Source organism: Chroococcidiopsis sp. TS-821, assembly GCF_002939305.1.
In the GTDB taxonomy this organism is placed as follows: Bacteria; Cyanobacteriota; Cyanobacteriia; order Cyanobacteriales; family Chroococcidiopsidaceae; genus Chroogloeocystis.
This window is the reverse complement of sequence record NZ_MVDI01000003.1, coordinates 1-230,686: the sequence shown is the minus strand read 5'-3', so window position 1 is coordinate 230,686 and position 230,686 is coordinate 1. Positions and strand designations below refer to the sequence as shown.

193 protein-coding genes, 7 pseudogenes and 1 CRISPR repeat array (1 of these 201 cut by a window edge) are annotated in these 230,686 nt (G+C 43.1%); of the genes and pseudogenes, 92 read left to right on the top strand and 108 right to left on the bottom strand.

Features of this window, described 5'->3' with window-relative positions; all coding sequences use genetic code 11:
• On the top strand, window positions 1-2,173 hold the 3' portion of the coding sequence (gene leuS, locus B1A85_RS11410; protein ID WP_104547034.1) for a leucine--tRNA ligase. It extends 416 nt beyond the left edge of the window; 2,173 of the gene's 2,589 nt are visible here — the last part of the coding sequence; its start codon lies beyond the left edge, outside the window; its stop codon occupies window positions 2,171-2,173.
• A 115-nt stretch (window positions 2,174-2,288) separates the two neighbouring features.
• Here leuS and B1A85_RS11405 read toward each other — a convergent pair whose 3' ends face one another.
• Entirely contained in the window at window positions 2,289-2,735 is a 447-nt protein-coding gene (locus B1A85_RS11405) for a tellurite resistance TerB family protein (protein ID WP_104547033.1), read from the bottom strand.
• Between the two features lie 229 nt (window positions 2,736-2,964).
• Here B1A85_RS11405 and B1A85_RS11400 point away from each other — a divergent pair, with 229 nt between their 5' ends.
• Window positions 2,965-3,840 (top strand): UTP--glucose-1-phosphate uridylyltransferase, encoded by an 876-nt coding sequence (locus B1A85_RS11400; protein WP_104547032.1) that lies wholly within the window; start codon window positions 2,965-2,967, stop codon window positions 3,838-3,840.
• A gap of 371 nt (window positions 3,841-4,211) precedes the next feature.
• Here the strand turns inward: B1A85_RS11400 and B1A85_RS11395 are convergent, their stop codons facing one another.
• Entirely contained in the window at window positions 4,212-5,096 is an 885-nt protein-coding gene (locus B1A85_RS11395) for a GNAT family N-acetyltransferase (protein WP_104547031.1), read from the bottom strand.
• A gap of 149 nt (window positions 5,097-5,245) precedes the next feature.
• On the opposite strand from B1A85_RS11395, the gene B1A85_RS11390 reads away from it, so the two are divergent.
• Complete coding sequence (locus tag B1A85_RS11390) at window positions 5,246-5,803, top strand: Uma2 family endonuclease (protein ID WP_104547030.1); 558 nt, start codon at window positions 5,246-5,248, stop codon at window positions 5,801-5,803.
• Window positions 5,804-5,810: 7 nt separating this feature from the next.
• Here B1A85_RS11390 and purH read toward each other — a convergent pair whose 3' ends face one another.
• Complete coding sequence (gene purH, locus B1A85_RS11385; protein WP_104547029.1) at window positions 5,811-7,340, bottom strand: bifunctional phosphoribosylaminoimidazolecarboxamide formyltransferase/IMP cyclohydrolase; 1,530 nt, start codon at window positions 7,338-7,340, stop codon at window positions 5,811-5,813.
• A gap of 85 nt (window positions 7,341-7,425) precedes the next feature.
• Window positions 7,426-7,587: a hypothetical protein gene (locus B1A85_RS23905; RefSeq protein ID WP_168192388.1), complete on the bottom strand. Its 162-nt coding sequence runs from the start codon at window positions 7,585-7,587 to the stop codon at window positions 7,426-7,428.
• Window positions 7,588-7,679: 92 nt separating this feature from the next.
• Here B1A85_RS23905 and cysE point away from each other — a divergent pair, with 92 nt between their 5' ends.
• Window positions 7,680-8,465: a serine O-acetyltransferase gene (gene cysE, locus B1A85_RS11380; protein WP_104547028.1), complete on the top strand. Its 786-nt coding sequence runs from the start codon at window positions 7,680-7,682 to the stop codon at window positions 8,463-8,465.
• A 3-nt stretch (window positions 8,466-8,468) separates the two neighbouring features.
• On the opposite strand, the gene B1A85_RS11375 is transcribed toward cysE, so the two are convergent.
• Window positions 8,469-9,038, bottom strand: coding sequence for an Npun_F5749 family FMN-dependent PPOX-type flavoprotein (locus B1A85_RS11375; protein WP_104547027.1), 570 nt, complete (start codon window positions 9,036-9,038; stop codon window positions 8,469-8,471).
• A 342-nt stretch (window positions 9,039-9,380) separates the two neighbouring features.
• Between B1A85_RS11375 and B1A85_RS11370 the strand changes: the two genes are divergently transcribed.
• The 5 genes from B1A85_RS11370 (at window position 9,381) to B1A85_RS11350 (ending at window position 19,999) form a co-directional block, all read left to right on the top strand.
• Window positions 9,381-11,075 carry a hypothetical protein gene (locus tag B1A85_RS11370; protein ID WP_104547026.1) on the top strand — a complete coding sequence of 565 codons (1,695 nt, stop codon included), beginning with the start codon at window positions 9,381-9,383 and terminating at the stop codon, window positions 11,073-11,075.
• A gap of 125 nt (window positions 11,076-11,200) precedes the next feature.
• The gene (locus tag B1A85_RS11365; protein ID WP_104547025.1) at window positions 11,201-11,755 is read left to right on the top strand and encodes a DUF11 domain-containing protein; all 555 of its coding nucleotides are present in this window, start codon (window positions 11,201-11,203) and stop codon (window positions 11,753-11,755) included.
• A gap of 102 nt (window positions 11,756-11,857) precedes the next feature.
• A complete protein-coding gene (locus B1A85_RS11360) occupies window positions 11,858-13,339 on the top strand; it encodes a DUF11 domain-containing protein (protein WP_210404390.1) in 1,482 nt (493 codons plus the stop codon).
• The gene (locus tag B1A85_RS11355) at window positions 13,332-16,799 is read left to right on the top strand and encodes an invasin domain 3-containing protein (RefSeq protein ID WP_104547023.1); all 3,468 of its coding nucleotides are present in this window, start codon (window positions 13,332-13,334) and stop codon (window positions 16,797-16,799) included. The genes B1A85_RS11360 and B1A85_RS11355 overlap by 8 nt, the downstream gene beginning before the upstream one ends.
• A gap of 62 nt (window positions 16,800-16,861) precedes the next feature.
• Window positions 16,862-19,999 carry an isopeptide-forming domain-containing fimbrial protein gene (locus tag B1A85_RS11350; RefSeq protein WP_168192387.1) on the top strand — a complete coding sequence of 1,046 codons (3,138 nt, stop codon included), beginning with the start codon at window positions 16,862-16,864 and terminating at the stop codon, window positions 19,997-19,999.
• Here B1A85_RS11350 and B1A85_RS11345 read toward each other — a convergent pair.
• Window positions 19,996-20,703, bottom strand: a complete 708-nt coding sequence (locus B1A85_RS11345; protein ID WP_104547021.1) for a Uma2 family endonuclease — start codon at window positions 20,701-20,703, stop codon at window positions 19,996-19,998. The genes B1A85_RS11350 and B1A85_RS11345 overlap by 4 nt on opposite strands.
• A 217-nt stretch (window positions 20,704-20,920) precedes the next feature.
• Between B1A85_RS11345 and nrdJ the strand changes: the two genes are divergently transcribed.
• The 5 genes from nrdJ to ctpC all read left to right on the top strand — a co-directional run bounded on the left by nrdJ (window position 20,921) and on the right by ctpC (window position 28,457).
• The gene (gene nrdJ, locus B1A85_RS11340) at window positions 20,921-24,370 is read left to right on the top strand and encodes a ribonucleoside-triphosphate reductase, adenosylcobalamin-dependent (RefSeq protein WP_104547020.1); all 3,450 of its coding nucleotides are present in this window, start codon (window positions 20,921-20,923) and stop codon (window positions 24,368-24,370) included.
• 113 nt (window positions 24,371-24,483) lie between these two features.
• Window positions 24,484-24,702 (top strand): hypothetical protein, encoded by a 219-nt coding sequence (locus tag B1A85_RS11335; protein ID WP_104547019.1) that lies wholly within the window; start codon window positions 24,484-24,486, stop codon window positions 24,700-24,702.
• A gap of 390 nt (window positions 24,703-25,092) precedes the next feature.
• Window positions 25,093-25,383: an RNA-binding protein gene (locus B1A85_RS11330; protein WP_015190968.1), complete on the top strand. Its 291-nt coding sequence runs from the start codon at window positions 25,093-25,095 to the stop codon at window positions 25,381-25,383.
• Window positions 25,384-25,744: 361 nt separating this feature from the next.
• Window positions 25,745-26,971, top strand: coding sequence for a (E)-4-hydroxy-3-methylbut-2-enyl-diphosphate synthase (gene ispG / locus B1A85_RS11325; protein ID WP_104547018.1), 1,227 nt, complete (start codon window positions 25,745-25,747; stop codon window positions 26,969-26,971).
• 196 nt (window positions 26,972-27,167) lie between these two features.
• Window positions 27,168-28,457: a carboxyl-terminal processing protease CtpC gene (gene ctpC, locus B1A85_RS11320; RefSeq protein ID WP_104547017.1), complete on the top strand. Its 1,290-nt coding sequence runs from the start codon at window positions 27,168-27,170 to the stop codon at window positions 28,455-28,457.
• Window positions 28,458-28,477: 20 nt separating this feature from the next.
• On the opposite strand, the gene B1A85_RS11315 is transcribed toward ctpC, so the two are convergent.
• A complete protein-coding gene (locus B1A85_RS11315; RefSeq protein ID WP_104547016.1) occupies window positions 28,478-28,669 on the bottom strand; it encodes a DDE transposase family protein in 192 nt (63 codons plus the stop codon).
• Window positions 28,670-28,806: 137 nt separating this feature from the next.
• Window positions 28,807-30,879 (bottom strand): elongation factor G, encoded by a 2,073-nt coding sequence (locus tag B1A85_RS11310; RefSeq protein WP_104547015.1) that lies wholly within the window; start codon window positions 30,877-30,879, stop codon window positions 28,807-28,809.
• A 284-nt stretch (window positions 30,880-31,163) separates the two neighbouring features.
• Here B1A85_RS11310 and B1A85_RS11305 point away from each other — a divergent pair, with 284 nt between their 5' ends.
• The 6 genes from B1A85_RS11305 to B1A85_RS11280 all read left to right on the top strand — a co-directional run bounded on the left by B1A85_RS11305 (window position 31,164) and on the right by B1A85_RS11280 (window position 37,890).
• Complete coding sequence (locus B1A85_RS11305; RefSeq protein ID WP_104547328.1) at window positions 31,164-32,018, top strand: lipopolysaccharide assembly protein LapB; 855 nt, start codon at window positions 31,164-31,166, stop codon at window positions 32,016-32,018.
• A 121-nt stretch (window positions 32,019-32,139) separates the two neighbouring features.
• Window positions 32,140-32,586, top strand: a complete 447-nt coding sequence (locus B1A85_RS11300; protein WP_104547014.1) for a MarR family winged helix-turn-helix transcriptional regulator — start codon at window positions 32,140-32,142, stop codon at window positions 32,584-32,586.
• A gap of 70 nt (window positions 32,587-32,656) precedes the next feature.
• Window positions 32,657-33,355, top strand: a complete 699-nt coding sequence (locus tag B1A85_RS11295) for a pirin family protein (protein ID WP_104547013.1) — start codon at window positions 32,657-32,659, stop codon at window positions 33,353-33,355.
• Window positions 33,356-33,510: 155 nt separating this feature from the next.
• Window positions 33,511-34,125: an NAD(P)H:quinone oxidoreductase gene (gene wrbA, locus B1A85_RS11290; protein WP_104547012.1), complete on the top strand. Its 615-nt coding sequence runs from the start codon at window positions 33,511-33,513 to the stop codon at window positions 34,123-34,125.
• Window positions 34,126-34,335: 210 nt separating this feature from the next.
• Window positions 34,336-35,085, top strand: coding sequence for a CPBP family intramembrane glutamic endopeptidase (locus B1A85_RS11285; RefSeq protein ID WP_104547011.1), 750 nt, complete (start codon window positions 34,336-34,338; stop codon window positions 35,083-35,085).
• Window positions 35,086-35,322: 237 nt separating this feature from the next.
• The gene (locus B1A85_RS11280; protein WP_104547010.1) at window positions 35,323-37,890 is read left to right on the top strand and encodes a cyclic nucleotide-binding domain-containing protein; all 2,568 of its coding nucleotides are present in this window, start codon (window positions 35,323-35,325) and stop codon (window positions 37,888-37,890) included.
• Window positions 37,891-38,288: 398 nt separating this feature from the next.
• On the opposite strand, the gene B1A85_RS11275 is transcribed toward B1A85_RS11280, so the two are convergent.
• The gene (locus B1A85_RS11275; RefSeq protein WP_104547009.1) at window positions 38,289-40,082 is read right to left on the bottom strand and encodes an ABC transporter ATP-binding protein/permease; all 1,794 of its coding nucleotides are present in this window, start codon (window positions 40,080-40,082) and stop codon (window positions 38,289-38,291) included.
• A gap of 365 nt (window positions 40,083-40,447) precedes the next feature.
• Window positions 40,448-40,591, bottom strand: a pseudogene (locus B1A85_RS26115) (LuxR C-terminal-related transcriptional regulator); the annotation flags it as partial.
• Between B1A85_RS26115 and B1A85_RS23605 the strand changes: the two are divergent.
• A complete protein-coding gene (locus B1A85_RS23605; protein ID WP_146087167.1) occupies window positions 40,551-40,778 on the top strand; it encodes a hypothetical protein in 228 nt (75 codons plus the stop codon). The pseudogene B1A85_RS26115 and the gene B1A85_RS23605 overlap by 41 nt on opposite strands.
• Here B1A85_RS23605 and B1A85_RS11265 read toward each other — a convergent pair.
• Window positions 40,771-41,400 carry a ferredoxin gene (locus B1A85_RS11265; RefSeq protein WP_104547008.1) on the bottom strand — a complete coding sequence of 210 codons (630 nt, stop codon included), beginning with the start codon at window positions 41,398-41,400 and terminating at the stop codon, window positions 40,771-40,773. The genes B1A85_RS23605 and B1A85_RS11265 overlap by 8 nt on opposite strands.
• Before the next feature lie 28 nt (window positions 41,401-41,428).
• On the bottom strand, window positions 41,429-41,689 hold the full coding sequence (locus tag B1A85_RS11260; RefSeq protein ID WP_104547007.1) for an Asr1405/Asl0597 family protein: 261 nt from the start codon (window positions 41,687-41,689) through the stop codon (window positions 41,429-41,431).
• A gap of 259 nt (window positions 41,690-41,948) precedes the next feature.
• Between B1A85_RS11260 and B1A85_RS11255 the strand changes: the two genes are divergently transcribed.
• The 5 genes from B1A85_RS11255 to mutT all read left to right on the top strand — a co-directional run bounded on the left by B1A85_RS11255 (window position 41,949) and on the right by mutT (window position 48,946).
• On the top strand, window positions 41,949-42,506 hold the full coding sequence (locus B1A85_RS11255) for a Dps family protein (RefSeq protein ID WP_104547006.1): 558 nt from the start codon (window positions 41,949-41,951) through the stop codon (window positions 42,504-42,506).
• Window positions 42,507-42,732: 226 nt separating this feature from the next.
• Window positions 42,733-46,002 carry a carbamoyl-phosphate synthase large subunit gene (carB, locus tag B1A85_RS11250; RefSeq protein WP_104547005.1) on the top strand — a complete coding sequence of 1,090 codons (3,270 nt, stop codon included), beginning with the start codon at window positions 42,733-42,735 and terminating at the stop codon, window positions 46,000-46,002.
• Between the two features lie 814 nt (window positions 46,003-46,816).
• A complete protein-coding gene (locus tag B1A85_RS11245; RefSeq protein ID WP_104547004.1) occupies window positions 46,817-47,773 on the top strand; it encodes an RNA polymerase sigma factor, RpoD/SigA family in 957 nt (318 codons plus the stop codon).
• A gap of 216 nt (window positions 47,774-47,989) precedes the next feature.
• Window positions 47,990-48,334, top strand: coding sequence for a DUF760 domain-containing protein (locus B1A85_RS11240; protein ID WP_104547003.1), 345 nt, complete (start codon window positions 47,990-47,992; stop codon window positions 48,332-48,334).
• Window positions 48,335-48,535: 201 nt separating this feature from the next.
• Window positions 48,536-48,946, top strand: a complete 411-nt coding sequence (mutT, locus tag B1A85_RS11235; protein WP_104547002.1) for an 8-oxo-dGTP diphosphatase MutT — start codon at window positions 48,536-48,538, stop codon at window positions 48,944-48,946.
• A 36-nt stretch (window positions 48,947-48,982) separates the two neighbouring features.
• On the opposite strand, the gene B1A85_RS11230 is transcribed toward mutT, so the two are convergent.
• On the bottom strand, window positions 48,983-50,149 hold the full coding sequence (locus B1A85_RS11230) for a histidine kinase (protein ID WP_104547001.1): 1,167 nt from the start codon (window positions 50,147-50,149) through the stop codon (window positions 48,983-48,985).
• Between the two features lie 257 nt (window positions 50,150-50,406).
• Between B1A85_RS11230 and B1A85_RS11225 the strand changes: the two genes are divergently transcribed.
• From B1A85_RS11225 to B1A85_RS11210, 4 genes are all read left to right on the top strand, one after another.
• Entirely contained in the window at window positions 50,407-51,798 is a 1,392-nt protein-coding gene (locus tag B1A85_RS11225) for an S-layer homology domain-containing protein (protein WP_104547000.1), read from the top strand.
• Between the two features lie 97 nt (window positions 51,799-51,895).
• A complete protein-coding gene (locus B1A85_RS11220) occupies window positions 51,896-52,552 on the top strand; it encodes a DUF3386 domain-containing protein (RefSeq protein WP_104546999.1) in 657 nt (218 codons plus the stop codon).
• 83 nt (window positions 52,553-52,635) lie between these two features.
• Window positions 52,636-52,866: a NifU family protein gene (locus B1A85_RS11215; protein ID WP_104546998.1), complete on the top strand. Its 231-nt coding sequence runs from the start codon at window positions 52,636-52,638 to the stop codon at window positions 52,864-52,866.
• Between the two features lie 123 nt (window positions 52,867-52,989).
• Window positions 52,990-55,224 (top strand): glycoside hydrolase, encoded by a 2,235-nt coding sequence (locus tag B1A85_RS11210; RefSeq protein WP_104546997.1) that lies wholly within the window; start codon window positions 52,990-52,992, stop codon window positions 55,222-55,224.
• Between the two features lie 253 nt (window positions 55,225-55,477).
• On the opposite strand, the gene B1A85_RS11205 is transcribed toward B1A85_RS11210, so the two are convergent.
• The 3 genes from B1A85_RS11205 to B1A85_RS11195 all read right to left on the bottom strand — a co-directional run bounded on the left by B1A85_RS11205 (window position 55,478) and on the right by B1A85_RS11195 (window position 56,684).
• Window positions 55,478-55,915, bottom strand: a complete 438-nt coding sequence (locus B1A85_RS11205) for an OsmC family protein (protein WP_104546996.1) — start codon at window positions 55,913-55,915, stop codon at window positions 55,478-55,480.
• A gap of 256 nt (window positions 55,916-56,171) precedes the next feature.
• The gene (locus tag B1A85_RS11200; protein WP_104546995.1) at window positions 56,172-56,408 is read right to left on the bottom strand and encodes a hypothetical protein; all 237 of its coding nucleotides are present in this window, start codon (window positions 56,406-56,408) and stop codon (window positions 56,172-56,174) included.
• A 27-nt stretch (window positions 56,409-56,435) separates the two neighbouring features.
• On the bottom strand, window positions 56,436-56,684 hold the full coding sequence (locus B1A85_RS11195; RefSeq protein ID WP_104546994.1) for a hypothetical protein: 249 nt from the start codon (window positions 56,682-56,684) through the stop codon (window positions 56,436-56,438).
• Window positions 56,685-56,969: 285 nt separating this feature from the next.
• On the opposite strand from B1A85_RS11195, the gene B1A85_RS24490 reads away from it, so the two are divergent.
• On the top strand, window positions 56,970-57,245 hold the full coding sequence (locus B1A85_RS24490; RefSeq protein ID WP_210404387.1) for a hypothetical protein: 276 nt from the start codon (window positions 56,970-56,972) through the stop codon (window positions 57,243-57,245).
• 195 nt (window positions 57,246-57,440) lie between these two features.
• Window positions 57,441-64,629: direct repeats of the CRISPR family, unit length 37 nt; unit sequence GTTTCAATCCCTGATAGGGATTTGTATTAATTGAAAT.
• Between the two features lie 279 nt (window positions 64,630-64,908).
• Here B1A85_RS24490 and cas2 read toward each other — a convergent pair.
• The 12 genes and pseudogenes from cas2 to cas3 form a co-directional block, all read right to left on the bottom strand.
• Entirely contained in the window at window positions 64,909-65,178 is a 270-nt protein-coding gene (cas2, locus tag B1A85_RS11185) for a CRISPR-associated endonuclease Cas2 (RefSeq protein ID WP_104546993.1), read from the bottom strand.
• Between the two features lie 13 nt (window positions 65,179-65,191).
• Window positions 65,192-66,196: a type I-D CRISPR-associated endonuclease Cas1d gene (gene cas1d / locus B1A85_RS11180; protein ID WP_104546992.1), complete on the bottom strand. Its 1,005-nt coding sequence runs from the start codon at window positions 66,194-66,196 to the stop codon at window positions 65,192-65,194.
• Between the two features lie 17 nt (window positions 66,197-66,213).
• The gene (gene cas4, locus B1A85_RS11175; protein WP_104546991.1) at window positions 66,214-66,807 is read right to left on the bottom strand and encodes a CRISPR-associated protein Cas4; all 594 of its coding nucleotides are present in this window, start codon (window positions 66,805-66,807) and stop codon (window positions 66,214-66,216) included.
• 10 nt (window positions 66,808-66,817) lie between these two features.
• Complete coding sequence (cas6, locus tag B1A85_RS11170; protein ID WP_104546990.1) at window positions 66,818-67,636, bottom strand: CRISPR-associated endoribonuclease Cas6; 819 nt, start codon at window positions 67,634-67,636, stop codon at window positions 66,818-66,820.
• 215 nt (window positions 67,637-67,851) lie between these two features.
• Entirely contained in the window at window positions 67,852-68,562 is a 711-nt protein-coding gene (cas5d, locus tag B1A85_RS11165) for a type I-D CRISPR-associated protein Cas5/Csc1 (RefSeq protein ID WP_104546989.1), read from the bottom strand.
• 5 nt (window positions 68,563-68,567) lie between these two features.
• On the bottom strand, window positions 68,568-69,608 hold the full coding sequence (gene cas7d, locus B1A85_RS11160; RefSeq protein ID WP_104546988.1) for a type I-D CRISPR-associated protein Cas7/Csc2: 1,041 nt from the start codon (window positions 69,606-69,608) through the stop codon (window positions 68,568-68,570).
• 54 nt (window positions 69,609-69,662) lie between these two features.
• Complete coding sequence (gene cas10d / locus B1A85_RS11155) at window positions 69,663-73,067, bottom strand: type I-D CRISPR-associated protein Cas10d/Csc3 (protein ID WP_104546987.1); 3,405 nt, start codon at window positions 73,065-73,067, stop codon at window positions 69,663-69,665.
• A 53-nt stretch (window positions 73,068-73,120) separates the two neighbouring features.
• Window positions 73,121-73,477: a DUF5615 family PIN-like protein gene (locus B1A85_RS11150; RefSeq protein ID WP_168192386.1), complete on the bottom strand. Its 357-nt coding sequence runs from the start codon at window positions 73,475-73,477 to the stop codon at window positions 73,121-73,123.
• 2 nt (window positions 73,478-73,479) lie between these two features.
• Window positions 73,480-73,725, bottom strand: coding sequence for a DUF433 domain-containing protein (locus tag B1A85_RS11145; protein WP_104546985.1), 246 nt, complete (start codon window positions 73,723-73,725; stop codon window positions 73,480-73,482).
• A gap of 63 nt (window positions 73,726-73,788) precedes the next feature.
• Window positions 73,789-74,016: a hypothetical protein gene (locus tag B1A85_RS11140; RefSeq protein WP_104546984.1), complete on the bottom strand. Its 228-nt coding sequence runs from the start codon at window positions 74,014-74,016 to the stop codon at window positions 73,789-73,791.
• 450 nt (window positions 74,017-74,466) lie between these two features.
• On the bottom strand, window positions 74,467-74,559 hold the full coding sequence (locus B1A85_RS26110) for a hypothetical protein (protein WP_371681659.1): 93 nt from the start codon (window positions 74,557-74,559) through the stop codon (window positions 74,467-74,469).
• Between the two features lie 821 nt (window positions 74,560-75,380).
• Window positions 75,381-76,535: pseudogene (gene cas3, locus B1A85_RS26105) on the bottom strand (type I-D CRISPR-associated helicase Cas3'); the annotation flags it as partial.
• A 97-nt stretch (window positions 76,536-76,632) separates the two neighbouring features.
• On the opposite strand from cas3, the gene B1A85_RS11130 reads away from it, so the two are divergent.
• The 7 genes and pseudogenes from B1A85_RS11130 (at window position 76,633) to B1A85_RS11100 (ending at window position 81,317) form a co-directional block, all read left to right on the top strand.
• Window positions 76,633-77,511, top strand: coding sequence for a YafY family protein (locus tag B1A85_RS11130; protein WP_104546982.1), 879 nt, complete (start codon window positions 76,633-76,635; stop codon window positions 77,509-77,511).
• A 123-nt stretch (window positions 77,512-77,634) separates the two neighbouring features.
• Window positions 77,635-78,408, top strand: coding sequence for a cyclopropane-fatty-acyl-phospholipid synthase family protein (locus B1A85_RS11125; RefSeq protein WP_104546981.1), 774 nt, complete (start codon window positions 77,635-77,637; stop codon window positions 78,406-78,408).
• 39 nt (window positions 78,409-78,447) lie between these two features.
• Window positions 78,448-78,795 (top strand): cupin domain-containing protein, encoded by a 348-nt coding sequence (locus B1A85_RS11120; RefSeq protein ID WP_104546980.1) that lies wholly within the window; start codon window positions 78,448-78,450, stop codon window positions 78,793-78,795.
• 180 nt (window positions 78,796-78,975) lie between these two features.
• Window positions 78,976-79,330 (top strand): annotated as a pseudogene (locus tag B1A85_RS11115) (group 1 truncated hemoglobin).
• 129 nt (window positions 79,331-79,459) lie between these two features.
• On the top strand, window positions 79,460-79,918 hold the full coding sequence (locus B1A85_RS11110; protein WP_104546979.1) for a transposase: 459 nt from the start codon (window positions 79,460-79,462) through the stop codon (window positions 79,916-79,918).
• A gap of 122 nt (window positions 79,919-80,040) precedes the next feature.
• Window positions 80,041-80,994: an NAD(P)/FAD-dependent oxidoreductase gene (locus tag B1A85_RS11105; RefSeq protein ID WP_104546978.1), complete on the top strand. Its 954-nt coding sequence runs from the start codon at window positions 80,041-80,043 to the stop codon at window positions 80,992-80,994.
• 5 nt (window positions 80,995-80,999) lie between these two features.
• Complete coding sequence (locus B1A85_RS11100; protein WP_104546977.1) at window positions 81,000-81,317, top strand: hypothetical protein; 318 nt, start codon at window positions 81,000-81,002, stop codon at window positions 81,315-81,317.
• Between the two features lie 480 nt (window positions 81,318-81,797).
• Here B1A85_RS11100 and rpaB read toward each other — a convergent pair whose 3' ends face one another.
• On the bottom strand, window positions 81,798-82,526 hold the full coding sequence (rpaB, locus tag B1A85_RS11095; RefSeq protein WP_104547327.1) for a response regulator transcription factor RpaB: 729 nt from the start codon (window positions 82,524-82,526) through the stop codon (window positions 81,798-81,800).
• Between the two features lie 274 nt (window positions 82,527-82,800).
• Between rpaB and B1A85_RS24485 the strand changes: the two genes are divergently transcribed.
• Complete coding sequence (locus B1A85_RS24485; protein ID WP_210404385.1) at window positions 82,801-83,154, top strand: hypothetical protein; 354 nt, start codon at window positions 82,801-82,803, stop codon at window positions 83,152-83,154.
• 44 nt (window positions 83,155-83,198) lie between these two features.
• Here B1A85_RS24485 and B1A85_RS11085 read toward each other — a convergent pair whose 3' ends face one another.
• On the bottom strand, window positions 83,199-83,906 hold the full coding sequence (locus B1A85_RS11085; RefSeq protein WP_104546976.1) for a Crp/Fnr family transcriptional regulator: 708 nt from the start codon (window positions 83,904-83,906) through the stop codon (window positions 83,199-83,201).
• Window positions 83,907-83,992: 86 nt separating this feature from the next.
• Window positions 83,993-84,646 (bottom strand): HAD family phosphatase, encoded by a 654-nt coding sequence (locus B1A85_RS11080; RefSeq protein ID WP_104546975.1) that lies wholly within the window; start codon window positions 84,644-84,646, stop codon window positions 83,993-83,995.
• Window positions 84,647-84,922: 276 nt separating this feature from the next.
• On the opposite strand from B1A85_RS11080, the gene B1A85_RS11075 reads away from it, so the two are divergent.
• Entirely contained in the window at window positions 84,923-86,320 is a 1,398-nt protein-coding gene (locus tag B1A85_RS11075) for a glycoside hydrolase family 1 protein (RefSeq protein WP_210404384.1), read from the top strand.
• 10 nt (window positions 86,321-86,330) lie between these two features.
• On the opposite strand, the gene B1A85_RS11070 is transcribed toward B1A85_RS11075, so the two are convergent.
• The 3 genes from B1A85_RS11070 to B1A85_RS11060 form a co-directional block, all read right to left on the bottom strand.
• Window positions 86,331-87,728 carry an amidase gene (locus B1A85_RS11070; protein WP_104546974.1) on the bottom strand — a complete coding sequence of 466 codons (1,398 nt, stop codon included), beginning with the start codon at window positions 87,726-87,728 and terminating at the stop codon, window positions 86,331-86,333.
• A gap of 335 nt (window positions 87,729-88,063) precedes the next feature.
• On the bottom strand, window positions 88,064-88,891 hold the full coding sequence (map, locus tag B1A85_RS11065; RefSeq protein ID WP_104546973.1) for a type I methionyl aminopeptidase: 828 nt from the start codon (window positions 88,889-88,891) through the stop codon (window positions 88,064-88,066).
• Window positions 88,892-89,052: 161 nt separating this feature from the next.
• Window positions 89,053-91,896, bottom strand: a complete 2,844-nt coding sequence (locus B1A85_RS11060) for a pitrilysin family protein (protein WP_104546972.1) — start codon at window positions 91,894-91,896, stop codon at window positions 89,053-89,055.
• A 406-nt stretch (window positions 91,897-92,302) separates the two neighbouring features.
• Between B1A85_RS11060 and B1A85_RS11055 the strand changes: the two genes are divergently transcribed.
• The 20 genes from B1A85_RS11055 to B1A85_RS10955 all read left to right on the top strand — a co-directional run bounded on the left by B1A85_RS11055 (window position 92,303) and on the right by B1A85_RS10955 (window position 109,025).
• Complete coding sequence (locus B1A85_RS11055) at window positions 92,303-92,992, top strand: manganese catalase family protein (protein ID WP_104546971.1); 690 nt, start codon at window positions 92,303-92,305, stop codon at window positions 92,990-92,992.
• A 211-nt stretch (window positions 92,993-93,203) separates the two neighbouring features.
• Window positions 93,204-93,992 (top strand): sirohydrochlorin chelatase, encoded by a 789-nt coding sequence (locus B1A85_RS11050; protein WP_104546970.1) that lies wholly within the window; start codon window positions 93,204-93,206, stop codon window positions 93,990-93,992.
• Window positions 93,993-93,998: 6 nt separating this feature from the next.
• Entirely contained in the window at window positions 93,999-94,766 is a 768-nt protein-coding gene (gene cobA / locus B1A85_RS11045; protein WP_104546969.1) for a uroporphyrinogen-III C-methyltransferase, read from the top strand.
• A gap of 88 nt (window positions 94,767-94,854) precedes the next feature.
• On the top strand, window positions 94,855-95,817 hold the full coding sequence (locus B1A85_RS11040; RefSeq protein WP_104547325.1) for an RluA family pseudouridine synthase: 963 nt from the start codon (window positions 94,855-94,857) through the stop codon (window positions 95,815-95,817).
• 592 nt (window positions 95,818-96,409) lie between these two features.
• Window positions 96,410-96,928, top strand: a complete 519-nt coding sequence (locus B1A85_RS11035; RefSeq protein WP_104546968.1) for a phycocyanin/phycoerythrocyanin subunit beta — start codon at window positions 96,410-96,412, stop codon at window positions 96,926-96,928.
• 42 nt (window positions 96,929-96,970) lie between these two features.
• Window positions 96,971-97,459, top strand: coding sequence for a phycocyanin subunit alpha (locus tag B1A85_RS11030; RefSeq protein ID WP_104546967.1), 489 nt, complete (start codon window positions 96,971-96,973; stop codon window positions 97,457-97,459).
• Window positions 97,460-97,687: 228 nt separating this feature from the next.
• Window positions 97,688-98,530 carry a phycobilisome rod-core linker polypeptide gene (locus B1A85_RS11025; protein WP_104546966.1) on the top strand — a complete coding sequence of 281 codons (843 nt, stop codon included), beginning with the start codon at window positions 97,688-97,690 and terminating at the stop codon, window positions 98,528-98,530.
• Between the two features lie 82 nt (window positions 98,531-98,612).
• Window positions 98,613-99,380: a HEAT repeat domain-containing protein gene (locus B1A85_RS11020; protein ID WP_104546965.1), complete on the top strand. Its 768-nt coding sequence runs from the start codon at window positions 98,613-98,615 to the stop codon at window positions 99,378-99,380.
• Entirely contained in the window at window positions 99,381-99,998 is a 618-nt protein-coding gene (locus tag B1A85_RS11015; protein WP_104546964.1) for a HEAT repeat domain-containing protein, read from the top strand.
• Between the two features lie 891 nt (window positions 99,999-100,889).
• Window positions 100,890-101,408: a phycocyanin subunit beta gene (locus tag B1A85_RS11005; protein WP_104546962.1), complete on the top strand. Its 519-nt coding sequence runs from the start codon at window positions 100,890-100,892 to the stop codon at window positions 101,406-101,408.
• A 62-nt stretch (window positions 101,409-101,470) separates the two neighbouring features.
• On the top strand, window positions 101,471-101,959 hold the full coding sequence (cpcA, locus tag B1A85_RS11000; RefSeq protein ID WP_104546961.1) for a phycocyanin subunit alpha: 489 nt from the start codon (window positions 101,471-101,473) through the stop codon (window positions 101,957-101,959).
• A gap of 128 nt (window positions 101,960-102,087) precedes the next feature.
• A complete protein-coding gene (locus tag B1A85_RS10995; protein ID WP_104546960.1) occupies window positions 102,088-102,966 on the top strand; it encodes a phycobilisome linker polypeptide in 879 nt (292 codons plus the stop codon).
• 103 nt (window positions 102,967-103,069) lie between these two features.
• Window positions 103,070-103,396 (top strand): phycobilisome linker polypeptide, encoded by a 327-nt coding sequence (locus B1A85_RS10990; RefSeq protein WP_104546959.1) that lies wholly within the window; start codon window positions 103,070-103,072, stop codon window positions 103,394-103,396.
• A 28-nt stretch (window positions 103,397-103,424) separates the two neighbouring features.
• A complete protein-coding gene (locus B1A85_RS10985; RefSeq protein WP_104546958.1) occupies window positions 103,425-103,673 on the top strand; it encodes a phycobilisome linker polypeptide in 249 nt (82 codons plus the stop codon).
• A gap of 6 nt (window positions 103,674-103,679) precedes the next feature.
• A complete protein-coding gene (locus B1A85_RS10980) occupies window positions 103,680-104,498 on the top strand; it encodes a HEAT repeat domain-containing protein (protein ID WP_104546957.1) in 819 nt (272 codons plus the stop codon).
• 36 nt (window positions 104,499-104,534) lie between these two features.
• Window positions 104,535-105,161: a HEAT repeat domain-containing protein gene (locus tag B1A85_RS10975; RefSeq protein ID WP_104546956.1), complete on the top strand. Its 627-nt coding sequence runs from the start codon at window positions 104,535-104,537 to the stop codon at window positions 105,159-105,161.
• A 44-nt stretch (window positions 105,162-105,205) separates the two neighbouring features.
• The gene (locus B1A85_RS10970) at window positions 105,206-106,054 is read left to right on the top strand and encodes a phycobilisome rod-core linker polypeptide (RefSeq protein ID WP_104546955.1); all 849 of its coding nucleotides are present in this window, start codon (window positions 105,206-105,208) and stop codon (window positions 106,052-106,054) included.
• A gap of 151 nt (window positions 106,055-106,205) precedes the next feature.
• Window positions 106,206-106,949 (top strand): phycobilisome rod-core linker polypeptide, encoded by a 744-nt coding sequence (locus tag B1A85_RS10965; protein WP_104546954.1) that lies wholly within the window; start codon window positions 106,206-106,208, stop codon window positions 106,947-106,949.
• A 68-nt stretch (window positions 106,950-107,017) separates the two neighbouring features.
• Window positions 107,018-107,791, top strand: a complete 774-nt coding sequence (locus B1A85_RS10960; RefSeq protein ID WP_104546953.1) for a phycobilisome rod-core linker polypeptide — start codon at window positions 107,018-107,020, stop codon at window positions 107,789-107,791.
• Window positions 107,792-107,939: 148 nt separating this feature from the next.
• Window positions 107,940-109,025, top strand: coding sequence for a calcium/sodium antiporter (locus tag B1A85_RS10955; protein WP_104546952.1), 1,086 nt, complete (start codon window positions 107,940-107,942; stop codon window positions 109,023-109,025).
• Window positions 109,026-109,128: 103 nt separating this feature from the next.
• On the opposite strand, the gene psb29 is transcribed toward B1A85_RS10955, so the two are convergent.
• A complete protein-coding gene (gene psb29 / locus B1A85_RS10950; protein WP_104546951.1) occupies window positions 109,129-109,887 on the bottom strand; it encodes a photosystem II biogenesis protein Psp29 in 759 nt (252 codons plus the stop codon).
• A 197-nt stretch (window positions 109,888-110,084) separates the two neighbouring features.
• Window positions 110,085-110,387 carry a hypothetical protein gene (locus B1A85_RS10945; RefSeq protein WP_104546950.1) on the bottom strand — a complete coding sequence of 101 codons (303 nt, stop codon included), beginning with the start codon at window positions 110,385-110,387 and terminating at the stop codon, window positions 110,085-110,087.
• 210 nt (window positions 110,388-110,597) lie between these two features.
• Here B1A85_RS10945 and B1A85_RS10940 point away from each other — a divergent pair, with 210 nt between their 5' ends.
• The 4 genes from B1A85_RS10940 (at window position 110,598) to B1A85_RS10925 (ending at window position 114,732) form a co-directional block, all read left to right on the top strand.
• A complete protein-coding gene (locus tag B1A85_RS10940; RefSeq protein WP_104546949.1) occupies window positions 110,598-111,656 on the top strand; it encodes a chlorophyll a/b binding light-harvesting protein in 1,059 nt (352 codons plus the stop codon).
• 79 nt (window positions 111,657-111,735) lie between these two features.
• Window positions 111,736-113,241, top strand: a complete 1,506-nt coding sequence (locus B1A85_RS10935) for a chlorophyll a/b binding light-harvesting protein (RefSeq protein WP_104546948.1) — start codon at window positions 111,736-111,738, stop codon at window positions 113,239-113,241.
• Between the two features lie 87 nt (window positions 113,242-113,328).
• On the top strand, window positions 113,329-113,838 hold the full coding sequence (fldA, locus tag B1A85_RS10930) for a flavodoxin FldA (RefSeq protein WP_104546947.1): 510 nt from the start codon (window positions 113,329-113,331) through the stop codon (window positions 113,836-113,838).
• 162 nt (window positions 113,839-114,000) lie between these two features.
• A complete protein-coding gene (locus B1A85_RS10925) occupies window positions 114,001-114,732 on the top strand; it encodes an alpha/beta fold hydrolase (protein WP_104546946.1) in 732 nt (243 codons plus the stop codon).
• A 234-nt stretch (window positions 114,733-114,966) separates the two neighbouring features.
• On the opposite strand, the pseudogene B1A85_RS10920 reads toward B1A85_RS10925, so the two are convergent.
• Window positions 114,967-116,415: pseudogene (locus tag B1A85_RS10920) on the bottom strand (catalase); the annotation flags it as partial.
• A gap of 370 nt (window positions 116,416-116,785) precedes the next feature.
• Here B1A85_RS10920 and B1A85_RS10915 point away from each other — a divergent pair.
• Window positions 116,786-118,147, top strand: coding sequence for an NAD(P)/FAD-dependent oxidoreductase (locus tag B1A85_RS10915; protein WP_104546944.1), 1,362 nt, complete (start codon window positions 116,786-116,788; stop codon window positions 118,145-118,147).
• Between the two features lie 65 nt (window positions 118,148-118,212).
• Here the strand turns inward: B1A85_RS10915 and B1A85_RS10910 are convergent, their stop codons facing one another.
• Both B1A85_RS10910 and B1A85_RS10905 read right to left on the bottom strand, forming a co-directional pair.
• Complete coding sequence (locus tag B1A85_RS10910) at window positions 118,213-120,696, bottom strand: bifunctional diguanylate cyclase/phosphodiesterase (RefSeq protein WP_104546943.1); 2,484 nt, start codon at window positions 120,694-120,696, stop codon at window positions 118,213-118,215.
• A gap of 381 nt (window positions 120,697-121,077) precedes the next feature.
• Window positions 121,078-122,658, bottom strand: coding sequence for an NAD(P)H-hydrate dehydratase (locus B1A85_RS10905; protein WP_246841393.1), 1,581 nt, complete (start codon window positions 122,656-122,658; stop codon window positions 121,078-121,080).
• Between the two features lie 50 nt (window positions 122,659-122,708).
• On the opposite strand from B1A85_RS10905, the gene B1A85_RS10900 reads away from it, so the two are divergent.
• Both B1A85_RS10900 and B1A85_RS10895 read left to right on the top strand, forming a co-directional pair.
• Complete coding sequence (locus B1A85_RS10900; protein ID WP_104546942.1) at window positions 122,709-122,939, top strand: hypothetical protein; 231 nt, start codon at window positions 122,709-122,711, stop codon at window positions 122,937-122,939.
• A 273-nt stretch (window positions 122,940-123,212) separates the two neighbouring features.
• Window positions 123,213-123,959 (top strand): hypothetical protein, encoded by a 747-nt coding sequence (locus B1A85_RS10895; protein ID WP_104546941.1) that lies wholly within the window; start codon window positions 123,213-123,215, stop codon window positions 123,957-123,959.
• Between the two features lie 10 nt (window positions 123,960-123,969).
• Here B1A85_RS10895 and B1A85_RS10890 read toward each other — a convergent pair whose 3' ends face one another.
• From B1A85_RS10890 to B1A85_RS10870, 5 genes are all read right to left on the bottom strand, one after another.
• Entirely contained in the window at window positions 123,970-125,418 is a 1,449-nt protein-coding gene (locus B1A85_RS10890) for an alpha/beta fold hydrolase (protein ID WP_104546940.1), read from the bottom strand.
• 256 nt (window positions 125,419-125,674) lie between these two features.
• Entirely contained in the window at window positions 125,675-126,664 is a 990-nt protein-coding gene (locus B1A85_RS10885; RefSeq protein ID WP_104546939.1) for an RNA polymerase sigma factor, RpoD/SigA family, read from the bottom strand.
• A gap of 589 nt (window positions 126,665-127,253) precedes the next feature.
• Window positions 127,254-128,990, bottom strand: coding sequence for an ATP-binding protein (locus B1A85_RS10880; RefSeq protein ID WP_104546938.1), 1,737 nt, complete (start codon window positions 128,988-128,990; stop codon window positions 127,254-127,256).
• Between the two features lie 238 nt (window positions 128,991-129,228).
• On the bottom strand, window positions 129,229-130,020 hold the full coding sequence (locus B1A85_RS10875) for a glutathione S-transferase family protein (RefSeq protein WP_104546937.1): 792 nt from the start codon (window positions 130,018-130,020) through the stop codon (window positions 129,229-129,231).
• Window positions 130,021-130,332: 312 nt separating this feature from the next.
• Window positions 130,333-130,605: a GlsB/YeaQ/YmgE family stress response membrane protein gene (locus B1A85_RS10870; RefSeq protein WP_104546936.1), complete on the bottom strand. Its 273-nt coding sequence runs from the start codon at window positions 130,603-130,605 to the stop codon at window positions 130,333-130,335.
• Between the two features lie 628 nt (window positions 130,606-131,233).
• Between B1A85_RS10870 and B1A85_RS10865 the strand changes: the two genes are divergently transcribed.
• Both B1A85_RS10865 and B1A85_RS10860 read left to right on the top strand, forming a co-directional pair.
• The gene (locus B1A85_RS10865; protein WP_246841392.1) at window positions 131,234-131,926 is read left to right on the top strand and encodes a fasciclin domain-containing protein; all 693 of its coding nucleotides are present in this window, start codon (window positions 131,234-131,236) and stop codon (window positions 131,924-131,926) included.
• A gap of 339 nt (window positions 131,927-132,265) precedes the next feature.
• The gene (locus B1A85_RS10860; protein WP_210404383.1) at window positions 132,266-133,456 is read left to right on the top strand and encodes a tetratricopeptide repeat protein; all 1,191 of its coding nucleotides are present in this window, start codon (window positions 132,266-132,268) and stop codon (window positions 133,454-133,456) included.
• A 486-nt stretch (window positions 133,457-133,942) separates the two neighbouring features.
• On the opposite strand, the gene ylqF is transcribed toward B1A85_RS10860, so the two are convergent.
• The 3 genes from ylqF to B1A85_RS10845 form a co-directional block, all read right to left on the bottom strand.
• Window positions 133,943-134,806: a ribosome biogenesis GTPase YlqF gene (gene ylqF, locus B1A85_RS10855; protein ID WP_104546933.1), complete on the bottom strand. Its 864-nt coding sequence runs from the start codon at window positions 134,804-134,806 to the stop codon at window positions 133,943-133,945.
• Window positions 134,807-134,893: 87 nt separating this feature from the next.
• Complete coding sequence (locus tag B1A85_RS26100; protein ID WP_104546932.1) at window positions 134,894-135,061, bottom strand: four helix bundle protein; 168 nt, start codon at window positions 135,059-135,061, stop codon at window positions 134,894-134,896.
• A 171-nt stretch (window positions 135,062-135,232) separates the two neighbouring features.
• Complete coding sequence (locus B1A85_RS10845; protein ID WP_104547323.1) at window positions 135,233-135,643, bottom strand: universal stress protein; 411 nt, start codon at window positions 135,641-135,643, stop codon at window positions 135,233-135,235.
• Between the two features lie 89 nt (window positions 135,644-135,732).
• Between B1A85_RS10845 and pgk the strand changes: the two genes are divergently transcribed.
• Window positions 135,733-136,935: a phosphoglycerate kinase gene (gene pgk, locus B1A85_RS10840; RefSeq protein WP_104546931.1), complete on the top strand. Its 1,203-nt coding sequence runs from the start codon at window positions 135,733-135,735 to the stop codon at window positions 136,933-136,935.
• 273 nt (window positions 136,936-137,208) lie between these two features.
• A complete protein-coding gene (locus B1A85_RS10835) occupies window positions 137,209-137,547 on the top strand; it encodes a hypothetical protein (RefSeq protein WP_104546930.1) in 339 nt (112 codons plus the stop codon).
• A 149-nt stretch (window positions 137,548-137,696) separates the two neighbouring features.
• On the opposite strand, the gene B1A85_RS10830 is transcribed toward B1A85_RS10835, so the two are convergent.
• The 4 genes from B1A85_RS10830 to B1A85_RS10815 form a co-directional block, all read right to left on the bottom strand.
• On the bottom strand, window positions 137,697-139,682 hold the full coding sequence (locus B1A85_RS10830) for a serine/threonine-protein kinase (RefSeq protein ID WP_104546929.1): 1,986 nt from the start codon (window positions 139,680-139,682) through the stop codon (window positions 137,697-137,699).
• Window positions 139,683-139,898: 216 nt separating this feature from the next.
• Window positions 139,899-141,575, bottom strand: a complete 1,677-nt coding sequence (locus B1A85_RS10825) for a serine/threonine-protein kinase (protein ID WP_104546928.1) — start codon at window positions 141,573-141,575, stop codon at window positions 139,899-139,901.
• Window positions 141,576-142,099: 524 nt separating this feature from the next.
• Window positions 142,100-142,600 (bottom strand): type IV pilin-like G/H family protein, encoded by a 501-nt coding sequence (locus B1A85_RS10820; RefSeq protein WP_104546927.1) that lies wholly within the window; start codon window positions 142,598-142,600, stop codon window positions 142,100-142,102.
• 340 nt (window positions 142,601-142,940) lie between these two features.
• Window positions 142,941-144,257, bottom strand: coding sequence for a class I SAM-dependent methyltransferase (locus B1A85_RS10815; RefSeq protein WP_104546926.1), 1,317 nt, complete (start codon window positions 144,255-144,257; stop codon window positions 142,941-142,943).
• Between the two features lie 269 nt (window positions 144,258-144,526).
• Between B1A85_RS10815 and trxB the strand changes: the two genes are divergently transcribed.
• From trxB to B1A85_RS10800, 3 genes are all read left to right on the top strand, one after another.
• Window positions 144,527-145,897, top strand: coding sequence for a thioredoxin-disulfide reductase (gene trxB / locus B1A85_RS10810; protein WP_104546925.1), 1,371 nt, complete (start codon window positions 144,527-144,529; stop codon window positions 145,895-145,897).
• Window positions 145,898-146,072: 175 nt separating this feature from the next.
• Window positions 146,073-146,957: an ABC transporter permease gene (locus B1A85_RS10805; protein ID WP_104547322.1), complete on the top strand. Its 885-nt coding sequence runs from the start codon at window positions 146,073-146,075 to the stop codon at window positions 146,955-146,957.
• A gap of 89 nt (window positions 146,958-147,046) precedes the next feature.
• Window positions 147,047-148,306 carry an inorganic phosphate transporter gene (locus B1A85_RS10800; RefSeq protein ID WP_104546924.1) on the top strand — a complete coding sequence of 420 codons (1,260 nt, stop codon included), beginning with the start codon at window positions 147,047-147,049 and terminating at the stop codon, window positions 148,304-148,306.
• Here the strand turns inward: B1A85_RS10800 and B1A85_RS10795 are convergent.
• The 6 genes from B1A85_RS10795 to petJ form a co-directional block, all read right to left on the bottom strand.
• Complete coding sequence (locus B1A85_RS10795; protein ID WP_104546923.1) at window positions 148,303-148,575, bottom strand: hypothetical protein; 273 nt, start codon at window positions 148,573-148,575, stop codon at window positions 148,303-148,305. The two genes, B1A85_RS10800 and B1A85_RS10795, sit on opposite strands and share 4 nt — an antisense overlap.
• A gap of 21 nt (window positions 148,576-148,596) precedes the next feature.
• A complete protein-coding gene (locus B1A85_RS10790) occupies window positions 148,597-149,574 on the bottom strand; it encodes a hypothetical protein (protein ID WP_104546922.1) in 978 nt (325 codons plus the stop codon).
• A gap of 457 nt (window positions 149,575-150,031) precedes the next feature.
• Complete coding sequence (locus B1A85_RS10785) at window positions 150,032-150,334, bottom strand: hypothetical protein (RefSeq protein ID WP_104546921.1); 303 nt, start codon at window positions 150,332-150,334, stop codon at window positions 150,032-150,034.
• A gap of 24 nt (window positions 150,335-150,358) precedes the next feature.
• Window positions 150,359-152,458 (bottom strand): TonB-dependent receptor, encoded by a 2,100-nt coding sequence (locus B1A85_RS10780; RefSeq protein ID WP_104546920.1) that lies wholly within the window; start codon window positions 152,456-152,458, stop codon window positions 150,359-150,361.
• A gap of 103 nt (window positions 152,459-152,561) precedes the next feature.
• Entirely contained in the window at window positions 152,562-153,410 is an 849-nt protein-coding gene (locus B1A85_RS10775; protein ID WP_210404381.1) for a tetratricopeptide repeat protein, read from the bottom strand.
• Between the two features lie 145 nt (window positions 153,411-153,555).
• The gene (gene petJ / locus B1A85_RS10770; RefSeq protein WP_104546918.1) at window positions 153,556-153,891 is read right to left on the bottom strand and encodes a cytochrome c6 PetJ; all 336 of its coding nucleotides are present in this window, start codon (window positions 153,889-153,891) and stop codon (window positions 153,556-153,558) included.
• Window positions 153,892-154,118: 227 nt separating this feature from the next.
• Here petJ and B1A85_RS10765 point away from each other — a divergent pair, with 227 nt between their 5' ends.
• Window positions 154,119-154,538: a BlaI/MecI/CopY family transcriptional regulator gene (locus B1A85_RS10765; protein ID WP_104546917.1), complete on the top strand. Its 420-nt coding sequence runs from the start codon at window positions 154,119-154,121 to the stop codon at window positions 154,536-154,538.
• On the top strand, window positions 154,539-155,378 hold the full coding sequence (locus tag B1A85_RS10760; RefSeq protein ID WP_104546916.1) for a M56 family metallopeptidase: 840 nt from the start codon (window positions 154,539-154,541) through the stop codon (window positions 155,376-155,378).
• A 16-nt stretch (window positions 155,379-155,394) separates the two neighbouring features.
• Here the strand turns inward: B1A85_RS10760 and B1A85_RS10755 are convergent, their stop codons facing one another.
• On the bottom strand, window positions 155,395-156,285 hold the full coding sequence (locus tag B1A85_RS10755) for an ABC transporter substrate-binding protein (RefSeq protein ID WP_104546915.1): 891 nt from the start codon (window positions 156,283-156,285) through the stop codon (window positions 155,395-155,397).
• A gap of 28 nt (window positions 156,286-156,313) precedes the next feature.
• Window positions 156,314-158,620: a TonB-dependent hemoglobin/transferrin/lactoferrin family receptor gene (locus tag B1A85_RS10750; protein WP_104547321.1), complete on the bottom strand. Its 2,307-nt coding sequence runs from the start codon at window positions 158,618-158,620 to the stop codon at window positions 156,314-156,316.
• A gap of 326 nt (window positions 158,621-158,946) precedes the next feature.
• Here B1A85_RS10750 and B1A85_RS10745 point away from each other — a divergent pair, with 326 nt between their 5' ends.
• Window positions 158,947-160,065, top strand: a complete 1,119-nt coding sequence (locus B1A85_RS10745; protein ID WP_104546914.1) for a PepSY domain-containing protein — start codon at window positions 158,947-158,949, stop codon at window positions 160,063-160,065.
• Window positions 160,066-160,196: 131 nt separating this feature from the next.
• On the opposite strand, the gene B1A85_RS10740 is transcribed toward B1A85_RS10745, so the two are convergent.
• Together B1A85_RS10740 and B1A85_RS10735 are read right to left on the bottom strand one after the other, a co-directional pair.
• Window positions 160,197-160,598: a biopolymer transporter ExbD gene (locus B1A85_RS10740; RefSeq protein WP_104546913.1), complete on the bottom strand. Its 402-nt coding sequence runs from the start codon at window positions 160,596-160,598 to the stop codon at window positions 160,197-160,199.
• On the bottom strand, window positions 160,582-161,235 hold the full coding sequence (locus B1A85_RS10735) for a MotA/TolQ/ExbB proton channel family protein (RefSeq protein WP_104546912.1): 654 nt from the start codon (window positions 161,233-161,235) through the stop codon (window positions 160,582-160,584). The genes B1A85_RS10740 and B1A85_RS10735 overlap by 17 nt, the downstream gene beginning before the upstream one ends.
• Before the next feature lie 448 nt (window positions 161,236-161,683).
• Here B1A85_RS10735 and B1A85_RS10730 point away from each other — a divergent pair, with 448 nt between their 5' ends.
• Window positions 161,684-163,117 carry an energy transducer TonB gene (locus tag B1A85_RS10730; RefSeq protein ID WP_146087166.1) on the top strand — a complete coding sequence of 478 codons (1,434 nt, stop codon included), beginning with the start codon at window positions 161,684-161,686 and terminating at the stop codon, window positions 163,115-163,117.
• Here B1A85_RS10730 and B1A85_RS10725 read toward each other — a convergent pair.
• The 4 genes from B1A85_RS10725 to acpP form a co-directional block, all read right to left on the bottom strand.
• Window positions 163,104-163,793, bottom strand: coding sequence for a class I SAM-dependent methyltransferase (locus tag B1A85_RS10725; RefSeq protein ID WP_104546910.1), 690 nt, complete (start codon window positions 163,791-163,793; stop codon window positions 163,104-163,106). The genes B1A85_RS10730 and B1A85_RS10725 overlap by 14 nt on opposite strands.
• Before the next feature lie 613 nt (window positions 163,794-164,406).
• Window positions 164,407-166,437, bottom strand: coding sequence for a transketolase (gene tkt / locus B1A85_RS10720; RefSeq protein ID WP_104546909.1), 2,031 nt, complete (start codon window positions 166,435-166,437; stop codon window positions 164,407-164,409).
• A 466-nt stretch (window positions 166,438-166,903) separates the two neighbouring features.
• A complete protein-coding gene (gene fabF / locus B1A85_RS10715) occupies window positions 166,904-168,157 on the bottom strand; it encodes a beta-ketoacyl-ACP synthase II (RefSeq protein ID WP_104546908.1) in 1,254 nt (417 codons plus the stop codon).
• A gap of 135 nt (window positions 168,158-168,292) precedes the next feature.
• A complete protein-coding gene (acpP, locus tag B1A85_RS10710) occupies window positions 168,293-168,544 on the bottom strand; it encodes an acyl carrier protein (RefSeq protein ID WP_104546907.1) in 252 nt (83 codons plus the stop codon).
• A 228-nt stretch (window positions 168,545-168,772) separates the two neighbouring features.
• On the opposite strand from acpP, the gene B1A85_RS10705 reads away from it, so the two are divergent.
• Window positions 168,773-169,675, top strand: a complete 903-nt coding sequence (locus B1A85_RS10705) for a CoB--CoM heterodisulfide reductase iron-sulfur subunit B family protein (RefSeq protein ID WP_104546906.1) — start codon at window positions 168,773-168,775, stop codon at window positions 169,673-169,675.
• 147 nt (window positions 169,676-169,822) lie between these two features.
• Here the strand turns inward: B1A85_RS10705 and B1A85_RS10700 are convergent, their stop codons facing one another.
• The 3 genes from B1A85_RS10700 to B1A85_RS10690 form a co-directional block, all read right to left on the bottom strand.
• Entirely contained in the window at window positions 169,823-170,341 is a 519-nt protein-coding gene (locus B1A85_RS10700) for an Hsp20/alpha crystallin family protein (protein WP_104546905.1), read from the bottom strand.
• Between the two features lie 189 nt (window positions 170,342-170,530).
• Window positions 170,531-171,580, bottom strand: a complete 1,050-nt coding sequence (lpxD, locus tag B1A85_RS10695) for a UDP-3-O-(3-hydroxymyristoyl)glucosamine N-acyltransferase (protein WP_104546904.1) — start codon at window positions 171,578-171,580, stop codon at window positions 170,531-170,533.
• A 66-nt stretch (window positions 171,581-171,646) separates the two neighbouring features.
• Window positions 171,647-172,906 (bottom strand): NAD(P)/FAD-dependent oxidoreductase, encoded by a 1,260-nt coding sequence (locus B1A85_RS10690; RefSeq protein WP_104546903.1) that lies wholly within the window; start codon window positions 172,904-172,906, stop codon window positions 171,647-171,649.
• 203 nt (window positions 172,907-173,109) lie between these two features.
• Between B1A85_RS10690 and B1A85_RS10680 the strand changes: the two genes are divergently transcribed.
• Together B1A85_RS10680 and B1A85_RS26095 are read left to right on the top strand one after the other, a co-directional pair.
• Window positions 173,110-173,367 (top strand): AbrB/MazE/SpoVT family DNA-binding domain-containing protein, encoded by a 258-nt coding sequence (locus B1A85_RS10680; protein ID WP_104546902.1) that lies wholly within the window; start codon window positions 173,110-173,112, stop codon window positions 173,365-173,367.
• Window positions 173,357-173,723: pseudogene (locus B1A85_RS26095) on the top strand (type II toxin-antitoxin system VapC family toxin). The gene B1A85_RS10680 and the pseudogene B1A85_RS26095 overlap by 11 nt, the downstream one beginning before the upstream one ends.
• A 302-nt stretch (window positions 173,724-174,025) precedes the next feature.
• On the opposite strand, the gene B1A85_RS10670 reads toward B1A85_RS26095, so the two are convergent.
• Both B1A85_RS10670 and B1A85_RS10665 read right to left on the bottom strand, forming a co-directional pair.
• Entirely contained in the window at window positions 174,026-174,817 is a 792-nt protein-coding gene (locus tag B1A85_RS10670) for a ChaB family protein (protein ID WP_246841389.1), read from the bottom strand.
• 190 nt (window positions 174,818-175,007) lie between these two features.
• Window positions 175,008-175,193, bottom strand: a complete 186-nt coding sequence (locus B1A85_RS10665; RefSeq protein WP_104546901.1) for a hypothetical protein — start codon at window positions 175,191-175,193, stop codon at window positions 175,008-175,010.
• Window positions 175,194-175,566: 373 nt separating this feature from the next.
• Here B1A85_RS10665 and B1A85_RS10660 point away from each other — a divergent pair, with 373 nt between their 5' ends.
• Window positions 175,567-176,115 (top strand): SRPBCC family protein, encoded by a 549-nt coding sequence (locus tag B1A85_RS10660; protein ID WP_104546900.1) that lies wholly within the window; start codon window positions 175,567-175,569, stop codon window positions 176,113-176,115.
• Window positions 176,116-176,210: 95 nt separating this feature from the next.
• Here the strand turns inward: B1A85_RS10660 and clpB are convergent, their stop codons facing one another.
• Window positions 176,211-178,829 (bottom strand): ATP-dependent chaperone ClpB, encoded by a 2,619-nt coding sequence (clpB, locus tag B1A85_RS10655; protein WP_104546899.1) that lies wholly within the window; start codon window positions 178,827-178,829, stop codon window positions 176,211-176,213.
• A 287-nt stretch (window positions 178,830-179,116) separates the two neighbouring features.
• On the opposite strand from clpB, the gene B1A85_RS10650 reads away from it, so the two are divergent.
• The 5 genes from B1A85_RS10650 to B1A85_RS10630 all read left to right on the top strand — a co-directional run bounded on the left by B1A85_RS10650 (window position 179,117) and on the right by B1A85_RS10630 (window position 185,829).
• Window positions 179,117-179,383 carry a TIGR02450 family Trp-rich protein gene (locus B1A85_RS10650; RefSeq protein WP_104546898.1) on the top strand — a complete coding sequence of 89 codons (267 nt, stop codon included), beginning with the start codon at window positions 179,117-179,119 and terminating at the stop codon, window positions 179,381-179,383.
• A 224-nt stretch (window positions 179,384-179,607) separates the two neighbouring features.
• Window positions 179,608-182,235: an EAL domain-containing protein gene (locus tag B1A85_RS10645; protein ID WP_104546897.1), complete on the top strand. Its 2,628-nt coding sequence runs from the start codon at window positions 179,608-179,610 to the stop codon at window positions 182,233-182,235.
• Window positions 182,236-182,720: 485 nt separating this feature from the next.
• A complete protein-coding gene (gene bchL / locus B1A85_RS10640) occupies window positions 182,721-183,587 on the top strand; it encodes a ferredoxin:protochlorophyllide reductase (ATP-dependent) iron-sulfur ATP-binding protein (RefSeq protein WP_104546896.1) in 867 nt (288 codons plus the stop codon).
• Between the two features lie 201 nt (window positions 183,588-183,788).
• Window positions 183,789-184,337: a DUF5331 domain-containing protein gene (locus tag B1A85_RS23900; protein ID WP_168192385.1), complete on the top strand. Its 549-nt coding sequence runs from the start codon at window positions 183,789-183,791 to the stop codon at window positions 184,335-184,337.
• Between the two features lie 97 nt (window positions 184,338-184,434).
• A complete protein-coding gene (locus B1A85_RS10630; protein ID WP_104546895.1) occupies window positions 184,435-185,829 on the top strand; it encodes a ferredoxin:protochlorophyllide reductase (ATP-dependent) subunit N in 1,395 nt (464 codons plus the stop codon).
• Between the two features lie 144 nt (window positions 185,830-185,973).
• Here the strand turns inward: B1A85_RS10630 and B1A85_RS10625 are convergent, their stop codons facing one another.
• Complete coding sequence (locus B1A85_RS10625) at window positions 185,974-186,954, bottom strand: CHAD domain-containing protein (RefSeq protein ID WP_104546894.1); 981 nt, start codon at window positions 186,952-186,954, stop codon at window positions 185,974-185,976.
• Between the two features lie 97 nt (window positions 186,955-187,051).
• Window positions 187,052-187,795, bottom strand: a complete 744-nt coding sequence (locus tag B1A85_RS10620; RefSeq protein ID WP_104546893.1) for a hypothetical protein — start codon at window positions 187,793-187,795, stop codon at window positions 187,052-187,054.
• A gap of 317 nt (window positions 187,796-188,112) precedes the next feature.
• Here B1A85_RS10620 and B1A85_RS10615 point away from each other — a divergent pair, with 317 nt between their 5' ends.
• A complete protein-coding gene (locus tag B1A85_RS10615) occupies window positions 188,113-189,177 on the top strand; it encodes a DUF3616 domain-containing protein (protein ID WP_104546892.1) in 1,065 nt (354 codons plus the stop codon).
• Between the two features lie 516 nt (window positions 189,178-189,693).
• Here B1A85_RS10615 and B1A85_RS10605 read toward each other — a convergent pair.
• Entirely contained in the window at window positions 189,694-190,098 is a 405-nt protein-coding gene (locus B1A85_RS10605; RefSeq protein ID WP_104546890.1) for an NIL domain-containing protein, read from the bottom strand.
• A gap of 128 nt (window positions 190,099-190,226) precedes the next feature.
• On the opposite strand from B1A85_RS10605, the gene B1A85_RS10600 reads away from it, so the two are divergent.
• Window positions 190,227-190,799 carry a thioredoxin family protein gene (locus B1A85_RS10600; protein ID WP_104546889.1) on the top strand — a complete coding sequence of 191 codons (573 nt, stop codon included), beginning with the start codon at window positions 190,227-190,229 and terminating at the stop codon, window positions 190,797-190,799.
• Window positions 190,800-190,860: 61 nt separating this feature from the next.
• Entirely contained in the window at window positions 190,861-191,922 is a 1,062-nt protein-coding gene (locus B1A85_RS10595) for a hemolysin family protein (RefSeq protein ID WP_104546888.1), read from the top strand.
• Window positions 191,923-191,953: 31 nt separating this feature from the next.
• On the opposite strand, the gene B1A85_RS10590 is transcribed toward B1A85_RS10595, so the two are convergent.
• Entirely contained in the window at window positions 191,954-192,175 is a 222-nt protein-coding gene (locus B1A85_RS10590; RefSeq protein ID WP_104546887.1) for a DUF6737 family protein, read from the bottom strand.
• Between the two features lie 139 nt (window positions 192,176-192,314).
• On the opposite strand from B1A85_RS10590, the gene B1A85_RS10585 reads away from it, so the two are divergent.
• Complete coding sequence (locus B1A85_RS10585) at window positions 192,315-193,574, top strand: sulfotransferase (protein ID WP_104546886.1); 1,260 nt, start codon at window positions 192,315-192,317, stop codon at window positions 193,572-193,574.
• Between the two features lie 8 nt (window positions 193,575-193,582).
• Here the strand turns inward: B1A85_RS10585 and B1A85_RS26090 are convergent.
• Window positions 193,583-193,660 (bottom strand): annotated as a pseudogene (locus B1A85_RS26090) (Uma2 family endonuclease); the annotation flags it as partial.
• Between the two features lie 73 nt (window positions 193,661-193,733).
• Complete coding sequence (gene murG / locus B1A85_RS10580; protein WP_104546885.1) at window positions 193,734-194,798, bottom strand: undecaprenyldiphospho-muramoylpentapeptide beta-N-acetylglucosaminyltransferase; 1,065 nt, start codon at window positions 194,796-194,798, stop codon at window positions 193,734-193,736.
• 82 nt (window positions 194,799-194,880) lie between these two features.
• Between murG and B1A85_RS10575 the strand changes: the two genes are divergently transcribed.
• Window positions 194,881-195,762: a hypothetical protein gene (locus tag B1A85_RS10575; RefSeq protein ID WP_104546884.1), complete on the top strand. Its 882-nt coding sequence runs from the start codon at window positions 194,881-194,883 to the stop codon at window positions 195,760-195,762.
• Between the two features lie 132 nt (window positions 195,763-195,894).
• On the opposite strand, the gene B1A85_RS10570 is transcribed toward B1A85_RS10575, so the two are convergent.
• The 31 genes and pseudogenes from B1A85_RS10570 to B1A85_RS26080 all read right to left on the bottom strand — a co-directional run.
• Window positions 195,895-196,761: a glycosyltransferase gene (locus B1A85_RS10570; RefSeq protein ID WP_104546883.1), complete on the bottom strand. Its 867-nt coding sequence runs from the start codon at window positions 196,759-196,761 to the stop codon at window positions 195,895-195,897.
• Window positions 196,762-197,227: 466 nt separating this feature from the next.
• Window positions 197,228-198,052 carry a sugar transferase gene (locus tag B1A85_RS10565; RefSeq protein WP_104546882.1) on the bottom strand — a complete coding sequence of 275 codons (825 nt, stop codon included), beginning with the start codon at window positions 198,050-198,052 and terminating at the stop codon, window positions 197,228-197,230.
• A 388-nt stretch (window positions 198,053-198,440) separates the two neighbouring features.
• The gene (gene rfbC / locus B1A85_RS10560) at window positions 198,441-198,992 is read right to left on the bottom strand and encodes a dTDP-4-dehydrorhamnose 3,5-epimerase (protein WP_104546881.1); all 552 of its coding nucleotides are present in this window, start codon (window positions 198,990-198,992) and stop codon (window positions 198,441-198,443) included.
• An 11-nt stretch (window positions 198,993-199,003) separates the two neighbouring features.
• The gene (locus B1A85_RS10555; protein WP_104546880.1) at window positions 199,004-200,005 is read right to left on the bottom strand and encodes a glycosyltransferase family 2 protein; all 1,002 of its coding nucleotides are present in this window, start codon (window positions 200,003-200,005) and stop codon (window positions 199,004-199,006) included.
• 28 nt (window positions 200,006-200,033) lie between these two features.
• Entirely contained in the window at window positions 200,034-201,002 is a 969-nt protein-coding gene (locus tag B1A85_RS10550; protein ID WP_168192384.1) for an SGNH/GDSL hydrolase family protein, read from the bottom strand.
• Window positions 201,003-201,114: 112 nt separating this feature from the next.
• Window positions 201,115-201,846 carry a GAF domain-containing protein gene (locus B1A85_RS10545; protein ID WP_104546878.1) on the bottom strand — a complete coding sequence of 244 codons (732 nt, stop codon included), beginning with the start codon at window positions 201,844-201,846 and terminating at the stop codon, window positions 201,115-201,117.
• A gap of 100 nt (window positions 201,847-201,946) precedes the next feature.
• On the bottom strand, window positions 201,947-203,143 hold the full coding sequence (locus B1A85_RS10540) for an alpha/beta fold hydrolase (RefSeq protein WP_104546877.1): 1,197 nt from the start codon (window positions 203,141-203,143) through the stop codon (window positions 201,947-201,949).
• 141 nt (window positions 203,144-203,284) lie between these two features.
• On the bottom strand, window positions 203,285-204,925 hold the full coding sequence (locus B1A85_RS10535; RefSeq protein ID WP_104546876.1) for a class I adenylate-forming enzyme family protein: 1,641 nt from the start codon (window positions 204,923-204,925) through the stop codon (window positions 203,285-203,287).
• A 12-nt stretch (window positions 204,926-204,937) separates the two neighbouring features.
• A complete protein-coding gene (hutH, locus tag B1A85_RS10530; protein ID WP_104546875.1) occupies window positions 204,938-206,617 on the bottom strand; it encodes a histidine ammonia-lyase in 1,680 nt (559 codons plus the stop codon).
• Between the two features lie 258 nt (window positions 206,618-206,875).
• A complete protein-coding gene (locus B1A85_RS10525) occupies window positions 206,876-207,934 on the bottom strand; it encodes a glycosyltransferase family 2 protein (RefSeq protein ID WP_104546874.1) in 1,059 nt (352 codons plus the stop codon).
• A gap of 72 nt (window positions 207,935-208,006) precedes the next feature.
• On the bottom strand, window positions 208,007-209,290 hold the full coding sequence (locus B1A85_RS10520; RefSeq protein WP_104546873.1) for a glycosyltransferase: 1,284 nt from the start codon (window positions 209,288-209,290) through the stop codon (window positions 208,007-208,009).
• A gap of 95 nt (window positions 209,291-209,385) precedes the next feature.
• Window positions 209,386-210,264 (bottom strand): alpha/beta hydrolase, encoded by an 879-nt coding sequence (locus B1A85_RS10515; RefSeq protein WP_104546872.1) that lies wholly within the window; start codon window positions 210,262-210,264, stop codon window positions 209,386-209,388.
• Between the two features lie 50 nt (window positions 210,265-210,314).
• Window positions 210,315-211,538 carry a glycosyltransferase family 4 protein gene (locus B1A85_RS10510; protein ID WP_104546871.1) on the bottom strand — a complete coding sequence of 408 codons (1,224 nt, stop codon included), beginning with the start codon at window positions 211,536-211,538 and terminating at the stop codon, window positions 210,315-210,317.
• Window positions 211,539-211,791: 253 nt separating this feature from the next.
• Window positions 211,792-213,642, bottom strand: a complete 1,851-nt coding sequence (gene hepA / locus B1A85_RS10505; protein ID WP_104546870.1) for a heterocyst formation ABC transporter subunit HepA — start codon at window positions 213,640-213,642, stop codon at window positions 211,792-211,794.
• Between the two features lie 38 nt (window positions 213,643-213,680).
• Window positions 213,681-214,367, bottom strand: coding sequence for an acyltransferase (locus tag B1A85_RS10500; protein ID WP_305764000.1), 687 nt, complete (start codon window positions 214,365-214,367; stop codon window positions 213,681-213,683).
• A gap of 68 nt (window positions 214,368-214,435) precedes the next feature.
• Window positions 214,436-215,212: a DapH/DapD/GlmU-related protein gene (locus B1A85_RS26085; RefSeq protein ID WP_104546868.1), complete on the bottom strand. Its 777-nt coding sequence runs from the start codon at window positions 215,210-215,212 to the stop codon at window positions 214,436-214,438.
• 45 nt (window positions 215,213-215,257) lie between these two features.
• Window positions 215,258-216,184 carry a beta-1,6-N-acetylglucosaminyltransferase gene (locus tag B1A85_RS10490; protein ID WP_104546867.1) on the bottom strand — a complete coding sequence of 309 codons (927 nt, stop codon included), beginning with the start codon at window positions 216,182-216,184 and terminating at the stop codon, window positions 215,258-215,260.
• Between the two features lie 9 nt (window positions 216,185-216,193).
• Window positions 216,194-217,468, bottom strand: coding sequence for a glycosyltransferase family 4 protein (locus tag B1A85_RS10485; RefSeq protein ID WP_104546866.1), 1,275 nt, complete (start codon window positions 217,466-217,468; stop codon window positions 216,194-216,196).
• A 15-nt stretch (window positions 217,469-217,483) separates the two neighbouring features.
• Window positions 217,484-219,142, bottom strand: a complete 1,659-nt coding sequence (locus tag B1A85_RS10480) for an FAD-dependent oxidoreductase (RefSeq protein ID WP_104546865.1) — start codon at window positions 219,140-219,142, stop codon at window positions 217,484-217,486.
• A 190-nt stretch (window positions 219,143-219,332) separates the two neighbouring features.
• The gene (locus B1A85_RS10475; protein ID WP_104547319.1) at window positions 219,333-220,562 is read right to left on the bottom strand and encodes a polysialyltransferase family glycosyltransferase; all 1,230 of its coding nucleotides are present in this window, start codon (window positions 220,560-220,562) and stop codon (window positions 219,333-219,335) included.
• Window positions 220,563-220,581: 19 nt separating this feature from the next.
• Window positions 220,582-221,091, bottom strand: coding sequence for an HAD-IIIA family hydrolase (locus tag B1A85_RS10470; protein ID WP_104546864.1), 510 nt, complete (start codon window positions 221,089-221,091; stop codon window positions 220,582-220,584).
• Window positions 221,091-221,927: a 3-deoxy-8-phosphooctulonate synthase gene (kdsA, locus tag B1A85_RS10465; protein ID WP_104546863.1), complete on the bottom strand. Its 837-nt coding sequence runs from the start codon at window positions 221,925-221,927 to the stop codon at window positions 221,091-221,093. Before kdsA ends, B1A85_RS10470 begins: the two co-directional genes overlap by 1 nt.
• Window positions 221,928-222,026: 99 nt before the next feature.
• Complete coding sequence (locus tag B1A85_RS10460) at window positions 222,027-223,283, bottom strand: glycosyltransferase family 4 protein (RefSeq protein ID WP_104546862.1); 1,257 nt, start codon at window positions 223,281-223,283, stop codon at window positions 222,027-222,029.
• A gap of 187 nt (window positions 223,284-223,470) precedes the next feature.
• The gene (locus tag B1A85_RS10455; RefSeq protein ID WP_104546861.1) at window positions 223,471-224,565 is read right to left on the bottom strand and encodes a glycosyltransferase; all 1,095 of its coding nucleotides are present in this window, start codon (window positions 224,563-224,565) and stop codon (window positions 223,471-223,473) included.
• Between the two features lie 153 nt (window positions 224,566-224,718).
• Window positions 224,719-225,615 carry a glycosyltransferase family 2 protein gene (locus tag B1A85_RS10450; protein ID WP_104546860.1) on the bottom strand — a complete coding sequence of 299 codons (897 nt, stop codon included), beginning with the start codon at window positions 225,613-225,615 and terminating at the stop codon, window positions 224,719-224,721.
• 69 nt (window positions 225,616-225,684) lie between these two features.
• The gene (locus B1A85_RS25790; RefSeq protein WP_104546859.1) at window positions 225,685-226,431 is read right to left on the bottom strand and encodes a DapH/DapD/GlmU-related protein; all 747 of its coding nucleotides are present in this window, start codon (window positions 226,429-226,431) and stop codon (window positions 225,685-225,687) included.
• 18 nt (window positions 226,432-226,449) lie between these two features.
• A complete protein-coding gene (kdsB, locus tag B1A85_RS10440; RefSeq protein WP_104546858.1) occupies window positions 226,450-227,190 on the bottom strand; it encodes a 3-deoxy-manno-octulosonate cytidylyltransferase in 741 nt (246 codons plus the stop codon).
• Window positions 227,191-227,261: 71 nt separating this feature from the next.
• Window positions 227,262-228,287: a cellulase family glycosylhydrolase gene (locus B1A85_RS10435; protein WP_146087165.1), complete on the bottom strand. Its 1,026-nt coding sequence runs from the start codon at window positions 228,285-228,287 to the stop codon at window positions 227,262-227,264.
• A 27-nt stretch (window positions 228,288-228,314) separates the two neighbouring features.
• Window positions 228,315-229,307 carry an SIS domain-containing protein gene (locus B1A85_RS10430; protein ID WP_104546856.1) on the bottom strand — a complete coding sequence of 331 codons (993 nt, stop codon included), beginning with the start codon at window positions 229,305-229,307 and terminating at the stop codon, window positions 228,315-228,317.
• A gap of 57 nt (window positions 229,308-229,364) precedes the next feature.
• Window positions 229,365-230,213 (bottom strand): 2OG-Fe(II) oxygenase, encoded by an 849-nt coding sequence (locus B1A85_RS10425; protein WP_104546855.1) that lies wholly within the window; start codon window positions 230,211-230,213, stop codon window positions 229,365-229,367.
• A gap of 328 nt (window positions 230,214-230,541) precedes the next feature.
• Window positions 230,542-230,686 (bottom strand): annotated as a pseudogene (locus B1A85_RS26080) (NAD(P)-dependent oxidoreductase); the annotation flags it as partial.

The following is a 230,686-nucleotide window of genomic DNA, read 5'->3' as shown; positions in this document are numbered from 1 at the left end:
TTCTCCGGAGTATTATAAATGGACGCAGTGGATCTTCTTGCAATTCCTGAAAGCCGGACTTGCGTACCAAAAAGAAGCCGCCGTCAACTGGGATCCGATCGATCAAACGGTGCTTGCAAACGAACAAGTAGACAGTGAAGGGCGATCGTGGCGCAGTGGTGCCAAAGTCGAACGCAAATTGTTGCGTCAGTGGTTCTTGAAAATCACCGACTACGCGGAAGAACTACTCAACGATCTAGATAAACTACCAGGATGGCCCGATCGCGTCAAGTTAATGCAAGCGAACTGGATTGGTAAATCAATCGGTGCCTACTTAGAGTTTCCCATTGTCGGTTCAGATGAAAAAATTGGCGTTTACACAACACGCCCTGACACGGTTTACGGCGTTACTTATGTCGTCTTAGCACCCGAACATCCCTTGACAAAGCGCGTTACCACAGCCGATCGACAAACCTCAGTAGAAGCATTTGTCCAAGAGGTTGTAAACCAAAGCGAACTAGAACGTACTGCTGAAGATAAACCCAAACGAGGAATTCCCACAGGTGGGAAAGCAATTAATCCATTTACACAAGAAGAAATTCCGATTTGGATCGCAGATTACGTTTTATACGAATACGGTACAGGTGCAGTTATGGGAGTCCCCGCCCACGACGCGCGTGATTTCCAATTTGCCCAACAAAACAATCTATCGATCAAAGTTGTAATTATTCCCGAAAACGGCGATGCATCAGCACCTTTAACGACAGCTTATGTAGAAACGGGCATTGTTGTAAATTCGGGTGAATTTGATGGCATGATTTCGACAGAAGCAAAAGAAGCGATCGTCAAGTATGCCGAGAAGCATGGTTTTGGTAATGCGCGAGTTCAATATCGCCTGCGCGATTGGTTAATTTCGCGACAACGCTACTGGGGCGCACCCATTCCCGTGATTCATTGCCCTAACTGCGGCATAGTTCCTGTTCCTGATGAGGATTTACCTGTAGAATTGCCTGAAGAAGTGGAATTCACAGGTCGTGGTGGTTCGCCTTTGGCACAATTAGAAGACTGGGTAAATGTCCCTTGTCCAACTTGTGGAACGCCAGCCAAGCGAGAAACTGACACGATGGATACGTTTATTGACTCGTCGTGGTATTACTTGCGCTATCCTGATGCCAAAAACGACCAACAGGCGTTTGACTCTGCAAAAACGAATGACTGGATGCCTGTCGATCAGTACGTAGGTGGTATCGAACACGCGATTTTACACTTATTGTACTCGCGATTTTTTACTAAAGTGTTGCGCGATCGCGGCTTTTTGAACTTTGACGAACCCTTCCAACGCCTGTTAACACAAGGAATGGTGCAAGGCATAACCTATAAAAACCCTTTAACAGGCAAATACATTCCGCCTGCACAAGTCGATCCTAACGATCCGAGAGATCCCGAAACAGGCGAACCGTTGCAAGTTTTCTACGAAAAAATGTCTAAATCTAAATACAACGGTATCGATCCTGAAGAAGTCTTAGCCAAATATGGTGCGGATACTGCACGGATGTTTATCTTGTTTAAAGCACCGCCAGAAAAAGACTTAGAGTGGGAAGATGCTGACGTTGAAGGACAATTCCGCTTTTTAAATCGTGTATGGCGTTTAGTCACCGATTACAGCAATCAGCCATCCGTTGTGAGTCAGCAAGCAGCATTAACCAAACCCGAAAAAGAACTCCGACGCGCAATTCATACTGCAATCAAAGCTGTAACGGAAGACTTAGAAGGCGGATATCAATTTAATACTGCTGTTTCTGAGTTAATGAAGTTGAGTAACGCGCTTGCTGATGCACCGTGCAAAGACTCAGCAATTTATGCCGAGGGTATTCAAACCTTATTGATATTGCTAGCACCTTTTGCACCTCACATTACTGAGGAGTTGTGGCACATCTTAGGCAATACTGAATCAATTCACACTCAACCTTGGTTGAAGTACGACGAATCAGCGTTAGTCGCCGACGAAATTACTTTAGTCGTCCAAATTAATGGCAAAAAACGCGGTGAATTACAAGTACCTGCGCAAGCTGATAAAGCCGAGTTGGAAAAATTCGCCCGCGAATCCGAAGCCGCTCAGCGCTACATTGAAGGTAAAGATGTGAAAAAAGTCATCGTCGTACCTGGAAAACTTGTCAACTTCGTTCTGGGGTAGGTGAATTTGCTAAAGCTTAATATATAGAAAAACTGCTAATGGAGGATAGCATTTTTTGTTTTCTTTCTCCATTAGCTTATCCAAATAAATGTATTTCAGTTACAAAAGCGCGATCCTAACCTCTATTTTTAATCAACATGACATCTACAATTTTTGTTGCGGTATCTTCTGTTATTTCTAAAACTTGGTAGAGATGATTTAAGAGTGTCTCTTCTTCTTCTGTGATTTCACCATCTGCTAATATAATATCAGTTGCTACAGCAAAAGCTGTCTCGTTTAAATCATGCGGTAAAACGGCTACAGCTGCATTTAGTAGTGTATTAGCTCCTTGCCTTTCCATAATACCTAAGAGGTTGTTAATCATTTTTCTAATAACATCAGATGGATAGCTATTAAAAAGCTTCATTCTAGATATTGCAACTTGAATAGCTTGTATTTCAGTTTCAGCAACAAATCCATCTGAGCCAATGGCTATTAATGCGATTACCATAAATGCTTCGGCGGGACCAAGTGTTATTTGTGTTGGTCTGCGAATACCAGATACTTTATCGAAAAGACCCATTAAATTTGACCTAATATCAAAAGTTCAATAACATAAGAATATATTTTGTGTTTAAAGCTTGAGTAGCGTAAAAGCACGGATAAACTTTATAAATTAACTTTAGTGAAACTACTGAAATTTAATCTCTAGTTTAAATAGCAATTAAATCATAATAAAGTTAATAAAAAATGTATATGTATCAATAGAAAGCAAAAAACCTATTACACATACACGTCAATCAGTAAAAAATATGCGCAAAGCAGTAATTCCCGCAGCAGGTTTTGGTACTCGTTTGTTTCCAGCTACCAAAGCTATTAAAAAAGAACTCTTTCCAATTATCGACAAAGACGGAAGAGCAAAACCTGTTATTCAAATTATTGTAGAAGAAGCGATTAGCGCCGGAATTGAAGAAGTTGGTATTGTTGTACAAACAAGCGATCGCCCAATCTTTGAAGATTTTTTTAAATCACCACCCAAACCAGAACTGTTTGCTAAATTATCTCCACAAAACCAAGAATACAGCCAATATCTCCAAGATTTAGGTAGCAAAATTACAATCTTGACGCAAGACACACAAGAAGGCTATGGTCATGCGGTATTTTGTGCTAAAGAATGGGTAAACAATGAACCTTTCCTCTTAATGTTAGGCGATCACATCTACGCTTCTGATACCGAACAATCTTGTACTGCGCAAGTTTTAAATATCTACAACCAAGTCAATCAAAGTACAATTGGTTTAACAACAATGCCAGCAGAAATGATTCATAAAGCTGGTTGCGTTGCAGGAAATTGGCAACAAGAATCAATTCTTAATCTGACGCAAGTTTACGAAAAACCCTCAATTGAATATGCACGCCAACATTTACGTGTAGAAGGAGTCACGGAAGATGAATTCTTGTGTATCTTTGGTCTATATGCACTATCGCCAAAGTTGTTTGATTTTTTAGAAGAAAATATTAAGAATAATAGACGCGATCGCGGCGAATTTCAGTTAACATCTGCACTAGAAAGTTTACGCCAAGCTGAAGGAATGATAGGCTATGTTGTTCAGGGACGTTGTTTTGATACTGGAATGCCTGGCGTTTATTTACAAACAATGATTGATTTTAGAGGGAATCATTCTTGATGCGTGTAAGTAGGTGGGCATAATCAAATATCACACATAACATTTGTCGGGTAATAGATAATAGGTAATGGGTAATGAGTAATAGATCCTGCTTGACCAATTACTAGTTACCAGTTACCAGCCCTTAAGTTATATTTATTTTTACCCACTTACTTACTTAAATAATACGTTACTTTAAATTGACCAATGCATCTAACCATTACTGAAAACAGTATTGGCTTACCATCAGGTGCAGAAGTAATCTTACGCCATTAGACTTGGTTAGACTACCAAGCGTTATTAGCAAGTCGTCTAGCAAAGGTAGAAAATGGTAATTAGTAATGGGTAATCGGTAATTGGTAATACGTTTATTTTTAATACTTATTGGCACGTCAACAACGCGCAGAACGCGGTAGCATAAATTCCTGACCTTCTGCTGCAAACTTACCACGCACCATCAAAAATGCTTTGTCTAGTACGTGGGGAATCGCTTGGAAAGTTACATCTAAGCGATCGGGACTAAAATAAACTACAGTTTCTTTAATAGGATGGGAAAGTCTTGCCAAAAGTTCATTTATTGTGGGAATGTTGGTTCCTACTACATCAAAAAGCTGGAGTCGATCGTCTTCAATTTCCATACAAAAAATCACATCTAAATCTTCTGCATAATACAGAGGGCGCGTTGCTTCGTTTACACAGAATAAAGCTTTTTCCTGCTGCGGCAAAACTCCGACAACATTCGAGACAGGAGTACGCGTTTCTAAAAGTCGATGCAGTAGTTTGATATCGCTTGAATCGGCAAAATCTAATAAGCGCAAGCGCTCGCTACTTTCTTTTACCTCACACTGCGCCACAAATTTGTGTTCTTCTACGACGCGAAAGCCGAAAGGTTCGTACAATTTAGGTTGTGATGTTGTCAGTACTAATGTTTCATAGCGGCGATCGCAGTAATCCAGCACTTCTGTCATAATTTCGCGATAATACCCGCGACGACGATATTCAGGATGCGTTGCTACTGCATGAATTCCTCCTACCATCAACTTTTCTCCCATAACCAGCAGCGGAATTTCTAAAACGCCTACGTGTGAAACCGCAACACCATCATTAAACTGAATAAACGGAGTAGAAGCCGTTTCCCAAGCTGCGCCTAATACTCTTGCGGTTTTGGCAAGACGGCTGATATCAAAGTTAGAAAATACAGTGTCTAGCAGTTCAAATAAGCGTTTGCTCAGCGTAGGATCTGCACTAAACGACTGCTCAAAACGATATACACTCATGATTTCAAGTTAAATATAAAGATAAAAGCAACTGGTAATTCGCTTATAAATAGTCCGTCTTACCATTTATCCATTACCTATTACCATTGCACTTCGCTTGTAATACAATACTACATCTTACTACAAATTATCTTTGTAATGCATCATCTATGACTACAACACAACCCAGATTATTTACGGTACAGGAGTATCACAAAATGGCAGATCTGGGAATTTTGCACCCAGATGAACGAGTGGAGTTGATAGAAGGGCAGATTGTCAAGATGGCGGCTAAAAACCCACCGCACTCAGCAATTACAAAGCGCACCGCAGATATATTACGCGATCTCCTTACCGGAAAAGCCGATATTCGAGTTCAAGAACCAATTTATATGAGCGATCGCTCAGAACCTGACCCGGATATCGCTGTTGTCAAAATAGATTCCCGTGACTACATTGACAGACATCCAGTTCCAGATGATGTTTTTCTGCTGGTAGAAGTCGCAGATCGTACACTAACCTATGACTGCAACAAAAAAGCGGCGTTGTATGCACGTGCGAGTATCCCTGAATACTGGGTTATTGACATTAAAGATGAAAAAGTTATTGTTTTTAGAAAACCTGAAAGTAAAACTTATCAACAAAAATCAGTACAAGATAAACAGACTCTTCTCCACTTGACGACTTTTCCTGACATCTATCTCGAGGTAGGCAAAATTTTCCCCTGATATTTAATTAGTGTAAAAAGTGGCGTATTCCTGTAAACACCATCACTAAGCCTAAATCATTCGCCGCATCGATTGAATCTCGATCGCGCATACTACCACCAGGTTGCACGATCGCAGAAATTCCCGCAGCAGCCGCAGTTTTCACCGAGTCGTCAAACGGAAAGAAACCGTCACTAGCTAAGAAGCCGCCCTGCGCTTTTTCTCCAGCTTGTGCTAAAGCAATTTGCACCGAACCGACACGATTCATTTGCCCAGCGCCGACACCCGCAGTTGTGCGATCGCGCGTGACAACAATCGCATTTGACTTAACATGCTTGCATACTTTCCAGGCAAACAATAATTCTGCTAATTGTTCTGGTGTAGGCTGTTTTTGCGTGACAACTTGCCATTGATTCGGATCGGCAACAACATCATCCGCCGCTTGTACTAAAAATCCACCCGCGATCGTTTTTACAGTTTCTTTTGCTCCTGCACTCAAATCTGGTAAAATCAACACGCGTACTTTAGATTTAGCCGCTAATATCTCCTGGGCTGCTGCTTCGCAACCAGGTGCAACCACACATTCCAAAAACGTCTTCGTTAACTCAGTAGCAGTCGCAGCATCAATCGGCTGATTAAGTGCAACAATGCCACCAAAAGCTGAAGTAGAATCTGCATTAAAAGCTTTGGTATAAGCTTCTACAAGCGAATTTCCTAAGGCAACACCGCAAGGATTCGCGTGTTTAATAATTGTCGCCGCAGGAGTATCAGTAAACTCAGCAACAATTCGCCGCGCAGCTTCTAAATCAACCAAGTTATTGTAGCTCAGTTCTTTTCCTTGCAGTTTTGTAGCCGCAGCCCAGCCACTTGCTTTCTTCCCAGTTTGATACCAAGCTGCTTTTTGATGCGGATTTTCCCCATACCGCAAAGCCTGCAACTGCGTTCCTGAAAGTGTATAGTGTTGTGATAATTCTTGACCTCTCAAATAAGATGCGATCGCCTGGTCGTATTCTGAGGTGTGAGAAAATGCCTTAATCGCGCATTGTTGGCGAAATTCAAAAGAAACATCGCCATTATGTTGTCGTAATTCTCCTAGATACGCCTCATACAGCGTAGGGTCACACAACACGGTTAAATGAGCGTAATTTTTTGCTGCGGCTCTCAGCATCGCAGGACCGCCGATATCAATTTGTTCAATCGCATCGGGTAAAGTGACATCAGGTTTAGCGATCGTCGCCGCAAATGGGTACAAGTTAACAACTACTAAATCAATTGGGCGAATTTGATTATTTTCTAAATCGGCAACGTCTTGCGCAACATCACGACGCGCCAAAATACCGCCATGAATGCGTGGATGTAATGTTTTGACTCTTCCGCCTAAAATTTCTGGCGAACCTGTGTAATCAGCAACTTTTGTTACTGGTAATCCTGCATCTTTCAAGGCTTGGGCTGTACCACCACTGCTAATCAGATCAAAGCCGAATTCTGCAACTAAACTTCGAGCAAAATCAATCAACCCTGTTTTATCCGATACGCTCAGCAGTGCTAGACGCGCCATAGTTCACAACTTCCTTAGTTCCGAGTTGAAAATCATATCATTTTTCATAAGCGTCAATCTCAATGCACAAGTACCACTTCGCAATTCATTCGCCAAAGCACCAGAATAAAACCAGCGCAACTGCACCCCAAATCAGCATATTTGGTAAATGAAACTCTCTAAAAGCCCTGAGAGGAATTAAAACAAAAGTTTCAGTCATCCAACTCGAACTAATCAGCAAAAATAAAATCAACAAAAATGGTGGCATAGTAATGATGTCTTTTGAAATTTTTAATTGCCAAGCGACAGAAAACGCTAAGATAAATTGTGAGATGTTTTGCCTATGTTGGGTATTTTAAGGTGTTCTCTACCCTACTTGCTGACTTTCAAATTATCTTTGAGCGCGATCCAGCGGCACGTAACTGGCTGGAGGTGTTGTTCTTCTATCCTGGCTTGCAAGCAATTATTTTGCATCGGATAGCGCACAAGCTATACAAGATGGGTATTCCCTTCATTCCGCGTCTGATCTCTTTTATAGCACGCTTTCTCACAGGAATTGAAATTCACCCTGGCGCAGTTATTGGTAAAGGCTTTTTTGTCGATCACGGTATGGGAGTCGTGATTGGGGAAACAGCTATTGTTGGTGACTATGTTTTGCTTTATCAAGGAGTCACGCTTGGTGGTACAGGTAAAGAAAGCGGCAAACGCCACCCTACCTTAGGCGATAACGTCGTTGTTGGTGCTGGTGCCAAAGTTTTAGGTAATATCGAGATTGGCAATAATGTCCGAATTGGTGCGGGATCGGTAGTTCTGCGCAATGTTCCTTCTAACTGTACAGTTGTTGGCGTACCAGGACGCGTGATTTATCGCTCTGGTGTTCGTGTCGATCCGCTAGAACATGGTAGCCTACCGGACTCAGAAGCAGAAGTTATTCGCGCTTTAGTCGACCGCATAGAAGCTCTAGAACAACAAGTAGAGCAGTTACAGCATAAGCAGACTCCTGCACCTGTGTATCATATTTCAATTGCTGCGGAAGAAGCAGGTGACGCACTACCAAGTCAGGAAGAAATACCAGCAACTCAAGGTGCAGCTTGTCAATTAAGAAATAAAGCGATTCAAGAGTTTCTTGACGGCGCAGGAATTTAAACTTTAGGGATTGATTTCTAGAGTAGACCAAGTGCGATCGCTGTTGCGAGTATAGAGATATCGATTCTGTGGTTCGCCACGTAGCTTTAAGTGGTCTACCTCAATCGGTTCGAGTAGCAATAGGCAAAAATGCGGTAGGGGTTGCGTCGCATCTGGTGGTGGAACGTCAAATCCTAAATCATCTCTTGGCTTTCCAGGATGAGGATAAGCAAAAAGTAATCGCGCCGCGTCACTGATTTCGCGCCAAGTGTTGTGACGTGCTTGCTGTAATGTTGCGTCGGGGCAATCTTCGCCGATTAAATTCAAGTAACCACTAATCCGAAATTGTTCGCGGGTGTCAATAAAGTACCAACACGCTTCCGCCCAAGGTTGATGCGCAATTTGTTCGGGTTTTTGCGTGCGGGCATCGACAATAAATTTTAACTGATCGGTATCTTCTAGAAAACCGCGAAAAACAACCGTGCGGTTGGCAGGGCGATTATCCAAACGCACCGTTGCTAGTTGTAAATAGCGAGAGACTGGCTGCGAGTTTTTGTGCAAAGCACGCGCTAGAGGCGATCGCCAAGGAGTCATACTTAATTATTATATTAAGCCTATCAATAATTAATCATCTAGTAATAGATCGCTTATGTAAAGCGATCGCGCCTCAGTAATCTCCGTATTTTGCTGAAATTTCTTGCTAAAACAAGTTCAGTGTTTTCCTTAAGGTAAATGTCATCTATCTAAAGGAAGATAAAACCGTAAAGTTTGTAACGACATTGGGTAGCTAAAAGAAGTCCGCAGTTTGGCTAGAAGTTTAAAGCCTTTCTGAGAGTTTCACCTACCAACCAGCATTTTTGATTGGAAGTCATGTTTGGCTTACCAGTTGAATTTGCCATGACTACCTTTGTGCTTCGGAACTTATAGATTCCTACTATGAAAACATCCCGTAAAAGTCTTTATCGTCAACTGCTGGCAACCGGCTTACTCCTTAGTGGTGCATTTCAACTAGCAGCACCAGTACTTGCGGCTGGAACTCCTGCTGGTACAACAATTAGCAACACCGCAACTGCAACTTATGAAGATCCTAGCAATCCTGGAACTTCAATCAACGCTACTTCTAACCAAGTAACGATTACAGTTGCCAAAGTCGCTGGTATTACCGTAACAGCCGATCCAGTACAAGATGTCAACGGTGGGACAATTCAAACTGGCGATATCCTCAACTTCGATTTTACCATTACTAACACAGGTAACGACGCAACAGCAATCTTCATTCCTGGTGCGCCTTCGAGTATTACCAACGGTACGCTTTCCGGTCCACTGCTTGCCGACTTGAATAACGATGGCACATTTGAAACAGTGATTCCAGCAGTAGGCTTGACAACAGGCAGTATTGCTGCGGATCGAGTCATTAAGGTACGGGTTCCGGTAGTCGTCGGCGTAACTCCTTCTGGTACAAATGTCACAGTTGTTTTGGGTAACACTGGCGCTAATGATAATAGTGCGAGCACGCAGAACCAGCCGGATGCAGCTGATGGTGCAAATCCCAATGAGGTACGTACCATAGCTGTTGGTGGTGCGCCTGCTAATGGCGAACGCGAAGCCAGCGCCACGCAATCTGCTACCGTTGGTGCAGTACCCGAAGTTCTGAATGGTCCCTTGAATCAACCCAATGCGGTTGGACCAACAAACAATAACGACGACTTTACCAACGCATCAACCACAGTTCCCGCAGGGTTAGCACCTAATGCACCGATACCAGACCCCGCGCCACGAACGTTCACAAACACAATTGCCAATGGTTCCACGACCGATCCAATAACCGTTTCCTTACTACCAACGCCTCTTGCTGATCCCGCAGCCTTACCCAATGGTACATTAGTCACAATTACATACAACGCAGGTGAAACCGCAACTTATAGCTATAACCCTGCCACAGGCTTTACATTCGTTTCGGGTACTGGAACTTCCGCAACTGACCCTGTCAAGATTCCCTTAACACCAGCATCACCAGGTAATACCGCTAACTATCTGGTTACGATCGATTTACCCGCCAATACACCACAACTCACTGGCTTCCCCGTACCAATCACTGCTTTTAACGACATCAATAACAACGGTGCAATTGATACAGGAACCGAAGTTTTCAACACCACGATCAATCGTCTTTACACTGGCTTCGTCCGAGTTGTCAAAGAATCGCGGATTTTGCAAGGTACAGGACCTGCGGTTGTCGCTGGGGAAAATGCCTTCAGCCAAACTCCGAAAAACCCTGCACCAGGCAACATCATTGAGTACCGCATTACCTATACCAATATCTCGGAAACTGCACCAAGTGGAAGTACGGGTAACGTTGTTTTAAATGCCAGCAACTTGCGGATTATTGAAGATGGAACGACAGGTGGTAACAACTGGGCATTAGATAGTAACAGTGACGGCATTATCGACACGAGTAATGTTCCCGCAACAGCCGTTGATTCTACTGGCGGTACCGTAACGTTTGCTCCAACAGGTGATGTCCAAGGAACGACTGCGGCAACTGACGTCACTCGCTATGAAGATACAGTAGCAGGTCCCGTCACGCCAGGTAGCGCAGGGACGTTTACCTTCCAACGTCGAGTTAATTAGTTCGATTTAAGTCTGCAATCGGCAGTAGTTGTAGCGTGCTACTGCCCCCTAAACCCCCATTCATGGGGGACTTCAACGCAGATTCCTCTGCGTAAGTCTTGTCAGTAAGAAGTTAGGAGTTTTTGATGAAAAGTTTAACCTTTGTAAAATTTGCGGCGATCGCCTTAACAACTGCCTTACCTTTCGTCGCACTTCCGGCGATGCAACAAACAGTCGCGATCGCTCAAACTGTACAGCGTCAACAAGCCCAAATGCAACTTAATTTGGCTGCTGCAAAGAAAGTTGTTACGAAAGATGCTGCTGGTAAACCGCAAGTTACCTGGCAAACACTCAAAGGTAATGTTGTCGTCCAACCAGGCGATACACTGCGCTACACCGTTACCAGCGAAAATACTAGCGATCGCGCGGTGAGAAACTTTGTCGTCACGCAGCCGATTCCAAAACAAACAACTTACGTTCTCAAGTCAGCGACTGCGCCTAGCGGTACCAAAATGACTTACAGCATCGACAACGGCAAAACTTTTGTAGAAAATCCCACCATTCAAGTCAAGTTACCCGACGGTAAAGTCGAAACTCGTCCCGCACCAGCCGAACGTTACACGCATATTCGCTGGCAATATACTACCCCGATTAATGCTAAATCAACCGTGAATGCTAGTTACCAAGTGCGAGTGCGTTAATCGCTAAACCACATAACTCAACATTATCTCCTCGCTGTCAGGTGCAAATATCGCATCTGACAGTACAGATTCCTCATGCCTTTCAGTAGGAATAGCCTTGTCATGGATACGCAGCGTTGGCAACATAACTTACTACTCGCAGCAATGTTAGGAGTAAGTTTACCTGCACCCGTTTTCGCACAAACGCAACAAACAACTTCGCTCAATATTATTAATCAAGCTGCTTATAGTTACAACTTTGACGATACGCAGTCAATATCTGGATTTACTACACAAAACTCTCTAAATATTGCGGGCTTAATCGATCCCTTAGGGCAAGTTACAGGCTGCGCAGGAGAAATTCTCTCTGACTACACGGGTTTTAGCGTTGCTTTGTATGAAGTAGAACCTAACGATCCGACAAAAACTGAAGTCAGAAACCTTGTCTCGCTTACGCGTACCGAATTACCAGATATTCCAGGTAACGGAATCGCTAAAGGTTTGGCGCCAAATATAGAAAATAGTAACCCATTTTTTCTAACCAACGGCGAACAGGGCAATTATAATTTTCTGCTTGACCCTAACCGAGGGCAACTAGACATCGGTAGAACTTATGTTCTGATTGTCAATCCACCGCCTAATACAATTTACAACCAACGCCGCGTCAAAATTACGATTCAAGAACGTCGAGGCGATGTTGTTGTTTATCAAGCAACCTCTTTAGATGGTAAACCGCTCAGTTCTACAGACGATCGCACCACCCTTGTTAACACAATCAATATTCGCGATGCCGAGAGAGTAGGGTTAGTTCTCGGAACCTTAAATATAAAAACTAACATTTGTCAAGCACAAGATTTACAAATTATCAAAACAGGCGATCGCGCGACAGCTACCCCAGGCGATACAGTCATTTACCGTCTTTCGGTCAAAAACCTGGCAAGTTCCTCGATAAATAATGTCGTCATTGCCGATACTTTGCCTTTAGGATTCAACTTTGTTCCGGCTTCAGTACAAGCAGAGTTTAATGGCAATTCAGTACAAATCAATGCAACTCAGAAGAATGCGCAAGTTACCTTTCAAGCCTTAAATATTACCCTTCCACCTGCAGGAATTCTCAACGTTGCCTACGCGGCTGTTCTGACTCCGGCGGCAATTCGCGGCACAGGTGAAAATTCGGCGATCGCCACTGCCCAACGCACCGATAACAATATCAGCGTTAAAGACGGTCCGGCAATTCATCGACTCCGCCTGCTACCTGGCATTTTATCCGACTGCGGTACCTTAATCGGGCGCGTCTTTGTTGACAAAAACTTTGACGGCGAACAACAACCGAATGAACCAGGCGTGCCTAATGCTGTCATTTTTCTCGATGACGGCAACCGCGTTATTACGGATAAACAAGGGTTATTTTCTGTAGCAAATGTTTTACCTGGATATCGAACAGGCGTTTTAGACTTCACCAGTGTTCCAGGTTATCGCCTTGCCCCGAATCGCAAATTTAAAGAACGCAACAGCCAATCGCGCTTGGTACGTTTAGCCCCAGGAGGGTTAGCACGCATGAATTTTGCTGTTATCCCGCTTGCAGAGGAAGGCAGTCATGATTAAGACATTCAGCGCCTTCTTACTAATATGCACCGTTGAATTTCTCACTGGCGCGATCGCAGTTGCCACACCTGTATCATCTGATGTACCAGTACAAGCGGCATCTCAACCAACGACAACGATTAAAATTATTGCACCAAATTCGAATCAAGTTATCGATCTGCCCTCAACATCAATTACTGTCGCCTATCCAATCGATGCTCAAATCGAACTACAAGTTAACGGTGTTGCCGTTGATGATTCTTTGATTGGGCGCACGGAAACTGACACAACAAATAAACTGATAACACAAACTTGGTACGGCGTTTCCCTAGAACAAGGCGAGAACGCGATCGTTGCTGTGCCTACAACGCCAGGGTTGGCACCTGCGACAATCAAAGTTCAAGTGCGGGGTGGAGTCAAAAAAATCACACTGCAAACAGAAGCTGCCCGCATTCCAGCTGATGGACGTTCTACCACAACAATTCAAGGACAACTAATTGATGCGAATGGTAATCGGACAAATCAAAATGCTGTTGTAACTTTAGCCGCCAGTGCTGGTGAATTTGTAGAAAAAGATGTTAACCCAACGGCACCAGGATTTCAAGTACAAGCTAAGCAAGGGCAATTTAGCACCACACTGCGATCGGGTTTAGAAGCAAAAACTGTGACAATTCGCGCCGCGATCGCCGATATTGAAGCTTTTACACAACTGCAATTTGAAACCGATTTGCGACCGTCGATTGCAACTGGCGTCATTGACGTGCGTTTAGGGCGTGGTGGTACCGATTTTTATCAAAGTTTTCGCGAATTTTTACCTCCGGATGACAATAAAACTAAACTTGATATTTACGGCGCGGCTTTTGCTACAGGAAAAGTTGGCGAATGGTTATTTACAGGTGCCTACAATAGCGATCGCACTTTAAATCGAGATTGCAACGGACGCGATCGTTTATTTCGCGATACTCAACCGTGCGAACAAGCGTATCCTACCTATGGTGATAATTCTCAAGTTACAGCGCTAACACCTTCCCAAGATAGTTTGTATTTACGCTTTGAGCGATCGCCCCAAATTCTCAATGCAGAACCTGATTATGCCATGTGGGGTGACTTTGATACGCAAGAGTTTGCCCGCACTTCACAGCAATTTTCGGCAACAACGCGCCAACTGCATGGCTTTAAAGCGAACTATAACTGGGGTAATTTGCAGATTACGGGTTTCTATGGCAATAACGTCCAAGGTTTTCAACGCGATGCGATCGCCCCAGATGGAACGAGTGGCTATTACTTTCTATCGCGGCGGTTACTTTTCCCTGGTAGTGAGAATGTTTTTATTGAATTAGAAGAATTAAATCGCCCTGGTACTGTACTTTCGCGCCAACAATTGACGCGCGGCATTGACTACGATATTGATTACGATCGCGGTACTCTTTTCTTTCGCCAACCGATTTTGCGTACCGATGTCGATCAAACCGGACAGGTTTTGGTGCGACGGATTATTGCAACTTATCAATACGAAAGTCAAGAAAACGGGCGTAACACAATCTACGGTGGTCGCTTACAGTATCACATCTCGCGGCAACTCAATCAAGAAAGTTGGATTGGAGCAACTTATTTACAAGAAAATCAAGGAGTTCGTGACTTTGAATTATACGGTGCAGATGCTTCAATTGCGTTGGGTGAAAAAACACGATTAATTGCTGAATATGCACATTCAAACAACGATTCCGAACTTTTGGGGGCTATTAGTGGTTCGGCTTACCGTTTAGAAGCGATCGCAGAAATTGCCCAAGGGATTCGTGCAAGTGCCTATTTTCGCACTGCTGATACTGGATTTGCGAATAATGCCACAATTAGTTTTGTTCCTGGGCAAACGCGGTATGGCGCGCAAGTTGTTGGTAAACTTTCACCACAAACAAATTTAAGACTGCAATACGATCGCGAAGTCAATCAAGGCATAGCGCCTGAACCTTTAAGAACATTTGAAGATTTATTTACGCCACGAGTTGAACCAATACCAGGAAGTCGCGTCGATAACTCACTTACAACCATTTTGGCAGGAGTTGAACAACGCATCGGTAAAGCTAACGTCACCGTTGATTGGATTCATCGTCAAAGAGAAGATCGCATTGCACCTAATGCATTGAGTGGAACTTCCAATCAATTGCGATCGCGCCTCACCTTGCCATTAACTGATAATCTCACTTTTCTCGCGCAAAACGAACTTAGTTTCTCCGATCGAGTTGATGCCGTTTATCCCGATCGCACAATTCTTGGCTTAGACTGGGGATTGCTACCTGGTGTTAATCTGCGTTTGGCGCAACAATTTTACACGCGCGGGCAATTTGCCGGAAATTCGATTACGAGTGTAGAAGTTGTTGGCGAACACAAATTTAGTCAAAATACGATACTCACTGGACGTTATTCTATTTTTGGTGGCTTAAATGACTTTTCTGGGCAAGGTGCGATCGGTTTAAAGCATCGTTGGGACATTACACCAAGTTTAAAACTGAATTTAGCTTACGAACGCATTTTTGGCGATTTCTTCGGACGTACCGCCGCAGGGTTACAATTTGCACAGCCCTTCGCCCCAGGGCAAAGTGCCGCTTCTTTAGGATTTGGTGCAGGTAACAGCTACAGTATTGGACTTGAATATAATCCAAGTTCCGATTTTCAAGCTAATGCCCGCTACGAACATCGCACTTCTCCTAGTGGTTCTAACACAGTTATTGGAGCAAATGTTACCGGAAAAATATCTCCCGCCCTCACAGCTTTAGTACGCTATCAACAAGCCAATTTTTCTAATCAACAACTTGCCGGATTAGGAAATACAGTTAATTTCAAAGCTGGGTTAGCTTATCGCGACCCTTATAGCGATAAATTCAACGCCTTATTGCGTTACGAATACCGTAAAAATCCGGCAACGATTCCTGACACTTTACTTTTAGGCACTGGCACAGGCTATGAAGAGCATACCTTTGCTTTAGAAGCACTTTACGCTCCGAATTGGCAATGGGAATTTTACGGTAAATATGCATTGCGCAATAGTACTTCGTATCTTGCCACAGACTTGGTTGGGACAAGCACGATCAATTTGGCACAACTACGCGCTACTTACCGTTTAAGCTACAGCGTTGATTTAGTCGGTGAGGCGCGGTGGATTCATCAACCCACAACAGGCTTTAGTGAAACTGGGTTTGTCGTCGAGGCGGGTTATTATCTGACTCCCAACTTACGTTTAAGTGCAGGTTACGCCTTTGGTGATGTCAGTGACAGAGATTTTAGTGGTTCGCGTTCTTCTGGAGGTGCATATTTAGGTTTAACAGTTAAGTTGAATGAATTATTTGATGGTTTTGGATTGCAAAAACCAGTACCAGCGCCGCCTAAAACTTCTCCTGAAGTTGTGAGTTCGCAACTTCGTAATAAGTTAAAACAATCGCACCGTAACAACCAGCACCCGCAAGCGCCAGATAACACACCATGAAGGTTATTTGCCCTCTAAATCCGCAACTTATGCCCCGAATGAAGCGATTACGCAGACTAGCTATGAGTGTATTCCTAGTATTGACAACTGTTAGTTCCCCAGGCTTACTGCTACTACTGACACCAAATTCAAAAGTAGCCGCACAAACGACACAACTTTGCGCCACGCCTGGAAAAGATGGTCCAGCGACACCTACTGGTGTAGTTAACACCTACTATCCTGGAACTGCGAGTGCTAGCGCTGGTGCCACTTCAATTACCGTAGGAACTGCTACCGGGGCGACAACCCCAATAGCCGTGGGTGATTTACTACTTGTCATTCAAATGCAAGACGCCGCGATTAACTCGAATAACACTATTGCTTATGGCGATGGTACGACTGGAAGCGGTGTAAGCAACATTAACAACTCTGGTTTATATGAATATGTTGTGGCGACAAACTCGGTAGGAACTGGCGGCGGTACGCTAAATATTCAAGGTCGCGGGACAAACAACGGATTAATTAATTCTTATACTAATGCTAACTTTGGCACCCAAGGTCAGCGGCGTTTTCAAGTAGTGCGCGTACCGCAATACTCCAGCGTCAGCAGCTTAAACAACGTAAACGCGAGTGCTTGGAATGGTACGACTGGTGGTATTGTCGCAGTTGATGTTGCTGGTAGCCTCGGCGGTGGCACGATAGATGTTAGTGGTAGAGGCTTTCGAGGTGGCGGTGGTCGCGGGCTTACAGGAGGTAGTGGTGGTACTGGTACCGATTACCGCAACCTAGCAACAAATAACTTTCACGGCGCTAAAGGCGAAGGCATCGCCGGAACACCCCGCTATGTATTTAATGGTACTAGCGTTACTGATACAACTGTGGAAGGATACGTAAATGGTAGTACCGCTCGTGGCGCACCTGGTAATGCCGGGGGTGGTGGTACAGATAGTAACCCAACAGCTAATGACCAAAACTCTGGCGGTGGTGGTGGTAGTAACGGTGGCGTAGGTGGTAGAGGTGGTAATGCGTGGAGTAGTAGCGCAGCTGTCGGTGGTCTTGGAGGTGCAGTTGTTAATAATGCCGCTAATCGCGTTGTCCTCGGTGGTGGCGGTGGTGCGGGAACAACTAACAATGCAACTGGCACTCCTAGTGGTGGAGTCGCTAGTAGTGGTGCGGCTGGAGGCGGTATTGTCATGCTGCGGATTGGCAGCTTAAGTGGCAATAGCACAATTAATGCAAACGGGGCAGCGGCAAATAACTCAGTTACTAACGATGGTAGTGGTGGCGGTGGTGCTGGTGGTAGTGTTCTGGTAACGGCATTAAACGCTGGTTCGGGTAGTCTCAGTGTCAATGCTAGAGGGGGAACTGGTGGGACAAATACTGGCGGTGGATCTCCTCACGGTCCTGGTGGCGGTGGTGGCGGTGGTTTTGTTGGCCGTTCAAGTATAATTGCGGCTACGGTTGATGTATCTGGTGGAACGAATGGTACTACAGTAGTCACAACCAATAGTTTCGGTGCAACTGCTGGTGCAGCAGGTCAAAGTACTACGATTTCTTCTAGCACAATTCCTGGTGCAAGTTCGGGTGCGGAGTGCATTCCCAGTTTAACTGTTACCAAAACTACCTCTACACCCACAGTCACCAATACGCCGAGTGGTACTACGGCAACTTATACAATTACTGTTGCTAATGCTGCTGGTAGAGCCACAGCAAACGGTGTCTCTATTTCTGATCCCTTACCATCGGGCTTTACTTATGCCTCTGTAGGTAGCGTTACTCTAAATGGTGGTGCTACTCGTCCTACTACAACTAACCCGACTGCGGGTACTGCAACACCAAGCTTTGGCACTTTTAATATCCCTGGTGGTGGTAGTGTTGTGCTGACTTTTACGGTAAATATTGCCGCATCGGTGACTGCTGGCACTTACCAAAACCCTGCAACAACAACCTATAGCGATCCTACTCGTACGACAACCGCAGGTACAGCAACCGCAACTTATAATTCAGCATCGAGTACGGCTGAAGATGTCACAGTTAATTTATCTAGCCGCGTTTGTCGTGGTTCTAATATTTCATTATTTTCTTTCCAAAACCCAAATTTGGTATCAGGAACCGCTTTACAAGTAGGTGCGGTTTATCGCTTTGCTAACGTTGCTCCCAGTATTGATGCTTTGGTTAGAATAGATCGATTTAATAATGGTGCAAGGCTAAATGCTATTGATGGCACTGCTAGCGGTTCAGCTGACGCTTTTCAACCAGAACTTACTACTGCTGCAAATACCGTAGATTCGAGTGTTGATTTTACAATTACTTTTGTTAACACTGGCACAAGTACACCAGTTAATATTAGTAGCTTCCATGCTTCTGGTGTAGATATTGATGGTGATGGTAGTAGCGTTAGAGAATATATTCAATTGAGTGACTTGGCTCGATATACCTTAGAAAATCCAACCAACCTAACGGCTAGCTCTATTCCACCTTTAGTACAATTTACAGCTGCAAACACACAAAACCACCCTGGAATTAGTTTGATTGCGACTCAAAACATTGTCACTGCCGAATACTCCAATATATCGTCGTTCAGATATAGAATCGGTGCCTTGGCTACAACTACTAGCGCTTCGCAAAATCGCTTAAATTCGCTTTATTTTGACTGTATTAATTACACTAATCCAACGACAACTACTATCTCAAATAATCCTAACTTATTACTAGTTAAGCGGATTACAGCAATCAATGCTCAGGCAATTACAACTGTTGTAGACGATCCTAGCGATTCCCAGGATAATCATCCCAATTGGCAAGCAGGTTATTTACAAGGTGCAATTACAGGTAGCGTACAACCGCAACAAGAAGTCGAATATACCATTTACTTTTTGTCTACAGGTGGTGATGCTTTAAATTCAAGAATCTGCGATTTGATTCCTGCCAATAGTACTTTCATTGCGGATAGTTTTGAGACGGGCAAAGGTATCAGGATGACTTTAGGGGCGACCAGCACTAATTTAACGAATGTCAATGATGGCGATCGCGGTCGATTTTATACTTCTGTAGAAACACTTCCATCAACTTGCCGCGTTGGTAGCACTGTTAACGGGCGTGTACTGAACAATGTGAATGGTGCTGTCGTTATCGATCTAGGTACAATTCCCCGCGCAACAGCACCAGGAAACCCACCGAATTCTTATGGCTTTATTCGCTTTCGCGTTAGGGTTAATTAAAGATCGTCAGGATTTATGCCCAGATCTCGTAGTCTGGCGGCTAAACGTTCAGCGCGTTGTTCTGCTAAAGTGGCGCGATCGCTTTCTTGTTGTGCTATTTCCTCTGGGGTCGGTAGTCGCTTTCCTGCCTCATCGTACCAATAAAGCCATTCGCGCGTCCAACCTTGATACGTTCCTTCCTCACGTCCAATACCTAAGCCAATTTCTGGCATCCAACATGGTTCATCCGTTTGTAGCACGTACTGCTCATCAACCAAGCGATATACTTCCAATACCTTTCTTTTACGGTGTCTGCCTCTACCTGGGGCATAAATGACGTAGTACAAAATACCCAAACGAGCATAATCATCTTTTTTCTGTTCGTACTCGCCACTGTAAGTTTTAGAGACGACTTCTAACGCTAAAATTGGCACTTTATTATCTTCTTCCCATAAAACATAGCTTAATCGCCCTTCTTCTCCCACAAAGCGATCGACGCCTAAACTCAAAAATCCATCAGGAACAATCGGTGGTTCTCCTGGAGCATAATAAATTCCCATATCAACACCAAAGAACCAATCGCTGCGATCGGTCCAGACCAACGCCAAGACGGCTGCTAAAAGATTGGGAATCAGATTTTGCAGTTCATTGTCCACCGGAGTATCGTCAGAATCAGGCAGTTCAGCAGATGTGGGCAAACATTGCCATGGCTCGTACCGTACCATAACTGCCTCCACAAAAATGTTGAGAAAAACGCGCTTGCATCAACGATTGTAGCTTGATGGATAACGGCTTTGAGTTGCGTACTCATCTATACGCAAAGTAGAATAACCCACTACTGCTAGCGCAAATCCGCAAAAATTTCAACGTCTTTACCACTATATATAAATGACGTATAGTCTTAATCTATCCCAAACCAACACGACGTAAATTTCCTCATCTATGGTTCGAGAGCTTGAGCGTACTAACCAAACTAGTCAGTTTCCTGAAACTGCGCCTGCTGCTAATCCTGTATTTTTCAGAACCTACAGCCGCCGCCAGCCGAATGGTAAACGGGAAAGCTGGGCAGAAGTCTGCGATCGCACGCTCAAAGGTTTAGTCAAATTAGGCAAACTAACTGATGCTGAAGTAGCGGTACTAGCTAAAATGCAGCAGCAGATGAAAGCGCTGCCAAGTGGGCGTTGGTTATGGGTTGGTGGCACAGAATGGATCGAAAAGCCAGAAAATTTTTCTGGAGCCTATAACTGTACGAGTACCAACGTTACCGACTGGCGGGCGTTTGGCTTGATGATGGATTTGGCAATGATGGGGTGTGGTACTGGTGCTGTTCTCGAACCGCAGTATATCAATCAACTACCACCGATACGCAATCGCTTAAACGTATCAATTACCGGAGAAATTGGGATAACACCAGCAATCGAACGCCGAGAAAATACTGAAATTCAGATTGTTGGTAACAATATTACAATGCATGTTGGCGATAGTCGTCAAGGTTGGGTGAAATCGTATCAAACGCTTCTCGAATTATCCAGCAACGAACAATTTGCAGGAGAAGTCAATGTCCGCATCGATCTTCGTAATGTACGCCCAGCTGGTGAACTTCTCAAAGGCTTTGGTGGTGTGGCTAACCCGATCAAGCTACCCGAACTGTATCAGCGTTGTGCAGCAATTCTCAATAAAGCAGTTGGAAGGCAACTCAACTCAGTCGAATGCTGTTTATTAATCGATGAAGCTGCTGTTGTCGTCGTTGCCGGAAATGTTAGACGAAGTGCGGGAATGCGTCAAGGTGACAGCAACGATGAGTTATTTGCCAATGCTAAAAGCAATTTGTGGCAACAAGATGAAAATGGTAACTGGCGAATCGATCCTGAACGCGATGCACTGCGGATGGCAAATCATACGCGCGTGTTTCATCGTCAACCAACATTAGATGAATGTATTACCGCAGTACGCAACCAGTATTACTCAGGCGAAGGTGCAATTCAATACGCACCCGAAGCGATCGCCCGTGCAAACGCAGATATCTTAACTACTCCTGAACTCAAAAGTGAATTTCTGCAAGCTTATACTCAAGGTAAAGAACAAGCACAACAATGGTTATGCGATCGCTATAGCGAATTTTCACCTGAAGAAATTGAACATCGACTCTCAAGATACGGTCTCAATCCTTGCGTTACAGCAGAGACGTGGATTCATACGGGCGAAGGTCCAAAACAAGTCAAAGACCTAATTGGCGTACAACACAGCACCTACGTTAATGGTGAATTGTTTAGTACAACACCTCAAGGCTTTTTCTTTACGGGAGTTAAACCAGTCGTTAAGGTGCAAACGCAAGAAGGTTACAGTCTGCGCCTGACAGAAAACCATCAACTATTAAAAGTTACTGCTCAAACGCAAAAGAATCAGTATACAGAGTGGGTGGCTGCGCGTGAACTAAAGTCAGGCGATCGCATCCTCATTCACAATCATCGCGGATTAACACCTTGGGAAGGTACAGGAACACAAGAAGAAGGTTGGTTGATTGGTAACTTAATCAGCGACGGTTGTTTCAAAGTCAATCCCAAAAACTATTGCCATCAAACTAGCTTAAGAGCCTGGGACGATGCCCAAGAAACTACGCGCAATTATGCTCTTGATGTAGTCAAAAACGCTGTGCTCTGTAGTACAGAGTTAACAGAAATACACTATCAAAACAAAGATTTTGAGATAAATTCTACTGAACTAGCAAAGCTTGCTGGCGATCGTCATATTACTTCAGATAAAACAATTACTCCTACAATCGAACAAGCTAGTTTTGAGTTTTATCGTGGCTTTTTACGAGGATTATTTGACGCAGATGGTAGCATTCAGGAAAGCCAATTTCAAGGTGTGAGTGTCCGTTTAGCTCAAAGCAATTTGCAATTATTAGAAGCTGTGCAACGAATGCTACTTCGACTAGGAATTGCATCTTGCATTTACCAAAATCGACGCACTGTAGGTGCAAGACTGACGTTAGATTCCCAGCGACCACTTGCAGAATATTTTTGTAAAGACGGACTTCAACATGGTGAGGAAACCTCGCCATCCAGTCCTCCTCAGCATGAATTAGTTATTGCAAACGATAACATTTGTGTATTTCAAGAGCTGATTGGATTTCAAGAACCGACAAAAGCTGCGCGTTTAGAACAATTCTTATCAGGTGACAAGCGTAAATTTAATTGCGAACGTTTTGCTGTTACAGTATTAAGTATTGAGCCAGATGGAGAAGAAGCTGTATATGATTGTACAGTGCCTTCTGCAGCAAGATTTGATGCTAATGGGTTGGTGGCGCACAATTGTGGAGAAATTATTGGCGCTAACTTCCATTGTAATTTGTCCGAGATCCATCTTAATCAAATAGATCCAAATAACGAGCGAGAACAACAAGAAGCCTTTACCGCAGGTGCGCTTTCAGTTGCTACGTTATTAAATCACAAATTTATTGAACCACGCTATCAAGAATCGCGCGAATTAGACCCGATCGTTGGTGTATCTTTTACAGGGTTATTTGACTTTTTTGTTCGTGCTTTTGGTGTCGAGTGGCTGCGGTGGTGGACAGCAGGAAGACCAGCAACACCGCAAGGCTTAGAATACAAACAAAAAGAGCAAGAATACCTGAGTCGGTGGAAAGACATTGTTCATCAGGTGATTTGGGAATATTGCGATCGCCACAACATTAAATGCCCAAACCGTTGTACGACAGTCCAACCATCAGGTACAAAATCCTTACTCACAGGTGCTTCTCCAGGTTGGCACCCCCCTAAAGCGCAACGCTTTATTCGTCGGATTACGTTCCGCAAAAACGATCCTGTAGCCCTCGCTTGTATTGACTACGGCTACAACGTTGTTCCATCACAATCAGATAAAGACGAAAATGGCAATCTCCTCAACGATCCCTTCGATCCGCGCTGTACCGAGTGGTTAGTCGAAATTCCTGTCGCTGTCTCTTGGGCTGATTTACCAGGTGCGGACGAAATTGATATCAGTCAATTTAGCGCGACTTCTCAAATGGATTTTTATATGCAAGTCCAAAAACATTACGTCTCGCACAATACCTCTGCGACAATTGAACTGCGGGAAAACGAAGTTGAAGCCCTAGGAACTCGCATCTACGAGGCTATCAACCATAATGAAGGTTACATCTCTGCCGCACTTTTGGCACGATTTGACGCTCATCAAACGTTCCCGCGTTTACCTTTTGAACCAATATCGAAACAACAATATGACGAATTAATGCAACAAGTTAAAACGCGACGTCGCACTCATGATTTTCAATCAGCACTCATGCAATACGACGCGAAAGATTTATCCGAAGTAGGACCTGCGGGGTGTGATTCTGATAAATGTCTGTTTTCTGAGCAAAAGCCTGTTTAACTGCACGCATGAGCCTTCTATTTCTAGGAGACTTGTCACCTCTTGCAAGTATAGCCAGCAGCGGTAAACGCTAGAATAAAAGGCAATCAAGGAGACGTAAAGGATATTATGTTATGTTTGGAAACGAACTCAAGCCAATTTTCCAACAACTGACTCAGCATCCAGGGTCGTTTTTAGGCGGTTTCTTTTCTGGTTTATTACGCTTAAATCTAGGGGAAGATCCTGTAAAAAGCTGGCTCGACCAACAGCTAGGTTACACAACTTACGTATCGCCAACAAGTCAGCCACAAAATGGTAAAACCAGCGGTCCCCAGTCAATTTCAATTGAGTAATTCCTACTACTGAGGCGATCGCCTCATGACCGATCATTAAGTCTCAACAAGCATAATATTTCCTAATCAATCATATCCGTATAACAGTACCAAAAAAACTTGCCGCGCCACTATATGGTATTTGATGTAATTAGAGAAATTAAACTAATACAAAACATATAGTCTTTGTAATGCAAGTAACCTTTAATGACTGAGCGAATAGGATATGATAAAACCGTATGCGTAAGTTCAGTCCTATCATTGGTTGAGTTTTAGACGCTGCCGAATCGGTCGCTAAGCTGAAAATTCTATCACTGGTAAAAAAGACGCACTGCACTCTCGGCATGCCTCCTGGTTCAGGTCGTCTTGAGTTACTGAACTTTAGCTTCTGTTCAGACTTACGTGATCGATATGACTATTTACGTTGGAAACCTCTCCTACCGCGCCACAGAAGACGACTTGAGAGCAGTATTTGCAGAATATGGCACAGTAAAAAGAATTGTCTTACCGACCGACCGAGAAACAGGTAGAATGCGCGGCTTTGCTTTTGTTGACATGACAGAAGATGCCCAAGAAGATGCCGCAATCACTGAGTTAGACGGTGCTGAATGGATGGGACGTCAACTCAGAGTAAATAAAGCTAAACCACGTGAAGAAAATAACCGACGTAACGGTACAGGTATGCGCAGAAACGAGTATTAATCAGGTTTACTACCACTAGTTCGAAATTGCAACATCAACCGCAATTTAACTAGTTAAAATTTGATAAATAAAACTGCTCCGGCAAGTTATGGAACGCAGATAAGACACCATAGCAAGTCGGCTATTTTTGTTGCAATATTTTCCTCTGATACGTAGAAGATATACTGAGGAAATGATAGAAGCTCAAAACCATGACCAAAGCTAGCTTTTGACTCTCAACTCTAATCCCTGCTATATCTGCCGATTGTGCAATCTTATCGTTTAAACTAGCGCTGTTTCCACCAAATTTGACACAAGTGTGGCACTCTGAAAAACAGAGAGGAATATTTTAAATTTTCGCAAGTAACTAGCGGACAGCGTTATGCAAACCTTGCCTACTCCATCAACTACGATTAACCCAACCTCTGGGCTCCTAACAGACACCACAATTCATCGTCGCAAAACTCGTCCGGTGAAAGTCGGTAATGTCACAATTGGCGGTGGCTATCCCGTTGTGGTGCAATCAATGATTAACGAAGACACGCTTGATGTAGATGGCTCCGTTGCAGCGATTCGGCGCTTGCACGAGATTGGCTGTGAGATTGTCCGAGTTACTGTACCTAGCATGGCTCATGCTAAAGCCTTAGCAGAAATTAAACAGAAACTACATCAAACTTATCAGCCTGTGCCACTGGTCGCAGACGTGCATCATAATGGAATGAAAATTGCCCTAGAAGTTGCTAAGCACGTAGACAAAGTGCGAATCAACCCTGGGTTGTACGTATTTGAAAAACCAAAAGCAGATAGAACCGAATACACGCAAGCCGAATTTGATGAAATCGGTGACAAGATTCGCGAAACTTTAGAACCCTTAGTTATCTCCTTACGCGACCAAGGTAAAGCGATGCGCATTGGTGTCAACCACGGTTCGCTTGCTGAGAGAATGTTGTTTACCTACGGCGATACACCTGAAGGAATGGTAGAATCTGCCTTAGAGTTCATCCGCATCTGCGAATCATTAGATTTTCGGAACTTGGTCGTTTCCCTAAAAGCTTCGCGCGTTCCTGTGATGCTTGCTGCCTATCGCTTGATGGCACAAAGAATGGATGAATTAGGAATGGATTACCCATTTCATCTCGGTGTCACCGAAGCGGGTGATGGTGAGTATGGTCGCATTAAATCTACTGCCGGAATTGGAACACTCTTAGCTGAAGGAATCGGCGATACGATCCGCGTCTCGCTCACTGAAGCGCCAGAAAAAGAAATTCCCGTCTGCTACAGCATTTTGCAAGCTCTTGGCTTACGCAAAACGATGGTGGAGTATGTCGCTTGTCCCTCTTGCGGTCGAACCTTGTTCAATTTAGAAGAGGTATTACACAAAGTGCGCGAAGCAACGAAACACCTGACTGGCTTAGATATCGCAGTAATGGGTTGTATTGTCAATGGTCCCGGAGAAATGGCAGATGCAGATTACGGCTATGTCGGTAAGCAACCAGGTTACATTTCGCTATATCGAGGTCGCGAAGAAATCAAGCGCGTTCCTGAAGCGCAAGGCGTGGAAGAGTTGATTAATCTGATTAAAGCAGATGGGCGTTGGGTTGACCCATAAACTTGCTTAAGATCAGGGGTTGGGAAACTTAGGCAATAAGTTAAGAATGATGAAGGAATATTTAAGAATATTTATCCTTCGTAAATTTTTAAATTTCACCTCTCCCGACCCCTAGTATCCGAACCCTATTGACTCCGATCGTGTGTTACATTGAGCATACTTGAATTGCATTTTCCCTCCGACTTTTGCAGTCATTATGGTCATTTCAAAACGTGGGCTTGTTCTGGGTGCAACAGCAGCAATGCTGACAACAGTTGCGATCGCAGGTGCGGGGATTCACTCGCGAGGTCAGGCTTTTTTTCAAGAAAGTCCTAAAGAATTAGTAGATGAAGTCTGGCAGATCATAGACCGTCAGTATGTAGATGGCACCTTTAACCAAGCTAATTGGCAAGCTGTCCGCCGCGAGTTTCTCAACCGGTCTTACAACAGCAAAGAAGATGCCTATAAAGCCATTCGCGAGATGCTCAAAAAGCTAGATGACCCTTACACTCGCTTCATGGACCCCGATGAGTTCAGAAATATGCAAGTTGAAACTTCTGGGGAACTTACGGGTATTGGTATTCAAATTGCCCAGGACGAGAAAACCAAAAAATTGACTGTAATTGCTCCAATTGAAGATACTCCAGCCGCAAGAGCAGGCATTCTTGCCAAGGATATTATTCTCCAAATCGACGGTCAAAGTACGGAAGGCATGGATATCAATCAAGCGGTGTCCATGATTAAGGGTAAGCCAGGAACCCAAGTGCGATTAACGATTCTGCGAGACAACCAGCAGCGGGAGTTTCAAATCACGCGAGCGCGAATTGAACTGCACCCTGTCCGCTACAGCTTGCAACCGTCTTCGATGGGCAACATTGGCTATATTCGCTTGACTCAATTTAGCGCAAATGCCGCCGCAGAAATGCGAAATGCGATTCGAGATTTAGAGAAACAGCAGGTTCAAGGATATATTTTGGATCTGCGTTCTAATCCTGGTGGCTTGCTATTTTCCAGCGTAGAAATTGCACAAATGTGGTTGCAAGATGGCACGATTGTTTCTACAGTCGATCGCCAAGGAAAAAGAGATATTGAAAAATCTAACCACCGTGCTTTGACAGATAAACCTGTCGTCGTTCTGGTCGATGGTGGTTCCGCAAGTGCAAGTGAAATTCTAGCTGGGGCTTTACAAGATAATAATCGTGCTGTAGTCGTAGGGACGCGAACCTTTGGTAAAGGCTTAGTTCAATCAGTACGCGGGCTAGGCGATGGGTCAGGTTTAGCTGTCACGATCGCTAAATACTTTACACCCAACGGTCGCGATATTAATAAAGCAGGAATTAATCCTGATATCGTTGTCGAACTTACGGAGCAACAAAAAGAATCACTCCTTCAAGACCGAGAAAAAATTGGTACGGCTGCCGATCCGCAATACTCCGCCGCCTTAAACGCCCTGCAAAAAGAAATTGCGGCAAAACGCGGTAATCGCGCCGTCATCACGCCACAGTAGACTTGACAATTTGTACTGCTTTACATAGGCTGGCACTTGCCAGCTCGAATTAACCCTACCCGCCGTGCGAAGGCTTCCTCTTGTGACGAAAAAGGACCCCAGCGGTCTTTAGCGGATACCTGCAGTTTGTCATCAGTGCGATCGCTCGGTACAACTTCGCAGTGACCAGTGGGACGTTTAATAATATACCAAGCTTGGGGATGGTTGCTCATATGTAATAATTCGTAAGTCGTAGTTTGTAGTTTGTAATTAAAAAAGTAAAAAATTTATAAACAAAGGGAAGGTTAACGAGCCTTCCCAACTATCGCTTATTTCTTGTGTCGATCTTTAGCTGAACTCACCATTTGTGCTATTTATGATTATTACCATTGCCGTTACCGTTAGTAGTCGAGCAAACTCGCTCAGCTAACTTTTCGGGAACCTCTTGAAGATGATGATATTGCCAGTGAAACGAACCAACGCCTAAAGTCAGCGATCGCAACTCAACAATAAAGTTGTGCATCTCGGCTTGTGGTAAGTAGGCAGTGACGTTATCCCACCCTTGCCAATCACTTCTCCCTTCGTAACCTAAAATTTGTCCTCGACGTCCGCTGATGAGTTGCAGCACCTTAGAAGTAAATTCATTTGGTGTTGTGACTTCAATTGATACAATCGGTTCGAGTAGCGTAGGCTCCCCTTGCGGCATTCCTGTTTGCATGGCAATCCGCGCTGCTTGCTTAAACGCTTGCTCGGAACTATCTACACTATGATATGAACCGTTTGTCAGCGTAACTGCAATATCGACAATCGGGAAACCTAAAGGTCCGTGGGCGAGATATTCGCGAACTCCTGTTTCCACGCCTGGAATGTACTGCTTGGGTACGACTCCGCCAACAATAGTTTCCTTAAAGTCAAAGCCTTCGCCGCGGGGTAGGGGTTTAATTTCTAAATATACGTCGCCAAACTGTCCGTGACCGCCACTTTGGTGCTTATAACGCCCGTGTACTGAGGAAACTGGTTTGCGAATAGTTTCTTTGTAGGGTACTTGTGGCAAATGTGTTGTCATCGGTAAATTATATTTCCGTCGCAAGCGGTCTAAAGCAACTTGCAAGTGAATTTCACCTTGACCCCACAGAATGACTTCGTGCGTGTCGCCGTGTTGCTCCCAATAAAGTGCCGGATCTTCTTCTAAAAGTTTACTGAGCGCCCCACTCAGTTTGACCTCATCGTTGCGTTTTTCTGGCGTAATTGCTAAAGCATAAACCGGGTCTATACGTTCTGCCTTAGGCAATTCTGAAACGAGTTCGCTATTCGATGACAGCGTGTCGCCTGTGTTGATTCCTTCTAAACGCGAGAGTGCTACAATATCGCCTGCATATGCCTCAGTAAGAGAAGTTGTTTGTTGTCCCATGAGGCGATAAATACCACCTGTACGCACTCCATTCAAGACAATTCCATCGGTTAGTTTACCTTGCCAAACTCGGACTAGTGAAAGTTTACCCCCTTGGGGCGTATAGTAAGTTTTTAGAACCTGCGCTAATGGTGCATCTGCGTGCAAAACAACGCCGCGACGTTCTGCGGTTGTTTCTGGTGTTGGTGCTTCTCTAAGAAGTGCTTTGAGGAGCGATCGCACGCCAAAATCTTGTTCAGCCACTCCAAAAAATACCGGAACAACTAAATCTGCTCCTAGTTCTAGCCGCAGATCTTGAATGATTTCTTCTTGTGGCGGATTAATTTCTTCTAGCAGTTCTTCTAACAAATGGTCGTCAAAGTTGGCGAGTTCTTCCAACATTTCCGCACGTGCGGCTTGCTCTTGTTCCTTAAATGCTTCGGGAAATGGAATGGGATCGCAAGCTGCGCCTGTATGATACTGATAAGCTTGTTCGCTTACCAAGTCAATAAATCCGGTAATTTGTTCGCCTTGCGCGATCGGGTATTGATGCGGAACAATTGGACGGCTAGAGATTGATTTTAAGGCGTGCAACATCTCCATAAAGTTGCTGCTGCCTTTGTCCATTTTATTGACAAAGACTAGGTGAGGAATTTCCCAGTCATCTAAAAATTTAAATATCGGCGCTAGCGTGAGCAGTCGTTGCTTTGATTCGTTGGAATTATCGCTTGTTGGTTCGCAAACAACGATCGCTGCATCAACTCCCATCAGGGCATTGTAAGTTTCCTGCACAAATTCTACCGAGCCAGGACAATCGATAAAGTTAAAACGGACGCCGTTATACTCTGTACTAGCAGCATTTACTTCGACACTCATGTGGCGATCGCGAGCTTCGGCTGCGCTATCTCCTACCGTATTACCGTCGCGTATACTACCCTTGCGGGAGATTGCCCCAGTTACGAAGAGCAAACTTTCTAGCAACGTTGTTTTGCCACTTAAATATGGGCCGACAATGGCAACATTGTGCAAGCCCATTTTTCCTTTTTCATTCATAAAATCCTCCTGAGCTTTGCTCGCGAAAGCACTGCATCTTTAAAGTAATTCGAGAAGCGATAATTGATGCTGTAGGAAATTATCTGTCATTTAATCTTACTATTACCTATCTTTAATCAGAGCAACAAAAATCGTAGTCTCTTGTAAGATTTTGCTTAATAATAGTTAAGCAAAACAAATTTTTATACAAGATTTTGAATTTTTATAAAGAGATGTCAGAATTTAGATTCATTGAACTTTTTTCAAAAAAAATAGTCCTATTGTTAATATCAGCTTTCACAGTCATTACTTTTGCTAAAGAAGGCTTAACGATACCTGATTTAGCACCAGCAAACTCCCAAACTGCTGCGGATTGGGTCAATCGAGGACTAAAGCTGATACAACAAAATCAACACAAAGAGGCGATCGCCGCGTTTGAAACAGCAACTCAACTCGATCCCAAATTAGCACCAGCACACTACAATTTAGGACTTGCTTTACGCGAAATTGGACAACTTCAACCTGCTGCCGATGCATTTTATCGTGCCATTGTAGCCGAACCAAAGTTTGCTTTAGCTTATGCTAACCTAGGAGCAGTACTACTAGAAGGAAACAACCCGCAACAAGCGCAAGAATTTTTACAAAACGCAATAAAACTCGAACCAAATTTAGGACTAGCGCATTACAACCTTGGTTTAGTAAAAGAGCAACAGCAAGATTGGCAAGGCGCGATCGCCGCGTACAATACAGCACTTAAATACAGCCCAAACTTACCGGAAATTACTTATCATTTAGGTGTTGTCTATCTTCAACAAAATCAAATTGAGCAAGCGATCGCTGCCTTTCGCGAAGCAATCAAATTAAAACCAAACTATGCTGAAGCTCACTACAATTTAGGAGCTATTTTGTTTGGGCAAGGCAATTTTCAATCCGCGCTAGAAGCTTTTCGCCAATCTGCCTTAGCAAACCGAAACTATGCTAACGCGTATTATGCCGCAGGGCTAGTTTATATGCACTTGGGGCAATATCAAAACGCACAAACAGTTTTACAATCTGCCAAAACCTTGTACGCCTCTCAAGGCAATTCGCAGTGGGCAAAAATTACTGCGGAACTTCTACAACAAGCTAATAGCCAAACCGTAGAGCGTAAATTACACTAACGAAGGTCGATAAAAGACTAGCTGCGAATTTATTTGCCAAGCAGATGTAGTTAAAGTAGTTGACAAAAAGAAGATGGATAGGATAATTTTATATTAAATTATTTGATATTGAATTATCGGCATGGGAACGCGATATCATGGTACAGAAGAAGAGGTAAGAGCATTAAACGCGTATATTAAGTTGGTACGTGCAGCAGATTCAGTATCATCTCGCATTCATCGTCATTTGGAAGAAACAAACTTAACAATTACACAATTTGGTGTTTTAGAAGCGCTGTACCACTTGGGTTCGATGTATCAACGCGACCTCGCCGCAAAACTCCTGAAAAGTGGTGGTAATATCACCTTGGTCATTGATAATTTGGAAAAGCGAGAGTTGGTTAAACGCGAACGCGAACCTGACGATCGCCGTTGTATTCGAGTCAACCTAACCGAATCGGGAAAACAGTTAATTAGTCGCATCTTTCCGACCCATGTTGCAGCTGTAGTTGCAGAAATGGCGGCGCTAAGTCCGCCTGAACAAGAAGAACTGGGGCGTCTATGTCGGCGGTTGGGTAAAAAAGAATGATTGTTGATGCTGTTTTTTTACGCAATTAATTTAATATTAAACAATTTAATTTAATTCAAAGGAGGAAGTGATGATTAGATTACGTCTCGGAAGCGATCGCGGTCATGCGAATCATGGTTGGCTAGACACCTACCATACATTTTCCTTTGCAAATTACTACGATCCTGAACATATGGGATTTCGGGCTTTGCGGGTCATCAATGAAGACCGCGTTCATCCAGGGAGAGGTTTTGGCGCACACGGTCATCGTGACATGGAAATTATCACTTATGTACTCGAAGGCGCACTTGAACATAAAGATAGCTTAGGTAACGGTGCCATCATTACACCAGGCGAAGTACAGCGGATGAGTGCAGGAACGGGGATTGTTCATAGCGAATTTAATCCTTCAAAAACTGACTTAGTTCATCTACTGCAAATTTGGATTTTACCGAATCAGCAAGGATTAGAACCGAGTTACGAACAGCGAATGTTTCCCTTAGCCGAAAGACAATCACAACTGCGATTAATTGCAGCAAGTGATGCGCGCGACGGAGCAGTTAAGATTCACCAAGATGTCGATTTGTACAGTTCGGTATTAAAAGCAGGCGATCGCCTATCTTATCAATTGCAACGCAATCGTTATGGTTGGTTACAAGTAGCAAGAGGAACAGTTAATCTCAATGGTCACGCCTTACAAGCCGGTGATGGTGTGGCTATCAATGAAGCCGAGTTACTCAAAATCAGCACAGATAGCGGTGCAGAAATTTTGCTATTTGATTTGGCGTAATAAAGCTGATTCGGTTGAAACCGCAGCTACACAGATGAAACCTACAAAGATAGGTTTTTAATAACCCTTGCTATTGTGTTAGTCCACGCAAGTGGAAAGGATTTTTGAGCCGCGACAAGAGTCGCCAGGCGTTCGCAGAATTTTAAGAGGTAAAAATGAAAATTGTGATTGTCTATTACTCGATGTACGGACACACGCTACAAATGGCAAAAGCTGTCGCAGAAGGTGCTAGTTCAATTCCGCAAGCCGAAGTGATGCTACGCCGCGTGCAAGAGTTTCCAGAAGTTGACAAAATTATCGATCAAAACGAGTTTGCTAGCCAGGTGCGCGAACAGCAAAAAGATATACCTGTTTGCACTGTAGATGATTTGCGCGAAGCTGACGCTGTGATATTGGGTTCTCCGACTCGCTACGGTAATATGTGCGCGCAAATGAAGCAGCTCATCGATTCAACCGCACAGCTATGGCTTAAGGGTGAAATGGAAGGTAAACCCGCAGCTGTATTCACCTCCACAGCTTCGACTCACGGCGGACAAGAGACAACGCTACTCACAATGATGGTTCCGTTGTTGCACTTAGGTATGCTCATTGTAGGTATACCTTATTCTGTACCAGGAATGATTCATACACAAGCGCGTGGCGGTACACCTTATGGGGCTACAACAATAGCAGGCGGACAAGGGGAGTTGCAACCGACATCAGAAGACTTGGAAATTTGCAAAGCGTTGGGGCGTCGTGTGGCTGAGGTAGCGGCTAAGGTGCGATCGTAATTTTTGACTGCCACAGTCATCTTGATTATACGACTGTGGTGGTTCTGTTTACTTGACTCGGCTAAAGAAGATTGCAGCACCGACAATTAAACTTAAGAGGACTAAAGGAACCCAAAGATTTGGCAAATCTGCTGTCGTCATGACTATAAAATTAATGCACTGGCTTTCGACGTAAGAATTGAACTCTCATTTGGAAAAAATACAATTTCAATGAAGCTGTTTGCAATTTTATGGCTAACAGGTATGACAGGTGTTATTTCTATTTTGGGGATGAACTTACCCATTCCTGAAGATGAAGAACTGCAATTACCTCTTTGGAGTATCAAATTACTTTCCTTGATTCAGCCAACCATTCTTTTATCCATTGCCGTGTTAATTGGTGTTACTCTAGCTCATAAAGTTGGATTATCAGCACCTTTAGCTGAGGCAGTAGCCTATGGAACCTCGATCGCCAGGGCTATTCAGCCTCAAGTGATTCCAGGGATTATTGGCGGTTTAGTAGGGAGTATCGCACTGATTACTATCGAGTTCTTTACCAAGCCCTTGTTACCCTTGGATTTTGTACTCAAAGGTGAAGCGTTCTCAAACAATACCTCATTTTTAACTCGCATTCTGTATGGCGGTATTACTGAAGAGTTGTTGCTGAGATGGGGAGTGATGACGCTTTTTGTATGGATCGGTTGGTACATTTTTGCAAAAGGGCAGGGTGAACCTTCTGTATACTGCTTTGTAGCAGCGATCGCACTTTCCGCTTTTCTCTTCGGCTTGGGTCATTTACCGCTTGTCTTTGCACTAGGAACACCAGTAACAACTTTAGTGGTTGCTTATGTAATTATCGGTAATTCAGTTTTTGGTTTAATAGCAGGCTATCTCTACTGGTATCTAGGTTTAGAAGCGGCAATGATTGCTCATATGCTGTTTCATATTGTTCGTGTAACTGTAAACTATTTTGCTCGATAACACAACGACGCTGGTAGTTTCTTGTTGAGCTTGATGTAAATTTGAAATGCGTGAGTGTTTGGTGGACTACTTCGATTTGAAAAAACCACAGAGGCGCAGAGAACGCAAAGTAAAGAGATCGAGAGAGATTGTTGGGAAGAAGTTGAGCTGGTATTTATATAATGCAACGTTCGGCGGCGCGATCGCTCTTGTTTAGCTGATAATACATGAATCAGCCGCATTATCGGAGAAGCACCCATGACATCTCCAGACACTGTAATATGGCTACAAGAACGCACGGCTTTAGGGGTTCTTTCGGGTGAAGTATTGGACGCGATCGCGCAAGTTCTAGAAGAAATCTCCTTACCTGAAAATTATCTTCTCGTCACAGAAGACACGCCTCCAGAAGCGCTTTATATTCTTAAACAGGGTAAACTAGAAAGCTATCGAACTCATCAAAATAGCATAGCAGCTGCTGCGTGTAGCTTTCTTCCTGGAACCGTTGTTCATCTCCAGGAACTCTTGTTAGATCAACCTGCACAGCGAACGATTAAAACAATAACCGAAAGTCAATTTTGGGTGATTCCAGCAGCACAGTTCAAACAAATTGTGGCGCAACACCCTGAAATCGCACAGGTATTCTCGCGTCAACTCGTCCAAGAAGTCGCACAACTTACCTCAGCACTTTCTTACGAACAAGAACGTTCCCAAGCACTGCGCCCCTATTTAGTAACTAAAGCCCAACGCGGGATTGTAGGGACAAGTCGTTATGCAGTACGGTTGCGTGCTGCCATTCGCGAAGCTAGTTTAGACCGCAATTCGGTGTTGATTTTTGGCGAACCAGGATTAGAGAAAGATAACATTGCGGCTTTGATTCACTTTGGTTCTCCACAGCGCAAACAACCAATTATTAAACTTAACTGTAGTATTCTCCAATCAAGCGGTGCAGATTTATTTGGTCGCGCGAGTGGTAAAGTCGGATTACTCGAATGGTTGGGAGATGGCACGCTTGTTCTCAATAATCTTCAAGACCTCCCTACAGAGTTAATTCCTTCATTAGTACAGCTACTGAAAACAGGTACATACACTCCAGTAAGTCGTCCAGGAGAATCAACTCCTGCGCCTCGCATTTCTCGCGCCCGTATTTTGATGATTTCTGAAAGAACTCAGTCTACAATTGAGCGCTGCACTGGTCAAATTATCAAAGTTCCCCCACTACGCGTGCGTAAAGCTGATATTAAAGCCCAAGCGGAGTACTACATTAGTCTTTACTGTCGCAGCCAAGGTATTCCTAAACCCAAAATTACTCCAGAAGCATTGCGTCGTTTGCAATCGTATGACTTTCCTGGTAATTTGCGAGAACTGCAAAGCCTTGTAGAAAGAGCTATTGTTCAATCAGCAGGGGGATTAGAACTGACTGAAGAAATCTTTTGGTCAGCCCAGACGAAGAAAAAACAATTCCGCGTCAATCTACTCAATATGTATCCTGGATTGCGGCGATTTTTGCGCAGTCCTTGGTATCCAGACCGAATTAATTATGGCTTCACTTTGTGGTTTTTTGCGGTTGTTGTTGTTGTCTTATTTGTAGGTCCGCAACATCGTAGCGAAAACTTTGCCTTAAATATGTTTTGGGCGTGGTGGTGGCCTTTAATTTTACTCGGATTTCCGTTTCTCGGACGAATTTGGTGTGCATTTTGTCCGTTTATGATTTACGGCGAACTAACTCAAAAGCTTTCGCTATGGCTATTTCCGCGACAATTAAAGTCTTGGCCCCGTCATCAAGCTGAAAAATGGGGTGGATGGTTTTTATTTGGGCTATTTACTTTAATTTTCTTGTGGGAAGAACTTTGGCATTTAGAAGATACTGCTTATTTATCTAGCTGCTTGTTGCTATTGATTACCGCAGGGGCGATGATTTTCTCGGCGATTTTTGAGCGCCGATTTTGGTGTCGTTACCTTTGTCCCATTGGAGGTATGAATGGGCTATTCGCGAAATTATCGATGATTGAGTTGCGGGCGCAACAGGGGACTTGTTCGGCAGAATGTACCACTTATCAATGTTATAAAGGTGGTCCGCAAAAGGGTGAAGGAATGGAAACGAATGGCTGTCCTTTGTACTCGCACCCCGCACAGCTTGAAGATAATCGCGATTGTGTATTGTGCATGACGTGTTTGAAAGCTTGTCCGCATCGTTCGGTTGAGGTTAACTTGCGTCCCCCTGGAATTGAGTTGTGGACAACGCACGTACCTCGTTCTTATGAAGTGGCGTTGTTGTTTTTACTCTTTGGCGGAGTATTTCTACATCGTCTACCAGAGTTGCAAGCTACTTTGGGATGGGATCTCAATCTAACGCAGTTCTTACCTCATTTAGGAGTGTCGTTAATTGCCTTAGTGATTCCTGCAAGTGTTGCGCTGTTTGTATACGGTTTGATGCAGCTATTCTATTTATTCAGCAATTTCGTCAAACAAGCAAAATCCAAAATTATCCCTAAGCCTAAACCGTTTCTAGAAATAGCCTATGGTTATTTACCCCTTGTCTTAGGTGGAAATTTAGCACACTACTTGCGTTTAGGTTTGGGAGAGGCTGGGAGGATTGTTCCAGTAACGTTAGCGACTTTTGGCTATAGCGGTCAAGGAATGCCAATTGTCGTCGCACATCCTGCTGTCACAGCTTTTTTACAAGGAGTCACGTTAATTTTTTCTGTACTGTTAACAATATTCTTGACGCATAAAATTACTCGTCAGCCGTTACGTCTTCTATTACCGCAACATTTAGGTGCGATCGCTTTAACTGCAATGATGTGGATACTTGTTGTCGGTTGGTAAGCGAGTGCAAATCAATTTGCTGTTTTTGATGAGCAACAAGCAAGGATTGTGCGATGAATAAACTAGCAAAATATCGTCATGTGCGAAAAGTTATATCTGAATATGCCACCCATAAGCCCGATCGCGGTCAAATCGATGTGGAAACAATGTGATAGATTCCGAACGCGATCGCTACCAAGTTCTACTGTCGCTGGCGATCGCAGCTTTACGATCCACTGTTTCGGGTGCAGGCAGAAAGAAGCATTGGTGCAGTTAACGATAGGGAAGAGTTACTGAGGCGAATATTTCATTGACCTTTAATCGCCCCTCTCGTAGTTTGTCAAAGGTACAGTTCAGCACCTCTGTTGCCAAGGCTAACGTACACAAGTCTGCTCGTACTTTGGGAAGGAAAACCTGAGTTATCCTACTGTCAGGCTTATATCGGACTCCACATCCGCTTTCATCCCCTCCACAAACTGATCGGTGGGGAGAAGTTGCCATTGGTTTTCACTCTCTAGCTTAAGGACATGCTCGTGGTAGCGCAATAGGCTAGCACGATGACCAACGCTAATATAGATGGCAGCCGTTTCTCTAATTTTCTGATAAATCAGTGATTCGTTTTTCAGATCTAACGCACTCGTTGCCTCATCCAGGATGGCATAGCGGGGACGGGTGAGCAACATTCGGGCGATCGCCAACCGCTGTTGTTCTCCCAAAGACAGGAGGTTACTCCAGTCCAGTTCTATATCAAAACCAGACACGCGATCGGGCAGATCAGCTAAATTCACCTGCTCCAGCACCTGCATCAGTTTATCATTGTCAAACTGAACATCTGTATTAGGATAAAGCAACTGTTCCCGTAACGATCCCAGGATCATATACGGACGCTGAGGCAAAAATAGCATTTCGCTCGATTCCGGACAAACAATCTTGCCCGTTCCCGCTTTCCAGAGTCCAGCGATCGCCCGTAGCAAAGAGCTTTTCCCCACGCCGCTCTGACCAACAATCAGCAATCCTTCTCTGGGCTGCAACGACATGGACAGGTTTTGTACCAGGGTGCGCTGGCGGTTGGGAGTCAGCAGGGTCAGGTTTTCGATCGCCAGGCGAGAATCGGTTTCGGTATTTATCGTGGAAAGAGCAGTATCGGTGACGGAATCGCGCTGAGGTTGCTCGTCCGCCAGGGTGTCCAGGGTTTCATAGAAAGCAGCCAGTCGGCGGATGCCTGCCGCAAAGGCACTCAGGGATTCAAACTGCACCACAATCACCGATACGGCACTCAATACCTGACTGAAGGCACTGTTCGCCTGCGTTACCACTCCAAACTCCACCTGTTCGGCGAAGTACAGAGGAGCCATCACCAGAAACGGCAGAACGATAATCAGGTAATCGTAGCCCGTGGTGAAGAAATTCAGGTTTCGCTGCCAGCCAATCAAGAAATTAAAGTTGCGAATAGCTTCAGAAAAGCGACGTTTCACTTGATTGGATTCCTGTTCTTCCCCTCGGTAAAAAGCGATCGATTCGGCATTATCTCGGACGCGAACCAGTCCATACCGGAAGTCGGCTTCCCGCCGCAATTGGTTATAGTTCAACCCAATCAACCGCTTCCCAAACCAGACCGTCCCAATGGTTCCCACTGCTGCATAGCCTACCAGCACCAGCACCAGAGGAATAGAAATTGACCAGAGGATGCCAGAAAAGGCAATAAGCTGGCTAGCGGAAAAGACGATCGTCGTCAGAAAGCGCAGACTACTCACCGTGAAGGCGCGAATATCTTCGGAAATCCGCTGATCTGGGTTGTCGATCGCACTGATGGCGTTGATATCGTAGTAAGCTCGGTTGTGGAAGTAGCGATCGAGGAAGTATGTTGTCAACCACTGTCGCCAGTACAAACCGAGCTTATCGCGCACATACACATAAAAAACGCTAACTGGAATCGCAACTACAAACACGCCAAAGTAAATTAAGACCATCCGGTAAAACTCTGGCACGTTGCGTTCAGACAAAGCTGTGAAAAAATCGCGCCCAACGAAATTGAGTACCGCATTCATCACGGTGAAGGAGATCAGCAAAACGAGCAGCAGGGCTAGTATTCCCCGCGCTTTCCACCGTTCTTCCGAAAACCAGTACAGCTTGGCGATCGCCCAAAATTGCTTCAACAGGCGGCGATCAACGCGGCTAAAACGTTCAACAACAGGACGATCGGCTCGAACCATAACACTATGAATTCAAAAAATAAAAAATCATGGTGCAATGGTAGCAAAGCCTACAGGGGACGTTTGATGATCAAGACACCGTTTAAAAACATCGTTTCTTTCCTCACTTGGGAAAGGAAAACTCTACAGAATCCTCATCCACAGGCGTACGGTTTCGATAGTATAGCTCTACGCAAGTAGATTAGGACAATACTTGAAGGCAGCATCGACACAATCACCAAAGTTCTCAAACTCATCGCAGCGCTGCCGCATCCAAATGGGTAGTCGTCCCGATTATCGATGCCTGCTTCATCGACATAGACTATCGCACCCGCAGGTTTGATCTTCAATTGTTAAATAAGTATTGAGATTCTACGCTTAACACGTCACGATCTTGTTGCAAACAACTGCGCGCGCGACGAAACTTCAAGCTTACGAAATATTTGCTTCAAAGCTTGCTTTCCTGAATTCTGAGGAATCTAAATTTTCTTGCCAATTTCTGCATTTGTTCGCCCAGAAGCAACCAATTTGATATTTGGCTATTCACATTGCGTTAGGCGATCGCACGTAGCGCAACCCGAAAATTTCAGCCTGATGAAGCACAACATTACAGATGACCAGCGATCGCGTCACCCACACAAAATTCAAGATTTAATTAGGCTGAAAATTAATTTGAATTATTCTGTTCTCAATTACTCGCGATATATTCTCAACTAGCAGATACTAAAACTTCTGTTACATTCGCTGAGATTACCTCTGAATCTGCTTTTGACGCATTACACGCAGCTGCAAAGTGTTTGTCAATAACTTGGGGAATTTCTGCGGCTTGAATGCGACTATAACGGGTTTTATCGGGCATAACTATATTGGGACCTGCTTTGCACTGTTTGAGGCAACCTGTACCTTTAATAGCAACTTCGTTTTCTAAACCGCGATCGCTTAAAGTTGCTTGTAATGCTTGACAAACTGCTGTCCCGCCCCGCTTCATACAGCTGGACTTTTGACAAACTAAGATACTTGCTTTCTTTTTGCTTGGTGCTACTTTTGGAGAAGCCGCAGTTTCTGACGCGTGAGGTGTCGTGCGCGTAACTTGTGCGGCTTTGAGTTTGAGTTTGCCAGTTTTTAAATCAAGCTTGCGCTCGCCTAGTACTTGCACCCAATCACCAGGTACTAATTGCAACTCTTGTTTCCGCAGCTCTTTGCAGGGTTTAATCCAGTATTCTCCTTCTGCACTTGCGATACGCAAGTATTTAAGCTTGTAACCATCTTCTAAAATGAAATTTAAAAACCGTCCTTCCAACGTAAAATCTGATACTTTTTTACTTTTGAATTTACCCATGTCAAGTTACCTTTTTATTGAAAGTGTCTTAAAAATCTTGTTCCCAACAGCGTTCTAACCAACAGAGCAAATCGCGACGGGACATCTTGAATTGTTTTGATACACTCCAAAGTTGAATGGCGGTAGTAACATCAACAACGCGAACTCGTAGTGGTTGATTAGTGGCACACCAACAAGGAATTTCGAGCTCTTGTAACCTTTGGTAGATTTGCCATCTATTTACGCAGTTCACCTCCACCATCTCGTCGACATTCAGACCAACCCCCGACGCCAAGACAATTTCCTCCATATATCTCCGTTAAGTGAACCCAACCGATTGCGATCGAACGCAGGAAAAATTTAACTTTAAATCTAGAATACATTAACTGCGAATAATTCTCAAAATATTTGCGAAAAAAAAGCAAATCAGGCGGGATGTGAAGACTTTGTAAACGCTAAAGTAAAGCGATCGCAACGATCGCAGCGGTTGCGAGGCACTAGAATGGTACAGGATGCTACATTGAGCGGACGTGTTTCCAAAATACAATGCTCAAAAAGAGAGGAGAAATATGGCTGAAGCTCAAACTGTATTACGTAACTTTGGGCAGGTTTACGATAACCCCGTCCTGCTAGATCGCTCAGTAACAGAGCCAATTTGCGAGGGCTTGAACGCCGCCTTAGCTAGCTTCCAGGCTTTGTACATTCAATATCAAAAACACCATTTTGTTGTTGAAGGCGCAGAATTCTACCAGCTACATCAATTTTTCAACGAAAGCTACGACGAAGTTCAAGAACACGTTCATGACATTGGCGAACGTCTCGATGGTATTGGCGGTGTCCCTGCTGCAACATTTAGCAAGTTGGCGGAACTCTGCTGCTTTGAACAAGAACCGGATGGGGTGTTCTCGTGTCGTCAAATGGTCGAACACGACTTAGCTGCGGAACAAGCCATTATTGCTTTGATTCGCCGTCAAGCAGCCCAAGCCGAAAGTCTAGGCGATCGCGCCACGCGCTACCTTTACGAAAAGATTTTACTGGAAACTGAAGAAAGAGCCTATCACTTAGCGCACTTCCTGGCTCATGACAGTCTCACCTTGGGCTTTATGGGTAACGGGAATAGTAACTAGTGGTTAGTGGCTAGTGGTTAGTGAGTGACAAGAGTGGCTAACAACTAGTCACTAGTCCTCCGCCAATAGTAACTTTTCTCCCCTACACCTGAAGCCCCTCTGCTCCCCTGCTTTCTTCCTTAAGTCATCAAATCTTGGAAAACTTGCTAAATAAACCACAATTAATAGGGGCATTGCCGCTTAAAATAATCAGGATTCAAAATTTCCTTCTCTAGGTAGAAAGACTATGCCCCGCCGTGACGATATCCATAAAATTCTATTGCTTGGTTCCGGTCCAATTGTGATTGGACAAGCTTGCGAGTTTGATTACTCCGGTACGCAAGCCTGTAAAGCTCTCCGCGAAGAAGGATATCAGGTGGTGCTGGTGAACTCAAATCCAGCAACGATTATGACCGATCCGGAAACAGCGGATAGAACATATATTGAGCCGCTAACACCGGAAATAGTCGAGAAAATTATCGAGAAAGAACGCCCTGAAGCTTTGCTACCCACAATGGGCGGACAAACTGCACTTAATATTGCTGTAGCTTTGTCGAAAAATGGAGTTTTAGAAAAATACGGCGTCGAATTGATTGGTGCGAAGTTATCCGCAATCGAAAAAGCAGAAGACCGCCAACTTTTTAAACAAGCGATGGAGAAAATCGGAGTGGGCGTGTGTCCCTCTGGTATCGCTTCCACAGTCGATGAAGCAAGAGCGATCGCCAAACAAATTGGTACCTATCCGCTGATCATTCGTCCAGCTTTTACACTGGGTGGAACTGGTGGCGGAATTGCCTATAATCAAGAAGAATTTGAAACAATGGCGCAAGCGGGAATTGACGCGAGTCCAGTTTCCCAAATTTTAATTGAGCAGTCACTCCTCGGTTGGAAAGAGTACGAACTCGAAGTGATGCGTGACTTGGCGGATAATGTCGTGATTATCTGCTCGATTGAAAACCTCGATCCGATGGGGATTCACACTGGAGATTCGATTACAGTTGCACCCGCACAAACTTTGACCGATAAAGAATATCAGCGCCTGCGCGATGCTTCGATTCGGATTATTCGCGAAATTGGTGTAGAGACAGGTGGTTCGAATATTCAATTTGCGGTGAATCCGGTTGATGGCGAAGCAATCGTGATTGAAATGAATCCTCGCGTCTCGCGCAGTTCAGCTTTGGCGTCTAAAGCCACAGGTTTCCCGATCGCTAAATTCGCCGCCAAACTAGCCGTCGGCTATACGTTGGATGAAATCAAAAACGACATCACTAAGAAAACCCCCGCGTCATTCGAACCAACGATTGATTATGTCGTCACGAAAATTCCGCGATTTGCGTTTGAAAAATTTCCTGGTTCGGAACCTGTATTGACAACACAAATGAAGTCTGTCGGCGAAGCAATGGCAATTGGACGGACGTTTCAAGAATCGTTCCAAAAAGCTTTGCGCTCGCTCGAAACCGGACGCGCTGGCTGGGGATGCGATCGCGCTGAAAAACTGCCGAGTGGCGAACAAATTCGCGCGCAATTACGCACGCCCAACCCAGAAAGAATCTTTGCGGTACGTCACGCAATGCAGCTAGGACTAGGTATTGAGGAGATTTACGAACTGACGGGTATCGACCCTTGGTTCTTGGATAAAATGCAACAATTGCTCGAAACAGAGAAATTCCTCAAGCGGACGCCACTGCATAAGTTGACAAAAGAGCAACTTTATGCAGTAAAGCGTCAGGGATTTAGCGATCGCCAAATCGCGTTTGCCACAAAAACAACTGAAGATGAGGTACGTACCTATCGCCAACAACTCGGTGTTATTCCTGTTTACAAAACAGTAGATACCTGCGCCGCTGAATTCGAGGCGTATACTCCTTATCACTACTCCACCTACGAAGAAGAATCCGAAGTACAACCATCGGATAAACAAAAAGTGATGATTTTAGGTGGTGGTCCTAACCGCATCGGACAAGGTATTGAGTTTGATTATTGCTGTTGTCATGCCAGTTATGCACTGAAAGCCGCAGGGTACGAAACAATTATGGTCAACTCAAACCCTGAAACTGTTTCGACAGATTATGATACAAGCGATCGCCTTTACTTTGAACCGCTGACCAAAGAAGACGTCTTAAACATCATAGAGACCGAAAAGCCAGTAGGAGTCATCATTCAGTTTGGCGGACAAACACCACTCAAATTAGCAGTACCTCTACAAGAGTATCTCAACCGCCCTGAAGTTAAAGAATTGCTGCCAACTCGAATTTGGGGAACTTCTCCCGATTCGATCGATATTGCCGAAGACCGCGAGCGATTTGAGAAGATATTACACGAGTTAGATATTGCGCAACCGCCAAACGGAATTGCACGCAGTTATCAAGATGCACTCGCGATCGCAAGTCGCATTGGGTATCCGGTTGTCGTGCGTCCGAGTTATGTTCTCGGCGGACGGGCGATGGAAATTGTCTACTCGGATACGGAGCTCGAACGCTACATGACATTTGCAGTACAGGTAGAACCAGAACACCCAATATTAATCGATAAGTTTCTGGAAAATGCCATTGAAGTCGATGTCGATGCGATCGCCGACAGCACTGGTAAAGTCGTCATTGGCGGAATTATGGAACACATCGAACAAGCAGGAATTCACTCTGGCGATTCAGCATGTTCTTTACCCGCGATTTCGCTTCCGTCTTCTGTATTAAATAAAATTCGCACTTGGACTGTACAACTCGCGCAGCGACTCCAAGTAGTTGGATTGATGAATATTCAATTTGCCGTTGTTGGCGCGCACAGCTACAATCCTCAAGTTTACATTTTAGAAGCAAATCCCCGCGCTTCGCGCACAGTACCTTTTGTGTCCAAAACAACCGGTATTCCGCTTGCCAAAATGGCATCGTTGATTATGTCGGGGGAAACACTAGAATCGCTCAACTTCACCCAAGAACCTATACCAAATCACATCGCGGTCAAAGAAGCTGTACTGCCATTTAACAAGTTTCCTGGTACAGACACAATTTTAGGACCAGAAATGCGCTCGACGGGTGAAGTGATGGGCGTTGATAGCGATTTTGGCAAAGCATTCGCCAAAGCCGAATTGGGTGCTGGAGAAATACTACCGCGTCAGGGTACGGTGTTTGTCTCGATGAGCGATCGCGACAAAACACTCGTTGTTCCAGTTGTTAAAGACTTTATCGACTTGGGCTTTAAAGTTGTCGCCACTGACGGTACGCGGCGCGTTCTCAAAGAGCACGGTTTAGACGTTGAGTTAATTCTCAAACTTCACGAAGGACGCCCCAATGTTTTGGACGCCATTAAAAACCAACAAATTCAACTGATTATCAATACTCCCTCTGGTGAAGAAGCCCAAACTGATGCGCGTCTCATCCGTCGTACTGCGTTGGGTTATAAAATTCCAATTATTACAACTATTGCCGGTGCGAAAGCCACCGCTGCTGCTATTCGTTCTTTACAAGCAACTTCGCTAGAGGTCAAAGCAATTCAAGACTACATTGGTGCTCATAATTAAGTAGCTGTAGTCGTTAGGACTAAAAGTGGTGTCTTGTTGGTAATGACAAAACACCATACTCTGAAATCTAAAAAGTTTAGAAACTATTAGTCCTGTTTAAGAATCTTGCTGTATCATTTAATATCCAGTATTTCAGTAACCGCGGCTGGGCGGCAAACGTTCCACTGGAGTTTAACAAGTTTTGTACCATTCACCTAGTGTTGATCAACCGTAAAAATGTTTAAACTGATCGTCAAGTAGTGCAGCTTATCGCAAAATTCAGATCTCATTTTCAACCCAGGAAATGTAAAGAAATGTGTAGAAAACAAAATTACGGCAGAAAAACAGATTCCTGCATTAAAATAAACATTCTAAGTACAACTAGTAAAAAATTCGCTCGAAATTAACAACGTTTTGTTTTCCAGGATGCAATTGTCAAAACAATTAGTCGCTAGGCTGTAGTCAAAGTCAAACCAACCTTATCATCCGGTTTGTAGTAAGAACGGTGAGGAGTAAACAAGCAGTGTGAGAACAAGCGCAGTTATGCTGATTCAGGCACTGAAAGTTAGCAGCACTAGACTAATAAAGGTTACAATAGTTAACATAGGAGCATTCAGATTTAAGAAAGTGATGACAAGACAAAAAGTTTTGACTGCTTTGTCTGAGGTTATCGCCTTCAAATTTAAATTTAGGTTAAATTTCTGAGTCGAACACAAAATCGTTCATAGTCAACAAGCTTCTAGTTTTTGTTGGGTGTGACTTTGCACAAAAGTTGCCAGTCAATGCTCGCACCATCTCGCCAACCCTCTGATTATCAATTTACAAGCGTAGTGCCATGAAGACTGCTCAGACAGCCACAGACCTTGTGCGGACTTATCTGCGAGAAATTGGTCGTGTACCACTTTTAACGCACGAGCAAGAAATATTGTATGGCAAACAAGTGCAGCGCTCAACTGCCTTGCAAGAAATTAAAGAGTCGCTCAGTGCGCAGTTGAATCGAGAACCAACACTAGAGGAGTGGGCTGCATCTGCAAAGCTCGATCCAGATGAACTCAGTAAAGCGATCGCCCTAGGAGAAGTTGCCAAACGTAAGATGGTAGAGGCAAATCTCCGGTTGGTCGTGTCGGTAGCCAAAAAATATATCAAACGTAACGTAGACTTATTAGACTTAATTCAAGAAGGCACGATTGGAATGCAGCGCGGTGTAGAAAAGTTTGACCCCACAAAAGGGTATCGCTTTTCCACATATGCTTACTGGTGGATTCGCCAAGCAATCACGCGCGCGATCGCTGAAAAAGGTCGTACAATTCGATTGCCAATTCACATTACCGAAAAACTGAATAAAATCAAAAAAGCCCAACGACAGCTATCGCAGCAATTAGGACGCGCAGCAACAGTTTCGGAATTAGCTGCGGAACTAGAACTATCTCCCAAGCAGGTAAGAGAGTATTTAGAACGCGCGCGGTTACCATTATCTTTAGACCTACGCGTAGGAGATAACCACGACACAGAACTCGGAGAACTGTTAGAAGATACAGGGGTGTCTCCTGATGAGTTTGTGTTGCAATCGTGCATGTCTACTGACATTGAGCGGATGATGGCGGATTTGACACCCCAGCAACGAGAGGTTTTATCACTGCGGTTTGGTTTAATCGACGGACAATCGATGACACTGGCAAAAATCGGCGATCGCCTCAATATTAGTCGCGAACGCGTCCGTCAAATAGAACGCGAAGCACTTACAAAACTCCGCAAGCGCAAAGCCGACATGGATCAGTACTTAGCAAGCTAGACGCGGGCAAGTACAAACTACTGGAAGCGGTGCGATCGCACTGCTTTGCACCAGTGAGAGAATCCGTCACCCTGATGTTCGGTTTCACCAACACGCACAATCTACATAGCTTGTTACATTAATTTGCAGAAGACAACAGTTAGGCAAACTATTAACAGCAAAGTGAACTTCTCTTAAGTCAAGAGTAAGCAGCTATTGCTCAACCGGAGGTACAAAGTGAGCGACGTATCTAACCAAGTCTCAGGATTCTTTGATGGCGAGTCCGAAAATGGTAACTTGCTATGGCAGTACGTTCAAGGGCTAAGCCCAGAAACTGTTAACCAACTATCTAAGCCCACGTCTGGCGAAGTGTTTCAAATTATGGAACGCAATATTATTGGGCTATTGGGCAACTTGCCTCCAGAACACTTTAACGTCAGCATCACAACAACTCGCGAGAACCTGGGTAGACTACTAGCGTCGGCAATGATTAGTGGTTACTTCCTGCGCAATGCTGAACAAAGAATGCTTTTTGAAAAGTCCCTACACGCAGCTGAAGTTAATCACTCTACGCATGAATAACAGCAGCATCTGTCATCTAAATTAGCTCTTGAAATATGTCACTAAAATAAGCACTGCGCATAGATTTAAGAACTCGGTAAACACAATTTTCGTTTCACCGAGTTATTTAATTAGGAGGCATCTTTTCTGGCCACCGACCTCTCAGACCTTTGATGATATTGTATTTACAAGCTAGTCCACAACTTTGTGTGAGGTTTCTGGGTGACGATTCCACATAGAATTATTGGTGTTGGTGTAATTTGGAATGACCGCGAACAAATTCTGATAGATCGCCGTCGTCCAGAAGGAAGTTTAGGCGGGTTGTGGGAGTTTCCTGGAGGCAAAATTGAGCCAGGAGAAACTGTTCAAGCGTGTATCAAAAGAGAAATCAAAGAAGAATTAGGAATTGAGATTGCGGTTGGCGAACATTTGATGACCGTTGACTATACTTATCCGCATTTACAAGTGACATTGACTGTACATTTGTGCCGTCACCTGGCTGGCGAGCCAAAACCCATTGAATGTGATGAGGTACGGTGGGTGAGCTTAGATGAAATCGAGCAATATTCTTTTCCCACAGCTAACACTCAAATTATTGCTGCAATTAAACAATATACTGCTAGTAGGAATTAGAAATTAGCTAAGAGCCAAAGACGAACTACTCGTAATTTAATTGGGATAAACGGGCAAAGTAAAATGAAAACAAGAACCACCTGTGGGTGGACAATCTACCCAGATTTGTCCGTAGTGCGCGCGAATAATACGCTGACACAAGCACAGACCAATACCGTAACCATCCTTTGCTTTGTCTCTTTCTAAACGAAAGCGGTCTTCAAAAATGCGATCGCGATTTTCTTCAGGAATTCCTGGTCCTGTATCGCAAACACTGAATTGAATTTTTTGCGTCGTGCGGTGTAGCGCCGAGATGTGGATTTTACCATTAGCAGGCGTGTATTTAATCGCATTATCAAGCAGGTTAATCAGCACTTGGCGAATTCTTTCTTGATCCGCATAAGTTCGTGGTAAGTCGCGCGGAATATCAGTTTCAATTTTTAAACTTTTTGCCCTCGCGCGATCGCTCAACTGCATTAGAACCTCATGACACAGTTTTTCTAGCTCTACTTTTTGTGGTTGAATGTCTAATTCGGCAGCAGTTCCTCGCGCTACTTGTAATAACCCAGCAATCATTTTATCAATTGACCGCGCTTGCGTCCGTGCTTGTTTGAACAACTGCGCGACTAAGTTCGGTGAAAGTGGCGGCGTTTGCCCTTCGCGTGTTAGACCTGCTTCTAGCGTTTCTAGCGCGATTGAAACTGCGGTTAATGGATTGCGCAAATCGTGCGCTAGCATGGCAATCACTTGGTCTTTAAACTGTAGCTGTTCTAGTAGCTTTTCTTGCTCGCGTTTAAGACTGAAAATTTCATCTGCCATTAAAATGACTTCAGCCGAATCTGCAATCGAACGCATTCCGTTTTGAGGCGATCTAACACGTTCTGGCTGCACGTTCTGGGACTGAAGTTTTTCTGCTACTGCTTTTTGCCAGCGCGGCCACCATGATTGTAACTGAGCAATTAAATTACTGCCTGCTAACGTTTGCCGTGGTTCTGGATGAATTTTAATTAGTGCTGGAGTTGCAACTAATTTAAAGTGTTCTGCAAAATATGGCTGTTCGCCCACATCAATAATTTGGAGTTCAAAAGCATACTTCTCTTGTAACTCTTTGAGATAGTGATAGATCTGCTGAATCTGTTGCTGAGAACCTGAACGTTCATCAACGAACAGCAATAGCTGAAACGGTGTGTGAGAATCACTAAGCTTTTGAGGAAAAACCTGCATGAAATTTTGTTGCAGCACGGGAAACAGGTCAAGCTTGCCAATTGTCTTATTCTTAAATTTAATATTTATTTTGCCTTTTGCATACTCAATATATCACTCACATGTTTTTCATACTTCGTCTGCACTTTCATAAAAATTTTCTAGTTTTAGTAAAAAATTATACACAAAAATTGCTAGCAAAGAGCATGTAGTCGCAAGCAGCTGCAGCGACTATTGCCAAATTACGTTAGCGTAAGAAGTGATGGTATCTTCTTCAAATGACTGTGTTGACCTCAAGATGCTTTTTCAAAATAGCTGGTTTAGCTGTGTTACTGGCATCAGTAAGTGCCTGTGCTAATAATCCATCTGGCAGAAACCTAGAGCAAATGTTCGCAGCAGACCCGAGGCTCCAGGACAACCCAGCGATCGCGTTTGGTACTAGTAATAATAACAGTAATCAAACAGCTTTAAATACCAATGTTCAGCTACCAGCAGACTTTCCCGCAGAAATACCTCGCTATCCTAACGCGCAGTTGCAGCAAGTTACAGCCTCAGAAACGCGCTGGACAACACCCGATCCGATAAATTTCGTTCAAAGTTTTTATCAAAACCAATTTCAAGCAAACGACTGGGAGTTGCTTCCGAGCGAACAAGAGGGAATAATAGAAGCACAACGCGATGGGTTGCGCGTTACCGTAACGATTCCTGCACCCAACCAAAGCAATTCTGTCGAGCCAAACACATCAGGAAATACCGAATTCACGCTGCAATACACGCGCGATACAACTGCCACAACTAGCACGTCCTCAAACAATGCCGATCTAGCTAATGTACCGCAACCAGGAGATCCAGATTTTATTGGACCGGTACCATTACAACAAGCCAACGGCAATGCACAAGCGGCAAATAACACTGCGCAACCAACCGCAGAACAATCTTTTAATGACATTAACCAAGTACCGCAAGAACTGCGTCAGTATCTTCAAGACTTGAGCGCCTTAGGCGTGTTACCATTGCAAGCAACATCTACTAAAAGCGATTCAGCGAATCAATTTGAACCGAATAAAACTGTTACGCGGCGCGAGTATGCGCGTTGGCTAGTTGCTGCCAATAATCGATTTTATGCCGATAACCCCGCAAAACAAATTCGCGCAGCATCGTCCTCGACGCAACCAGCGTTTCAGGATGTACCAGCTTCCGATCCAGATTTTGCTGTAATTCAAGGTTTAGCCGAAGCAGGGTTAATTCCTAGTCCCCTGTCAGGAAGTGCAACAACTGTGCTATTTCGCCCTGACGCGCCGCTGACGCGCGAACAAATGATTCTTTGGAAAGTTCCTATTGATACTCGTTCCTCACTCCCCAATGCTTCCGTAGATGCGGTTCAGCAAACCTGGGGCTTTCAAGATGCAGCAAAAATTGAACCAAGGGCATTACAAGCAGTTTTAGCCGATTTTCAAAATAGCGATCGCTCAAACATTCGCCGCGTTTTTGGATATACAACGCTGTTTCAACCCAAAAAAACGGTAACTCGTGCAGAAGCTGCTGCGGCGCTTTGGTACATTGGCACTGCTAGTGAAGGCGTTTCGGCACAAGATGCCCTTAGACTACAGCAATCAAGTCCATCACAAGCGACATCATCAGATCCATCTTTTAGGACTGAACAAGAATGACCTTTTCATTAGCCACCCATCAGTCACTAACCACTAATCGCTCACCCCTCACTCCTCCGACAAGAGATAATAGTAACGTTGAAATCAGAATGGTTACATGACACAGCAATTGAGTGCCACTGAAATATTTAAAACTGCTTATGAGAATCGCTATACCTGGGATGAAAACTTTCCCGGATATAGTGCTGATGTGGAGTTGAAGCAAGGTTCTGAAGTCTACACCGGGCATATACGCATCAATCGCGATTGGAGTGTAGAAGTTACTGGTATTGACAATGAAGAAGTACAAGAGAGTGTTTACACGCAACTGCGCGATATCGTAACGCATCGCAAACGCTCTAGTTTTGAGCAATCGCATGGTAAGCATGAATTTAATTTGGGTGAAACCGATGCTTCCGGCGCGGTTGAGATCCTCGTGAAGGGCGATTCAATGGGGTCTAATTACAAAATTCGCGGTACAGAAATTTGCCAAGTTAGCCGCGTTATGGGACGCATGGCGTTCGTTATTGACACCCATGAAAGTTTAGATACTGGCAATGGTTACGTTGCATCCCGCTACGACGCTGTATTTCGCAATCCGCAAACGAATGATGTCATTCGAGTTTTAAAGTTTGAAGATACTTATGAAAAAGTAGGTGATTACTACGTAATGACAAAGCAAGTGATTCATTCGTATGAGAACGGAGAACGCACCACGACAGAATTTAATTTCTCAAATATCAAGTTGCTTGAACCCGCAACAGTCGAGGCATAATGAAGTTACCGGCTGCGGGCGATTGCAAATTAGATCTAGGATCGATGTATCAACTATTTACAAGCTGAACGAGGTCTAAATCAATGGAACTGACAGTAAATAATGTAGAAACAGTTCTGGATGAATTGCGTCCTTACCTAATGTCTGATGGCGGTAATGTCGAGTTGGTCGAACTAGATGGTCCTGTAGTCAAGTTGCGGCTGCAAGGCGCGTGTGGTGCTTGTCCTAGCTCGACAATGACGCTGAAAATGGGTATCGAACGCCGTTTGCGCGAAATGATTCCAGAAATTGCAGAAGTTGAGCAAGTACTGTAGTCAATAGATAATAAAGGGACTAGAGACTAGGAAGGCAAATTAGGCTAAAGTGGTTAAGAAAATATAATAGTTTTTTTGACTTTCTGATAAACCTAGTAATACCTAGCCTCTAGCCCCTCGCTTATGGCGCATCCTCTATACGTTGCATTCATTTGGCACCAACACCAGCCATTGTACAAAGGTCGAGATAGCAGTATTTCTTTGTCTGCACGCAGTCAATACCGACTACCTTGGGTACGGCTACATGGCACAAAAGATTATTTAGATTTAGTATTACTCCTCGCACGCTATCCAAAGTTGCATCAAACCGTCAACTTGGTTCCTTCGTTGATTCTGCAACTCGAAGATTATATCGCTGGCACGGCATTTGACCCGTATTTAGCTATAAGCTTGACGCCAACCGAGCAACTCTCACAAGCACAACGACAGTTTATCGTTGAACACTTTTTTGATGCGAATCACCACACGTTAATTGACCCGCACCCCCGTTATGCCGAGTTGTACCACCAAAGACAAGAACAAGGTAAAGCGTGGTGTTTAGAAAATTGGCAGTTACAAGATTATAGCGATTTATTGGCATGGCATAATCTCGCGTGGATCGATCCGCTATTTTGGGACGATCCAGAAATCGCTGCATGGTTGCAGCAAGGGCGGAATTTTACTTTAAGCGATCGCCAGCGGATTTATTCTAAGCAACGTGACATTTTGGGGAGAATTATTCCTCAGCATCGCGAAATGCAGAATGCAGGACAGTTGGAAGTTACCACAACGCCTTATACGCACCCCATTTTGCCGTTACTTGCCGATACCAATTCGGGGCGCGTTGCTGTACCCAATATGACACTGCCCCAACACCGATTTCAATGGGCAGAAGATATTCCTCGGCACTTGTATAAAGCGTGGGAATTATATCAAGACCGCTTTGGAAGAGAACCTCGCGGATTATGGCCTTCAGAACAGTCGGTGAGTCCGGAAATTTTGCCTTATATTGTCAAGCAAGGATTCAACTGGATTGTATCAGATGAAGCTGTCTTAGGCTGGACACTACACCACTTTTTCCATCGCGATGGTGCGGGTAATGTATGCGAACCTGAACTACTTTATCGTCCGTATCGTTTAGAAACCGCCGCAGGCGATTTAGCAATTGTCTTTCGCGACCACCGCTTATCTGATTTAATTGGTTTTACTTATGGCTCAATGCCAGCCAAACAAGCAGCGACAGATTTAGTCGGACACTTAGAAGCGATCGCGCACTCGCACAAACATCGTCAACCTGAACAGCCTTGGTTGGTAACAATCGCGCTTGATGGCGAGAACTGCTGGGAATTTTACCCGCAAGATGGTAAGCCTTTTTTGGAGAATTTGTATCAAACTCTCAGCGATCATCCACACATCAAACTTGTCACTGTCTCAGAATTTCTGGAAGCATTCCCTCCTACAGCAACAATTCCAGGAAAACAATTACATAGTGGTTCCTGGGTAGATGGTAGCTTTACAACGTGGATCGGCGATCCTGCCAAGAATCGTGCTTGGGATATGCTAGCTGAAGCTAGGGCTGTACTTGCTAAACATCCTGAAGCAACCGAAGAAAATAACCCCGAAGCTTGGGAAGCGTTGTATGCTGCAGAGGGTTCTGACTGGTTTTGGTGGTTTGGTGAAGGTCATACCTCAAATCAAGATGCGATTTTTGACCAACTATTTCGCGAACATTTGTGCGGAATTTATCAAGCACTAAATGAACCTATTCCACCATATTTGCGCCAACCTGTGGAATCGCATGAAGTTCAAGGCGATCGTCAACCCCAAGGCTTTATTCATCCTGTTATCGATGGTATGGGTGACGAACAAGACTGGGATCGTGCTGGACGCTTGGAAATCGGTGGAGCGCGCGGAACAATGCACAAAAATAGTGCGATCCAGCGGATATGGTATGGAGTAGATCACCTAAATTTCTACCTGCGTGTTGATTTAAAACAGGGCGTACAACCAGGGCGCGATCTACCTTCAGAGTTACACTTACTGTGGTTTTATCCCGATCGCACAATGCACAACAGCCCAGTGCCACTAGATGATGTACCAAATGAAGCTCCGCTCAACTATTTATACCACCATCAGCTAGAAATCAATTTGCTCACTCAATCAGTTCATTTTCAGGAAGCTGGAGAACATTATCAATGGCACCCACGTTACAGTCGCGCTACTGTAGCACTGAACAAATGCTTGGAAATTGCTGTACCGTGGGCTGATTTGCAAATGCCTCCAGATTATCCATTACGGTTGGTTTTAGTGCTAGCTGATGAAGGCAGTTTTCGCAGTTACTTACCAGAAAATACTCTAATTCCCATTGAAGTGCCTTAGAAAAATTATTGCAATGGGAGTGTTTATTATAAGTTCAGGGTTTCAAACTCTATCGAAGCTTTGAACTAAATACTCCTATTGATGCAAAAGGTGCGATCGCTTGAAAGTATGCAAAATTTTTACTTGGTAACTTAAAATCAGTAATTAGATGGCTGTCTGGTAAGAGAAACACTCAAACTCTGTAAATAGGAAGCTCAATCATTGGGGCACATCCTTAGACAGTATCAAGACTTATTTCTATCAACAGCTAATTTTATTTCAAAGAAGCTTCTAAGTCGATCGCTACATTACCTCGTAATGCATTAGAAACAGGACAAATCTGTTCAGCTTCGCGCGCAATCTGATTAAATGTTTCAGCATCAATACCTGATATCTGACCTTGTGTTTCTAAACGCATCTTCGCGATTTTGAAGCCTCCATCCTGAGATTCAATAGTGCACGTAGCCTGGGTTTGAACCTGTTGCGGCTGGTATCCTTTTTCGTTGAGCGTTAGCGTCAGTGCCATGCTGTAGCACGCTGCATGAGCCGCAGCAATGAGTTCTTCTGGATTGGTTCCTGATTGATTCTCAAACCGCGTAGCAAAGCTGTAGGGAACATTGTGCAGTACTCCACTTGCTGCACTAATTTGACCTTGCCCTTCTTTCACGGTGCCATTCCAAGTCGCTGATGCAGTCCGTTGTAGTGCTGGCATAATTGTCCTAACCGTTAAAACTTTAGTGATTGTTTTATAGTCTGACAAAGATTGTTATTTCTTTTATTGAGGTAGCTCAGTTTCGGTAGTACCTAAATAAAATCTACGCTTTATACCCGTGGGAAAACAACGCAAGGTAACCTAACTTTATACAAACTCAAGAAGAATTGTTTTAGAGCCAAGCTTGACTGAAGTTAAACAACTCTATCAGAGCGTCTGAAGTGAATTAAGAAAGACTCTAGTTTGAAGCAGATTATTACACTAATGATGGTTGTGGCTTTAACTCACAGCTTTGTACTTCTCGACGCGACACAATCCGCAACTCACTAGGGTAACGCGGACGCGGATCGCTGACCAACCAAATAGGAGGCACCATCATAGCTTCATAATAATCAATTCGATGCAAAACGCCTGGGTCATTTTTGAGTTCTACAAGCATTCCTGGTAGATACTCAAACATTTCATTCCAATCAATAACTGACTCGGTGTTCATTGCTCTTGACCAATTTGATTTTTTCAATCAACAATAGAAATCGCTTCTGTCGAGCACAACTTCACCATAGTCTGGTACCCAGGCACGCCAAGTCTCTAGAGATTCCTGACAGAGCAACTTAGCTTCGTCAAATGCATAATCACTAGGCGATTGCAGCAGCTTAACCCAAGTATCGCGCGTATAAGTGATGTGGCAAACAGGATTCCAACTTGCCGCGATCGCTACTTCTTTTGCAGACACCGGACGACAAATTGGCTCTGTTGATTGCAGGGACATACTCGTTCTCCGTCTTAAATCCATGAAAACTGAATGCAAAACGTTTCCCTATAGCAAAAAGGGGAAAGCTATTTGAATATTTCTGTATTCATTTTTACAAAATAGCTGCGCGATCGCTCAATTAGAATCAAATAAATTAACAAATTCTGACATACTTCATTCTCATGCTGCTGTTTGCCTTGCTGCCCCTTTTACCTATATTGCGACAACCGCAACTTGAATGGTTTCGATACTAGGTTTGTGGCTCCTAAATGTGGCGTTTTTTTTAGCAGTGCCATTTTTACCGTGAAACTGCGCAATCCCAAGACTGGATCGCTCGTTCTAGGGGTGATGTATGATGCGATCGCAAGTGTGGGTGTCGGAGTTCTTTGGTACATCAACGGGCTGACTCCAATCGCTGCGATCGCCTTTGGCATAGTGCTGCCCAAGTTTACCTTGATTCTGGTGCGGCAAGATTGGTATCGAACCACTCGAATTCAAAACGTTGCAAAGCTGGAAACTGTTTCTGCGCCGATTTTATTTAGCGATCGTCGCGATCGCTCTTCTACCTGCCCGCCTTAGCTAGCATAAGAGTTTCTTGAAAAGAAATATTTATAGATAAGAGGTTGAGTAAACGCTCAACGAAAAACATGCATAGAAACATATCATTAATTACAAAGAAAACTGTACCAAAGGATAACGTCAATCTTTGATTACAATTGTTGAATAGGATTGATTTTAAGTGATTTTCTTTTACTTAATACATGGGTATGTAGCATTTCAATTCCTGATAAGGATTTGTATTACTTGAAATCTCTGGAAAAAGCAGGCAAAGAAAATGAAAACAAACGTGTCTCAATCCCTGATAGGGATTTGTATTAATTGAAATATCTCTGCCTTGCGCTTGGAATTTATTTCCAGCGTTTCAATCCCTGATAGGGATTTGTATTAATTGAAATTTCCTTTATTATACCTGATTTACCTGCCGGCGCGTTTCAATCCCTGATAGGGATTTGTATTAATTGAAATGTTCGGCGGGAGATACCCAAACCTCCGAACCTGGGTTTCAATCCCTGATAGGGATTTGTATTAATTGAAATCAACTGAATCCCCTCACAATCAAGAAAGAAAAGAAGGTTTCAATCCCTGATAGGGATTTGTATTAATTGAAATAACCTTGGGAAGCTGAAGAACCTTGGGATGCCGAGGTTTCAATCCCTGATAGGGATTTGTATTAATTGAAATCTCCTGAGCCATGTGAATCTAGGGGCAGTGAAAGTTTCAATCCCTGATAGGGATTTGTATTAATTGAAATACTGGCATTTCGGCACCAGCAAGGCACTGCAGGGTTTCAATCCCTGATAGGGATTTGTATTAATTGAAATTTATCAGGAATAAAATCAGAAGTATAAATGTCATCTGGTTTCAATCCCTGATAGGGATTTGTATTAATTGAAATTCACCCCAGAACACCTCAGACCAGTTCAGCCCGATGGGGTTTCAATCCCTGATAGGGATTTGTATTAATTGAAATTGCATTCGCTCCTGAGATTGCTGGGCGGAATCCTGCGTTTCAATCCCTGATAGGGATTTGTATTAATTGAAATTCCACAAGGTAAGGTTACCGCAGTTCACTGCGTTTCAATCCCTGATAGGGATTTGTATTAATTGAAATGCGATTTCCCTCCAAATCCTGAGACAAGGAAAATCGTTTCAATCCCTGATAGGGATTTGTATTAATTGAAATAGAGATACTGGAAGCTCAAATCCCTTGCGCGTTAGTTTCAATCCCTGATAGGGATTTGTATTAATTGAAATTCATTTGGGAGTACGAGGAGATGATTGATCGAGAAACGTTTCAATCCCTGATAGGGATTTGTATTAATTGAAATGATTGCATTTTTTTTTTTAGAAATAGAGATTCTCAAGTTTCAATCCCTGATAGGGATTTGTATTAATTGAAATAGTAAGCCGCTGCCCAGAAAAATTCCTTCCCCGTAGTTTCAATCCCTGATAGGGATTTGTATTAATTGAAATGAGGAACTTATTAAGGAAGGCGGGCAAGCTACCCCGTTTCAATCCCTGATAGGGATTTGTATTAATTGAAATAGTCAATCGCCTCTTCTCCTAGGTAGTAGGTTTGTTTCAATCCCTGATAGGGATTTGTATTAATTGAAATTATCTTGATCGTCTCAATTGCCTCGTTCGTAAAGGTTTCAATCCCTGATAGGGATTTGTATTAATTGAAATTCGGGTACAAGGGGGGAGACCTGTAGAGCTGACAGGGTTTCAATCCCTGATAGGGATTTGTATTAATTGAAATAGTGTCTCCTCCCCTCCACCGAATTGGCTGATCTGCGTTTCAATCCCTGATAGGGATTTGTATTAATTGAAATTTACCTTGGTTTTCATTTTTCCACCAGCGCCTTTACGGCAGTTTCAATCCCTGATAGGGATTTGTATTAATTGAAATAAACTTGGATGATTTTGTCAATACTTTTGCACCTTCGGTTTCAATCCCTGATAGGGATTTGTATTAATTGAAATTTTGTAGCCACTCCCTTCAAATTCACAATTTAGAAGTTTCAATCCCTGATAGGGATTTGTATTAATTGAAATCTCCGGAGCTTGCTTACGAGTCCTTTCAGGTTCCTTACTTTGTTTCAATCCCTGATAGGGATTTGTATTAATTGAAATAGCCCTTATTCCGCTTGGGTGTCACTTACAGGTGGTTTCAATCCCTGATAGGGATTTGTATTAATTGAAATCTCCGAAACCACCACCCTTACTGCGGTAGATGTAGTTTCAATCCCTGATAGGGATTTGTATTAATTGAAATGTATTTGTGTTTTTGTTTGCGTCTCCAAAAATTCGTTTCAATCCCTGATAGGGATTTGTATTAATTGAAATTAGAGCTAGAGAATCTCGAAATTCGATCTCAATCTTCCAAAAGGTTTCAATCCCTGATAGGGATTTGTATTAATTGAAATCCGCTGACTCTCCTTTCCAAGATCCTAGCTTTCCGGTTTCAATCCCTGATAGGGATTTGTATTAATTGAAATGCAGGAGGGCGCAACAGAGCACTGATTCGGGTAATTGTTTCAATCCCTGATAGGGATTTGTATTAATTGAAATTGCTTGAAAATTTCGTCGAAAGGATTAACCATCTTTGTTTCAATCCCTGATAGGGATTTGTATTAATTGAAATCAACGACTCAGTTGACAGCTTCTCAGAACGCGCTAGTTTCAATCCCTGATAGGGATTTGTATTAATTGAAATTCTATCTCCTTTTGGCTGATGTAGGTGTATCCAATCGGGGTTTCAATCCCTGATAGGGATTTGTATTAATTGAAATCTTTGCACTCTAAATTCCGAAAAATGCACGGGGCAAACGCGTTTCAATCCCTGATAGGGATTTGTATTAATTGAAATACATACTCAAGTTACCCTATGGTTAAACAATTATCGTTTCAATCCCTGATAGGGATTTGTATTAATTGAAATTCTAAAAAAAGGGACGATTTACCTAGGTGAAGTGTGGTTTGTTTCAATCCCTGATAGGGATTTGTATTAATTGAAATTTTGGATTATCAAGTGTAACACAACTCGCTTCTTTACGATGGGTTTCAATCCCTGATAGGGATTTGTATTAATTGAAATAGCGAGACAGGGTATTAACTGATAACGAGAATCGAGGTTTCAATCCCTGATAGGGATTTGTATTAATTGAAATCAGTTTCTCCGCCAGTAAAGCCGCGATCGCTTAACCAGTTTCAATCCCTGATAGGGATTTGTATTAATTGAAATTGCATATTCAAAGGTGGCGGTCGGGGCGGCTACAGTTTCAATCCCTGATAGGGATTTGTATTAATTGAAATCCAAAAGCGTAGTTGCTAGCCCCTCTACACTGGCAGGTTTCAATCCCTGATAGGGATTTGTATTAATTGAAATTGGTTTCCGCATCCCAGTCCCAGTGACTGCCATCGATGTTTCAATCCCTGATAGGGATTTGTATTAATTGAAATTTTGGTTTAATTCTTTTTCTCCAACTATCTTGTCGTTTCAATCCCTGATAGGGATTTGTATTAATTGAAATTCTCCTGCCACCTACACTTTCTCTCCAGAAGCCTTCGCTGTTTCAATCCCTGATAGGGATTTGTATTAATTGAAATGGGGTTGCAAGAGTCTTCCACACTATTGCGCTTACGTTTCAATCCCTGATAGGGATTTGTATTAATTGAAATCTTACTGTGGGGTCTTCAGCGACGGATACCTTGAGTTTCAATCCCTGATAGGGATTTGTATTAATTGAAATGTGGCGCGTCTCATCTTTGATGTTGCTTTTGAGTGTTTCAATCCCTGATAGGGATTTGTATTAATTGAAATTGTGGAACTGCATCGGCGATCCGAGGGGCAAGGGCGTTTCAATCCCTGATAGGGATTTGTATTAATTGAAATCCGACATAGGATGTTCCCTGCAAGAAGGTATTGATGAGTTTCAATCCCTGATAGGGATTTGTATTAATTGAAATATTTACAAAGAAAGCATTTCGCGCCAGTCCTGTAAAGTTTCAATCCCTGATAGGGATTTGTATTAATTGAAATTTTTAAAAGAATTTCTATACCGGTGCCCTTACTAGTTTCAATCCCTGATAGGGATTTGTATTAATTGAAATCTTATCCCTCACTGTAATTGGTTCTGCATTCTCTAAAAGCTCTTTGTTTCAATCCCTGATAGGGATTTGTATTAATTGAAATTAATCCTTATGGTGTAAGGATTTCTGTCATTTTTGTTTCAATCCCTGATAGGGATTTGTATTAATTGAAATCCCATCACGGCACGACAGCCAATTTATGCGGGCTCTGTTTCAATCCCTGATAGGGATTTGTATTAATTGAAATCATGTCTGGATGCTGCAAGCGCAAGCAGTACTCCTGTTTCAATCCCTGATAGGGATTTGTATTAATTGAAATACGTGCGCGGTCTGGCTGTGGATTTTGTGGTAAAAGGTTTCAATCCCTGATAGGGATTTGTATTAATTGAAATGCGATCGCTTGTTGTCTTTGCGCCGTTCCGTAAGTGTTTCAATCCCTGATAGGGATTTGTATTAATTGAAATAAGAAGTGATTTTTGGAAGCCCTCACTGTACTCGGGTTTCAATCCCTGATAGGGATTTGTATTAATTGAAATTATTACTAAATTACTCGCGTTTTTTTGAGGATTGAGTTTCAATCCCTGATAGGGATTTGTATTAATTGAAATACGGAGATCTCTTTTTGTGAGCGAGTACAGGGTGTTTCAATCCCTGATAGGGATTTGTATTAATTGAAATTCGACTTCGATCGAATTGGTTTCTTACTTAAATAGTACAGGGTGTTTCAATCCCTGATAGGGATTTGTATTAATTGAAATTCGAAAAGCGCCTTACGGTTTCCGCTCATGCTTCTTTTTTTGTTTCAATCCCTGATAGGGATTTGTATTAATTGAAATTATCGCTGCTGCGCTTGCTCAAGAATCAAATATCATGTTTCAATCCCTGATAGGGATTTGTATTAATTGAAATTTCAATCTAGTCTAAGGAATTCCCCTTCACCTGAAGTTTCAATCCCTGATAGGGATTTGTATTAATTGAAATCTGAAATCAGCCTCCTCAAAGAACAAATCGCTGGTTTCAATCCCTGATAGGGATTTGTATTAATTGAAATTCCCGCGTTCGTCTGCCTCCAGTCTCTGTCGTTGAATTGTTTCAATCCCTGATAGGGATTTGTATTAATTGAAATGGGGTGGACAGGTACGCCGATATCTTAATTGGAGTTTCAATCCCTGATAGGGATTTGTATTAATTGAAATCTCTATTTACTCTCCTCTTTGATGATGGACTGGCGTTTCAATCCCTGATAGGGATTTGTATTAATTGAAATAAAGCATCAATAGCAGAGCGATCGCCCGAAGCTGTGTTTCAATCCCTGATAGGGATTTGTATTAATTGAAATAACCGGATGGCTGCGCTTGTTTTTTATGCGAACAGGTTTCAATCCCTGATAGGGATTTGTATTAATTGAAATTCTTCGAATCCCGCCGAATTTCGATTAGCACGCAGTTTCAATCCCTGATAGGGATTTGTATTAATTGAAATGTTCGGTATCAAACCGAATTAGCATCTCTTCTGGTTTCAATCCCTGATAGGGATTTGTATTAATTGAAATTTGCCCTCTAAGTCAATCAACCCCATGGTTTTGAGATTGCTGTTTCAATCCCTGATAGGGATTTGTATTAATTGAAATTTTATTTGCGTCTACTGTTGCTAGCTTTTCCATGTTTGTTTCAATCCCTGATAGGGATTTGTATTAATTGAAATCTTTCAGCGAGATTACGCGCATCAAAGCGATGGTAGTTTCAATCCCTGATAGGGATTTGTATTAATTGAAATAGACTGCGATGTGTAGCATCCTAGAAGTATCTGATTGTTTCAATCCCTGATAGGGATTTGTATTAATTGAAATAATAGTCGAATATTTTGGGGCAAATGTTCGCCAAGTTTCAATCCCTGATAGGGATTTGTATTAATTGAAATAAGATTTGATCGATCGAGAAGCTACGATGCGATTGTTTCAATCCCTGATAGGGATTTGTATTAATTGAAATACCTGAAAGATCTGCGATTCGAGCAAGTTCTGCGTCGTTTCAATCCCTGATAGGGATTTGTATTAATTGAAATCGTATCCAGAAATATTTGAAATGTTTCCCTTATCTGGGTTTCAATCCCTGATAGGGATTTGTATTAATTGAAATTTTATGGTCTCAGCGAATCTTCTAAGCCTGAAGTTGTTTCAATCCCTGATAGGGATTTGTATTAATTGAAATTTTAGCCCCAAGCTAGGGAAGTTTTGGTAAGAAAAATCGATGTTTCAATCCCTGATAGGGATTTGTATTAATTGAAATCTTGCTAGCGCCTTGAGGCTCAGCGTGGGTTTCTGGGTTTCAATCCCTGATAGGGATTTGTATTAATTGAAATGCAACCACCACAAGCGAAATGGGCAAGCGAAGGCACGGTTTCAATCCCTGATAGGGATTTGTATTAATTGAAATCATAGCGGCTACGCCATTTACCACTACCTCCCAAGTTCGTGTTTCAATCCCTGATAGGGATTTGTATTAATTGAAATGAGATTACGGAGATTATATGCCCAAGCGAATTCACCCAAGTTCGTGTTTCAATCCCTGATAGGGATTTGTATTAATTGAAATCGCGTCAAACACCACCGGTTTGGTGTAGAAGCCGGTTTCAATCCCTGATAGGGATTTGTATTAATTGAAATTTTGCAAGGGTTTCGGGTTCTTTTTGCGGTTTGTCGTTTCAATCCCTGATAGGGATTTGTATTAATTGAAATATTTCCGCGCCCTGGAAGAAGCTGTACAGTGCGTCGTTTCAATCCCTGATAGGGATTTGTATTAATTGAAATTCTATCTTGATCTCCGATTCAAGGTACTTCTTTTTGTTTCAATCCCTGATAGGGATTTGTATTAATTGAAATGCAGGAGTCCAGTCGTCGCTCACTGCAATCGGGGTGGTTTCAATCCCTGATAGGGATTTGTATTAATTGAAATCAGGTATGGAGAAATGATTTTCCACAGGCTTATATGTTTCAATCCCTGATAGGGATTTGTATTAATTGAAATGACTACTGGGTATTTAGTTGGGGGCTACGGGCTGGGTTTCAATCCCTGATAGGGATTTGTATTAATTGAAATAGGAATCCCCGCCCTACTGGAAGAAGCCGTGCTGTTTCAATCCCTGATAGGGATTTGTATTAATTGAAATCTCCGTCGGGGAGGGCGTTTCAGGTAGTTTGTCGTTTCAATCCCTGATAGGGATTTGTATTAATTGAAATCCGTAGTAATTAGCCATAAACTCCTTGGTAGACTAGTTTCAATCCCTGATAGGGATTTGTATTAATTGAAATGGCAGGTGGCTGAGAAGGTTACAGTATGTGGTTTTCCTGGTACAGTTGCGCGATATATACACAATTTTAGCATTTAAAGGTCAAGAACACAGATAAAAATAGGTAGAATTACAAGTGAAAAGTTATATTTAATAAGCGTTTGAGAAGTTGCGCGGATCTAAAGGTAGGGCAAAAGGGCTTGTAGCACTTCTATATAGAGACTTTTGTTACTTTTTTAAACATAGCTAAGATAAACAGCTACCCTTCCGCGCAAGTACACTTCAAAATTGACTGTTTCGCCTAAACAAAAAAGATAGTTTCATCTCGTGGTTGTTCTCCGCCAAGTCTTTCTACTTTACCTTGACAACATCCACACAGAAAGTAAAAGCGAATGCTGTCTTCAGTTTTGATGAGTTTAGCTAAACGCGATCGCATTCTCGCATACTGGCTATCAGTTAAGTTACATTCAAAAATACTGTACTGTACCCACTGACCGTAAGATTTGAGAATTGAGTGAATTTTGGTGCGACGCTTGTCCTCGGAAACATCGTAAGATACAACGATATACATTTCCTCACTTCCTCTACTTGAGTACCAAAGGAGGATACTTATCGGTTTCACCCATCAGGTATTTTGCTAACAACCGTGCTTGAATTTCAAATGCTTCTTGGTACGTACACTGTCGCCCTAATACCGGATGCTTAAATTTAGATTGTTTCTTTTGTTCGTATAGTCGCAAAAATGTTCGCAGTCCCTCTTGAGTTAGCGATACAGCATGACTGAGCGGTTCAGTGGTAAAATCTGCTTGTAGGAGCGATCGCTTATTCAATGCAGACAACACAACTGCATCGACAACTAAAGGTCGAAATTCTTCCATCAAGTCTAATGCTAGCGAAGGACGACCGTAACGTTCAACGTGCAGATATCCTAGATAAGCATCAAATCCGACAATATTCACAGCACTTTGCACGTCATGGCGAAGTAAAGCATAGCCTAAACTTAGTAAAGCATTAACAGGATCAGTCGGTGGTCTACGGTGTCTTGCTGTAAAGGTAAAATCCTCTGCACGAATAAGTTGATTCAGGCTACCAAAGTATGCAGCACTACCCGCACCCTCTAAACCGCGTAGCGAAGCAATTGTATTTGTGTTTTCAATTGGTGCGATCGCTTGTTCTAGCCGCGTGATACTATCGTTTAAGTCAAGTTCTGAGTTTGAGCGTTGAGCGCGTAGTAACGAATTGCGGTAGTTTTTGAGTTTGCCACGCACAAAACCTTTGACAATATGTACTGCTTGTGCAGATTCTCCGATCGCTTGCCATTGCGCTTTACGAACAAAAATATTTTTGGTAACTTCTGGTTCTAAGCGCCCAAGATATTTCCCTGTAGCTGTGAGAAAACTTAAAGGAATGTGGCGTTCCAAAAATTCTGCAATAGCAGCCGGAGAGACTGTAGCGCGTCCTAAAACTACAACACCATCTACTTTAATTAATGGTACATCTAATATTGTTTGTTTATTAGCTTTGATATTCAATCGCTCATCAGTTTTACCAATAAAAGCATCTTGTTGTGTAATGTAAACTGTACCCATATTGATTACAAATAAAATTAATTAGCTTCTTGATAGCGTTGAACTTTTGCTGTGGCTTGTGGGAGACACTGCGAATATAAACTACAACCAGTGCAACGTTGACCGTATATTGCTGGAGGCATTTTGCCTGTTTCGAGTAAACTACGAACAGCCTCAATAGTAGCGATCGCAGCCTCTCGTAATTCTGGTGTTATTTTGACGAGTTGACGGTGATGCGATTGGGCGTAGTAAATATATCCTTGCGTTACTGGCGAACCTGTCATATCTTCTAAGCAAAGCGCCTGTGCTGTGACTTGCATTTCATCGTTATCCCATTCTCCTTTCTTTCCCCGTTTGTATTCGATAGGATAAAAATGACCGTCAGTTGCTTCAATTAAATCAGCTTTACCAATTAAACCGTAGCGTTCAGATTTCAACCAAATCGCACGAATTTGCCAAGTTTCTTCACGGTGTCCATCTCCTAATGTGTGGACGCGATCGTGTAAGCTAGTACCTTCAATTGTGTAAGAATTATCGCTAAACTCACCTGCACAAAACATCCGCCAACATCGATGCGGACAGTAAGTATATTGATTAAGGGCAGCAATTGGAATATAATCAGTATCATGCATATTTTTGTAATTATCTTGTCAGTCTAATTCTCCGTAACATTCCCATTCCCATTGTTGTTTTTCTACCTACACCGCAGTAGAGTGCAAAATCAGCTAAAGTATTAATTTGTTTAATAATTACAGGCTCTACTTCACCTAAAATTCGATAGGTTATTTCTCCAACACAACCAATAAATTTACTACGAGAATCCACTAGCATCGTAGTAGAAATATTAAAGTAACTGGGAAAGATAACTGCTGTGAGATTAGGTTCAAAATTGATACCACTGTATTTTTGCCAACGATTGAGTAAGCTATTAAAAACGCATTCTCTTGTTGGTAAAGCAGCATCGAATTCGCCTTGACGAAAGCAAGTAGGAGTGTAAAAGCGAAAAGCAAGTTCGCACTCAATATCAGAAGCTTGCTCGTATAATTGTGCATAAGTAGTGGCATTTGCCCAAGGTTGCGTTGATTGAGGAGTGCCTAAAATACTGGTAATGTGTAAGTCAGCCGAACCTAGATGCCAAGGATGTTTGGGATTGAGGTTTAGCCATAAGTGGGTAAGTTTGCTAAATAAAGCATCATCGAGCAAAGAGATTCTCCACCAGCAAGGAGTACCAGCAGGGATAGGTTGTTGATGTTCCCACTGCAAGTTGTGTTTCGATTTATTCGTTTGCAATGGGCCAAGGGTAAAGGCTTTATCAGCGCTGGAAGCGTGGAGGCGATCGCCCAACGATTTATCTACCGAACTTACAAGCGTTAAAAACAATGCATGAAGATGTCTTCCAGTGAGATAGTTAGGATAAATAGGAGATTGAGGAAGTAAATTAAAAACAAGGCTATAGGGCATAAGAGACTTCTAGATTATTGCGGTTGAGGTAAAATCAGTGAGGATTGATGATTACAATAAAGCGATCGCACTAACAGAGAAATTACAACAGCATTTGCCGATTAAAGTACGCGCAGGAAAGCCGTGCCAGTGAACTCGAAGCTGGATTGGCAGGGGAGTTACTGGCGCAGAATTCACCGATAAAAAGAAAGCAGAGTAGAGGCTTTGGTAAGTAATTAACCGTGAAAACGGTATTCCATTTGTGCAGGAATTTTTACTTTGATGTTATTCAATTGGTAGTAGTGTCCTCGCATTTGTACATTTTGAATTAGACTCACCGGAGGCATATTTATCACGTCATAGCTGATGACTTGGTGGGTAAACATAACGTCAAGGGGATTGAGAGGATAATCAAAGAAAAAGTTATCTTCACAAAGCGATCGCTTTACTTCCTGAGTCGCAATAATCTCCACCTCTGCTTTACTCATCCACTTACCTAAGCGAATCCAACGGGGTAGTTTCAGCGGTTTTTCAGCGATGGCGAAGAACTCAAATCTACTTTCAGGCGCAATTTCTTTTGCTCTGCCAAAACTAGGAATATTTTTCTGTGTTTTTTCCATCTCAACGTGGTAGCGGTTATCAGCATATTTCCAGGTATGGAGAACTGCCGTATGAGAAAGCGATCGCGCTGGGGTGATATAAATTCCCTGTTGATTAAGAGGTGTTAAATGCTCCTCATACTTGGGAACTTGTTCAGAGCAAAAGTAGCGATAGGAGTGTTCTTCGGGAACGCGGGTAGAGTAGACTTCACTATCTACTAAGCCCAGTGCATAACAAAGCGCATAATTGTGAATTACTGGCTCTGTTTCGTATAAACGTCCAATTTCACGAGTTGCATAATAAAGACTATCGTGCAACTCTAGTTGACAGCAATGAATAATTGTCATTACTCTTACCCTGCCTTAGCAGCTTTTTCAGCCTTCGCTTTATCACTTTCAGGCTTCTGCTTCATGTGATTTTTATAGTAGACTTTAGCTTCTGCATCAGCTTGCTGCAAAATTTGCTTAATACCTGCTTCACTTCCTATTAAAGCCTTGACTTCATTTAAAACAGGAGTAAATTTAGCGCCAACAAAATCAGTATGCACAATAAACTCCTCGGACATTAAGGTTTCAATGGCACTAATAGCAGCTGCAATTACATCATCCTCATTCAGTGGATCGCGGTAATTTATTTTATTTTCAGATTGTAGTTTGTCATAAATTGCTTGTGTCCAACGGAGGTTACTTGTAATTTCTCCGTCTGCAAATATCACGCCAATTAATTCATTCCTGACTCGACCTGTACGAGTAGTTTGTGCGCCATAATGTCGAGTTCTAAGAATGTTATTAAAGACATACAAGAAACCCGCTTCTGTCGGATCTTTTAAAGTCACAATGCTAGGGAAAAAGATTTGAGGTTTGATATGATCTTGTTGATTGATTCGACTTGTAACTTCTCCTGGTTTAGATCCACCTTCTCCTTTAGATGCCATCGTACCATTTTCAAACGGAGCATTGAGCGTGAAAGTTTCGTGAGATTCATCAAAAGCTGTAATTGAAAATGCCGTATCAACTACTACTTTAGATTTCTCAGAACCAGAGTCACCAATTGCAAATCCATAAATAATACAGTCAGGATTGTTCATGGCAAAATTGACATTATATTCACACTCTTCAGCCGTCATCAATCCATAAGTTCTTAGTAACTCCCTACCTACTAAACGTTCTGGAGTAGATTGCTTACGTTTAAACATAGTCAGGCGGCTAATAGGAGCATGGTTTTCAAGTTTTATTCCGGCTCTCACCCGTGCTTTATTCAATTCTCCATCTGTTTGAAAGAGAGGATAAGATTCAGTGATTCGTAGAGTGATGAAGTGAGCGTATTTCCCCATTGGTTTGTAGGGAATTTCTGTAATGAAGAACTTTTGGTCAATTGTTTTTAAGAAAGGCATGGTTTGTCTCCAAATTGAAAAATTATGTGAACTTACTCTGCAATAAATAAAGCTTTATTCCTCAGCTTTATTCTGGAAGCTATTAGTAGGTTTATTATTGTTTATAGTGCGATTTTCCTTGTCATCTTCTAGGCGGTAGAGAAACTCGCAAGTGTCTTTAATTAAGTTAATTTGACGACCTGCTAAACGCGCGCGATCGCCTGCAAAAGACTTTTCAAAAACTTCAACTACAAAGTATCGAGCAAACTCTAAAATTGCCTCTCGTTCTTCTTCGCGCCTACTCATTATCCAGCGTCCTTCAGCAGTTGAGGCGTGAACTCGCTCCATCAACTTAAATACTTCAGCAGCAACAGCAGCAACTAAGGCTTCACCCTGAAAACTTGGATCAGCTTCAAGAATTGTTTTAGATGCAATATCAATAGGTTTTAATACTGCGTTGGCTTTAGGATTATATTGCTTATTTGCTCTGTAGAATCTACGATACAATTCTGTTAGTTTTTTAGGATGATTTAGACTAGATTTTTGTTCATCGAGCACACTTAATTCCTCCAGACTAGGATTATATTTAGCATAAGGGTCAAAGCAAGGATAAAAGTGATAAGCATAAAGCTTGATTTTCTCAATTCGTGCTGTCTCACTGTCTTGATTTCTCACCCAACGATTTAGGTAGTTAAAGACATAAAGTGGGCTAGTTTCAAAATCCTTTGCTAACTCTGCGAATTTACTCCAATTAGAATCATAACCAGATTCACTTTGTCTCGCATTGACATCAAGATGAATAGCATAAGCAGCAGTTAAAACATTAAGCGGAGCAGAATAAGACTTACCATTTTCCTGCCAACCTTCGAGAATGTAGTCAAGACGAAAGCGATCGCGTTTTGTCAGCACCCTAAAGGCTTGCGGCGCACTATCAAGAAATACGCTTTCTTCAAACTCAGCACCATCATTAAAGGGTGGAATGGGTGACTCAGAAACAACTGTTTTGACATCTAGAATCATTGGAAAAGCAAAGGCTAACCAGCTAGGCATTATCCAAGACGCTGTATTAGTAATTTTTTTTTCTGGGTCTTTTCCTGGTGGTTTTTCTGGAGGCAGTGCCATGAAGTAAAATGTCAATGGTTGGTCTTCTGGATAGGAAAGTTTGAAAGTACGGTCTTTCCCTGGTTCAATGTTTTCATTCATTAAGAAAGCATCGACACTTTGGTAGCGATCGCGCCCTAAGTTTGCTTGCAAATCCTTACTGATAAAGTGATTGCGGATGCTGGTATCAAAGCGGGTTTGAGCAATGCTGCTGTACGCTTTTTGGAGAAACTTGTTAGTTTCTGGCGTAAAGTAATAAGTTGGATAAAAATAGAGATAACGATACTTACCATCTTCAAACTTCTTACCTACAGCCTGAGTTTGATTCATCAAAATTTGCCGTAGCATCATTTCAATACCAGCAATACTAGAAATATTGCGCTTGGCGTTAGAACCTCCTAACATTTGTTTATTTGTATAAACTTGAGGCGTGAATAAAACTGCTGACTCCATCTGCTCAGTTACCGTGTAAGGAGAATGCGAAATAGAGCAGATTAACTGTCGTCCTCTTCCTGATTTTTTGGCTAACTGATAACTCGATAACTCCTGTAGAAATACTTCAGTAGATGCTGTAGGAGTTGCTGTTCCAGGTAGCATGACAACCCGTGTCACCCAAAGCCGTAAATCATCCCAACCGTCAGGTAGTTGATACTTGGTAATGATAGGTTGGATAAGTTGGGAAACGTGCGCGATCGCTTCCTCACAAATTTTACGAACATCCTCAACTCCAGGATGATGTTCTAGATACTTTGCTGCTAAGTAATACCATTCGTAGGGAACACCGCCTGTGTTCCCCTTGAGTTTATGTTCTTTCAGGCTTTCATTAATTCGTTGAATTTCCCGAATTGCAGGTAGGTACTCGTAAAGGTTCCAGAATTTAGCAATTTCTTCAACAATATCTAAATAAGGTAATTCTGGAAGTTTTTTATTTTTCTTGCGTTCATTTTCGATTCGATTAACTTGTTCTCCCCAAATTTTGCGACTAATTAAATCACCAAATTCAGCAATCTGATCGATCCGAATATCGTCTTTAAAATTGAAGTCGTAGCCAACTGATAAAATATTTTGTTGCTGAAATTTGACTAAATTTTTACTGCGGCTATTAGCAACAGAGCTTTTGTTAGTATTTAAAATCCTCAATGTAGCACTCAGAGCAACTTGCATCAAACTTGTCGCATCAAAGAACAGATTGTAATAGTCTGCATACTTTATTCCCTTGCCATCTCTGCCGAAGCCAGTTTGTCGCAGCCGCAATTGACTAGCGCAGAGTTCTTTAATCTTTTTCACAACCCGTTCTGGCAAATCTGCAATTCGTACACAGGGTGCATCCCGTCGTGCTAAGTATATGACACCAGTTGGCAGATAAAGTAACGGTTCATAGTAGGTGCAATCTTGAGTATTAAGGCTAATGTGAGCTTCCATCAAGGCGTTATTCAATACATTGGTAAGTACGCCTCGGTTCTCAGCAATGCTGTGGTAAGTAAATTTCAGTTGTCCATTACTCAAACTATGAATTAACTCTTTTAGCCTTGTATTTTCCGCATCCTGGGGATGTTTGATGATAGAAGCTAGCAAATCGGCTAAACATGATAAATCGGAAAGACAGCCAAGAGGGCGATCGCGCAATACTGGATTTAGCCCAAACTTAGAGAAGTTCCAGTTGGTATCCCATCGCCGTTGCGCGTTGTAAGCCACACAAAGTAAATCATCTAGGTACTCTCGATAAGCTTCTGGATCGTCAGGATTAATAAAGTGATTCAAACCCAGTTGACGAACTGTTTCATTAATGATTTGACGATGCTGTTCTAGTGGTAACTTGCGGCATTCATTAGGAACATCTGGGAATTTCTCAAAATCATGTAAGATGAACCCAGCAATGACGATGCGGCGTTCTCGTTCTTGTACTACTCGCCGCACGGTAGTATCAAGTTTTTCCAACCGTTGCTCAATTAAGTTTGCTGGAAAAAGTCCATTAAGTAAGTGAGTATTGAGTGATTGATCGGCTGCATGATTGCGCCTGCCATTTTCTCTTCCGCGCTGCTGGTCGAGTTCATCAAAAAACTTACCACCTTTGGCTGTAACACCAATTGCTACCCGCAGCAGATTTGGTAATACATACTCGGCAAAGTCACTCATTACCCGATCGTTAGGATTCTGCGTTTGAATTGCTTCTCGCAGTAACTTAAGGGTTAGTAACTCGTGGGATTGGGGTTCAACGGTGCGATCGCTCGGTTCAAAGTCAAAACCTGAATCATCTTGCAACCAGTCGTCATCATCAGAGTTATCAAATTGCTCAGAAGTCAAATCATTCTCACTCTCAAACAGAGATAGTTGTTTGTATTGTTCGTCAGGATCAGTATCTTTAAGTTTTTTAGCCATTTTCTGCCTTTAATATGGATATAAAGGATTGAGGCAAATATAGTTTGCTGTTGTTATGGGTCATTTGGTGGTCGAATCCTCACCCTACCTAACTCGGCAGTTACAATCGCACCAGAGGCTAGTTCATTGCCGTAAAGCGTAAGTACCCGCAGACAAACCATCGATTGCTGTTTGCTACTGAAATTAACCAAGCGCAAAATGCCACTGTGGGGAATTCCTCGCACAATTGCTAACTCGCCGAAGTCCTTATCAAGGGTTACTAAAATCCGACGTTCATTGTAGGCAATTGCCAAAATCTCCTCGTCACCTGGATCTTCAGACCAATCTCCAGTCCAAATCACGTCATGCCCAGCAGCTACTAAATCTGTTCGTACCCCACCCCACACACAAGTGTCCAGAAGTAGCTTCACCCTCAAGACTCCACAAGTAAGGGTTCAATTCGCTCGTGACCAACTAGCCGACGCGCGTAAACCAAACAGGCTTGCACATCTTCTCGTTCTAACCAGGGATAACCCTCCAGCAAAGTCTCAACAGTATCCCCTGCTGCTAGCATTCCTAAAATATGCTCAACTGCGATACGACGACCGCGAATAATTGGTTTACCACCAAAAATCTTGGGGTTGACTGTAATTCTTTCCAAAAGTTTTTGTTCGTTCATTGTTTACCTCGAAGATATTGAAGTTTGAGTAGGGGCTTTCAAACGAACTTTTCTCTGTTGTGTTTATCTAGAGATTCTGTAAGAGCTATAAGATGCAGCTGACAGCATCCGATACTCAAATCGGTTATGCGCAACTTTCCGCTTCTCTATTGAGTAACCTTTCTTACGAGCTTCAAACACTGTGTGTCCGAAGCGCCAGCTAACATTTTTAGCTAGTTCATCACTCGAATGCCACTGACCGTCTTTTAGAACTGCAATCAACCGCTCAAGATTGGTCAATTTGACAAGCATAGTTATTTCTTACCTCCTTTTCCTTTAAGAAAGTGTTCCAGACAAAGGCATTCCATCAGCCCAAATGCTTGTTATTTATAAGCTCTAGCGATTTGTTTAATCTAACGCTACTAAATGCGATAGCTCGTGTCAAGTATTATCATTAAGCTCAGAGTTATTCAACCTTCTTAAATATTGACTTATTCAACCTTCTTATGGCATTCTTGGCTCAGAATCTTCCGATTCACAGGTTGCAGGGGTACAAAATCCCTTTCAGGGATTGAAACGAATAAGTCTGTGCTTACGGCAGTAAGCTTCCCTGCTCAACCCAATATAAATCCCTATCAGGGATTGAAATACTAAGCAATCCATATCTCATCTCCTTGACTTTTGAATGAATAGGCAAGGGTATCTAGCAGTAAAGCTGACTGGCTGAAGGCAATAGAATAAGGTGCAGTTGGATCGTGAAAACTATACTGATCGCTGATTGGATAAATCGCAAAGTGCATGGGGAGGCGTAAACGCGATCGCACCTCCGCTACAGGACGAGGAATTACGTAGCAAACTAACGCTTGCTTTTTCAGTTGCTGATTAATTTCCCCAATCCAATAACTCCCAGGTTGCCAAACCTCAATACCAGTCAAAACCTGAACTTTCCAAGCATCTGCAACGTGTTCCAGCTTGCCTGAATAAGTAAATCGCCAGTTCAACCTTTCTTCCCGATAAGCCCGTAATTTCATAAAGGCAAGACAGTGCTTGAATTGACCTTTGGCAATTGGTTCTTCGAGGCGTTGAGATGTTTGGAGAAGCGATCGCATAAACTCTTCTTTGGTCATCACCTCAATTTCCAAATTGCTCAAAATTCCTGGTAAATCATAGGTTTTAAATCGATCTGCCTCATTTGATTCTGTTAAGTCATAAATGCCACACTGAAGCGGACTCGAACCGCGAAAACTAGAAGCATCTTCTACAATCGGATTTCCCTTATTTTTACCTGAAAGTTGCTGCCACTCTCTTGCCCATGCTTGAGTACGACCAAACACTTGTTTCAGGTTAGTATTAAATACTCGTTCGCAAGCTGCCTGAAATGCCTTTTGGCTACCTTCATACTGCTGCTTGATTGTCTTGTTTCCTAACTCCCAGCAAAGGCGCATTGATTGTACTGCACCCCAGCGCGAGTAATATCCTGCAAAATCGTTGATTCTGCGGTAATTCTCCCGAATTTGGTTGTGGAAGAAACAACGGTCATAAATGCCAGTTGGTTCTAGAGTTGGAGGGTTGCCTAGAAACAGCTTTTCTACTAAAAAGTTGGGTACAAGTGCGTAAGCTGTGAATGTTTCAAAAGCAGTCTTTTGTCCATTTTGTTCATATCCATCATGCCGTCCTAATCTTCCTAAACGCTGGATGAAGCTACCTGCATCTGCTGATTCAAAGATGAGGAAATTGATTTTGAAGTCAACACCAACATCAATTGTGCTAGTACCAAGAATTAAGTCTGCTTGTAGCGATCGCTCTTTTTCCTCTTTTCCAGATAAGCCTGTGTTCTCGCCAACCACTAAGCCATAAGGTTTCCATATTTCTCGAAAAAATGGTGTCAGGCGCTTTACTGCTGCAATTGAGTTCAGAATGATTGCGCCTCTGCTGCCAGGATGTTTTTGAAACTGAGTAAGGATGCGATCGCTGTTGTCTTTTAACCAAGTTTCAGATGCCTTAGCAGTTGGTTCCAAAGAAATGAAATTCAAGGTAATTTCCCGCGATACCTGTCGCCATCCTTGTGTTTTCAGTTGAGAACATTCATCTGCTGAGTCAGGAAACCGATATTTACTTTGATCTACTGGGTTAATTTCCTTACACCGAAAGCCAGCTAGCTTCAACCGTTCTAGCAATTGTTGATTTGGAGTTGCTGATAGAAAAAGAAATTTTTTGTGGCGATTGGTATTGTTGATTAACAGCATTGTATTAATCGCACTAGCGATTTGTGGCGCTTGGAAAACATGAAATTCATCAAAAATAAATAAGTCAAAATTCTTGTCAATTCGGTTCCATAACTTATCAGGGCTGTCACCATGAGTTAAATATGCACCTCGATGTAAGTAATGAAAAATATCAGGGTTAGTGAGCAAGATTTCAGCTTGACCTGTGCGCGTACCAATTGCCGCTGCTTTCTTTAACCCTTCATTTTCAGCATATATTTCTAATTCTTGCCCGCTGAGTCGAACTACACGGGGTTTGTTGTCTGGCTGGAATTTATCAATGTATCCTTTTATTTGATTTTCTTGATCGCGGGCAAGTTCATTAGTCGGATACAGCCCAACTGCACAAAAATCAGTCAGTAGTGTTTCTAAATAAGCTGGCAAACTTTTGCCGTCGTTTGTCATTGCCGTGTTGAAGATAACGTCAATATTTGAATCTCGGATTGCCTCTAACGTTGCAGCTTGATGCCAGGAAAGTGACCAACCTTTTGGTAGCTTCACATCCTTTGGTACTTCTAAAGCAGGACAGGAGTAAACAGGCTTGAGGGTGATGCAATAATCGGACATATGCTTGAAAATTGTCCGTGAATTCTTGTTGCTTCCTATCTTGGCACTCAAAATAGAGATTGACAAGAACTTCTTGTATAAAAGTGTCCGTATAAATATGAGCCGTAAAGGTCAGTCGATCACGCTGTCAATTTCAGAACGGGATAAAGCGCAGCTAGAAAACTTAGCCCGCGAACTTGGGATGATGTGGGGCGATCGCCCAAATATCTCGAAACTAGTAGAAGCGATCGCCCGTCGTCAATTACTCATTGCTCCCAACCGCGATTGGTCTTCCGAACGCATTCGCGCATTAGTAAGGTCTGTTCAAGCTTTAATCGATACTGGACAAGTAGAACAAGCACAAGTTATTGCCAACTTACTATTAGAACGCAGCGAAGTGTCCTTACCTTTACGCCAAGACATCGAGCGCTTTTTAGAGAATCCACCTCCAGCGTGGCGATTAGAAATTGACCGTTACCTATTACGTCATCAGCCATTTCAGCTTTCCTATCAAGATGCTGCAAGACGAATCTGGAACTTCACTGTGCGCTGTGGCAAAATTACATTGCACGAAAAACGCCAATACCTCGATTGCTGGTGTGAAGAAACTGAAGGCAACTCAGATATACCCGAACTTGTTCATAATTGGAGTCTGCGTTTAGATCGGATTACAGATGCAGCAGTGATTCCTGTTGCAGGCGAGTGGCGATCGCACTTGGATTATATTGAAGTTGAAATACACTTATTAGAAGGCTTAGCATTTGCGTATCAAGCCAAACCCGAAGATACGACTATTGAGTGGTTAGCAGATAACCAGCGAACACGGCGAGTCGTCCGAAAAGTAACTTCTAGCTTTTGGTTTTTGCGCGAAGTTATGCAGTATGCACCTGACTGCGTAATTGTTTCGCCAGCAGCAATGCGCGATCGCCTCGCCTCAAAGCTACGTACTTTGTGCCAGTTGTATGATATTGGAATCAGCACTAACGGTAATGGGTAACAGGTAATGGGTTACTGAAAATTACTTTCCGCCAATTACCACTTAACAGTATGAGCTAGCTCAAAGACGAAACGATAAATTCTTGGCAAAGTGAGGATAGTAGAGATAAGAGGGTCAATCAAAATGACCAAAACTACCCTCATGCAAACCGCACCAGGACACGAAGTGCTCGCAGCCGCTGGTAAAAAATATCTGCGTCCAGGTGGGAGAATAGCGACAGAACAACTTCTACAGTGGGCAAATTTTCAACCAGGTGAAACAGTTTTAGAACTCGCAGCGAGTTTTGGCTATAGTGCTATATCACTTGTGCAACGCTATAGTGTCAAAGTTATTGGTGTCGAGAAAAAACCTGAAAGTGTCCGCCAAGCGCGTGACAATGTTCGTGCTGCAAAGTTAGAAAATCAAATTGAAATCATCGAGGGTGATATTTTCCATCTCGACGCGATACCAGGACAGTTTGATTATGTTCTAGCTGAAGCAATACTCACAATGCAATCTCCACCAGGGAAGGCTAAGATTTTGCAAGGAGTTCGCGATCGCCTCAAACCTGGTGGTAAGTTTCTTTCGCATGAATTATTAGCGCGCGACAACGAAGAACAAATTCGCGCTGAACTTGCACAAGTCATTCGCGTCAATGCAACACCACTTTCTGAAACCAACTGGATGAATACGTATGAAAGTGCAGGCTTACACGTCGAAAGAGTTCAAACTGGAGCAATGAGTCTCTTAAATTTCAGAAGGATGTTTCAGGATGAAGGTATTGTTAATACTCTGCGAATTTTAGGAAATATTCTAACTCACAAACCAATCCGTCAACGAGTTTTAGAAATGCGACGCGTTTTTAATAAATACCATGAGGAATTAGGCTATATCCTCATCTGTGCTACTGCTCAGTAGTTTCTAAATAATCTGCTAACTATTCTTTAAGTAGAAACTATGTCTTCTACCATCGATACTACTACTTCTGCCAAAATTCAACTGCGAGAACAAATTGAATATCCTAATGCTGGAGTTCTCAGCAAAGTATTATTGAAAGATAACGCTTGTCAGTATACGCTATTTTGTCTGGCAGCAAATACAGAAATAGCTGAACATACTTCTACTTACAACGCCACAATCAATGTGATTGAAGGTAAAGGAATATTAAATTTTGAAGGGCAAGAAATCGCTTTACAGCCAGGTGTTTTTATTTTCATGCGTGCTCATGCACCTCATGCGCTAAAAGCAACCGAGAATTTAGCATTTCTTCTCACGCTATCTGAAAAGATTGTACAGAGCAATTAGGGAAATTGGTAATAGGTAATGGGTAATGGGAAACTAGAGAAGCTTTTGGTAGCTTAGCAACTAGTATTTAGCCACACAAACACCAACAGCTAAGCGAAGAGGGCTAATTACTACCAATTACCAGTTACTAGCCATTAAGTTACGTTTTTTAGCAAATTATTGATGACTTGAGGCACAAACATGCAAGCAACAACATTGTACGAGAAACTTGGTGGAGAGCAGGCTATTAAACAGGTTTTCTATGATTTTTACACCCGTGTTTTAGCAGATGATACTGTTAATTTCTTTTTTGCGCATACAGATACAGTGTCGTCACCAAACTGCTTTCATTTCATTTGCGCTTGGTAGTCCTACTTCATATACAGGACGTTCGATGGAAAAGGCACACGCAGGTTTAAATTTACAACCAGAACACTTTGAAGCAATTGTGAAACACCTCAGCGAAGCACTAGAGGCGCATCATGTACCACCAACAGAAATTAGGACAGTTCTTGATCGCATCGTAAATTTAAAACAGGCTGTTTTGTACAAGTGACAACGGTGGTTTTCAAGCATCTATGAGCTAGCTCATAAAAGTAGTTAAGAATTTTTGTCAGGCTAGAGATAGCACAGATGCAACTCGAAACGGCAATCTTGACATAGCCTGATATAGGAGGTGACTTTTATGGCACCTAACACCGAGAAACTCGCCAAAATTTATTTAGAAAGTTCTCCTGCTGAGATTTCTGAAGAAACCACCAATGAGCTTATTGATTTCATCATGAATCAATTTAGAGCGCTTCCTTTTGCGGTTCAAGCCTCGGAGTATATGCGGTATGACACAGTAGAAGAACTGTACGCAGACATTGAAAAAGGACATTTATGGGTATCAATGGAAACCTACGGCGCAGATTTCTACCCTAATCCCTTCTATGGATTTGCCTTTCTCGCAATTCATGACTACGATCATTACCAAACGCATTCTGATTTCAGCCTTGAGGGTGAGATTACAGCATACCGAGCGATCGCAAGGCGTTCTCCTAGCTTAGAAATTCAAAAAGTTTTTTACTCTGAGATTGTTCTCAAGTCTGCTGCACATCTCTTTCTCGGACACGCGCCAGCACCAAAACTCGTTTTCGCTTGATTAACAGAAGCTAAATCAACGTAAATTCAAGACTGGTCATTGGTAATGAGAGTATTATCGAACACCTATTACCTGTTACCCATTTCCCAACCGGCGAGAGCGTGTGATAAACTTTAGTAACAATGGATAACTTTAATTATGATGTAGTAATAGTTGGTGGTGGCCCGGCAGGGTGTACTTGCGCGCTCTACACCGCTCGCTATCAGTTAAAAACAGTAATTTTGGATAAAAATCCCTCAGCGGGGGCGCTGGCTATTACGCACAAAATTGCCAATTATCCAGGGGTGCGTGGTGAAGTCACAGGAAGCGAATTACTCGACGTGATGCGCCAGCAGGCGATTGAATTTGGAACTGACTACAGGCGCGCTCAAGTGTTTGGCATTGATATTGAAGGTACTCAGAAGAAAGTTTACACGCCCGAAGGAACTTTTATCGGAAGAGCGCTGGTACTAGCAACTGGCGCAATGGGGCGCACGCCTTCCATACCTGGTGAAGCTGAGTTTTTGGGTCGAGGTGTAAGCTATTGTGCAACGTGTGATGCGCCTTTTTATCGCAATCGCGATGTGGTTGTTGTGGGAATGAGCCATGAGGCGATCGCTGAAGCGCAAGTATTAACAAAATTTGCAGCAACTGTGCACTGGGTAACTGCTAAAGACCCTACCAAAAGCAACGAATACGACGCCCAAGAACTACTCTCTCAACCGCAAGTTAAACTTTGGAAAAAAGCCCGCTTATCCGCCATTGAAGGCGACGACAGTGGCGTTACAGGCGTTAATCTGTACTTGATGAGCGATAAGAAAACGCAACACGTTCCCGCTGAAGGAGTCTTTGTTTACTTACAAGGAGCCAAACCTATCGTTGATTTTCTCGGCGATCGGATTGAACTTAAACCGGATGGCGGCGTTAAAGTTGATGAAATGATGCAAACCAATATCCCAGGAATTTGGGCGATCGGAGACATTCGCAACACGCCGTTCAAGCAAGCAGTTGTAGCAGCTGGAGATGGTTGTATCGCCGCAATGGATATTGACCGCTATCTCAAGCAGCGCAAGAACGTCAAACCTGATTGGGGTTAAAAGTCATGAACGCCTGTCGTTATTTAGGTTGGGGCGATTTGCAAAAGTTTCGCCAAACCTCGTTAGCCGATAATGAAGCTTTAATTTACACCACTCCTACAGGTGATGTACCCGTTTTAATTCGTGGTTTCCTTAACTGCATTCGCTCAAATGAACTTAAAGCAAAATTACCTGCGTACCTTTCTGAAAATGACCTCGTAGGAGCAGTTGTAGCAATGGTCAGAAATTTGCCAGAAAGTCTATTAGCAGAATTTGACGAATGGCTACATAGTACCCAAACAAAATCAACAAATACGGTTGTCTGTGCTGCCTTGAGTTGGTAGCTAAAATAGTCTTTTTATCTATGTAGGGAATGAGCGCTACACCATCAATTTAATCATTTTACAATTCATCTATACTTGCTCTTTCTAAATCGCAATTAGAAGCCCAAGTACGACATCCATAAAACAAATCGAAGTTTCGATGTTGCTTATATATAGCAATCTCAAATGAGTTGTGAAAATCCCTATCTATCTCTTTCTTCTGCGTTCTCTATGTCTCTGTAGGTTGTAAAAAAATCTTACAACTCAAATAAGATGGCTGTAGCAATTCTCGCATCCAAATAAAAACTCCTCTTTCTTCTTTTCTTTGCGTACTTTGCGTGCTTTGTGGTTCGTCTCAAAAAATACTCAACCCTCAAAGCAAACTCATATAAAACTTGAAGCTACAGAACGCTAATTCCTTGTTGAATTTAGTCTCCAAGCTCAAACTTGGAGATTTTTTGTGTCAAAGCGATCGCTTTCTATCTTGACATCAACTGCCTTCTATGCTCCCAAAACGTGCGGGATTTCCGTCACTTTCTGAAAAAAATAGCCTGTACCTCGGTCGGTGTGAATAAATTCTGGATTTTTGGGGTCTTCTTTCAGCTTGACTCGTAACCGCGAAATGTGAACGTCAACAACTCGGACATCCGCTTGCTGACGCGGGCTATAGCCCCAAATCTGCTGCAATATCTCAGCGCGAGATATAACTTCGCCTGCGCGCAGAACTAGCAGTTTTAGTAAGTTAAATTCTAAATTCGTTAACCGAATTCGCTCGTCATTCAGTGTAACTTGTCGCTTGTTAAAATCAATCTGCAATCTACCTGCACATACAATTCCCGAACCAGATACGTTAGCGCGATCGACTCGGCGTAAAATTGCTTCAATTCTGACTTCTAATTCTTTCGGGGAAAAAGGCTTAACAAGATAGTCATCTGCACCTAGCTTTAGCCCTGTAATGCGGTCTGCAACATCACCCAAGGCAGTTAGCATAATGATGGGAATATCAGAAGTCTCGCGAATTTCTTGACAAACACCATATCCATCAAGCTTTGGTAGCATCACATCCAAGACTACAAGATCGGGGTCTTCGGTAGTGAAAACTTCTAAAGCTTCTTTACCGTCAGCAGCTGCTACAACTTCGTACCCCACCATCGAAAGCCTTGTAGTGAGAATGCGACGGATCATTGCTTCATCGTCTACCACCAAAATTTTTTTCTTATCGCTCGCCACTATCGAGTACTCCTTGCTTGTGTTCAGCAACTCGCTAGCAATCTTTCTTGTCATGGCTAAATTAACCCATCCTTAAGATTGCCTCGCGTTTTGCACCTGAAGCGTTTCAAGATGAGTTATTACGGTCTTGATAACAAATGATAACAAATGTTTTCATAAAAAGGTAAACTTAACCTAAGCGAAGCTGTTGCAGAGAAACGTTTTTGGATTGAGCAGTTGAAACATGACAATGTTACACAGGCGTGAGTGAATACTGTCAAGCTTTCATAATTCATTGTTACAACCTCTGTGGTTCACTGGCAAACTGCTATCATCGAAGGTCAAAGCTTACACTCAGAAGACTGACATGGCAAATCCCTTCCTTGGTGTTAGGATTCCTCCTGAGTTAGAACAGGCGATTCTTGCCAGGATGAAAGAAACAGGGCAGTCTAAATCAGAAATCGTGATTAGCGCCCTTAGATCTTATTTAGGCATGATGTCCTGCCATGAAAGGCTAGATAATGTTGAGCAAAGGTTATCTGCACTAGAAAAAGGTGTCAAAGAAATTTTAGAATTGATGGTCTTGTATCGGCAAAAGCACAACGTCTATCACATAAACCACAATCTTGACCGTCACATAGATATGTAATTTAACTTTTTCTCTCTTAATTTATTGCACGAGCCAGCCGTCATTTATTTTATAGTTTCTAATTCTCCACGCGCGATCGCTGCTAACTTTCCCATATCCAAAATCGCAATCTTTCCACCGCGATAATAAGCAAGGCAATTCAGACTTTTAATCAATCGTACGCATTCTTCATAGGTAATTCCAATACTCCGCGCGATGCGATAGTAAGGTAACTTGACCTGTAAAAACTCGCCATTTTGAGTATTTTTGGTTCCGTATTCAATCGCAGAATAATGAATTAATCTTGCTAAGCGCACGATCGCGCGTTCGGAAACTAAGCCATGAACCGTTTCATGCAGTTGTTGCAGGCGCGAATTAAACACCATCAGCATCTGTAAGGCGATATCAGGATTTTGCTGAATTGCAGAGAGTAAAGCATCGCGCTCAACAGTTATAATTTGACAATTCGTTTCTGCTGTCACCGTTGCTGGTGCAATTCCATTTCCCAAAAGTGCTGGCGCGGCGAAAATTTCTCCAGCACGCAATGCGCGTAAGATTGTTTCTTTTCCTGTAGTTGCAGTTTTGGTAACTTGTAACGCACCCTCAACGAGCGCATACAATTTAGCTGGTAAGGAATCACCTTCGTGAAATATAATTTCTCCTTGCAAATATTGCCGAACTTGCGTATGCGGTTGCAACTTCAACTTGTCTGGAGTTTCTAACCCTGCCAACACACTTACTTGCGAAATTTGCTCAATACTTGCTACAGTCATTGCTGGTAATTGGTAACTGGTAATTGGACATTGGAAAAATATCTACAAGTTACCTATTTCCTATTTTCGCCTGGTTGTGATTTGAGTTATTTAGGAACTTCCAGCAACTCCCATAGCCTGGAGTCGGTATAATCAGAAATGACCAAGGCTGCGCCTAATTCGTACAGTTCGCTGGGTTCTTGAGTTGTTGCAATCCCGACAGTTTTAATACCGGCTGCAACTGCCGATCGCATTCCCGATGGTGAATCTTCAAACGCTAAAGCTTCGCCTGGTGTGATGCCAAACTCTTTAAGAATATACTCATAAGGCGCAGGATCGGGCTTAGGGATACCAACTTCAGCTGAGATAACAACTCGGTCAAACGCGTTGGAAAGCTGCAACACCTCTAGCATGTATTCCGCATTAGCACGTGGTGCATTTGTTACAAGTCCTTGTTTTAGCCCGCGTTCAGTTCCCCAGGCGATCGCCTTGCTAAGTCCAGGAAGTGGCTTGAGAGTCCCTGCAACTTGGCGAAAACGGGCTTCTTTGCGATCGCTAAACTGATAAATTTCTGTATCTGACCACTCTGGCATAAAATCGCGCACGATTTGAGGATTGAGTCGTCCACTCATGTGATTTTTGTATAACTCTTCATCAATTTCAATTCCATATTCCTGCAACATTTCACGCCAAACTTGGTAATGAAGAGGATCGGTATTAACAATAGTTCCATCAAGGTCGTATAAAATTGCTGCTAGCATGATTTTTTAAGGTAAAAGCTTATTACTGAATCGTTTTTGTTTAAACACTTATAATATCTGTGCAAAGCGGTAATGGGTAATTGGTAATTGCTTGAACTTATACTAGTAACTAGTAAGCAATAACCATATCATAATCTCTATTGTTTTCTAAGCTCAATGCTACTTTATAGTTAGAGAAAAAGTGATAGGGTAACAAAGAGAACTTTTATAAGATATTTCTACACTTCCCATTACCAATGACCAATCGTCAAATTGCGTTTATTTCCACTTAGCTTAATGACAACGATGTTTGCACAAAATAAATTTCTTTGGGGTGTTGCCAGTGCTGCTTATCAAGTTGAAGGCGGTTATCAGGCTGATGGTAAAGGACGCTCAAATTGGGATGTTTATACAAACGAATATCAGGTAACTCAGGCTTTTATTGACAAACAGCATACGGGAAACGTTGCGATTAATTTTTACGAGCGATCGCAGTATTTGCAAGATATTGCGTTGATGAAACAACTAGGTGTCAATGCCTATCGATTCTCAATCGCCTGGTCGCGTATTCTTCCTAATGGAATAGGCGAAATCAACCCAAAGGGTGTAGCTTATTATCATCAGCTAATCGACGATCTTTTGGCAAATGACATAGAACCTGTCGTTACTAATTTTCACTGGGATTTGCCGTACCAATTACAAGAAAAAGGTGGTTGGGGTAATTCCAATTCAGTTCAGTGGTATGCGGAATATGTTGACGTTCTGTTTGCGAATTACGGCGATCGCGTCAAGAAATTTATCACGTTTAACGAACCTTTTATCTACCTATTTTTCATTGACCTTTTAGCACATAATGCGATCGCAAAAGCAAATCCATACGCCATCAGTAATGAAACTTACGGTAAGCAGGCTGAAGCGGTACATCATTTGTTACTAGCAAGTGCGATCGCAACTCAAAATTATCATCAGTTAAATTTAGGTGGAGTCATTGGCATTACTCTAAGCTTTACACCGACTATTCCGCTGGATGCAAATAATGCAGAAGATGTCCGAGCTGCTACTGTGTTTGATGGTTTACATAATCGCTGGTTTTTAGATGCCATGTATAAAGGCAAATATCCAGATGATATTGTGAAATTACACCAGCAGTATAATCCTGCTTTCCAAGTATCAGCAGAAGAAATGCAACTGATTGCTGCGCACAAACCAGATTTTATTGGAGTTAATTTCTATGCGCCAGCCTATATCAAAGCTGATGCTTCCGCACCATACGGGGCAGAGTGGTTCTCAACAAATCCAGATGAGGTGAAAATGTTTAACGGTCCTGTGCGACCAGAGTACCTTTATCAGCTGCTCGTGTGGATCAAAAATGAGTATGGTAATCCGACGATATACATTACCGAAAACGGTGCAGGTTTTGGTGCGGCTGACGAACAGCTAGACGGAAATATTGTTCGAGATCCTTTACGTACAGATTACATCCAACGTCATATTGATAGTGCTATGCAGGCAAAACGCGACGGTGTCGATTTACGCGGATATTTTTTATGGAGTTTTTGCGATAACTTTGAATGGGTTTTTGGGTATGACAAGCGTTTTGGCATTGTATACGTTGATTTTGATTCGCAACGCAGAACACCAAAACAAAGTTTTTACGCATATCAGCAGATTATTAATGAAACGCCTAGCAAGTGAATTCGCGGCTTCATACCGCGATCGCTGGACGATATTGACTCAATTCGATAGTGGCTTCGAGTTGTGCAGCTAAGGCAATTACAGTCGATTCTGCTGCGGGACGACCGACAAGTTGTATACCGATTGGTACGCCATTGCGATCGAAACCTGTGGGAAGTGCGATCGCCGGTTGACCGCTAGCATTAAATGGCGGACATGGTGCAATCCAGTTAATCATTCTTTGTAATGTTTCTTCTGGACTTAAATTAGCCCATTCACCAACAGAAATTGTCGGATGCATATACGTTGGCGCGATTAGCACATCTACAGAATCAAAGAAAGCGACAATTTGACGCGCGATCGCTTGCATTTGTGCTACAGCCCGTAAATAATCTCCCGCAGTTCCGCTTTGGGCGAATAGCCACTGATTGAGTGGTTGCAAAACTTCTGGTGGAATTCCGCTAGCACCGACGGCGGATTGCCAAATGCGCGTAAAGGGTTCAATTAAGCCGTTAAAATCAGGGCAACCTGGTTCGACGATATGTCCCATGGTTTGTAGTTTTTTGACAGTATCGCGTACCGCTTGTTGACATATCGGATCGGCTTCGCCAATGGGTGGTATTGCTGTTGTAAAAGCAATGCGCAAACGTCCTAATTGTTGCGTCGTTGCTGCGAGAAAACTGGGTTCAGGATCGGGTAGCCAATAAGGATCGCCCGTGATATAACCTGACATGACATCCAGTAACGCTGCTGCATCTGCAACAGTACGCGCCATCGGACCATTAGAAGAAAGTCCACTCAAGCGATCGCCAACAGGTGCCCACGATACTCTACCGCGTGACGGCTTAATTCCGACTAAACCACAACAAAATGCGGGACCGCGTATTGAACCACCCGCATCCGAACCTTGCGCGATCGCGCACAACCCAGCAGCAACAGCGGCAGCGGAGCCGCCACTCGAACCTCCTGCGGTACGATCTAAATTCCAAGGGTTGCGCGTTGGTAAAAACCCTGCGGGTTCGGTATAGGGAAAAGAACCAAGTTCGGATGTTGCTGTTTTTCCTATGATTGTGAATCCTGCATGGCGAATGCGCGTGACGACTCCATCATCGTAAGTGGCAATTTCGTTTTTTAAGACTGGAACGCCATAAGTGCAGGGAACACCCGCAACAGCATTTAGGTCTTTGATCGCGATTGGTACGCCAAAAAATGGTGGAAATTCGTCACTTCTACTCAATAACTCTGTTTTGGCTTTCGCATCGGCGATCGCACTTTCTGCCATTACAGTAAAATAACTACCGATTTGACCGTCGAGTTGCTGAATGCGTTCTAAATAAAGTTCGACTAATTCGAGGGGCGACACTTCACCACTGCGGATTAACTGCGCTTGTTCGAGGGCGGAGGTAAAGGCTAAATCAGTTTTATTCATGGGAGTTGATCTATCGCGATCGCATTCGCAAACGAGTCTAGCAGGAAATTCTTCATCTTATAGCAGGGGGCGGCGGTCAGAAGTGAGAGCTAACAAGATCCTCAACTATACTTTCATTACTATTAGATTCTTGAATAGAGTACGCGAATTGCCTCTATGTGAACCCGATGCCATAAGCATTTTTAGATAAAATTTCCCCTACAGCACGAGCATCGAAAAAGTAGACCGATCAATACTTATCAAACTATTAAAAACTCATACAAAAGAGAGGTAAATTCTCGTTAAGAAATTTTACCTCTCAAAACAAACATATCAAGTACTTGTTAAATACTTGTCTAAACTTTTGTCCGATCCGTCAGAATTTCATAACCACTATCAGTGACTAACACGGTATGCTCGAACTGTGCCGAAAGTGAATTATCTACTGTTACTGCTGTCCAGCGATCGCTGAGTGTCCGCGTCAGTTTAGAACCAGCATTTAAAATTGGTTCGATTGCAAGCGTCATTCCTGCTCTTAACTTCACATTGGGCATTTCGCGCGTGCGGAAGTTAAACACTGACGGCTCTTCATGAAGGTTACGACCGACACCATGACCTGTAAAGTCTTCGACAATCACGAAACCGTTTGCTTCTACATGGTCTTGAATCGCCCCAGCGATATCCATCAAGTAGTTTCCGGCTTTAACTTGTTCAATGCCTTTATATAGTGCTTCTTCGGCTACGCGAATCAATTTAGCAGCTTCAGGAGAGACATCACCAACCGCAATTGTAATGCACGAGTCACCATGAAACCCTTGATGGTATGCACCCGTATCAACTTTTAAAACATCTCCGTTACGAATAACTTTCTTTGGGTTAGGAATACCGTGGACAACTTCGTTGTTGATACTTGCACAAATCGAACCAGGGAAGCCGTGATAGCCTTTGAAGCTTGGAGTTGCGTCCATTTCGCGGATGCGTTTTTCTGCGTAAGCATCTAAGTCAGCTGTCGTCATTCCTGGCTGTACCATCTCAGAAATTTCTTTGAGCACTGTGGCTACAATCTTCGCCGATTGACGCATGATCTCGATTTCACGCGCTGATTTAATTTCGATACCTCTGCGTTGCTTTTTCTGACGCGGGGCTTGAGTCGGTTGAGATAGTAAATTGCTAAGAATGTTCATGAAATCTCGATGTGATGATTGAGGGTATTCAGAATGACGACGAGTACTACAGCAAATTTGCTGTAATTCAGTTGTGCGATCGCCAAAGATGCGGCATTTTTATAAAGTATTCCTTTCTATTCTAAAGTAATTTATCTTTTCGCTACAGGCGATCGCAATTTTCAGCGGTTGGCAGCGGTATTTCCAGGTCCTGCGGTAACGACAACAAGATTATTTGGCTGCAACAACTCTTTTGCTACTTGATTGACTTGAGCAAGTGTCACTGATTGTATCTTCTGTGGAAAAGCACGTAATTCGGCTGTACCAAGTTCATAGACTGCATTCATCAAAATCTGAGTTGCAATGCTATCAGGATTTGCTAAAGAAACAGTATAGCTACTTGTCAGCGATCGCTTTGCGGTGTCTAATTCGTTTTGACTAACGCCTTGATTGTGAACTTGCTGTAACAATTGAGTTGTGCTAGCAATTGCCCGCGCCGCATCTTCTGGGGAGGTTTGCATTTGAATTAAAAATGGACCTGGATTTCTTCCTGCTATGAAATAGCTATAAATGCCATAAGTTAAACCTTGGCGATCGCGAATTTCAGTTCCTAAGCGACTAGATAGCGTATCTCCACCCAAAATTTGATTTAACACTAAAGCGCTGTAATAGCGCGGATCGCGCCGTTCAATTCCGCGATAACCCATCAACGTAACTGCTTGAGTCTTACCAGGTAGAACAGGATTGCGCTGTACTATCGATTTTGGTAGCGATACTTGCGGATAATCGAGTGCAGGTGGTTTACCTGAAGACCGCCAGTTTTTAAATTGTTGTTCGAGAAGCGATCGCACTTGTTGCGGTTCAAAGTCTCCCACCAAAGCCAAGAACACTTGATCGGGACGATAGTGCTGTTGATAGAAGCGCATCACATCTGCGCGACTAATTTGCTGCAAGCTTTCTGCTGTGGGGAAGCTATGGTAAGGATGGTTTGGCGGATAAACTGTTTGTTGAAATTGGCGTCGCGCTACTTGTGCAGGTGAATCCAACTCTAGCTTTAAATTCGTCAAAGCGCGTTGTCGTGCAAGTTCCAATTCATTCGCAGGGAAGTTTGCATTTTGCATCACATCTGCAAATGTCTCAATTAAAACTGGTAAATCTGTCGCTAGGCTGTAGCCAGTTGCGTCAACTCCTTCCCGAAAAGCTGCGAATTCTAATCTCGCACCGCGATTTTCTAAGGCTGCTGCCAAGGCTTGCGCGTCTTTCGTTTTAGTGCCATTCATTAAGTTATCTGCGGTGAGTGCGGCTAGTCCTGCTTTAGCATTAATATCGTATTCTGAACCAGCTTTGATGTAGCCACTCAGTGTCACTGTTGGCGTACTTTTGTCGGGTAAAAGTAAGACTTCTAGCCCGTTTGTCAGTTTAAATTGCTCAGGTAACTGACGCGCGGTTGGTGTTGCCGATTCGATGGGTGGTAGGTATTTGGCAACTTCTGCGGGGTCAGCAGGTGGTCCAGCGGTGAGGCTTTCGTGCGTTTGCGTCGCATCAGCTGCACCAGGAAATTGATCTTCTGCAGCGATCGCAGTCGGTTCAAACAAGCCAACTCGGCGTTTTTCTGGTTGCAAGTAAGTCTTGGCAACGCGTTGCACGTCTGCTGGTGTCACTTGTTCGATGGCGGCTAAGTAGCGATCTGTAAAACGATAATTACCTGCTGTTGTTTGGTCATAACCAAGTTGCATGGCTTGCGAGGTAATATCGCGATTGCTTAAGATAACTGTGGCTTTGACTAAGGCTTTAGCGCGGTTAACTTCTTCTTGGGTAACGCCTTGAGTTTGCAACTGCGCGATCGCCTGTTGCATTACACTATCAATTTTTGGTAACTCTTGACCTGGTGCGGCAGTTGCGCTTAACCTATACCAACCAGATGATTTCATGCTAGCGACATATCCTCTCGCACTGCTTGCTAAGCCCGTTTCGATTAAAGCGCGATATAACCGTGAATTCCTACCTTCAGTTAAGATGTAATCCATCACATCGAGTGCAGGGACATCAGGATGATTAATATTAGTTGGTAATGGATACACTGTTTGTATCAAAGCTGCAGCACCTGGCTCGCGCAGAACAATTGGCGCATTGGCAGTTTGGGGCTTGTTGGTCGTGTTAGACTCTAGTCTGCGACTTTGAACGAGTAGCGATCGCAGTTTCTCTGAACCGATGGCGTTAGGCGCTGACTCTTGATTCGGGATTTTACCGAAAGTTTCTTCGATCGTCGCCAAGGTTGTATCTGTATCAAAATCCCCGACGACGACTAAAGTTGCATTTTTTGGGTTGTAGTAGTTGCGGTAGTACTCGCGAACTTGCTCGACTGTAAAGTTTTGCACGTCGGCTTTTGTCCCACCGACAGGTAATCCGTAAGGGCTATTAGGAAATACCGCCCGCATCACAGCCCGACTCAGACGATACCCTGGGTCATTTTCATATCCTTGCAACTCAGAAATCACAACTCGTTTTTCGCTTTCGAGTTCCGCTGCGTCAATCAACGCGTTTTGCATCCGGTCTGCTTCTAGCACTAGTAATGCTTGCAATTTGTTGCGTTCTACTGTCCCAAAGTAAGCTGTCTGGTCGTAGCTAGTAAACGCGTTTGAGTCACTTCCTAAAGCACTAAACAAGCGTCCAAACTGAATCGGTCGCTCGGTCGTTCCTTTAAATAACATATGTTCTAGTTGGTGCGCGATGCCGTTAACTCCTGGCGCTTCATCCCGTGAACCAATTTGATACCATACTTGCACGCTCACGACGGGCGCCGTCCGAACCTCTTTTGTCAAGACTGTTAGCCCATTCTCTAGCACTGTCTTGCGGACGTTTTCTGTAATAGAGAGTGGTTGGTTAACGACAGACGTATTCGTCGTCTCGATTTGTGTAGGTTCTGGTTGTGTTGCAGCCCAACTACTGTTTAATAGTAAAACCCCACTTAGGCAAAAGCTGAATAATAAAATGGCTAGCCACTGGCGGCGTTTGGAGAAGAACACGAGTATTTATTCCTTATTTCTAATAACTCAGGCTTGTTTATATTGGTTACATTTTGGATCGACCTCTGTAGATTATTTTTGTTTCCCTTTCGTTTTACGGTCAAGTATCCTCTTATCTAGCCTGGTATTAAATGTATAATATATAACCTTATTAATGACGCTTTTGAGTAGATTCTGGATTAATTGAAAAAAATTTGAAAAACCCTAAAGATGCCAACTTTGGGTAGAAAGATTTAACTGCGAAATCTTTCTTTCGAGGTAAGTATTAAATTAGCCGTTAAGACTAACATTTTAAAAAGATTACAAACCCGTCTGAAATTAAATTTCAGTTGGTTGATTTTCCGGATTATACCACAAATTATCCAACTGAATTTAATACACCGCAGTTAAAGAGAGGGAAAACACTGTGTTTTTTCACAAAAAAGAACCTATTCACGTTGTCAATATTGACGAAGCAAATCCCCGTTTTGCACAGCTACTGCTAGAGCAGTTTGGGGGAGCCACAGGCGAACTTTCTGCTGCTTTACAATACTGGGTACAGTCCTTCCACGTTGAGCATCCTGGTATCAAGGATATGCTTCAAGATATCGCAATTGAGGAATTTGGTCATCTAGAAATGGTTGGTAAGCTAATTGAAGCGCACACCAAAAATGTTGACCAGACGGAAGCTTACAAGAGTACATTGTTCGCTGTGCGCGGTATGGGACCTCATTTCTTGGATAGCCAGGGAAACGCTTGGACAGCAACCTATCTCAATGAAGGTGGAAACGTAGTCCGCGATTTACGCGCTAATATTGCGGCAGAAGCGGGTGCGCGTCAAACTTATGAAGATCTTATCAAGTTGGCTCCTGACGAAGGTACTAAAAAAACCTTAGTTCATCTCCTAACGCGCGAGATCTCTCATACCCAGATGTTCATGAAAGCTTTGGACTCGCTAGGCAAACTTACCGATCCGTTCTTCGGTGAAATTCAGCCGGATGAAACAGTAGATATCTATTACAATCTATCGACAAACGGCAAGCAAGACGAACGCGGTCCTTGGAACTCTGAACCAACCTTCCGTTATATTGCTGACCCCGTTGCTGATAAGCAATAAGCTTCTGAGTTTCTAAGTATACAAATGTAGATTTGAATAGGTCAGTAGGAATTTAACCTGCTGACCTTTTAACTAATAGCAAGTTATTGCTTAACCACGTCCTTCACAAGCATTCTAATTATCCAAACTAGATAAAAATGATACAGAACAAATGCGAAATAAAGTTTAATTATAATAGCTAAGAGATAACGATATCGATATTATTTAGTCAATGCCATCTGCTTATTTGCTGGTTTCACATGGAAGTCGCGATCCGCGACCAGGATTTGCTATGCAGCAGTTGGTAAAATTGCTCTCTAACTCCTTGTCAGCACAAGTTGCTGCAAGTAATCAACAGCAGTTTGACGAAAGTCGTCTCCACCATCGTATATCTACTATCAGCGTCAGTTCAACTAAGCAACCGCTTGTTGGTCAAGCCTGTTTAGAGCTAAGTCCACTGTTATTGGCACAGCAAATAGAGAAGTTTAGCGCTCGCGCGATCGCCCAAGGTTACAGCAAAGTCCAAATCGTCCCAGTCTTTTTATTACCAGGAACGCACGTTAAAGAAGATATTCCCGCACAAGTGGCGATCGCGCAACAAACGCTGGGAAAAAAAGTCGCGCTTGAATTACGACCGCATCTAGGTACGCATCCTGGTTTAGTGCGTTTACTAGCAGCAATGATGAAAAACAAAGCTGCAACTTGGATTTTATTATCCCACGGCAGTCGCCGCCCTGGTGCAAAAGAACCTGTAAGAGTCATAGCCAAACAGTTGAATGCTGTAGATGCTTATTGGGCAGTTGCACCAAGTTTGGAGTCACGCGTACAAGCGTTAGTGAATACAGGTCATCACCAAATTGGGATTTTACCTTACTTTCTTTTTCCTGGGGGAATTACTGATGCGATCGCGCAACTTGTAGCACAATTACAAGCATCTTTTGAGACAAAGTTACATTTAGCAGAACCAATCGGCGCGAGTGCGGAATTAGCCAGTTTAATTCGAGACTTGGTTGAAAAATAAACCATTATGCACGTGGAGACAAAGGAATTGGGTAAGGTTTATTTGGTAGGTGCGGGACCTGGCGATCCAGGATTGATGACGTTAAAAGGTAAAGGATTACTAGAGTGTGCAGATGTCGTCATTTACGATGCATTAGTAAGTCCAGCAATTTTGATGATGATTAACCCGCAAGCGGAAAAGATTCATGCGGGAAAACGTCGCGGGCGTCATTCGTTAATTCAAGATGAGATTACAAAACTATTGATTGAAAAAGCGCAAGATAATGCAATCGTAGTACGCCTAAAAGGCGGCGATCCGTTTGTTTTTGGTCGCGGTGGCGAGGAAATGGCAGACTTGGTTAAAGCGGGAATTCCCGTTGAAGTTGTTCCTGGAATTACTTCGGGGATTGCTGCACCTGCTTATGCTGGAATTCCGTTAACGCATCGTAGCTATAGTTCTTCAGTCACATTCGTAACAGGTCACGAAGCTGCAGGCAAGTATAGCCCAATCGTCAATTGGCAGGCGATCGCGCAAGGTTCTGAAACGATTGTTATCTACATGGGAATACACAATCTACCTTACATCATTGAACAGTTGCAAGCGGCTGGATTGAGTTTAGAGACACCCATCGCTTTAGTTCGCTGGGGTACGCGCCCAGAACAAGAAGAGTTGATTGGCACATTAGCAACAATAGTGACGCAGATGAAAGAGAAAGAATTCAGCGCACCAGCGATCGCAGTGATTGGCAAAGTTGTTATGCTGCACGAAGTCTTGTCTGGTTGTCGTCCTGGGTAACTGGCGATCGGTTGATGGGTAAGACTACTTATTCTTATAAAACCTCATATAAAAAGCGCGATATATGTCGATTCGCGCCACAATAGAAATGGGTGAGTTCAATAGAGTTTGTATTTCTCAGTCAAGCGTAAATATTCAAGTTCAAACCAAAGGCGATCGCCTCGACCGTTATTTAGCACAACAATTGCCTGATTTGTCGCGATCGCGCATTCAACACTTGATCGAACAAGGACAAATACAACTCAACGAGCGAGTTTGTACGTCCAAAAAAATCGCGGTAAAACCAGGCGATCGCATTACAGTTGAGATTCCTGACGCAGAACCACTGGATTTGCAACCAGAAGAAATTCCGCTAGACATTCTTTATGAAGACGACGCGCTGTTGATTATTAACAAACCAGTAGGGTTAGTCGTTCACCCTGCACCAGGTCATGCTGGAGGTACGTTAGTCAATGCTTTACTCGCCCACTGTTCTAACTTACCTGGAATTGGCGGCGTACAGCGCCCTGGCATTGTGCATCGCTTAGATAAGGATACGACAGGTGCGATCGCGATCGCCAAAACCGACTTTGCGCAACAACATCTGCAAGCACAACTGAAAGCAAAAACTGCACGTAGAGAATATCTTGGTGTAGTCTACGGCGTTCCGAAATCGGAAAGTGGTACAGTTGCTCTTCCCATCGGTCGTCATCCAGTGGATCGCAAGAAAATGGCTGTTATCCCTGTAGAGAAAGGGGGACGTTCTGCAATTACACACTGGCAAATTCAAGAGCGATTAGGTAACTATACGCTGATGCACTTTCAGTTAGAAACAGGGCGTACCCATCAAATTCGCGTTCATTGTGCTGCGTTAGGTCATCCGATTGTTGGAGACCCCGTTTATAGTTCGGGTCATTCGGTTGGGGTGAATCTTCCTGGACAAGCACTCCACGCTTGGAAACTGAGGTTGCAGCATCCCGTTACTGGAGAAACAATTGAAGCGATTGCACCTTTACCAGCCACTTTTGCCACACTCCTGGAAGTCCTCCGTCGCCGAACCACTATTCGTTAGTAGAGCTTAAAAAGCTTTCCTAAAACTCAAAAGAGTTTTATTGATTTAGATTGATTTTTTATAAATTGATCTAATCTTTTTGCTAAAAAATGAGGATTTTTCCTATAATTCTTTATTAACCTTTACAAAATGTATTGATTTAAATGTTTTGTAAAGCTTTGCGGCAAGTCTTGCAGTTGCTGCTGCTATTAATGTCTTAATCATTAAGATTTTGTTTGCGCTACTGTAAAGAAAGGTATACAAATAATTACTTTTGTACGCTTAAAAATATCAGAAACACATTCAAATGTGTTACTAGCAAACAAAAGCTCTTCTACTGGTTTAGATTTACATTTTCTCATATATTTTAATCAAAAAGATATCAAACACATTGTATAAAAATGGCAAGGAATCTATAGCACATAAAACTTTCTTTTGCCAAAAAGATTCTTTGAACAAAACTACTAAATTATTCACGACTGACGATATTTTAACAAAAATGAGTATCGTTGTTAGCGAGTTTTTGTTGGCAGTAGTTTGTAGCTATTTAATTCCTGAAGTACTTTATAAAACTCGATCTAAGCTGCCATTAAATTAAGGAGAAATTAATAAAATGCTAGATGCTTTTTCGCGGGTAGTTGAACAAGCCGATAGAAAAGGTTCTTACCTCAGCAATGACGAACTCAATGGGCTATCAGCGATGGTTTCTGATAGTAACAAGCGTTTAGATGTGGTTAACCGATTGACAAGCAATGCTTCTACAATTGTGGCAAATGCTTATCGCGATCTAGTAGCTGAGCGTCCACAAATATTCAATGCTGGTGGTGCTTGTTTCCACAATCGCAACCAAGCTGCTTGTATTCGTGACATGGGATTTATTTTGCGCTACGTCACTTACTCGGTACTAGCAGGCGATGCTAGCGTGATGGACGATCGCTGCTTAAACGGTCTGCGCGAAACTTATCAAGCACTTGGTACTCCTGGTGATGCGGTAGCTTCTGGAATTCGCAAGATGAAAGAGAAAGCAATTGCGATTGCTAACGACCCCAACGGAATTACCCAAGGTGATTGCAGTCAGTTAATGTCGGAACTCGCAGGATACTTTGACCGTGCGGCTAATGCTGTAGCCTAACAACCATAATTCAACACAATACAATATTTAGGAGTACTCATAATGAAAACACCTTTAACTGAAGCGATCGCCGCAGCAGATTCTCGTGGTTCTTACCTCAGCAACACCGAAATGCAAGCAATTTTTGGTCGCTTCAGCCGCGCCCAAGCTGGTTTACAGGCTGCCCAAGCGTTTGCCAACAATGGTAAAAAATGGGCAGAAGCAGCCGCTAATCACGTTTATCAAAAGTTTCCTTACACTACCCAAATGCAAGGACCGCAATATGCGTCTACGCCTGAAGGTAAAAATAAGTGTGTTCGAGATATCGATCACTACTTGCGTACGATTAGTTACTGCTGTGTCGTAGGTGGTACTGGTCCACTTGATGAATACGTAATCGCTGGCTTGAACGAACTCAATAGCGCACTTGGTTTATCTCCTAGCTGGTATGTAGCAGCTTTAGAGTTTGTTAGGGATAATCACGGTCTCAGTGGCGATGTTGCTGGAGAAGCAAATACTTATATCAACTATGCAATCAATGCTTTGAGCTAACCATTCATTCTCGATCGTTAATGGTTAATTGCTAATTGTTGCTTGCGAATGATTAGTAATTAGCCATTAATTTGAATCCTAAAAAGAGTTTTGAGCTTTGAGTTGAAAATGTTAATAGAAAATTGCTAACTGTATCAATTACCAGTTACCAATTACCAGCCTTTAAGTTACGTTGATTGTCACCCACTCAACTTAGAACAAAATTTTTGTAATGGAGTAAATTTTAACATGAGTAGTTCAGTTGCGGCTCAGCTTGCATTTGATGCGGTAGAAGGTAAAAAAGTTGAGCTTCGCCCTCATTGGAGTGAAGATGATTTACAACGAGTCTTCCGTGCTGCCTATGAACAAGTATTTGGGCGACAAGGAATCTATGCAAGTGAAAAATTTGCCAGTGTTGAGTCACTATTACGTAACGGTAAAATCAATGTCAGGCAATTTATCCAGGCTTTAGCAAAATCTGATTTCTACAAAGAGTGTTTTTTCTTAAATAATTCTCAAGAGCGATTTATTGAGGTAAATTACAAGCATTTATTAGGGCGCGCGCCCTACGATCAGTCAGAGATTGCTGAACACGTAGATCTGTATGCAACTCAAGGCTATGATGCTGAAATTGATTCCTACATATATAGTGCTGAATACGACAGTGCTTTTGGCGATTACATTGTTCCCTATTACCGTGGATTTCAGTCGCTACCAGGCATGAAAACGGTAGGATACAATCGAATGTTTGCGCTTTATCGAGGTAGGGGTAACAGTGATAATGCGCAGTTTGGACGGAAGAATTCCCGCCTACGAATGCAAGTTGCTAGGAATTCAACAAACTGGATTGCGCTTCCATCATCGCCTAGTGGTATGACTTTCACGACAAAAAGTGCTGGAACGCTAGGAACCTCTGCGGTTAGGGGAGATAGTCGGATGTTCGTGATTGAAGCGATCGCAGGTGGAATCGGCTCTAGAGTCCCAGTACGACGCAGTGTCAAAACTTATAGTGTACCCTTTGACAGGCTTTCCACCACATTCCAAGAAATTCACAAATCTGGCGGCAAAATTGTCAAAGTCTCATCGGTGTAAACAACAGTGATAGCAAAGGATCTGTGCGATTGGCGAGCTAGTCACTTTTTTCTACAATTCAAACTTCAAAACTCTTTTACAGATGAGCGAACCAATTCTCTCAGCCACAGCGGCGATCGCTGCTTTAGCGGGAGAAGATAATCAACTCCGTTATTACGCTGCGTGGTGGCTAGGAAAGCATCAAGTGCAATCAGCTTGTCAGGCGCTGTGCGATGCTCTACAAGATGAGCGCTATCGTCTTGAGCAAGGGGGTTATCCTTTGCGTCGTCAAGCAGCAAGATCCCTTGGTCAGCTAAAAAATCCGCAAGCCGTACCAGCCTTAATTGCAGCTTTAGGCACTGAAGACTTGCGGCTGCAAGAAGCTGTTATTCAAGCCTTAGCAAATATCCGCGATTCCAGAGCAGTTGAACCTTTACTTAATCTCCTGAAATCTAGCCAAGAAAAACCCTTGGAAGTACTGATTGAAGCTTTGGGAACTTTACAAGTTTGGTCAGCTTGTTCTTGGATCAAACCTTTTCTCGACCATCCTTCAGAGCGAGTACAATGTGCAGCTGCCCGCTATTTGTACTTGTTGACTAAACAACCACAGTATATTGAGCGCATCCTGAAAAATCTTAGTCATGAAAATATGTATTTGCGCTGGGCAGCAGTCTTTGATTTAGGAGCAATTAGTTACAGTCAAGAAGTTGTACAGGCGATTGTGGCGGCAAAGGTTCCTAATAGTTTGAAGCTTCTAAACTTAAAACGGATTTTAGATTCTGCTTTAGATAACAATACTCAAGATAAACCAACCCAAGAAACCTTACAGCTTTTGTTCAGTACTGTTGATGAATTATTAATTCAACTTTAGATGTCAGAACTAGATAGCCTTTTAACGCGATTGCGCTGTGCGACAACTCCTAGCGAGACCGCGCGATCGCTGCAAGCAATAATAGAACTGAAAACCGAAGCTGCTATTCCTCTTTTGATTGACGCCTTGGCTCATCATCATCCAGCAGTAGCTGCAGCTGCTGTATCATCACTGATTACTGCTTACCAAGCTACTCAAGATCAGGCAGTACAAGCTCAGATTATTCGAATTCTAGCTCAAATCGGTGACCCCAAAGCTGTTAACTTACTCGCGGAAGTTGTAGGCGTAGCAGTAGCTAACCACTGTCAAGGAAATGTCCGACGCGTTGCAGCACGCGGTCTGGGACGCATTGCGAGTGTAGCTAGCAACGCTCAAATTGTTGGCTGTGTGGTGGATAAACTAACTTGGGCTTTGAAAAATCCTGAAGATTGGGCGTTACGATATGCAGCTGTAGTATCGCTGCAAGAAATTGCTTCAGATTCAGCAGTTTCGATTTTACAAGAAGCGCTAACTCAAGAGCAAGATCGAGTTGTGCAAACTCGAATCAAAATAGCTTTGACGCAATTGAATGCCACAGCAATTTTTCAAGAAATAACTCAACATGAGGGTATGAAATAGGAAACAAGTCAAGCTTCAGAAGACGCTGAGGCACACCTTCAGTTCAGGGTAAGGTTTTCCAGATAAAATATATCACCCGTTGCTAGTTGCAAGAAGAACAGATTTTTTCTTAGAAACAAAAAAAAGATGTGTATTGTTGATATTACTTGAGACACCATACAAGGCGTCTTGCTTAAATCCACTGTCTTTTTGCGTCAAAGAAATTTCCTGACTTCGAAACCAATAGGTCTCAGGGAGCGTTCTCTGACCTCTAACTGCTCTTGTGTCCATCTTCTTGTTTGACAAAGATATGGGAAATGCTCAGATTGTGGCTCAATAATTTGAGATAACTAGCAGAAATATTTAGATACAATCTCTTAATTTTTTTTAACAAAGATTATACAGGAGCAATAGAAGAGATGAACGGTAAAGTCCTGCATTTGCTTGTTCATATTGAACATTAAGAAAATATAAAAAAGCCGTTTAAGTCATAACTAAGTATAAATACGTTAAGTTTTATTACGGAAAATACTAAAAATATTGAGTTAAATCCCTTGTGCGTAAAAGACTTGAGCTTTTGTGTACTGCTCGCAGGTAAAACTTAACAACTTGTAAAAAATAATGACACAAGGGCATTGTATAAAGATTACCTGGAGGGGTTAAGTAACAGGCAAAAGCAACAAAAACACTTCTATACTAAGTGAATGACTTTCTCATAAAAGTCACACACCTTCTCAGATTTCTCTTTTGTTACCGTTTGATCCCCGACTGACGCTAGCCAAGAGTAACTGAGAACAGCTTAAAAAAGTGTTTTGTGCAAAGTCTGTTGCGGTCAATTCCAACCGCATACAACAACATTCCTGATTTTAAAAACAGCACTCTACTTTTCGCTCATTTAGGAGAATAAAGTCGATGTTAGATGCATTCGCCAAAGTAGTATCCCAAGCTGACTCAAGAGGTGAGTTCTTAAGCAACGAGCAATTAGACGCGCTCACCAACATGGTAAAAGACGGCAACAAGCGCTTGGATACAGTGAACCGCATCACCAGCAACGCTTCGAGCATTGTTACCGATGCAGCGCGTGCGTTGTTTGAAGAGCAGCCTCAGTTGATTCAACCAGGCGGCAATGCTTACACCAACCGTCGTATGGCTGCTTGCTTGCGTGACATGGAAATCATCTTACGGTATGTTACCTATGCCATGATGGCAGGTGATGCTAGCGTACTTGACGATCGCTGCTTGAATGGTCTGCGCGAAACTTATCAAGCTTTAGGCGTACCTGGCGGTTCTGTGGCTGCTGGCGTGCAAAAAATGAAAGATGCTGCTATCAAGATCGCTAACGACCCTAACGGAATTACCCAAGGTGATTGCAGCCAATTAATGTCTGAATTAGCAAGCTACTTCGATCGGGCTGCTTCTGCTGTTGCCTAATATTTTCAAAGCTCATATAGCTTAAGTAAACTTCGAAAAAATCAAAAGGAGATATTGCAACAATGAAAACCCCAATTACAGAAGCAATCGGCGCTGCAGATACCCAAGGTCGTTTTTTAAGCAACACTGAATTACAAGCTATTAATGGTCGCTTTGACCGTGCAGCTGCCAGCATGGAAGCAGCAAGAGCATTGACTCAAAAGTCACAGCAACTCATCGATGGAGCCGCACAAGCAGTTTATCAGAAGTTCCCTTACACAACCCAAATGCAGGGACCTCAGTACGCTGCTGATTCGCGCGGTAAATCCAAGTGCGCGCGTGACATTGGTCACTACCTGCGCATGATCACCTACTGCCTAGTAGCTGGCGGTACAGGTCCAATGGACGAGTACTTAATTGCTGGTTTGGACGAAATCAACCGCTCTTTCGACTTATCTCCTAGCTGGTACGTCGAAGCATTGAAGCACATCAAAGCAAACCATGGCTTGCAAGGTCAAGCAGCTAACGAAGCCAACACATACATTGACTACGCGATCAACGCCCTGAGCTAGCATTCAGGTGCGATGCCCGGAAGAGTGAGCGAGTGTTGGCGCAAAGAGCTAGCAGTTGCTAATTTTTCCGGGCATTGTTTTTCCAATTTTGCAGAATCAAAAAACTTATTGCATTGGGAGAACCGTTGATGAGCGCTTTAATGGTAAATAATTTAGCAGCCGCAGGGCGTCTAGGTCTTTCGGCGTTTGATGCTTCATCAAGAATTGAATTGCGACCTGATTGGACAGAAGACGAGATTCAGACAGTAATTCGTGCGGTTTATCGTCAGGTCTTAGGCAATGACTATGTTATGCAAGCAGAACGTCTCACCTCGGCTGAATCGCTACTACGACAAGGAAATATCACGGTTCGCGATTTTGTCCGCGCCGTTGCCAAATCAGATTTATACAAAAACAAGTTTTTCTATCCAAATTCAAATCAACGCTTTGTTGAACTCAATTTTAAGCATCTCTTGGGTCGCGCGCCATACAGCGAGGAAGAGCTAGCCTATCACACGCAAATGTGTGAGGAACAGGGCTACGATGCTGAGATTGATTCGCATATTGATAGCATTGAATACGAAAATAGCTTTGGTAATAACGTCGTCCCGTATTATCGCGGATTTATGGTCGAGCCAGGCGTGCAAACCACTGGTTTTACGCGTATGTTTCGCCTGTATCGCGGATATGCAACAAGCGATCGCGGCACTGTAGGCGGTAAATCGCCTCGGTTAATCCGCGAGCTCGGACGCAACCAAGCTTCTAATATCATGCAACCCGCTGGTAGCAGTTCCAGCTGGAAAGCTGCTGCGATTCCCGATGATGCTGCACCCCGAAAAGCCCTAGGTGGCACTCCCGAAGAAAGCGGACGGATGTACCGCATCGAAGTCACGGGAATTCTGCAACCTGGATATCCAAAAGTCCGCCGCAGTAGCACTGCGTTTTTAGTGCCCTACGAACGGCTGTCACAGAAGTACCAAGAAATCACCAAAAAAGGTGGCAGAATTGTCAGCGTCACCCCAGCATAAGGGGCAGAGCAATGCCTTTGTACGGGCAAGGCATTGCCTATCCTAAACTTTTGAGTGCCTCTAACATCTAAAGTCGCAATACTACAGGGAAATACAAATAAAAATGTTTGGTCAAACAGGACTTGGCAGTGGCAGACTCAGCAATGCCGAAAATCGGATGTTTCGCTACGAAGTCAAAGGCATGCGTCAGACATACGAAAACGATCAACTCAGCTATCCCATTCGGAGGAGCGGCAGTTTCTTCATCAGCGTCCCCTATAATCGGATGAATGAGGAAATGCAGCGCATTCACCGCATGGGTGGCACAATTGTGAGTATTGAACCACTGACGATTGATGGTAATAGCCAAGCTAAAAGCGAAGCAACCGCAGTAACGCAAAACTTGGAAGCTGAAGGCAAAAATAAAGCGGCAGGCGCGGATCGAGATTAGACCTTACTACAGGAGATACAAAGCAGTCATGTTTGGTCAAACAACTGTTGGTAATGGAGGAGTCTCCTCTGCTGCTAGCCGTGTCTTTCGCTATGAAGTTGTCGGCTTGCGTCAGAACCAAGAAACTGACAAAAATAACTACGATATCCGCCGTAGTGGCAGTGTATTCATTACGGTTCCCTACAACCGCATGAACGAAGAAATGCAGCGGATTACCCGCCTAGGAGGCAAGATTGTCAGTATTCAACCATTAAGCGTTGATGCTAATAATTCTTAAGAGCTAATGCAGGACTCTAGTTGGTCAGAAGATTCGGTAGCAGAAACAGCAGGACTTACTATAGAACAGGCGATCGCCAACCTTCGATCGCCTGATTTGAGCTTGCGCTACTATGCTGCGTGGTGGTTGGGTAAATTTCGTGTCAACGCACCAGAAGCGGTAGAAGCTTTAATCGCAGCGTTAGAAGACGAAGACGATCGCACCGAATTAGGAGGATATCCGCTGCGGCGCAACGCGGCTAGGGCTTTGGGAAAACTTGGTGACACGCAAGCTGTACCTGGATTGATTCGCTGTCTAGCGTGTGAAGATTATTACGTCCGCGAAGCAGCAGCACAATCGCTAGGTATGTTAAACGCACCAAGCGCAATTCCAGCATTGATGGACTTATTAACAGGTGGTGTAGAGGTAGCTGTACCAGTTCCAGGACGTCCGCACTTAACTCAACCTTATGACTCAGTAATTGAAGCTCTGGGTGCGCTACAAGCAACGCAGGCAATATCGCTCATTCAACCTTTTTTAGAACATCCCCAAGCTAAAGTACAGTACGCAGCAACGCGTGCCATGTATCAGTTGACCCAGGAAGATTGTTACGGTCAACGCTTGATGCAAGCCTTAGAAGGCGAAGATCTACAACTGCGCCGCACAGCACTAAGCGATTTAGGGGCAATTGGTTATCTACCAGCGCGCGAGGCGATCGCCCGTTGTGCCGCAGAAAATAGCTTCAAACTGCTAGCGCTCAAAGGACTGCTAGAACATCAAGCCAAACACCACGATCTAACGCCAGACGCTATCCAAGTCATGAATCTGATGGACTCTCTCTTATAAATCCTGACCTCCGACCTCTGACCCCCGACTCTGATAATGACCGAAGCACAAGCCCTCATTCGCGCCGTCGAACAAGCTGACTCTGCCCCGCGCTTAGTCGCCGCAGTTAAGGATTTGGCAGCCGCTGAAGTCGAAGCAGGGATATCAACACTGATTGCCGTCTTGGGATACAACAATCCCACTGCCGCTGTCGCAGCTGTACAGGGGTTAATTCAAATCGGTAGTCCAGCAGTACAACCGTTAATTGACCAACTTGACGATTACAACTACGGCGCAAGAGCGTATGCAATTCGAGCCTTGGCAGCGATCGCTGACCCGCGTGCTTTGGACATTTTACTTGCTTCGGCGGCAACAGATTTTGCTCCGAGTGTCCGGCGTGCCGCTGCTAAAGGACTTGGGAATTTACGCTGGCGTGAATTGCCCGCACAGCAGCAGAGTGTTGCCCAAGCAAAAGCACTAGAAACTTTAGCAGTCATTGCCCAAGATGCGGACTGGTCAATTCGCTATGCTGCGGTTGTGGGTTTGCAGAGTTTAGCCACAACATCTAAACTGACGTCACAAATCCAGGATAAGTTGGCGCAAATCTTAGAAACTGAAAAAGATGCTGCCGTGAGATCGCGCGTGCAACTCGCTCAATTACAAGTATTCAGTACAACTTTTTAATACGAATTTTTATTGCTTTTATTCCTTACCATAGGGCTGCTAAAATGTCAATACCTTTACTTGAAGTTACCCCAACTACCCAAAATCAACGCGTTGCTGGTTACGAAGTTCCAGACGAAGACGCTCCCAGGATTTATCGGATAAGCGATGTGACATCAGATACAGACATTAATGAACTCATCTGGGCAGCGTATCGACAAATTTTTAGCGAACATTTAATTTTAGAAACGTATCGTCAACCGTTTCTGGAATCACAACTGCGCAATCGGGCAATTACAGTGCGCGATTTCGTTCGTGGGTTAGGAAAATCAGAGGTTTACCGCGAATTGGTAGGCGAAACAAATTCTAACTATCGCTTAGTGGATATCACCTTTAAGCGATTCTTAGGACGCGCAACCTACGGAAAAGACGAGCAGATTTCTTGGTCAATCGCGATCGCAACGCGGGGCTTAAACGGATTTATCGACGCGATCGTAGATGGTGAAGAGTATCGGCAGAATTTTGGAGATGATATCGTACCTTATCAGCGGCGTCGCTTCAAAGATCGTCCTTTTAATTTAGTTAATCCGCGTTATGGAGCGTACTGGCGCGATCGCCAAACATTACAATCCATATCAGGACGTTCTTATTATCAGGTACGACGAACACAAACTATGCCAAAACAAGAAGCGGCACGTCAAGCAATTCCCAGCACCTTTTTTGCAATGGCAGGAAGCCTATTACCAAACGAGCGTAACTATCAGCGAACCATTGCTAGTGTCACCTCGCAAGTTAAAACTATGGAAATTCCTGACATGACTCGCGGGGAAAATTCCTTACAGCGTGCCGTTAAACCTACGGAAGTTGCTTTGCCTTATCGCTATATTCCCTCGGCTAATCCCAAGGTAGATTGATGCGTAACTCAGTAACTAGGCATAAGTGAAACTTGGTAGTTGGTAACTGGTAATTGGTTAGAAAAAAGAACTTATACAATTACCCATTACCTGTTACCTGTTACCCAAACCTAGTACGTAAAATGTGACCTTAAAAAAAACAGTTAAACCTATGCCAATTCCTTTACTTGAATATCAACCGAGTTCCCAAAACCAGCGGGTATCGGGTTATGAAGTCCCCAACGAGGACACTCCTTGGATTTACCGTTTAGAAGATTGTGCTTCTGATAGCGAAATCCAAGAATTGATTTGGGCAGCGTATCGCCAAATTTTCAGCGAACATGAAACGCTGAAGTTTTATCGCCAAGCACAATTAGAATCGCAACTAAAAAACCGCGCGATTACAGTACGCGATTTCATTCGCGGGTTAGCAAAATCAGAAAGCTTCCGTCGCTTGGTAGTAGAAACAAATTCCAACTACCGATTGGTGGAAGTTGGTCTAAAACGACTTCTGGGGCGTGCCCCGTACAATCGAGACGAAGAAATTGCTTGGTCGATTAAAATTGCTAGCCTCGGCTGGAATGGCTTTGTGGATGCTTTGCTGGATAGCGAAGAGTACCAAACAAATTTTGGCGATACAACAGTACCGTATCAGCGGCGCCGCTTTAAAGATCGTCCCTTTAATTTGGTTACACCACGTTACGCTGACTACTGGCGCGACAAGGAAGAAAAAGAACGCTACAAGTGGGGCGACATCAATAACTTCATGGAAATGGCAAGTTCTATTAAGACTCGACAAGTGCAATTTACACCTGTCAGTACTGCCAATATCCAAATTCCGGACATGACACGGGATAATAAACAAGGGGTACCAGTTTCAGTCAATCCTTCAGCTGGCTTCCCTGTGCGGTTGTAACAGCTGGATAAATTGAATTTCCCCTTTGAAGACTCAACTTAATTATTGTTTGAAACGGAGATAGCAGCATGGCATTGCCGTTGCTTCAGTATAAACCTACAACACAAAATCACCGCGTCCGCAGCTTTGGCGTTGCTGACCTTGATGACGAAACTCCATACATCTATCGCATAGAAGACGCGAACTCGCCCGCAGAAATTCAAGAACTGATTTGGGCAGCGTATCGCCAGGTTTTCAGCGAGCATGAAATTCTCAAAGCAAACCGTCAGCTACAACTAGAGTCTCAACTCAAGAACCGCGCGATTACAGTACGCGATTTTATCCGCGGACTTGCCAAGTCGGAGCGATTTTACCAAATGGTAGTTGCAGTAAATAACAACTACCGGCTGGTTGATATCTGCTTAAAGCGCTTTCTCGGTCGGTCATCTTACAACAAAGATGAGCAAATCGCTTGGTCAATCAAAATTGGTACGCTAGGCTTTCATGGCTTTGTGGATGCCTTGCTGGATAGCGAAGAGTACACTGATAACTTTGGTGACTACACCGTACCGTATCAGCGCAAGCGGATGGAAGGTCGCCCCTTTAACTTAGTGACTCCCCGCTATGGCGAAGACTTCCGCGAAACAGCTGGTACTGTCACCACCGATTGGCGTTTTGCACTGGAGCAATTCTACAGCCGCAAGTACGAACAGCGACAGCTCCGCGAAGGCGACCCCCGCAAGTATCGCGACATGGCAGCCGCGATCGCACCCAAGCAAAACTACGCGCAAGGTGTTTCTGCTTTCAACATCGATTACATGAACATGGTTCCTGTGCGTAACACTTCCGGTAGTAAACGCTAAGCTGTGAACTGAGTTTAATTTCTTCTTAGTCTTGTCATCTAATCAACTGGGTCTAGTTTCCGCACTGTTTGTGGCGATTGCATAACACATTGATTGTTAGCTATTCGTCCGACGGGTGGTAACTAGACCCAGTGATGTTATCAGGTTTATGAATATTACAACGGTTGTTTTATTAATTATCGGCTTAGTATTGCTCGTTGCTGGTGCAGAAATATTAGTGCGTGGAGCATCGCGCCTTGCGGCTAGTGCTGGAGTATCACCCCTAGTTATTGGTTTAACGATAGTTGCTTATGGCACCAGTTCACCGGAACTTGCGGTTAGCTTACAATCTGCTTTTGCCGGACAAGCGGATATTGCCTTAGGTAATGTTGTAGGCAGTAATATTTTTAATGTTTTATTTATCCTTGGTGTTTCTGCGCTAGTTGCTCCTCTCATTGTCTCTCAGCAGTTAGTCAAGTTTGATGTCCCAATCATGATTGGTGTATCTTTTTTGACTCAGTTGCTTGGGTATGACGGCAGAATTGGGAGATTTGACGGAATTTTGCTATTTATTTGTGGCGTTGCTTATACTCTTTTTTTGATTTACCAAAGCCGCCAAGAAAAAGATACTGCGGTTCAAGAAGAGTACGCTAGAGAATATGGAAATTATGGCACAACGGCTTGGTTAGTTAATCTAGGCTTGATTCTTGGTGGTTTAGTATTACTGGTTATCGGTTCTCGCTGGTTAGTGAGTGGAGCGATCGCGATCGCCCAAGCAATCGGGGTTAGCCAGCTAGTTATCGGATTAACAATTGTTGCTGCAGGAACCTCTTTACCCGAAGTTGCTACTTCTGTTGTTGCGAGTATGCGTGGCGAACGCGACATTGCGGTAGGAAACGTTGTCGGTAGTAATATTTTTAATATTCTGGCAGTATTAGGACTTGCGAGTATTTTTTCTCCCAACGGTGTTGCTGTTTCGGCTGCGGCACTACGGTTTGATATTCCAGTCATGATTGTAACCGCGATCGCCTGCTTGCCAATTTTCTTTACAGATAATGTCATTTCCCGTTGGGAAGGAATTCTCTTTCTCGGCTATTACGTTGCCTATACAACTTATTTGATTTTGTACTCAACGCAGCATGGTAGTTTACCAATATTCAGCTTGGTGTTTCAAGCGTTTATTATTCCCATTACACTGATTACACTCACTATTGTGACGTTACGTTATATTCGCGCTCGCCAAAGTCGCAGCTAGAGTAAAGCGATTGACTGTTAGCTCTGAGCGCTAAGTGCCAATCGCCAATCATTAATAATTACTAATTACTAACCTTCGAGCCTAGGTTTCTTACATACTTAACTTAAGAACCAAAAGAAGCCTTGTCATGCGGCGAACCAGGTGCTTGTGACGGATCGTCAGTATCAGGAGTAGTCACTGCAATCCCTTTATCTGGAGTTTGTTGCTGACGTTTCTTGCGGTCAGCGGAAAGCATATCTGCAATTGTTGCTAATGCTTGCTCCATTTTATCTACATTAGCGCGATACAGTTCTAAATCTTTGTTGAGTTTGTCTTCTGAGATATTCAATGTAGCAGCAATAGTCTTGAGTGCCTCAACTCGCTGCTTCTCATCTTTGACTAATGCAGGATCTGACAGTTCTAATAAGCCGAAGACTCCAATTGCGAACAAGCGGCTGTATTTAAAGTTAGGATTATGGGCGATCGCTTCTAGAATTTGCTGCTGCAAATCACCCACTTCTTCCTTGTGAGTTTCCCCACGCAGCCACGCCATCAACTCAGGAGTTGATGCATTCTTAGCAAATAGACCTAAGCGTTCAGCATCCTGGCGATAGCGTTTTGGATCGCCTTCTACAGCTTGACACAAAGCATTAAAAATTGACTCCTTATCTCTTTCAGGTTGATACCCCTGCATAAACCGCTCAAAAGCAGTGACTACGCCCAGGGCATAAATGGGATTGTAGCTAAAATCGACATTTACTGACAGCAAGTGCATTTCTACCATCAGTTCTTCGACCACCCGACGATAAATCGTATTGATTGGACGGGTGTGAAATGTGTAGAAAGCTCGCTTGGTATCGGAAACAGTACGGACGTTATTCACTGGACGACTTCAAGGGCGACGTAAACTCATTGTCGCGCTTAACCGCCACTTTGCCAAGTTGGGCTTTGATCCCTAAGTAGATTAAATGAAAAATCATATTTGTGGAAAGCGAGAATGGCTAATGGGAAAGCAGCTAGCAAGAAAAAAGCTAGTGGTCAAGCGCTAATTACTATGTTGCTCCAACTTTTGAAATGTTTTCACCGACATTTACAAGCTTTTGGGTGACACTTGGGCGGGTGGGTTGCTGGTTCATAATCCAAACAATTAATGGCGTCTTCAGTAAGTGCTTTGCAAGGATGGACGGTACATTTGAGTCGATAATCTCCGGTGAAGTAGGCGCAACGACTACAAGGAACTTGGTGCAATTGCTTGAGTCGAGCAATACCGTCGCGCGCTGCGATCGCGATACTCCAAAGAAACACGGCTAGTAATGATGAAACCGCAACTAAGCAGAGTGGAGTTGCAATCGGCTGAACTACTTGAAGAAATAAATTGAACATATGCGTTATGCCGAATAAGTGTAGGTTGTCGCAAATTCTGGACGTTTTCGATGTGAAATAGCGTGCAGCAATCGAGAAATGGCGCTAATCGTTGCGCTTGTAAAAAGTTGTAGAAATTTAATGAAAAGGATTGTCAATAACTAACGTTATAGTGTAAGCTATCTTGCAAGTTTTTGAAAAAAATTTTCAACAATTAGGAGGTAGCATACAGTGACAACTGTCGCTAAGAGTCCACTTTCAGTGGAGCAAGACCTCGCAGAGTCTCCTTGGTGGGCAGGTAATGCGCGCCTGACAAATTTATCCGGTAAATTGCTCGGTGCTCATGTAGCTCATGCTGGCTTGATTGTGCTGTGGGCCGGGGCAATGACGTTATTTGAACTGGGTCATTTTAATCCTGCAAAACCAATGTACGAGCAAGGATTAATTTTGCTACCACATCTTGCTGCCCAAGGTTGGGGAGTGGGTGCTAATGGAACTGTGGTAGATACGCAACCATACTTTGCGATCGGTGTCATTCACCTCATTTCATCTGCTTTTCTCGGTTTTGGTGGCATCTTTCATTCGCTACGCGGTCCAGAAAGGTTAGAAGGAAGGTTTCCGTTTTTTGGCTACGACTGGGCAGATACGAACAAAATGACCACAATCTTAGGCATTCATCTCGTTTTACTCGGTGTGGGTGCCTTTCTGTTAGTTGCTAAGGCGATGTACTTTGGCGGTTTGTATGACCCGAACGTCGAGGATGTCAGAGTAATTACGAATCCAACGCTCGACCCTACAGTGATTTATGGCTATCTCTTCGGCGCTATTGGTAAGTTCTGGATTGCTGGCGTTGACAACCTAGAGGATGTTGTCGGCGGTCATATCTGGGTTGGCTTGATGTTGATTTTTGGTGGAATCTTTCACATCCTCACCAAGCCTTTCCGCTGGACGTATCCGTTCTTTGTTTGGTCAGGAGAAGCTTATTTGTCTTACAGTTTGGGCGCTTTAGCGTTGATGGGATTTGTGGCAACGCTATTTGTCTCGGTCAATACCACTGTTTATCCTGAAGTCTTTTACGGTCCTGCGTTGGTAGTACGACAGAATATTGTGCCTTACTTTTCATCACCCAATCCTGATTTCGTCACTTCGCGGACGTGGTTAGCAAATGCTCATTTCTGGTTAGCATTTTTCTTTCTACAAGGACATATTTGGCACGCTTTGCGATCGCGTGGTTTAGATTTTCGCAAAGGTCGCATTAGTGAAAATGCAGTAGTTCCGCAACCAAGTTAATGCAATTTATTAGCAATTTCCTGCAAGAAATTTCTGTGCTTGACACTGCAATAACGCAAATAATTCGCAAGGAGTTCTTATGACTGCAGTGATTTCAGATAGCCCCTATAAAAATCAAATTCCTGATGTAGGCTGGTGGGCTGGTAACTTTCGCTTAACGAACTTATCAGGTAAGTTATTAGGCGCGCACGTCGCGCATGCAGGGTTGATTTTGCTATGGGCTGGGGGAATGACGCTATTTGAGTTGTCGCGCTTTCATCCCGATCAACCAATGTACGAGCAAGGGTTAATCTTATTACCACATTTAGCAACGCTGGGCTTTGGTGTCGGGGCTGGCGGACAAGCGATCAGCACCTATCCCTACTTTGTTGTTGCCGTCTTGCATCTTATTCCGTCCGTGATTCTGGCAGCAGGAGGACTTTATCACGCTTTGTTAGGTCCCGAAGTTTTGGAAGACAACCCTACCTTAGCTGGATTTTTCGGTTACGACTGGAAAGATAAAGACAAAATTACATCTATCTTAGGCATTCACCTCGTCATTTTAGGGTTGGGTGCATTGCTACTGGTTGCTAAAGCGATGTTTTGGGGTGGATTGTTCGATCCTTGGGCAGCTGGTGGTGGGAATGTGCGCGTAATTAGTCATCCCACACTCAATCCTATCCGCATTTTTGGCTATCTATTCGGGGCTTGGGGTTCCGAAGGAATGGCTGCAGTTGATAACTTAGAAGATGTTGTCGGCGGTCATATCTGGGTTGGCTTGATGTTGATAGGTGGAGGAATCTTTCACATATTGACGCAACCTTTTGCTTGGGCGCGACGCATCTTAATTTACTCTGGCGAAGCTTATCTTTCGTATAGTATTGGTGCTGTAGCATACATGGGCTTCTTCGCTGCGTACTTTGCGTGGGTTAACAACACCGTCTATCCTGAAGTTTTTTATGGTCCGGTACGCACGCTAGAATCTGCACCTGGGTTGGTTTCTGTGCGTGGTTGGCTTGTGACATTTCATGTTGTCCTTGCTTTAATCTTCCTGATTGGTCATATCTGGCACGCTTTACGCGCGCGTGCTGCTGCTGCAGGTTTTGATTTCAAAAAAGGTGACATGGTTCAACCACCGCAAGTTACTCCGCAAACAGCAGCCTCAGTTAGTTCCCAAGATGTTACTTTAAACTTTCTTAGATACTTACCAATTTACCGCCCAGGAATTAATCCATTAGCACGAGGATTAGAAATTGGCATGGCGCACGGTTATTGGTTAGTAGGACCTTTCGCCGTGTTAGGGTCTATTGGGAAGTTACGCGATGCGAACATTGGCGATCTAGTTGGTTTACTCGCAGCTGGCGGTTTGATTCTCATTCTGACAATCGGTTTTTCAATTTACGGCACGACCAAATTAGAAAAACGCCTAGAAACCCAACCAAGACCTGCTTTTGCCACAACAGTTCCCAATGTTCCAGAAGCTTTACAAAATGTCAATGAGTGGAGTCAGTTTACCACTGGCTTTTTTATCGGTGGTATTGGCGGCGCAATTTTTGCCTATTTGCTGTTGAATAGCTGGAGTGCTTTTGTTGCGATCGCCAATTAGCACAATAGGGGCAAAAACGATAAGCAGCATTTGTAATCTGCGTCGCTTTGCCCTAAAAATTTTACTTTCAGTCTTTCAGGTGAAAAAATGTCAAAAATAGGTTTATTCTACGGTTCAACTACAGGAAAAACAGAAACTGTTGCTGAAATGATTCAGAAAGAATTAGGTGAAGATGTTGTGACGCTGCACAATATGGCAGATGTTGATGGTAGTGAGTTTAATGACTACGAAAATCTAATTATTGCGTGTCCTACCTGGAATATTGGTGAGTTACAAAGTGATTGGGATGGTTTTTTCCCAGAACTCGACGATATAGATTTTAGCGGTAAGAAAGTCGCTTATTTTGGAACCGGCGATCAAGTTGGTTATGCCGATAATTTTATGGATGCTTTAGGAATTTTGGAAGAAAAAATTTCTGAACTTGGAGGAACAACAGTCGGCTATTGGTCAACTGAGGGATATGAGTTTAATGAATCGAAAGCAGTTAAAAATGGCAAATTTGTTGGTTTAGCGCTTGATGAAGATAATCAATCGGAGCTGACAGAACAGCGCGTTAAAACTTGGTTATCTCAGTTGAAGCAAGAGTTTGGCGTGTAGTGATTAGGATAGCAGAAGTCAGGGTGAAAACAGGGACAAGGTATGTCTAATTTGAGACTTCTATACTTACCTTTACTTCCTTTGCTATAGAGAACTACATACAGCAATGCACAGGTATCTTGCCTGTGCTACTTGGCAAGACGTATTTGTGAATGATTTTATATGTCTATAGTTCCAGATGTTTTGTGGATTAATACTAGCCCTAGTTTGCAATGCTTTCATCGCCCACTTTTATGTTATTTGTCACATCACTTAACGGTGGCGCAGTGGGAATATTGTCAAACACAAGACGAGCCATGTTCGCTTGATGTTGCTTTAGGATTACTCCACGACTACTTACAATCGTGCGATCGCCCAGTTCATTTAGTCGGTCACAGTACGAGTGGCTTACTCGGATTACTTTATGCGCGTCGCTATCCTGACAAAGTTAAATCGCTAACGCTCCTTGCTGTCGGAGCCGATCCAGCACTTGATTGGCAAGCTCACTATTATAATCACCGCAAAATTATGAGTCGTCAAAGAGTCCTGACTTCGATGGCTTATAATTTGTTTGGCTCGCAAGATAAATGTACAATCAACAGTATAATCAAACGCTTACAAAAAGACTTATACTGCTCGCTATCGCCTCATTCCTTTTTACAACGGGTGAGTTTGCCTGCAAGTGGCGTACCAGTACCATTAATGGTTTGCGGGGGTACTGATGACATCATTATTGAATCCGCAGATTTACAAGGCTGGAAGGATTATTTGAAAGCAGGCGATCGCTTGTGGTTATGTCCTCAAGGAAAGCACTTTTTTCACTACTTTCAATATCAACTTGTTGGCGAACAAATCATCGATTTTTGGCAATTTACTCAACAATCTGCTTTACTTCATGCTAGTTTGTTGCTTTGAAGTCAAGTGATGAAAAACTGGTAGAAATGTTGTACGAACACCTCTACCAGATAATGAGTTTATAGAGGATGCCTTCCGACGCCTGCGGGGCAATAGAAAACAAAGTTGACGAGCATACACTCAAAAAAATGTTATGGCAATCGAAGTATAGGTTAAGAATAGGTGTTTGGAGTCATCGACCCAAAGAGCTTTTAACCCTAACCCCCAACTGCTATAACCTTACATATCTTGACTTTGTTGAAGTCCTTCGCGTACTCTTGAACCGTATTCGGGGTCGGCTTTTGTAAAATGCTCCACCATTCGCTCTTGAATGTCTGGATTACATTGTTTAAGCGCGTTTACCAAGTTCAAGATTAAATCGTCACGTTCTTCGTCTGAAAACGCACGGTAGCGATCGCCTGCTTGTCCGTAATCATTCGTCCGGCTAATTTTTTGGCGCGTGACAGGTCCTTCAACATACGGCGCGTGCTCCTTACCTGATTTTGGCGCTTCTTTTAGCCCGTGCATACTGCTTGGCTCATAATTGACGTGCGGATTCTCACCAGCTTCTACACCGTCAACGCGGTAAGTCATTTGACCATCGCGCAAGTTTGTCGCAACTTTAGTTTTGGGACTGTTAATCGGTAACTGAAGATAGTTAGTCCCGATGCGGTGACGTTGCGTATCCGAGTAAGAGAAAGTTCGACCTTGTAGCAATTTGTCGTCAGAAAAGTCTAACCCATCGACTAACACGCCTGTACCAAACGCGGCTTGCTCAACTTCCGCAAAATAGTTCGTTGGATTTTTGTCAAGTACCATACGACCAACAGGTAACAATGGAATTTGTTCTTGAGGCCAAACTTTGGTAGGGTCAAGGGGGTCGAAGTCAAGTTCGGGGTGTTCGTCATCCGATAGAATTTGCACAGCAAACTCCCATTCAGGATATTCGCCGTTTTCAATTGCTTCGTACAAATCCACAGTAGCGTGGTTAAATTCCTTCGCTTGAATTTGTTCCGCTTGTGCTTGAGTTAAACACTTCACGCCTTGTTTTGGAATAAAGTGATACTTAACAAGGTAGCCTACACCATCAGCATTTACCCATTTGTAAGTATTGACACCCGATCCTTCCATGTGGCGGTAACTTGCAGGAATTCCCCAAGGGCTAAATAACCACGTAATCATGTGCGTTGCTTCGGGTGTCAGACTGATAAAGTCAAAAATGCGATTGGGGTCTTGTTTATTAGTGACTGGATCTGGCTTAAACGCATGAACTAAGTCAGGAAACTTGATCGGGTCGCGAATGAAAAAGACCTTCAAGTTATTTCCAACTAAATCCCAGTTGCCATCTTCAGTATAAAATTTAACAGCAAACCCGCGGGGATCGCGGAGCGTTTCTGGTGAATGTCCGCCATGAATCACCGTAGAAAAACGAACAAAGACAGGCGTAATCTTGCCTTTTTCTTGAAAAAGCTTAGCACGCGTATACTTGTTAATAGGCTCGTCTCCTACAGTTCCATACGCTTCAAAATAACCGTGGGCTCCAGCACCACGCGCATGAACAACTCGTTCGGGAATGCGTTCGCGGTCGAAGTGCGTAATTTTTTCTAAAAAGTTGTAGTTTTCGAGGACAGTAGGTCCGCGATCGCCTACAGTTCTCACATTCTGATTATCTGTAACTGGATGTCCCTGACGATTTGTCAGAATTTCCTGTTTGTTGTTTGATTGCGGTTGATTGTCTATCATGTAACACCCTGATATGGTCGCTTTGTCAGTAAATCTATGACTGCCAAAGCCGATCGCTGCGTTTTTCTTTCGTGTAAAGCAAAACCGTCGATCTCAATTTTTTCAAACCGCTCATTCCGCTAACCTCTGACCAAAGAAATAGATTCCAGATTGTGAATATTGAGTATGGAAGTAGAGGAAGCAGGGGTGCAAGGGAAACTCACGCACTAACCACTAGCCACTGACTACTCATCACTCGATACTGCATAACCTGTAGCGATCGCTACGCCGATTCTCTCAAGTTGAGCTAATATGAACGTCTGTAAAGAAATTATCTAAAAGTCAACTTTATATGGTCAACGCTGTCGAAAATCAATCTCCGCATCGTGTTGTTATCATCGGTGGTGGGTTTGGCGGTTTATATGCAGCGAAATCTCTTGGCAGTGTCCCCGTAGAGGTTACACTAATCGATAAACGTAACTTTCATTTATTTCAACCCTTACTTTACCAAGTTGCAACAGGGACTTTATCGCCTGCTGATATTTCTTCGCCACTCCGCTCAGTCCTAAACCGCAACAAAAACACCAAAGTGCTGATGGGAGAGGTTGTCGATATTGACCCGGAACAGCGCAAGATCGTACTACACAATCAAGCGCTAGAGTACGATAGTTTAGTTGTTGCTACAGGTGTTAAGCATTCGTATTTTGGTAAAGATGAATGGTCAGAATTTGCCCCAGGATTAAAAACCGTTGAAGATGCACTAGAAATGCGGCGGCGAATTTTTGTCGCGTTCGAAGCGGCTGAAAAAGAAACCGATCCAGAAAAACGTCAAGCTTGGTTAACGTTTGTAATTGTTGGCGGTGGACCTACAGGAGTAGAGTTAGCAGGCGCGATCGCTGAGCTTGCATATAGTACATTAAAAAAAGACTTTCGCAATATTGATACTGCTGAAGCTAAGATCCTACTACTTGAAGGGATGGATCGCCTACTACCTCCCTATGCACCCGAATTATCTGCAAAAGCGGCAAAATCTCTTCAGCGATTGGGTGTAACAGTACAAACGAAAACATTAGTTACCAACATTGCAGACGATATAGTAACTACCAAGCAAGGCGACGAAGTCGCCCAAATTCCTGCCAAAACAATCCTTTGGGCTGCGGGTGTCAAAGCGTCACCCATGGGAGAAACGCTGGCTAAGCGTACTGGCGCTCAACTCGACCGTGCAGGACGAGTTATCGTTGAACCAGATTTGAGTATTCCAGGACATCCTAATATTTTTGTTGTTGGCGACTTAGCAAATTTCTCGCACCAAAACGGTAAACCTTTACCTGGTGTTGCACCTGTCGCAATGCAAGAAGGACAGTATGTCGCTGCACTCATTAAACAGCGACTACAAGGAAAGACGTTACCACCTTTTAATTACTTTGATCGTGGCAGTCTAGCCGTAATTGGACGCAATGCAGCAGTTGTAGATTTTGGTTTTGTCAAATTCTCTGGCTTCTTAGCGTGGCTTACCTGGGTTTTTGTCCACATTTACTTTTTAATTGAATTTGATAATAAACTCGTGGTTCTTCTCCAATGGGGTTGGAATTATTGGACGCGCAAGCGTGGTGCAAGATTAATTACAGGGGAAGACTCTTTATTAACAGTAGGAGTTGACAAGCAAGGTGATTTTTACGAGCCAGCTAATAGTAATTCAGCAGTTAAAGTGTAATATCTGATCGTAAAAAAGCAGTTTAGTATTTAGGAATCATTTATAAGCTAAAAGCTAATTGCCAATCACCACTGAGGATTGCCTTTTAGTAAAGTTTCTACTTGGTCACTATTTAGTGATTGTGAAATAAAAAATCCTTGGGCATATTCGCATTGTAATGTTTTTAAATATGCTAGTTGTGCTGATGTTTCTACACCTTCGGCGGTGACATCAATGTTTAGTTTATGTGCGAGTGTAATAATTGTTTCGACAATTTCGGAACTTGCTCGATCTTTACCAATACGAGAAACAAAAGAGCGATCAATTTTTAAGCCGTTGATAGGAAAGTGGTACAAGCGCGCTAAGGAAGAATATCCCGTACCAAAATCATCGATTGATAGTTGAACGCCTAAATCTCTTAACCGCAATAACTTAGTGGCAATTGCATCATTATCTTCCATAATCACGCCTTCAACAATTTCTAGCCTCAAACTTGAAGCAGCTAAGTTAGTCTGTTGTAGAACTTGCTGAATTTGTTCGACGATATTTGGCTGAGAAAACTGTTTACCAGAAAGATTGATACTAATAATTAGATCTTTTGCTTCTGCCAGTAGTTGCTGCCATTGATATAATTGATAACATGCAGTATGGAATACCCGTTGACACAAGCGAGTTATCATTCCTGTTTCTTCTGCTATAGCAATAAATGCTTCCGGATATTGCAAACCGTGTTGCGGATGTTGCCAGCGTACTAATGCTTCAAAGCCCGTAATTTTTCCTGTTTGTAACGAGATAATCGGCTGATATTGCAGAATAAACTCTTGTCTTTCAATTGCATTACGCAAGTCAGTTTCAAGCTGTAAGCGTGCTACAGCTTTGGCGTACATTGCGGGGTTAAATATTTCGTAGCGTCCTACGCCTTGATTTTTAGCACGATACATAGCAATATCAGCATTGCGTAGCAGTGCTTCGGGTTGGTCGTAATCTGTACTACTCAAAGCAATGCCAATACTTGCAGAGGTAAATATTTGTTGGTCTTCAATTTCAAAGGGTGACGTCAGTGCTTGTTCGATTCTTTCGGCGACGCGAATTGTATCGCTCGCATCTTGAATGCCGTCGAGTAAGATGGTAAACTCATCGCCGCCAAGTCGGGCGACAGTATCAGTTGGACGCAAACATTCTTGTAGTCGAGTTGCGATCGCAATCAGCAACTTATCACCGAGAAGATGACCTAAGCTGTCATTAATCACCTTGAAGCGATCTAAATCAAGAAAAAGAACCGCAAATAGATAATTTGGATATCTTTTAGCGTGTTGAATCGCTTGTTCTAGACGATCTAGAAATAACGCGCGGTTGGGTAAACCTGTGAGTGCATCGTGAAAAGCCGTTTGGAGTAATTCTTCTTCGGCTTGTTTGCGTTCGGTAATGTCACGACAAATTGCGTGTAACTCGATTGCTTCGCCTTCGTTATCAATCACTAGCTGATTGCGTTCGCGTACCCAAAGCACAGAACCATCTTTACGAACTTTGCGCAGTTCTATTTCGCTGCTTGTAATCTTTTCGCGGAAGATACTCGCCATCCACTCTTGCATCCAATCGCGATCGCCTTCGTAAATCGTTACCAAAGCAGGTTGACCTATTAACTCTTGTTTGTCATAGCCTAAATACTCTGCCGCATAATTATTAACCGATTTGAGCGTACCATCAGCAGCGATCGCAAAATAAGCATCCGGTGCAAAATCAAATAACTTTTGATATCGTTCTTCGCTTTCCCGCAAGGCTTCCGCGTTGGCAATCTTAGCACTGAGGCGTTGACCGAAATACGAACCCACTGACGCTAACAATAAAATACTTAAACCCGCAGTCCCCGTAGAAATGGCTAAAACAAACCGATCGATTCCAGTACTACTTTGAGATAGCATTTTGATTGACGGATAATAGTTAACCGCCATCATCCCTAAGTAATGTAGTGCATCAATCGCAACTCCTGCAAAAACTGCGCTACCAACTTTTCCTAAACTTTCCGACGACACAATTTTTTCAGCACTCGCATGAAACGCCAACCACAAAGCGGCGATGGACATCAAAATTGTGAAAACTCCAGCACCAATGACAAACAATGGGTTGTACACTGGCATTGCCGCGAGTCGCATTCCCCGCATTGCCGTGAAATGCATGCCAATAATACCTAACCCGACAAACGTTCCACCTGCGAGTAAAGCCAACCAGCCGAGTGGTCGTTTGCTAGCAATAGACAGTCCAACTCCACACAAGGCGATCGCAACTAATAACGAAAGTAACGTAGTTGCAATATCGTAAGTAATCGGGATGGGTAACTCGTAGGCGAGCATTGCAATAAAGTGCATAACCCAGATACTAATTCCCAGCGCGATCGCACTACCACCTAGCCATAGTTTGCGCGCTAATCCTTGTGTTGCTGGTATTTGCCCCGCCATATCGAGTGCAGTATACGAACTGATGATTGCAACTACCAGCGAAAGCACAACTAAACGTAGGTCGTAAGTAGCGCTTAAGGCTGTACTGATGGAAGTCAAATCTTTAACAGCCATAAAGTATGATATTAGTCACCTTACGCTCGATTCAGTAAAATTTTGATTTTATCCTTGAAGTGACCCTTTTGAAGTTTTCACGGCTACTAATATGCGCAACTTATTCTTTTTGTATTAATCAAAGTTTTTAAATAAGTAGGCGATAATTTAATAAAAAATTGCTCGCATTTCTTGCAGGGTAAGGCTTTTGCTCTAACTTTATTGCTGAAAAATAAAATTGCGCTGCCTAATTGTGCAATTTATATTGATTATGAAAAACGCCACTTACCAGGGCTTTAACTACTTCTATATAAATAGCCGATTATATATCATATATAAACTCCTTACTTGGAAAGTGAAAATAATACATCGGTCACTCGCTGGCAATGATTAGTTAATCGCTCAATGCTCAGTGTTTCGCAATACAGACAGCAAATACTGCGTCAAAGTGAATGCATCTACGCCCATTTCGGTGCGGTTACGCGCTGCTAAAATACCCGCTTGAGAATGCCACCAGGCAGCGCTAGCAACAATTTCGAGTAGAGGGATCTGTTTAGTAGTCGCTTGTGCAATCAATCCGCCTAATAAACCCGTCAGGACATCACCACTACCACCACGCGCCAAAGCTGGCGTACTTTCAGGGTTAATCCACACGCAATCAGGATCTGCGATCGCGGTTCTTGCACCTTTTAATAACACTACAGCCCCGCTTTGTTCAGCAGCAGTACGGACGGCGGCGATACGGTCTTTTGTCGGAGCGACGGTATTGGGAAACAATCGCTTAAATTCACCCGCGTGCGGTGTTAACACTGTTGGTGCTTGGCGGCGCTGTAATGTCGGGATTGTTCCCATTTGGGCAAGTATATTTAATCCATCTGCATCCAAAACCAGTGGGCGATCGCTATCTATCACTTCTTGTAAAATTGGCTGGGCATCTACAGTTAAACCAGGACCACACGCGATCGCATCAAACGAACTCAAATCAGTTTTTTCAGGTAATTGCAACTGCGCGATCGCACCGCTTTCGGTTTCTGGACAACCGACGATTAGAGCTTCAGGTAATTGTGCAGATAAAAGTAGTTTGAGCGATTCTGGAACTGCGATCGAGAGCATTCCGACACCACTTGCTCTTGCCCCTAACGCTGTTAAAATTGCTCCGCCGGTATAACGTCGCGAACCGCAGATGAGTAACAAATGTCCCTGTTTATATTTATGCGTCACGGGCGATCGCTGAAGCGGTAAAGTTGCGATTGCACTTTGTCGAGTGATGCGTTGTATCTTGGGCGTTTCTAATACCGCTTGGATATCTGTAATCGGAATATCAAAATCAATTAATTCAGCTTTGCCAACATAATCTAACGCTTGGTCTTGCAGCAATCCTAGTTTCCACAATCCTAAGCAAAATGTCTGCGTTGCTTTTACAGCAGTTCCTAGCACTTCTCCCGTATCAGTGTGTAAACCTGACGGTAAATCAATACTTACCACTGGCTGCGACCATTGATTCAGCCGGTCGACAATTCGATCTACAGGAGAAGACAGCGATCGCTCTAATCCAAATCCAAATAAACCATCAACAAAGACATCGCACGTTGCCAAAGGTTCCAAAGTTTCATGTACTGGAATGTTTAAGTTCTTGATATATTGTGCATGTTGCGATGTCAACTCCTTTAACTTAGAAAAAGGGATACAAAGTACAACCTCATATCCTTGAAAGTGCAATTCGCGTGCTACTACCAAGGCATCACCGCCATTATGCCCAGGTCCGACTAAAATACCACAACGCGAGAAATGCGATCGCGGATAAAACTCGATCAGGCGACGCACAATTAGCCCTGCGACCTTCTCCATCAATGCAGCAACAGGCATACCTTGAGCAAAAATTCGCCCTTCAATATCCCGCATCTGCTGTGCTGTAACGATGACACGGGAAATTTGTTCTTGTCGCGTCATGACGTTAGGAATAGAAGATTCTAGGTTAAACATCGATTTAGTAAGAGCTACACTCACTGCTTACTCTTATTGTTCCTGAATTAATGAATGCGCCACCTACAGTAAGAGAGAAATCTCATGCTGTTTTACTTGCAATATGTTTTTATGTGTTCGGCGGCTATAGATGGCTATACGCTGACACAACATATTTACATGGCAACAAGCAACAAGATGCAATCTTCCAGCGCTTGCTTGTGCTAGCGACTGCAAATAGCAACGAGTCGCGCAAGATTTCAACAGTAAAAGCGATCGCAGCTTTACGCAAAGAAGGCTAAAAGTCTTGCACGAGTCGGGGTTTAAGGGGCGAGTTCTTATTCATTATGCGCGCAAGATATCCACTGTAGATTTACCGAAATTTTAGGAGCAATACACGCTAAAAATATTTAATTATCGGCAAAATTTCGCTTGGAACTCTAGCTGAACTAGCGCTAATTTGCTTTTGTAACATTTATTCACTTAAATACGTCAAGCAACCAATTTTGACGGTAAAGTGTCTAATTTAACAAATGAATTTTTTTCATCTTAGCATTGTGTTAGCCTAACTCAAGATGAACAAGCCTCACCAATCGCGCAACATCAGCTTGTTTGCTCAACTTGCTAGCTCGTTACTTGCAGTGCCTGTTCCCACGCTTTTGGGAGGATGGCTGATGACAACGGCGACAACAGCATTAGCTCAAGATATTGCTGTCGTGGATCGCTTACCACCGCCACCACCAGTCCCGATCGCTAACGAGCAGCTGCCACCACCATCCATTTTTGTTCCCCGCGAATTTGATTTTCAAGCACCATCATCGAATACACCACCAGCAGTTAACAATCCTACTCGTGCAAATTTGAACTATTTAGTTTATGTAGATGATGCGAGTTCTCCCACGCTAGCGCAAGTCAAACAACTTGAACCACAAGCTTTTGTGCGGCAGTATAACGGACGTTCTGTCGTTCAAGCCGGAGCATTTGCGCAAAACTCGAATGCTCAGCAACGCGCTCAGGAACTGAAATCGGTCGGAGTAACGGCACGGATTGTGGATTTAAGTACGGGCACTGACACGGCGTTTGTTGGTGATGCGCGCTCGTATTTTGTCGTCATTCCCGCTCGACAAGAAAGTTTACCAGCGATCGCCGAGCAAATTCGGCAACTGCAACAAAATGCTGCCATTGATGTCAGCCAGCGACAACAACCACGAGGATCGCACGTTCGTGTTGGACCCTTTTCTAGTCGGGCTTTAGCCGAACAGTGGAACCAGTTTTTCCTCAATTCTGGCTTAAGCAACGCCCGCGTTTACTATGGGCGCTAAACGTGTAATGCTAACTCGCCAAGGGAAAGCCAGCGGCGAGAATCCAACCAAAAAACAAAGCACTCGCCAGCGCAGAACTCCACACTTCGTCAACCAGCGCTACTACGAATGAGAGAACGGCAATTAAAGGCGGGAATAAGGGTAATAAAAGAAACATAAAACCCAACTGAGGTAGAAAGTTCAACGTTAACAAAAAGCCACCAATTAAAATGGCGCTTTGGGCGAACCACCAACCAAATCGCGCTCGACCACTAATTCCTTGCTGAGCAAGACCTGACGCTAAAAACCAAGGAAGACAGGCAATACTTAAGGGCAACCACAGTTGTAGCCGTGTAGGAATCAACCACCATTGCAACCAAACAACTTGCGCCATCGCACCAAATGCGATCCACAACAAGGCAAACAGCATTAATCCCAATCCCGCCATGCGCCACGTAGGACGCGGTAAACGAGCGAGTAACGCTAGCCAAGTGATACCAGCAACGGCAAACCACAAGCCAACAGCTCCGCCTACCTGTAAGCCACCAAGACTGGTAAGTTCTACACTTTGATTTAACAACGTTAATGCGATCGCGGCAACGAAAGGCGCTAGCAGCAATCCACCCCAACGTTTTACCGAGCGTACTTTTTTTGAGTGAGGTTTGCGCCGCACAATTTTAGAAGCTACAACGCTTAGTAGCAATAACCAGCCAAGGAGATGCAAGCCATACCAACCCATGCGACGATCGACATACTCAGTAGGATTGAACTGGTTAAAAGTTGCATTCAGCCAACGTAATGCAGCTTGATGACTGACATCGTTGAAGAGAATCGTAATATGTTCGGCATTCGGTACGATCGCAAGTTCGCGGGCAGTTCCTGCTGCAAAGTCAAAATTAGTGCCTCCACTCGCAGCTAACAAGCGCTGCGCATTCGCAATAAATCGACCTTCCCAACTACCTGCTTGTAGTTGTAAGTTACGAGGAGCTTGCGACGTCACATCAGCGCCTGTTGGTGAAATGGCGATCGTGGCTGCAAAAGTGTCAACTTGGTCAATGCCCGCAGCCATAACAATACCACTTCCCATCGAATGACCCAAAAGAGCGAGACGCGTGGAATCAACTTCGGGTTGCTCGCGCAGCGCCCTTAACGCCACGTTCAGGTTTTGCTGTAAATCAAAGTGTTGAAATCGGTTGGGGTTTGCACCATGTCCATCGAAGTCCCAGAGCATCGTTGCGTAGCCTGCTCGCGCTAGAACGTGCGCGTAACCCAACATTAATTGCTTTGAGCCTGCATAGCCATGCGCGATCAGAACTCCTGGTACAGCTTGTGCTTGTTGTGGCGCGAGATAAAGTAGAGGAATTCTGTCGCTTTCCATCGCGCGCAGCGTTAGCCCACTCCTAGCGGCGATAATTCCCCACCAGGATAAACTAATGAGCAAGATTGATAAAATTAATAACCACTGCCGCAGGCGTTTCAATCGAGTGCTCCAACGCGAGTAATCTATGGGTTGGTTAGGTCATGCCTAAGCTTGTAATATTGTTTCTTTCACTTTATAGTGTTAAACTCGCCTCGCGTTCAAACGCTGACATAACAGTTAAAACAATCAGAGGAGTAAAAGAAGCTTTTAAATCTAAAATCCCCCTTTTTGGGGGATTCGGGGGGCTTGTCTATACCTCAAACTCAAGCTAGAGGAATTGTCTATACGCCGCAGGTACATAAAGAAAATTAGCCAATTAGCTGGCAATATACTCTTGTACGTTTGCTCGGCGACGGCGTAAGTGTGCCAAAGCTTGATGTTCTAATTGCCGAACTCGCTCGCGGCTAAGGTTCAGACGTTCACCTACTTTGGCTAAAGAAAGTTCGTTACCATCTTCTAAACCAAAGCGCAAACTCAAAACTTCGCGCTGTTGCGGGGTGAGTTCCGCCATTAGATGATCGAGGTCTTGACGCAAGGACTCTTGAGTCATGTAATGCTCTGGAGAAGGTCCTTCATCTTCGAGTAGATCTTGTAACTCAGTATCTTGGTTATCGCCAACGCGAACATCAAGGGATACTGGCTGACGCGCCAAGTTTAGGTACTCGCGAATTTGGCTAGGTTCGAGTTCTAGCTCGCTGGCGATCTCGGCTGGGCTGGGACTGCGACCTAAGCGCTGTGCAAGTTCGCGCTGAATCTTTTTGATTTTGTTCAGCTTTTCAGTAATGTGGATGGGCAAACGAATGGTGCGGGCTTGCTGAGCGATCGCGCGCGTAATTGCTTGGCGAATCCACCAATATGCATACGTGGAGAATTTATAACCGCGTGTAGGATCGAACTTCTCCACTCCGCGCTCAAGTCCCATCGTGCCTTCCTGAATTAAATCCAGGAATTCCATGTTACGCTTTTGGTACTTCTTCGCAATGGCCACGACTAAGCGCAAGTTTGCTTCGATCATCTTTTGCTTGGCACGTTGTCCTCGCCGCACTGTATCTTGTAACTCAGCTTCAGACATTTTCACGTGTGAAGCCCACTCTTGTACGGTTGGCTCGCGGCGTAACTTTTTGGCTAACGCTTCTTTGGCGTCTAATACAGACATCATTTGCTGTACCTGCTTACCATAGATAATCTCTTGCTCGCGAGTAAGCAGTGGTACACGACCGATTTCGCGCAGATAAGTGCGCACCATATCAGCCGTGAAGCGGGTGTTTGTGGTGGTTTCTTCGGTTGGGGTGTTAACAGTGGGCATCGGTGCGTCGTCAACTCCGTAAACAAATTAGATACTTTTTGGCTGGGCAGATGGGGAAAGCGATCGCAAACTGTATATCAGGAACCTTAGCTAAATCTTGGTAGATAAGCATCCTACAGAAGATGTAGAGACGATGCTCCATTGGGGAAGTTTCCCAGTATGCTCAGGCTTGTTACTGTGGTGCCACGCTCGCTTGGCACTTTAGCTGAAAAATCAATCTACTACATCCCATCAAGTTGAAGTCATAATGACTTTGTTTTTTATTGTATGATAAATCTCAGAAAGAGTAAAGGGTAATTAACACTTAAAGCAAAACAAACATTCTAACTCTTATTATGATGACTTAGCCAACGCGGAAATAGGCGTTCGCGAGTAGCGGGATAACCGTACTGAATCTCCAGCGAGATGGAGTGTATTCCGCATAGCTGTAGCTCGTGAAGAGTGATGAGCTTTCGAGAGTTCTATATGTTATCGCAGGAGTCAGGGTTAAGCTCCCTCAGGGAAAGAAACCATTATGAGCTTCTACACTGAGTTGTGAGTTATAAAAGTTGCTTCAACGCACAACTTTCTTCGTTCCTTGCCGTTATCTTTAAAAACCTAAATCAGCTTTTGCTAATTCAGCTGCGGCGAAGACTTCAGAATCAGATTTTTCTTCCCAATCAACGTCTCCGATTTCCGCATAAAATTGGGTATCGTAAGGACGCGTCCGCACCACAACCGGCATAGGGACGGCATGACCAAGGATTAAAGCTTGTTGTTTAGAATCTAATTTTGCCAAAACTGACCGTAGACTTTGGGCGCCAGAAACGCCTGTGAAAATTGCATCTATGTCTTTTTCGTCGTTGAGGAGTGCAGTGATTCTCGTACCGATTTGCGACATGACTTCATTATCAATTCCCGATGGACGCTGATCTACGACCAACAGGGTAACAAAGTATTTGCGCATCTCTCGTGCAATCGTCCCAAAGATCGTTTGTCCGACGACACGAGGATCGAGAAAGCGGTGGGCTTCTTCGATAGTGATCACTAATTGCGTTGGGCGATCGCTTGCATTTTTTGATTGCAAGAATTTCTCAGCTTTGCGGACGTACGCGCGGTGAATTCGCCGCGTAATCATATTCGTGACAAGCATATAAGAAAGCATATCCGACTGCGAGCCGAACTCAACAACAACGTGTTTACCTGCTTCGAGCGACTGCAAGATTTGATCGACGTAGTTGTGCGGACACGCAGAGCGCATATACTTGAGATTTTCCAGGCGCATCAATTTACGTTGCAGTGCCAAAAGTGAACCTTTATGACCCCGCTTTTCATCGCAAAACATCTGAATTTCTTCGTTGGTCATATTTAACAACTGAAGAATCCAAGACTTACCAAATTCACTGAAGAGAATATTGGCATTATCTAAACTCGCTTCTGATAGATTTAACTCTTGTCCGACTAGGCGAATGTCTTCAATTTCGATTTGGTCGTAACTAAGATAAAGTTCTTGCGCGTCGCGTACCCCACGCCGTTTTGTTGATTCAGGATCGAGAGTATACATTTGCACTTGTCCAGGAAACAGTTGGCGCAAGCCTTTGACGGTACTATATTGTTTCCCTTCCGATACAGCTTCCCAACCATACTCCGAGTGCATATCAAAAATTAAGTTAACGGCTGCGCGTTTGCGAATAATTCCAGATAGTAGCAGGCGAGTTAAAAACGATTTTCCAGTACCAGATTTACCAAAAACACCGTTACTGCGTTCGACAAAGCGATCCAAGTCAAGACAAATTGGTACATCCATATCTAACGGCTGACCGATTGCAAAGTTCCGGCGGTGCGGATCGTCTTCCCAGCCGAACACTGCTCGAAAATCCCGCTCTGAAGCTTCGTAAACTTGACTAAAGTGACTCGGAACTGTCTTTACAGGCAAGAGTTCCATATTACTACTGCTTTGCGGCTGAAACGAGGCTAAGGAACTACCGTTACTGCCATTCGTATTATTCAGTCTTCGATCGCCAATTTCCGATCCCCGGTTCCTCACTTCCTCCGGCGTAAACATCAACATCGGGGTCAGGTTAATCGTGCCATAGGTACCACTTCCAGCTAGTACATCTCGTAAGAAATCATCGTTGGGGCTAGGAGGATTAGCAACAATGCGATTGCTCGAAGTCGAGAGCGCGACGTCGGTAAGCATGCAGAAAAAACGCGATCGCACGCCTTCGACAATGAGGAATTTTCCTACCCGCATATCTTCTACAGAAACATCCGGATGCAATCTCACTTCTAACCCTTGGCTGAGTGACCCTTGTGTGACTGACCCTAACGGCTGTCCCGAATTCATAGCATTCCCTGCGATCCTTCCTTATGCAGCCTTATCTTACGTCGGATTTTTCTTTCTGGCTACCGATTTGTTTAGAGAGGTCAGCGCTCTGAGGTTGAGGGTCAGAGGAATTGTATTGAAAAAGCGTAGAACGTAATACACAACACATTATTTTCTACTCGGTCAATCGCCAACACATTCCGCACAAACTTTTGTCTTTTCCTGACCTCTGAACCCCGATCCCTGACCTCTTATACATTTAATCGATTTGAATTGATGTTGGTGCAGAACCAACTGTACTAACTCCTGTTACAGGTTTGCGATACTGGGCATACAGGCGATCGCGCCACTCAAAAAATGGTTGATACGCGATATTGTCCCCTAAACCTGGAATTCCTTTCCCTTTTAATGTCGCTGGTAACTCTAGGTAAGGTCCGTCAGGAAACTTAAGTAGCATTGCTAAGCTTGCAACGGCTAAATCAGCAAGTGTCGGTTGATCTCCAACTAAGTATGGACTCTCCGCAAGTAACAAACACAATGCTTCTAAATCTTGTTTTAAATCTTCTTCTGCGGATTTAACAACATCAGGTCCGTAGCCTACACCAAAACCTAGTACTTTGAGAACATCATTAGGCACAGCTCCTACTAGTGTTTTTACGAGATCGGGAGTTGCCATTGGTAACAGTGACTTACGGAAGTTTTCACTTTGAGCAAGTGCGCCAAATAATGCTTTGCGGCTTTTGATACCAATTGATTCGTCTGCCCATTCTTCAATCAGCAAACACATTGCACGCTGTTTTGGATCGGAGGGAATAATTGGGCGATCGGGATACTTGCGTTCGAGATATTTAGCTATTTGTGTAGAATCTGCAATATATTGGTTACCATCCTTGAGCACGGGAACTTGCCTTTGACCTGTCAACCGAAAAAGCTCTAGCTGTCCTACTCCAGGAGTTACCTCAATTTTGCGATAAGCCAAGCCTTTAAAATCTAGTATTAAACGAACTTTTTCTGAATAGTGCGATAATTCAAATTGGTAAAGTTCTAACATTTTGCTGGCACTCCGTTTTTTCTTCCATCAACAAAACACCTAACATTATAAGTATTTAATTATTAGAAGAATAGTTGTTCGGGGACTTTTTCCATCGTTTTTCAAGATAAAGTCTAAGCTTTCTAGTATTATTTCTAATAACAAAATTTTTTTTATCTTTTGCGATCGCTAGACACCTAGGAGATTTTTATTAGTTTTTGACAATTTTTTCAATTACTTTAGAATATTAGAATATATTGAAACTCCTCTAGTAGGTGCTAGAGGAGTAAAAAAGCCTTTTGTTTTTCAAGTGCGTGTATTGTCTTATGCAGTTTATGCAGTACGACGAGTAATTAAGCCCCAGATGAAGAGAAGGATAATTGCGCCCAAAACGGCAAAGATAATGCTGGGTATTGTAAGCGCACCTACTGCTGCTCCTGCCCCCACTCCACCGAACAAGGTATTACCTAACCAACCCCCGACCAAAGCACCCAGAATACCCAAAATAATTGTTGCTAGGATGCCGCCTCCTTGGTGACCAGGATATATAGCTTTTGCGATCGCGCCTGCTATTAGACCTAGAAGAATCCATGCTAAAAATTCCATTTTTAATTCCTCCTAACCTTCACTTTTTCTCTTCCTTTCACAACTTAGAGTATCAATTGCAACATTCTGTTTACCTCTATCGTAAGTAAGAATCTAAAGTATTAGAATTTTTGTCATGCGCTATTTTTAAATCAAGTCTGCCAAAACAGCTAATTTAATACTTTTATGCTTGCTTAAAAGTTTGCAACTCCAGCCTCAAAACTGCGTAATGTTAAATAAAAGTTTGGTATAGCTAGCATTGATTTTTTATAAACTTGACAAGCTTTTTTCAGAAAATGCTTGTTTAGGTAGCGTCCATAAATTTGTATGATAAATTACTAAACTGAATAATGACTGGTTTATTTAACGATAACGGAAATCTCAACAGCAGTTGATACTCTTGGTTGAGACTATAACCATGCTGAGTCTAAATACTACTGATGCATCAACTAATATCATCACATCGCTACTCTTGAGAGATCCCTCAGCTACTGGTTATCAATCTCTCGTGCATCTCTCTGGTTATGTAGGTTATCTTTGACTTGAATAAGTTGAGTCTTTCTTAAGAAAGATTTGCGTGATAGTGTGGTAAAAACTTTGTAGATTTGAAGTTTAATGATATAAAACTTAAGAATTGAGAATAATACTCATGATGAAAAAGCACACTCAAAGCAATCCATGCAAAAGACTAGTTACCTTACTAGGAATTGTTGGCGCTAGTCTCGCAGCGAGCTTTCCATTAGTTGCACAAGGTCAAGGCGTTCTCAACCCCAGACCGAGTATCTTCAATGAGCCTCCTTATAATCGAACTCCAGGTACAACTCCAGGTACGACACCTCCAGTAACGCCCGCGCCACCAACCGCACCCGCACCAGTAACGCCACCTACAGCACCTACAACACCTCCCCAAGGGGAAACTCCAGGAGCAGCTAACAACATAGTCGCTTTAGCTGCTGCAAATAGTTCTTTCAGAACCTTGACAACAGCATTGCAAGCCGCAGGGTTAACTGAGACTTTGTCAGGAGCCGGACCATTTACTGTCTTTGCACCTACGGACGAAGCTTTTGCAGCTTTACCACAAGACGCACTTCAGGAATTGTTAAGACCAGAAAATCGCCAGCTTTTGGTACAAATCTTAACATATCATGTGGTTCCCGCGCGCGTTCAATCAAACCAACTGCAGCCAGGAGAGGTGAAAACTATTGAAGGTGAAGCAGTCAACGTTAAAACTTCGGCAGATGGGGTAACAGTCAATGATGCGAGAGTTGTTCAGCCAGACATTGAAGCTAGCAATGGCATTATCCACGCGATTGACAGAGTCTTGTTACCGCCTAGTCTTTAATTAAGGCGTAGCAATACCACGCTTTGAGAAAGTAAAAATCTCTCTACAGGTATCTTGTTTGCGTTATGTGGTAACAATTAATTGATGTTTGGGGGTTGAACTCAATCCCCAATTATTTCTGTGATTAGCTTTGCCGTTAATCGTTGTGTAAGTATTATTAGTAGCGATCAAATCAATTTTACAGCTCCTTTATGGTTATAAACTGCAAGGAGCTTTTTTGCTAGTAGATATAAGGTGGAAAGACAAGTTAACAACTATGGGCTGGATAACAACAACTCACTGCTGGCAGCCATACTAAGTTAATATTGCCACATTTGCGATCTGTATGGTGCAAAGAAAATGCAACTGAGTTTGTGCATGATTGTGAAAAATGAAGAACAAACACTACCTCAGTGCCTTAAGAGCGTTCAGGGTGTCGTTGATGAAATTGTTGTTCTAGACACAGGTTCAAGCGATCGCACGCCTGATGTTGCGCAAGAATTCGGTGCAAGGGTTTATACATACGAGTGGTGTAATGACTTTGCTAAAGCACGCAATGAGTCTTTAAAGTATGTCCGCACCGATTGGGTACTTGTGTTAGACGCAGATGAAGTATTAGTCCCAGAGATTATCCCTTCGCTAAAGCAAGCAATCCAACACAATCGCTTTTTGCTAATTAACTTGTTGCGACAAGAAGTCGGTGCAGCCCAATCTCCTTACTCGCAAGTTTCACGCTTATTTCGGCGTCACCCAAATCTTTGCTTTTCGCGTCCATATCACGCGTTAGTCGATGATAGCGTGGCTCGGATTATGAGCAAAGAACCTCAATGGCAAGTTGGTTATTTACCCAATGTGGCAATATGGCACGAAGGATATCAACGCGGTGCGATCGCCCAAAAAAATAAGTTTGCCCAAGCACAAGCCGCAATGGAAAGCTTTTTTACCGCGCATCCCAACGATCCGTATGTATGTAGCAAGCTGGGTGCATTGTACGTTGAAGCGGGTTCTTGGCAGCGAGGAATTGAATTATTAGAGCAAGGACTGAAGTGCAGTGGCTTAAATGCGCAAATTTTATACGAACTGCACTATCACTTAGGAATTGCTTATAGCCGCCTACAACAAATACAAAAAGCGATCGCGCATTATCAAGCAGCTATCGGGTTATCGATTTATCCCTTGCTCAAGCTTGGTGCTTACAACAATTTGGGGAACTTAAAGCGAGCAACAGGCGATCTCAATGGCGCAAAGTTAGCGTATGAAATTGCATTGCAAATCGATCCTAAATTTGCCGCAGGGCATTACAACTTGGGAATGACGCTAAAAGCGATGGGGTTATTGAATGAAGCGATCGCCAAGTATCAGCAAGCGATCGCACTCAATCCAAAATATGCGGAAGCATATCAGAATTTGGGAGTTGTACTGCTCAAACTGGGTAAGTTAAATGATAGTTTAGCGGCTTTTAGACAGGCAATAGCATTACACGAGACACAAAATCCTGTAGAAGCAGATAAACTCCGCCAAGGATTGGCAGAAATGGGGTTTTCTGTGTGAAAGGTCGTTGAATAGAAAGTGACGTTGCACCTGCAGTTTGCATAAGAATCTTCTCATGCAATTCTCACTTAAATTTCATTCAATTGAACTAAATTGAGATATGAGTGAATGTATGGTTAGGAAATACTAAATCGAGTACCTAACAATGAATACATTGGCTTTGGAAACAGGTTCTATGAAATTAGGGTAATTTTTAGGTTTCGGTCTTATCTAGGAAATAAGACCGAAATTTATTTGAATATAAGTAAGTTATATTATTTTCTACGTTTGTTTTTTAGTGCAGTTACTGCTACAAAAACGTAAGCCATATTGCTATATTAAGCGAGCCTGTTCGGTTGCGAATGCTGAGTTTGATTGCAGCGCAGCCATCTAAAGCGGAACGTGGGTCTAGTATTAAATTGTGCCAGAGAAGTTGGCGCTGTTTAATAAACTGCTTAATGTATTTGTGTTAGACATGTATTGTCGGAAATCTTATAGCCGAAAGTTCTAGTCTGGAGGCAACTCTAAACAAATTCTCCCTAAGGCACCTTTACGAAAATCTGTCAATAGCGATCTTGCTGTGCGCTCGACATCACCTTGATAGCGTTGATGTGCCAACGTGTAAATATAAGCTTCACCAGTAAACAAGGCTGGATCGATTTTGTAGCGCTGCTGTAGAGGATCTTCTGGTAATAATTCGGGGGCGGTAGCAGTCAAAAACTTGAGTAGATCGACTAAAGCAGCAGCAACGCGTTGATTGTCATACGATGCATCGCCAATATCATCGCAAATCGCTAATTTAAAAGCAGCTTGTTGGTCGTTCAACTTGGCGGGAATCACCCCAGGAGCATCTAATAATTCTAGTTGATCCGAAATCCGTACCCAGCGTAACTGTCGCGTGACACCAGGACGCGCCGCGCTTTCGACAACTTTGCGCCTCAATAACCGATTGATGAGTGCTGATTTACCAACATTTGGAAAACCAATGACAACCGCCCGTACAGGGCGCGGTAACATTCCGCGATCGCGTCTTTTTTGGTTCACTGCTACCCCCGCAGCTTGTGCGGCTTTCGCTATGGCAATGACACCTTCGCCTTTTTGCGCATTTGTGAAGTACGGTTCTTCTCCTTGGTCTCTAAACCACTGCGTCCACATTCGCTGTGCTTGTGGTTGAATCATGTCAACGCGATTCAAGACCAAAACCCGCATTTTACTTCCTACCCACTCTTTAACTTGCGGGTGATGCGTTGCTAGAGGAATTCGCGCATCACGAACTTCCAGCACGACATCGACAAGCTTGAGCTGTTCTCTAAGTGCTTTTTCAGCTTTGGCAATGTGACCTGGATACCATTGAATAGCGGGAGTTGTCATTTTTAGCGATTAGCGGTTAGCTGTTAGCCATTAGCAATTACTAGACAATAAGCCTTTAGATGAATGAATTTCACAATTTGCTTTAATTCATTTAGGGCTTTTTAGTAATTGAAGATCTCTAACCAGAAGTAGGTAGGACTCTAGCTCACTAGCTGATCCCACAGAGATTTGCAAGAAGCGAGCTAATTCTGCTTTTCCTTTGCTACCACATCCTTCCGCAATATTAGCAGGAATTGAAACGCAAGCTCGACACATTTGGCTTGTCAATTCGTACAATATCCTCTTTAGCGAAGGTTCGCGGCGCTTAGTAAACTGCTAGCGTAAGAGCGCGTGTTTCCCATACTTTTTACTGTCTAAAGTTTGTCAAAATAAATTACATCTAGAGAAATAAAGTGCTAATAGCTAATTGCTAACCGCTAATCGCTTTTAAGGCACAATCAATACAGGACAGGGAGAAAGATTGATCACGCGATTAGTCACGCTGTCACTGACACCTTCTTCAGTTAGTCCTAGTCCTCGACAACCCATAATAATTAAATTTGCCTCAATTTCATCCGCTACATCACAGATAACAAACGCCGGCTTACCCTCGCGTTCGATTGTTTCAGCTTGGATACCCTGTTCTAGAAAAAGTGATTGTGCATTCTTAAGCAGCTGTGCTACAGCATCAGGTGACGCCATCATGTCAGCCCCAGGTTCGTTTTCTGAATCCGCAGATTCGACGACTGATAGCAGTACCAAGCGACTATCATACTTTTTCACGACATCAGCAACAACTTCAGCCGCTTCTCTAGCATCTCGACTTTGATCGATCGGAAATAAAACAGTCTTAAACATTGCAGGCATCGTTGATACCCCGACTCCGGTAAAATGTGGACGGCGCTTAATAATTAATTAAGAATCCAGTCAGGAGGAACTTGTCAATTATGTCCAAAAAAACTTTAGCAAATTTATCAGCTTCAGACTTATCAGGTAAGCGTGCATTAGTGCGGGTGGACTTTAATGTTCCGTTGGATGACCAAGGAAATATCACTGATGATACTCGAATTCGGGCAGCACTGCCGACAATTCAAGATTTGATGCAAAAAGGCGCTAAGGTCATTTTAGCTAGCCATTTTGGACGTCCCAAAGGTGTTGATGACAAGCTGCGTCTGACTCCTGTTGCTAAACGTCTTTCGGAATTACTCGGTCAAGAAGTCATCAAATGCGATGACTGCATCGGTGACGAAGTTGCGAGTAAAGTATCAGGAATGCAAAATGGTCAGGTACTGTTGCTCGAAAATGTTCGCTTCCACAAAGAAGAGGAGAAAAACGACCCTGAATTTGCCAAACAGCTAGCAGCCAATGCGGATGTGTATGTCAATGATGCGTTTGGTACAGCCCACCGCGCTCATGCTTCGACCGAAGGCGTGACGCACTATCTTAGCCCTTGTGTTGCTGGATACTTGATTGAAAAAGAGTTGCAGTACCTACAAAGTGCGATTGAAAATCCCGAACGTCCTTTAGCAGCGATTATTGGTGGTTCTAAAGTTTCTAGCAAAATTGGTGTAATTGAGACCCTGTTAGAAAAGTGCGACAAGCTGATTTTGGGTGGTGGGATGATTTTCACCTTCTACAAAGCACGTGGATTGAATGTCGGTAAATCATTAGTAGAAGACGACAAGCTAGAACTTGCTAAATCTTTAGAAGCTAAGGCAAAAGAACGCGGCGTGCAAATGCTATTGCCTACTGATGTTGTTGTTGCTGATAAATTTGCAGCAGATGCGAACGCGCAAACTGTAAGTGTTGAAAACATCCCTGACGATGGTATGGGATTAGATATTGGACCTGACTCAATCGAGATGTTCCAAAACGCGCTTGCTGATTGCAAAACAGTCATTTGGAATGGTCCAATGGGCGTCTTTGAGTTTGATAAGTTCGCTGTAGGAACCGAAGCGATCGCGCGGACACTTGCCGATCTCACCAAGCAAGGTGTTACGACAATTATCGGTGGTGGTGACTCGGTTGCAGCTGTTGAGAAAGTAGGTGTTGCCGATCAAATGAGCCATATTTCGACGGGTGGCGGGGCTAGCTTAGAGTTACTTGAAGGCAAAGAACTTCCTGGTATTGCTGCTTTGGATGAAGCGTAAGTAGGAGTGAGGGACGACGAGGGGTGAAGGATGAGTGGTTGGTGACTGCTAGTTAGTGGGAGTTAGGAGTGATTAACTGTAACTAAATTTCCCCGCGTCCTCGCGTCTCCTTATCCCTCTATCTTTTCAGCTCCCTCTGCTCCTCTGCTCTAATTCTCCCTCCAGGTAGAAGGCACAGGATAATGCTGCCACGTAGGATGCAATTCAGCTTGGGATTTATAAAGTGTGCCAGTCATTTTTACAAGCATCATAAAAAAGTGAGGAAAAGTTTATATGCAACGGATTTTTGCTGTGTTGAAGCAAGCATTGCGTCAGAGCCTAGTCATCGTAGGGTTAGTGAGTTTGATGAGTGTGTCGTGTCTGCTGGTTTTTGCAACTCAGCCGAGTATGGCTGCTAATGAGCCTATGATGCAACAGGAAACAATGGATCGAAGTACGCCAGAAGCTGTAAGTACGCGCGAACAAGCTTACGAAGAACAAATCCAAGCAGCAGAAGATCCAGAAAAAGTTTATGAAGAAAATGTTAAAAACGCTGGACAAAGCGAAGGCATTGTGGAAAAAGCCTTAGAAGGCGCGAAAGAAGCAGTCACTAAAGTAACTGGTAACGAGTAGTTTAAGGGCGAGGGGTGAAGAGAGTGACTAGTAACTAGTTTTGAGTGATAAGTATAGAAGACAATTCGCCTCTGCTACCCCCTTTGCCCGCGCCAGTTGCTCTCACGCACGGACACCTTTGCACCGCACTGGCTCCTGAAGCTTCCTTGCTAATCAGCGATAATTTGAAGTAGATAATCAACTGGTGCTGACGCAGTCGAAACCACAACAAACTCGTAGTAACCTGTTTCTGGTAATTTACCAGACCAAGTGCGATCGCTTGAATCTTCGAGCAAAACTGTACTACCGGTAGGAGAGTACGCTGAAATTAAAACACGGGGCTCGGCTTCAAGGTTGAGTTGCATCAGCTGATCTTTCGTTAACTGTGCGATATAAGCCTTACCTTCACCTGGTTGTAAATTTCCGCGAACTTGTTGAATTGTGTTTTCTTGGGTAAACGCGATCTTTTCATAACCACTACCTGAGACTAGGCGTTGTACTTTATCAGTTGCAATCCCGTGCCATACTTGACCAATCGGCTGGTTAATAAAGTTCTGACCTTTGTATTGTGGAAACAAGTGAAAAAAGGTAGCATCTGTCAAGTCATACAAAGTACGACTGCTGAGGTTTAGCTTGTTGACAGAAACTTTCCAGCGATCGCGATCCGCAGCCCGATATTTTCCTAATTGTTGGCGGGCTTCTGGGCTTAATGCTTGCAGTTTATTGAGGACTTCTGCGGCAATACTATCCCACTCGCTGCGTAACGCTGCATCTGCAGGGCTACTACTGAGGGTTTTACCGCGCTGTTCAGGGCGTTCTTCCCAAAATAACTGATTGACTAAAGCATTGTAAAAGCTGTCATTAATTCCCAGTTGTTGGCGGCGATCGCGTAATTGATTTTTGCGATTTTGTTCGACTGTGGAATATTGCGGTGTAGGTGTTGGTGCGGCTATGGGGGAAATAGTTGGTATTACTTCTGGCATACTCGCCATGCGCGAATGCAACCACAATCTTGTTCCCCACCAACTTAAGCCTGCTGTTGCCATCAACAACAATCCGATGCCAAAAACTTTCCCTACACTCAAGCTGTGACTGCGCGCATAATAACTTGCACTCGCAGGTTGTAATTGCCACGACGACGTTGCAGAAGCAGCATTTGTGACTGGAGGCTTTGTCACGATTGTTGGCGGTACTTGTGGTGCAGGTTGTTTGGGTACGCTGCGATTTAAGGCTTGCAAAACTTGGCGTGCGGATGGATAGCGATCGCTTGCTCTGGGCACGAGCATTTTATCTAAAATATTCCCCAACTGGGGGCTGAGGTTAATTTCGCGTCGCCAGTTCCACTCTAATGTTTGCTCGTCAATTAAATCTTGTGGTTCTTTACCTGTGAGTAATACGAGTGCAGTTGCAGCTAAAGCATATAAATCACTTTGGAAAGAGACAACTCCAGAAAAGATTTGTTCTGGTGGTGCATAGCCAATTTTGCCGACGCGAGTCACTGGCAATACTGTAGCATGAGGATCGGCAGGGCTAAACTGAGAAACAATTGAAGCTGCTACTTGTTTAACACCACCAAAATCGATGAGTACAGGTAAATAATCCGCATCGCGCAAGATGATATTTTCTGGTGAAATATCGCGATGGATAACTCCGAGCGAGTGGATATAATCTAAAACTGGCAAGAGTTGTTGTAGTAGCTGTGTAACTTCGGTTTCGTTAAACTGTAAACCTTGCTGTTTGCGGGTATTTAATAATTGGCGATAGCTCGCACCTGCAACATAATCTTGGACTAAAAGTAAATGTTTCTTACCCTCTAAACTGGCTTGAAAAAGTTCGCGAAATTTAGGAATTTGCGGATGTTGTAATTTGTAAAGAGTTCCGGCTTCGCGTTGAAACAATTGTTGCCCTTTTTGCAAAGCATAGGTTCCCTGTACTTGGGGCGCAAATTCTTTTAAAACACACAGTTCATTAAAGCGATTAATATCTTCGGCGAGATAAGTACGTCCAAAGCCCCCTTGCCCCAATTGGCGGATAATTCGGTAGCGATCGCCTATAATTCCTGGCTGTGTATTACTTGCCTCCACTAGCTTTTCGCCGCACTCAAGACAATAGCGACTGCGATCTGGATTTTCGTGTCCTTTGGAGCAGTACATCATACCGTTTTTCAAGGTTGATATAGTAGGGGTCAGAGGTCAGGGGTCGAGGTTAAACTCTACTAAGGCTATACATATAGGCAACAGGGGAAGCAAGGGAGCAGACAAGGCAGAGGAGAAGTTGTTTGTTAATCTTTAACTTAGTGAAATGGTACGATAATGCAAGGATTGAAATGAATATTTCATTTTTGGCTTGCGCCGACATTCAAAGTCTAGCTGTTATTTACTAGCCTGTTTGCGCTGCTGCACCTGGTCGGCAGCGATTGCGTACCATACTTGACCTAATGTATTAAGTTTAAGTTTCTTTCCGCGTTCTTCGGGAAAGAGGCGATAAAATTTTTGATTTGTTTGTTGAGTTAATTCATTGCTGGTATAGTTCCCTAACAGCCCTTGATTTGCTTGCTGCTGCCAAGTTGTGTAGTCTTGTTCGTTGTAACTTCCAAGGCGGCGTCGGATTGCTGGCGAAAGTTCAGCTTGTTCTAGTTTATCGAGCATTTGCTCTGCAATTCTAAACCAATTGTCGCGTAATGCGGCGTCTTGAGCATCAGATTTCAAGCTTCGTCCATTTAACTCAGGATGTTGGCGATGGAAAGAATCATCTACTAAACCAATAAAAAAAGCCTCTCGAATTTGTAAAGCTTGGCGACGGCTGACGATGTTTTGCAGCCTAGTTGCTGTATTAGTACTGGTTGGCGATCGCTGTGCTGTCGGGTTCGATAGCGGTATCTGCAAAAGAGAATTTGCCAATACCCATGCACTGGTTACCGTCAATCCAACTGCGCTTAAGGTCGTTGCTTTCATCAGCATAGGACGCACCCAACCCAAGTTTAACTGCATTTGTTTGTTAGTACGCGCAGCAATGACCTGAGTGCCTGTAGAGTGTGTTTTAATCTCTTGTGATGCAGGATTGCGTGTCGGTTCGGGCTTACGTCCCAAGACATTAATCGTTCGTAGTTGCGAAATATTAAGCGTTGGTATCTTTAGTGATGGAGTTTGTAAGGCTTGTAAGACTTCCTCGGCGTTGGCATAGCGATCGCCTGGCTTATACGCCAACATTTTATGCAATACCGCTTCTAGCTGCGGACTGATATTAATTTCTTTCCGCCATTGCCAAGTACCTTTGTAGCTATCGTACAAGTCTTGCGGTTCTTTACCCGTCAGCAATACTAATGCTGTCACCGCCAGCGCGTACAAGTCGCTATTATGATACACTTTGCCCTGACGCATTTGCTCCTCTGGGGCGTAGCCTTGTTTACCTATTAAAGTCGGCATCCCCAATCCTGTAAATTGAGAAACGACAGTTGCCGCAACTTGTTTCACGCCACCAAAGTCGATCAAAACTGGCATTTGGTCGCTATTTCGCAGAATGATGTTATCTGGGGCAATATCGCGATGTACGACGCCCTGTGCGTGTATATAAGATAAGACAGGTAATAATTTACACAAGAGTTGTCGAACTTCTGCTTCTGAGAAAGAACCGCGCGATCGCAGTAAGTCGTAGTAGGTGTCTCCTTCGATGTAGTCTTGTGCCAAAAACAAGCAATTTATACCAGCTTTTGTCTCTGCTTGAAAAAATTCTAGAAAACGCGGTAGTTGCGGATGCTTGAGATTGTATAGCGCTCCTGCTTCGCGCTCAAATAATTCTTTTGCTTTTTCAAGTTCGCGATCGTTTTGTACCTGTGGCGCGAATTCTTTGAGGACACAACGCTCGTTGAAGCGATGCAAATTTTCTGCTAAGTAAGTACGTCCAAAGCCACCAGAGGCTAACTGACGCACAAGACGATAGCGCTTTTCTAAAACTTCTCCCGCAGCTAGCCACAATGGTTCGCCACACTCAATACAAAAGCGGCTACCTTTTTGGTTTTTGTGTCCTTGATTGCAGTATAGAGACGTCATATTAGAGCATAAATTAACGCTGTTTGGCAGGAATAGCAATACCTAGCATAAAGGTATTAGTAATTTTTAATACAATTAATACAACGGCGACAAGAATCAAGAAAATACTACACTATTCGCAGACAAGCTTTTTCCTCATCTTCTCCACTCGAATAGGAAAACAGTACGCCCTTGGAAGTGTCCCCTGCCTGTAGCATCTGATGCGATCTTAAGGGGCAAGAAGCCGCCTAAGCTGAAAAATAGAAACATTCCGGCATTCGTACCAGAATATTTACCACTTTTTCTACCCTTACTATGTCAGAACGTGTTATTTGCTAATTTTGGATGAAAGAATTTATATCCAGGTACGATCGCATAATAGTGGTGCGCTATGCGTTGATTACCTATACTGCCAGAAATAGGAGTGCCATGTGGCTTTGAAAGATGTGGTACGAAAGTGCGACCGCATATTGAAGCGTCGTCAGGTTTTTCCTACAGTAAGTCATCGATAAGAGTGCGATCGCCATCTGTACGCCAAAATGAACTTATTGCATTCGCTGCGAACCATTCGCACAAGCATTCGCACTCATTGGCGCGTTTATCGGTGTGTTTCCTGCACTATTTGCTTCACACAAGATTGCTACAGTTGTCAGATTATTTGCCGACTTAAAAACACCGCCCGCATAACTTTTCAAATCTGCTTGCTGTGCCGTTGCCAAGTTCGCCACTTGATTGATGAAATCGTTACCACTCACCACGTAGTTATAACTAACGCTATTGACCACGCCTACACTTAACTTATTCACATCGTCTGCAAATATTTGGTTTTCTAAATAATAAGCTTGCTGCGCTCGGTTCAAAGCACCCGTACTATTTTTTGCTTCCGATTGCCGAGTTTTCGCTGCTTGACTCAGAAACGATGGCATTGCAATAGCAGAGAGAATACCAATAATAATAATAACTACCAGCATCTCAATGAGCGTGAAACCTTCTTCGTTTTTTCTATCCCTCCGGTCTAGAAATTGGGCTTTAAGTTGTGTATTCATAGTAGTTTTAGCTATAGAGTGGGGAAAATGTTTTGTTAGTAACTAGACTTAGCTTGCCCACTCATCGAGGTTTTCATATATCCAACTATCAAAAATTCATCTTCAACGTCTACCTTTAAATGCTGAATTAGATTGACTAATTTGATGGTTTGACATCAAGGTAGAATATATAGATAGTTGAATCATTGGTATTTTGGAATCCTCAATAAAATCCAATAACTTTTCTCGCATTAGATTAAATTGTATGAGGAGTATGAGGAATTACTCCAACGGTTGTGAGATGAGAAATATACGATCGCACAACACATTCATCTCATGCGATCGCTCATAAAAAACAACTTTACCGTTCAACCAGAACATAACCGCGACTTTCCAAGCCAATGAGCGCGTTACTCAGCACTTCTAAAGCTTCATTGGTGCTGAATGGCTCTAGCGTTGCCAAATTCACAGGGCGTATTTTCTGCCAATGTGCCACAAGCGATCGCATCGGTTGCGGTGCTTCCCACAAAGGTAACAAACAAGCGGCAACTGTACTATCTATCGATACGTGTTTTTCTGGAATTGGTAAGTACTGGCTAATTTCAAACGTGTTTAACTGCGCGATCGCATCTATAAGTTCTCGTTTAATTTCCGGTGTTCTTAGCTGTGGTACAAGATGAACTTGTGCAGTTTCCCAATCAGATAACGTCCACTCGACAACCGGAACAACATTTTGACTTTGCTGCGGATGACCACACCAAAAGTCTAACAAGCGATGAACCGGATGCAACAACTCAAATAAAGTAAGTTGTTCTTCTACGCTAATTTCCGGTAAACTCATTGCTAAAAAGACTGGGAGATCGTCGGGTTCTTTAAATAACTCCATCAAATTCCATTGCCGCCAATTTACCATGCTGATAAACTCAAGCTCAGCCTTCCGAATTGCGGCAAATGTCTCAGGGATTGTGTAGCCTTTGTCTCCCTGAAATAGTAGATTCATTAAAATTCGTTCTGGATCGGCTGCGAGCGCAGGACTCCAAGTCAAAGCTTTGAGCTTTACTTGATCTTTTAATGCATTCATTGTGTCTCGTACCAAGTCAATCTCTAACTCTTCGGGATTTTCATCCATCAACCCCATCATTTTGAAGACTTCTTGGGCGCGGTAGTAGTAAGTGCGTTGCAGCGAACTATGTAGATTAGCGCGAATAATGCCATCCTGCTTGAGAACCGACTTCATCGCCTGTAAGCCAACTGCTGGTTCACTCAACAAATACAACACATCATCGCAGTTAATATAGTCAAATTGCAAACCTAAACTCGGTAAGTCTTCAATTCTGCATACATAAAACTCTGCATTGTCAAAGCCGTGATATTGCAATCGTTGTTTCGCAAGTTCAATTGAGTTTGCAGAGATGTCTATACCAACAATTTTTGCCCCTGGATTGGCTTCCGCTAAAATCAGTGACTTATAACCAGAGCCACACCCTGCATCTAAAATTAACTTACCCTCAGTACGAATAATTTTTTGATTGCGCAAGTAATACGCATTTACCAAACTATGGATATATAGCGCCATAGCATCATTCTTCGGCGACCTCTCTAATGGAATTCTCGGATAAGGTCCGGTATCAAACTGCTGCCGAATCTTCTCACTTATTTCAGTTAAAATCTGAGTCATATTCTGCAATTCCTACTGCTAACCGCAACTGAGGCAAGCCCTACTTCACCTCAATTGCTAATATGCCCAGATCTGACAAAAATCTTACAAGCGCAAAGGTTCTATTTATTGATATATTTGCGATCGCCTCTCATTCTCTGAGATGGATCTACAAGATATCCTTATTACCTCAATCTCGATTGAAAATCCGCAACGATACGACTAGCTCTCTATGTAACTATTTGTTATACTAAGCTAAACGTAGTCATTATGAGTTTATATAAGCATCCATGACAAATCCAACGGTAGAGAATTTAGTAATCATTGGTTCAGGTCCAGCCGGGTATACCGCTGCAATTTATGCTGCACGAGCCAACCTCAAACCGATTGTATTTGAAGGCTTTCAAGCTGGGGGTTTGCCAGGGGGACAGCTGATGACGACGACAGAAGTAGAGAATTTTCCAGGCTTTCCTGAAGGAATTACCGGACCAAATTTGATGGATCGGATGAAAGCGCAAGCCGAACGCTGGGGAGCTGAGTTATATACCGAAGATGTCACCTATGTTGATTTAACTCAGCGTCCATTTACGGTACGTTCTGACGAGCGCGAGTTTAAAACACATAGCGTGATTATTGCCACTGGTGCGACAGCAAAGCGGTTAGGATTGCCGTGTGAGGGCGAATTTTGGAGTCGTGGTATTTCCGCGTGTGCGATCTGCGATGGTGCAACACCAATTTTTCATGGCGCTGAACTCGCGGTTGTGGGTGGTGGAGACTCCGCAGCCGAAGAATCGATTTACCTCACCAAGTATGGATCGCAGGTACATATGCTTGTCCGCAGTGACAAAATGCGTGCGAGTAAGGCGATGCAGGATCGCGTTTTGAGTAATCCTAAGATTCACGTTCATTGGAATACCGAGCCAATTGACGTATTTGGGAATGATAACCACATGGAAGGAGTCAAAGTCCGAAATACGCAAACTGGCGAAGAAAGCAAAATTCATGTTAAGGGGCTATTTTACGCGATCGGTCATACACCAAACACATCACTCTTCAAAGGACAAATCGAACTTGACGATCTTGGCTACATTGTTACAAAGCCTGGTTCGCCAGAAACAAGCGTTGAAGGTGTCTTCGCTGCGGGTGACGTGCAAGATCGTGAATATCGTCAAGCAGTTACAGCAGCGGGTTCGGGTTGTATGGCAGCCATGTTAGCCGAACGCTGGTTATCTTCTAACGGTTTAATTCAAGAATTCCATCAAGCTGGAGAGAACTTGCACTTAGATAACGAATTAGTGCACGAAGCCGTCAAGACAACGCAAAATGGCGAGTTTGATTTGAGTGCAACGCGTCATGAAGGCGGTTACGCTTTACGGAAATTGTTCCATGAAAGCGATCGCTTATTGATAGTTAAGTATGTGGCACCTGGATGCGGTCCTTGCCATACATTAAAACCAATTTTGAATAAAGTCATAGATGAGTTTGACGGCAAAGTTCACTTTGTAGAAATAGACATTGACAAAGAGCGCGACATTGCAGAAACTGCTGGTGTTACAGGAACGCCTACTATTCAATTGTTCAAAAACCAAGAACTCCTAATGGAAGTTAAAGGCATCAAACAGAAAAGTTATTACCGCCAGCTGATTGAAGCTAATTTGTAATTTCTCTCATCAAAAGTATGACTGCAAGTCCGCGCCGGCGGACTTTGTTTTTGTAGCAGCGATTTCAGGGGCGAATAAATTTGTTTGCGGCGACACACAAAACCCACCTGCTTGTCAAAAACGCAGACAATTCTGTAAAAATGGTCAGCAGATCCTGCTTGTTGAGCAAACACTGATGACCGCAACCAAACGCCAACTTCCGCTACGTTTTATCGTGTCTGGTAGTTCCAGCGTCTCGATGCAGCTGATGCGCATCGGGTTGATAATCACCCTGATCTTTGTACTGATTGCTATCTTAGCTCCTGTATTTCAAGCTTGGGGATGGATTCAAAATCCACTTGAATCTCTCAATAATCCTAGTCACGTACCACCTTCGGCACAATACTGGTTTGGCACAAATCGCGAAGGTTACGATGTTTTTTCTCGAACGCTGTACGGTACGCAAGTGGCGTTGCAAGTTGTTGTGCTGGCGACAATGTTGAGTTTAGCAATTGGCGTACCATTAGGACTTGTCAGCGGGTATTTAGGCGGTAGCTTGGATCGCGTCTTGCTGTTTTTGATGGATACAATTTACACTCTACCTGGGTTACTATTATCAATCACGCTTGCGTTTGTAGTAGGACGAGGCATATTAAATGCGGCGATCGCAATTAGCATTTCTTACATCCCGCAGTATTATCGTGTTGTCCGCAATCATACAGTAAGCGTTAAAACTGAATTATTTGTCGAAGCAGCCCAGGCGATGGGAGCATCAACTTGGCGGGTGATTTCGCGATACTTATTTTTAAATGTCATTCAGAGTGTACCTGTATTATTTACGCTGAATGCTGCGGATGCGATCTTAACGCTGGGAAGTTTAGGATTTCTCGGACAAGGTTTACCGCCACGCGTTCCTGAGTGGGGACACGATCTTCGTCAAGCGCTGCAAGCACTACCAACAGGTATTTGGTGGACAGCATTTTTTCCAGGAATGGCGTTAACTTTACTCGTTGTTGGGCTATCGTTACTTGGGGAAGGTTTAAGTGAGTTTGTCAATCCGCGTTGGCGAAAACAAGGGTGAGTGGTGAGTGATGAGTTGTATAAAATATTATTTTTCCTCTGCCCCTGTAGCTTCCTCTGCTACCTATACATAGCAATCTATAAATCGAAATGATACTACAGCTAGGATTAACCGCACTACTAGCATTTTATGTTGCTTGGAATTTGGGGGCGAACGATGTTGCTAACGCGATGGGAACATCTGTAGGCTCAAAAGCTGTCACCCTCCGCCAAGCTTTAATTATCGCTGGAGTTTTAGAATTTACTGGTGCAGTTTTGTTTGGTCATGAAGTATCAGAAACTTTAGCAACAGAAATCGTCAATCCGGAATTATTTACCGCAGAACCGCAAGTTTTGTTACAAGGAATGTTTTCTGTGCTGCTAGCGGCTGGTTTGTGGTTGCAGATTGCCACGTCGCGTGGCTTTCCTGTTTCTTCTTCGCATGCAGTTGTTGGGGCGATCGCGGGTTTTAGTTGGGTGGCTGCTGGCGTTCAAGCTATTGACTGGTCGTTAATTGGGACAATATCTTTGGCTTGGGTTGTCACTCCGCTTGTCAGTGGAGCGATCGCCGCGTTGTTTTATCGCATTATCAAATACTCGATTCTCGATCGCCAAGACTCGATACAGCAGTTAAATGAGTGGATACCTTGGCTGAGTGTCGCACTTTTGAGTGTGTTTGGCATCATTGTGCTACCTAAACTAAGTCAGCCAATCAATACATTTTTCCACGAACAACTGCATTGGAACATTCCCAAACACGATTTACCAATTGGGATTGGCGCGATCGCCGCAGTCTCGCTCACAATGGTAAGTTGGCGGCAATTGGATAAAAATATCGTGCGGCAGTCTTTTGCACCTACGCAGAATACAGTTGAAAAACAACTGGCAAAGTTTCAGTTACTGAGTGCGTGTTTTGTTGCTTTTGCCCATGGTTCTAATGATGTCGGCAATGCGATCGCGCCTTTAGCAGCAATAAACTACATCAATCAAACAGGTACTGTTCCTGTTAATGGCATAACAATTCCTTTGTGGATTTTAGTGTTAGGTGGTGCAGGAATTGTTACTGGTTTAGCAATTTGGGGTAAAAAAGTCATTGCAACCATTGGGGAAGGTATTATCCCACTGCAACCGAGTGCTGGTTTTTGTGCTGAACTGGCAACAGCAACTACGATTTTACTCGCTTCGCGTGTTGGCATTCCAGTTTCTACTTCCCATGCGCTTGTTGGCGGTGTTGTTGGCATTGGGTTAGTTCAAGGCAATCAGTCAATTCAATTTAAAACTGTGCAAGGAATTGTTATGGCGTGGTTGATTACGGTTCCTGCTGGTGCGTTGCTGGGTGCAAGTGTATTTGCGATCGCCCGTAACTTCTAATCGCCGAAATTTGCTTGACGATTGCCACGATTCGGATAGTTTCTTTCGGGTAAAAGTTTCCACGCAGCAGCATCCGCAGCCCAGTTACGAAACACTTTTTGCCGCGCAAATACTTGAGCAAAGTTCCAGTTATACACTTGCTTCCAAGCATTTGACCATTGAGCCGTTTCATCAGACTGCTGTAAGGTGCGGATTTCTGCTTCTAAAGCTGTGGCGTGGCGATTAAGAATAGCTTCTAAGTCTTTAAAATGTTCTTGCGGCGATCGCAATTTTTCCTCCTCATAACTAAATTAACATTTACCACTGTGAAGCTTGCGCATAACACAATCTTTGTGCGCTAATACAGTAGAATTGCCAATTTGATAGCGCTGAATCCAATCCCAACCCCAGCGTACCATTGGTGCATGACAAATTCCACACGCGTACTCATCAATAGTATTCAGTTCAGCACCAATGAGATACTTAGTCGCGTCTGGAAAGATACCTGATGCCTTAAGAAACTCACAAATTACTCGATAAGGATCGACACGACACCACCAACTAGCAACTTGATAGATCTCATATCCTAATTGATTTAAAAACTCATTATTTACTGTTATTGTTGGCTGAGATCTACTTAAGAATTTCCCTTCACCAACAATTTCTATTCCTAATAAGCGGAGTTGGTTAACGTTATGTGAAATCACCCACAATTGGTCGAGAATGTGAGGAAACTTTTTGTCTATGGTTGTTGTTGGAATAATAAATTGTGTAGAAATTAACTTGATACACTTATGCCAGTTGGCATAAGTATGAATAAAGCTCGGCGAGTAAGATTTACTCAATAAAAAATCAAAAGCATTGCGCTGCATTATTTCATGAACAGCATAGTAAGTTTCGTATTGCCCGTAACAAAATTTATGTTCTTTAAAAGAATCTTCGCTAACGGTATAACCGCGTTCTCTCGCAGCTTGAAAGACATAGGCTTCATTAATTTGTCTAAAATACTCTTCCTTACTTGGAGGGACAATTTTATAACCTGAATTAAGATACTCCCATCCTGTTTTAATTGCTTTAAATACTAGTTCGTGTTCGCCGACATCTTCGTATAATTGTTCAATATATTCGTAGGACTGTTTGATTCCTTCTACAGGAAGTTCTAAAGATACTTTTTGACGCGGTGAACTAAGAATAATTGGAGAACTTCTGAGCGGTATATTTGTTAGTTTTTCTAATTTCTGAATATAATCATGAATTTTTTCAGCGCGTTGAATTTCTAAAACAGGCATAACAGTAATATTAGGAGGTATATAATGTATAGAAATATACGTATATTTACGGTCTTTGTCTATGCGCGATCGCTTGGATTATTAAAAACTTTATTAAAATCCATGCAGAATAAAGATCTTAAGTAGAAACACTGAGTTATACAGCAATAATCAGCCACAGGCAGCTTTATCTACTAATGCACAAGTTTTTAACTAACAAAACTCGCTTATCCGCTCTTTAAAGAGCTTGTATCTTTAATTAAACGCTTGCACAAAAGTTTAATAGCATCCTCTACCCGGCGACGCAGTAGGTAAGGCAGCTTAGTTAAGCTTTCATAACTTTTCGGTTCATTCTCTACTGCCAAGGTTAGTGTAAATTCCATAGATAGCCCTAGTCAATAGAGTTAGAACATTGTAAAAGCTCATAAAGGTCTCCTTAAGGGGAGTTTATCCCTGACCCCTGACCTCTATGATAGTTCTAATCTACTTCCCAAGTAGCAATTGGTCGCAGAACTTGCGGAATTTCACCTTGCGATCGGGGAAACTCTAGAGTTGTTTCTTTCAAACCAAGATAACCCGATTCCGAGAAGGACAAGAGCATGCGACAAACTGCAAGCCAAACCTCAGATTCATATTCCCAGTCGCGATATCGCGATGCTTGACCTGCAATCGAACGCAATGCCCAAAAATAACTATTGCGTACTACCGAGCCACCTTTTTTGAAACTTGGTACATCCTCATGATGAAGGAAAAGAACCATATTTTCAATTCTGGCTCGCATATAGCTTAAACGGTGTTAGATTCACTAAAAATTAGAGGTAATACCTATACGATACGTCCTCCCAGGCTGATAGATGCGGTTTGATTTCTCGTAAGCCACATCTGCTAAGTTTTCCACAAACAATGTTAGCGCAAGATTACTCAATAAAGGAACTCGTACACCCAAGTCGAAATTTAACCACGACGGAGAGAAATCGGTATTGCTGACGCCTGGATTGTTGAAAAATGCCCGCCGCGCTCCACTGAAGTAACTCGCAAATAAATTAACTTGCCATCCCTCTGATTGATAGCCGATTCCTACTTGCGCAACTGAGTAGGGGACAAAACCTAGCTGTAATCCTTGTTCGATACCGCTAGCAATTTTGGCATCGGTATAAGTATAGTTAAGGAATGTTGACCATTCAGGAGCAATTTGCCATCGTAGCGCTGCTTCTAACCCATTGGTATTGACTAAGCCGATATTTGCCCAGCGTCCAAACTGAATTCCGAGGCGATCGCTTAAACGACTACCAAAATAAGTAAATTGCCCTGTTAAATTTGCAGCAAAGCGTACGTCAACACCTGCTGTCCATGACGAACCAGTTTCAGGGTTTAAGTCGGGATTTGGTAGCCAATTATGAACGGTATCGTAAACATATAGCTGGTCTAGACCAGGATTGCGCTGTACTGAAACCCAGCTACCGCGCAGCGCAACATTGGGACTTGCAGCCCAGCGTAAGCCGATACTAGGATTTAAATAACTACCGTATTCACTTGTAAAATTTTGCCTGAGTCCGAGTTCAGTTTGCCAAGAATCGTCGATCCGCCAGGTATTCAGTGCAAATATCGCCCCTTCAAAGCTTTCGCGGTATTCAGTTTCGTTGAGGTCTATTCTATTAGGAGCCGTACTAAACACATCGCCATTCAAGTATCGATTGCGTAAATCTAATCCCCAACGCAAGTTATTTGTTGGATTAAATTGCCATTCGTGTTCTACTCTGGCAGTAATTGATTGCGAATCTAAGATACCTTGACGATAAAAAATATTTTGCGTAGGACCGTAAGTACTAAAATAGTCTTGATTATAAGAAAGTGTGGTTCTTAAAATTGAATCTTCGCTACCACCGAGTAAGCTGCGCAAAGACAACCCAATATTTAAGACATCGTGGTCTAAGCGATCGCGTTGTAAAGGAAAACCAAAGTAAAGCAAACCCCGACGACTACTTATTTTGTAGGCATCCAAACTCAGTGTATTGTTTGCATCTAAGTCTACAATGGCACTACCATAATAATTATTGATCGCCGTATCTCCGTTGAACAGCAACCCTTCAGCATCGCGGTTAGCTGCACCCTCAGGAACCGGATAACGATTTTCGGCAGAAAATTCTTCATAACCAAAATTGAGCCTCAATGGACCAAAAGTTCCCCCATAGCTAGCACGATAGTTTGAGCGATCGTAGGAACCAAATTCTGCTAAACCATTAAATCGAGGAATTTCCGATCCTTGTTTTGTGATTATATTAACTACCCCGCCAAACGCTTCTGAACCGTATAAAGTTGAACTCGTACCACTTGATAGTTCGACTCGTTCGATGGCATCAACGGGAATACTATTTAAGTCAAAGCCACCGTGATAGGTGCTGATGTTAGTATTAATAGGTCTACCATTAAGAAGAAAGACAGACTGATTAATGGAACTTCCTCGATAGAACGTTCCCGTATGGATATCTGCGCCAAAGCCAACATCATTAATTGCAAATCCTGGTAAGTTGCGCAAGACTTCGGCTAAGCTATTTGGTCTTTGCTTTTGAATTTCTTCTTCGGTAATTTCGTAAACAGGAGTCGAAGTTGCGGGAAAGATATCTCTTGCGCCTTCTACTTCAATCAAAATTTCATCATTTACAATAGTAGGATTCGTTTCGTTTGTTGGTAACTGCTGCGTTAATAATTCTGCGCTTGTATGTGGTTGTTTAACTTCACTAAGTTGAGGAAGAAAAGAGCGATACTGTCGAAGTCGATTCAGTAAATTTTCTTTAGTTTCAGTAGCGTTGGATTTTGGCGGCGCTTCTTCAGCAACAGCAGAATAGGCAATTGTAAAAGTCAAATTTAGTAATATAACCCAAAATACCGAGCAAGATAGTTTCACTGTTGTTATCTCAAAAACTCACACCAAGAGGACATCGCAGCGATACAAGCGATCGCCTGAATTAACCTAATTGATGTGACGCTCGCCGTCAAAAGACAAGCTGTCATACTATAGCTTTAGCCTTACCGATACTTGCAATTTGCCATTCGTCGGTATCGCGTTGAATTTCTTGCAGTAGCTTTAAGATTTTTTGACACGCGGCTGTTTCGCCTTGACGTAGGTAATCTTGGGAAGCTTTTTGGAGATCGGCGATCGCCGCTTGCTGATAACCTAATTGGTAGCGGGCAATGCCTCGGTTAACGTAAGCGGCAACGTTGGTCGGATTCAGGCGCAGTGATTGGGTAAAATCGTCGATGGCTTTGTGTTTTTCACCATGTTGTTGACACGCACATCCTCGATTATAGTAGGCACGCGCGTCGTTGGCGTTGAGACGAATTGCTAAAGAGAAATCAGCGATCGCGCTTTCGTAGTTATGTAAACCGAAATAAGCAAGTCCGCGATCGTTGTAGATATCTGCAAGGAAAACGCGGGCTGAAGTAGGAATTTGACTCAAAGCTTGATTGTAGTTGGCGATCGCTTGCGAATAGTTACCAATGGCACAAAGGGCTATTCCGCGATTGTAGTAAGCGCGAAAATCATATGGTTTTTGCTCGATGAGTCGATTGTAGCTGGTAATTGCTGCTGGGTAATTTCCCAGTCGATACTGTGCGAGTCCGCGATGCAAGTAAGCATTTGGATTGAAAGGATCGAGTTGGATAGCGCGATCGCAGTCTTCAATCGCCGCTTGATACTGTTCTAATTGAATGTATGCTAAACATCGATTACTATATGCTGCAGCAAAATGAGGTTGTCGTTCAATTGCCTGCGTGAAAGCTTGCACGGCTATAGCGCTGTGACCTTGCACCATTTTGGCAATGCCTTGATGGAAAAACTCTTGTGCTGGTGAAGGCACGAGCTTTTGGTACGATGATGCGATGCTTGTATGTGCTTGACTGAGAAATATTATTATAGTGAGAATCGAGCTAAAAAAGATTTGATAAAAATATTTCATAGTTTTAGCTAAAGACTTGGCAGGCACAATGCCTGCACGCCTTGACTTATGTCCAACCTTTAGCTGCTTGTTCTAACACATACGCGGCAACATCTTCAATTTGCTGCTCGCTTAAACGTCCTTTAAAGGCTGGCATAGCATTTTTACCATTTTGTACCTGGTGGATAATTGCCTCCAGCGAATTCATGTTGTACTTTTCTAGATCTTCCTTTTTCAATGTTTTTTGTGCTGCGACAACGTTTCTCCCGCCCATGTGACAAGCAGCACAGTTAGTACTAAAGATTTTTGCTCCACTGGCAGCGTCAGCTGCTAATACTGGAGGGACAAATGCTAAAGTGACAAGAATTAAACTGAGTAAAATTATTGATAAAACTTTTTTCACGTTCTCCTTCCTTCTCTATATATTTGTTGCAGAATGCACGACACATATTTCCCAATCCGACATTATTGGCAACATTCCTAGTACTGTCAAAAGACAAGTTGTCAAACTTTGCTAAATGTGAAGTTGATTGCAACAAAGTTTGGTAGTCTTGAAGAATGCTTTGACTGTGCCATCGTGGAGTTTTATAGCAGATATGTTCTTTACAACTGAGAAGCTCGACACCAAATATGTCTCCATTACCTGACTATCGTCCAAAACAACTATCACTAGGTCCGTTAGAAGCAGAAATTCTCAATATTGTTTGGGAACTAGGTTCAGTCACAGTGAAAGACGTCCACGATCGCATCCTCAGCGACCCAAGTCGCGAACTAGCTTATACTTCGGTAACTACCGTACTGCGGCGTTTAACTGAAAAGGGTTGGTTGGCATGTGATAAGAAAGCAAAAGCTTTCTATTGGCGTCCTCTAGTGACAAAGCAGCAAGCACAAGTACTCAAAGCCCACGATCAGTTACGTCAGTTTCTAGCGGTGGGTAACCCAGACGTAGTCGCAGCTTTTGCTGATAGTCTCGATCAAACAAGTTTGGAAAAACTACAAGCGATCGCCCAACGCATTCAAGCTGCACGGCAAACGCGGGAGGAAAAATAAATGCATTTAATACTCATATTAGTATCCTTAGGAGTAGCTTGGTCGCTAAGACAGCATTTTTCGATTCCAGTTCGCGGTAATTGGCAACAACGCTTTGAACGTACCTTGATTTTATTTTTATTTCCTCCCCTACTACTCTTAATGACAGCGATCGCGGTAATGTGTATGGGCGCGCAGGGGCAAATGGTAGGATTAAAAGTAGGCTGGTTTAGCTATATCCTCACCGCCACGTGTTTGGGAGTTGCTGCGGTTTTGTGCTTGAAGCTAGGCTGGCAAGGTTGGCAAGCAATTTGCCGCGCCCGCAATTGTCCTCAAATCAACTTTAACGGCAAAGATCTGCGCGTTCTCGAAACAGAAGCTTTGTTTGCAGCACAAATTGGCTTTTGGCAACCTGAGTTAGTTGTTAGTCGAGGACTACTGCAAATTTCTCCGGAACATTTGCACTCAGTATTAACGCACGAGCAAGCCCACGAATACTACAGAGATACGTTTTGGTTTTTCTGGCTGAGTTGGATTCGCGATTGTACTGCTTGGCTACCGAATACTGATAGCTTGTGGCAAGAACTATTGATACTAAGAGAACTTCGTGCCGATTGGTGGGCAGCCCAACGAGTCGATTCGTTACTGCTTGCTGAATCTTTGCTTATGGTTGTGAGCGATCGCGTCATCGCATCGGATATTTTTTGTGCTGCCTTAGCTTCGCAACAAGTTGGCGATCGCTTGGAACAAAGAATTGATGCTCTTTTATCACAACAAGAGGAAATTGTCAATCATCGTCAGTCTTGGAGTTGGTTTTTCTGCGCTTGTTTACCTTTACTAACTGTCCTTTTGCACTCTTAGCACAAAGGGTAGGCACTTATACTGTGCCAGATAAAACTTGGCGCAGTTGATTACACGTTTTTTCAATCGCTTCTACGCTGCCAGGATTTACGAGTCCATAGTAATCAAAAGTATAAACTCTGTTATTCTGCGTTGCCTTTAATTTTTTCCAAAAAGATTGAGATTTAAAAAAATCAACAACTCCTGGTTCGGTATCAACAACTAACAAAACATCCGGATCGGTCTGCAAAATTTTCTCAGGCGAAAGTGTAATGTAGCCTCCAAACGGACTTTTACCTTGCAGTTGGGCGGCAATATTTTTTACTTGAAACTGATTCAACAAATCGCCCGCCCAACTCGATTGGTTAGGCGTTAATATGGGCTGTCTGCTTACTAGCACTAATGCAGATAAGTTTTGATTTGGTTTATCTGCTAAAAAGGTTTGATAGCGGTTTAACAACGGTTGGGGATCGGCATTAATGAGCTGTGCTAGCGTTTTAGTTGTTTCATTTAAACTTTTCCAGCTATCAACCTTTGTTAGAAAAACAGGAATACCCAAGTCTTTTAACTTTTGAGTCGTTTGTTCGGCAAAACCAGCAGCACCCACAACTAAGTCGGGTTTTAAAGCAACGATTTTTTCTAAATTAGGAGGAACGCGCCCTTCACTGACACGAGTCATATTTTTGAACCGCTCGTCATTTTGCAGTAACCGACTTCCTGGAATCCCAACAAGCTTCGTTGCATCAAGCTGAGCAATAATATCTGCGCTAAGCGAAGAAAGCGCTACAACTCTTGTCGCCGATGCTGATTGTTGATTTATTGTCTCAAAAGAAGCAGTAGTTTGATTTGATGTAGTTGGCGTAGAGTTGCAAGCTGCCATCAAGATTAAAACTAATCCTAAGAGAATTGATAGTACGCGGTTGTGCATTTTGTTTCCTTAATCAGAATACTTCTCCTCAAAACCGCCAGGAGACGCCGACTCCAATACTTCTTCCTGGTTGGGCAAAGCGGTCAATATCTGGTCTGACAAAAATATTTCTCACATCAGCATACTGAAAATATCTTTGATTGAACAAATTAAAAACGCCTAAATTCAGCGTAAAGTTTGGAGAAAAATTGTAATAACCAATCAAATCAAACACTGTATAGCTACCAGGAATAAATGGAACTTGTGGCGGACTTCCTGGAATTTGTTGAATTTCGCGTTCGACGCGGGGTCTACCTACAAATGTGGTAATTAATTGTGCGCCCCAGCGATCGTCTAAACCGCGATACCGTAAACCAGCAACAGCCTTAAAAGGATCGACAGAACTTAAAGGCACGTTAGCAGTCAGATCGTCACCAACCGCATACGTTAAAGCGGCAATGACACTGAAACCATCAGGACTGCGATTAAAGCGATATTCGCCGCGTGCCTCTGCACCATAAATCCGCGCCTCACTAACGTTTTGTGTTTGAAATAAATTGACCAAACCTACTCCAGGAATTTCTTCTACGCCAGCAGGGGCAAAAGTTTCAATGAAATTATTGTAAGTATTATAAAACCCGGTCAAACTCAAACTAGCTTGTGGAAAGCTACTGCGTACCCCAATTTCAAAACTGTTACTCGTTTCTGGTTCTAAATTGGGATTTGATAAAGTGCGATAGCGGAAAAAGGGATTCAGCAAATTACTAAAGTTACTATTAATCTCACTATATAGTGGCGCGCGAAAACCGCGGGCATAGCGTCCTACTAGAGCAATTTCTGGAGTAACGCGATAAACAATTCCCAAGCTAGGAGATACAGCAGAAGTCGTCAAGTCAGCAGCTTCCGCACCACCTCGAATAAAAATTGGGTCGGGATCGGTAACCAAGCTGTAGTAATCGTAGCGAATACCTGGAATGAGACTTATTGTTTCGCCGATTTCGATTTCATCTTGTAAGTAAACGCCAAAGCGCAAAGTATCCGAATCGGGAAAGTCTTTTGTCGGAAAAACATCAGGTGGAATGACGCGGGTCGTTTCGCCAGTGATTAAGTTCGTTTGAATGCGATCGCGCGGTCTTTCGTTACGCGTTGTCGATAATTCTAAGCCATAAGTTAATCGATGATTGATGTTGTTACCTGTGGCAAAGTTGCTTTGCAGCTGCAAACTCGTACCATAGCTGCGATCGACAAAACTATTTCTCGTATCGCGAAAGACCAAAGTTCCATCTCGTAAGAAACGTTCTTCTTCACCAATTTCTCGTGTTTGTGCGTCTTGATAATAAACTTGCAACCGTGCTAATTGCAAAAAGGAAGCGTCAAGATTATTAAATTCGTAGCCGAGACTTAACCGCGTTCGGTTGACATCTACGTCTTCCACAAAGCTGCGAATACCAGGTAGCAAATTGACTTCTCTAGTGGTAGTCGTTGTCGTTTCATCTAAAACTTCACCTGTAAAATTTAACGCGTGATTGTCATTAAAACGATAAACGAGTTTACCAAGATAATTGTTTCTACCTGTATATCGAGGATCGACAAAATCGTTATTACCATTAACTAACCTCTCGCTACTGTCGCGGCGAGTAAAGCTGAACAGAGTCTCTAAATTACCAAACCTCGCTGCTGAAGTAATCGCGTGTCCCCAACCCTGATTTTCGCCATTAAAATTGCTGGCAACACTCGTAAATGAATTTCTATCAAATTCGAGTAAATCTGCAGGTTCTACTGTCCTAAAACTTACAACACCACCTATCGCGTCACTACCATACAACGCCGAGGCAGGACCTTTAATAATTTCTACTGTTTGTAATGTTGATAAATCGAAGTAATCTCTTCCGAGTTCAAAGACACCAAACTCAAATCTTCCTGGCTGGCGAATTCCGTCAACTTGAATTAAAATTCGATTGCCGTCAATTCCCCGAATATTGAAATCTTGCAAACCATAGCGTAAGTTATTGCGTACCGATACTCCTGGTTCATAACGCACGAGATCGTCCCAATCTTGAACAAGATTTCGTTGAATATCTGATGATTCAATAACAGTAATAGACGCGGGTGAATCTTGCACAGCGCGTGGCGTTCGAGTTCCAGTAACAGTAATTTGGATATCTGCAGTGTCTTCAGCGTCTTCTTGTGTCGCAAAGTCTTCAGGACAATCTGCACTGTCTGCGTCTGGATCGCATTCTGGTTCTTCTAGTTCTTCTAGTATTAACCCTTGGGCAGAAGTTTCATGCGTCTCAAGCTCATCGATTCGCGGTAAGTCTTGTTGCATCGATTGTGCAACAGCAGTTGATACTGACATGAAAATCACTGCGACTAAATTCAGTACAAGTAATACACCTTTCAATTGTCACCTTGCCTAGTTGCGGAAAATTGTCTTACACCGAAACCTTGAAATTATTGATATCAATTACAAGTTGGGTTGATGCTTAGGGTTTGCGGATTGCATCCCATTACCATCCCATGACACAGATCCGTGGTAGAAGTTCTAAATAAATTGAAATTAATTTTCAATAGTGATATTTTTACACATGTGAAAATGCTTCTCAAGAGGCTAGAACTAAAATTTTAGGAATTTTTGTCAATCAAGCAAAATGTCAAATCACATTAAACCTTCTTTGCAGAACAATGATGACCAAAAAACTCCACAACTTTGCCTTTCAACTGCATCGCTATATAGGTTTACTCATAGGATTAATCACTGCAATTGTTGGTTTTGCAGGTAGTTGCTTAGTCTTTCGGCAAGAAATTGACCACTTTCTAGTTTGCAGTCGGTTTGGACGCGTAGTACCGCAACAGTCAATATCAATTGAGGCAATAGTGGATGCTGTTAGAACAGCTTATCGCAATCTGACGCTTGACTCAGTGAGTATACCTCTAGCAACAGACGTACCATATAGCGTATGGCTAAAATCAGTCGACGATCAATGGACAGAAGTCTTTGTCAACCCCTATACAGCAGACATTTTAGGTACGCGCCCATGGGAAAACTCCTTGTACGGTATCGTGTATCGCATACATTATCAACTCTTAGCAGGCAGAATAGGATTCATTATTGTTGGAATTGCTGCCTTTTTATTATTTATTGCGTGTATCACAGGTATTGTCCTTTGGCCTGGATGGAGAAAACTAATTAATGGCTTCAAAATTAAATGGACAGCTCGTCTTCAGCGCGTCAGCTTTGATATCCATAAAGTAGTAGGAATTATCACCGCTTTATTCCTAGCAATGATTGCTTTTACAGGCTTTTGTTGGAATTTTGCTGAGTTTACTAAACCAATCATTTATGCGATCGCTCAGACTCCCCAGCTTGCTGAACCTACCTCTACACGACCTACTACAACGCATCAATCGTTTGTTACTCTCAATGAGATTCTTTTGAAAGCAGATGCTGCGTTACCTGGGGCTGTGACAACTAATATTAGTCTACCAAGTACACCCGAAGGAACTTTTAAAATTAGCAAAAAGTTTCCCCAAGAAAAAGGTAACTCTGGTCGCAGTGAGGTGTACATAGACCAATACACTGGCGAAATACTGCAAATCCGCGATTCGCGATCGCTACCTTTCGCTGACGCGATCTTACATGCTTTTACGCTGATTCATTATGGTACTTTCGGCGGCTTACCCACCCGTCTATTTTATTTGTTTGTCGGACTGTCGCCGACTATTTTAATGGTCACTGGTTTTGTTATGTGGTGGCATAAAAATAAAAAGAAGTTGCCGCCAAAACGCAATTACCAATCGTAACTGAGTCATTGACGGACAACTCGAGATCAATGCACCTAACTAAATATCAACCCACTATCTATTTAGTTATCACTTGACAATACCTTAACTGTAATGAGATATATTGTCAATAAAAATGAGAAAAATGATTGCTAAGGTCTTTGTGCGGCGATCGCAAGTCTTGCTCCAGGAACTCGACGAATTTGATCCATCACTGCAATCACTTGACCGTGATTGACTTGTTCGTCAGCATTGAGCACGACAACGGCTTCTTGATTTGGTGCAATTAAACTAGAAACTCGACTTTCTAATGTCGCTAAATCAACAGGTTGGCGATTCAGTGCAAGTTGACCGCGATTATCTAACGTCACAGTAATCGTCGATGACCGTTGAACTTGCGTCGTGGTAGCTTTAGGCAAATTGACTGGCAAGCTTTGCGATCGCGTAAGAAACAGCGTAGACATGATAAAAAATGTCAAAATCGCAAAAATCACATCAATCATCGGTACGATATTGATCGCTGCAGTATTTTCTGGCTCATCTGGTAGGCGCATACGTTCTCTCCTGCTGCTCGTAACGACGGCGATATAATAATTCCATTTGCCCGCCATATTCTTGAATTAATGCGGCTTGCCGTTGATAAAGTCCGCGAAAAGTGTTCGCAAAAAACAGCGTGAAGATTGCAACAACGAGTCCCGAAGCTGTTGAGACTAGGGCCTCACTGATCCCTGATGTCACGCCAACTGTTTGTGTCCCGCCAAGATCGCCTAAATTGAGTGAAGCAAACGAGTTGATTAAACCCAACACAGTACCCAATAGACCCAAGAGCGGCGAGAGACTAATAATTGTGTCAAATATTGTGTTAAACCGCTTAAGTTGCGGTATCTCTGCTTGTGCTTCGCTTTCTAAAGCCAAACGAAATTCTTCAGGATTCGGTTGTTCAAGTTCGAGTGCCGCTAAAAAAATTCGCGCCATGGGTAAATCTGCATTCTGCTTTAGTTTGTCGATCGCACCCACAACGTTATCTTTCCGGTAGAGATTCAATACATCTCGCACCACCCGACCTTGACGGCGATTTATTCTTGCCCAAAACGCAATCCGCTCGATAATTAGCGCGATCGCTATGATTGAAAACGCCAACAGCGGCCACATCACAATGCCGCCTGCCACAAATAAATTACTTATTCCCATGTATTGTCTCTAGATTCACGAATCAAGTCAGCCTCAGTCTTGTCACTTCTCATCAAAACTGATACAACTTCTCAATAGTAGATTAAATCAAGTGAAAAATAATTTTAACTTTATTACATAATTGTCACAAAGTTATGGAAACGCTTGATGACTTGATATTGCTTTAAAGTCGCTACAGAGTGCAGGGTAAAACGCACCCTTTTTCGTCCTTCTGTATGACTACGACCTTTCGTTCGTATTCAAAGATATCGATTGTTTTATCGTTTTACAATTATTTAACTCAACAAACATATGGAATTTATAAGTGTTGTTGAACTTGTGAAGATACATTCATTAAATAATTATCTACGTGACACAGTTAAACCAAAATTATTACCAACATACGCTTGACAGAAGTAATTGAAAAATAATAGGCTAAGAGTTTAGTGAGAAAGAGTAGCAATAAAATATGAGCCTTTCCAACATTGCGATCGCGCAGCGAGAGAAGGAAGTAAAGTCACTGAGATCCTTTTTGATGTACAGCTTGGTCGGCTCACTAGCGTTGCATGTTGGAGTTTTGAGCTTGACGATTGACAATATTTGGAATCGGACAGCCGAGCTAGAAGAAGAACCCATAGAGGTAGTGCTTGTCGATCCGCCAACGCCATCTCCAGAACCCCAACAAGAGCCGCAGCCACAACCAGTTATCAGAAATGTCACGCCGCCTCCCCCTGTAACTCCACCGCAGCCTGCACCACCACAAGCAGCAACCGTTGCTTTGCCACCACCCCAACCCGTACAACAGCAGCCAACGCAGCCAAAGCCGGTAGAAAGTGCTAGACCAGAGCCAGCCCCGCAACCGGCGCCATCACCCCCAGTAGCCGCAGCCCCGCAACCAGTAGCACCACCATCACCGACCGCACCTACCACACCTGCGGTTCAACCAGTGCCTCAGCCTGCGCAACCCAACGAGCAGCTGACTGCCGAATTGCGATCGATACGCGATACGCGACAAGCAATAACGACAGTACCGAGTCCGCAACCCGCACCGGCAAATACTGCCCGACCGAGTGTTCCGAGCACTCCTACTCAAGCACCACCAGCAAGTAATGCAACTGTAGCAGCGGGTCCAAGTCCAAGACCAGCAGCACCCGCACCAAGTGCGCCTAGTAGCAATACCGATTCGGGTTCAGGACGTTTAGCGTGTCGCGATTGTAGTAAACCGCGGTATCCCGAACGTGCAAGACGTCAAGGTATTGAAGGACGAACTGAAGTCAAAGTCGATGTAGATGCGAAAGGTAATGTCACAAACGTGCAAGTCGCGCGTTCGAGTGGTAATAGAGAACTTGATGAAGCCGCAGTTCGCGCCGCTCGCAATTGGAAATTTAGTTCAACGCCCGAAGGTAGACAAGGAGTTTCGGCAAAAGTTGATTTTACTTTAGAAGGGTCGCAGCGATCGCGCCAACTCGAACAAGAGCGCAGACAACGCGAAGCCGCGCGAAGAAAACGCCCAGCACAACAAGCAAATACACCGCAAACACCGCCAAGACAGAATACCGGATCGGCAAGCGCACCAGCTAAAACACCGCAGCGCGCTCCTCAACAAGCCGCAACCCAACCACAGCGACGTGTAGAAACAGCACCACCGCGTCGTGCAAGCGATCCCGCACCGCAACAAAGAAGGCAACGCGTAGAAGCTGCTTCACCAACGCCTCGACAGCCAGCTAGACCTGCACAACAAGCTGCACCGCCAAGTCAGTCTAATCTGCGACAATCGCTGCGACGTCAGCAACAACAATCGCAGCCACAACAAGCAGCACCTGCGAACCAAGGGCAAAGTAGCTTGCGCGATACGTTGCGTCGTAGTAGAGACCAATCATCCACGCCACCTAGTGGTGAGTAATTACCGCATACGTTCCCTGGGGCATTTGTTGCATTTCTACCTTTACTCCTGCCTCGCGTCTCCATTTTTCTAGTGTTTCCATCTCACCAGGGCGATCGGCATCGTCAAGCAAAATCGTGTTTGTGGGGGAAAAATACTGCCTCATGACGGGTAGAAGTCCATAACGACCTCCAGGAGTTTTACCTGGAGGTCCATCACAAATAATTAACTCAAATTGCTGAGGTAAAATACTTAAAGGCGGTTTGTACCAAGCAAAATTGCCATAGTCTTGTAGTGGCGCTAAACAAACATTAACTGCGGGTATACCGTGTTTTTGCAATACACTGAGAACATGCAATCGCCACTGCGGCATATGTTCAAATGAGAAGACTGCAACTCCACGCCGACCAGCAAGCAATCCTAAAATAATCGTTGTCAATCCACTACCACACTCTAAAATTGGCTCCGACGCTTGAATTGCTCTTTTTGCGACTGCCTCAAGATAATCTAAGTTAGCCGCAAAACTATAATTTCCCCAGCCAAGTTGCAAGTCTGCTAACATTTTGCGTGTTGGAATTTGTCCTAGTGGCATCGATGCAATTTTTCTGATTGTGCGATGCAATAAATATTGCAACCAAATTTCTCTAATTTTCTGTTTATATGGAGGTGGTGATAAACGAATAAATAGCTGAATCATGGACAATTTCCTTTTCAAAATCTACCAGTATATCTATAGTTAATCTCAATAGCTAAAGTATTACTTTTGTCACTTTCCTTGTTATCTTAAAAGCCTCTAATCTCTATGTGAAAAGGATTTGATCGAGTAGTATTTAATTTGCTCTAGAATAATAAGTAAGAGTATTTTCAAGAAATTAAAATATTTACTTTAGATGAATTAATTTTTTATAGAAGCCAGAACAATTGGCAATGAAGATATCATCTCAATTAAATATTTGTAAGTAGTATCAAATACACTTCTCTGATTAAAACTGCATGCAAATGAGACTTTACTAAATAATTATTTAGGCATAATTAGTGCTTAGTATGAATGCAGCTAAAAGCAGAGAATTTAATCCATCGCCTGCAATATTTTGTATGCGAGATTGGCACAAAGCCGATTTTGCCGCTATTGTGTAAATCAATATTTTCTCGTATCTTCTGCCTCAGAATCGGGCAACACCAAGCGGCATGAAATTCCCAGATTTAGGGAGTTGTTTACGCCGTAAACACAAGTAAAAAAATAGGGATCCTTCTAGAGAATCCCCAATTAGCTTGGTAATTTTAACGTTTTGAGCAAAATCTGCCGCTCATTAGCCTAAGACGGCTTTTGCTTTTGCGACGACGTTATCAACAGTAAAGCCAAACTTCTCCATACAAACCGCACCAGGAGCCGAAGAACCATACTGATCGATACCGATCGCAATACCTTCATCACCTACGTAACGACACCAGCCAAATGTCGAGCCAGCTTCAACGGATACGCGCTTTTTCACTGCCTTAGGCAGTACCGATTCGCGATACTCTGCGTCTTGTTCTTCAAAGACTTCCCAGCAAGGCATCGAAACAACTCTCACTTTCTTGCCTTCAGAGCGTAACTGTTCAGCCGCTTTGACACACAGTTGAGTTTCGCTACCTGTACCAATCAAAATCAAGTCAGGGGTGCCATCGCTATCCGATAAGATATACGCACCCTTAGTCACGCCTTCAATCGAAGTACCTTCTAGGTTGGGTACAGCTTGGCGCGTCAGCGCTAGAATAGAAGGCCGTGTTTTGTTGCCATAACGCTTACCCCGCGCAGCTTCGATCGCGACTTTGTAAGCGCCAGAAGTTTCATTACCATCCGCAGGGCGGATTACGTACAAATCAGGAATTGCCCGCAACGAAGCGAGGTGTTCAATCGGTTGGTGTGTTGGACCATCTTCACCCAGTGCAATCGAGTCGTGCGTCATAACATAAATTACGCCAGCTTCCGACAACGCCGAAAGACGAATTGCCGCACGCATATAATCGGTAAATACGAGGAACGTCGCACCATAAGGAATCAGTCCCGAACCATCGAGCGCCAGACCATTACAAATTGCGCCCATGCCATGTTCGCGTACGCCAAAACGGATGTAGCGATTTTCGTACTGACCTTTTTGGAAGTCACCAGAAGTCTTGAGCAACGTGTTGTTCGAAGGAGCCAAGTCAGCCGAACCACCGATAAGTTCAGGAAGCACTTCTGCGATCGCATTTAAGCAATTACCTGAGTGCACGCGGGTGGCAACTCCTTTGTCTTCGGGAGTGTAGGTAGGTAGCACCGAATCCCAACCTTCAGGTAGTTCCGCTGCGTGCATCCGCTCTAACAGACGTGCTTCTTCAGGATATTGCTCTTTGTAGCGCGCAAATAATTCATTCCACTCTTGCTCTAATTTTGCACCGCGGTCGATCGCTTGACGCCAATGCTTCAGTGCATCTTCGGGAACTTCAAACGGTCCATACTCCCAACCGAGGTGTTCGCGCGTTGCTTTGACTTCATCCGCCCCTAACGCTTCACCGTGCGCGTGGCGAGTATTAGCTTTGTTCGGCGATCCGTAGCCGATTGTGGTTCTTACTTTAATTAAAGAAGGTTTGTCAGTGACAGATTTAGCAACTTCTATTGCTTTATGGATGGCATCTAAATCGGTATTGCCGTCTTCGACTACTTGGACGTGCCAGCCGTAAGCCTCAAAGCGCTTACCAACATCTTCGGTAAACGCAAGATCGGTCGAGCCGTCGATGGAAATGTGGTTATCGTCGTATAAAGCAATCAGCTTACCAAGCCCCAAGTGTCCAGCTAACGAACAAGCTTCGCTTGAGACGCCTTCCATATTGCATCCATCACCTAAAATCACGTAGGTGTAGTGGTCAACAATCGGAAAATCAGGTTTATTAAACTTAGCAGCTAGGTGAGCCTCAGCCATAGCAATGCCAACGCCATTGGCAATACCTTGACCCAAAGGACCCGTTGTAATTTCTACCCCAGGATTCATAAAGTTTTCTGGGTGTCCAGGAGTTTTTGACTCCCACTGGCGGAACTGCTTGAGGTCTTCGAGCGTCAAGTCCTCGTAACCTGTCAGGTACAGCAAGGCATACAATAGCATACTGCCGTGTCCTGCGGATAACAAAAAGCGATCGCGGTTGAACCAAGCAGGATTTTTGGGGTTGAATCGCATAAATCGATCCCATAAGACAAAAGCCATTGGAGCTGCGCCCATTGGCAGCCCTGGGTGACCAGACTTTGCCTTTTCTACAGCATCGATTGCGAGAAAACGGATTGAATTAATACAAAGTTCTTCGAGGGATTGGGTTGCAACAGCCATAGTCTCTTATTGTTAACGACGGGTTAGCACGCTCATGGAGTGGGCTGAAATTGTAATCCTCAGAGATTGCCCTAAGCACTTATTAACGATCATCCCATTCTTCTGGATTGACAGGCAAGCATCCTTGCTTAAACAATGCGTAATAAGTTTCTCTCCTTGAGGTTTTGTTTGCTACAAAAGCACTGATTTGACGTACTACAAGTTCGCGATTCAATTCAATCGCACCTAACTCAGGGATCTTGGATTCATCTTAAAAACTGAGTTGAGCGCCGGTCGCCGCATTGCTTGGTATCAATTAGGGAAATATATCGCAGGATTACTGACGTCAAAAACATCGCATTTAACATAGTTCAGAGGGTAAGTACAAAGGCGATCGCGCTATGAGATACTTCCAGACACCTGCGATTTTATCTTTTCCCTACTAAGCGTGCGAAACCGCGAGGCACAAAACTCAAGTTTCCTTACCCTAGCCTGTAAACTTCTGAAATACCAAAGTTACATTGTGCCCGCCAAAACCAAACGAATTTGATAAAGCAACATCGACTCGTTGAGCGCGAGCAACGTTAGGTACGTAATCCAAGTCACATTCTGGATCGGGATTTTCTAAATTAATAGTCGGTGGAATTTGGTCATGCACGATCGCCAATACAGTTGCCACCGCTTCGATACCTCCCGAACCGCCTAATAAATGTCCAGTCATCGACTTTGTTGAGCTAATTGCGACTTTGTATGCATGGTCGCCCAATGCTTTTTTCATCGCGGCAGTTTCTGTAGTGTCATTCATCGCGGTACTCGTACCGTGCGCGTTGATGTAGTCGACCTGCGTTGGATTCAACAATGCATCTTTCAACGCAAGTTGAATCGCTCGTGTCGCACCTTCACCACCTGGTACAGGTGATGTCATATGATACGCATCACACGTCATGCCGTAGCCGATAATTTCCGCATAAATCCGCGCGCCGCGGCTGCGGGCGTGTTCGAGTTCTTCTAATAGTAGAATTCCCGCACCTTCTCCCATGACAAATCCGTCGCGATCGCGATCGAAAGGACGACTCGCGCGCGCAGGATCGTCATTGCGCATTGATAGCGTTCGGGCTGCAGCGAAGCCTGCAACGGATAACGGCGTCACTGCTGCTTCGGCACCCCCACAGATCATCGCTTGCGCATAACCGCGCTGAATCATCCGAAATGCATCGCCCACAGCGTTAGAACCCGCAGCACACGCGGTGACAGGACACGTATTTGGACCTTTAGCACCGATATGAATTGCAGTTAATCCTGCTGCCATGTTCGCGATCATCATCGGCACCATAAATGGGCTACAGCGATCCGGACCGCGATTGAGATATACCGTTTGTTGGTCTTCTAAGACCTTAATGCCACCGATGCCAGTTCCAATAATAACGCCCACTTGTTCTGCGTTCAGTTCATTAATGACAAACTGTGCGTCTGCAAGCGCTTGTAAACTGGCTGACACTGCCAATTGAGCAAACCGGTCCATACGCTTGGCATCTTTGCTGTCAAGGTAATCGTGGGGATTGAATCCTTTGACTTCACCGGCAATGCGGCATTTGTGGTGGGAGGCATCGAACAAGGTAATCGGACCTATGCCACTACGTCCATTGAGCAACCCGTCCCAGTACTCAGCTGGAGTATTGCCAATTGGCGTAATCGCGCCGATTCCTGTGACGACAACACGTTTTTTTTCCTTATCTGTCATACTTCAGTTGAGCCAGCTTTCTGACTGAATAACGCAGAACAAATGAATTGCTAGTTTTGAGAATTGGCGCGTACTACGATTTCCTCTCGAAAAGGGCGGTTGCGTACTTCGCGCCATTAAATATGTGGTTCACGCCTAAGCCGATGCCGTCACTTTATTGCTGATGTAATCTACCGCTTGTTGCACCGTTGTAATTTGTTCCGCTGCCTCATCGGGGATTTCGATATCGAATTCTTCCTCCAAAGCCATCACGAGTTCAACAGTATCCAGCGAGTCAGCCCCTAGATCGTTCGCAAAGTTTGCGGGTGGTGTTACCTTATCGGCTTCAACACTGAGTTGCTCGGTCACAATTTTCTTGACTTTTTCAAAAATTTCCGCTTCGCTCATAAGTATAAAGTCCTCAAGCAGTTGCAAAAACAATCCCCCGATCGGGTCGATATGCTTAAAATCATATTTATCTTATCGAAAAGCGCGATCGCTTCAACATATCATAGGGTCTGTTTTCCTACTGTCACGTCAAGACGAATCGCGAACTAACGACAGAAAGCTCAGGGGTTAGGATAGAAAAGCGATGGTTTTTGTCCTAATTTTTAGGTTCTGTTTTCCTGATTTTTTATGTCTTTCCATCTCAAGTATGCCTACTTCCCTGGCTGTGTGGCGCAAGGTGCTTGCCGAGAACTTTATCAATCTACACAAGCTTTAACTCAAGCTCTAGGCATTGAACTGATCGAACTTAAGAAAGCTGCGTGTTGTGGTTCTGGCACATTTAAAGAAGATTCACCACTACTAGAAGATACTGTTAATGCTCGTAACATCGCGCTTGCTGAAGAATTAAATCTACCCTTACTAACACATTGCAGCACCTGTCAAGGTGTAATTGGTCGTGTTGACGAACGTTTAAAAGAGTTTCGGCAAACTCAACCTGCTTACCTAGAACAAGTTAACGATTTATTGACGCAACAAGGTTGTTTACCTTATCAGGGTAGCACTACTGTTAAACACCTGCTGTATGCACTTGTTTCCGATTATGGTTTAGATGAAATTGAAAAGCGCGTGTCGCGACGCTTAAGTAATATTAAGTGCGCGGCGTTTTATGGTTGCTATTTACTCCGTGCCCAAAAATCAATGCCTTACGACGATCCTTACAATCCCCAAGCAATGGAAAATATCTTTCGGGCGATCGGCGCAATACCAATCTACTATCGCGGACGAACTCAGTGCTGTGGTTGGCCGCTTTCTAGCTATGCCACGACGCAAGCTTTTAAAATGGCAGGAATGCATCTTCAAGAAGCCTTGGCTGCTGGTGCAGATTGTATGGTAACGCCGTGTCCTTTATGTCATCTCAACCTTGACTCGCGTCAACCCGAAGTCGAAAGAGTCGTTGGCAAAAAACTAGGTTTACCTGTATTGCACTTACCGCAGTTAATTGCTTTAGCATTGGGGATTCAGCCTAAAGAATTAGGTTTAGAACGACATATTGTTTCTACTCGTCCTTTATTAGAAAAATTAGGTTTTTAGTTTTCGAATACATTCATATTTTAGTAGCGAAAATAAACAAAAAATACTGAGTAGATGACACGTTATCTAGTAACTACTCAGCAATTTCCTTAAATTAAAATACTAACAATAACTTAGCTTGATTGTTGGTACGCTTACTGAATTAGGTTAGCTTTTATTTTGAGTTTCTGATTCACTTGTTACATCTACTGTTGTATGGATTGAATCAGAACCAGCGATCGCTGCTTTATCTCCTGTTAAGTTAACATGTACAACACGATTGATGGCTTCAGCAACCTTAGGTAGCGTCAAAGTTAGAATTCCATCTTTGTAGCTGGCTTCTACGCGTTCATTTTCAACAGCTACTGGTAATGAAATTGTTCTTTGAAACTTACCATAACGGAATTCAGACTGCCAAAATCCACGATCTTCTACTTCCTGGTCTCGACGAGTTTCACCCGTAATTGTGACCGTATCGCGGGCTACTTGTACGTCAAGATCTTTAGGATCTACCCCAGGCAGTTCAGCACGTAAGATAATATGTGCTTCGCGATCTTGCATCTCAATTGCAGGCATCCAACTGCCTTTTAATTCTCGATTGAATCCTGCAAGTTCGTCAAACATCCGATCCATTTGACGCCGCAAAGCATTGATTTCTTGAAATGGTTGCCAATGTACTAATGCCATAGTTAAGTCACCTCCACACTCAGCACAAACCGCTGAATTAATTTGTCACTCAACAATGAACTTTTAATACAAAAGTAGGAAATTGGTGCGTTTGATACTGTTTTTTTTGCACCTTTACCTCTATACTAACTAAATAAACAATGAATGAGTGCGGATAACCCTACTTAACTTGTCGGACTAAGGGTACATTTATTCTTTGCGACTCCAACTGCGTTGCAGCTGCTTGAGCGTTTGATAAATTTCTGGTAAGCGCGTGTAAATAGCAGACGCTTTGAGAAAATCTTTATGTGCCACAGCAGGAGTTCCTGAAACAATCATTCCTGGTGGAACATCGCTATGAATTCCTGCTTTAGCAGAAGCAACCGCCCCATCGCCAATTTTTACTTGATTGGCAATTCCAACTTGACCTGCAAGAATAACTTGATTGCCAATTCTCACACCACCAGCTAGACCAACGTGTGCAGCAAAGGCACAGTTTGCACCGACTTGGCAACCATGACCAATTTGGACTAAATTATCAATTTTTGTATTTTTACCAATCCGCGTTTCTCCCACTGCGGGGCGATCGATCGTGGTATTGCAACCGACTTCTACACCATCTTCTAATACGGTGTAGCCCGATTGTTCCATCTTTACCCAACCTGTTGGTGAAGGCACAAAGCCAAAACCTTCTCCGCCAATGACTGCACCGCTATGAATGACACAGTCAGCACCAATTTGGCTGCGTTCGTGAATGGTACAATTAGCATGAAGAATCGCGCGATCGCCAATTTGAACTTCTGGGTAAATGACAACATTAGGATGAATGCAGACTCGATCGCCAATCCTAACACCTGCTTGAATGACAACGTGCGCGCCAATATAAACGTCTTTGCCAAGTTTGACAGAAGGGTGAATTACTGCAGTTGGATGAATTTCGGGTGCAGGATGAAACGGTTGATAGTATAGTGCGATCGCGCTGGCAAATAACAATCGAGGTTGAGAAGTTGCAATCCAAGCAATTCCTCGCGATTGTGCTTGTGTTTGTAGAGCTTCATCTTGCGGCAAAATTAATGCACTAGCACCAGTTGTCGCAACATGCGAGGCAAATTTGGCACCTTCAATATAGCTCAACGTTCCTGCTGTCGCTTCGTCTACCGGTGCTAACCCAGGAAGATCGGGGTCGCAGTCTTTATTAAGACTAAGGCTATTATTGGCAGCAGCTTCACCGAGTTTTTCAACAACTTCGCTAAATTTCATCTTTGACTTGTATAGTTTCAAAAATTAATTGAACCACTTAATACCAATTCGTAATTCGTTAATGAGTTATTCTCCTCTGCTCCTTTGCTTGTCTTCAGTTACTCCCATTGCTTGACCTGCTAACCAAGCTGTTGTCCAAGCACTTTGAAAGTTAAATCCTCCAGTAATGCCATCAATATCAAGGATTTCTCCAGCAAAGTAAAGTCCTTGACAAAGCCGACTTTCCATCGTTTTGAAGTTGACTTCTTTAAGATTCACACCGCCACAGGTGACAAATTCTTCTTTAAAAACTCCTTTACCTTGAATCAAGTATTGTCCTTGTGTCAGTTCTTGGACGAGTAAATTTAAGCTTTTGTGCGATATTCCCGACCAACGGTCTTCGCTACCTATATCAACTCGCGATACTAAATACTGCCAGAGACGACGCGGTAATTCAACAGGACAGTGACTGGCGATCGCCCGTTTTGCCCATTCGGTTTTAACGGCAAGTAACTTTTGGCGGAGATCTTCAGGGTTACTCTGTGGAAGCCAATTGATTGTCACAGATGCATGATATTTCTCGTCATACAGCATCCGCGCCCCCCACGCAGAAAGTTTGAGAACCGCAGGACCACTTAAGCCCCAGTGGGTGATGAGCAATGGACCTGTTTGTTCGAGTTTTTGGCTACCAACAGTTAACCTTAAACGGACGCTATCGACACTCACTCCAGCTAATTCGCGTAAATTTTTATCGAGAATATTAAATGTAAACAAGGATGGTACAGGCGATTCAATGTGGTGTCCTAAAGATGCGGCAATTTGATAACCGACTTTGTTACTACCTGTCGCAAGTAATACGCGATCGCACAGAATCACTTCTTTTGATTTCAGTTGAATTGCAAATCTTGAAGTTGCGCCATCAAGTACCTGAACGGAAACCACCGCTGCGCCTGTACGAATTTTGATTCCTAAAGCGATCGCCTTTTGCATCAAACAATCAACGATCGTCGCCGAGTCATCGGTGACAGGAAACATTCTGCCATCAGCTTCAGTTTTCAGTTTGACTCCTTGTGCGGCGAACCAATTAACAGTATCGCGGCTTTGAAAACGCGTAAATGCTCCACGTAAAGCTTTACCACCTCGCGGATAATTTTGTACTAAGGCGGCTGGTTCAAAACACGCATGAGTGACATTACATCTTCCACCACCAGAGACACGCACTTTGGCTAATGGTTGATGACTTGCTTCTAAAATGATGACTTGGGTATGTGGATGAGCTTGCGCGCAGGCGATCGCACCAAAAAAACCCGCTGCGCCTCCTCCAATAACAACGATTAACGGTTGCAATTTACCTGAAATTTCCTCTCGGTCTACGATTTTACATATCAACCCTAGCGTTATGCTACTTTCTCTTGCCAGTCACTTCGCAGAATTGCGCATAGCTTGACATCTTCAAAGACTCCTCACTTTTAGACTCACTGGCGTAACACTCCTTCTTGAACAAATCCATTTTTCTGCAATCCTTTGCCAGAACCTAGATTTCTCACCATGTGGTAGGCGTAGAGTTTGTTGAGTACTCAATCTTCAAAAAAGCCTTGCGTGCTGCTCATCATTGGGAAGTTGGTCAAGAACTGATTGCGATTAATGTCGGCGATGGTATCCTCCTTAAACCTAAAAAACCTTTTGCACAGACAACTTTAGCGCAGGTCGCAGGCTGTTTAAGCTATAGGGGAAAACCAAAAAGTCTCAATGAGCTAGAAGATGCAATTCGCCAAGGAGTGATGCAACAGTGGCACGATCGCAGTTGATGCAAACATTGTTGTCCCTCTCTTGACACAAGCAGTACCAAAAAAGTTTCCAGTTATTTTAGGAGCAAGACATCTTTATTCCAGATACAGTTCTGCTTGGGACTGAATAAGTATTACGTTTTACTTACAATTTCAAATATAATGAAATGTACCAAACATTTAGGAACCTTCTCGACTTGCCTAATGTTCATCTGACAAACGCAACTTTAATAGTCCAAGTTTTGCAGTGGCACGAGAATAGTTTAGATTTTGCCGATGCACTACACTTATCACAAAGTCAAAGCTGTTCTGTACTCTACACCTTTGATACTAAGTTTGCAAATCGAGCTAAAGGACGAACAAAGTGTAAAGTTTAGCAAACCTAATATTTAACTGTAAATTTATGTTTGTTTGGATAGCCATGCGTCTATCGATAAGTCAGGCACCTGTTTCACCTGTACGTTTCAAAAAAATTAGACTTTTATAGCAATCGAAGGAAAAGTTAGGACAGCATAAAAGAGCAAAAACCCTGTTCTGGTTAGCTTTTAGCCCTGACGCGAACTTTGTTTTTAAGCTGTGAATTTATTCGCCAAGCTTCATTAGGATGTTACAAAAACATCAAAAGCCCCTGCTTCATTTCAGAGGCTTGTCATTAATTATCTAGCAAAATATAGAGTTACTAGATACTTGATTTTGCTTTAGACCAAATGCCATTTTCATCTTGCTCGTATTGTTCGCAAACTGCATCCCAAGCTTGATGTTCAGCTTTTTCTTCGTCACCTGTTTCTGACAATGCTTTGTTGTAGTTGGCAATAAATGCGCGCTGTGCGTCTTCAGAAAGGTGCGATCGCACTTCTGGCGATAAGTCTGCTGCACTTTCAATTTGCCCTGTGCGTCTGCGGGGTAAAGCTTTTTCGTTAACGTGCGTTTCTTCACCACCTGCACTTTCAAGCAGTAACTGGATTTCACCTGTTTTATCTGCGGGGACTTCTACCGCCACCAAAAAGTCGCCTGCTTCGATGCGAGTTTGATATACTGCTGCTTTGTCTTCTGGCATTCCTAGCGTGACTAAGGCGGATACCAAACCCGCACCCGCACTACCTGCGATCGCACCTCCCGCAGCGCCTAACAAAGCCGCACCTAAGGGACCTGCGGCGACTAAAGTACCAACAAACGGTACAAATAGAACGCCTACTCCTGTTAATAAAGCTAGCGCTGAACCAAAGAGCGAGCCAAAGATTGCTCCTTGTTTCAATCCGCCAAGGATAACGTCTTTTTTAGTAATAAAACCAGCAATTTTAGTTTCCGAGTGGAAATTTTTTCCGATTACTGAGATATCGTCGCGCGAAATTCCTCGGTCAAGTAAGCGGCGAATTACGCCATCGATCTGTTCGCGGTTTTTAAAAATAGCAGAAACACTGCGAAATTCAGCAGCATTCGGCTGCATTACACTTGTATCTGTTGCAGTCATTTTTTCCCTTATGTTTCCAACTAATCAGGAAGCATACCAGTGACTGCTTTTTACATCTTCGTCCATAAGATTGATTCTTCTGCTGTGTCTCGTGCTACATATCTTTAAAATTCTGTGTTAGAAAGGTTAAGTTTTTCTTTCAATTAGTTCGTAATATCAGCCAGACGTTTGTAACTCGCAATCAACACTTTCATCGTTGAAATCGACTCCAAATTCCTGTAATGACAGATAATAGAATGAATATCAAAAGGATTCCCCCAGGAATAAATGTTAAAATTCCTAAGCCTCGGAGAATCCAAACAAGAATTGTAATTCCTACAAAGATAACAAAAAGTTGTGCGGCGCGGATAGTACGATAGCGACGAGTGCGGCTCACTTTTTCCTCTTAAATAGACTTAATTTGAAATATTGAATTGAGAGTTAATTTTATTCTTTATTGACAACTTTATGCAGTGATGAGCAAGACTATCAACCCTACTAGTCTTTGCTTAAGATTACCATTTTTTTGTATTTCTTACAACATTTTTAGAGTAGCTGAATTAGGGAATTTGTGATTTATTAGAGTTGAAATTTCCAGAGTTCTGACTTCTTAGCCAGTTCTCTGTAATTTCTCTGAACCTTTACACTAACTTTACTATTTCTTTATATTTGTGTAGGTAAATTGGGCAGTATGAGCAACTGCTGCAGACGAAAAACTAAGTATAAATACTTAAATTATTTATCAGGTGTTGAGGAGTAGCTGAAGTCGAATGAAAGCACTTTCTGTACCCAATACAGTTGAACTTCCATCCTCCTGGAGTCAAGTTCAGCAAATAGCCCTTTTACAAGGTGAAATTTTAGTAGAAACGCGATCGCATTCTGCGTGGGGTGGCGCGGTGACAGCTGCGATGTACTTACCATTGAAGCGATCGCAAGTTTGGCAGCAGATAACTGACTATCCCCGCTGGGTGCAATACTTTCCTGATGTAATTAAAAGCGAAGTTTTACAACGCGGCGAAACAAAGCGTTTATATCAAGTTGCGAAAAAAGCCTTTTTTCTTTTTACAGCGCAAGTTGAAGTTTACCTCAACGTCATTGAAGTTCTACAGCGGCGAATTCAGTTTCGGTTAGAACAAGGAACGTTTCATGATTTTACTGCAGAATTGCAATTAGAAGATTGCGAAAGCGGTACAGTGTTGACGTATGCAGTACAAGCCACACCTAACATTCCCATCCCTGCTATGTTTATTCAGCAAGCAATGCATCTAGAACTACCAGAGAATATGCGGCAAATGCGACGAATCATCTGTGGTAGATAAGACAGGTCAGGGGACGCTACGCAGACTACAGCTCAGAGGTAAAACAGGTTTGCTATATAAATCAAAGGTGGGTTGCCCCACCTTATTTTAATGCATTACATCGTCAATAATTCAACAGGTAAGCGCTTAAATGCTAGACGTTCGTTTTCGACATCGACATAGATAGTGTCGCCGTCGTTGAATTCACCGCGCAAGATTGATTTAGCGATTTGAGTTTCTAACTCGCGCTGAATTGCCCGCTTGAGTGGTCTAGCACCAAAGACAGGATCGTAACCTACTTCGGCTAAAAAGTCAAGGGCTGCGTCGGAAAGTTTCAGCGACATCTTACGCTCTGCAAGACGCTGTTCGAGTCTTTGGACTTGTAGTTGTACAATCTGCCGCAGCTCTTCTTTTTGTAAGGCATGGAAGATGATAATTTCATCAATGCGGTTGAGAAACTCTGGACGGAAACTACTGCGCATAGCTTCCATCACGCGACTGCGCATTTCGTCATAACGCGAGTCATCGCCAGCAATATCTAAGATGTACTGCGAACCGATGTTACTCGTCATGATAATGATCGTGTTCTTGAAGTCTACTGTATGACCTTGCGCGTCAGTGACACGTCCATCATCAAGAATTTGCAGCATGACGTTGAATACGTCAGGGTGGGCTTTTTCGATTTCGTCGAAGAGAACCACAGCATACGGGCGACGGCGAATTGCTTCGGTTAACTGTCCGCCTTCGTCGTAACCTACGTATCCTGGAGGCGCACCGATTAAGCGCGAAACTGCGTGTTTCTCCATGTATTCGGACATATCAATGCGTACCATGGCTTCTTCGGTATCGAATAGATACGCCGCAAGTGCTTTGGCAAGTTCGGTTTTACCAACGCCTGTGGGTCCGAGGAAGATAAAACTTGCTGTTGGACGATTGGGATCTGCTAAACCTGCACGCGATCGCTGAATCGCATCAGCAACGGCTGTGACTGCTTCATTTTGTCCAATCACGCGACGGTGAAGTTCGTCTTCTAAGTGCAGCAGCTTCTCTTTTTCCGATTCCACCAACTTGCTAATCGGAATTCCCGTCCACTTCGAGATGATTTCCGCGATATCCGCCTCAGTGACTTCTTCGCGTAACAGCGATTGACCTGTCGTTTGAGTTTGCGAAAGTTTAGTTTCGGCTTCTTCTAGCTGACGATGCAAGTCTGTTAGCTTACCATATTTCAATTCTGCAGCTTTGTTGAGGTCGTAGTCGCGTTCGGCTTGCTGAATCTCGACATTCACGCGGTCGATTTCTTCTTTAATCGCTTGAATTTGCGTGATAATGTCTTTTTCAGACTGCCATTGCGCATTCAGCGCGCGTTGTTGTTCTTTAAGATCGGCAAGTTCTTTTTCGAGTCTTTCTAATCTTTCTCGCGAAGCAGGATCGCTTTCTTTTTGGAGAGATAGTTTCTCCATTTCGAGTTGGAGAATCTTGCGATCGATCTCATCGAGTTCTTCGGGTTTGGAGGTGATTTCCATTTTCAACCGCGCAGCGGCTTCGTCTACCAAGTCAATCGCTTTATCAGGTAAAAAGCGATCGCTGATGTAACGACTCGACAGTGTTGCAGCCGCAACGAGGGCGCTATCAGAAATTTTTACCCCGTGGTGGACTTCATAGCGTTCTTTGAGTCCGCGTAGAATCGAAATAGTATCTTCTACCGAAGGTTGATCGACATAGACTTGTTGGAAACGGCGTTCTAAGGCTGCGTCTTTTTCGATGTATTTGCGGTATTCATCTAATGTTGTCGCACCGATACACCGCAACTCACCGCGTGCGAGCATAGGTTTAAGCAAGTTTCCTGCATCCATTGCACCTTGCGTCGCACCTGCACCAACAACGGTGTGAATCTCATCGATGAAGAGAATAATTTTACCCTGCGACTCGGTAACTTCTTTAAGTACGGCTTTGAGACGTTCCTCAAATTCACCGCGGAACTTTGCACCTGCAATTAAGGCGCCCATATCTAAGGCGATAAGTTTGCGGTCTTTAAGCGACTGCGGAACGTCACCTGCAACAATTCGTTGCGCGAGCCCTTCAGCGATCGCGGTTTTACCAACACCAGGTTCGCCAATTAAGACAGGGTTATTTTTAGTACGGCGGGAAAGAATTTGAATTGTACGGCGAATTTCATCATCGCGTCCAATCACTGGGTCAAGTTTACCTTGACGCGCGGCTTCCGTGAGGTCGCGTCCATACTTTTCTAGTGCTTCGTATTTACCTTCTGGATTTTGGTCAGTCACTCTCTGACTTCCTCGAACTTGTTTAATGATACCCCTGAGTTTTGCTTCGTCTAACCCGAATTCTTGAAATAGACTTCTACCAAAGCGATCGTCGTTAGCGTAGGCTAATAATAAGTGTTCAATTGAGATATATTCGTCGCCTAATTCTTTACGATAGTTTTCGGCGCGATCGAGTAGTGTATCTAAGCTACGTCCTAAATATACAGAACTTCCACTACCGGAAACTTTCGGCTGACGTTGAATGAATTGTTCGGCGCGATCGCGGACTTTTTGGACGTTAACTCCAGCTTTCGTTAAGATACTGCTGGCTAAGCCGTCTTGTTCGAGCAGCGCTTTCATTAAGTGTTCGCTTTCGATCTGCTGCTGTTGTGCGGCTTTGACGATATCTGGCGTGTGGGCGATCGCTTCCCACGCTTTTTCGGTAAACTGATTTGGATTGGTTGGTTGCATATTCTGAATTCCCTCTGAGTGCTAGTGTGAGTTACAAACCACAGAGACGCAGAGAGCACAGAGTGGTCAATATAAAAAAAGGCTAACTGCTATCCCTTATAGGTCATTGTAAAAAGAAGCTGACTATCGCTTGGATCGGTGTTCGCGTATTTCTGCGTGGGAATTTCCGTTCAATAGGGTATCCTAGAGGTTCTGGTTACAAGTCTCTAGTTGGTGCTTGGTGTAGGATCGAGGAAAATCGTAATTGCTTATTCTCCTCTGCTCCCCTGCTCTCCATCCCTCCTCTCATGGTAAAAAAAAAGCAGAAGTTTCCTTATTTAGTTGGCTCCAAGTGGACGGCACAGCAAAAAGTCGATGGCTGGCGTCATTTTGTAGTTGTCAACCGCAAAAATGAAGGTAAGTGGTTGTTTGCAGAAATGGTTGCAGCGTGCGATCCTAATGTGCGGTTTTGGCTGAATGCTAAATTACTTAAAGACCGTTCGCAGTGGCAAGCTGGCTGGCAATCCTTAAAAGATATTGCTGAACTTAATGAACTGGCAACAGGTGAATTTTGAATTGTTCTTATTTATGCAATAACCTACGTAATATTGCGGTTTTGAATTGCTATTTTTCTGGGTTACAAAATATTACTAGGATATTGACATTTTTAATACATATCTTTTGAGAGAAAGGCATTACACTGCTTTTCTTTATAGCTTGCTGATATCGTATAAAATAAAACTTAATTTTTCTTAAAAATAGGGTAAATATTTATCCTAACAGAGAGGGTGCTGTATTTATGGGACGATCGCAACGCAAAGCACGCCGTGTTTGCGCTCAAGAAGGGGTACTAAATCGCATTACTAGTCGTATTCGTAAATCTTTGGAATTGCAAGAAATTTTGACAACGACTGTTGAGGAAGTACGCGCGTTTCTCAATACAGAACGAGTGAAGATTTATCGATTTGATTCGGATGGGAGTGGTGAAGTCGTTGCAGAATCAATACACGGTAAGCGGCTTCCTTCACTGTTAGGACTACATTTCCCTGCTGATGATATACCACCGCAAGCGCGGGAGATGTTTGTAAAAACTCGCCAACGCGTCATTGTGGATGTTATCGCCCAAAGAAAAGCCCTGAATCAACTTGATAGCCCAGAAACCGGAGAAAGCCTGTTAGTAGAAGATATTCGCTATAGCCCGATCGATCCTTGTCATGCAGAATATCTTTCCAATATGGGCGTATACTCTTCGCTCACGTTACCAATTTTACACCAAAATCAGCTTTGGGGCTTGCTCGTTTCGCATCACAGTCAACCCCGACAGGTTTCTCAAAGAGAATTGGAAGTGGTACAGTTGCTTGTCGATCAACTATCGATTGCAATTTCTCAATCGAATTTGTTGCAGCAAACACGCCAACAAGTGCAGCACGAAGCAACGTTGAATCAAATTAGTTGCTTGCTGCATTCTCCTGCAAGCGTGACAGAAATTCGCCAAACCGTTTTAGAAGAGATTGTCAAAGCTTTACAAGGTTCTGGAGGTAGGCTGTACATTACCGCAGAGCCGACGGGCGAGCCGGCGCAATTATATACTTGTGGCGAGCAACCGTGCTGTAAACTGGAAGAAAGTGCGTATTGGCAGCAAATAATGGGCTTCCCACAAGCAACTGTCAACCCTCCTCAGTATAAATATAAAGAGTTGCGTTTACCGAACTTATCGACACAAGAAAATATCGGAGTATCCACTGAATGCATTATACCTTCAGCAATGCCCCATTTACGAACAATTAGCGATTTGTATGAAGAACCGCAGTTCGAGTTGGCTTCAGCTTTTATGGCAACGGCGATTCGCTCAATCTTGATTATGCCGTTGCAGTATCGTCAAAATTGTGTCGGATGTTTTACGATTTTTCGCAATGAAATCGAAACCGAAACTTTGTGGGCGGGGAAAGTTAACCACGATGAACGCAATATTCGTCCGCGCGAGTCGTTTGCAGCCTGGCGCGAAATTAAAAAAGGACAAGCGCAAGCGTGGAGTCTTAATGAAGTTAAACTTGCACAAGCGCTAGGAAATCATTTGTACATGGCGGTGATGCAGCGACGCGTAGAAGATATGTTTCGCCATCAAGCATCGCACGATCCACTCACAGGGCTACCAAATCGCATACTTTTTGAAGATCGACTGTCGCTAGCACTCGCACAAGCGTATCGACGGGGTGAAATGTTAGCTGTGGCGTTTCTTGATTTAGACCGCTTCAAAACAATCAATGATACGCTAGGGCATGCGGTAGGAGATGAGCTACTACAAAGTGTGGCGCAAAGATTGCTAGGGTGTTTGCGCGAAGGCGATACGATCGCCCGCTGGGGAGGCGATGAATTTACCTTGCTACTACCGCAAATTAGCTGTCCAGAAGAAGCGGCTAAACTCGCACAAAGAATTTTATCATCGTTTGCAACTCCGTTTCGGATTGGCGATTGCGAACTACACATCACAACCAGCATCGGTATTGCCTTAGCACCCTACGATGGCGAAGATACAGCAACGCTTCTCAAAAATGCAGATGCGACGATGTACCGCGCTAAGCAGCAAGGAAAAAATAACTTTCAGCTGTACGCGCCGGAGATGAATAAAAAAGCCTTAGAGCAACTTGTTTTAGCAAATCATCTTTATAAAGCATTAAATCACGATCAGTTTTTGTTACACTATCAGCCACAACTCAATTTAAAAACTGGTCAAATCGTCGCGCTTGAAGCATTGATTCGCTGGCAACATCCAGAGTTAGGGCTAGTTCCTCCCAATCAGTTTATTCCGCTAGCAGAAGAAACCGGATTAATCGGAGCAATTGGTGAGTGGGTGCTGCAAGCAGCTTGTACGCAAAACCGCGCTTGGCAACTTGCAGGGTTACCACCGATGCGGATTGCGGTGAATCTTTCTGCACGCCAGTTTCAACAAAAAATATCAAAAACTATTGCTCGCGTTCTTGCTGAAACAGGACTCGATCCAAGTTATCTAGAAGTTGAAATTACGGAAAGCATTGCAATGCAAGATGTCAACTTCACAATCAGCGTTCTTCAAGAACTAAAAGACATGGGCGTTTCCATTGCGATGGATGATTTTGGCACTGGCTACTCTTCGCTAGCGACACTCCGGCGTTTTCCGCTACATACACTAAAGGTGGCGCGTGAATTTGTCAACGATATCACGACGGATCAAAAAGATGCAGCGATAATTAAATCAATCGTCGCGCTCGGACACGGGTTAGAATTAAACGTGATTGCTGAAGGTGTTGAAACTTTAGAACAGTTAAAATTTTTACACGCAGTCAAATGCGATGGCATGCAAGGCTACTTGTTTAGTAAACCTTTGGCGGCAGATGCTGCGATCCAATTTTGTCAGCAACACTCAGCATTAGCAATACCGCTCAACTAGATTGATTTTCGGCATTTTTCTAAAAATTTATGATTTTTAACTTAACGCTTGGGCGATCGCTTTTTACAGATATTTGCGCCCAGTTTTCTCAATAGCAGTACGTGGTTTCCCAAGCAGGAAGATCGTAACTTACCATAGCATTTTGAACCTGTAAAGCTTTTAGGTACTGCTTGCACGCTACTGTTGATTGCGTGTCCAAACGCTACTTTTCCGGTAAGAAATACTTATTTTGTCTTTTGTTACTTTTTTTATAAAGATAAAATCTTAAACCTATTAAAAACGTTTTATTTAAAGTTGAGTAAGTATCATACAGATTTTTGGGTATCATCCTCGAAAAAGAGTTTCATTACTCTGCTTTACATTTCTATTTATCCTTAAGACCTCTTTCTTTTGCGTGTAAGTTGGACAATAATGCGATCAAACAAGCTAGCTAAATTTCCTTCTCTAGCTCAAGGAATTGATACAACGATAGGAGCCAACTCAACGTGAAACTTGCGGTCTACGGAAAAGGTGGCATTGGGAAATCCACAACAAGCTGTAATATATCGGTCGCGCTAGCTAAACGCGGCAAAAAGGTTTTGCAGATCGGTTGCGACCCAAAGCACGATAGTACTTTTACACTTACAGGATTTTTGATTCCCACAATTATCGATACGCTTCAGGAAAAAGATTACCACTACGAAGATGTTTGGCCTGAAGATGTGATTTACAAAGGCTATGGTGGTGTAGACTGCGTGGAAGCAGGAGGACCACCCGCTGGTGCAGGTTGTGGCGGTTATGTCGTCGGTGAAACAGTTAAGCTCCTCAAGGAACTTAATGCCTTTGATGAGTATGATGTGATTTTATTTGACGTTTTAGGCGACGTTGTATGTGGCGGATTTGCCGCGCCACTCAACTATGCAGATTACTGCATGATTGTCACAGATAACGGCTTTGATGCTTTGTTTGCAGCAAACCGGATTGCAGCTTCTGTCCGCGAAAAAGCCCGCACGCACCCCTTGCGTTTAGCTGGTTTAATCGGCAACCGCACAGCAAAGCGCGATTTAATTGATAAATACGTAGAATCCGTGCCAATGCCCGTATTGGAAGTTCTACCTTTAATCGAAGATATTCGCGTTTCGCGCGTTAAGGGCAAAACTTTGTTTGAGATGGCGGAACGCGACCCATCGCTAGAGTATGTTTGCGACTACTACTTAAATATTGCAGATCAAATCTTGGCGCGTCCAGAGGGAGTGGTTCCAAATGACGCTCCCGATCGCGAGTTATTCTCGTTGCTATCTGACTTTTACCTTAATCCCGCTAAACCACAGGTAATGAGTCAAGAAGAAGAACTAGATTTGATGATGGTTTGAAAGCTGTTAGTCATTAGCTTTTAGTAAGGAGAAAATCAAAAAGTCGTCAGTCGGCTCGCACGAGCCATTGCTAACAACTCCTAGCCTTTAAGTTATGTTGATTTTTACTCACTTACTTGCACTAAGTGGTATCGTAAGCAGCTAACTGTTACTCTCCAGTCGCTATTATCAAGCTAGTTCTCAGGATGAGGAAAAGAGACCATGGCTTTTTTTGAAGATTTAAAAATTTCCTTGAGAGAGAAGTGGTTGCGTTTCTTTCAAGCAAATCGTTCTTGGCTTAATTTGTACATGGATGCAGCGTCTGTAGCAACTCCTGACGGTGGCAAACGACCAGCATCTTACCTCATCCTAGGCGTTGTAAATGCCCTAGAACCGCAAATAGCGCAGTTAATGCTGCCATTTTCTAAGCTAAATCCAGATGTGGATAGCCTTATTGAAGTTTTAGAGTTAAATTTTGACCCTAACTTAGCGCTAGAAAATAACCCGATACCCGTTAGCGAACAACCCACAACTGAACCAAATCAAGAATCACCTTTATCGGATGCAGAAATTGCAAACATGCTACCACCACAAAATGAAGGTGTCACAGAAACTGTCACCGTTATTCAATCGCTGACACAATTAAGCGATATGCCATATGAGGAAACAGTCAGTCCTTACTATGAGGAATCCAGCCAAGAAGAAGCCGCACCTGAAGGTAATCAGCGCAGTAATGGTGATGTAATTTCGCGTTTATTTCCAAACTTTTAATAATTTGACGACATTGCTAATAGTTAATGGCTAATGGCTGATTGCTAATAGCCAATTACTTTCACGCGCCGATATTAGAAAAATAAGGGGAGAGGTTATGAGTGTTGCGCAAGCTGAAGCTTTAAATTTTGAGTGCGAAACTGGAAATTATCATACTTTTTGTCCAATTAGCTGTGTAGCGTGGTTGTACCAGAAGATCGAAGATAGTTTCTTTTTGGTGATTGGTACGAAAACCTGTGGTTACTTTTTGCAGAATGCGATGGGGGTGATGATTTTTGCCGAACCTCGTTACGCAATGGCGGAGTTAGAAGAAGGTGATATTTCGGCGCAGTTGAATGACTATGACGAATTAAAGCGGTTGTGTTTGCAAATTAAGCGCGATCGCAACCCTAGCGTAATTGTTTGGATTGGGACTTGTACCACTGAAATTATCAAAATGGATTTGGAAGGCTTAGCGCCAAAGCTAGAAGCCGAAATCGGAATTCCAATTGTGGTAGCGCGGGCGAATGGTTTAGATTACGCGTTTACCCAAGGGGAAGATACGGTACTCGCCGCAATGGCAGTACGCTGTCCAGATAAAGCACCAGAAGCGGAAAAAAGCGATCGCAACGCGATTCAAAAACTACTCAACTTTGGCAAGAAAAAAGAAGAAGTTGCGCAAGAAGAAGCTGAGTACGTCAATCATCCACCACTCGTTTTGTTTGGTTCGCTTCCCGATCCGGTAGTGACGCAATTAACGTTGGAACTGAAAAAGCAGGGTATCAAAGTTTCTGGATGGCTTCCTGCAAAGCGTTATGCGGAATTGCCAGTTTTAGAAGAAGGTTATTATGTTGCGGGTGTCAACCCCTTTTTGAGTCGAACAGCCACAACACTAATGCGGCGACGCAAGTGTAAACTCATTGGCGCGCCTTTTCCCATTGGTCCTGATGGTAGTCGTGCTTGGATAGAAAAAATTTGTTCTGTCTTTGGCGTAACTCCTAAAGGATTAGAAGAACGCGAAGCACAAATTTGGGCAAGTTTAGAAGACTATCTTCAGTTAATTCGTGGCAAGTCAGTGTTCTTTATGGGCGATAACTTGCTGGAAATTTCGCTAGCGCGTTTCTTAATTCGCTGCGGTATGACAGTGCCAGAAATTGGTATTCCTTATATGGACAAGCGCTACCAAGCTGCAGAATTAGCTTTATTAGAGAAAACATGCCAAGAAATGGGTGTGGCGTTACCTAAGATTGTGGAAAAGCCAGATAACTACAATCAAATTCAACGCATTAAAGAACTCCATCCCGATCTAGTAATTACTGGGATGGCGCACGCTAATCCTTTGGAAGCACGGGGAATTAACACGAAATGGTCAGTTGAGTTTACTTTTGCACAAATTCATGGCTTTACTAACGCGCGTGACATTCTGGAATTAGTAACTCGTCCGCTACGTCGTAATAATAATCTCAAAGATTTAGGTTGGGAGAAGCTTGTGAAGGAAGAAGCGAAAGTTTGAATCGTTAGCGTATAAAGCCCCGTAAATCCCCCACTTGTGGGGGACTTTGAGAGGTTCTCCTAGAGTTGGGCTAGCAAGTCCACGCAGGTGGACTTTATTGTTCTAGCTGCGACTTTAGTCACCAAGCTAGCCATCGAATTTGCCTTATTGAGTGATTTCTGCATTCGGCTGCAAAATCATTGCCCGAAAGTTATTTCTTGTTTCAGGGTTCAAGTACCGCTGATGGATACTTTGCCACTCTTGCCATGATTGGTAATTTGCGCCTGTGAGTTGGTTCGCCAAGTTTGGTAAATGGCTTTTCATTTCTGAGCGCAAAGAATCTGTCATAAACTCAGCTAAAACAAAGCTATCTTGAATTTGACCTAAAATGCTCTGAATTCGCTTAACTTCTTCGAGATAAGTATTGTAAGTTTCGCCGTAGAAGTCACTAAAGACTTCCATTTGGTAGCGGGTACGCTTTGCTTCTTTGCGTAAATCGTGCAGCAGCGGACCATCTTCTGTAAGTTGCTGTTCTACCATTGCTGGCGAGAGATCCTGTAGGATATGTATTTCGCCGTCTTTGACTTCAGTACCAACTAACCAGCCAGGATGTAGAAGTAATTGACTGACTTGTGGTGAGAGTAAGTCTGGTAAGACTTCCTGAATTGGCATATGAGCAATTCGATGATACGAAGGTTGCTTGAGCCATTTTGTTAAAGACTGCTTGAGGGACTGATAAGCGTCGCCTTCTAAGGTTGTTTTGACTTGAGCAAACGCTTGAGCACGTCGTTTATCTAGCTGAGAGAGAACTTTATCCAGCGACTTTTTTTCTTTTCCTGGTAAAGTCGGCTGATACTTTTTCTCTAACGCTTCGCGCAAGACATCGAGATCGCGTAATTCACCTAAAATGCGAGCAATATTGCCGATTTTTTTTTCTTGTGCGGGTTTTGGCAAGTCAATGGCTGGTGCAAATCCAGTTATTGCACTGCGTAGACGACGCATACCCACGCGCATTTGGTGTAAGTCTTCAGGATGTTTGTCTTTGAGGACGTTGGCTTCGTGCTTGAGAAATTTCTCAAAATGTTTTTGAATTGCTAGGGATGCCCAGTCTCCTAAGGTATGAGCTTTATTGGTAATTAGTGTCATGGTTGCTACGCTCTTGAGTGGAACGACTCAAGCTCGAAAAGGATGTGTGAGTGAACGAAGTATTAGGCAATAGCCAAAGACATCCATTATAAATACTTTACGAATACACAGCAATTTCTGATGCTGACCAAGGGGGAATGGTTAAGTCAAGCGGGCGCGACAACCACAAGTCTGTGTCTGGAATTTTTATCTCTCCGCTAGCAATATGTTTGAGAAAAGGCTTGCTTGTCCAAATTTGGCAACTACACAATTGTTTTGGTTCTTTTAACTCGTAGCCACCATCAACGGGTTGTAGTTGAAAAAATTCAACATGCCAATGCGCGGGTTCTACCGCGACATAGTCAGGAGTAGCGCGACTTGAGACAGCATCAGATTGTTGACTGTAGAGGCGGTTCACAACTCCGGGTAAATAATCGATGTCGAGAATATCCGGCGTGAGGTTTTGTTGGTGGGCAAAATCTAAAACTTTTTGCCAATCGTAAATGGGTTCGCTATCGGCTAGACTGTGCGTTGATTGTTCGCCGAAGCAGTACCCTCCCCATAGCCAAACCATTCGCGCTAGAATTGCTTCGACACGCGGGCGATCGCTTTGCAATACTTCTAAATCTTCGGGTAGGATCGTGCGTCCAGGAACGCACCACCAGTATTCCCAAGTTGTATTATTATCGATGGGTACGATTCGTTTAACGATTCCAGGAATGCGATCGCGCCGTTGTTGTTCGCGAATTTCTGCAGGCGATTCCTGTAAAAACTCTGCTACAGATGCTTCTAGTTGATTCGCTAAAGGATGTTCCGGCGCAGTCATCATCTCCTCTGAGATGAATAATTCCCCTGCAACCATAAGTTGAATCTCCAGTAAGTGCCTGAGGTACGTTTCTTATTTTAGAGATTAGAGCATCTTTGTCGCCTGCGGAAAGTTCTTTGAGTTAATTTAATACAGAGCTTACGCGTAGATCTTTGCAAAAGTTGCCTTTGTATAGTTCGGCTGATGCAAAGACTGCAGTTTTTGTCCGATTAGCCCTTGCACTTCTCGATACACATATCACTAAAATGCTAATTTGTAAAGAGATTTAAATCTACATAAATTTTACAATCAGTATATTTAGAATAAAATCTTTAGTAAGATTAATAATTAAACAAAACTTAATTTGATAATTCATGACTGACCAAAATAATCCAAGTGAGATTATTCTTCGCTTTGAAGATGAATTTAGAGAACATCGAGAAGATCTCTCTGCTGTATGTTTAACTGCCGATCGGCATTTATGGTTAGGCTCGGACGAAACGTCATCCATCGAGCGATTAACTTACAATCCAGAATTACAATTATTTACAGAGCACAAGCAGTTTCGAGTCAAAGATTTTATAGATTTACCTGCAACCGAAGACCAAGAAATTGATATCGAAGGTATAGCTTACGTAGAGCCTTATTTATGGTTTGTCGGTTCGCACAGTTGGAAGCGAAAAAAGCCTAAACCTGATAAAACAAATGCAAAAAATGTTAGCCGATTAACTAAATTGGAATCAGAACCTAACCGTTATTTACTAGGTAGAATTCCTTTAATTAACGGTGAGTTATATAAGTCTTTTGTTCGAGAAGGCGTGGGAACGCTTACTGCTGCTAAATTGGAAATTACCCCACGTGGTAATTTATTAATGGATGCGCTAGTCAACGATCCACATCTAGGTTCTTATATCGATGCAACCATTCCTGGAAAAGAAAATGGATTTGATATTGAAGGTTTAGCTGTTTATGAAAACCGTATTTATTTAGGAATGCGAGGTCCTGTATTGCGTGGTTGGGCTGTGATGCTGGAAATTGAGTTAGAAAATAGCACTCCAGAAACGCTGGTTTTAAAAGCAATTGGTACAGAAGGACAGCAATACAAAAAACACTTTATCTACTTGAAAGGCTTAGGTATTCGAGATTTATGTTTAGACGGAGAAGATTTATTAATACTGGCAGGACCAACAATGGACTTAGACGGACCTGTAAGAGTATATCGTTTAGAAAAGGGCGTACACTTATCTGAGAATAGTTTGTCACAGCCTCAGGTAGAGTTAGATATTCCCTATGGAGATGGTGACGATCGTGCAGAAGGTATCACTTTGTTTGATAATATTAGTTCTGTTCATTCTTTGCTAGTTTTATACGATGCACCTGCGCGATCGCGCCTACAAGGCGAAGGCGATGTCATTGCAGATGTGTTTCATCTTGCGTAAGATTCAAGATATTAATGTTGTTGGTAAGCTAGATTAACCGAATTAGAGTCAACCGTTTTTGCTCGACTTAAATAATTAAATGGTTTTTGCACTCCTCTACAGGTGCTAATAGCTGTAATCTAAACCGAATACCGGATGAAGTTCGCGAACTTCACAAGCCCACTGAGTTAGATAAGATAACGTCTCGAACGTCTAAATTATAGACTTTACCATGTTGTTTTCCAATTTTTTCCCTCAGTTGCTGGATTTGTCAACTCGTTAAGCACTTTACTTTTTATTACTTTAAATAAATAAGTTGGTTTTGTTACAACACGCGTCAACGCTTGTGTTTGATTTTGTCATAGTTGAAATTATGGGAAAAGCAGGTCAAGCACTCAGACAAGTATTAGACACACACAATATTAGCCAAAGTCTACTAGCTAGAGAACTGGGGGTCGAGCATCCAATTGTTTTCCGTTGGTTTCACGAACATACAGACCCCACAGCGGAAACTGTTTTCGAGACGGCACTGCTGAGTTATAGATTTATGGAAATAGCTGCAACAGGACACGTGGGAATACACTGCTCGCAAACAATGCAGCGCGATCGCGTAAATGTGAGACGATAAGTTTGCGGGTCGAGCGTTAACGCTTCTGTGGGACAAACACCCGTACACAAGCCACAGTCAACGCAGCTATCTCGATCGATGACGATTTCTGCGACACTTTGCGAAACATGAATATGCAGCGATCGCATCCATTCAATCGCCGCATCCAGTTGATCGATATCGCCGGATAGTTCTACAACGAGTTTACCAATTTGATTCGGGGCTACTTGAGCGCGGATAATATTTGCTGCCACGTTAAAATCTTTTGCTAAGCGATAAGTAACGGGCATTTGTACCGCGCGTTTGGGAAAGGTGAGCGTAACTCGCTTTTTCACAACTTCAAATTTACACTGTAGGGAATCCTTGCCTCTTCTAGTGTAGCGACCTCAGGAGGTACTAAGGGTTTTTGCGGCTTCGGTTACACTGAGATTGTTGTGGCTGAACAAGTTTTAAGCGAAACTTTATGAGTGTGAGTTCACCAGAAGCGAATACTGGAAAGCGTGTTAGAAATTTTTTGATTGTTTTAGTTGCGATCGCGCTAAGTGTTGCCCTCGTCTTGGGCTTGAGAAATCAAACAACTGCCGTTTCGCTAACACACTTAGATCAAGAGTCAGTACCGTTAGAAGTAGCGTTGAGTAACGGCAAACCCTCACTGATCGAATTTTATGCAAACTGGTGTACTAGCTGTCAAGCTATGGCACCGGATATGGCACAACTCAAGCAGGAGTACGGCGAATCGGTTAATTTTGTGATGCTGAATGTCGACAATAGCAAGTGGCTCCCAGAGATTCTGAAGTATCGCGTTGATGGAATTCCGCATTTTGTGTTTTTGAATAAAGCAGGCGAAGCGATCGCGCAAAGTATTGGCGAACAACCCCGTATGGTTATGGCAACCAATTTAGATGCTTTAGTCGCTGATTCACCCCTACCTTATACTCAACGTAGTAGCGGTCAAATTTCTAAGTTTACTGCACCTGTTGCACCTGCTGATAATACAGACGACCCGCGACTGCATGGTAGTCAAGTCGTCAATTAAAATATTTAAAATACTCTTGCGGGCAAATGGTTTCTAGTTTGTCTGCAACAAACCAAATAATATGCTAACTTTGGCTATCATTGTTCTCGTCATTCTTACTGGTTCAGCACTTTGCTCCGGTGTAGAAACTGCATTACTATCGATATCTACAATTCGGGCGCGTCAGTTAGCACAGAGTAACATTCCTTCGGCAGTTGCACTCTTATCAATTAAAGAGAAAATTAGTCGTCCAATTGCTACAATTGTCATTCTCAACAATATCTTCAACATTGTTGGTAGTATTGTAATTGGTAGTGTTGCCACTCATGTTTTAGGAGATACGTGGTTAGGAATTTTCTCGGCAATTCTCACATTTTTGATTATTATTTTTGGTGAAATTGTTCCTAAAACTGTTGGCGAAAGATACGCTGAACCAATATCTTTACTTGCGGCAATTCCTGTCAAGGGATTGACTTTTTTATTAAAACCTTTGGTTTGGATTGTAGAGAAAGCAACACTACCTTTTACTAAAGGTAAAAGAAGACCAACTACGAACGAAGCAGAAATTAAACTATTAGCAAATATTGGCTATCAAGAGGGCATTATCGAGGACGATGAAGCGGAAATGATTCAGCGTGTCTTTCGATTGAATGATTTAACAGCAGCAGACTTGATGACTCCGCGAACTATTGTGACTTATTTACCTGGAAACTTAACACTTGCAGAGTGCAAACGTGAAATTATTACTTCACAACATACGCGGATTATTGTTGTAGAAGAATCTATCGATCGAGTTTTAGGATTTGCGCTTAAACAAAAGTTGCTAGCAGCGATGGTTGAAGGAAAAAACGATCAAAAAGTTGCGAGCCTCACGCGTCAAGTCCGCTTTGTTCCTGAGACAATTAGAGCAGATAAACTCCTGAAAAACTTCCTAGAAGCACGCGAACATTTAGCAGTTGTTGTTGATGAATATGGTAATGTTGCAGGAGTAATCACCTTAGAAGATGTATTAGAAGTATTAACTGGCGAAATTGTAGATGAAACGGATCGCATTATCGATCTGCAAGAAACTGCCCGAAAAAAACGCGAACGACTGTTGCAGGTTAGATTTTTTACAAATAAATCTCCGAAGAACAAACCTTAGTGAACTCTACACGCAATCGATAAGGTATGCCTTACTTCTCTAACGGATCGTTATACACTACTAAGCGGGGATAAATAATCAGGAAAAATCCCATCCACGTTAGTACAGGAAGAGCTACGAGGAGCGTTAACCACAAAGTTTTAAATAAAATCCAACTACCAGCAATGAGAGTCACCCCGGTCAGCAAAATAGACCAAGGTTGACACCACCAAGGTTTGTAGTTCCAGACGCTGGCAAGTTTTTGCTCGGACATTAAGGCGATCGCAACAGAACTATGACACAGTTATATCATTTCGATGCAAAACTTTATATCTCATCAAGATTGATTTGTAAGGATTTCGTCAATTTTTTTTGTAGTAATAATATGAACTGATGCAACTTTAGAAAGTTTTATGACCAAAGCTTCATACAGCCTTACATTTGAAGATCCTTATCGTCCTCTGTGGTTACGTGGAATCAACTGGGCGGGAAAAACACTGAAACAGAATGGCATTGGATTGGTTAACCTTTCAGAAGAATCGCTGTTGAGTACTGCTAGCCGTAAAACTGGATTATCTGATTGGGGAGACGAAAGTTTTCGACTTCCCCTACGAATGCTACTGAAATCTTTAGAAGAAGACGCTGAACTCAGCTTATTTGGTCGCTATTTCCTGCGCAAGTTATGTATTCAACTGCTAACCAATCGGTTGCGTATTCAAGAAGATATCAAACGTTATCCAGAAATCCAAAAAGTCGCGATCGCGCGACCATTATTTATTTTAGGAATGCCCAGAGCTGGGACTACGTTGCTTCACAATTTATTAGCGCAAGATCCAAAAAGCCGCTGGTTGCATTTATGGGAAATGGTAAGCCCTTCACCACCTCCTGAGTACCACAACCGTTATCGAGATCCGCGAATTCACAAGGTAGAAAAATTAGTTCAACGATACAATACTTTAGCACCACAACTGGCGACAGTACATAACTTAAACCCTCACGGACCTGAAGAATGTAACCCTTTATTTGAACATGAATTTGCGAGCTTAATTTTTGAGATTCGGGCAAACGTGAAGAGTTACGCCACTTGGATGGAAACTTACGATATGCTCAAAGCGTATCAATTTTATCGCCAGCAGTTGCAATTGTTAGCATGGCATTATCCGCCAGAAAGTCACTGGGTTTTCAAAGCACCAGCCCATATATTTTATTTAGATACACTGATGAAAGTCTTTCCCGATGCATGTATTGTACAGACGCACCGCGATCCGCTGAAAGTACTTCCTTCTGTATGCAGTTTAACAGCAATAGTTCGCAGCATTTATAGCGATCGCATTGAACCAAAAACTTTAGGAAACTACTGGAGCGATCGCATTGCTAAAGCTTTAAAACGCGAAATGCAAGTCCGCGATTCTGAAACGTCTTCGCGCTTCTATGACGTACACTACCATCACCTCGTACAAGATCCGATTGGTACCGTACGTCAGATTTATGCGTATTTTGGTTATGATTTTCATCCGCAAATGGCAGAAAATATCAAAACTTGGCTAGCCCAAAACCCTCAGCATAAGCATGGCGTACATCGGTACTCTTTAGAGCAGTTTGGGTTAGCTCCTGAAAGAGTAAATCATCAATTTGCACAATATTGTGAAAGATTCAATATCAAGCGCGAGTAGGTTGCAGCATATTCACTTTTGTATTCAGCAGCCTCCTCTAACTTCAAGTATTCTTCTGGAGTGTAGTATCGCTGCGCGCTTTGCATAATTGTCTCGCAAAGTTTGTCAGTGCTGCGTCGAACTGTTAACCCACATTTTAGCGTTTTGCCTTAAATAATACTAATGTACTAATTCGCGCACTAACTTCGCCAATCGTTCAGCGCTATCAGGAACTGCTATTTTTTCCGCAGCAGCAGCCATTTTCTGTAAGTCGGCGGGTGAATGTAACAATTCCAAGACTTGACGTTGCAACAGTGCAGGAGTTAATTCTTTTTGGCGAAAGACGATCGCCGCACCCGATGCAGCTAAAACTTGAGCATTGTAGAATTGATGGTCTTCCGCAGCTGCGGGGAAGGGAATAAAAATAGCAGGTTTGCGAGTGATAGCTAACTCGGTAACAGTTCCAGCCCCCGATCGCCCGATCGCTAAATTTGCGCGGTGCAATAAACTTGCCATGTTGTCATAAAAAGGTAGCGGAAAATACTGCGGGTGTTGGAGACTTGCGACATCAGGATCGTTGTTTCCTGTTAAGTGTACAATCCACACTCCAGCGTCTAACCATGCTGGCGCGCATTCACGAATCAGTTGATTCACCGCAACTGCGCCTTGGCTACCACCAACAACAACGATGAGAAAAGCATCTTCGGGAATAGAGAAAGCGAGTGGAGGTAATTGTTCTTTCAAACTTAAAAACTGCGATCGCACTGGTGTTCCCGTATAAATTGTGGGAATGCGCGGTAAGTACTGGGCTGCGGGTTCAAAGCCTAACGCAACAGCCGTACAAAACGAGCTAAAAAAGCGCGTAACTTTTCCTGGAATGGCGTTAGATTCGTGGAGAATCACGGGAATTCCGAGCGATCGCGCAGCAAGCACAGCAGGAGCGGCGATGTAACCACCTGTTGTGAAGACACCCTGAAATGAGCCTTGTTGCAATAATTGACGAACTTGAAAAATTGACTTCGCGATTTTACTCAGATTGCGTAGCGTGTTGACGCCTAAGCGTTCTTGAAATCCTGCAACCGAGATTTTGTGTAGTGGATATTGGGTGGGAACTAACTGTGTTTCTAAGCGATCCGGAACGCCCAACCACTCAATTTCGTAATCTGGTAGTTGTTCAGCGAGTGCGATCGCCGGAAACAGATGTCCGCCAGTACCACTTGCCGCAATTAATAATTTTGTTGCCATTGAGTTACCAAGTCAACGCCCAGGTTAGCTTAAGATGAAACAATTAACTGTTTTATAGTAATCACATATCAAGCTATCACCGATGCGTAACTTTATGCTTTTTTTAACCCGCGTCCAGATGATTATTCAGAACAAGTCGTCAGCGAGTAGTTGGGTAGCACTGTTCTTGATGACTTCAGGTTTAGTACTGCAAGCGCACCGCACTCCAGCCCAAACAACACCCACACCAGCTGCTGCGCCTCCCGCGTTGACAAACCTACTAGCACGAATTGATGCAGCGGCTAACGCGCACAATGTTAATGCTGTCATGCAATACTACGCAACGAATTTCACCCATACTGACGGCTTAACACACCAAACGATGGCGCAGTCATTAACGCAACTTTGGCAGCGCTACCCGCAGCTGAGATATACAACCCGTGTAGAATCGTGGAAGCCAGAGGGACGCGCGATCGTTGCTGAGACAATCACAAATATTAGCGGTAGTCAAGTGCAAGACAATCGTAACTTGCTATTCAATGCAACGATTCGATCGCGCCAGCGAGTTGAAAATGACAAAATAGTCCGCCAGGATATTTTGTGGGAACGCAGCATGTTAAGGGCAGGTGCAAAGCCGCCGACAGTTGAGGTAAGATTGCCACAACAAGTTAAAGCCGGACAACAGTTTAACTTTGATGCCATCGTCCAAGAACCACTAGGAGAAGATTATCTCTTAGGCGCAGTTATTGAAGAACCAATCAAGCCAGGAACTTATTTGAATCCTGTCCCCGTTGAATTAGAACTACTTTCTGCTGGTGGTATTTTTAAACAAGGTCGCGCTCCATCTGCTGGAAATAATCGCTGGATTTCTGCGATCGTTGTGCGGGGAGATGGAATGACGATGGTGACTCAACGCTTGCAAATTATTGGTGGAAATGCTGCGAGTAATACGCTGTCACCAGCGATAACTCAACTGCCAAAGTAAACTTCCTAAAAGTTAAATCTTTATTACACAAAGAAAAAGAGGCGTTGTAGCAGTTGAGTGAGTATTTTGGTGTATCGCTACAACGCAACGTGTTTTTAGCTCGTTTGCAATTAATACCTGAAATGATTAGGTTTACATATTCGTAGTGTTAGATTCTATCTCTTTCTTCTTTTTTGAAGACTTAAGCGATCGCACAAACTGTTTAATATAATTCTGCTCGCGCCCCCATAAAGAATAATTTCCCTTTAACAAGTCTTTTCTCACATATGCTCTGTGTAAACTTATAGAAATATCTTCTTTGGTAATATAACCAGACGCAACCGCCTCATTAAAGTACTTAAACCATATGTTGCCATACGGATGATTTGGGTATTTCCAAGGTTGACTGAAAAGTCCTGTGTAGTGAATGAGCTTGGTGTTTTTATCCCAAGTGTCAAGCATATTCCAACCAGGATCTAGCTCTCCAATAGTATACGGGTGATGAGAGAGAAACGTTTGGTTCATAACCATAAAATCGGTCTGAGTATACAATTTTTGGTCAATTTCACTAAAAATTTTTTCCAAATCAAATCGAGATTTCTCGCAATCAATTAACATGACACTGAGACCCCAAAAATTGCTACCTCGATATCCTTTTTGTGCTCCTTTTTTCGCTAAAAAATCACACCCATTCATAGGTGTATCGAAGAGCTGACCTATATCTGTAAGGGACACTATATCAGAGTCTACATAAATGGCTTTTCCCTGATAGTTGCAAACTTCAGGAATGATGAACCTATAAAGACTAAACTCAGTTGCATTGCGATACTTAATCTTTAGTGACATGGGAGCCAAAAAAGGCTCGCTATCATTTAAGCTAATAGAATTATGCGTACCATTTAATACATAAATATCCAGTTCTCTTTGGGAGTGCTTGCGTAAAGAGTAAATCAAAGTTTTTCTTTCTAGCAGACTGGCTTCTCCTGAACCAATAAAAACTCTAACTCGCTCCTTCTCCATAGTGGGTTACCTATCCTTTTGTATTTTTATAGTCAATTCAAAACATTTGCTAACCCTGATTTTCTAAATTTTGAAGTGTTTTTATCTTAAGGTAAATCGCGTGTTCTAAAGAACACATGTATAGCCTATTTAAAGCATGATAATATCAGTCAAATGATGATTTATACTTAGGTACAGTCAATTTTGTATGAGAAGTTTAAAGATTGGCTAGGCAGTCAATTTAGTTAAATGCGAGATAGTTATCTTGGTAATTTTAACGCTCAACAAGATACCTATCCCACATTTAAATTTAAGACTATTTGACCTACCGAGTAAACCTAAATTAGTGAAGTGATACTACTCATACTATCCTCTATCCTGAGCGCTATATCACACTACTCTCAAAAGTACTAACAAGTTGTGTACTAACTATTTAGTAAACTCACGCACTCTATCTGGCAACAAACTCAACACTTGTTTTTTTGAGTTAATAAGCACCCTTACGTAATAAAACAACTAAAACTGTTTGCCAGAGGATACGTAAGTCTAACCAGAAAGACCAGTTTTCTTGATAGAACAGATCCATTTTGAGCATATCGTTAAAAGTGACCTCACTGCGTCCACTAACCTGCCACAACCCTGTCACACCAGGTAACATGGTTGCTCTTTGCATCATGTCTTCGTGATAGTCTTTGATCGCAAGGTAGTAGTCTCTGAACTGCAAAGGGCGAGGACCTACTAAGCTCATGCTGCCTTGCAATACATTAAATAGTTGTGGTAGCTCATCTAAACTTGTCCGGCGCAAGAATTTACCGATACGAGTTACGCGTGGATCTTCTTTCATTTTGAATAAGACGCCACCTTCGGACTCATTTAGTTGCTCAAGTTCTTTGAGTTTTTCCTCTGCATTAACCTCCATTGTACGAAACTTCCAAATGACGAAAGCTTTACCATTTCGTCCTATACGATGCTGGCGAAAGAAAATTGGTCCAGGAGAATCTAAACGAATTAGTAGGGCGATCGCCAGTAAAAGTGGACTTAAAAACAGTACTCCTAATCCAGCACCAAGAAAATCAATAATTCTTTTACTGAAACATTGCAGTATGTAGTGCCACGACCGCACTTGCAGAATGGGCACTTGATACAAAGAGCTTACACTTACTTCTGAAGTTGGACTAGGAATAAAATTTGGGGAAGACATACCTATCTCCAAAAAATGCACAGTCAATGTGTTACAATGCACTACAAATTTTCTTGATGCACGATCCGTTGCCGAACGCAGGCTAGCCTGAGTAACGTTTAAGCTAGTCAGCGATTGCGTTAATGTGGTAACTTACAAAAAACTCTATTTCAGACCTTGAATGGTAAAGTCGAGCCACTAATGCCATAGTGGCTTTTGTCTATCTAGCCAAATTTAATGAGCCTTTTGGGAGAAAGGAGATAGGATCGATAAATATCCTGCTAGAGGGATAATGCAGCCTTTACTTAGTTCTGGTGCAATTTAAGTAATGAACTAAGTAGTCGATTATTGGTAACCAGCGCAGCCGCCTTTAGTTTCCCAAGCAAAACGTCGGTCAAGCATCTATGTGGCTAAATGCTAATTGCCAAATGCTAAAAGCCTTCCTGTTACCAATTACCTGCTCTCAACGCGTATAATATCCAATTCCACCTACTTAATTTGCAAGCATCCTGGTCTAGACTTAAGCATAGCTACCTACAAGCAAAGAATCCAACAAAGCCCAAGAAGCATCTTTGGCAGAAATCTCACTAACTGGTAGTGGCCAATCAATCGCTAAAACCGGGTCATCATAACGCAACCCACGCTCATAGCCAGGCGTGTAAAACTCGCCCACCTGATACACCACTTCTGCACCATCGGTCAGTGCTTGATACCCGTGGGCAAACATCTCTGGAACATACAACGCCCGACGGTTTTGTGCGGTTAACTCGACACCAAAATGCTGCAAATACGTCGGTGACTCAGGACGCATATCGACAATCACGTCATAAATCGCCCCAGCGATACAACGCACTAGTTTCGTTTCACACGCCGGGAAGACTTGATAGTGCATGCCGCGCAGCGTTCCTTTGTAGTGGTTAAACGATAAGTTGCATTGAGCGACGGTGGCTTTCAGTCCGTAGGCAGCGAATTCTTCAGCACAATAGGTGCGGGCAAAAAAACCGCGATGGTCAGGTTTTTCTTCTAAATCAATGATGTATGCACCATCAAGTGGTGTTTGAGTAAATTTCATGCTGTTCTCCGTTAGCTAGAAGGAACGTTTTCGGGATTTGATTTGACAAGTCTTCTACGTTGTATCGAGAAGTAAATAGGCCATATTGCTGCTTTAATTAATTCTTTGAAAAGTGCGTTTTTGTATTTCAATAACCAGTGAAACAAATACAAATAGCAACAAATTTTTTGGTATAAACTTAAAGAAGTAGTGTTGATAGAATTGATGTATCCTAAAAAAACTCTTCCTTGAGGAAAGACGAGTTTGCCAGCTTTCAAACTTGGGTCAAGCCACGTGGCACGTAAATAGGGATTTGATAGCGCTTTACTCGCACGTTGGGCATGGTGGCGGTTAAAAAATAAGTATTCAGGAACTTCGTAATATTGTCCAAGCAGCGCTATTTTGACGAGTAAAACTTTATCTGCGCCAGGATAGTTTCTTAATAAAGGTGTTTTTGCCAACATATCTCGACGCATGACTCCAAATAGCTGTAAACAGCGATGCGGTTTAGCAAACGAGTCAATTATCAGATTGCGGAAGCGGATATGAGGTTTTGATGAGTTTGTCAGGAACGGATTCTCATCACAATTATTCGGTAAAACTTCTTCGCGTTCGTTGATTAGTTTAGCTCTAGGATAACATAAAACAACTGATGGATTTGTTTCAAGTGCATCGACACATTTTTCTATAAAATCAGGTGCACATAGATCGTCATGTGCCGCCCACTTGAAGTACTTACCTGTTGCTAGTTCAAAAACGCGGTTGAAGTTATTATGTCCTCCAATATTCTTTTCATTACGAAAGTATTTAATTCGAGAATCCTTGGCTGCATAAGCTTCGCAGATTGCTCTAGTTTTATCAGTTGATGCATTATCAGAAATAATCAGTTCAAAATTAGAATAAGTTTGTGATAAAATTGATTTTAAGGCTTTTTCTAGTAAATCTTCTCCGTTATAAACAGGTAATCCAACGCTAACAATCGGGTGCTCTTTTTTGTCTTTTATTGAAGTTTTATGTATGATATTTGATTGCATAAATTCTTGAAATATTAATTTTTACACATTAGCGTTGAGAACGCAAGCAAGCTAAGTTAGCTTGGCGATCGCTAAGAACTTTTAGCACAGCATCGTGCCAAAGACTAGCAATTTTGTGATAACCCTGCGTGTTGGGATGTAATCCTCTGTCTAAATCAAGGGAGAACGAAGATGTCAAGTCTTGAATACTCAAGCTTTGCATATCTACAAAATGTAATTTTTTACCTTGGGCTTTTTTAGAAGAAACAATACTAGGAATTGCCGCATTGAAATACATTCCACGTAAACTGCGAATTGCTGGTTTGGCTGCAGGATGAATAGGTGGAATTGAAGCAACAAGTAGTTGGGCTTTAGGACAACAAGCAGTAATTTTATCGAGTAGATTACTAAAATCTTCGATCATTGTTTTAAGCGAACTTCTACTCGTATCATTGGTACCGAGCATCAATAGAATCAAGTCAGGCTGGGTAGTATTCAGCCAGGTATCAATTGATGCAGCAATTTGTTTTATTGTCCAACCAGGATGACCTTCATGCGTTTTATCTCCAAGGTTTTCAGGACCATTAGTTTTTGAGCCAACAAACTTTACTGGTAATCCATCAGCAATAAACTTTTGCCATAGTTCTGGGCGGTAGCCACCACTATCTCTATCATCTATTCCTTTGACTCCGTGGGTAATAGAGTCGCCCAGAAGCATAATTTTTAGTGGTGCATGGTATTCAGGAATAAAAGTACATTTCTCTTCTAAATCAGCGATCGCATTCTTGTTTGCTGGTGCATCACCGCAACTATTAGTCTCAATATAATTAGCTGAAATGTTAACTTTTACTGGAGTTAAAGTAAAACTATTGTTTTTTTTATACGAGGTTTGAGCTAGCTTATTTTTGAGTGAGATATTGATAATAGTAATATTAATAACATGACTATAATACAATAGATAAATAACTTTTGTAAAAATGCTATATTGCATCAATCGATGCAAGATTTTTTTGCTCATGCTCATATATGGTGAATAGTGTCAAATACTCAAAACGAGTAAAGAGCAGTACTTTTAGTACTACTCTTCTTCCATACACAACATCATAAAAACCGTTTTTCTCCTTGAAATATTATGCAACAGAGTATTCTAAATTAAATGAGCTACTCAGGTATAAAAGAAACGCTTGCGCTACCGCCAAGCAATTTTGAAAGTTAACCCGATGACTTTGTTGGTGCAAGATTTGTATATCCAAGTCTTGGCGTGATGCGCGTAGTGTCAATAGGCGATCGCTTATTGTTCCAAGACGATCTGCAACAGCATTAAGTATTTGCACTTCGTCTACACTAAATCGGCGCGAGTGAAATGTTCCAATATGAAAAACTCCTATTACTTGGTTGTTTGCTATTAATGGCAAACCTAACATCGACTGAAGTCCTTTGTGGCGTAGAATTGGACTGAATACGTTTACTTGAGATAAATCATCAACAATTATCAATTCACGCTTAGCAGCAATATTACCTGCAAAGCCAGAGCCGATAGGGATTTGAATTCCTGCGACAACTTCTTCTTCCAAACCACAAGCTGCGCGTACAGTCAAATATTGTTTGTCTGCTGAACAAAGTAATACTGCTACCGTATCGACTTTGAGAACTTGGCGAATACAATCAAGCAGTGGATAAAGCAGATTTTGCAGTAGAGAAGACACTGGTACAGTTTCATCCAAAGGTTGCGGTAACAAGTCTGCCACTTCTGCTACCTCTGCATGGATTTGAGTTGTTGTTTCCTCTAGATCGGTCAAAGCTGTGCTGAGAGAAGTGGGGAGGTGGCTATAATTACTAGTGATGTTTTTATGCGAGTTCATAATCTTTAAGAAAGCAGAGAGAATATAGTGACAAGCGATCGCTTTCTATGTTAATTCTCTGTCACATCAAAGCCCTATAAAACTCCCCAACAGCCATAGGTTATGCGAGTTGATTCAACTCGCTACGATTAACCTCTGCGCGTGCTTTCTCCAAGCAAGCTGCCAATGTTTGACTCAAAACTCTGATATGCGGTTCTTTAAGAATTGTCGAGTGATTACCAGGAAGGTCGTGGGTTTCTAATCCTCCTTCAGCAAGGCTACCCCAACCGTATTCAGGATCTTTTGTATGCCAATCATCAGGAGTAGGCATTCCTGAGGGATAGTAATACCATCCTTTTCCTGGCACTTCAGTAGCACGAAACAGCGTTAACTTACCGGCGTAAGGTTGAAATTCATAAGTTCGCATTGCTTTTCTAATACTGTAGCCTACGTACTTTCTGTGCCAAAAATAAGGTAAAGAGCCTGCGAGTTTTAGATAAACATTCCAGTAGACAAAGTACCATTTTCGTTCAAGACTGCGATAAGCCATTTTTACTGGATGTTTCAACCCGAAACGCCAGAAGTTACGCCACTGTCGCGCGAACCACTCTAGTACAGTCACTTTTTTGAAACAACCAGGGACAAAAGTATCGAGTAAGCCGACAAACGCAACCTTCTCACCTTGCGCGTGTAATTGCCTTGCCATTTCAAACGCCACTACACCCCCAGACGAGAAACCTGCTAAATAATAAGGACCTTCTGGTTGAACTGCGCGAATTTCTTCAATATAAGCAGCTGCCATATCTTCAATTCGTTCTAAAGGAGTTGTCACTCCATCGACTCCGCGGGCTTGCAATCCATAGAAGGGTTGATCTGTACCTAAATACTGAGCTAGATCTTGAAAAGCAAGAACATGCGCACCATTACCATGCATGCAAAATAATGGTGGTTTAGAGCCACTAGGTTGAATTGGTACTAACGAGGTAAAAGGTACTGATTCAGATTCCTGAGCAATAACTTCAGCGAGTTGTTCGAGGGTTGGTGCTTGAATTAACGTTGCTAAAGACAGCTTTTTACCAAAGGTTTGCTCGATTTGATCGAATAGGCGCAGCGCCCGTAGGGAGTCTCCTCCAAGATCGAAATAGTTGTCAATAATGCTAATCGGTTGAATTTCCAATACTTGCTCCCACATTTGCGCAAGTTGGAGTTCGATAGAGTTGCGTGGCGCAATATAAACTTCTCCTTCTAAGCTATTTGGCTCTAGCTTTGAGTCTAGTTCCGTTTGGGAGATCTTCATTGTTTCTTCTAAAGATTTCATGATTTCTCTTCAATTTGCGTAAAGACAATTGATTGCTAAGAGCCAACAGCTCGTTCACACCCTAAGTTCATCTGTCATATTTAGCTCATCGCTAATAGCTAATCGTTTCTTTTTTGCTCCGCTACGTTGGTTCTATTTGAGCTAATTGCGGTTTTTGAACAAATTACCTAAAGCTTTGAATACACCTTTATGGGAATGAGTAGTAGTAGCTGGTGTTGCTACTGATACTGTTTTAGTTGCAACAACAGACTTGGTAGTAAAGCTTCTGGGTTTAACTAAAACTTCCTTAGCCGCCTCGTCGCGCAAAACGCGTTTTAAGACTTTTCCTGTAGGATTTTTAGGAATCGCATCAACAAACTTAATTGCTTTGGGTACTTTATAGGCTGCCATGCGTTCTGAACAAAAAGCAATCATTTGTTTTTCTGTAACAGTTTGCTCAGGTTTAAGCACAATATTGGCTTTAACGATTTCCGTTGTTTCCAAGTTGGGAACGCCATAAACGGCAACTTCGGCAACTGCTGGATGTTGATAAATGACATTTTCTACTTCAGTGGGATAGACTTTGAATCCTGCAACATTAATCATGTCTTTGGAACGATCCACAATGTAGAAATAGCCATCTTCATCAATTTGACCGATATCGCCGGTGTAGAACCAACCATTTTTGATAACTTCAGCGGTTTCAAACGGGCGATTCCAGTATCCCAACATGACATTAGGACCGCGAATCGCAATTTCGCCAGGTTCTCCTGGTAAGGCGTCTCTGCCATCTGCATGGACGATTTTCATTTCGACGTTTTCAATCGGCGTGCCAATCGACCCGACTTTATATTTAAAGTCATGGTTGTAGCTAGCACACGGCGATGTTTCGGTTAATCCATAGCCTTGATGAATTTCCAGTCCATACTTGTCGAACCAGCGTTGGGCAACTTCTACAGGAAGTGGTGCAGCCGCTGAGAAATAGTAGCGAATCGAACTCATGTCATACTTTAACGTCCCCATGTTGAGGAGTAGGATGTAGACGGTCGGTACGCTAAAGAACATTGTGATTTTTTCAGTAGCGACCGAGTTGAGAATTTTCTCTAAGTCGAAATGACGATGAAGAACGATTGTCGCACAAGCGTTTAGCCCAGCGTTGAGGACAGCGTTTTGCCCGAAGCAGTGGAATAGTGGTAGGTACAGTAAGATACGATCTTCAGCACTCATCCCGCAACAACGGTTTTGCGAGTAGCTGTTAGAAATAACGTTACCGTGAGATAGCGTTGCACCTTTAGGAAAGCCTGTTGTACCTGAAGTGTAAACGATCGCCGCAGGTGCGTGGCGGTCCATTTCAATTGCTTTTGCTTCGGGTGAAGCACTTGCCATCATTTCAGCTAAACTAATGCCCTTGTCACTTTCGCCTTCGGCAATCAAGATGTGTTTTAACTCAGGCAAATCGGCGGCGGGGACGTTCTCCACAAGTTCGGCGGTAGTAACAACGGCTTTCGCACCAGAATCGTTGAGAATAAAGCTAACTTCGGTGCTTTTGAGCATGGCGTTCAGCGAGACCGCAACCGCACCGATCTTGACTATACCTAAGTAGGCGATGATGAATTCGGGAATATTCGGCAAAAATAAAGCAACGCGATCGCCGCGATGAATGTTGCGATCGCGCAATCCATTGGCGATGCGGTTCGCCAGCAGATCGAGGTCTTTGTATGTATAAGATCTGCCTTCAAAGATAAGGGCAATCTTATCGGGAAATAAATGATGACCGCGTTCTACGTGTTGAGCAATATTCATCACTACAAGTCCTTACTTCAAGCTAGTCAAGAGGTCTTTTACCGCTGCGACGATGACACCTTCAGTCGCGATATCAGCGGCAATTTTGGCAATGTGTTCGTCTAGGGGTTGTTCGCGATCGTCCCAAATATAGGGGCGAGTTGTAGACGAAGGTTGTCCGACAACTTCACGCACAGCTTGATACAGACGGCGTGTTGTCGGTGATAAACACTCGCTTGCGTCGTAATGTCCTGCATGGGCATATGTTCTTAAATCAACGGCTTGGACGCCAAACATAAGCGCGATCGCCATATACTGCTGAAAGATCTCGACCGCGTTGCGCGTTAAATTCGCGGCGGCAAATCCTTGGCTATTGATATTTTGGTTATATTGCTCGGCGTGGGTAGGATAGCGATCGGCAATCGAATTTCCATAGAAACTCAACAACGGCATAATTGAGTTGCCTGTAATCTGCAATCCTTTTAGCCCCATATTGACAATGCGTTCTTTATTACCAACCAAAGATGCTGGTAATCCGTTGCTAAACTCAGGTGCGACAAGATAGGCTATCTGGACGTCAAGGTGTTTCGCCATCATGCCGATGTAGTACCGCAGATGATCCATACCCATGCCGATGTACTGTCCTAAGAAATTACCGCCGTGATAGCTTGCTTGGTTTTCGGCATCAATGAGGGGGTTATCTGTCGCCGAGTTCATTTCAACTTCGACTTGTTGCGCAACTTGCGATACACCATCAACTATGGGTCCCATGTATTGCGCCAAGCAGCGTAGCGAGTAACGATCTTGTATGGGGGCTTGACCGCGATATTCGTGCGTACCGTCTAATTCTTCACGAATTAAGCGCGAACCAGCGAGCAAATCGAGCATTGTGTATGCCGCCCATTTTTGCCCTGGATGCGGTTTCAGTTCGTGAATAAACGGATGGAATGATTGATTTGTGCCGTTTAACCCTTGAAGAATCAGCGCGTGCGCTCCCATGGTCAGCGCCATCAGTAGCCGCGTGTCGTAGACGCAGTTTGCGGCAATTCCTGTCATTACTGAGGTGCCATTCATCATGGCTAATCCTTCTTTGGCTTGGAGTTGCAACTGCGGTAATCCCAAACGATTGAGCGCGGTAATGGCATCGATTTCTTCGCCATCAAAGTCAACGGTGTAGCGATCGTCCAAACCAATCAAAGCACCTGTAATGTACGATAGCGGTGTCAAATCGCCACTAGCACCAATCGAACCGTATTCCGGAACGTGCGGTGTCACGTTAGCATTCAAAAATGTTTCCATCCGCTGGATAATCTCGCGGCGAATTCCTGAAGCACCATGCAAGTGTGAATTAACACGCAACAGCATCGCGGCGCGGACATCAGTGAGGGGTAACTTGCGTCCAGCACCAACTTTGTGATACCACACGAGGTTGTGTTGTAAAAGGTCTGCGTACTCGCGCGAAATGACCACGTTTGCCATGCCACCAAAACCACTTGTAACGCCGTAGATTGGTCTACCTGTAGCAACAGCTTCAGCAATATAGTCACACGATGCTTGCACGCGCTGCGCAACATTGTCAGCTGTACTAATTTGTACCTTGGCACCATGACGCGCCACACTCACGACTTCGTCGATTGTGAGTTTGCGATCGCCTAATAAAATCGTATCTGCGTTTAAACTTGTAGACGCTTGTGTTTGTACTGCTGTATTCATGTAGTTCCTTGAAAGGTTTTTAAAACAACGAAGTTTACACGCTGGCAAAAGCAGGCATAAATGACTGTTGATAAGCCGTATCTAGTAATCGCGATAGCGTGCATCAAAACTCATCAACCGGATTTAAGTACTAAAAATTGTCAGCAAAAAGCAGACCGTACTGTTCTCTAAACGGACAGCCCGCAAATTTTATAGGCATGGCACTTATATTGAGCTTTTTTGATGAGCAAGTAGTCGCGTGTCAACGTCCCGCTAACCTCAATTACGCGATGCTACTGCCATTTGTCTTTGCTGCACCTGTAATACAGGCTGTTGCTTTGGCGGCAAATGTTTTTGAGCGTAGCGAGTAGTAATGTATCTATTAAGTCGCTTATCTATGGATATTAAAGTATCTGTCACCATCCGACGCACGCGCCCGCGCTGTCCAAAACTGAGATCGGCGCTCAGCGGTTGGATAATAGACATATAGCGTCGCCAACCTAACTTTTTATACTTATTTTTGAAGTAATCATCCTCAGTTAAATTCCATTTGTCACGCAAGCGATGTAAGCTTGCCAATTCCCATGCGTCACTCCAACGCAGCATGTAGAAAGTCGTATCTGCCCACGAAAGTGAGGAGCTTGGTACATAGGTGACAATTGAATCGGGTTCTAAATAAATACTACCGCCAGCTTCGTTAACTAAAATACAAAAATCTACGTGTTCTTTGGTATTAAGCAACTGCTCGTCAAGCATGCCAACTTGAGCGAAAATGTCGGTACGTACCATCATGCAATGAAATTCAGCAAGACCTGTTTCGCTGCGTCGTAGTTTCGGGCGGACATCAGCGACTTTGCGCCCTTGCATATAGATTTTCTCAATCATCCGCCGCCGAATGTTTCCGTCTTTAGCCTCAACACGTACGCCAGATTCTCCGCCAGCGCAATGGACTATTTCATGCAAGGGTAAGTGTTGACAAATCAGGGGACTAACTATTGTTGCGTTTGTGGACTCTGCACATTCAATTAATTTATCTAGCCAGCCTGGAGTGACAACCACGTCATTGTCGATAAAAACAACATACTTGGTGTTAACCTGAGCTAGCCCTAAATTTCTAGCATGGTTGGGTGAAAGGTAGTGTTCGGTGCGAACAAGTTGAAAATTCTTCTCACGCGCTTGTGCTGCTAGATAGTTTTTGATTTTTGGGGGCGAGCCACCATCAACATAGATTAAATGAAAAGGAGTTTTGGTATGCTCGTAAATACTTTCTAAGGATTCACGCGTATAGCTGAATCGTTCGCGCGGAGAGACAACAATCGTAACTTGGGGTTCTGTCATAGATGGCTCCTGTTTGACTGCCGTTTGCAACTGCGATCTGCTACAAGTGTTGGTTGAAAAGCATGAATTAATTTAGGCAATAGCCTCTTGTAAATTTGGATTAACGGTACTGTTGTCCTCATTAGTCAGAATTTGTTCGTAGATTTGGACTAGCCGATCGTTAAGCTTGTTGGTGTCGTAGTGTTGTTTTACATAGGCTCGACCAGCTTGACCCATTTGTTGCCAAACTTCTGGATGTTCGCAAAGATAAGCTATCTTTTCCGCTAAAGCCTCAACATCGCGTTCTGGCACTAAAAAACCAGAAATACCATCTTCAATTAACTCAGGGATGCCACCATGGATAGTACCAATAACAGGTAAACCCATAGCCATTGCTTCTTTTAGCGTGTTAACTGGAGCATCTTGATTGCCATCTTTTGCTGTTACGCTAGTAGCAACAAAAATATGCGATTGATCGAGAATTTCAATAATTTCTTGCTGATTTTTCCAACCTAATAGCTTAACTATGTGACCAATATTCAGTTCTTGAATAAGGTTCTGCAAATCGGTTTTTAAAACTCCATCACCAATAATGTTGTACTCAATATCAATATTGGGATGACTTTTGGCTAGCTTAGCTACAGCACGAATACTGTAAGCCATTCCTTTTTTTTCTACAAGACGACCAGTTGTAGCGAGGCGAATTTTCCTATTATCAGGAAAACGGGGTTTAAAGAAAAATCGTTCGCAGTTGATTCCTGACCCGAGCACGACAATTTTTTGAGGATTGCAACCAAATTTAATAGCTCTTTGCCTAAAATATTCGCAATTTGATAAGAAAAAGTCTCCTTTTTTGAAGAGTTCGCTATAAACTTGCTCTCCGTATTCTTGGACATACCAACTAATATCAAAGCCGCGAAATGATGTCACTAACTTACCTTTGATAGCACCAATATCGCGGAGCAACATACCCTTAAGGGCATACATCCCAAACTGACAGTGGATAATATCGTAGGAGGGATTGCCTAAAAAGGGCACCATGAAGTGAAACCATTCAATTGGTTTTAGGTGCTTTTTGTATTTGAAAAGACTAAGCGATCGCATCAATCCTATCGGATGCTTGCAGCCACTAGCTAATAGTAATCCACAAGCTTGAAGTAACCGTAATGAGGAATTTTTAGCTCGTTCGGGGGCATAGTAGGTTCGTTCAAGAAGGCGATAGCTCTCCACATCGGGATGAACCTTAGAAGTATTTTCTGGTCTGTTGAGTGAATAAATATCAACTTCGTGTCCCCGATCGATCAATCCTGTAATTTGATTCAGAATAAAAGTTTCTGACAAAGCAGGAAATGACCCCACAATGAATAGTATTCGCATAACTTTAATTAAAATTATCAGCTTTTATAAACAGTGAGGCTTAAAACAAAATAAATAAAAATTTATTTTAATAGTTATTTAAGGTTCCTGAGGAGTTAACTAGGGATACGAGCAGTCAGGTGCTTTTTAAAAAATCTCTCCATTTTTTTATAGAGAAGGCGCGAGCCGAAATGCTTTTTATTTCCGTGTCTGCCATTTTTAATAACTTCAAGTGTTACTTCAACCTCGGCTTTTTTCAAAGCATCAAAGAGTAATTGACTTTGGTTGAGCGGTACTAATAAATCCTTATCTCCATGCACAATTAAAAAAGGAGGAGCCTCTTTACTGACGAAAGTAATTGGGTTTGCTTTTGCGGCTTTATCTTGATTTTCTGCAACAATTCCGCCAATTAGCGCTGCTTCTGGCGAGTTTGCAGGAGTAAAGTCAATGTTACGAGGAAAGTCATTGATTCTCAAAAAATCAGTTGGACCAAACCAATCACAAACGGCTTGTACGCGGCTAGAATAACCTTGCCAACCTCCGTTACCTTCAAACTCTGGAATGTGATGTGTTGTTCCTAATAGCGCAGCGAGATGTCCGCCAGCAGAAACTCCCCAAACACCAATGCGTTGCGAATCGATTTGAAACTCTTGCGCGTGAGCGCGAAGAAAGCGAATGGCACTTTTACAATCTTCAATTTGAGCCGGAAAGATGGCTTCATGGCTCAAACGATATTCAATACTGGCACAAAAAAAGCCCTGGCGGGCAAAGGGAACTAAATGCTTGAATCCGTCTTTTTTATCACCTGTCCGCCAAGCACCACCATGAATCCAAACTAATACAGGCATTGACGTTGCGGATTTTGGATACAAAATATCCATTTTGAGCGCGCGCGCTTGATTCTGAGTAAATTCAATATCCTGCTGATAAATGATGCTTGGTGGAATTCGTAGCTGTCGTTTGATGTGCCAAAAGTTTAAGAAGATCAGCAACATTTTGGTTGAGTAGCAACATTATTGTCTTGAAATCAAGCAGCGATTTAGCGCTAAATTCCTAGGCTGTCAGGATACCAAGGATGGAAGTGTACTGCTGCGGAACGTGGAAAACGAAATCGCTGCGGGCGCAATGCGATCGCCTCTTGCATAACTTGTTCAACTTCCTCAACCATTCTTTCTTTAGAAAAATGTTGTTCAATATACGTGCGACACCGTTGTCCTAGCGTGGGATCGGACTTTTGCCAATCCTTAAGTGTAAGTAGCTGCTGAGTTAAACCTGCAACATCGCCTGTTGCGACTTGAAAGCGTTGAAATTCACCGCTAAGAACTTCAGGAATACCACCGTAGCGCAAGCCAATCGCTGGAGTACCGCATGCCATTGATTCGGCAATAACTCGTCCAAAAGTTTCTGGGAGCAAACTTGGCAGTACAGACACATCCGCAGCGCGAAAGAGTTCGGGAACGTCGGTACGTTTTCCTAACCAATGAACGCGATCGCTAATTCCTAATTCCTGGCATAAATCTATGAGTTGTTGTTGATACAGATCGCCTTCGACAGGATTGTAGTTTGCGGAAAAAGAACTACCTGTAATCAGTAATCGTGCTTGGTCAGACTTTAAACCTAAACGCGCAAAGGCATGAATCAGCATCTCGATATTCTTTGGCGGCGTAATCCGACCTGCATAAATTACGACAAAGGCATGAGCGGGAATACCTAACGCCTGACGAGTGAGATCGCGATCGCTACTCAACACAAACCGCTCTAAATCGATACCGTTGTATACAACTTTGACCGTTTGAGGATTCAGCCCTGCTTTTAGATAAGAGCTACGCGCTGCTTGGGATACAGCGATCATTCTAGTACAGGAGTTTAATCCCATCTGAATTTGTGCCGGAAAGTTACGTTTTTGTGGCGGGTATGAACGTAGATGGCACACCAACGGGATACCTTTGATTTGCGCTAAAATTCCCCCAAAAAATGTTTGACTGTAGTAGTTAGCGTAGATTAAATCGAATTGAGTATGAAGTCCTTGCAAAAGCGAAGTAATAAAGCAAATACTTGATGATGGTTTATAGTTTTTGATGCGATAGGTAGAGGCTTTCGTTACTGTTTTACAAAACTGTTGATAGTGTGGCAGCAAATCTCCTTCTTTACAGTAGATGCAATGTAGTTCATGTCCTCTTTCAGCCAAACCACGACAAACATCGAGAAGGCTCCACTCGGCTCCACCGCCATCCGAGGAGACAATATTAAGGAGAATTAAAATTTTCATAATAAGTTTTATGAAATTAAAATTTCGCGCGCTCGTTGTATGAACGCGCGAAGTAGCGCTTTATTTGTAAGATTAAAAAGTCTTACGTAGAGTTTGGAGCTTTAGACACACTTATCCTGCCTTCCAGGACAGCCAAAGTTCACTCATCACGGTACCTTCTTTGACTGCCCATAGCGCCGTAGCAGCGCTAGATTACTGTGGTCTAGAGTAACAGAATATTGAAAATTAGAAAAGTAGTTAGACCAAAATAATATTACGACGCGCGACTCATTTCATGTTGTAGCTGATGATACTTCCATAGTTTACCACGCTGACTCAGTAACTCTTGATAGCCTCCTTGTTCTACAATCCGTCCGCCTTCAAGAACAACAACTTTATCCGCACGCACGATTGTGGAAAGGCGGTGTGCGATCGCAATTACGGTACGACCAACGGCAAGTTTTTCTAAAGATTCTTGAATTAAGCGCTCAGAGACAGAATCTAACGCGCTGGTTGCTTCATCAAGAATAAGAATTTCTGGATTGCGTAACAATGCCCGCGCGATCGCGATTCGTTGTCTTTGTCCGCCAGATAACCGCACGCCGCGATCGCCTAACTGCGTATCAAAACCTTGAGGTAATTCTTGAATAAAGTCTAATGCATTTGCTAAACGTGCCGCCTCCCAAATCGCCTCTTCGTCAGCGTCTTCAAGTGCATAGGCTATATTGTTACGTACCGAAGTATTGAAGATAAACGTGTCTTGACTGACAACGGCTAACTTACGCCGCAGTGAGTTAATTTCAAATTCGCGTAAATCAACGCCATCAACGAGAATCTGACCAGCAGTAGGGTCATAAAATCTTGGAATTAAGTCAGCTAACGTTGATTTACCGGCACCCGAAGAGCCTACCAAGGCTGTCATTTCACCTTTTTTAATTGAAAGTGAAATGTTGTGCAAAACAGGTTCTTGAGGATCGTAACCAAAATCGACTGCAACGTACTCAATTGCTCGATTCAAGTGGGTAAACTGAACTTTGCCATTGCGCGTATAAGCTTTGTCATCTTTGCGCAGTAATTCTTTGATGTCTCGGAGCGAACCATGCAGACCACTCATTTGCACTCTAGCCGAGTCGATTTGGCGTAAAGTTGGCATCATGCGGAACAGCACAAATAAGAAAGTCAATAAAGAAGCTAATTCTAGATAACCTTGTGGAATTAAAGTGGTCACTGCTACCACTAACATGCCAATCAGAATTGATGTTGCAATTCCTTCTCTAAGAGGTTCTACAAGTGCTTGTGCGGATACAGAACGCAGCGTTGCATCTAATAGATTTTGATTAGCACTATAAAAGCGTTTGCGTTCAAAATCTTCGGCTGCAAAGGCATGAACAGTGCGAATACCGTTGACTAATTCAAGTGCTACGGAGGTGTACTTACCGCTTGCTTTGGATTTTTCAAAACTGGCTTCTCGAATGCGTCCTAATAGCGTCGATATGCCCACAGATAGCAAGCTAAATAGCATACCTGACACTAAAGTTAGCTGCCAGGATAATAAAAACATTGAGATTACGTACACCCAAAGCGTTACCGTTTTAGTCAGCAGCGTAGAACTGACATCAAAAGCGTGTTGTAAATGAATAACTTCTGCGGTGAGGCTATTGATGATTTCTCCGGAACGTTTTTTAGCGAAGTAACTGATCCGCAGCGAAATTAACTGTTCAAAGAGAAGTCGTCGTAAGCGATACGCCAAATTAGAAGCAGAAATTCTGGTATAAAGTTTACCTAAGTAACTGAAGCCTAAGCGTAAGAACGTGGTTAAGAGAATAAGACCAGAAATCCGAAAGAGTCTTTCGTTGACAGGAGCATTCACGCCCAGAATAACTGTATCAACCCACTCTATTCCTGTCTGTAGCTGGGCGCTATCGGGATGTGTCAGACTTTGCAGAAAAGTGAGGATAAAACCAATGCCAAATCCTTCAAAAGCTGCCGCTAGGATAGTAAATGTAAACGCAAAGATTGCCGCTCGACCAAAATACTTAAACTCTCTAAACAGAAAAGAGTTATCTCGCCAAAAGCTTGTAGTTCTGAGAATACGGTGAATTGGTGCAGGAATTTTAACAGGCATAAATATTGAAAAAGTTGATTTTAGATGATCTGTGACGACTAATTCTGACTGCGCATACCAACAACACGGGCGGGTACACCTACAGCGATCGCATTATCAGGAATATCTCGACTCACAACCGCACCTGCACCAACAACAGCACCTTTACCAATACGAACGCCATCGAGGACAATCACACCAAAACCCAGCCAGGCATCGTCTTCAACAACAATACCTCCTTTTGTTTGCAGCGGTTGTTTACTAATAAGTTCGCCTGGTGCAATACCGTGGTCATAAGGGTAGAAAGCACAGTTAGGGGCGATTTGGACGCCACGACCAATTTGAATTGGTGCTCTGTAGGCAGAAAACTGGCAGCGGGGCTGAATGTGCGTATCAGAACCAATCGTGAGACGACCCCATTCACCCGTTTGAATGATTGTATCGCCATAAAGATGAACTCGATCGGCAATTTCAACCGAACCACTATCGATATTGGGTTCTTTTTTATCTTCAAAGATCGTGACGCGATCGCCAATAAAAATATGTTTGCCGAGTTTTATCTGCGTATGATAAATCGTTGCACTAGGGGCAATATAACCTTTAGCGTTAAATCTTGCTAAGCGACGACGGGCATAATAGGGAGGAGTAAACCAGGTTGCTATCCAAGTTGTGATGCGTCCAATTCCATTTAGCCCTGCAAATTGCATCCAAAATGCTGCCCATGTTGTTGTTGCAATACCACTCACTCCCCGAGTTTTCCAGGTATTAGATAACCGAGTTCTGATTGATGAAGTAGATACCATAATCACCTGACCTAATTTTGGTACAACAATTCTTGATGTAACTGCCGTTTTGAAATAACTTTTGCAGGAACGCCCACAGCAACCGAATAGGGAGGAATATCTTTAGTGACGACTGCGCCAGCACCGATGACACTACCTTTACCAATCGTGACGCCGTCTAAAACCTTGACTCCAGTGCCTAACCAGCAATCATCTTCGACAACGATTCCTTTACAAATTAATCCTTGTTCTTGAATACTACAACTGGGGTCGGCGAATTTATGATTATTACCGTAAATTCCTGAATGCGATGCGACGAGACAGTTTTTACCGATTTTGACTGGACCTGGACCAGCAATACACGTGTAGGGTCCTATGTAAGTTTTTGCGCCAATCTCGATCAAACCGCGATCGTGTGCTTTAATATCTACTCCACAGTCTAGATTGACTTGTTCGTGAAGATAAATGCTGCAATTTTCGCCGGCAGTATTAATTCTTACACTAGACTCAATGTGGACGCGATCGCCAATGTAAATTTTGTTATTACTTGCTTGCGTTTTATTTGTAAGAACCGCACTGCTTAAAAAAGCACCACGGTTAATATTAACATTGTTACCAATTTCAATATGACGAGGTTGGATAAATTCTACACCAGTTTGAATCCTGACTGAATGACCGATGCGAGCAAAAATAGCTCGATAAACTGAACGCCTTAAGACGATTCCCGTTCCTCTAGGAATCCACTCAAATAAAGCAGTAATTAAGGATTCTTTTCTATATAATACTGATGGAGAATTTTGACTATTCATTACCAAATCTTAATACAAATTTCCTGGCAGCACCAAACTTATTTTTTAGCTATTTATCATACAATAAAGGATTCGTTCGTCAAGCATATCTAACAGTTGACGATCGTATTGACTGTCAATCTTCCTAGCAAAATGAAAATCGCCACAAGTAATTTGAGGATAATCTTCTGTTGTTAGTAACCGAGCATTACCACTGCGAATATCCGCAGGAAACTCTACATAACGCTTATCATCATTACACAAGTTAAACTTCTGGCTATTTACCAAAACAGTTTGGACGATCGATTCTTCGGGAGCTAGAGTTTTTTGATAGTATTTGAAAAGTTCAGGATGCTCGTTTAGATACTCTCTGAGATATTTAACACATTTTTTTGATAGCGTGTGCCAATACCATCCACCATAGCATTTGAATTGCTCATTAAAAGGGTGAGACCTTGCTTTTAGCCCCAAAAGAGAAAACCGCCACTGAACTAAAAGTGGTGTAAAAGGTTCAATTCTTCCTAGTTTTCTGAGAAACCAACTTGTCCACTCTGGAAGGCTAACGTACTGCCCAAAAAAGCGTTTTTCTCCTGCTTTTCCCCAGAGACTTTCAGGTGAAAGAACATCCCAATAGCGAATAAAACCATCGTATTCAGTTTGAGATAAAAATTTCTCAATTGTAGATATTGGTTGTGTAGGATAATCTTGACCGGAAAGACAAACAAGCCACTCAAAATTTGGGCGGTTAGTTAGTAACCAATCTACTGCTTCAAGATACATCATTAGTAATGATGCATCACCGCGTTTGGCAGGTTTTTTGCGTTTGATTAAGTCAATTCCTGAGTAATGACCAAGACTAGATAAATCGAGATAGGAAGTACTAAAGTCATGGTTAATTAAAACTTGAGAGTGAGGACTTGATTGTTTAATCACTCGTACAAGTCGCAGGATTTGTTCGGGGTTTTTGTGGCTTTGAATAAAGTAGCAAATCATGCGTGTATGTTATGAACTAAAAGCAACACGTTGCTGCGAAGTGACTGACGAATGTGCAAGAATGTGGTTGTATAACTGAAGATGGCGTTGCGCGCATAGCTCGATCGAGTATTCTTGAGATGCGATCGCCCGACATTGTTGACTCATGGAATGAGAAGATCGCTCCGCGAGGAGTTGCGCAATACCCTGACTAAAGTCTTGAGCATCTTCGGCTGTAGCAAGGTATCCTGTGATACCATGTCGCACGAGATCGGGAACGCCACCCACTTTAAAGGAAACAACTGGCGTACCGCACGCCATACTTTCTAACGCTACGTTACCAAAAGTTTCAGCGCGGGTAGGAAACAAAAACAAGTCAGCCGCTGAATAACAAACGGCTTTTTGGCGATCGTCGCTCACATAACCAAGATTAAGAGTTGGCATTCCTACGGTTTCGGCGATCGCATCACCGCCATGACCGATAATCACCAATACTGTCTTGGCTTTGAGCGATGCAGGGAGGCTTTGTAAAGCTTTCAGCAACAGATCGCCGCCTTTTTGAAAGTGATCCAACCGCACCGCCGCGAACATCAGGACATTTTTATCTTGGGGAATTCCTAGCTGGGCGCGACATTGTTCGCGATCCAACGGTTGATAGATTTCCGTATCAATACCATTCGGAATCTCATAAATTGGATGACGGTTGAGTAGACTTTGCTGCGCAACTTGAGTTAACCACTTGCTCTTGGTAACAAATGTGATGTTGGAGTGGTTGTAGATCCATTGTTTGAGTTTCCACTCGATGCGCGTACCGTCGCGGCGGATATATGGATTCGAGTCAGGATAAGGACATTTGCCACAACCAATTTTCCAGCGATCGCAGTCGTAACTAAACGCACAGTGTCCTGTAAATGCCCACATATCGCACAACGTAAACACCGCAGGTTTATTTGCAGTTAAATACGGCAGTGCTAGATAATTAATAAAACCGCTGTGCGTACCGTGAAAATGCAGGATTTCAGTGTCGATATAAGCAGGATGCTGTTTGATTTTGAAGGAACTAACGCGGTGGATATCGTTTAATCCTAGTCTTGAGGTCAATTTTTTGAGGTACGTTCCAGCGGTTTCCCACTGTTCCCAACGTTCGAGGACTTGCACGTAAGGCGAGTCAGTTGTTTTGTTTTCACACAAAATTTGAGAATCAACGCCAGCGGCTCTTAGCCCAGTATGGAGGCGATGCATTGACACTGCGCCACCTCCTCCCAGCTTACCCGAATCACTCGTCCACAAATGCAGAACTTTCACGGTTCAATATTCCTCTTATGTGCTGCTACCAACCATGGCATTAATCGTCTGAGAAGAACTCATCTGTGCTTTGATACGATCTGCTAATCGAATTGATAAAGCAACAATTGTCAATGTTGGGTTTGAATGTCCTCCAGTCGGGAAAACGGAACTACCAGCTACGTATAAATTGCTCATTCCATGAATGCGACAGTTTTCGTCAACAACGCCTTCGCGGGGATTTGTGCTCATCCGCGTTGTTCCCATGTGGTGGTAGGAACTCGTTAGCGATTGCCACGAGGCATCATTATCAGTAAGCTCAAGTTGCAGTTGACCGACTCCAGAACGCGCTAGTTCTTGCGCGACAAGTTGCTGCGATCGCTGTATTGTGTACTTATCGAGTGAAGTTAAGCGCCAGTCGAGTGTGACGCGATTCAGTCCTAAGCGATCGCGATCGCGACTCAACATGACTCGGCTATCTGGGTTAGGCGCTTGCTCGCCAATCATCAGCGTGTTGTAAGCTTGCGGTTCCTGCACCGCATTGGATTTCAGCAATTTGGTATAGATTTTTGCAACAACGCTATCAAAATGCGTTACGACTTTACCCAAATCACTCACAATCGAAGTGTTATTGCGGTAGCGATGTCCCTGCACTATCTTGGGGAAAGCCTCAGGTGTCTTCGCTTGCGGAATGCGATGTCTTAGTCGTTGAAAAGCTTCTAACCCCTCATTGCGCACAGGTAAAAGTCTTGTACTGAAATTCAGTAGTTGTTCGCGTTCTTGCACGGCTTGGGGAAGGTTGAACCCTGCGCCCATGTATAACTCGCCAGCTTGAATAATTTTTTGAGTGTACAGCGCAGCTGGTTGCGAAAACTGTACCTTACCAGATTTCAGCAAAGGGTGTTCCATAAAGAATCTACCCACAAGGTCGTACTGATTGCCTAGTCCGCAGCTTTGCACTTTGTTTGCCAGCAACAGTAAACGGGGATTTTCAATACCGCCAACAGCCAGAATAAAGACTTTTGCTTTTACCCAAAACTTCTTACCATCTATGCTGGCAACTTGTAGGCGAGTGACAGCTTTGGCAGTATCGTTAGTTTCGATTTCGACAACATTGGCGTGAAGATAGGTAGAAATATTTTTTGCTTGTTCGAGTTCGGCTCGGTATGCTTCGCCAAAGCGCAGGTGCGTCGGTGGGATCACTTGCCAAATGCAAGTTTCGACTTGGGACTCGTTCAAAGGTAGGCGATCGCATTGTAGTTGCTTTAAAGTTGCTTCCCAGGATGAGAAATCGTAAGCAAAAGCTCCCAGATGACAAGCTTGCTGCGCGCGGTGGTAGTATGGCATTAACTCAGAGCGTGTTATCGGCCAGCCACTATAAGGCACCCACGAGCGTTTTTCAAAGTCAATTTCATCAAATGGGCGACTCCACCCCCCCCACAAGTTCGTCGAACCGCCCAGATAGCGCGCCCGTGCCTCGCTTAGAGGAAAATAGGAAAGACCAACGTTCGTACCGTCGTATAGCGATTGCGTTGCTTGGTCGAAGTCGAATCCACCACTTTCTAAAATGCAGACTTCATAAGGTTGATTGCGTAATTCTCGTGCAATAGTAATTCCTGCGGCTCCTGCACCAACTATACAAACGTCTTTTTCGATAAGTGTGTTTTCGGGTACCGCTAATGCATCTACGATCATGATAATTCTTGCTCAACTTTAAATAATTGCTAAGTTTGATGGAACTTAACTGCCAAACTTGTTGCTGCGTTTGTTTTTTTTAGTTACAAGGCTGGCGTCCTCGAAGTACTAAATAAGCTGGATTTGTCTCTTAAATTCATGCTATCCTGCTACAACGAGGAATACTTCCAAGAGTGCTTATAATTTACGGTCAGGCAGCAACTAAGTCTCTGACTTCGCTAATTGTTGATTGCAAATCTACTTCGTGTTTGATTCTACCTTCACGATGTTCTGGATAGAAGTATTTTTCTACAATTTCTTTACCAAAACCTACAATACACTCAGCAACAAATAGAAACTCTAGCGTTAAGCAGGCTGAACTAAAAGTAAATATTTTAGGAGTCTGTGACTGAGTTAAATCAAACTTAAGGAACAACTCCATAAAGAGAACTTCAAACGGAAGATAAAATAAAAATTCTTCATTCAGCAAAATGATTTTTGCATACAGATCGTTTAGCTCGGATTGTAATTGCAGAATTTTTTCTTTTGAGTCTCGTGGGTGCGGTTTAATCAAAAGAATTGAGTTAGATGGTATGCCTTGTGTTAACAAAAACTCTCTATACGCCTTAATTTCCTTTTCTACAGGCATTCGATGAGCTTCAGAAAAGTTAGAAGTTAGTAGAACTGAAACAGAATAATTTTGGATCGCTGCTTTTAATTTATTAATGTAATCAGCATCGATTAAATTATCTAGTGCTTTTCTAAGAGTTTGAAAGGTTTTTATGTAAACTGACCTATCTAAGACAACTGTTTCCATAGGCGGAACTTCACCAAAAGCATAGGGTAACGAAAAATAACCAATATCAAACTCTTGTTTGCGGAATTTTTTCTTTTTAGGCAATACTCCTTTAATCTGCTTTTTGAAATTTTTGTATAAATTACTCAGGGAAAGAGTAGCTTCTGGCGATGTATTTTGTGGTAAAAAAGCTGCATGGGAGAAGTAAATCCCGATACCATCTCCGTAGCAAATTTTTTCAGCAGCCTCATAAACGTTCATTAAAAGCTGATTTTCTGTATTCCACGTGCGAGCAAGATAAATTTCCTCAGGACACTCAACTCCTACAAAATCACGAACCAATTTAGCGACTTCAGACACATTAGAAGCATTAATTTTATCTGTCAAGGATTTTGTTTTTTCTAATGAGAGATAAACAATCTTTTTCCACGAGTGGATAGATTTAGCCATCTTTTCAATAAAGGCAGCAAACTCCTCATTTTGCCCTTGGGGAGCAAACAAAGGAGTAATCACAAGGTAATCTTCATAGACATAGTTTAGTTCTTGTTGTTCTTTAGCTCTATAACTTAGAACTGACAAAGCTGTAGCGAGTTGAATGCTGCCAAAGCAAGCTACCAAACGCTTGATTGTTTTTGTTTGTGACATATCTAATTGAATTACAACACTATTGACAATTAGCAATTAGCATCTCGCAGATTTCTCTAACCGCCCCTTGTCCTCCTGGTAATTTAGTGATATAGATCGCAATATTTTGATTTGCCTGCATGGCATCTGCAACTGTCATTGGACAACCGACAGCTTGCAGTACCTCAAGATCGTTAATATCATCGCCAACGTAAGCAACTTGCGAAAGTGAAATATCTAATTTTTGACAAAGAATTTTTAACTGCGAAAGCTTGTCTTTGACGCCCAAAAAAGTGTGTGTAATGCCTAAATCTTGCGCGCGATTAAGTGTTGATAAGGCAGATTTAGCAGTAATAATCGCAACTTCTACACCAGCTTGCTTTAAAAGTTTGATTCCTTGACCATCTTTGATATTGAATTTTCGGAAGACTTCACCCGTCTCGGTGTAGTAAAGTCCTCCATCGGTGAGTACGCCATCGACATCAAGTGCTAAAAGCTTCACCTGAGATAAACGCGATCGCAATTCTGATGTAGTCACTGTCATAGTCATTACACAGTTGTAGGGACAGCTTGCAAACTATTACGCACGCTGAGAACTTGCTTAAGCACTGATTCTAATTGTGCTAAAGGAATCATGTTTGGACCATCGCTAGGCGCAATATCAGGATTCTCGTGAACTTCCATAAATAGCGCATCAATCCCAATCGCAGCAGCAGCGCGGGCTAAGTAAGGAACAAACTGGCGCTGTCCTCCTGATTTATCACCTTGTCCCCCTGGCATTTGTACGCTGTGCGTTGCATCAAAAACAACAGGATACCCAAACTCGCGCATCTGCGGTAGCGAACGAAAATCAACGACTAACGTGTTGTAGCCGAAACTTGTCCCGCGTTCAGTTAAGAGAATTCGCTTGGTTCCGCCTGACTCTAACTTGCGCACAACGTTTTTCATATCCCAAGGACCTAAAAACTGTCCTTTTTTGACGTTGACAGCTTTACCTGTTGCGGCGGCGGCGAGTAATAAATCAGTTTGGCGACATAAAAAAGCTGGAATTTGGAGGACATCAACAACTTCTGCGACAAGCGCGGCTTGATAACTTTCGTGAATATCAGTAAGCACAGGAACGCCGACTTCTTCTTTCACTCGTTGGAGAATTTGCAGTCCGGTTTCTAAGCTTTGTCCTCGGAAAGAATTGATTGAAGTACGGTTAGCTTTATCAAACGAAGATTTGAAGATGAATGAAATACCTAAGCGATCGCACACCTTGGCAATTTGCTCTGCCATAAATAGCGTAAAGTCCCCTGACTCAATGACGCAAGGACCGCCAATTAAAGCTAGAGGACAACCGTCACCAATCGAGATACTGTTTGTGATTTGCGTTTGAATCATTTGTTAATACACTTTTGTTGCAAATAAACGTAACATCAAGGCTGGTAATTAATAATTGGTCATTGAAAACGCACTAAGAACATCACTACCTGTTACCCATTACCCACTTGACTTTAAGACTTGATAAAGCTCTCGATACACCTCATCTTCAGTAAAGTTTTCACAAGCAAAGGTGTATGCTTTTTCTGAGTATTGTTTTCTCAATTCTTCATTCTCTATTAATGTTGATAATTGCTCGTATGTTTCTTCTGGGCGATCGCTCACTAAAAAAGCCTGGTTCGTTCCATGCTCTAATCCTTCTGCACCAACTGTAGTGGTTACTAATGGTTTAGCATGACATAAAGCTTCGACATTTTTGATTTTAAGTCCTGTGCCAAAGTAAACAGGATTGATGACAATATCTGCTTCTTTATATACACTTTCTACCTCATCAACCCATCCAGTGAGTTGCACGCGAGCAGGAATTTCAACATCAGTTAATTCTTCACAAATTCTTCCTACTATGTGTAACTTAATCTTGTGCTGAAATTTTGCTATCAGTTTTAGCCAAACTTTTTTGAGAAAATGCGCGATCGCCCGTTTATTTGAAGCATTAGGTCCAGCAATGTAAGTAATATTAATAGGTAGTTTATCTTTGAATTCGTGCTTTTTAGGTTCGCAAGGATATCCCACCTGAATGACACGATGTTCAGGTAGCATTTGCTGAAAAGTTTCCTTATCTTGATTTTGAATTGCTATAATCACATCAAAGATGCTTAATATTTCTTTTTCCTCTTCTGCTGTAATTTTTATTTCTGATTCGCCATTAGCTTGGAATATTTGATATCTTTGATGCCCCACATCGTGGGTATCAATCAAAGTTAGTGGTCGTGCTTCAAATTTATCAAGTCCTTGCACTAAATAAGCAAGTCTGATGTATTCGATAATAATTGCGTCTGGCTTTAAATTTTGACAAACATTACGAAAGTAATCTTGATGAAATTGACTAAAAAAATCAGTATTTGCTAGTTGTCTCTGTCGCTTTTGCTGTTTTACTAGATCGCGAGTGATTAATACTCTTTTGAGTAACTTAAGTTTGTTTCTAATAAGATTTCTACTTCTAACCAAAAAGTTCTTTATACCTGAGCTATGACAGTCAATACTCAAAAAGCCACTCTTTTTGTTAAAAACTTTAAACTCTCCTTCATAGGTCATCTTAATTAAATCGATTTCAGCGTCTGTAAGCCTGCCAATAAAAAATACAAAAACATCAAACTTCTTCTTAACTAAATACTCATACAAGTCAGAAATTCTTTTTGCTGAGCCTTGCTCTTGACGCCAAAACTTACGATCTGTGGCAAGTAGAATTGTTTTCATATCGTTAGCTTCCCCTGATGTCAATAGTTAATCAATACAAAGTAGCAAACTCTACTTCAGATTAGTTACTCATGTTACTTCTTTATGAGTATTGAGCAGGACGTAATATGAATACGTGCCGCGATCGCATTTAATTGTCATATTTAAGCTCAGCAATATTACTACTTTTGATTGGTCAAGAAAAGATTTAAACTTTTGTCAAAACTTTAGTTGAAGCTTGGATAAACTTGAGCTTTGGCATTCGGCGTGTAACGCGCTCTAAAGAATCGGTAAACCTACCTTTTATTTGAAACGATTGTTGTACAAACGATGGAGCTTCACGCCAACGTTTGTAAGCTGGAACTACTGTACCCATTAAAAAGCAACGCCAGGTGTTTAATAGAATATAATGTTGCGTTTCTCTGGCGCGTAAGCGACCGTTATCAACCATTGCACGACGCAATTCTACGTCATCGCGCAGTTGTTGCAGCATCGCTAGTAGCTGAGTTGGCGAAGTTGCTTCTAAGTAGTCTAGTTCGTTTCTGCGCTCAGCTTGAAAAGCAGATTCACGACCGAGAATTGCAGGTACACCTGCGTGCCAAGCATTATATAGCTTTAAAGCAGGTCTTACCGTATGGTCTTGATTATCGAAACTGCGTACAGCAACAACAGCATCAACAGTGCTATAGTCGTTCCAAGATTCCTCGCCAGCAATTTGCCAACGCAAACCCAACGCCTGTAATTGTTCAGCCCAAGACGGGTGTTTGAGTTCAGGGGCAAGGTTTTGTTCGCGACCAAAGAAAGTGACATTTTCAAAGCGATCGCCACGTGTAGAATCGCGAGGAATCAAACCTGGTTGCGGTGCCCAATGAGGGATGTAGTAGCTGTTGTGAATTGAATAACCGTCTTGAGAAAGTAATTCTTGAGGGTTAAGGACAACATGAAAATGCGCCCAAGGGTGTCGCCGCGAGCGATCGGCAACAATACACACCAACATGACTTTAGAATCAGGCTTCCACTTTGTCCAAAAAACAGATTTATGGTAAGCAACAACGATCCCCTCAGTTGGCATACTTCCAGTTAGCTGACAAGGAAATCCATCTGCTTTTAAACGGACATAAGTTTGCAAAGTACAAGCAAATATACCTGGATTGAAAAGCTGCCAGTGCCGATCAATCCATTGTGGATCGGTGTTGTCGGGTGAGAAGTTTTTAGGCCAATGCTCTTGAGCAATATAAAAATAAATTGGTGGTAATGCTTCAGTGCTGAAATTACTAATTATGTTAGTTTGAGTTTGTAGCATTGTTGAACCACACTTATGACGGTGAGTTATGGATAGATGCCATACGACTTTCTTCGGGGCTATTGAAACATAGTGTGCGCGGCAACACACTCGGTCTTCTGTGCAGGTGGATTTTTGCTTGGCTGCGAATTTATTTGCATAACATTTTTTAAATTACTGAACTTTCCATAAACGACTTCGGATTCCGCTTTTTAATCTCCTCCAGAGATATCTCATTTGAAAATGCTCAAGAATCATTCTTTCGTATTGAGAAAGAATCATACTTATACAGAGTTTTTTAGAGTAACCTATCCGCGATAATTTCCAGAAAACCGCAGGTATATCTACGTAACGCAATTGAAAAGCTAACTTGGCGTTTTCTCTCCAAAAATTAGTACCAGTATTACATTGTAAATAAGTATCTTTGGTTACTTTTACGCTGCCATGAAGCGCACAAAATCCTGTAACATATATCTGAACAGCTAGGTTGTTTAGACCAGATGCCCATTCTTGTAAAGCACGTTTTGCTATAGTTGTTTGATAAACTAAAGCTGTTGTTAGTGCAACCCCGCCAGCAAAATCTACTGGTAAGCAGCGTTCAAACAAAGCTTTTCCATTGCGATTGACCTCATCGTTCTCAATATTAAAACAATGTGTAAATCGCTGTTGATTTGTTTTGATATTAAAGTTAGAGAAATTTAAAATAAGCAAAGAAAGTTCTGGATTAGCTTTCAATTCTTGCAGCAAGTAAGCTAAAGTTTTGTCATAAATTTTATCGTCGTCGCTAATTGTCCAAACATATTTGCTTGTAGCGTTGTTGATACAGTAGGCAATATTTTTGATAGCTCCAATATTTTCATGATTGCGGTTGATACGAAGCTGAGTAGTAGTAAAAGCAGGTTGCCACTTTTGGATAACTTTTGAAGTTGTATCAGTCGAACAGTTATCTGAAATGATAATCTCACATTCAGATTCAAAGCCTTTGATAGAGTTGGCTAGCCAGGCTAACTGCTGATCTAACAAGTGGGCGCGATTGTAGGTGGGAATGGCAATTGTGAGTAAACTGCTCATTTCTTTACGTCTTATTTCGTTTAATGGGTTAAAGAAATCTCACTCACTTATTAATGAGTCATCTAAACTTTATTCAATATTGTTTTTAACAAGGTTGCTGCGCATACTAATTACACGTGCAGGCGATCCCACAGCGATCGCACCGTCTGGAATATCTTTAGTGACAACCGCACCCGCACCAACTACGGCTCCTTTACCAATCCGAACTCCATCCAAAACAATGACTCCGTAGCCTAACCAAGCATCGTCATCAATTGTGATGCCACCTTTTGTTTGCAACGGCTGATTTTTGATCGGTTCGTGAGGGGCAATGCCATGATCGTAGGGATAAAAGGCACAGTTTGGTGCAATCATGACGCCGCGACCGATGTGAATTGGTGCTTTGTAGGCGGAAAGCTGACAGCGAGGTTGAATACCTGTCTCCGCTCCAATTGCAACGCTACCACCAGCACCAGTTTCAATACAAACATCTTGATGGATGCGGACGCTGTTACCTATTTCTACAGAACCAGTACCATCATCTTGATAAATCATGACGCGATCGCCAATGAAGACATTAGTACCCAGTTGCACATTATTGTGATAAATACTGGCATTATGCGAGATGTAACCCTTGCGATGGTAACGCGCCAAACGACGGCGTTGTCTGTAAGGTGGAGCAGTCCAAGCTGCAAGGCGAGTCGCAAAACGTCCAAAATAGCCTGACCAAGCAAACTTCATCCAAAAGCGCGACCACAGTGAACCAAGTCGCTGTCGATGGGCTGTCTGCTGCTGGAAGAAACGAGTTGAAATATGTTGTTCTGAGGAGGTTGCCATGAGAACACAACTATAAAATCATGATGTAACTGAGCTTTTAGCAAATAGCGACTTTGCTTGTAGTAAATCGGCGGGAGTATTAATCTCCAGCACAGCTTTTTGCGTTTGGCGGACAATAATTGAATAACCGTGTTCTAGAACGCGTAATTGTTCTAAACCTTCGCACTGTTCTAGTGGTGTAGGCGTAAGTTGAGCGTAGTCCGCCAGAAAATCTCGTCTAAAAGCATACAGCCCAAGGTGGTGAAAAACTGGGGCAGTTCCTTGATTGCGGAAGTAGGGAATCGGAGATCGCGAGAAGTAAAGCGCGCGACCGTTGCGATCGCACAACACCTTTACTGCATTTGGGTTAAAGTAATCTGTTTCTTGTTCTAACGGACAAGCTAACGTTGTCATATCTGGTGCTGCGCCCTCTAAATAAGGAGAAACCAATTGCATCAGCATTTGCGCCGTCACAAAAGGTTGATCTCCTTGAACATTAGCGATCGCCTGCATTTGTGGATATCTTTGAGCAACTTCAGCAACGCGGTCTGTACCTGTTTGATGCGCGCTACTCGTCATTTCTACTGCACCGCCAAACTTGCGCACGCAATCTGCTACCAGTTCGCTGTCTGTCGCAACGACAACCTTACTAAAAGCAGGACAACTTTTCGCCGCTTCATAAACCCACTGCACCATAGGACGATCTTCAATCATCACTAGAGGTTTACCAGGAAAGCGTTGTGAGTCGTAACGTGCAGGAATGACAGCCAAGATTTCCATAATGACTCCAAAGTAGAAATGTATTAATCTCCTAGTCCACGCAGGCGGACTTCGTTTATAAAACCGCGACTTCAGTCGCCAGGCGTGTTATACGCCGTCGAGTTAGCAAAAATCACCGAACCTAATTTTTGAATTACCTGACGTTCTGTTGCATCTAACTCCGCAAAAAATTCGCGATCGATTAAAGAAAATCCCGCAGCAGTATGAAATACCCAGCCAGCAGCACCATTGGCTTTAGCTTCCTGTGCGGCTTGCAGAAATTGCTCTTTGGTAAATTCTCCTCCGCGCCAACCGTTACGATGATCTTCTTGGACATACACTGGTAAATTGCGATTAATGCTGCGTAGGTGTTCTTTAGTTTGGGCAACGCGCGTACCTGTGTCGCTGTACCATTTGGGATTGCGCGTAAAGTGAGGTGCAACAAGATCGACACCAGTTTTGACTTCTTGCGTTAATCTTTCAGGATTTAGCGTGTTACCTCGCATCCATGCAGCATAGTTAGAAGTAAAAATGATGGCGCGGGCATTTTCAGCTTTTGCAATAAAGTAAAGCTGGCGAATATCCGAGTGCGAAAGTGCAGCTTCGCCACCAAGATTGTGTTCATTTTGCAAGTCGAAAATTACGTTTGGTTCATTGCGCAATGCTCGCACAGCAGCTCGAACCGCTTTGTCGCGCGGAATTTTGCTATATCCTGTAATAGTGACATCAACAACCATTCCTCGGTCGTTAGCAGCACGTACTAGCGCTAGGAGTTCTTCTGATTTTGTTAAATTGCCTTCATCATCAAAAAAACCGCGATTTCGCCAATCGAGAAAAATACGGATGAGGTTGAAGTTATGTTCGGCTAAACGATCCAAATCAGATTCACGCCAGTGAACTGCATCAAAGTAGCTTACCCCTAGTAAAAAAGTTGGCTGACCGTTGATCGTAAATTTATCACCAGCAATACCAACACGCGTTTCTCTTGCTGCTTTCAGGTTCGCTGTATATTCGGAAGCAACCGCCGGAGATTGTGCATAAGTGACAGATGGTGGTAGCACGAACAGCATACTACTGCTGCCCACCACCAGCAAGGTGCTTATTAGAGGACGTCGCATAGTTTGTTTTGCTTGTTGTGATAGACATCAAATTCCGCACCGCACAATATCGTGCAATCGAATCAAACCGATACAATGCTGTTGTGCATCAACAACAGGTAACATTGAAATTTGTGATGGTCGATTTTCCATCAATTCCAAAGCATGAAAGGCGAGTAAGTCAGGAGAAACCACCACTGGATTTGGAGTCATCATCGCGATCGCGCTTAATGATTCCAAGTCCTTATTTTGAGATTTTTGTAGTAAGCGCCGCAAATCTCCATCTGTAATAATTCCGAGTAAGCGACTCGCATTATCAACGACGTTAACCGCGCCTAAACCACCTTTGCTAATTGTGGTTAATACTTCAATCCAAGACGCTTGAGGTAACACAGTGGGATTTTCTACCCCACTGTGCATTAAGTCTCGCACGCGCAAGGTCAAGCGTTTTCCCAAGCGTCCCGCAGGATGATTCAGCGCAAAACCTTCGGGCGTTAACCCTTTGACTTGCATTAATGTCATCGCTAGCGCGTCGCCAATCGACAAAGCAACAGTTGTACTCGTCGTCGGCGCAAGATTGAACGGACACGCTTCTTTGTCTACCGCAGCATCCATGACAACATCAGCATTACGAGCTAAGGTAGAGCGCAAGTTGCCTACTAATGCAATAATTGGCACTTGCCGAGCCTTGAGGTGCGGTAACATAACGACAAGTTCATCAGTTTCACCACTGTTACTTAGAACCATGGCAACATCATCTGATGTAACGATTCCTAAATCGCCATGTAGCGCATCTGCTGGATGCAAATAGACAGCTAGCGTTCCCGTACTTGTTAAAGTTGCAGCAATTTTACGCGCCACAATTCCTGACTTCCCAACGCCAGCTAGTACCACTTTCCCTCGACAATTTGCTAATATTTCAACCGCCTTTTCAACTTGTTCCGATTGAAGACGATTGGCAGCTTTAGTAATTGCTTCTGCTTCTAACTTGAGCAGTTCTACAACTTGTAAAACATAAGTTTTATTGTCAATACATTGCATATTGTTGCTCCCTGCTCGCAAGCTAATTATTACTCTTGAATTTCGATATAAATTACTTTATTTAGCTGTACCAATAAGTTGTTTGACTTTTCTCCAGTATTTAATGTGATTAGCTTCTTGGTATTTTGAGTTGTCGAATAGAGGTTTATTGACTTCTCCAACTAAGTTCACAAAATATCTTGGATGCTTTGTGAGTGAACGTACTGTTACTCCATGTACTGCATAAATTGAATTCAAAAAGAGTACAAGTACATTCCGTTCGTACTTAATTGTTTTACAAAGTTCGATAGCATAACTTGGTAAGGCATTGCTTCTAAATCCCTGGGGTTTCCCATTCTTAAATTTGTAAAGTTCTAAGTCTCCTCCTGTAGAGTCATCTTTAGGATCGCGTAAATAAAATAAACCAGCGAATAATTTATCAGCAAAATCAACGTGTGCAGCCCTTACAGAAGTTGGACGCGTGGTGACGGGCGTGTTGACACAAATAAGTGCATCCAATAAGACATCTGAGTTTTCAAACGTATCAATTTTCCTAACTCCAGAAGTCAGCGATTCAAAAGAACCATAATCCTGCTCAAAATTAGGATAATACTGAAGAATATGAGGTTTAAATAAATCAATAAACTGCTGGAGAAATAAACTTGACGTGTGAATTCTTATAAATTCCTTCCACGTAGGACTTATTTGCTCGTCATTGAAGACATCTTCGGCTAAGTAATGAAATCTGACATTGCTATCAGTTGTTGTTGGCAGGTTATCTTTACTTTGTTTTAAAGTATCGATTGATGGATATTCTGCCATTAACCTCGCACATAGATCTTCATCTATGGCATCCCTAACAACAATGTGAGGAAAGGGTTCAGCAATAACGTCGCTAATTTGGACTTTGGATAACAAGGTTTTCATTTTCTGACTTTATAGGAGTAAGGGTAAGATACGAAAAAAAGTAACTAGGAAAGCCAGAAGTTTTCTAGTGTTGTAGATATCAAGCATTTTGCAATACCACCTTCGTATGGTTTATTTTTGAACCAGTTCTATTTAACGTAATTCGATAAACCTGCTCATAAAGACTAAGTTTTATCTATGTCAATCGAACTAACGCTCTTTCAAAAATTCTCCACTTGCACATTCATGCAAAATCTACTTTTGCTAGAAGTTTCTCCCAGCCTTCCAACGTGCAAAAGCGTATAAGAACACTGTTAGGGTGCAATGTTCTTAACATAAGGTTTAGAAATCAGACAGAAGCAACAGCAAGAGGAACGCGAGAAGCAAAGTGAGCATCCTGCTGGGCACGCAACTCGTCACAAAGACGACCGGGAGGCAATTCCACATCATCATAAGTCAGAACCGCATCCTTGGGTAAATCGCGCTTCAAGCGA

Bases quoted from the DNA above. Each gene is read 5' to 3' on its own strand.
- B1A85_RS11205 (WP_104546996.1), bottom strand. From the start codon at position 55,915: ATGCCAGCACTACAACGGACTGCATCAGCGACTTGGAATGGCACCGTG.
- B1A85_RS10915 (WP_104546944.1), top strand. From the start codon at position 116,786: ATGGTCAACGCTGTCGAAAATCAATCTCCGCATCGTGTTGTTATCATC.
- cobA (WP_104546969.1), top strand. From the start codon at position 93,999: ATGCACGTGGAGACAAAGGAATTGGGTAAGGTTTATTTGGTAGGTGCG.
- B1A85_RS11120 (WP_104546980.1), top strand. From the start codon at position 78,448: ATGTCTTCTACCATCGATACTACTACTTCTGCCAAAATTCAACTGCGA.
- B1A85_RS10945 (WP_104546950.1), bottom strand. From the start codon at position 110,387: ATGTTCAATTTATTTCTTCAAGTAGTTCAGCCGATTGCAACTCCACTC.
- B1A85_RS11390 (WP_104547030.1), top strand. From the start codon at position 5,246: ATGACTACAACACAACCCAGATTATTTACGGTACAGGAGTATCACAAA.
- kdsB (WP_104546858.1), bottom strand. From the start codon at position 227,190: ATGGAAATCTTGGCTGTCATTCCTGCACGTTACGACTCACAACGCTTT.
- B1A85_RS11400 (WP_104547032.1), top strand. From the start codon at position 2,965: ATGCGCAAAGCAGTAATTCCCGCAGCAGGTTTTGGTACTCGTTTGTTT.
- B1A85_RS11040 (WP_104547325.1), top strand. From the start codon at position 94,855: ATGGGTGAGTTCAATAGAGTTTGTATTTCTCAGTCAAGCGTAAATATT.
- B1A85_RS10525 (WP_104546874.1), bottom strand. From the start codon at position 207,934: ATGACAGAACCCCAAGTTACGATTGTTGTCTCTCCGCGCGAACGATTC.
- B1A85_RS10515 (WP_104546872.1), bottom strand. From the start codon at position 210,264: ATGTTGCTGATCTTCTTAAACTTTTGGCACATCAAACGACAGCTACGA.
- B1A85_RS10800 (WP_104546924.1), top strand. From the start codon at position 147,047: ATGATACTACAGCTAGGATTAACCGCACTACTAGCATTTTATGTTGCT.
- B1A85_RS11345 (WP_104547021.1), bottom strand. From the start codon at position 20,703: ATGGTACGGTACGAGCCATGGCAATGTTTGCCCACATCTGCTGAACTG.
- B1A85_RS11100 (WP_104546977.1), top strand. From the start codon at position 81,000: ATGAACGCCTGTCGTTATTTAGGTTGGGGCGATTTGCAAAAGTTTCGC.
- B1A85_RS11075 (WP_210404384.1), top strand. From the start codon at position 84,923: ATGACAACGATGTTTGCACAAAATAAATTTCTTTGGGGTGTTGCCAGT.
- B1A85_RS10600 (WP_104546889.1), top strand. From the start codon at position 190,227: ATGAGTGTGAGTTCACCAGAAGCGAATACTGGAAAGCGTGTTAGAAAT.
- B1A85_RS10520 (WP_104546873.1), bottom strand. From the start codon at position 209,290: ATGCGAATACTATTCATTGTGGGGTCATTTCCTGCTTTGTCAGAAACT.
- B1A85_RS26100 (WP_104546932.1), bottom strand. From the start codon at position 135,061: ATGTGTCGAGCTTGCGTTTCAATTCCTGCTAATATTGCGGAAGGATGT.
- B1A85_RS11210 (WP_104546997.1), top strand. From the start codon at position 52,990: ATGGCGCATCCTCTATACGTTGCATTCATTTGGCACCAACACCAGCCA.
- B1A85_RS10670 (WP_246841389.1), bottom strand. From the start codon at position 174,817: ATGACTGCAACAGATACAAGTGTAATGCAGCCGAATGCTGCTGAATTT.
- B1A85_RS11265 (WP_104547008.1), bottom strand. From the start codon at position 41,400: ATGGGTAAATTCAAAAGTAAAAAAGTATCAGATTTTACGTTGGAAGGA.
- B1A85_RS10435 (WP_146087165.1), bottom strand. From the start codon at position 228,287: ATGCGACGTCCTCTAATAAGCACCTTGCTGGTGGTGGGCAGCAGTAGT.
- B1A85_RS10645 (WP_104546897.1), top strand. From the start codon at position 179,608: ATGGGACGATCGCAACGCAAAGCACGCCGTGTTTGCGCTCAAGAAGGG.
- tkt (WP_104546909.1), bottom strand. From the start codon at position 166,437: ATGGCTGTTGCAACCCAATCCCTCGAAGAACTTTGTATTAATTCAATC.
- B1A85_RS11360 (WP_210404390.1), top strand. From the start codon at position 11,858: ATGGATACGCAGCGTTGGCAACATAACTTACTACTCGCAGCAATGTTA.
- lpxD (WP_104546904.1), bottom strand. From the start codon at position 171,580: ATGAAATTTAGCGAAGTTGTTGAAAAACTCGGTGAAGCTGCTGCCAAT.
- B1A85_RS10965 (WP_104546954.1), top strand. From the start codon at position 106,206: ATGCCAATTCCTTTACTTGAATATCAACCGAGTTCCCAAAACCAGCGG.
- B1A85_RS10975 (WP_104546956.1), top strand. From the start codon at position 104,535: ATGACCGAAGCACAAGCCCTCATTCGCGCCGTCGAACAAGCTGACTCT.
- B1A85_RS10545 (WP_104546878.1), bottom strand. From the start codon at position 201,846: ATGAACTCGCATAAAAACATCACTAGTAATTATAGCCACCTCCCCACT.
- B1A85_RS25790 (WP_104546859.1), bottom strand. From the start codon at position 226,431: ATGGCAACCTCCTCAGAACAACATATTTCAACTCGTTTCTTCCAGCAG.
- B1A85_RS10845 (WP_104547323.1), bottom strand. From the start codon at position 135,643: ATGTTTAAGACTGTTTTATTTCCGATCGATCAAAGTCGAGATGCTAGA.
- B1A85_RS10805 (WP_104547322.1), top strand. From the start codon at position 146,073: ATGACCGCAACCAAACGCCAACTTCCGCTACGTTTTATCGTGTCTGGT.
- B1A85_RS10835 (WP_104546930.1), top strand. From the start codon at position 137,209: ATGCAACGGATTTTTGCTGTGTTGAAGCAAGCATTGCGTCAGAGCCTA.
- B1A85_RS11295 (WP_104547013.1), top strand. From the start codon at position 32,657: ATGATTAGATTACGTCTCGGAAGCGATCGCGGTCATGCGAATCATGGT.
- hepA (WP_104546870.1), bottom strand. From the start codon at position 213,642: ATGCCTGTTAAAATTCCTGCACCAATTCACCGTATTCTCAGAACTACA.
- fabF (WP_104546908.1), bottom strand. From the start codon at position 168,157: ATGACAGATAAGGAAAAAAAACGTGTTGTCGTCACAGGAATCGGCGCG.
- cas7d (WP_104546988.1), bottom strand. From the start codon at position 69,608: ATGCCTTTCTTAAAAACAATTGACCAAAAGTTCTTCATTACAGAAATT.
- B1A85_RS10535 (WP_104546876.1), bottom strand. From the start codon at position 204,925: ATGAATATTGCTCAACACGTAGAACGCGGTCATCATTTATTTCCCGAT.
- B1A85_RS11355 (WP_104547023.1), top strand. From the start codon at position 13,332: ATGATTAAGACATTCAGCGCCTTCTTACTAATATGCACCGTTGAATTT.
- carB (WP_104547005.1), top strand. From the start codon at position 42,733: ATGCCCCGCCGTGACGATATCCATAAAATTCTATTGCTTGGTTCCGGT.
- B1A85_RS26085 (WP_104546868.1), bottom strand. From the start codon at position 215,212: ATGAATAGTCAAAATTCTCCATCAGTATTATATAGAAAAGAATCCTTA.
- B1A85_RS11220 (WP_104546999.1), top strand. From the start codon at position 51,896: ATGACACAGCAATTGAGTGCCACTGAAATATTTAAAACTGCTTATGAG.
- B1A85_RS11215 (WP_104546998.1), top strand. From the start codon at position 52,636: ATGGAACTGACAGTAAATAATGTAGAAACAGTTCTGGATGAATTGCGT.
- B1A85_RS11395 (WP_104547031.1), bottom strand. From the start codon at position 5,096: ATGAGTGTATATCGTTTTGAGCAGTCGTTTAGTGCAGATCCTACGCTG.
- B1A85_RS11070 (WP_104546974.1), bottom strand. From the start codon at position 87,728: ATGAATAAAACTGATTTAGCCTTTACCTCCGCCCTCGAACAAGCGCAG.
- B1A85_RS10900 (WP_104546942.1), top strand. From the start codon at position 122,709: ATGAATGCGCCACCTACAGTAAGAGAGAAATCTCATGCTGTTTTACTT.
- B1A85_RS10745 (WP_104546914.1), top strand. From the start codon at position 158,947: ATGATGACCAAAAAACTCCACAACTTTGCCTTTCAACTGCATCGCTAT.
- B1A85_RS10615 (WP_104546892.1), top strand. From the start codon at position 188,113: ATGACTGACCAAAATAATCCAAGTGAGATTATTCTTCGCTTTGAAGAT.
- hutH (WP_104546875.1), bottom strand. From the start codon at position 206,617: ATGAATACAGCAGTACAAACACAAGCGTCTACAAGTTTAAACGCAGAT.
- B1A85_RS10625 (WP_104546894.1), bottom strand. From the start codon at position 186,954: ATGACACTAATTACCAATAAAGCTCATACCTTAGGAGACTGGGCATCC.
- B1A85_RS10740 (WP_104546913.1), bottom strand. From the start codon at position 160,598: ATGCGCCTACCAGATGAGCCAGAAAATACTGCAGCGATCAATATCGTA.
- B1A85_RS10540 (WP_104546877.1), bottom strand. From the start codon at position 203,143: ATGAAATCTTTAGAAGAAACAATGAAGATCTCCCAAACGGAACTAGAC.
- B1A85_RS10455 (WP_104546861.1), bottom strand. From the start codon at position 224,565: ATGCTACAAACTCAAACTAACATAATTAGTAATTTCAGCACTGAAGCA.
- B1A85_RS10650 (WP_104546898.1), top strand. From the start codon at position 179,117: ATGGTAAAAAAAAAGCAGAAGTTTCCTTATTTAGTTGGCTCCAAGTGG.
- B1A85_RS10875 (WP_104546937.1), bottom strand. From the start codon at position 130,020: ATGTTAGAACTTTACCAATTTGAATTATCGCACTATTCAGAAAAAGTT.
- acpP (WP_104546907.1), bottom strand. From the start codon at position 168,544: ATGAGCGAAGCGGAAATTTTTGAAAAAGTCAAGAAAATTGTGACCGAG.
- B1A85_RS10790 (WP_104546922.1), bottom strand. From the start codon at position 149,574: ATGCCTGTTTTAGAAATTCAACGCGCTGAAAAAATTCATGATTATATT.
- B1A85_RS10755 (WP_104546915.1), bottom strand. From the start codon at position 156,285: ATGCACAACCGCGTACTATCAATTCTCTTAGGATTAGTTTTAATCTTG.
- B1A85_RS10765 (WP_104546917.1), top strand. From the start codon at position 154,119: ATGTCTCCATTACCTGACTATCGTCCAAAACAACTATCACTAGGTCCG.
- B1A85_RS11080 (WP_104546975.1), bottom strand. From the start codon at position 84,646: ATGCTAGCAGCAATTTTATACGACCTTGATGGAACTATTGTTAATACC.
- cpcA (WP_104546961.1), top strand. From the start codon at position 101,471: ATGAAAACCCCAATTACAGAAGCAATCGGCGCTGCAGATACCCAAGGT.
- B1A85_RS11145 (WP_104546985.1), bottom strand. From the start codon at position 73,725: ATGAACGAACAAAAACTTTTGGAAAGAATTACAGTCAACCCCAAGATT.
- B1A85_RS11260 (WP_104547007.1), bottom strand. From the start codon at position 41,689: ATGGAGGAAATTGTCTTGGCGTCGGGGGTTGGTCTGAATGTCGACGAG.
- B1A85_RS11280 (WP_104547010.1), top strand. From the start codon at position 35,323: ATGACATCTCCAGACACTGTAATATGGCTACAAGAACGCACGGCTTTA.
- B1A85_RS11195 (WP_104546994.1), bottom strand. From the start codon at position 56,684: ATGTCCCTGCAATCAACAGAGCCAATTTGTCGTCCGGTGTCTGCAAAA.
- B1A85_RS10960 (WP_104546953.1), top strand. From the start codon at position 107,018: ATGGCATTGCCGTTGCTTCAGTATAAACCTACAACACAAAATCACCGC.
- B1A85_RS10925 (WP_104546946.1), top strand. From the start codon at position 114,001: ATGTCTATAGTTCCAGATGTTTTGTGGATTAATACTAGCCCTAGTTTG.
- B1A85_RS10490 (WP_104546867.1), bottom strand. From the start codon at position 216,184: ATGATTTGCTACTTTATTCAAAGCCACAAAAACCCCGAACAAATCCTG.
- B1A85_RS11275 (WP_104547009.1), bottom strand. From the start codon at position 40,082: ATGGTTCGAGCCGATCGTCCTGTTGTTGAACGTTTTAGCCGCGTTGAT.
- B1A85_RS23900 (WP_168192385.1), top strand. From the start codon at position 183,789: ATGGCTTTTTTTGAAGATTTAAAAATTTCCTTGAGAGAGAAGTGGTTG.
- B1A85_RS10895 (WP_104546941.1), top strand. From the start codon at position 123,213: ATGAACAAGCCTCACCAATCGCGCAACATCAGCTTGTTTGCTCAACTT.
- B1A85_RS10620 (WP_104546893.1), bottom strand. From the start codon at position 187,795: ATGGTTGCAGGGGAATTATTCATCTCAGAGGAGATGATGACTGCGCCG.
- B1A85_RS11110 (WP_104546979.1), top strand. From the start codon at position 79,460: ATGGCACCTAACACCGAGAAACTCGCCAAAATTTATTTAGAAAGTTCT.
- B1A85_RS11365 (WP_104547025.1), top strand. From the start codon at position 11,201: ATGAAAAGTTTAACCTTTGTAAAATTTGCGGCGATCGCCTTAACAACT.
- B1A85_RS10470 (WP_104546864.1), bottom strand. From the start codon at position 221,091: ATGACTATGACAGTGACTACATCAGAATTGCGATCGCGTTTATCTCAG.
- fldA (WP_104546947.1), top strand. From the start codon at position 113,329: ATGTCAAAAATAGGTTTATTCTACGGTTCAACTACAGGAAAAACAGAA.
- B1A85_RS10995 (WP_104546960.1), top strand. From the start codon at position 102,088: ATGAGCGCTTTAATGGTAAATAATTTAGCAGCCGCAGGGCGTCTAGGT.
- B1A85_RS11025 (WP_104546966.1), top strand. From the start codon at position 97,688: ATGAGTAGTTCAGTTGCGGCTCAGCTTGCATTTGATGCGGTAGAAGGT.
- B1A85_RS11315 (WP_104547016.1), bottom strand. From the start codon at position 28,669: ATGAGCAACCATCCCCAAGCTTGGTATATTATTAAACGTCCCACTGGT.
- cas10d (WP_104546987.1), bottom strand. From the start codon at position 73,067: ATGGCTAAAAAACTTAAAGATACTGATCCTGACGAACAATACAAACAA.
- B1A85_RS11300 (WP_104547014.1), top strand. From the start codon at position 32,140: ATGGGAACGCGATATCATGGTACAGAAGAAGAGGTAAGAGCATTAAAC.
- B1A85_RS10430 (WP_104546856.1), bottom strand. From the start codon at position 229,307: ATGCAATGTATTGACAATAAAACTTATGTTTTACAAGTTGTAGAACTG.
- B1A85_RS10885 (WP_104546939.1), bottom strand. From the start codon at position 126,664: ATGCCCACTGTTAACACCCCAACCGAAGAAACCACCACAAACACCCGC.
- ylqF (WP_104546933.1), bottom strand. From the start codon at position 134,806: ATGACAACTCCCGCTATTCAATGGTATCCAGGTCACATTGCCAAAGCT.
- B1A85_RS10880 (WP_104546938.1), bottom strand. From the start codon at position 128,990: ATGAATTCGGGACAGCCGTTAGGGTCAGTCACACAAGGGTCACTCAGC.
- B1A85_RS11285 (WP_104547011.1), top strand. From the start codon at position 34,336: ATGAAGCTGTTTGCAATTTTATGGCTAACAGGTATGACAGGTGTTATT.
- B1A85_RS11405 (WP_104547033.1), bottom strand. From the start codon at position 2,735: ATGGGTCTTTTCGATAAAGTATCTGGTATTCGCAGACCAACACAAATA.
- B1A85_RS10985 (WP_104546958.1), top strand. From the start codon at position 103,425: ATGTTTGGTCAAACAACTGTTGGTAATGGAGGAGTCTCCTCTGCTGCT.
- B1A85_RS10450 (WP_104546860.1), bottom strand. From the start codon at position 225,615: ATGAGCAGTTTACTCACAATTGCCATTCCCACCTACAATCGCGCCCAC.
- B1A85_RS11255 (WP_104547006.1), top strand. From the start codon at position 41,949: ATGGCTGAAGCTCAAACTGTATTACGTAACTTTGGGCAGGTTTACGAT.
- B1A85_RS10550 (WP_168192384.1), bottom strand. From the start codon at position 201,002: ATGAGCAAAAAAATCTTGCATCGATTGATGCAATATAGCATTTTTACA.
- B1A85_RS10905 (WP_246841393.1), bottom strand. From the start codon at position 122,658: ATGTTTAACCTAGAATCTTCTATTCCTAACGTCATGACGCGACAAGAA.
- B1A85_RS10630 (WP_104546895.1), top strand. From the start codon at position 184,435: ATGAGTGTTGCGCAAGCTGAAGCTTTAAATTTTGAGTGCGAAACTGGA.
- B1A85_RS11230 (WP_104547001.1), bottom strand. From the start codon at position 50,149: ATGCAGGTTTTTCCTCAAAAGCTTAGTGATTCTCACACACCGTTTCAG.
- B1A85_RS10785 (WP_104546921.1), bottom strand. From the start codon at position 150,334: ATGCGAGCCAGAATTGAAAATATGGTTCTTTTCCTTCATCATGAGGAT.
- trxB (WP_104546925.1), top strand. From the start codon at position 144,527: ATGACAAATCCAACGGTAGAGAATTTAGTAATCATTGGTTCAGGTCCA.
- B1A85_RS11375 (WP_104547027.1), bottom strand. From the start codon at position 9,038: ATGACTCCTTGGCGATCGCCTCTAGCGCGTGCTTTGCACAAAAACTCG.
- rfbC (WP_104546881.1), bottom strand. From the start codon at position 198,992: ATGAAATTTACTCAAACACCACTTGATGGTGCATACATCATTGATTTA.
- B1A85_RS10970 (WP_104546955.1), top strand. From the start codon at position 105,206: ATGTCAATACCTTTACTTGAAGTTACCCCAACTACCCAAAATCAACGC.
- map (WP_104546973.1), bottom strand. From the start codon at position 88,891: ATGAACATTCTTAGCAATTTACTATCTCAACCGACTCAAGCCCCGCGT.
- wrbA (WP_104547012.1), top strand. From the start codon at position 33,511: ATGAAAATTGTGATTGTCTATTACTCGATGTACGGACACACGCTACAA.
- B1A85_RS11335 (WP_104547019.1), top strand. From the start codon at position 24,484: ATGTTTGGAAACGAACTCAAGCCAATTTTCCAACAACTGACTCAGCAT.
- B1A85_RS11310 (WP_104547015.1), bottom strand. From the start codon at position 30,879: ATGAATGAAAAAGGAAAAATGGGCTTGCACAATGTTGCCATTGTCGGC.
- B1A85_RS11030 (WP_104546967.1), top strand. From the start codon at position 96,971: ATGAAAACACCTTTAACTGAAGCGATCGCCGCAGCAGATTCTCGTGGT.
- B1A85_RS10660 (WP_104546900.1), top strand. From the start codon at position 175,567: ATGAAAGCACTTTCTGTACCCAATACAGTTGAACTTCCATCCTCCTGG.
- B1A85_RS10825 (WP_104546928.1), bottom strand. From the start codon at position 141,575: ATGACGTCTCTATACTGCAATCAAGGACACAAAAACCAAAAAGGTAGC.
- B1A85_RS10725 (WP_104546910.1), bottom strand. From the start codon at position 163,793: ATGATTCAGCTATTTATTCGTTTATCACCACCTCCATATAAACAGAAA.
- B1A85_RS10760 (WP_104546916.1), top strand. From the start codon at position 154,539: ATGCATTTAATACTCATATTAGTATCCTTAGGAGTAGCTTGGTCGCTA.
- cas5d (WP_104546989.1), bottom strand. From the start codon at position 68,562: ATGACAATTATTCATTGCTGTCAACTAGAGTTGCACGATAGTCTTTAT.
- ispG (WP_104547018.1), top strand. From the start codon at position 25,745: ATGCAAACCTTGCCTACTCCATCAACTACGATTAACCCAACCTCTGGG.
- B1A85_RS10705 (WP_104546906.1), top strand. From the start codon at position 168,773: ATGTCTTTCCATCTCAAGTATGCCTACTTCCCTGGCTGTGTGGCGCAA.
- B1A85_RS10860 (WP_210404383.1), top strand. From the start codon at position 132,266: ATGCAACTGAGTTTGTGCATGATTGTGAAAAATGAAGAACAAACACTA.
- B1A85_RS10475 (WP_104547319.1), bottom strand. From the start codon at position 220,562: ATGTCACAAACAAAAACAATCAAGCGTTTGGTAGCTTGCTTTGGCAGC.
- B1A85_RS10815 (WP_104546926.1), bottom strand. From the start codon at position 144,257: ATGACTCAGATTTTAACTGAAATAAGTGAGAAGATTCGGCAGCAGTTT.
- B1A85_RS10555 (WP_104546880.1), bottom strand. From the start codon at position 200,005: ATGCAATCAAATATCATACATAAAACTTCAATAAAAGACAAAAAAGAG.
- B1A85_RS11105 (WP_104546978.1), top strand. From the start codon at position 80,041: ATGGATAACTTTAATTATGATGTAGTAATAGTTGGTGGTGGCCCGGCA.
- cas2 (WP_104546993.1), bottom strand. From the start codon at position 65,178: ATGTATATCGTTGTATCTTACGATGTTTCCGAGGACAAGCGTCGCACC.
- B1A85_RS10510 (WP_104546871.1), bottom strand. From the start codon at position 211,538: ATGAAAATTTTAATTCTCCTTAATATTGTCTCCTCGGATGGCGGTGGA.
- B1A85_RS11225 (WP_104547000.1), top strand. From the start codon at position 50,407: ATGACTGTGTTGACCTCAAGATGCTTTTTCAAAATAGCTGGTTTAGCT.
- B1A85_RS11005 (WP_104546962.1), top strand. From the start codon at position 100,890: ATGTTAGATGCATTCGCCAAAGTAGTATCCCAAGCTGACTCAAGAGGT.
- B1A85_RS10570 (WP_104546883.1), bottom strand. From the start codon at position 196,761: ATGGAGAAGGAGCGAGTTAGAGTTTTTATTGGTTCAGGAGAAGCCAGT.
- B1A85_RS11050 (WP_104546970.1), top strand. From the start codon at position 93,204: ATGCCATCTGCTTATTTGCTGGTTTCACATGGAAGTCGCGATCCGCGA.
- B1A85_RS10910 (WP_104546943.1), bottom strand. From the start codon at position 120,696: ATGGCTGTTAAAGATTTGACTTCCATCAGTACAGCCTTAAGCGCTACT.
- B1A85_RS10460 (WP_104546862.1), bottom strand. From the start codon at position 223,283: ATGAAAACAATTCTACTTGCCACAGATCGTAAGTTTTGGCGTCAAGAG.
- B1A85_RS10735 (WP_104546912.1), bottom strand. From the start codon at position 161,235: ATGGGAATAAGTAATTTATTTGTGGCAGGCGGCATTGTGATGTGGCCG.
- B1A85_RS11245 (WP_104547004.1), top strand. From the start codon at position 46,817: ATGAAGACTGCTCAGACAGCCACAGACCTTGTGCGGACTTATCTGCGA.
- cas4 (WP_104546991.1), bottom strand. From the start codon at position 66,807: ATGCATGATACTGATTATATTCCAATTGCTGCCCTTAATCAATATACT.
- B1A85_RS10480 (WP_104546865.1), bottom strand. From the start codon at position 219,142: ATGATCGTAGATGCATTAGCGGTACCCGAAAACACACTTATCGAAAAA.
- B1A85_RS10955 (WP_104546952.1), top strand. From the start codon at position 107,940: ATGAATATTACAACGGTTGTTTTATTAATTATCGGCTTAGTATTGCTC.
- nrdJ (WP_104547020.1), top strand. From the start codon at position 20,921: ATGGTTCGAGAGCTTGAGCGTACTAACCAAACTAGTCAGTTTCCTGAA.
- B1A85_RS10830 (WP_104546929.1), bottom strand. From the start codon at position 139,682: ATGATGTACTGCTCCAAAGGACACGAAAATCCAGATCGCAGTCGCTAT.
- B1A85_RS11350 (WP_168192387.1), top strand. From the start codon at position 16,862: ATGAGTGTATTCCTAGTATTGACAACTGTTAGTTCCCCAGGCTTACTG.
- B1A85_RS11140 (WP_104546984.1), bottom strand. From the start codon at position 74,016: ATGCTTGTCAAATTGACCAATCTTGAGCGGTTGATTGCAGTTCTAAAA.
- B1A85_RS10990 (WP_104546959.1), top strand. From the start codon at position 103,070: ATGTTTGGTCAAACAGGACTTGGCAGTGGCAGACTCAGCAATGCCGAA.
- B1A85_RS10935 (WP_104546948.1), top strand. From the start codon at position 111,736: ATGACTGCAGTGATTTCAGATAGCCCCTATAAAAATCAAATTCCTGAT.
- B1A85_RS10865 (WP_246841392.1), top strand. From the start codon at position 131,234: ATGATGAAAAAGCACACTCAAAGCAATCCATGCAAAAGACTAGTTACC.
- B1A85_RS10870 (WP_104546936.1), bottom strand. From the start codon at position 130,605: ATGGAATTTTTAGCATGGATTCTTCTAGGTCTAATAGCAGGCGCGATC.
- B1A85_RS10425 (WP_104546855.1), bottom strand. From the start codon at position 230,213: ATGAAAACCTTGTTATCCAAAGTCCAAATTAGCGACGTTATTGCTGAA.
- B1A85_RS11130 (WP_104546982.1), top strand. From the start codon at position 76,633: ATGAGCCGTAAAGGTCAGTCGATCACGCTGTCAATTTCAGAACGGGAT.
- B1A85_RS10730 (WP_146087166.1), top strand. From the start codon at position 161,684: ATGAGCCTTTCCAACATTGCGATCGCGCAGCGAGAGAAGGAAGTAAAG.
- B1A85_RS10980 (WP_104546957.1), top strand. From the start codon at position 103,680: ATGCAGGACTCTAGTTGGTCAGAAGATTCGGTAGCAGAAACAGCAGGA.
- B1A85_RS11125 (WP_104546981.1), top strand. From the start codon at position 77,635: ATGACCAAAACTACCCTCATGCAAACCGCACCAGGACACGAAGTGCTC.
- B1A85_RS10750 (WP_104547321.1), bottom strand. From the start codon at position 158,620: ATGTCAGTATCAACTGCTGTTGCACAATCGATGCAACAAGACTTACCG.
- clpB (WP_104546899.1), bottom strand. From the start codon at position 178,829: ATGCAACCAACCAATCCAAATCAGTTTACCGAAAAAGCGTGGGAAGCG.
- B1A85_RS11015 (WP_104546964.1), top strand. From the start codon at position 99,381: ATGTCAGAACTAGATAGCCTTTTAACGCGATTGCGCTGTGCGACAACT.
- B1A85_RS10585 (WP_104546886.1), top strand. From the start codon at position 192,315: ATGACCAAAGCTTCATACAGCCTTACATTTGAAGATCCTTATCGTCCT.
- B1A85_RS10595 (WP_104546888.1), top strand. From the start codon at position 190,861: ATGCTAACTTTGGCTATCATTGTTCTCGTCATTCTTACTGGTTCAGCA.
- B1A85_RS23905 (WP_168192388.1), bottom strand. From the start codon at position 7,587: ATGCCACCATTTTTGTTGATTTTATTTTTGCTGATTAGTTCGAGTTGG.
- kdsA (WP_104546863.1), bottom strand. From the start codon at position 221,927: ATGATTCAAACGCAAATCACAAACAGTATCTCGATTGGTGACGGTTGT.
- murG (WP_104546885.1), bottom strand. From the start codon at position 194,798: ATGGCAACAAAATTATTAATTGCGGCAAGTGGTACTGGCGGACATCTG.
- pgk (WP_104546931.1), top strand. From the start codon at position 135,733: ATGTCCAAAAAAACTTTAGCAAATTTATCAGCTTCAGACTTATCAGGT.
- purH (WP_104547029.1), bottom strand. From the start codon at position 7,340: ATGGCGCGTCTAGCACTGCTGAGCGTATCGGATAAAACAGGGTTGATT.
- cas1d (WP_104546992.1), bottom strand. From the start codon at position 66,196: ATGGGTACAGTTTACATTACACAACAAGATGCTTTTATTGGTAAAACT.
- B1A85_RS10590 (WP_104546887.1), bottom strand. From the start codon at position 192,175: ATGTCCGAGCAAAAACTTGCCAGCGTCTGGAACTACAAACCTTGGTGG.
- B1A85_RS11035 (WP_104546968.1), top strand. From the start codon at position 96,410: ATGCTAGATGCTTTTTCGCGGGTAGTTGAACAAGCCGATAGAAAAGGT.
- B1A85_RS11370 (WP_104547026.1), top strand. From the start codon at position 9,381: ATGAAAACATCCCGTAAAAGTCTTTATCGTCAACTGCTGGCAACCGGC.
- B1A85_RS11020 (WP_104546965.1), top strand. From the start codon at position 98,613: ATGAGCGAACCAATTCTCTCAGCCACAGCGGCGATCGCTGCTTTAGCG.
- B1A85_RS10700 (WP_104546905.1), bottom strand. From the start codon at position 170,341: ATGGCATTAGTACATTGGCAACCATTTCAAGAAATCAATGCTTTGCGG.
- B1A85_RS11330 (WP_015190968.1), top strand. From the start codon at position 25,093: ATGACTATTTACGTTGGAAACCTCTCCTACCGCGCCACAGAAGACGAC.
- B1A85_RS10820 (WP_104546927.1), bottom strand. From the start codon at position 142,600: ATGAATACACAACTTAAAGCCCAATTTCTAGACCGGAGGGATAGAAAA.
- ctpC (WP_104547017.1), top strand. From the start codon at position 27,168: ATGGTCATTTCAAAACGTGGGCTTGTTCTGGGTGCAACAGCAGCAATG.
- cas6 (WP_104546990.1), bottom strand. From the start codon at position 67,636: ATGCCCTATAGCCTTGTTTTTAATTTACTTCCTCAATCTCCTATTTAT.
- B1A85_RS10575 (WP_104546884.1), top strand. From the start codon at position 194,881: ATGCGTAACTTTATGCTTTTTTTAACCCGCGTCCAGATGATTATTCAG.
- B1A85_RS11085 (WP_104546976.1), bottom strand. From the start codon at position 83,906: ATGACTGTAGCAAGTATTGAGCAAATTTCGCAAGTAAGTGTGTTGGCA.
- B1A85_RS11200 (WP_104546995.1), bottom strand. From the start codon at position 56,408: ATGAACACCGAGTCAGTTATTGATTGGAATGAAATGTTTGAGTATCTA.